Source organism: Leucobacter allii (assembly GCF_022919155.1).
GTDB classification, from domain to species: domain Bacteria; phylum Actinomycetota; class Actinomycetes; order Actinomycetales; family Microbacteriaceae; genus Leucobacter; species Leucobacter allii.
Genome location: NZ_CP095045.1, coordinates 2,659,945 through 2,888,498, shown reverse-complemented (window position 1 = coordinate 2,888,498; position 228,554 = coordinate 2,659,945). Strand labels below are relative to the sequence as shown.

204 protein-coding genes, 1 tRNA gene, 1 other RNA gene, 1 pseudogene and 1 riboswitch (2 of these 208 only partly in view) are annotated in these 228,554 nt (G+C 73.1%); of the genes and pseudogenes, 135 read left to right on the top strand and 72 right to left on the bottom strand.

Features of this window, described 5'->3' with window-relative positions:
- The 5 genes in view from MUN78_RS13355 to MUN78_RS13335 are tightly spaced (each overlapping or abutting the next) and all read left to right on the top strand, a layout consistent with a single transcriptional unit that may run on beyond the window.
- Window positions 1-335, top strand: partial view of an ABC transporter permease gene (locus MUN78_RS13355; RefSeq protein WP_244690621.1) — the 3' portion only. The gene continues 1,594 nt to the left of window position 1, outside the view; the window shows 335 of its 1,929 coding nt (coding positions 1,595-1,929); the start codon falls outside the window, past its left edge; its stop codon occupies window positions 333-335.
- A complete protein-coding gene (locus MUN78_RS13350) occupies window positions 332-1,174 on the top strand; it encodes an ABC transporter ATP-binding protein (protein WP_244690619.1) in 843 nt (280 codons plus the stop codon). Before MUN78_RS13355 ends, MUN78_RS13350 begins: the two co-directional genes overlap by 4 nt.
- Window positions 1,167-1,904, top strand: a complete 738-nt coding sequence (locus MUN78_RS13345) for an ABC transporter ATP-binding protein (protein ID WP_244727053.1) — start codon at window positions 1,167-1,169, stop codon at window positions 1,902-1,904. The genes MUN78_RS13350 and MUN78_RS13345 overlap by 8 nt, the downstream gene beginning before the upstream one ends.
- Window positions 1,901-2,428 (top strand): carboxymuconolactone decarboxylase family protein, encoded by a 528-nt coding sequence (locus tag MUN78_RS13340; RefSeq protein ID WP_244690615.1) that lies wholly within the window; start codon window positions 1,901-1,903, stop codon window positions 2,426-2,428. Before MUN78_RS13345 ends, MUN78_RS13340 begins: the two co-directional genes overlap by 4 nt.
- The gene (locus MUN78_RS13335) at window positions 2,425-3,048 is read left to right on the top strand and encodes a peroxidase-related enzyme (protein WP_244727051.1); all 624 of its coding nucleotides are present in this window, start codon (window positions 2,425-2,427) and stop codon (window positions 3,046-3,048) included. The genes MUN78_RS13340 and MUN78_RS13335 overlap by 4 nt, the downstream gene beginning before the upstream one ends.
- A gap of 36 nt (window positions 3,049-3,084) precedes the next feature.
- On the opposite strand, the gene MUN78_RS13330 is transcribed toward MUN78_RS13335, so the two are convergent.
- Window positions 3,085-3,852: a helix-turn-helix domain-containing protein gene (locus tag MUN78_RS13330; protein ID WP_244727050.1), complete on the bottom strand. Its 768-nt coding sequence runs from the start codon at window positions 3,850-3,852 to the stop codon at window positions 3,085-3,087.
- A 202-nt stretch (window positions 3,853-4,054) separates the two neighbouring features.
- Between MUN78_RS13330 and MUN78_RS13325 the strand changes: the two genes are divergently transcribed.
- A complete protein-coding gene (locus tag MUN78_RS13325; RefSeq protein WP_244727048.1) occupies window positions 4,055-4,558 on the top strand; it encodes a VOC family protein in 504 nt (167 codons plus the stop codon).
- A gap of 218 nt (window positions 4,559-4,776) precedes the next feature.
- Here MUN78_RS13325 and MUN78_RS13320 read toward each other — a convergent pair whose 3' ends face one another.
- Entirely contained in the window at window positions 4,777-5,331 is a 555-nt protein-coding gene (locus MUN78_RS13320) for a helix-turn-helix domain-containing protein (protein ID WP_244727046.1), read from the bottom strand.
- A 67-nt stretch (window positions 5,332-5,398) separates the two neighbouring features.
- On the opposite strand from MUN78_RS13320, the gene MUN78_RS13315 reads away from it, so the two are divergent.
- The 5 genes from MUN78_RS13315 to MUN78_RS13295 all read left to right on the top strand — a co-directional run bounded on the left by MUN78_RS13315 (window position 5,399) and on the right by MUN78_RS13295 (window position 10,449).
- Window positions 5,399-7,168, top strand: coding sequence for an SAM-dependent methyltransferase (locus tag MUN78_RS13315; protein ID WP_244727044.1), 1,770 nt, complete (start codon window positions 5,399-5,401; stop codon window positions 7,166-7,168).
- Between the two features lie 121 nt (window positions 7,169-7,289).
- Window positions 7,290-7,874 carry a SipW-dependent-type signal peptide-containing protein gene (locus MUN78_RS13310; RefSeq protein ID WP_244727042.1) on the top strand — a complete coding sequence of 195 codons (585 nt, stop codon included), beginning with the start codon at window positions 7,290-7,292 and terminating at the stop codon, window positions 7,872-7,874.
- A gap of 10 nt (window positions 7,875-7,884) precedes the next feature.
- Entirely contained in the window at window positions 7,885-8,523 is a 639-nt protein-coding gene (locus MUN78_RS13305; protein ID WP_244727040.1) for a SipW-dependent-type signal peptide-containing protein, read from the top strand.
- Window positions 8,524-8,572: 49 nt separating this feature from the next.
- Entirely contained in the window at window positions 8,573-9,889 is a 1,317-nt protein-coding gene (locus tag MUN78_RS13300) for a signal peptidase I (RefSeq protein ID WP_244727038.1), read from the top strand.
- Window positions 9,886-10,449, top strand: a complete 564-nt coding sequence (locus MUN78_RS13295; protein WP_244727036.1) for a hypothetical protein — start codon at window positions 9,886-9,888, stop codon at window positions 10,447-10,449. The genes MUN78_RS13300 and MUN78_RS13295 overlap by 4 nt, the downstream gene beginning before the upstream one ends.
- Window positions 10,450-10,516: 67 nt before the next feature.
- Here the strand turns inward: MUN78_RS13295 and aspS are convergent, their stop codons facing one another.
- Entirely contained in the window at window positions 10,517-11,845 is a 1,329-nt protein-coding gene (gene aspS, locus MUN78_RS13290; RefSeq protein ID WP_244730095.1) for an aspartate--tRNA(Asn) ligase, read from the bottom strand.
- Window positions 11,846-11,963: 118 nt separating this feature from the next.
- Here aspS and MUN78_RS13285 point away from each other — a divergent pair, with 118 nt between their 5' ends.
- The 9 genes and pseudogenes from MUN78_RS13285 to MUN78_RS13250 all read left to right on the top strand — a co-directional run bounded on the left by MUN78_RS13285 (window position 11,964) and on the right by MUN78_RS13250 (window position 21,084).
- On the top strand, window positions 11,964-12,827 hold the full coding sequence (locus MUN78_RS13285) for a MurR/RpiR family transcriptional regulator (RefSeq protein WP_244727034.1): 864 nt from the start codon (window positions 11,964-11,966) through the stop codon (window positions 12,825-12,827).
- 205 nt (window positions 12,828-13,032) lie between these two features.
- Window positions 13,033-14,391: an extracellular solute-binding protein gene (locus MUN78_RS13280; RefSeq protein WP_244690593.1), complete on the top strand. Its 1,359-nt coding sequence runs from the start codon at window positions 13,033-13,035 to the stop codon at window positions 14,389-14,391.
- A gap of 316 nt (window positions 14,392-14,707) precedes the next feature.
- Window positions 14,708-15,031: pseudogene (locus MUN78_RS16830) on the top strand (ABC transporter ATP-binding protein); the annotation flags it as partial.
- A 45-nt stretch (window positions 15,032-15,076) separates the two neighbouring features.
- Window positions 15,077-15,769 carry an ABC transporter ATP-binding protein gene (locus tag MUN78_RS16825; protein WP_429952331.1) on the top strand — a complete coding sequence of 231 codons (693 nt, stop codon included), beginning with the start codon at window positions 15,077-15,079 and terminating at the stop codon, window positions 15,767-15,769.
- A gap of 98 nt (window positions 15,770-15,867) precedes the next feature.
- A complete protein-coding gene (locus tag MUN78_RS13270) occupies window positions 15,868-17,223 on the top strand; it encodes an extracellular solute-binding protein (protein ID WP_244727030.1) in 1,356 nt (451 codons plus the stop codon).
- A gap of 51 nt (window positions 17,224-17,274) precedes the next feature.
- On the top strand, window positions 17,275-18,027 hold the full coding sequence (locus MUN78_RS13265; RefSeq protein ID WP_244727028.1) for a tyrosine-protein phosphatase: 753 nt from the start codon (window positions 17,275-17,277) through the stop codon (window positions 18,025-18,027).
- A gap of 79 nt (window positions 18,028-18,106) precedes the next feature.
- Entirely contained in the window at window positions 18,107-19,012 is a 906-nt protein-coding gene (locus tag MUN78_RS13260) for a metallophosphoesterase (RefSeq protein WP_244727026.1), read from the top strand.
- A 59-nt stretch (window positions 19,013-19,071) separates the two neighbouring features.
- Window positions 19,072-20,151 (top strand): carbohydrate ABC transporter permease, encoded by a 1,080-nt coding sequence (locus MUN78_RS13255; protein WP_244727024.1) that lies wholly within the window; start codon window positions 19,072-19,074, stop codon window positions 20,149-20,151.
- Between the two features lie 30 nt (window positions 20,152-20,181).
- A complete protein-coding gene (locus MUN78_RS13250) occupies window positions 20,182-21,084 on the top strand; it encodes a carbohydrate ABC transporter permease (protein ID WP_244727022.1) in 903 nt (300 codons plus the stop codon).
- Between the two features lie 103 nt (window positions 21,085-21,187).
- Here the strand turns inward: MUN78_RS13250 and MUN78_RS13245 are convergent, their stop codons facing one another.
- The 3 genes from MUN78_RS13245 to MUN78_RS13235 form a co-directional block, all read right to left on the bottom strand.
- Window positions 21,188-22,051 (bottom strand): metallophosphoesterase family protein, encoded by an 864-nt coding sequence (locus MUN78_RS13245; RefSeq protein ID WP_244727021.1) that lies wholly within the window; start codon window positions 22,049-22,051, stop codon window positions 21,188-21,190.
- 171 nt (window positions 22,052-22,222) lie between these two features.
- The gene (locus MUN78_RS13240) at window positions 22,223-23,062 is read right to left on the bottom strand and encodes an SDR family oxidoreductase (RefSeq protein ID WP_244727019.1); all 840 of its coding nucleotides are present in this window, start codon (window positions 23,060-23,062) and stop codon (window positions 22,223-22,225) included.
- Between the two features lie 11 nt (window positions 23,063-23,073).
- Complete coding sequence (locus MUN78_RS13235; protein WP_244727017.1) at window positions 23,074-23,757, bottom strand: MarR family winged helix-turn-helix transcriptional regulator; 684 nt, start codon at window positions 23,755-23,757, stop codon at window positions 23,074-23,076.
- Between the two features lie 94 nt (window positions 23,758-23,851).
- On the opposite strand from MUN78_RS13235, the gene MUN78_RS13230 reads away from it, so the two are divergent.
- The 4 genes from MUN78_RS13230 to resB are packed head-to-tail and all read left to right on the top strand — an operon-like array spanning window position 23,852 to window position 27,585.
- Window positions 23,852-24,496, top strand: coding sequence for a histidine phosphatase family protein (locus MUN78_RS13230; RefSeq protein WP_244690576.1), 645 nt, complete (start codon window positions 23,852-23,854; stop codon window positions 24,494-24,496).
- Window positions 24,493-25,170: a TlpA family protein disulfide reductase gene (locus tag MUN78_RS13225; protein ID WP_244727015.1), complete on the top strand. Its 678-nt coding sequence runs from the start codon at window positions 24,493-24,495 to the stop codon at window positions 25,168-25,170. The genes MUN78_RS13230 and MUN78_RS13225 overlap by 4 nt, the downstream gene beginning before the upstream one ends.
- A 2-nt stretch (window positions 25,171-25,172) precedes the next feature.
- Window positions 25,173-25,940 (top strand): cytochrome c biogenesis CcdA family protein, encoded by a 768-nt coding sequence (locus tag MUN78_RS13220; protein ID WP_244690572.1) that lies wholly within the window; start codon window positions 25,173-25,175, stop codon window positions 25,938-25,940.
- On the top strand, window positions 25,924-27,585 hold the full coding sequence (resB, locus tag MUN78_RS13215; RefSeq protein ID WP_244727013.1) for a cytochrome c biogenesis protein ResB: 1,662 nt from the start codon (window positions 25,924-25,926) through the stop codon (window positions 27,583-27,585). Before MUN78_RS13220 ends, resB begins: the two co-directional genes overlap by 17 nt.
- A 172-nt stretch (window positions 27,586-27,757) precedes the next feature.
- On the opposite strand, the gene MUN78_RS13210 is transcribed toward resB, so the two are convergent.
- On the bottom strand, window positions 27,758-28,072 hold the full coding sequence (locus MUN78_RS13210; RefSeq protein ID WP_244727011.1) for a hypothetical protein: 315 nt from the start codon (window positions 28,070-28,072) through the stop codon (window positions 27,758-27,760).
- A 222-nt stretch (window positions 28,073-28,294) separates the two neighbouring features.
- Window positions 28,295-28,888 (bottom strand): lipase, encoded by a 594-nt coding sequence (locus tag MUN78_RS13205; RefSeq protein ID WP_244690566.1) that lies wholly within the window; start codon window positions 28,886-28,888, stop codon window positions 28,295-28,297.
- Between the two features lie 284 nt (window positions 28,889-29,172).
- Between MUN78_RS13205 and MUN78_RS13200 the strand changes: the two genes are divergently transcribed.
- Window positions 29,173-29,260 (top strand) — tRNA-Ser (locus tag MUN78_RS13200).
- Here the strand turns inward: MUN78_RS13200 and MUN78_RS13195 are convergent.
- The 4 genes from MUN78_RS13195 to MUN78_RS13180 all read right to left on the bottom strand — a co-directional run bounded on the left by MUN78_RS13195 (window position 29,223) and on the right by MUN78_RS13180 (window position 33,512).
- Window positions 29,223-29,951 (bottom strand): Pr6Pr family membrane protein, encoded by a 729-nt coding sequence (locus MUN78_RS13195; protein ID WP_244727009.1) that lies wholly within the window; start codon window positions 29,949-29,951, stop codon window positions 29,223-29,225. The genes MUN78_RS13200 and MUN78_RS13195 overlap by 38 nt on opposite strands.
- 433 nt (window positions 29,952-30,384) lie before the next feature.
- A complete protein-coding gene (locus tag MUN78_RS13190; RefSeq protein ID WP_244727007.1) occupies window positions 30,385-31,959 on the bottom strand; it encodes an Ig-like domain-containing protein in 1,575 nt (524 codons plus the stop codon).
- An 87-nt stretch (window positions 31,960-32,046) separates the two neighbouring features.
- A complete protein-coding gene (locus MUN78_RS13185; protein WP_244727005.1) occupies window positions 32,047-32,277 on the bottom strand; it encodes a hypothetical protein in 231 nt (76 codons plus the stop codon).
- A 251-nt stretch (window positions 32,278-32,528) separates the two neighbouring features.
- Window positions 32,529-33,512: an LLM class flavin-dependent oxidoreductase gene (locus MUN78_RS13180; RefSeq protein ID WP_244727003.1), complete on the bottom strand. Its 984-nt coding sequence runs from the start codon at window positions 33,510-33,512 to the stop codon at window positions 32,529-32,531.
- 62 nt (window positions 33,513-33,574) lie between these two features.
- Between MUN78_RS13180 and MUN78_RS13175 the strand changes: the two genes are divergently transcribed.
- Complete coding sequence (locus MUN78_RS13175; protein WP_244727002.1) at window positions 33,575-34,858, top strand: GNAT family N-acetyltransferase; 1,284 nt, start codon at window positions 33,575-33,577, stop codon at window positions 34,856-34,858.
- Window positions 34,859-34,870: 12 nt separating this feature from the next.
- Here MUN78_RS13175 and MUN78_RS13170 read toward each other — a convergent pair whose 3' ends face one another.
- The gene (locus MUN78_RS13170) at window positions 34,871-36,637 is read right to left on the bottom strand and encodes an acetyl/propionyl/methylcrotonyl-CoA carboxylase subunit alpha (protein ID WP_244690554.1); all 1,767 of its coding nucleotides are present in this window, start codon (window positions 36,635-36,637) and stop codon (window positions 34,871-34,873) included.
- Window positions 36,638-36,884: 247 nt separating this feature from the next.
- On the opposite strand from MUN78_RS13170, the gene MUN78_RS13165 reads away from it, so the two are divergent.
- The 7 genes from MUN78_RS13165 to panB all read left to right on the top strand — a co-directional run bounded on the left by MUN78_RS13165 (window position 36,885) and on the right by panB (window position 42,342).
- A complete protein-coding gene (locus MUN78_RS13165; protein ID WP_244727000.1) occupies window positions 36,885-37,535 on the top strand; it encodes a DUF937 domain-containing protein in 651 nt (216 codons plus the stop codon).
- Between the two features lie 98 nt (window positions 37,536-37,633).
- On the top strand, window positions 37,634-38,083 hold the full coding sequence (locus MUN78_RS13160; protein WP_244726998.1) for an FAS1-like dehydratase domain-containing protein: 450 nt from the start codon (window positions 37,634-37,636) through the stop codon (window positions 38,081-38,083).
- Entirely contained in the window at window positions 38,080-38,511 is a 432-nt protein-coding gene (locus MUN78_RS13155; protein ID WP_244726996.1) for a MaoC/PaaZ C-terminal domain-containing protein, read from the top strand. The genes MUN78_RS13160 and MUN78_RS13155 overlap by 4 nt, the downstream gene beginning before the upstream one ends.
- Entirely contained in the window at window positions 38,508-39,740 is a 1,233-nt protein-coding gene (locus tag MUN78_RS13150; protein WP_244726993.1) for a UDP-N-acetylmuramate dehydrogenase, read from the top strand. The genes MUN78_RS13155 and MUN78_RS13150 overlap by 4 nt, the downstream gene beginning before the upstream one ends.
- A gap of 7 nt (window positions 39,741-39,747) precedes the next feature.
- On the top strand, window positions 39,748-40,581 hold the full coding sequence (locus tag MUN78_RS13145; RefSeq protein WP_244726992.1) for a DUF2520 domain-containing protein: 834 nt from the start codon (window positions 39,748-39,750) through the stop codon (window positions 40,579-40,581).
- Window positions 40,578-41,489, top strand: a complete 912-nt coding sequence (gene panC, locus MUN78_RS13140; RefSeq protein WP_244726990.1) for a pantoate--beta-alanine ligase — start codon at window positions 40,578-40,580, stop codon at window positions 41,487-41,489. Before MUN78_RS13145 ends, panC begins: the two co-directional genes overlap by 4 nt.
- Before the next feature lies 1 nt (window position 41,490).
- The gene (gene panB, locus MUN78_RS13135; protein WP_244726988.1) at window positions 41,491-42,342 is read left to right on the top strand and encodes a 3-methyl-2-oxobutanoate hydroxymethyltransferase; all 852 of its coding nucleotides are present in this window, start codon (window positions 41,491-41,493) and stop codon (window positions 42,340-42,342) included.
- A 228-nt stretch (window positions 42,343-42,570) separates the two neighbouring features.
- Here panB and MUN78_RS13130 read toward each other — a convergent pair whose 3' ends face one another.
- Together MUN78_RS13130 and MUN78_RS13125 are read right to left on the bottom strand one after the other, a co-directional pair.
- Window positions 42,571-43,953, bottom strand: a complete 1,383-nt coding sequence (locus MUN78_RS13130) for an O-acetylhomoserine aminocarboxypropyltransferase/cysteine synthase family protein (RefSeq protein WP_244726986.1) — start codon at window positions 43,951-43,953, stop codon at window positions 42,571-42,573.
- A complete protein-coding gene (locus MUN78_RS13125) occupies window positions 43,950-45,293 on the bottom strand; it encodes a MalY/PatB family protein (protein ID WP_244726985.1) in 1,344 nt (447 codons plus the stop codon). Before MUN78_RS13125 ends, MUN78_RS13130 begins: the two co-directional genes overlap by 4 nt.
- A 144-nt stretch (window positions 45,294-45,437) precedes the next feature.
- Between MUN78_RS13125 and MUN78_RS13120 the strand changes: the two genes are divergently transcribed.
- On the top strand, window positions 45,438-46,781 hold the full coding sequence (locus MUN78_RS13120; protein WP_244690536.1) for an anaerobic C4-dicarboxylate transporter: 1,344 nt from the start codon (window positions 45,438-45,440) through the stop codon (window positions 46,779-46,781).
- A 22-nt stretch (window positions 46,782-46,803) separates the two neighbouring features.
- On the opposite strand, the gene MUN78_RS13115 is transcribed toward MUN78_RS13120, so the two are convergent.
- The 3 genes from MUN78_RS13115 to MUN78_RS13105 form a co-directional block, all read right to left on the bottom strand.
- The gene (locus MUN78_RS13115) at window positions 46,804-47,904 is read right to left on the bottom strand and encodes an N-formylglutamate amidohydrolase (protein WP_244726983.1); all 1,101 of its coding nucleotides are present in this window, start codon (window positions 47,902-47,904) and stop codon (window positions 46,804-46,806) included.
- Window positions 47,905-47,945: 41 nt separating this feature from the next.
- On the bottom strand, window positions 47,946-49,283 hold the full coding sequence (locus tag MUN78_RS13110) for a heparan-alpha-glucosaminide N-acetyltransferase domain-containing protein (protein ID WP_244726981.1): 1,338 nt from the start codon (window positions 49,281-49,283) through the stop codon (window positions 47,946-47,948).
- 162 nt (window positions 49,284-49,445) lie between these two features.
- A complete protein-coding gene (locus MUN78_RS13105; protein WP_244726979.1) occupies window positions 49,446-51,566 on the bottom strand; it encodes a S1 family peptidase in 2,121 nt (706 codons plus the stop codon).
- Window positions 51,567-51,988: 422 nt separating this feature from the next.
- Between MUN78_RS13105 and MUN78_RS13100 the strand changes: the two genes are divergently transcribed.
- Window positions 51,989-52,288: an META domain-containing protein gene (locus MUN78_RS13100; protein ID WP_244726977.1), complete on the top strand. Its 300-nt coding sequence runs from the start codon at window positions 51,989-51,991 to the stop codon at window positions 52,286-52,288.
- A gap of 25 nt (window positions 52,289-52,313) precedes the next feature.
- On the opposite strand, the gene MUN78_RS13095 is transcribed toward MUN78_RS13100, so the two are convergent.
- Window positions 52,314-52,796: an ATP-dependent zinc protease family protein gene (locus tag MUN78_RS13095; RefSeq protein WP_255821009.1), complete on the bottom strand. Its 483-nt coding sequence runs from the start codon at window positions 52,794-52,796 to the stop codon at window positions 52,314-52,316.
- 25 nt (window positions 52,797-52,821) lie between these two features.
- Here MUN78_RS13095 and MUN78_RS13090 point away from each other — a divergent pair, with 25 nt between their 5' ends.
- Window positions 52,822-54,015, top strand: coding sequence for a RimK family alpha-L-glutamate ligase (locus MUN78_RS13090; RefSeq protein WP_244690524.1), 1,194 nt, complete (start codon window positions 52,822-52,824; stop codon window positions 54,013-54,015).
- Window positions 54,016-54,030: 15 nt separating this feature from the next.
- Here MUN78_RS13090 and MUN78_RS13085 read toward each other — a convergent pair whose 3' ends face one another.
- From MUN78_RS13085 to MUN78_RS13075, 3 genes are all read right to left on the bottom strand, one after another.
- Entirely contained in the window at window positions 54,031-54,762 is a 732-nt protein-coding gene (locus MUN78_RS13085; protein ID WP_244726975.1) for a YceI family protein, read from the bottom strand.
- Window positions 54,763-54,969: 207 nt separating this feature from the next.
- A complete protein-coding gene (locus tag MUN78_RS13080) occupies window positions 54,970-55,926 on the bottom strand; it encodes a diacylglycerol/lipid kinase family protein (RefSeq protein ID WP_244726973.1) in 957 nt (318 codons plus the stop codon).
- Between the two features lie 132 nt (window positions 55,927-56,058).
- On the bottom strand, window positions 56,059-56,634 hold the full coding sequence (locus MUN78_RS13075) for a hypothetical protein (RefSeq protein WP_244726972.1): 576 nt from the start codon (window positions 56,632-56,634) through the stop codon (window positions 56,059-56,061).
- Window positions 56,635-56,705: 71 nt separating this feature from the next.
- Between MUN78_RS13075 and MUN78_RS13070 the strand changes: the two genes are divergently transcribed.
- On the top strand, window positions 56,706-58,352 hold the full coding sequence (locus MUN78_RS13070) for a deoxyguanosinetriphosphate triphosphohydrolase family protein (RefSeq protein WP_244726970.1): 1,647 nt from the start codon (window positions 56,706-56,708) through the stop codon (window positions 58,350-58,352).
- Window positions 58,349-58,984, top strand: a complete 636-nt coding sequence (locus MUN78_RS13065) for a class II aldolase/adducin family protein (protein ID WP_244726968.1) — start codon at window positions 58,349-58,351, stop codon at window positions 58,982-58,984. The genes MUN78_RS13070 and MUN78_RS13065 overlap by 4 nt, the downstream gene beginning before the upstream one ends.
- A gap of 133 nt (window positions 58,985-59,117) precedes the next feature.
- On the opposite strand, the gene MUN78_RS13060 is transcribed toward MUN78_RS13065, so the two are convergent.
- From MUN78_RS13060 to MUN78_RS13035, 6 genes are all read right to left on the bottom strand, one after another.
- Window positions 59,118-59,834 carry an NUDIX hydrolase gene (locus tag MUN78_RS13060; RefSeq protein ID WP_244726966.1) on the bottom strand — a complete coding sequence of 239 codons (717 nt, stop codon included), beginning with the start codon at window positions 59,832-59,834 and terminating at the stop codon, window positions 59,118-59,120.
- 16 nt (window positions 59,835-59,850) lie between these two features.
- The gene (locus MUN78_RS13055) at window positions 59,851-60,129 is read right to left on the bottom strand and encodes a hypothetical protein (protein WP_244690512.1); all 279 of its coding nucleotides are present in this window, start codon (window positions 60,127-60,129) and stop codon (window positions 59,851-59,853) included.
- Window positions 60,130-60,143: 14 nt separating this feature from the next.
- Window positions 60,144-61,772 (bottom strand): acyl-CoA carboxylase subunit beta, encoded by a 1,629-nt coding sequence (locus MUN78_RS13050; RefSeq protein WP_244690510.1) that lies wholly within the window; start codon window positions 61,770-61,772, stop codon window positions 60,144-60,146.
- Window positions 61,773-61,869: 97 nt separating this feature from the next.
- Window positions 61,870-63,186, bottom strand: a complete 1,317-nt coding sequence (locus MUN78_RS13045) for a coiled-coil domain-containing protein (protein WP_244726964.1) — start codon at window positions 63,184-63,186, stop codon at window positions 61,870-61,872.
- A 46-nt stretch (window positions 63,187-63,232) separates the two neighbouring features.
- Window positions 63,233-63,967, bottom strand: coding sequence for a PspA/IM30 family protein (locus MUN78_RS13040; RefSeq protein WP_244690507.1), 735 nt, complete (start codon window positions 63,965-63,967; stop codon window positions 63,233-63,235).
- Between the two features lie 73 nt (window positions 63,968-64,040).
- Window positions 64,041-66,251 (bottom strand): TPM domain-containing protein, encoded by a 2,211-nt coding sequence (locus MUN78_RS13035; protein WP_244726962.1) that lies wholly within the window; start codon window positions 66,249-66,251, stop codon window positions 64,041-64,043.
- A 105-nt stretch (window positions 66,252-66,356) separates the two neighbouring features.
- Here MUN78_RS13035 and MUN78_RS13030 point away from each other — a divergent pair, with 105 nt between their 5' ends.
- Entirely contained in the window at window positions 66,357-67,307 is a 951-nt protein-coding gene (locus tag MUN78_RS13030; RefSeq protein ID WP_244726960.1) for a biotin--[acetyl-CoA-carboxylase] ligase, read from the top strand.
- 132 nt (window positions 67,308-67,439) lie between these two features.
- On the opposite strand, the gene MUN78_RS13025 is transcribed toward MUN78_RS13030, so the two are convergent.
- Window positions 67,440-68,858 carry an APC family permease gene (locus MUN78_RS13025; RefSeq protein ID WP_244726959.1) on the bottom strand — a complete coding sequence of 473 codons (1,419 nt, stop codon included), beginning with the start codon at window positions 68,856-68,858 and terminating at the stop codon, window positions 67,440-67,442.
- Window positions 68,859-69,049: 191 nt separating this feature from the next.
- Here MUN78_RS13025 and MUN78_RS13020 point away from each other — a divergent pair, with 191 nt between their 5' ends.
- Entirely contained in the window at window positions 69,050-69,718 is a 669-nt protein-coding gene (locus MUN78_RS13020) for a TetR/AcrR family transcriptional regulator (protein ID WP_244726957.1), read from the top strand.
- Between the two features lie 364 nt (window positions 69,719-70,082).
- Here the strand turns inward: MUN78_RS13020 and MUN78_RS13015 are convergent, their stop codons facing one another.
- Window positions 70,083-71,501, bottom strand: a complete 1,419-nt coding sequence (locus MUN78_RS13015) for an APC family permease (protein ID WP_244726955.1) — start codon at window positions 71,499-71,501, stop codon at window positions 70,083-70,085.
- A 117-nt stretch (window positions 71,502-71,618) separates the two neighbouring features.
- Window positions 71,619-73,358, bottom strand: a complete 1,740-nt coding sequence (locus tag MUN78_RS13010; protein WP_244726954.1) for an amidohydrolase — start codon at window positions 73,356-73,358, stop codon at window positions 71,619-71,621.
- Window positions 73,359-73,530: 172 nt separating this feature from the next.
- On the opposite strand from MUN78_RS13010, the gene MUN78_RS13005 reads away from it, so the two are divergent.
- Window positions 73,531-74,205 carry a TetR/AcrR family transcriptional regulator C-terminal domain-containing protein gene (locus MUN78_RS13005; protein WP_244726952.1) on the top strand — a complete coding sequence of 225 codons (675 nt, stop codon included), beginning with the start codon at window positions 73,531-73,533 and terminating at the stop codon, window positions 74,203-74,205.
- On the opposite strand, the gene purU is transcribed toward MUN78_RS13005, so the two are convergent.
- Window positions 74,202-75,119, bottom strand: a complete 918-nt coding sequence (purU, locus tag MUN78_RS13000; protein WP_429952182.1) for a formyltetrahydrofolate deformylase — start codon at window positions 75,117-75,119, stop codon at window positions 74,202-74,204. The two genes, MUN78_RS13005 and purU, sit on opposite strands and share 4 nt — an antisense overlap.
- A gap of 70 nt (window positions 75,120-75,189) precedes the next feature.
- Window positions 75,190-75,274: riboswitch (ZMP/ZTP riboswitch) on the top strand.
- A gap of 50 nt (window positions 75,275-75,324) precedes the next feature.
- On the opposite strand from purU, the gene glyA reads away from it, so the two are divergent.
- The 5 genes from glyA to MUN78_RS12975 all read left to right on the top strand — a co-directional run bounded on the left by glyA (window position 75,325) and on the right by MUN78_RS12975 (window position 79,788).
- Window positions 75,325-76,608 (top strand): serine hydroxymethyltransferase, encoded by a 1,284-nt coding sequence (glyA, locus tag MUN78_RS12995; RefSeq protein WP_244726948.1) that lies wholly within the window; start codon window positions 75,325-75,327, stop codon window positions 76,606-76,608.
- Between the two features lie 5 nt (window positions 76,609-76,613).
- Window positions 76,614-77,504, top strand: a complete 891-nt coding sequence (locus MUN78_RS12990; protein ID WP_244726946.1) for a bifunctional methylenetetrahydrofolate dehydrogenase/methenyltetrahydrofolate cyclohydrolase — start codon at window positions 76,614-76,616, stop codon at window positions 77,502-77,504.
- Between the two features lie 80 nt (window positions 77,505-77,584).
- The gene (locus tag MUN78_RS12985) at window positions 77,585-78,304 is read left to right on the top strand and encodes a VTT domain-containing protein (protein WP_244726944.1); all 720 of its coding nucleotides are present in this window, start codon (window positions 77,585-77,587) and stop codon (window positions 78,302-78,304) included.
- An 82-nt stretch (window positions 78,305-78,386) separates the two neighbouring features.
- On the top strand, window positions 78,387-78,746 hold the full coding sequence (locus MUN78_RS12980; RefSeq protein WP_244726942.1) for an ArsR/SmtB family transcription factor: 360 nt from the start codon (window positions 78,387-78,389) through the stop codon (window positions 78,744-78,746).
- Window positions 78,747-78,795: 49 nt separating this feature from the next.
- Window positions 78,796-79,788 (top strand): SRPBCC family protein, encoded by a 993-nt coding sequence (locus MUN78_RS12975; RefSeq protein ID WP_244726940.1) that lies wholly within the window; start codon window positions 78,796-78,798, stop codon window positions 79,786-79,788.
- 70 nt (window positions 79,789-79,858) lie between these two features.
- Here MUN78_RS12975 and MUN78_RS12970 read toward each other — a convergent pair whose 3' ends face one another.
- Window positions 79,859-81,781: a glycerophosphoryl diester phosphodiesterase membrane domain-containing protein gene (locus tag MUN78_RS12970; RefSeq protein WP_244726938.1), complete on the bottom strand. Its 1,923-nt coding sequence runs from the start codon at window positions 81,779-81,781 to the stop codon at window positions 79,859-79,861.
- A 44-nt stretch (window positions 81,782-81,825) separates the two neighbouring features.
- Window positions 81,826-82,827, bottom strand: a complete 1,002-nt coding sequence (locus MUN78_RS12965) for an oxygenase MpaB family protein (protein WP_244726936.1) — start codon at window positions 82,825-82,827, stop codon at window positions 81,826-81,828.
- Window positions 82,828-82,961: 134 nt separating this feature from the next.
- Here MUN78_RS12965 and MUN78_RS12960 point away from each other — a divergent pair, with 134 nt between their 5' ends.
- The 3 genes from MUN78_RS12960 to MUN78_RS12950 all read left to right on the top strand — a co-directional run bounded on the left by MUN78_RS12960 (window position 82,962) and on the right by MUN78_RS12950 (window position 86,877).
- Window positions 82,962-83,390 (top strand): hypothetical protein, encoded by a 429-nt coding sequence (locus tag MUN78_RS12960; RefSeq protein WP_244690476.1) that lies wholly within the window; start codon window positions 82,962-82,964, stop codon window positions 83,388-83,390.
- A gap of 90 nt (window positions 83,391-83,480) precedes the next feature.
- The gene (gene ccsB / locus MUN78_RS12955) at window positions 83,481-84,485 is read left to right on the top strand and encodes a c-type cytochrome biogenesis protein CcsB (protein ID WP_429952181.1); all 1,005 of its coding nucleotides are present in this window, start codon (window positions 83,481-83,483) and stop codon (window positions 84,483-84,485) included.
- Between the two features lie 118 nt (window positions 84,486-84,603).
- A complete protein-coding gene (locus MUN78_RS12950) occupies window positions 84,604-86,877 on the top strand; it encodes a lamin tail domain-containing protein (protein ID WP_244726935.1) in 2,274 nt (757 codons plus the stop codon).
- Window positions 86,878-86,940: 63 nt separating this feature from the next.
- On the opposite strand, the gene hemQ is transcribed toward MUN78_RS12950, so the two are convergent.
- The 6 genes from hemQ to MUN78_RS12920 all read right to left on the bottom strand — a co-directional run bounded on the left by hemQ (window position 86,941) and on the right by MUN78_RS12920 (window position 91,698).
- The gene (gene hemQ, locus MUN78_RS12945) at window positions 86,941-87,717 is read right to left on the bottom strand and encodes a hydrogen peroxide-dependent heme synthase (protein ID WP_244690472.1); all 777 of its coding nucleotides are present in this window, start codon (window positions 87,715-87,717) and stop codon (window positions 86,941-86,943) included.
- 90 nt (window positions 87,718-87,807) lie between these two features.
- Window positions 87,808-88,773 (bottom strand): polyphosphate kinase 2, encoded by a 966-nt coding sequence (gene ppk2 / locus MUN78_RS12940; protein WP_244726933.1) that lies wholly within the window; start codon window positions 88,771-88,773, stop codon window positions 87,808-87,810.
- 97 nt (window positions 88,774-88,870) lie between these two features.
- Window positions 88,871-89,230, bottom strand: a complete 360-nt coding sequence (locus tag MUN78_RS12935; protein ID WP_244730091.1) for a metal-sensitive transcriptional regulator — start codon at window positions 89,228-89,230, stop codon at window positions 88,871-88,873.
- A 52-nt stretch (window positions 89,231-89,282) separates the two neighbouring features.
- Window positions 89,283-90,191, bottom strand: coding sequence for an EamA family transporter RarD (gene rarD / locus MUN78_RS12930; RefSeq protein WP_244726931.1), 909 nt, complete (start codon window positions 90,189-90,191; stop codon window positions 89,283-89,285).
- Between the two features lie 2 nt (window positions 90,192-90,193).
- On the bottom strand, window positions 90,194-90,646 hold the full coding sequence (locus tag MUN78_RS12925; protein ID WP_244690466.1) for a GNAT family N-acetyltransferase: 453 nt from the start codon (window positions 90,644-90,646) through the stop codon (window positions 90,194-90,196).
- 56 nt (window positions 90,647-90,702) lie between these two features.
- Entirely contained in the window at window positions 90,703-91,698 is a 996-nt protein-coding gene (locus MUN78_RS12920) for an ROK family protein (protein ID WP_244726929.1), read from the bottom strand.
- A gap of 332 nt (window positions 91,699-92,030) precedes the next feature.
- Between MUN78_RS12920 and MUN78_RS12915 the strand changes: the two genes are divergently transcribed.
- Entirely contained in the window at window positions 92,031-93,245 is a 1,215-nt protein-coding gene (locus MUN78_RS12915; protein WP_244690463.1) for an NADP-dependent isocitrate dehydrogenase, read from the top strand.
- A 343-nt stretch (window positions 93,246-93,588) separates the two neighbouring features.
- Here the strand turns inward: MUN78_RS12915 and MUN78_RS12910 are convergent, their stop codons facing one another.
- A complete protein-coding gene (locus MUN78_RS12910) occupies window positions 93,589-94,617 on the bottom strand; it encodes a LacI family DNA-binding transcriptional regulator (protein ID WP_244690461.1) in 1,029 nt (342 codons plus the stop codon).
- A gap of 197 nt (window positions 94,618-94,814) precedes the next feature.
- Here MUN78_RS12910 and MUN78_RS12905 point away from each other — a divergent pair, with 197 nt between their 5' ends.
- The 6 genes from MUN78_RS12905 to MUN78_RS12880 all read left to right on the top strand — a co-directional run bounded on the left by MUN78_RS12905 (window position 94,815) and on the right by MUN78_RS12880 (window position 101,190).
- Window positions 94,815-96,467, top strand: a complete 1,653-nt coding sequence (locus tag MUN78_RS12905; RefSeq protein ID WP_244726928.1) for an ABC transporter substrate-binding protein — start codon at window positions 94,815-94,817, stop codon at window positions 96,465-96,467.
- A gap of 39 nt (window positions 96,468-96,506) precedes the next feature.
- On the top strand, window positions 96,507-97,457 hold the full coding sequence (locus tag MUN78_RS12900) for an ABC transporter permease (RefSeq protein WP_244690457.1): 951 nt from the start codon (window positions 96,507-96,509) through the stop codon (window positions 97,455-97,457).
- Window positions 97,454-98,389 carry an ABC transporter permease gene (locus MUN78_RS12895; protein WP_244726926.1) on the top strand — a complete coding sequence of 312 codons (936 nt, stop codon included), beginning with the start codon at window positions 97,454-97,456 and terminating at the stop codon, window positions 98,387-98,389. Before MUN78_RS12900 ends, MUN78_RS12895 begins: the two co-directional genes overlap by 4 nt.
- Window positions 98,389-99,237, top strand: a complete 849-nt coding sequence (locus tag MUN78_RS12890) for an ABC transporter ATP-binding protein (RefSeq protein ID WP_244726924.1) — start codon at window positions 98,389-98,391, stop codon at window positions 99,235-99,237. Before MUN78_RS12895 ends, MUN78_RS12890 begins: the two co-directional genes overlap by 1 nt.
- Complete coding sequence (locus MUN78_RS12885; protein ID WP_244690446.1) at window positions 99,234-100,058, top strand: ABC transporter ATP-binding protein; 825 nt, start codon at window positions 99,234-99,236, stop codon at window positions 100,056-100,058. The genes MUN78_RS12890 and MUN78_RS12885 overlap by 4 nt, the downstream gene beginning before the upstream one ends.
- A 67-nt stretch (window positions 100,059-100,125) precedes the next feature.
- Window positions 100,126-101,190, top strand: a complete 1,065-nt coding sequence (locus MUN78_RS12880; RefSeq protein ID WP_244726922.1) for a C45 family autoproteolytic acyltransferase/hydrolase — start codon at window positions 100,126-100,128, stop codon at window positions 101,188-101,190.
- Window positions 101,191-101,566: 376 nt separating this feature from the next.
- Here MUN78_RS12880 and MUN78_RS12875 read toward each other — a convergent pair whose 3' ends face one another.
- Both MUN78_RS12875 and MUN78_RS12870 read right to left on the bottom strand, forming a co-directional pair.
- Window positions 101,567-103,246, bottom strand: a complete 1,680-nt coding sequence (locus tag MUN78_RS12875; RefSeq protein ID WP_244726920.1) for an amidohydrolase — start codon at window positions 103,244-103,246, stop codon at window positions 101,567-101,569.
- A 68-nt stretch (window positions 103,247-103,314) separates the two neighbouring features.
- Window positions 103,315-104,583 carry an MFS transporter gene (locus MUN78_RS12870; protein ID WP_244726918.1) on the bottom strand — a complete coding sequence of 423 codons (1,269 nt, stop codon included), beginning with the start codon at window positions 104,581-104,583 and terminating at the stop codon, window positions 103,315-103,317.
- A gap of 172 nt (window positions 104,584-104,755) precedes the next feature.
- On the opposite strand from MUN78_RS12870, the gene MUN78_RS12865 reads away from it, so the two are divergent.
- A complete protein-coding gene (locus tag MUN78_RS12865; RefSeq protein ID WP_244726917.1) occupies window positions 104,756-105,724 on the top strand; it encodes a LacI family DNA-binding transcriptional regulator in 969 nt (322 codons plus the stop codon).
- A 274-nt stretch (window positions 105,725-105,998) separates the two neighbouring features.
- Here MUN78_RS12865 and MUN78_RS12860 read toward each other — a convergent pair whose 3' ends face one another.
- Window positions 105,999-107,156 (bottom strand): LLM class flavin-dependent oxidoreductase, encoded by a 1,158-nt coding sequence (locus MUN78_RS12860; protein WP_244726916.1) that lies wholly within the window; start codon window positions 107,154-107,156, stop codon window positions 105,999-106,001.
- Window positions 107,157-107,237: 81 nt separating this feature from the next.
- On the bottom strand, window positions 107,238-107,591 hold the full coding sequence (locus MUN78_RS12855) for a DUF2568 domain-containing protein (RefSeq protein WP_244690428.1): 354 nt from the start codon (window positions 107,589-107,591) through the stop codon (window positions 107,238-107,240).
- A 196-nt stretch (window positions 107,592-107,787) separates the two neighbouring features.
- Here MUN78_RS12855 and MUN78_RS12850 point away from each other — a divergent pair, with 196 nt between their 5' ends.
- From MUN78_RS12850 to MUN78_RS12820, 7 genes are all read left to right on the top strand, one after another.
- Window positions 107,788-109,029, top strand: coding sequence for an amidohydrolase family protein (locus MUN78_RS12850; RefSeq protein ID WP_244726915.1), 1,242 nt, complete (start codon window positions 107,788-107,790; stop codon window positions 109,027-109,029).
- Window positions 109,026-110,591 (top strand): ABC transporter substrate-binding protein, encoded by a 1,566-nt coding sequence (locus MUN78_RS12845; protein WP_244726914.1) that lies wholly within the window; start codon window positions 109,026-109,028, stop codon window positions 110,589-110,591. The genes MUN78_RS12850 and MUN78_RS12845 overlap by 4 nt, the downstream gene beginning before the upstream one ends.
- 60 nt (window positions 110,592-110,651) lie before the next feature.
- Window positions 110,652-111,641, top strand: a complete 990-nt coding sequence (locus tag MUN78_RS12840; RefSeq protein WP_244726913.1) for an ABC transporter permease — start codon at window positions 110,652-110,654, stop codon at window positions 111,639-111,641.
- Window positions 111,638-114,238 carry an ABC transporter ATP-binding protein/permease gene (locus MUN78_RS12835; RefSeq protein WP_244726912.1) on the top strand — a complete coding sequence of 867 codons (2,601 nt, stop codon included), beginning with the start codon at window positions 111,638-111,640 and terminating at the stop codon, window positions 114,236-114,238. The genes MUN78_RS12840 and MUN78_RS12835 overlap by 4 nt, the downstream gene beginning before the upstream one ends.
- 174 nt (window positions 114,239-114,412) lie before the next feature.
- Entirely contained in the window at window positions 114,413-114,988 is a 576-nt protein-coding gene (locus MUN78_RS12830; RefSeq protein WP_244726910.1) for an NfeD family protein, read from the top strand.
- A gap of 30 nt (window positions 114,989-115,018) precedes the next feature.
- Entirely contained in the window at window positions 115,019-116,650 is a 1,632-nt protein-coding gene (locus tag MUN78_RS12825; RefSeq protein WP_244726908.1) for an SPFH domain-containing protein, read from the top strand.
- A gap of 4 nt (window positions 116,651-116,654) precedes the next feature.
- The gene (locus MUN78_RS12820) at window positions 116,655-117,278 is read left to right on the top strand and encodes a PH domain-containing protein (protein WP_244726906.1); all 624 of its coding nucleotides are present in this window, start codon (window positions 116,655-116,657) and stop codon (window positions 117,276-117,278) included.
- A 40-nt stretch (window positions 117,279-117,318) separates the two neighbouring features.
- Here the strand turns inward: MUN78_RS12820 and MUN78_RS12815 are convergent, their stop codons facing one another.
- Window positions 117,319-117,930, bottom strand: a complete 612-nt coding sequence (locus MUN78_RS12815) for a YqaJ viral recombinase family protein (protein ID WP_244726905.1) — start codon at window positions 117,928-117,930, stop codon at window positions 117,319-117,321.
- A gap of 442 nt (window positions 117,931-118,372) precedes the next feature.
- On the opposite strand from MUN78_RS12815, the gene MUN78_RS12810 reads away from it, so the two are divergent.
- The 14 genes from MUN78_RS12810 to MUN78_RS12745 all read left to right on the top strand — a co-directional run bounded on the left by MUN78_RS12810 (window position 118,373) and on the right by MUN78_RS12745 (window position 137,268).
- Window positions 118,373-119,095, top strand: coding sequence for a response regulator transcription factor (locus tag MUN78_RS12810; RefSeq protein WP_244726903.1), 723 nt, complete (start codon window positions 118,373-118,375; stop codon window positions 119,093-119,095).
- Window positions 119,096-119,370: 275 nt separating this feature from the next.
- Window positions 119,371-119,880, top strand: a complete 510-nt coding sequence (rplJ, locus tag MUN78_RS12805) for a 50S ribosomal protein L10 (RefSeq protein WP_244690408.1) — start codon at window positions 119,371-119,373, stop codon at window positions 119,878-119,880.
- A gap of 77 nt (window positions 119,881-119,957) precedes the next feature.
- A complete protein-coding gene (gene rplL / locus MUN78_RS12800) occupies window positions 119,958-120,341 on the top strand; it encodes a 50S ribosomal protein L7/L12 (protein WP_130109752.1) in 384 nt (127 codons plus the stop codon).
- Window positions 120,342-120,518: 177 nt separating this feature from the next.
- On the top strand, window positions 120,519-122,255 hold the full coding sequence (locus tag MUN78_RS12795; RefSeq protein WP_244726901.1) for an ABC transporter ATP-binding protein: 1,737 nt from the start codon (window positions 120,519-120,521) through the stop codon (window positions 122,253-122,255).
- The gene (locus MUN78_RS12790) at window positions 122,255-124,339 is read left to right on the top strand and encodes an ABC transporter ATP-binding protein (RefSeq protein WP_244726899.1); all 2,085 of its coding nucleotides are present in this window, start codon (window positions 122,255-122,257) and stop codon (window positions 124,337-124,339) included. Before MUN78_RS12795 ends, MUN78_RS12790 begins: the two co-directional genes overlap by 1 nt.
- Window positions 124,340-124,342: 3 nt before the next feature.
- Window positions 124,343-125,263, top strand: a complete 921-nt coding sequence (locus tag MUN78_RS12785) for a hypothetical protein (protein ID WP_244726897.1) — start codon at window positions 124,343-124,345, stop codon at window positions 125,261-125,263.
- A 5-nt stretch (window positions 125,264-125,268) separates the two neighbouring features.
- Window positions 125,269-125,365: signal recognition particle sRNA small type (ffs, locus tag MUN78_RS12780), an RNA gene on the top strand.
- Between the two features lie 235 nt (window positions 125,366-125,600).
- Window positions 125,601-128,708, top strand: a complete 3,108-nt coding sequence (locus MUN78_RS12775; RefSeq protein ID WP_244726895.1) for a choice-of-anchor G family protein — start codon at window positions 125,601-125,603, stop codon at window positions 128,706-128,708.
- Window positions 128,709-128,859: 151 nt separating this feature from the next.
- Complete coding sequence (locus MUN78_RS12770) at window positions 128,860-130,341, top strand: phytoene desaturase family protein (protein WP_244726893.1); 1,482 nt, start codon at window positions 128,860-128,862, stop codon at window positions 130,339-130,341.
- A gap of 146 nt (window positions 130,342-130,487) precedes the next feature.
- Entirely contained in the window at window positions 130,488-133,607 is a 3,120-nt protein-coding gene (locus MUN78_RS12765) for a DNA polymerase III subunit gamma and tau (RefSeq protein WP_244726891.1), read from the top strand.
- Between the two features lie 88 nt (window positions 133,608-133,695).
- A complete protein-coding gene (recR, locus tag MUN78_RS12760) occupies window positions 133,696-134,292 on the top strand; it encodes a recombination mediator RecR (protein ID WP_244694056.1) in 597 nt (198 codons plus the stop codon).
- Between the two features lie 203 nt (window positions 134,293-134,495).
- Window positions 134,496-134,729 (top strand): hypothetical protein, encoded by a 234-nt coding sequence (locus tag MUN78_RS12755; RefSeq protein WP_244726889.1) that lies wholly within the window; start codon window positions 134,496-134,498, stop codon window positions 134,727-134,729.
- Between the two features lie 158 nt (window positions 134,730-134,887).
- Complete coding sequence (locus tag MUN78_RS12750) at window positions 134,888-136,165, top strand: aspartate kinase (protein ID WP_244690393.1); 1,278 nt, start codon at window positions 134,888-134,890, stop codon at window positions 136,163-136,165.
- A 35-nt stretch (window positions 136,166-136,200) separates the two neighbouring features.
- The gene (locus MUN78_RS12745) at window positions 136,201-137,268 is read left to right on the top strand and encodes an aspartate-semialdehyde dehydrogenase (protein WP_244726888.1); all 1,068 of its coding nucleotides are present in this window, start codon (window positions 136,201-136,203) and stop codon (window positions 137,266-137,268) included.
- A 76-nt stretch (window positions 137,269-137,344) separates the two neighbouring features.
- On the opposite strand, the gene MUN78_RS12740 is transcribed toward MUN78_RS12745, so the two are convergent.
- Both MUN78_RS12740 and MUN78_RS12735 read right to left on the bottom strand, forming a co-directional pair.
- Window positions 137,345-138,280 carry a metallophosphoesterase gene (locus MUN78_RS12740; RefSeq protein ID WP_244726886.1) on the bottom strand — a complete coding sequence of 312 codons (936 nt, stop codon included), beginning with the start codon at window positions 138,278-138,280 and terminating at the stop codon, window positions 137,345-137,347.
- 10 nt (window positions 138,281-138,290) lie between these two features.
- Complete coding sequence (locus MUN78_RS12735) at window positions 138,291-140,969, bottom strand: transglycosylase domain-containing protein (protein ID WP_244726884.1); 2,679 nt, start codon at window positions 140,967-140,969, stop codon at window positions 138,291-138,293.
- Window positions 140,970-141,083: 114 nt separating this feature from the next.
- On the opposite strand from MUN78_RS12735, the gene sp36 reads away from it, so the two are divergent.
- Together sp36 and MUN78_RS12725 are read left to right on the top strand one after the other, a co-directional pair.
- Window positions 141,084-141,251 (top strand): Sp36 family protein, encoded by a 168-nt coding sequence (sp36, locus tag MUN78_RS12730; protein ID WP_244690389.1) that lies wholly within the window; start codon window positions 141,084-141,086, stop codon window positions 141,249-141,251.
- Window position 141,252: 1 nt separating this feature from the next.
- Window positions 141,253-141,729, top strand: a complete 477-nt coding sequence (locus tag MUN78_RS12725) for a RidA family protein (protein ID WP_244726882.1) — start codon at window positions 141,253-141,255, stop codon at window positions 141,727-141,729.
- A gap of 117 nt (window positions 141,730-141,846) precedes the next feature.
- Here the strand turns inward: MUN78_RS12725 and acs are convergent, their stop codons facing one another.
- Window positions 141,847-143,844: an acetate--CoA ligase gene (gene acs / locus MUN78_RS12720; protein ID WP_244726880.1), complete on the bottom strand. Its 1,998-nt coding sequence runs from the start codon at window positions 143,842-143,844 to the stop codon at window positions 141,847-141,849.
- A gap of 261 nt (window positions 143,845-144,105) precedes the next feature.
- Between acs and MUN78_RS12715 the strand changes: the two genes are divergently transcribed.
- The 12 genes from MUN78_RS12715 to MUN78_RS12660 all read left to right on the top strand — a co-directional run bounded on the left by MUN78_RS12715 (window position 144,106) and on the right by MUN78_RS12660 (window position 157,545).
- Window positions 144,106-145,092, top strand: a complete 987-nt coding sequence (locus MUN78_RS12715) for a TadA family conjugal transfer-associated ATPase (RefSeq protein ID WP_244726878.1) — start codon at window positions 144,106-144,108, stop codon at window positions 145,090-145,092.
- Window positions 145,093-145,151: 59 nt separating this feature from the next.
- Complete coding sequence (locus tag MUN78_RS12710; RefSeq protein ID WP_244726876.1) at window positions 145,152-146,099, top strand: type II secretion system F family protein; 948 nt, start codon at window positions 145,152-145,154, stop codon at window positions 146,097-146,099.
- A 665-nt stretch (window positions 146,100-146,764) separates the two neighbouring features.
- Window positions 146,765-147,079 (top strand): DUF4244 domain-containing protein, encoded by a 315-nt coding sequence (locus tag MUN78_RS12705; protein ID WP_244726874.1) that lies wholly within the window; start codon window positions 146,765-146,767, stop codon window positions 147,077-147,079.
- Window positions 147,080-147,240: 161 nt separating this feature from the next.
- Window positions 147,241-147,561, top strand: a complete 321-nt coding sequence (locus MUN78_RS12700) for a TadE family type IV pilus minor pilin (RefSeq protein WP_244726873.1) — start codon at window positions 147,241-147,243, stop codon at window positions 147,559-147,561.
- Window positions 147,558-148,361: a M23 family metallopeptidase gene (locus tag MUN78_RS12695; RefSeq protein ID WP_244726871.1), complete on the top strand. Its 804-nt coding sequence runs from the start codon at window positions 147,558-147,560 to the stop codon at window positions 148,359-148,361. Before MUN78_RS12700 ends, MUN78_RS12695 begins: the two co-directional genes overlap by 4 nt.
- 158 nt (window positions 148,362-148,519) lie before the next feature.
- On the top strand, window positions 148,520-151,387 hold the full coding sequence (topA, locus tag MUN78_RS12690) for a type I DNA topoisomerase (RefSeq protein ID WP_244726869.1): 2,868 nt from the start codon (window positions 148,520-148,522) through the stop codon (window positions 151,385-151,387).
- Window positions 151,384-152,016 (top strand): dTMP kinase, encoded by a 633-nt coding sequence (tmk, locus tag MUN78_RS12685; RefSeq protein ID WP_244726867.1) that lies wholly within the window; start codon window positions 151,384-151,386, stop codon window positions 152,014-152,016. The genes topA and tmk overlap by 4 nt, the downstream gene beginning before the upstream one ends.
- Window positions 152,017-152,501: 485 nt before the next feature.
- Window positions 152,502-153,545: an iron-siderophore ABC transporter substrate-binding protein gene (locus MUN78_RS12680; protein WP_244726865.1), complete on the top strand. Its 1,044-nt coding sequence runs from the start codon at window positions 152,502-152,504 to the stop codon at window positions 153,543-153,545.
- A 182-nt stretch (window positions 153,546-153,727) separates the two neighbouring features.
- Window positions 153,728-154,729 (top strand): FecCD family ABC transporter permease, encoded by a 1,002-nt coding sequence (locus MUN78_RS12675; RefSeq protein ID WP_429952330.1) that lies wholly within the window; start codon window positions 153,728-153,730, stop codon window positions 154,727-154,729.
- Window positions 154,726-155,766: a FecCD family ABC transporter permease gene (locus MUN78_RS12670; protein ID WP_244726864.1), complete on the top strand. Its 1,041-nt coding sequence runs from the start codon at window positions 154,726-154,728 to the stop codon at window positions 155,764-155,766. The genes MUN78_RS12675 and MUN78_RS12670 overlap by 4 nt, the downstream gene beginning before the upstream one ends.
- Window positions 155,763-156,563 carry an ABC transporter ATP-binding protein gene (locus MUN78_RS12665; protein ID WP_244726862.1) on the top strand — a complete coding sequence of 267 codons (801 nt, stop codon included), beginning with the start codon at window positions 155,763-155,765 and terminating at the stop codon, window positions 156,561-156,563. Before MUN78_RS12670 ends, MUN78_RS12665 begins: the two co-directional genes overlap by 4 nt.
- On the top strand, window positions 156,553-157,545 hold the full coding sequence (locus MUN78_RS12660; RefSeq protein ID WP_244726860.1) for a siderophore-interacting protein: 993 nt from the start codon (window positions 156,553-156,555) through the stop codon (window positions 157,543-157,545). Before MUN78_RS12665 ends, MUN78_RS12660 begins: the two co-directional genes overlap by 11 nt.
- Window positions 157,546-157,684: 139 nt before the next feature.
- Here the strand turns inward: MUN78_RS12660 and purL are convergent, their stop codons facing one another.
- Window positions 157,685-159,958 carry a phosphoribosylformylglycinamidine synthase subunit PurL gene (gene purL, locus MUN78_RS12655; RefSeq protein ID WP_244730089.1) on the bottom strand — a complete coding sequence of 758 codons (2,274 nt, stop codon included), beginning with the start codon at window positions 159,956-159,958 and terminating at the stop codon, window positions 157,685-157,687.
- A 252-nt stretch (window positions 159,959-160,210) separates the two neighbouring features.
- Here purL and MUN78_RS12650 point away from each other — a divergent pair, with 252 nt between their 5' ends.
- Complete coding sequence (locus MUN78_RS12650) at window positions 160,211-161,218, top strand: hypothetical protein (RefSeq protein WP_244726858.1); 1,008 nt, start codon at window positions 160,211-160,213, stop codon at window positions 161,216-161,218.
- A gap of 31 nt (window positions 161,219-161,249) precedes the next feature.
- On the opposite strand, the gene MUN78_RS12645 is transcribed toward MUN78_RS12650, so the two are convergent.
- Entirely contained in the window at window positions 161,250-162,524 is a 1,275-nt protein-coding gene (locus tag MUN78_RS12645) for a glutamyl-tRNA reductase (RefSeq protein WP_244690373.1), read from the bottom strand.
- A gap of 120 nt (window positions 162,525-162,644) precedes the next feature.
- Between MUN78_RS12645 and hemE the strand changes: the two genes are divergently transcribed.
- The 7 genes from hemE (at window position 162,645) to MUN78_RS12605 (ending at window position 171,271) form a co-directional block, all read left to right on the top strand.
- Window positions 162,645-163,775: a uroporphyrinogen decarboxylase gene (gene hemE / locus MUN78_RS12640; RefSeq protein ID WP_244726856.1), complete on the top strand. Its 1,131-nt coding sequence runs from the start codon at window positions 162,645-162,647 to the stop codon at window positions 163,773-163,775.
- Complete coding sequence (locus tag MUN78_RS12630; RefSeq protein ID WP_283248400.1) at window positions 163,765-165,744, top strand: protoporphyrinogen/coproporphyrinogen oxidase; 1,980 nt, start codon at window positions 163,765-163,767, stop codon at window positions 165,742-165,744. The genes hemE and MUN78_RS12630 overlap by 11 nt, the downstream gene beginning before the upstream one ends.
- A 158-nt stretch (window positions 165,745-165,902) precedes the next feature.
- On the top strand, window positions 165,903-166,874 hold the full coding sequence (hemC, locus tag MUN78_RS12625; RefSeq protein ID WP_244726854.1) for a hydroxymethylbilane synthase: 972 nt from the start codon (window positions 165,903-165,905) through the stop codon (window positions 166,872-166,874).
- Entirely contained in the window at window positions 166,871-167,998 is a 1,128-nt protein-coding gene (locus MUN78_RS12620; RefSeq protein WP_244726853.1) for a uroporphyrinogen-III synthase, read from the top strand. Before hemC ends, MUN78_RS12620 begins: the two co-directional genes overlap by 4 nt.
- A complete protein-coding gene (gene hemB, locus MUN78_RS12615; RefSeq protein WP_244726852.1) occupies window positions 167,995-168,984 on the top strand; it encodes a porphobilinogen synthase in 990 nt (329 codons plus the stop codon). Before MUN78_RS12620 ends, hemB begins: the two co-directional genes overlap by 4 nt.
- The gene (locus tag MUN78_RS12610) at window positions 168,981-170,417 is read left to right on the top strand and encodes a glutamate-1-semialdehyde 2,1-aminomutase (RefSeq protein ID WP_244726851.1); all 1,437 of its coding nucleotides are present in this window, start codon (window positions 168,981-168,983) and stop codon (window positions 170,415-170,417) included. The genes hemB and MUN78_RS12610 overlap by 4 nt, the downstream gene beginning before the upstream one ends.
- 320 nt (window positions 170,418-170,737) lie before the next feature.
- Window positions 170,738-171,271: a GNAT family N-acetyltransferase gene (locus tag MUN78_RS12605; RefSeq protein WP_244726850.1), complete on the top strand. Its 534-nt coding sequence runs from the start codon at window positions 170,738-170,740 to the stop codon at window positions 171,269-171,271.
- Between the two features lie 78 nt (window positions 171,272-171,349).
- Here the strand turns inward: MUN78_RS12605 and purQ are convergent, their stop codons facing one another.
- The 4 genes from purQ to MUN78_RS12585 form a co-directional block, all read right to left on the bottom strand.
- Window positions 171,350-172,054: a phosphoribosylformylglycinamidine synthase subunit PurQ gene (purQ, locus tag MUN78_RS12600; protein ID WP_244726849.1), complete on the bottom strand. Its 705-nt coding sequence runs from the start codon at window positions 172,052-172,054 to the stop codon at window positions 171,350-171,352.
- Entirely contained in the window at window positions 172,051-172,326 is a 276-nt protein-coding gene (purS, locus tag MUN78_RS12595; RefSeq protein WP_244690364.1) for a phosphoribosylformylglycinamidine synthase subunit PurS, read from the bottom strand. Before purS ends, purQ begins: the two co-directional genes overlap by 4 nt.
- Before the next feature lie 121 nt (window positions 172,327-172,447).
- Window positions 172,448-172,855 (bottom strand): VOC family protein, encoded by a 408-nt coding sequence (locus tag MUN78_RS12590; protein ID WP_244726848.1) that lies wholly within the window; start codon window positions 172,853-172,855, stop codon window positions 172,448-172,450.
- A gap of 41 nt (window positions 172,856-172,896) precedes the next feature.
- Window positions 172,897-173,787 (bottom strand): phosphoribosylaminoimidazolesuccinocarboxamide synthase, encoded by an 891-nt coding sequence (locus MUN78_RS12585; protein WP_244726847.1) that lies wholly within the window; start codon window positions 173,785-173,787, stop codon window positions 172,897-172,899.
- A gap of 303 nt (window positions 173,788-174,090) precedes the next feature.
- On the opposite strand from MUN78_RS12585, the gene MUN78_RS12580 reads away from it, so the two are divergent.
- Window positions 174,091-175,329, top strand: coding sequence for an SRPBCC family protein (locus MUN78_RS12580; RefSeq protein WP_244726846.1), 1,239 nt, complete (start codon window positions 174,091-174,093; stop codon window positions 175,327-175,329).
- Window positions 175,330-175,478: 149 nt separating this feature from the next.
- On the opposite strand, the gene purD is transcribed toward MUN78_RS12580, so the two are convergent.
- Window positions 175,479-176,732, bottom strand: coding sequence for a phosphoribosylamine--glycine ligase (gene purD / locus MUN78_RS12575; protein ID WP_244726845.1), 1,254 nt, complete (start codon window positions 176,730-176,732; stop codon window positions 175,479-175,481).
- 50 nt (window positions 176,733-176,782) lie between these two features.
- On the opposite strand from purD, the gene MUN78_RS12570 reads away from it, so the two are divergent.
- From MUN78_RS12570 to MUN78_RS12550, 5 genes are all read left to right on the top strand, one after another.
- The gene (locus MUN78_RS12570; protein WP_244726844.1) at window positions 176,783-177,232 is read left to right on the top strand and encodes a VOC family protein; all 450 of its coding nucleotides are present in this window, start codon (window positions 176,783-176,785) and stop codon (window positions 177,230-177,232) included.
- Window positions 177,233-177,267: 35 nt separating this feature from the next.
- Entirely contained in the window at window positions 177,268-177,627 is a 360-nt protein-coding gene (locus tag MUN78_RS12565) for a sterol carrier family protein (protein ID WP_244726843.1), read from the top strand.
- A 228-nt stretch (window positions 177,628-177,855) separates the two neighbouring features.
- Window positions 177,856-178,326 carry a hypothetical protein gene (locus tag MUN78_RS12560; RefSeq protein WP_244690355.1) on the top strand — a complete coding sequence of 157 codons (471 nt, stop codon included), beginning with the start codon at window positions 177,856-177,858 and terminating at the stop codon, window positions 178,324-178,326.
- A gap of 33 nt (window positions 178,327-178,359) precedes the next feature.
- Window positions 178,360-178,533 (top strand): twin-arginine translocase TatA/TatE family subunit, encoded by a 174-nt coding sequence (gene tatA / locus MUN78_RS12555; protein WP_244690353.1) that lies wholly within the window; start codon window positions 178,360-178,362, stop codon window positions 178,531-178,533.
- Between the two features lie 56 nt (window positions 178,534-178,589).
- A complete protein-coding gene (locus MUN78_RS12550) occupies window positions 178,590-178,892 on the top strand; it encodes a twin-arginine translocase TatA/TatE family subunit (protein WP_244726842.1) in 303 nt (100 codons plus the stop codon).
- Window positions 178,893-178,947: 55 nt separating this feature from the next.
- Here the strand turns inward: MUN78_RS12550 and purF are convergent, their stop codons facing one another.
- A complete protein-coding gene (gene purF / locus MUN78_RS12545; RefSeq protein ID WP_244690349.1) occupies window positions 178,948-180,408 on the bottom strand; it encodes an amidophosphoribosyltransferase in 1,461 nt (486 codons plus the stop codon).
- 180 nt (window positions 180,409-180,588) lie between these two features.
- Here purF and purM point away from each other — a divergent pair, with 180 nt between their 5' ends.
- Window positions 180,589-181,641, top strand: coding sequence for a phosphoribosylformylglycinamidine cyclo-ligase (gene purM / locus MUN78_RS12540; protein WP_429952329.1), 1,053 nt, complete (start codon window positions 180,589-180,591; stop codon window positions 181,639-181,641).
- Here the strand turns inward: purM and ispF are convergent.
- The 3 genes from ispF to MUN78_RS12525 form a co-directional block, all read right to left on the bottom strand.
- The gene (gene ispF, locus MUN78_RS12535; RefSeq protein WP_244726840.1) at window positions 181,629-182,123 is read right to left on the bottom strand and encodes a 2-C-methyl-D-erythritol 2,4-cyclodiphosphate synthase; all 495 of its coding nucleotides are present in this window, start codon (window positions 182,121-182,123) and stop codon (window positions 181,629-181,631) included. The two genes, purM and ispF, sit on opposite strands and share 13 nt — an antisense overlap.
- Window positions 182,120-182,899: a 2-C-methyl-D-erythritol 4-phosphate cytidylyltransferase gene (gene ispD, locus MUN78_RS12530; protein WP_244726838.1), complete on the bottom strand. Its 780-nt coding sequence runs from the start codon at window positions 182,897-182,899 to the stop codon at window positions 182,120-182,122. Before ispD ends, ispF begins: the two co-directional genes overlap by 4 nt.
- 106 nt (window positions 182,900-183,005) lie before the next feature.
- Entirely contained in the window at window positions 183,006-183,491 is a 486-nt protein-coding gene (locus MUN78_RS12525) for a CarD family transcriptional regulator (protein ID WP_244690341.1), read from the bottom strand.
- A 168-nt stretch (window positions 183,492-183,659) separates the two neighbouring features.
- On the opposite strand from MUN78_RS12525, the gene MUN78_RS12520 reads away from it, so the two are divergent.
- Window positions 183,660-184,262 carry a DNA modification methylase gene (locus MUN78_RS12520; RefSeq protein WP_244726836.1) on the top strand — a complete coding sequence of 201 codons (603 nt, stop codon included), beginning with the start codon at window positions 183,660-183,662 and terminating at the stop codon, window positions 184,260-184,262.
- Window positions 184,263-184,332: 70 nt separating this feature from the next.
- Here MUN78_RS12520 and MUN78_RS12515 read toward each other — a convergent pair whose 3' ends face one another.
- Together MUN78_RS12515 and MUN78_RS12510 are read right to left on the bottom strand one after the other, a co-directional pair.
- Window positions 184,333-185,028 (bottom strand): response regulator transcription factor, encoded by a 696-nt coding sequence (locus tag MUN78_RS12515; RefSeq protein WP_244726834.1) that lies wholly within the window; start codon window positions 185,026-185,028, stop codon window positions 184,333-184,335.
- Entirely contained in the window at window positions 185,028-186,335 is a 1,308-nt protein-coding gene (locus MUN78_RS12510) for a sensor histidine kinase (RefSeq protein ID WP_244726832.1), read from the bottom strand. The genes MUN78_RS12515 and MUN78_RS12510 overlap by 1 nt, the downstream gene beginning before the upstream one ends.
- A gap of 138 nt (window positions 186,336-186,473) precedes the next feature.
- On the opposite strand from MUN78_RS12510, the gene phoU reads away from it, so the two are divergent.
- The 3 genes from phoU to rlmB are packed head-to-tail and all read left to right on the top strand — an operon-like array spanning window position 186,474 to window position 189,649.
- Window positions 186,474-187,115, top strand: coding sequence for a phosphate signaling complex protein PhoU (phoU, locus tag MUN78_RS12505; RefSeq protein WP_244690334.1), 642 nt, complete (start codon window positions 186,474-186,476; stop codon window positions 187,113-187,115).
- Window positions 187,116-187,166: 51 nt separating this feature from the next.
- On the top strand, window positions 187,167-188,651 hold the full coding sequence (gene cysS / locus MUN78_RS12500; RefSeq protein WP_244726830.1) for a cysteine--tRNA ligase: 1,485 nt from the start codon (window positions 187,167-187,169) through the stop codon (window positions 188,649-188,651).
- The gene (gene rlmB, locus MUN78_RS12495) at window positions 188,648-189,649 is read left to right on the top strand and encodes a 23S rRNA (guanosine(2251)-2'-O)-methyltransferase RlmB (RefSeq protein WP_244690330.1); all 1,002 of its coding nucleotides are present in this window, start codon (window positions 188,648-188,650) and stop codon (window positions 189,647-189,649) included. The genes cysS and rlmB overlap by 4 nt, the downstream gene beginning before the upstream one ends.
- Window positions 189,650-189,656: 7 nt before the next feature.
- On the opposite strand, the gene MUN78_RS12490 is transcribed toward rlmB, so the two are convergent.
- A complete protein-coding gene (locus MUN78_RS12490) occupies window positions 189,657-190,124 on the bottom strand; it encodes an Rv3235 family protein (protein WP_244690328.1) in 468 nt (155 codons plus the stop codon).
- A 217-nt stretch (window positions 190,125-190,341) separates the two neighbouring features.
- Between MUN78_RS12490 and MUN78_RS12485 the strand changes: the two genes are divergently transcribed.
- Window positions 190,342-191,853 (top strand): sensor histidine kinase, encoded by a 1,512-nt coding sequence (locus tag MUN78_RS12485; protein ID WP_244726828.1) that lies wholly within the window; start codon window positions 190,342-190,344, stop codon window positions 191,851-191,853.
- Window positions 191,854-191,921: 68 nt separating this feature from the next.
- On the opposite strand, the gene MUN78_RS12480 is transcribed toward MUN78_RS12485, so the two are convergent.
- Both MUN78_RS12480 and MUN78_RS12475 read right to left on the bottom strand, forming a co-directional pair.
- A complete protein-coding gene (locus MUN78_RS12480) occupies window positions 191,922-192,413 on the bottom strand; it encodes a hypothetical protein (protein WP_244726826.1) in 492 nt (163 codons plus the stop codon).
- Window positions 192,410-194,164, bottom strand: a complete 1,755-nt coding sequence (locus MUN78_RS12475) for a PspC domain-containing protein (RefSeq protein ID WP_244726824.1) — start codon at window positions 194,162-194,164, stop codon at window positions 192,410-192,412. The genes MUN78_RS12480 and MUN78_RS12475 overlap by 4 nt, the downstream gene beginning before the upstream one ends.
- 113 nt (window positions 194,165-194,277) lie before the next feature.
- Between MUN78_RS12475 and MUN78_RS12470 the strand changes: the two genes are divergently transcribed.
- Window positions 194,278-195,861, top strand: a complete 1,584-nt coding sequence (locus tag MUN78_RS12470; protein ID WP_244726822.1) for an ATP-binding protein — start codon at window positions 194,278-194,280, stop codon at window positions 195,859-195,861.
- Window positions 195,861-196,553: a response regulator gene (locus tag MUN78_RS12465; protein ID WP_244690320.1), complete on the top strand. Its 693-nt coding sequence runs from the start codon at window positions 195,861-195,863 to the stop codon at window positions 196,551-196,553. The genes MUN78_RS12470 and MUN78_RS12465 overlap by 1 nt, the downstream gene beginning before the upstream one ends.
- On the opposite strand, the gene MUN78_RS12460 is transcribed toward MUN78_RS12465, so the two are convergent.
- Entirely contained in the window at window positions 196,550-198,178 is a 1,629-nt protein-coding gene (locus MUN78_RS12460) for a phospholipid carrier-dependent glycosyltransferase (protein ID WP_244726821.1), read from the bottom strand. The two genes, MUN78_RS12465 and MUN78_RS12460, sit on opposite strands and share 4 nt — an antisense overlap.
- A 50-nt stretch (window positions 198,179-198,228) precedes the next feature.
- Between MUN78_RS12460 and MUN78_RS12455 the strand changes: the two genes are divergently transcribed.
- The 10 genes from MUN78_RS12455 to infB all read left to right on the top strand — a co-directional run bounded on the left by MUN78_RS12455 (window position 198,229) and on the right by infB (window position 213,156).
- Window positions 198,229-199,995, top strand: coding sequence for a proline--tRNA ligase (locus MUN78_RS12455; RefSeq protein WP_244726819.1), 1,767 nt, complete (start codon window positions 198,229-198,231; stop codon window positions 199,993-199,995).
- Window positions 199,996-200,240: 245 nt separating this feature from the next.
- Window positions 200,241-200,534 (top strand): WXG100 family type VII secretion target, encoded by a 294-nt coding sequence (locus tag MUN78_RS12450; protein WP_244690315.1) that lies wholly within the window; start codon window positions 200,241-200,243, stop codon window positions 200,532-200,534.
- A gap of 27 nt (window positions 200,535-200,561) precedes the next feature.
- Window positions 200,562-200,972 carry a hypothetical protein gene (locus MUN78_RS12445; RefSeq protein WP_244726817.1) on the top strand — a complete coding sequence of 137 codons (411 nt, stop codon included), beginning with the start codon at window positions 200,562-200,564 and terminating at the stop codon, window positions 200,970-200,972.
- Window positions 200,969-202,936, top strand: a complete 1,968-nt coding sequence (locus MUN78_RS12440) for an alpha/beta hydrolase (protein WP_244726815.1) — start codon at window positions 200,969-200,971, stop codon at window positions 202,934-202,936. Before MUN78_RS12445 ends, MUN78_RS12440 begins: the two co-directional genes overlap by 4 nt.
- A complete protein-coding gene (locus tag MUN78_RS12435; protein ID WP_244726814.1) occupies window positions 202,933-203,685 on the top strand; it encodes a hypothetical protein in 753 nt (250 codons plus the stop codon). The genes MUN78_RS12440 and MUN78_RS12435 overlap by 4 nt, the downstream gene beginning before the upstream one ends.
- A gap of 210 nt (window positions 203,686-203,895) precedes the next feature.
- Window positions 203,896-204,372: an inner membrane protein YiaA gene (yiaA, locus tag MUN78_RS12430; RefSeq protein WP_244726812.1), complete on the top strand. Its 477-nt coding sequence runs from the start codon at window positions 203,896-203,898 to the stop codon at window positions 204,370-204,372.
- Window positions 204,373-204,430: 58 nt separating this feature from the next.
- Window positions 204,431-209,008, top strand: a complete 4,578-nt coding sequence (locus tag MUN78_RS12425; RefSeq protein WP_244726810.1) for a type VII secretion EssC family protein — start codon at window positions 204,431-204,433, stop codon at window positions 209,006-209,008.
- Window positions 209,009-209,102: 94 nt separating this feature from the next.
- Window positions 209,103-210,098 carry a transcription termination factor NusA gene (nusA, locus tag MUN78_RS12420; protein ID WP_244690304.1) on the top strand — a complete coding sequence of 332 codons (996 nt, stop codon included), beginning with the start codon at window positions 209,103-209,105 and terminating at the stop codon, window positions 210,096-210,098.
- Window positions 210,099-210,141: 43 nt separating this feature from the next.
- Window positions 210,142-210,399 (top strand): YlxR family protein, encoded by a 258-nt coding sequence (locus MUN78_RS12415; RefSeq protein ID WP_244690302.1) that lies wholly within the window; start codon window positions 210,142-210,144, stop codon window positions 210,397-210,399.
- Window positions 210,400-210,474: 75 nt separating this feature from the next.
- Window positions 210,475-213,156, top strand: coding sequence for a translation initiation factor IF-2 (infB, locus tag MUN78_RS12410; protein ID WP_244726808.1), 2,682 nt, complete (start codon window positions 210,475-210,477; stop codon window positions 213,154-213,156).
- Window positions 213,157-213,241: 85 nt separating this feature from the next.
- Here the strand turns inward: infB and MUN78_RS12405 are convergent, their stop codons facing one another.
- The 3 genes from MUN78_RS12405 to MUN78_RS12395 all read right to left on the bottom strand — a co-directional run bounded on the left by MUN78_RS12405 (window position 213,242) and on the right by MUN78_RS12395 (window position 215,308).
- Window positions 213,242-213,655, bottom strand: coding sequence for a VOC family protein (locus tag MUN78_RS12405; protein WP_244690299.1), 414 nt, complete (start codon window positions 213,653-213,655; stop codon window positions 213,242-213,244).
- A 10-nt stretch (window positions 213,656-213,665) separates the two neighbouring features.
- Entirely contained in the window at window positions 213,666-214,109 is a 444-nt protein-coding gene (locus MUN78_RS12400) for a helix-turn-helix transcriptional regulator (protein WP_244690297.1), read from the bottom strand.
- Window positions 214,110-214,450: 341 nt separating this feature from the next.
- Window positions 214,451-215,308, bottom strand: a complete 858-nt coding sequence (locus MUN78_RS12395) for a DUF805 domain-containing protein (RefSeq protein ID WP_244726806.1) — start codon at window positions 215,306-215,308, stop codon at window positions 214,451-214,453.
- 180 nt (window positions 215,309-215,488) lie between these two features.
- On the opposite strand from MUN78_RS12395, the gene rbfA reads away from it, so the two are divergent.
- On the top strand, window positions 215,489-215,977 hold the full coding sequence (rbfA, locus tag MUN78_RS12390; RefSeq protein ID WP_244726804.1) for a 30S ribosome-binding factor RbfA: 489 nt from the start codon (window positions 215,489-215,491) through the stop codon (window positions 215,975-215,977).
- Window positions 215,978-216,112: 135 nt separating this feature from the next.
- On the opposite strand, the gene MUN78_RS12385 is transcribed toward rbfA, so the two are convergent.
- Complete coding sequence (locus MUN78_RS12385) at window positions 216,113-216,667, bottom strand: small multidrug efflux protein (RefSeq protein ID WP_244726803.1); 555 nt, start codon at window positions 216,665-216,667, stop codon at window positions 216,113-216,115.
- A 193-nt stretch (window positions 216,668-216,860) separates the two neighbouring features.
- Between MUN78_RS12385 and MUN78_RS12380 the strand changes: the two genes are divergently transcribed.
- Window positions 216,861-218,123, top strand: coding sequence for a sensor histidine kinase (locus MUN78_RS12380; protein WP_244726801.1), 1,263 nt, complete (start codon window positions 216,861-216,863; stop codon window positions 218,121-218,123).
- Window positions 218,120-218,722, top strand: a complete 603-nt coding sequence (locus MUN78_RS12375; protein WP_244726800.1) for a response regulator transcription factor — start codon at window positions 218,120-218,122, stop codon at window positions 218,720-218,722. Before MUN78_RS12380 ends, MUN78_RS12375 begins: the two co-directional genes overlap by 4 nt.
- Window positions 218,723-218,774: 52 nt before the next feature.
- On the opposite strand, the gene MUN78_RS12370 is transcribed toward MUN78_RS12375, so the two are convergent.
- Together MUN78_RS12370 and MUN78_RS12365 are read right to left on the bottom strand one after the other, a co-directional pair.
- On the bottom strand, window positions 218,775-219,659 hold the full coding sequence (locus MUN78_RS12370; protein WP_244726798.1) for an HhH-GPD family protein: 885 nt from the start codon (window positions 219,657-219,659) through the stop codon (window positions 218,775-218,777).
- A 25-nt stretch (window positions 219,660-219,684) separates the two neighbouring features.
- Complete coding sequence (locus MUN78_RS12365; protein ID WP_244726796.1) at window positions 219,685-220,194, bottom strand: DUF2871 family protein; 510 nt, start codon at window positions 220,192-220,194, stop codon at window positions 219,685-219,687.
- Between the two features lie 101 nt (window positions 220,195-220,295).
- Here MUN78_RS12365 and MUN78_RS12360 point away from each other — a divergent pair, with 101 nt between their 5' ends.
- From MUN78_RS12360 to MUN78_RS12325, 8 genes are all read left to right on the top strand, one after another.
- Entirely contained in the window at window positions 220,296-221,501 is a 1,206-nt protein-coding gene (locus MUN78_RS12360) for a sensor histidine kinase (RefSeq protein ID WP_244726794.1), read from the top strand.
- Entirely contained in the window at window positions 221,498-222,121 is a 624-nt protein-coding gene (locus tag MUN78_RS12355) for a response regulator (RefSeq protein WP_244726793.1), read from the top strand. The genes MUN78_RS12360 and MUN78_RS12355 overlap by 4 nt, the downstream gene beginning before the upstream one ends.
- An 18-nt stretch (window positions 222,122-222,139) precedes the next feature.
- Window positions 222,140-223,117 carry a tRNA pseudouridine(55) synthase TruB gene (truB, locus tag MUN78_RS12350; protein ID WP_244726791.1) on the top strand — a complete coding sequence of 326 codons (978 nt, stop codon included), beginning with the start codon at window positions 222,140-222,142 and terminating at the stop codon, window positions 223,115-223,117.
- A complete protein-coding gene (locus tag MUN78_RS12345) occupies window positions 223,114-223,470 on the top strand; it encodes a hypothetical protein (RefSeq protein WP_244726789.1) in 357 nt (118 codons plus the stop codon). Before truB ends, MUN78_RS12345 begins: the two co-directional genes overlap by 4 nt.
- Before the next feature lie 173 nt (window positions 223,471-223,643).
- Window positions 223,644-223,958 carry a WhiB family transcriptional regulator gene (locus MUN78_RS12340; RefSeq protein WP_244690275.1) on the top strand — a complete coding sequence of 105 codons (315 nt, stop codon included), beginning with the start codon at window positions 223,644-223,646 and terminating at the stop codon, window positions 223,956-223,958.
- A gap of 76 nt (window positions 223,959-224,034) precedes the next feature.
- Window positions 224,035-227,049: a glycosyltransferase family 2 protein gene (locus MUN78_RS12335; protein ID WP_244726787.1), complete on the top strand. Its 3,015-nt coding sequence runs from the start codon at window positions 224,035-224,037 to the stop codon at window positions 227,047-227,049.
- Window positions 227,046-228,443, top strand: a complete 1,398-nt coding sequence (locus MUN78_RS12330) for a DUF5719 family protein (RefSeq protein ID WP_244726786.1) — start codon at window positions 227,046-227,048, stop codon at window positions 228,441-228,443. Before MUN78_RS12335 ends, MUN78_RS12330 begins: the two co-directional genes overlap by 4 nt.
- Window positions 228,444-228,503: 60 nt before the next feature.
- Window positions 228,504-228,554 carry the 5' end (the start) of a metallopeptidase family protein gene (locus MUN78_RS12325; protein WP_244690270.1) on the top strand. Its footprint extends 390 nt past the window's final position, so 51 of the gene's 441 nt are visible here — the first part of the coding sequence; its start codon is at window positions 228,504-228,506; its stop codon lies beyond the right edge, outside the window.

Here is a 228,554-nt window from a genome sequence, read left to right as displayed (position 1 = left end):
CGAAGCAGTTCGACGTGTCGCTGTCGGTCCTCGCCGTGACGATCGCGATCCTCGGCGGGCTCCGCACGCCGCTCGGGGCCATCGTCGGAGCCGCCGTGCTGGTCGGCGTCCCCGAGCTCTTCCGCCCGCTCGCGGACTGGCGCCTCCTGCTCTACGGCGTGCTGCTGCTCGCGCTCATCCTGCTCCGTCCGCAGGGCGTGTGGGCCGATTCCCCGTGGCTGCGCGAGCGCTGGGCGCGCCTGCGCGGCCGCCCGAGCGAGCGCGACCCCGTGCACGTCGGGGATGCGGCCGCCGGCGGCTCCGACTCCGCCGTCGTGGCAGGGGGCGAGCGATGACGGGTGCACCGCTGCTGCAGGTGCGGGGCGTCTCGAAGCGCTTCGGCGGGCTCACCGTCGTCGACGAGGTGAGCTTCGCGATCGCCCCGGGCGAGGTGCTCAGCATCATCGGGCCGAACGGCTCGGGCAAGACGAGCACGCTGAACATCGTGAGCGGCGTGCTCGCGGCGGACGCCGGGTCGGTCGAACTCGCCGGCGAGCGTCTCACGGGCCGCAAGCCTCATCAGATCGCCCGCCTCGGGCTCACCCGCACCTTCCAGAACGGTCGCGTCATCGGCAACCTCACCGTCCGCGAGAACGTGCGGGTCGGTCTCGACGGGCTCGGGCAGCGGCGTTCCCGGCTGCGCGAGATCCCTGGCGCGCGGTGGATTCCGCTGCTCGGAGAGACGCTCGCCGCGCTCTTCGCCCCGCGGGGCGCGCGGGACGCCGCGGACGCGGACGCGGTCGACCGGCAGCTCGCCCGCTTCGGCGAGCGACTCGCGCCGCGCCGCGACCGTTACGCCTTCACCCTCTCCTACGCGAACCGGCGCCGCACCGAGATCGCCCGCGCGCTCGTCGCCGAGCCGCGGATCCTCGTCCTCGACGAGCCGACCGCCGGCATGAACCAGACGGAGACCGCGGAGGTCCTCGCCCAACTGCTCGAGCTCAAGGCCCACGGGCAGACGATGCTCCTCGTCGAGCACAAGCTCGATCTCGTGATGACCCTGTCCGATCGCGTCGTCGTGCTCGACGAGGGGCGGATCATCGCCGCAGGCACGCCGGCCGAGGTGCGCCGCGACCCCCGGGTGATCGAGGCCTACCTCGGCACCGCCTTCGCGAAGGAGCATCCGCATGACTGAGCTGCGACTCGAAGGGGTGTCCGTCTCCTACGGGCCGAGCCCCGCGCTCATCGGGGTCGATCTGCAGGTCGGATCCGGGGAGATCGTCTCGCTGCTGGGCGGCAACGCCTCGGGGAAGTCGACGACGATGAAGACGATCCTCGGGCTGAAGCGACCCGATGCGGGGCGCATCCTCTGGGACGGCGAGGACATCGCCCAGTGGTCGACCGCCAGGCGCGTGCGCGCCGGGATCGCCTCAGTGCCGGAAGCGCGGCGCGTCTTCCCCGACATGACCGTCGAGGACAATCTGCTCACCGGCGCACACACCCGCAGGGACGGGGAGGTGCGGCGGACTCTCGCCGAGGTCTACGCCTTCTTCCCGCGGCTGCAGGAGCGCCGCACGCAGCGCGCGGGCAGCATGTCGGGCGGAGAGCAGCAGATGCTCGCGTTCGGGCGCGCGCTCATGAGCCGACCGCGGCTGATCTGCATGGACGAGCCGACCATGGGCCTCGCCCCCATCATCGTGGAGCAGGTGCTCGCGCGCATCGCGGAGCTCAACCGGGAGCTCGGGGTGTCCGTGCTCATGGTCGAGCAGAACGCCGAGCTCGCGCTCTCCATCGCGTCGCGCGGATACGTGCTGCGGACCGGCGAGGTCGTGCTCGCGGGACCGGCGGCCGAACTCGCCGCCGACCCGGCCATCCAGGAGGCCTATCTCGGCCGCGGACTCGACGAGGAAGGAAGCGCCGCATGACGACGCAGGACACATTGGGGACCCTCGCGGGGCTCGACCGGGAGGCGTCGGAGCGCCTCAGGGGCCACCGGCCCGCGGTCACGGAGGCCGCCGAGGCGAGCCTGCACGCGCTGTTCGACGTGCCCGAAGACGACGAAGCGCCCGGTCTCGACCGTCGCCTGCGTCTCGTCGCGGCGGCCCGCGCTGCACACGTCGACGGCTCCGACGCGGTCGCCGCCTTCTACGCCGAGCAGCTGCTCGAGGAGGCGGACGACGTCGACGCCCCCGGGCTCGCCGAGCTCGTGACCGGGGGCGCGGACGGCGAGGCCGGGCGGGCGGCGGGCCGAGCCGAGCGCGCGCTGCTGCGCCACGTCGACCTCCTCGTACAGCGTCCGGCCGCGGCCACCTCCGACGACCTCGACGCGCTCGCGGCCGCGGGCTGGGGGGTCGTCGAGATCGTCGTGCTCTCCCAGATCGTCTCGTTCGTCACCTATCAGACCCGCGTCGTCGCGGGTCTGGCCGTCCTGCAGGAGGCCTCGGCATGAGCGGTCACTTCACGATGGAGGAGCGGGCCTGGCACGCATGGATCGAGCCGGCGGGACCCGACACGGCGAGCGCCGGGCAGCGCGAGGCCTACGAGACGAGCGTGTGGCCGAACTCGCCGTACTTCCGGCTGCTCGCGTGGCATCCGGCATCGCTGTCGGCCCGCACCTCGCTGGACCGGGCCGTCTTCCTCTCGCGGCAGGGGCTCCCGCGCGGCGACCGCGAGCTCGCGGCGACCGTCGCCTCCCGGGTCAACGGCTGCGAACTGTGCGCGAGCGTGCACGCCCGCTTCACGGCGACCTTCTCGAAGGACGCCGAGACGGTCGCGCGGCTGCTGCACGAGGGGCCGGAGACCGAGCTCGAGGGGCGGGCGCGAGCCATCGTCGACGCCGCCGCGGCGCTCACGCGCAGTCCGAGCGCGTTCGGCGCGCATCACGTGCGCGCTCTGCGCGCCGCCGGGCTCGACGATGCGGACATCGCCGACGTCATCCAGGCGACCGCGTTCTTCGCGTGGGCGAACCGGCTGATGCTCAGCCTCGGCGCCCCGGCGGCGCCGGCTGGCGAGGACGCCGAGGCGCTCGCCGATCAGCGCGCGAACGACGCGGCGGCCGCGGCCACCTGACGGTCGCCGCGCGCTCGCCGAGGATCGCCTCGGGGCTCAGCCGGCCGCGCGGCTCCGCGGTTCGGTTCGGTCCGTCGGTTCGGCCCGGCTCGTCGGTGCGGCCCGGCTCGGCCCCGGGACGGATGCCCGGTAGGCGCTCGGGGTGACCCCCATGACGGCCTTGAAATCGGTGGTGAAGTGCGCGTGGCCGGCGTAGCCGAGCTCGCTCGCGAGCCGGGAGATGCCGAGTTCGGGATCCCCGCGGAGCCGTTCGGCCGCCTCCTGCAGCCGGCGCCTGCGGATCATCGCGTGCAGCGGGATCCCGAACCAGCGCTCGGCGAGGCGCTGCAGCGAGCGCGTCGAGACGTGGAGCCGCCGTTCGAGCTGGTCGACCCGGGTGACGGCGGGATCCGCGAGGACCTCGGCGAGCGCGTTCGCGAGTGCGGCGTCGCCGCCGGGGGAGGGGACGGGGACGACGGCGAGGATCCATCGCGCGACGGCCTCCGCGGCCCGCGCGCGCCGCTCCGCGCCCGGACGCGCCTCCGTCATCGCCGCGACGACCGCCGCGTGCAGCCCGGGGGCGTCGACGGGGCGCTCGGCATCGCGGAGGGCCGGTATCGCGCCCAGCCCCAGGGTCTCGGCGATCGGCAGCGCGGCCGCCGGTCGCAGGAGCGCGCCGACCGCCCAGCCGCGGCCCGCGAGCACCCGTTCCGAGCGCCTGGTCGCCGGCCCGGCGAACGCGGCGCCGTCGGGATCGACGACCAGATTGCAGGCCGGGAACGGCAGCAGCTGCTGCGCGGACGCGACGCCCGGGGGAGATCCCACTCCGGGATCCAGAACCAGCGGACCGCGTGCGCGAGGGCGGCGTCCGCCGGGATCCGGTGGAACTCCGGGAGGCGCTCCGGGTGCAGCACGCCCCGCCGATCCTCGTCCATCGCCGCCCCTCTCCGCGCTTCCCTGCACTTCTCCGCGCGTCTTGGCGCGAATTCGCAAGCGCCGCCCGCACGCCAGATCCTAGGCTGGCGGCATGAACGACTCCGCATCCCGCGCCGCGAACGGCGCGCACACCACGAACGGCATGCCCCACGGCTCGACCTCGCTGACCCCTTTCCTCGCGATCCCGGGCGCGGGCGAGGCGATCGCGTTCTACCGCGACGTCTTCGGCGCCCGCGTCGTCGACGTCACGGAGATGGGCGGCGCGGTCGTCCACGCCGAACTCGACTTCGGCACGGGGCACCTGCAGCTCGGCGAGCCGATGCCCGACTACCATCTCGTCCCCGCCCCGGCGGGCGACGACGACTGCTACTCGATGGGGCTGTACGTCGCCGACGTCGACGCGGTCGTCGAGCGGGCCGTCGCGGCCGGGGCGACCGTCCGCGAAGCGCCGAGCGACTTCGTCTCGGGCGATCGCTTCGCGAGCCTCCGCGATCCCTTCGGCGTGCGGTGGTCGGTGATGACCCGCGTCGAGGATCTCTCCGAGGAGGAGAGCGCCGCGCGCGTGCGCGAGTGGGCGAAGTCCTTCGAAGGGTGACGCGGCTCGCGGCTCCGCGCGCGAGGCTTCGGTGAGGGATGTGGCTTCGGTGAGACGGGGATCGAGGATCCGGGCTCACCGAAGCCGCATCCCCGACGCACGCTGCCGACACAGCCCCGACGCACGCTGCCGCCACAGCCCCGCGGCGCCAAAACACCAAGACGCCGCGGCCCCGCGGCGTCAAAGAACCCCGCGGCCCCGCAGGCGCGCCGCGCTCCTCAGCCCGCGGGCGAGTGCAGGTGCAGCCGTTCGCCGACGGAGTTGAAGATGCTGATCACCTCGGCGGGCCGTGACCCCTCGGCGCGCATGCTGTGCGGCGTGGTGGTGTCGAACTCGGCCGCCTCGCCGCGGCCGAGCACCAGCTGCTGCTCCCCGAGCACGAGCCGGAGCCTGCCCGAGAGGACGTAGAGCCAGTCGTGCCCCTCATGGGTCCGCGGCTCGCGCTCGGGGGCGTCGGGGTGGTAGGTGATCTTGTACGCGCGCACCTCCGAGGCCTCCCGGGTGAGCGGCGCGACGGTCATGCCGTCGCGACAGGTGGCCGGGCGGCGGACGCGCGGATCCTCCTCCCGCGGCCCGAGCAGATCGTCGACGCGGATCCCGAGCTGCCGGGTGAGCGGGAGCAGCAGCTCGAGGCTCGCCTGCCGCTTGCCCGATTCGAGGCGGGAGAGCGTGCTCACCGACATGCCGGCGCGACCGGCGAGCTCCTCGAGCGTCCAGCCGCGCTCCTGCCGGGCGGTGCGCAGCCGCGGGCCCAATCGCTCGAGTTCTTCCATCGGACACTCCTTGCCAATATTGCAAACCGTCTTGCAATTATCGCATAGCGCTGGCGATCATGGGAGCATGCACCAGCACCCATACGAAGCCATCGTCATCGGCGGCGGGGCCGCCGGCCTGAGCGCGGCGCAGTCGCTCGGCCGCGCCCTACGCCGCACCCTCGTCATCGATTCGGGCTCGCCCCGCAACCGGTTCGCCTCCCACATGCACAACGCCCTCGGGCTCGACGGCACGCCCCCCGAGGAGCTGCTCGCCCGCGGTCGCGTCGAGGCCGAGCGCTACGGCGCAACCATCCGATCGGGCACGGTGCGCACCGTGCGCGACGCACCCGGCAGGCACGGCGAGGAGCCCGCCGATCCCGGGGCGCTCCTCGAGGTGGTCCTCGAGGGCGGGGAGGTGCTCGCGACGCGCGCGCTCGTCGTCGCCACGGGCGTGGCGGATGTGCTCCCCGAGATCCCGGGTCTCGCCGAGCGCTGGGGCGCGACGGTGCTGCACTGCCCGTACTGCCACGGCTGGGAGGTGCGCGGCGCGAGGATCGCGGTCGTGACCACCTCGCCGCTCGGGCTGCACCAGGCCAAGCTGCTGCGGCAGTGGAGCGACCGGGTGACCGTCTTCACGGCCGGTCTGCTCGGTCCCGAGGGGAGCGCGCTTGACGCCGAGAGCGAGCGCGGCCTCCGCGCGCGCGGCGTGCGCCTCGTGTCCGAGCCCGTCGTCGAGATCCTCGGCGAGCCCGCGGACGACGCGGGGAGGGCGGGGCCCGTGACGGCCGTGCGCACCGCCGACGGGCGCGAGCACCCGGTCGACGCCGTCTTCACGATGGGCCGCATGGCCCCGCGCGACGGCTTCCTCGAGGGCGTCGGCGTCGCCCGAGCCGAGACCCCCGTCGGCGCGTTCCCCGAGCTCGACCCGATGGGGCGCACGAGCCACCCGCGGATCTGGGTCGCGGGCAATGCCGCGAGTCCCGCGGCCTCCGTGCCGATGGTGATGGGCGCAGGCACCTTCGCCGGCGCCGCGGTCAACGCGGCGCTCGTCGACGAGGATCTCGCGCTCGCCGCCCGGCGGCTCGCGACGGGAGCGTCGGAGTCGTCGGAGTCGCCGGATGACACGCCGATGGCGCCTCAAGCGACCCACCGGCACGGCGGGCGACCCGCCGGCGGGGCCTCGGCGAACGGGGGCGCCGCGGGGGCCGACCCGATGGCGGTCGACCCGGCGGAGGATCCGCGCGACTTCTGGGAGCGGCGCTACGGCGACGCCGGCCCGGTGTGGTCCGGTCGCGTGAACACGGCGCTCGCCGAGGTCGTCGCGGCCTGGGACGACGCGGCCGGGCGCGCGCTCGACCTCGGCTGCGGGGAGGGCGGCGATGCGATCTGGCTGGCCGAGCGCGGCTGGCGGGCGACGGGCCTGGACCTCTCCGAGACGGCCGTCGCCCGCGCCCGCGCCGCGGCGGCGGCGCGCGGGGCAGACGGTGCGGAGTTCCGCGCGACGGATCTCGGCGCCTGGGCGGAGGCGGATCCCGGTGACGAGGCCTACGAGCTCGTCGCGGCGAGCTTCCTCCAATCTCCCGTCGCGCTGCCGCGGGAGACGATCCTCCGGGCGGCGTCGGCCCGGGTCGCTCCGGGCGGGCGGATCGTGGTGATCTCGCATGCGGCGCCCCCGTCGTGGGCGAGCGGGCATCCCGGGCCGTTCCCGTCCCCCGATTCCGAGCTCGCGGCCCTCGCGCTCGATCCGGCTCAGTGGGCGGTCGAGGTCGCCGAGGTGCGACGTCGCGACGCCGCCGCGCCCGACGGTTCCCCCGCCACGCTCGAGGACACCGTGGTGGTGGCGCGCCGGAAGTGAAGAGGCATCACTCTGGGAGTATCCAATCATAAAGCAATGAAAAATCTTTGATTGCTGCCCCGGCGTCCCGTACGATGTCGATAACTGCGGTCGGGGGGATCGCGGAGTGAGGGGAACCACCATGGATCAGCGAATCAGCACGGCCTCGACGGACGCGAATCGGCGCGTCTGGACGAAGGCACGGGCGATGCTCGCGGGCGGGCTCGTCCTCGGCGTGGGCGCCGCCATCACGCTGGCGGCCTGGACGGATCAGGAATGGGCGACCGGCGTGTTCAGCTCTGGCAGCTTCGGGATCCAGGGCTCCGCGAACGGCGGTGCGTTCACGGACCACCCGGACGAGGCGAGTGCCGCGACGCTCTCCTTCGCCGTCGGCGCGGACGAGCTCGCCCCCGATGATGCCGTGTACGCGTCGTTCGGGGTGCAGCTCATCGCGGGCTCGACCAACGAGGGCGACGTCACCGTCACCACCGACACCGCCGATGCGATCGCCGGCACCTCAGCGAGCTTCGTCTACACGACCTCCGCCACGTGCTCCGAGGCCGCGTATGCCGCGGGTACCGACGAGAACGTGACGAACTTCACGCTCACCGCGCCGACGACCCCCGTGTACCTGTGCCTGCGGGTGACGGCCGACGACACGCTGCCGCAGGGCGCGGACGGCTCGATCACCTGGACCTTCGACGCGGTCTCGGGCGACTCCATCTAGGGGCCGGGCGATGGCACGCCGCAGCGCGAGATCGCCCGCCCACGGTCGGCGAGCGGCGCTCGGGCGCTTCACGAGGCTCCGAGCGCTCCTCGCGGGAGCGCTCGTACTCGGGGTGGGCGGTACGGTGACGCTCGCGGCCTGGACGGACAGCGAGACCGCACGAGGGAGCTTCGCCGCAAGCGTCTTCGGCATCGAGGGATCAACGGACGGCACGAACTACGCGGAGCACCCCGCGACCGGCGCGGCCGCGCTCAACTTTACGGTCGCCGCCGGCGCGATGTCCCCGGGGACGACGGTGCACTCGCGCTTCCTCGTGCGCACCACCTCCCCGACGACGGTGAGCGGCACCGCGATGCTCGGCGGCGCGACGGTGGGAGGGACGGGGCTCGGCGCCTCGCTCCGCTACGGAGCGAGCGTGATCCCCGCCGCGAGCGCCTGCACCGCGGCGACGTTCGCGCAGGGCACGGTGATCGTGCCGGCGGGCAGTGCGCTCACCGCGGGAGCCTCGGCATCGCAGCCGCTCGTGGCGGGCGGTGCCGCCGCGGTGGCCTACTGCTTCCAGGTGACGCTTCCCGCGGGCACCCCGAACTCGGTGCAGGGACAGACCGGGACGGCGACCTGGACGATCACGGCGACCTCGAGCTCCTGAACGGTGGTTCTTGGGCTCGGGCTTCGCCGGGATGCGAACGGGGGATGAGATGACGCAGCCACGGCGTACGGGCAGGGCGATCGGCAACGCCCTGCTCAACCTCGCCGCGCTCGGCGGTGTCGTCTGCATCGTGCTCGTGATCCTCTCCGTCCTCTTCCACATCTCGCTCATCATGTTCAAGACCGGGTCGATGTCCCCCACGATCCCCGCGGGCTCCGTGGCGATCGTCCGCGAGATCCCGGCGACGGAGATCGAAGTGGGCGATGTCGTCACCGTCGACCGCGCCGGTGCGCTGCCGGTCACCCACCGAGTGACCTCCGTCTCCGGCTCGGGGGAGACCCGCATCGTGACGATGCGGGGCGACGCGAACGCGGCCGAGGATCCGACGCCCTACACCGTGTCCGAGGTGCGCCGCGTGCTCTTCACGGTGCCCGAGCTCGCGCGGGTCGTCGTCTGGTTCTCGAATCCCTGGGTGCTCGGCGCGCTCACCATCGGTGCCTCGATCCTCGTGACCTGGGCCTTCTGGCCGCGTGGGCCGCGGGGTCCGAAGGACTCGCGAGGTCCGAGGGGCTCGCGGCCGGATGCGGGCGTCGCGGCCGGCGGTGCGCGCCGCAGCGCCGACGGCGGTGGAGCGGGCGCCGACGCGACGGTGTCCGACCCCCGGCATGGAGGCCGGTCGGCCGCGCGGACGCTGCTCCTGGCGCTGCTGCTGGGGACGGGCGCTCCGGCCGTCGCGCCCGCGCCGCCTGCCGAGGCATCGCCCGTGATGCGGGAGCCGGCCGCGGCGGAGGAGATCCAGGTCGTGCACGGCGATGTGCTCGTGCTGACCTCGATCGGCGACCCCGCCGCGATGGCGAGGATGGACCCCGGTGAGCCCGTGCGCTGGCAGGTCGGGGTGCGTGCCGAGGCGCCCGAGCCCGGAGCGGTCGTTGTGTCCCTCGAGGCGAGCGGAACCGACAGGCTCGGGCTCTCGGCAGACGTCCGCGGGTGCAGCGCGCGCTGGGTCGCCGATGCGTGCCCGGGCATCGAGACCGCGCTCGCTCCCCCCGGCCTCGTCGACGTCACCGGCGCATCGGTGCCGCTCGCGTCGATCCGCGACACCGAGGAGCTCTGGGTCCTCGTCACGGCGACCGCGACCGCGGGAGCGCCCGGCTCCGTCGCGCTCACGATCCGGGCGGCCGGAGCGGGCGACGACATCGCGGTCGGCCCGGGCGGGCCCATCGGCACGATCCCGATCACCGGGGGACCCGATCTCATCCCGGCCCTGTGGCTCGGCATCGGGGCCGTCGCCGCAGGGCTCGCTGCCGCCGGTCTCGCGCGTGCCGCCCGCGCGCTGCCGAGAGGCGGGAAGGCGGTGGTCCCGTGAGTCCGAACCGGTCGGGGACCCGGGCGGGCCGAGCGCGCCGCCGGCGCAGGATCGCCGCGATCTGCGCGGCGGCGGCGATCTGCGCGGCGATCGCCGCGCCGCGCCCGGAGTCCACGCAGGCTGCCTGGACCGACGCCGAGGCCGGCACCGGGAGCTTCGCCGCGATCACCGTGCCTGCGCCGGCGGATGGCGGCAGCTGTGTCATCGTCGGCTCGCTCCTGAACCTCCTCGGCTCGTCGTTGAGCCTGAAGTGGAAGCTCCCCGCGGGATACACGATCGACAATATCCGGATCGGATACACGGGGTCCAACGGGCTCGTCCCAGTGGTCGACACCTTGCTCGGAACCAATCTGAAGACGACGGAGTCCTCGGGAACATACACGACCACGCTCACGGGAGCACTGCTCAACGCGGCGCTCGGTGCCACCCGAGTGCTCTCCGTGCAGACGGTGCATGCGAGCGGCTGGGTGTCGGATGCCCGAACGGTCACTGGTGTCTGGCCGATACTCTCGCTCGGTACGGCCACATGTACGGTCACCACGACCCCGAAGCCGAACTGAGCAGCCTTGAGAGCACCACGGCGCCCCGTCGCAGCTGCGACGGGGCGCCGTGGTCGGGATCCCGAAACTACGGCAGCAGGCGGTTCGGCCCGCGGAAGAGGTAGGTCACCTCGCGGATCGAGGACTGCTGCAGCATGAGCATGAGCACGCGGTTGAGCCCCATGCCGAAGCCGCCGTGCGGGGGTACGCCGTAGCGGAAGAAGTCGAGGTAGAACGACAGCTCCGCGGGGTCCATGCCCTTCTCGACGGCCTGGGCCTCGAGCACCTCGATGCGGTGCTCGCGCTGCGCGCCCGTGGAGATCTCCGTGCCGTTGTAGATGAGGTCGTAGCTGTTGGTGAGCTGCGGGTTCTCGGGGTGGCGCATGTGGTAGAACGGGCGGATCGACGCGTCGTAGTCGGTGAGGAAGACGAAGTCGCTGCCGTACTTCTGCTTGACGTGCGCGGCGATGCGGCGCTCGCCCTCGGGGTCCATGTCGGCGTCGGCGCGCGGCACCTCGTAGCCCTCGGCCTTGACGATCTCCTTCGCCTCGGCGAGGGGGATGCGCGGGAACGGGCGCGCGGGCACCTCGAGCTCGACGCCGAAGTGCTTCAGGATCTCCTCGCCGTGCCGCTCCTTGACCGCGGCGACGCCGGCGACGATGAGCTCCTCGTGCAGCTCCATGACGTCCAGGTGCGAGTCGATCCAGCTCAGCTCGGTATCGATCGAGGTGAACTCGGTCGCGTGGCGCGAGGTGAAGGACGGGTCGGCGCGGAAGGCCGGGCCGACCTCGAAGATGCCGCCGAAGCCGGCGGCCTGCGCCATCTGCTTGAAGAACTGCGGGCTCTGCGCGAGGAACGCCGTGCCGTCGAAGTAGTCGACCTCGAAGAGCTCGGCGCGCGACTCGGAGGCCGAGGCCATGAGCTTCGGGGTCTGGATCTCGATGAAGCCGCGATCGATCCACACCTGCCGCAGGGCGTGCAGGAAGGTCGTCTGCACCTGGAAGACGAGGTGCTGCTCGGGGCGGCGCAGATCGAGGAAGCGCCAGTCGAGCCGCACGTCGATGCCCGAGTCCTCCGCGACCGGGTTGTCGGGCAGGGCGCGGGTGACGACCTCGATCTCGTCGATCTGGATCTCGACGCCTCCGAGCTTCACGCGCTCGTTGTGCTGCAACTCGCCCGACACGGTGATGAAGGTGCCGTGGGTGAGCTCCGAGATGGTCTGCGTGCGCGGCACGAGGATGTCGGAGCGCGGGTTCTCGGGATCCGGCTCGCGCAGCACGCCGCCGTTGACGAGCTGCACCGCGCCGGACTCGTCGCGCAGCACGACGAACTGCACGTACCGCTGGTCGCGCACCTTCTCGACCCAGCCGGAGACACGTACGGGGCCGTCTGCGCGGGCGGCCAGGTCCTTGATCAATACACGCTCAGTCACCCGCACAGTCTAGCCGTCGCGCGGGGCTCCGCCCGCACCCGCCGCTCGCACCCTCCGCGCGGCCGTAACCTCCCGGCCACCTGACGGTGTGAGCATCGAAGGCATGACCTCGACGATCTCCCCGCCGCTCGGCGGCACGCGCGCGATGCTGCAGTCCCTCGTCCCCTCGCTCGTGCCCAGCGAGCGCCGCGTCGCGCAGGCCTGCATCGACGATCCCCGCTTCGTGGCGGCGGCATCCGTCGCCGAGCTCGCGGCCCGCGCGGGCGTCTCGCCCGCGACGGTCGTCCGGGCCTGCCAGCGGATGGGCTTCGGGGGATTCCAGCGCTTGCGCGAACTGCTGATCCGCGACCAGGCGATGCCACAGGACGGCCCCGTCCCCGCCGCATTCGAGCACCCGCTCGAGGGCGTCTTCAGCCGCGCGATCGAGGGGATCCGCGGCGCGCTCGGCGCCCTCGACCTCGCGGCATTCGACGCCGCGGCGGGCCGGATCAGGGAGTGCGGCCGCCTCCTCGTGGTCGGCAACGGCGCCTCGCTCGCCGCCGCGCAGTCCGTCGGGCTGCACTTCCTCACGAGCGGGAAGGTCTGCGAGAGCCCCGTGGACATCATTTCGCAGCACATCTCGGCGAAGCTGCTGAAGCCCGGCGACGTCTGCCTCGCCGTCAGCGACAGCGGCATGAACAACTTCACGCTGCGCTCCGCGGTGCTCGCGAAGGAGGCCGGCGCCGTCGTCGTCGCCATCACGAGCTACGGCAAGTCGGAGCTCGCGGAGCTCTCCGACTACCCCCTCGTCGCGGGCGCGGATTTCCACCGCTGGAACGACAGCACGGTCACGGGCAACATCGTCCAGATGCTCCTGCTCTCCGCGCTGCACGCCGCGGCGCTCGGCACGCTGCCGACCGCCATCGCCGCGCGGGCAGAGGTCTACGACGAGGTGCGCATGATGGTCGCGCAGCCCGACCGCGCCTGAGACGCCGCGGAGCGGCCGTGCGCAGGGGAACCGGGTGTTCGCGAAGGCGGTCCCCTCCGTTCGCCGCGCGGCCCCCGGCGGTTCACCCGCGTCGCCCACGCTGAGTACGAGCGGTTCCCCGGATCACCGGATCCAGGAAACGCCGTTTCGCGGAGTCGGAGACCGACACCGCGCCGCTCACGACCGTGAAAGGACCATCCCTCACATGCGCATGCGCCGCCTGATAGCCACCGCCGCGATCACCGCGATCGCCGGCCTGCCCCTGGTCGCCTGCACGCAGGCCGCCACCGCGACCGGCTCCTCCCCCGAGGGGGTCGTGCCGGAGCTCGCGGACGACGAGCAGGTCGAGATCGTCTTCGAGTCCTACAACCTCACCCAGGCCGGCCCCTGGACCGACACCGTCGAGCAGCTGCTCGCCGAGTTCGAGGAGGAGCACCCCAACATCACCGTCACCGCGCAGCCGCCCCAGGGCGGCGCAGTCGACGACATCGTCTCGAGCGTGCAGACCCAGCTGCTCGCGGGCGACCCGCCCGACGTCGCGCAGCTCGGCTTCGGCCAGCTCGACTTCGCGGTGAACCAGCTCGGCGCCAAGCCGCTCAACGAGATCGTCGGCGACGAGGCGGTCGAGGAGCACTTCGGGGGCGAGCACCCCTACCACCCGAAGGCCAAGGTGCTCGGCGACTGGGAGGGGCAGACCGTCGCGATGCCCTACGTCTTCTCCACGCCGATGCTGTTCGTGAACCGCACGATGCTCGAGGAGGCCGGGGTGCCGGCCGACGCCGACCTGTCGACGTGGGACGCGGTCGAGGAGGCCGGGGCCCGGGTCTCGGCGATGACCGGCAAGCCCTCGGTCGACGTCGCCTGCTTCTACCCGAGCGGCGAGTGGTGCCTGCAGGCGCTCATCCTCTCCAACGGCGGAGACGTCATCTCGGAGGATCGGCAGACGATCGAGTACGGCTCGGACGCAGCCGTGGGCGCGGTCGACCGCTTCGCCGAGATGTACGAGTCCGGCGTGCTGCGCAACGCCGACGCCCAGGCGCACAACGAGGGGCTCGCCAAGGGCGACGTCGCCTTCCTGCTCCAGAGCGCGGCGCTGCAGGGCGCGCTGATCCAGGCCTCGGACGCCGGCGGCTGGGAGCTCGACGCGGTCGGCCTGCCCGCCTTCGACGGCGCGGGGGAGTCGGTCCCCGTGAACTCGGGATCGGCGCTCTACGTCTTCAGCGAGGACCCGGCGAAGCAGCGCGCCGCCTGGGAGCTCATCTCCTTCCTCACGAGCGACCGCGCCTTCGAGCTCATCACGAGCCAGATCGGCTACCTCCCGCTGCGACCCGCGCTGACGGAGGAGGGCGGCGTGCTGCACGACTGGGCCGCGTCCATCCCCATGGTGCAGCCGAACCTCGATCAGCTCGACCGGATGGAGCCCGCGCGCTCCTTCCCGGGCAACAGCTACGCGCAGATCACCGACCTCTACGTCGGCGCCGCGGAGGAGTCGATCTTCTACGGCAAGCCGGCCTCCGAGACGATGCCGGCCGCCCAGGAACGGGCCCAGGCGCTCGTGCCCTGAGCGCCGTCGAGCGATGCCCCCGACGGGCGTCGCCGCCCTCGGGCGGCGGCGCCCGTCCGTCGTCATCCGGGCCGGGACGGTGAACGAGGTGTTCGCGCACCCGGCTCCCGCCGTTCCTCGGGCCGTCTCCTGCGGTTCATCTCGGCGGCCCACGCTGGAGGCAGATCGTTTCTTGAACGCAGGAGACGAGGAAACGCAATTACCTGGGAGGTATCCGGTGGCCCGGCTCGTACTCGATCAGATCACCCGCGCGTTCGGCGACGTCACCGCCGTCGATCGCATCTCGCTCGATGTCGCGGACGGCGATTTCCTGGTGCTGCTCGGGCCCTCCGGGTGCGGGAAGACGACGCTGCTGCGCATGATCGCCGGCCTGCTCGAGCCGACGGACGGTTCGATCAGGATCGGCGAGACCGACATCACGGGTCTCCCGGCCCGCAAGCGCGACCTCGCCATGGTCTTCCAGAGCTACGCGCTCTACCCGCACCTGAGCGTGGAGAAGAACCTCGCCTTCCCGCTGAAGGTCCAGAAGACGCCGAAGGCCGAGATCGCCGAGCGCGTCCGAGCGGCTGCCGAGTCCGTCGAGATCGCGCACCTGCTCGATCGCAAGCCGAAGGAGCTCTCCGGCGGCCAGCGCCAGCGCGTCGCCGTGGCGCGCGCCCTCGTGCGCGAGCCGCGGGCCTTCCTCATGGACGAGCCGCTCTCGAACCTCGACGCGAAGCTGCGCACCGCCACCCGTCAGGAGCTCGCCGCGCTGCACCGCAAGCTCGGGGCCACCTTCGTCTACGTCACCCACGATCAGGTGGAGGCCATGACGATGGCGACGAAGATCGCGCTGCTCAACGCCGGCAGGCTCGAGCAGTACGGCACGCCCGAGGAGCTCTACGACGCGCCGAGCTCGGTCTTCGCCGCCGGCTTCCTCGGCTCGCCCGCGATGAACCTCATGGAGGCGACGCTCACCACCACGGACGGCCGGGTGTCGGTCTTCGCCCCCGGGCTCGAGGCCGTGCTGTGGGCGGGCGCGACGCCCGACCGCGAGGTCGTGGCGGGGGTGCGGCCGGAGCACCTGAGCATCCACGCCGGCGGGGCTCCCGAGGCGGTGCCGACGGCCGGCATCGCCCTGCGGGGCGCGGTGGCGCTCGTCGAGAACCTCGGCCGCGAGCAGCTGGTGCACTGCACGATCGGGGAGCACCGCGTCACGGTGTCCTGCGACCGCGCGACGCGGTGGACGGTCGGCGAGCTCGTCGTGCTCGCCGCCCCGGCCGAGCGCGTGCATCTCTTCGACCGCGCGAGCGGGCGCCGTCTCGAGTGGGTCGAGGACGACGCGCTCGCCGCCGCGGAATCCGATCCCGGACGCGCCGCGGCGCCGCAGCCCGCCTGATCCCGACCGCACCCGCCCCGCCGTCGTCCCGACCGCCGCCAGCATCCCGAACCCCGCCTGCACCCGAACCCCGCCCGCATCCCGAAAGGATCACCCGCATGCGCACGAGACGCCTCGCCGCCGCCGCTTCCCTGGCCGCCCTGGCCGCGCTCACCCTCGCCTCCTGCACCCCCGGCGCCGCCGCGAGCGAGACCGCCGCCGCGATCGCGCCCGAACTCGGCGACGATCAGCGGGTCGAGATCGTCTTCGAGAGCTACAACCTCTCCCAGGCCGGAGCCTGGACCGACACGGTGCAGCAGCTCATCGCCGAGTTCGAGGCGGCGCACCCGAACATCTCGGTGACGGGCCAGGCGCCGCAGGGCACGAGCGCCGCGAACAGCAGCTACACGAGCAGCGTGCAGACCCAGCTGCTCGCCGGCGACCCGCCCGACGTCGCCCAGCTCACCTTCGACTCACTCGAATTCGCGGCCACCCAGCTCGGCGCGAAGCCCCTGTCCGACATCGTGAGCGCCGAGGAGCTCGAGGCGGCCTTCGGCGGCGAGCATCCGATGCACCCGAACGCGCGCGTCCTCGCCGACTGGGACGGCAAGACCATCGGCATGCCGTACGTCTTCTCCACGCCCGTGCTCTTCTTCAACGCCGATGCGCTCGCGGCGGCGGGGATCGAGGATCCCGACTTCAGCACCTGGGATTCCGTCGAGGCGATCGCGCAGCAGGTGACGGCCGCGACGGGCAAGCCCTCCCTCGACGTGAACTGCGTCGTCACCGGCGGCAACTGGTGCATGCAGGGACTGTTCCGCTCGAACGGCGCCCAGGTGCTCTCGGACGACCGCAGCACCATCGAGTTCGGCTCCGAGCAGGCCGTCGACACGGTCGAGCGCTTCGCGCGGATGACGGAGGACGGGGTGCTGCGCAACGTGGACGCGGCCGCCCAGATGGAAGGGCTCGCCAAGGGCGACGTCGCGATGGTCCTCACCACCTCGGCGGTGCAGGGGATGCTGCTGCAGGGCGCCGAGGCCGGCGGCTGGACGCTGGACGCGGCCGCGATGCCCGGATTCGGCGACGCGGAGGCCGTGCCGACGAACTCGGGCTCCGCGCTCTTCGTGCTCAGCGAGGATCCCGCCGAGCAGCGGGCGAGCTGGGAGTTCATCGAGTTCATGACGAGCGATCGCGCCTACGAGCTCATCACCAGCCAGATCGGCTACCTGCCGCTGCGCCCCTCGCTCACCGAGGAGGGCGGCGCGCTCGCGGACTGGCTCGCGGCCAACCCCCTCGCCCAGCCGAACCTCGACCAGCTCGACCGGCTGGAGCCCTGGGTCTCCTACCCGGGCAACAGCTACGCCCAGGTCGACGAGCTCCTCGCAGAGGCCATCGAGAACGTGGTCTTCTACGGCGAGCCCGCCGAGGAGACGATGCGCGACGCCGCCGAGCGAGCCCAGGCCCTCATCGAGTGAGCCCTGGCCCGCTCGGCACCATCTCCCGCACCGAACAGTAAGGAACACACCATGGAATCGCTCGCCTCGAGCGCTCGGGCCGGCGCACGGATCCCGATCGCCGGAACCTACAACCTCCGCAGCGCGGCAGGCTACCCCGCGGTCTCCGGCGCGATCCGCCCCGGGAGCCTCTTCCGCTCGGACGCCCTGCACCGCGTCGACGCCGACGGCGCACGCGAGCTCGCCGCGCAGGGGATCGTGCGCATCGTGGATCTGCGCGACGACGCGGAACTCGGCCGCGCCCCGAGCGCCGTGCCTCCGGCGCTCGTGGAAACGGTGCATCACCCGATCTTCGCGGGCGCCGCGATCCCGCAGATCGGCGCGGCGCCGTCGCTCGCGGAGATCTACCGCAGCATCGCGACGGACCGCGTGGTCGCGCTCACGGGAGCCGTGCGGCGCATCGCCGACGCGCCCGAGGGCGGCGTGCTCGTGAACTGCACCGCGGGCAAGGACCGCACCGGTATGGTCATCGCCACCACGCTGAGCGTCGTGGGAGTGCCCCGCGAGCAGATCGTCGCCGACTACGTCGCGAGCGAGACGCATCTCGCGGGGGAGTGGGCCGAGGCGATGCTCGCGAGCTTCACCGCTCAGCACGGCGTGGCCCCGGAGAGCGTGCGGGAGCTCGTCGCGTCGAGCCCCGCCGCGCTCATCGCCGAGGCGCTCGACCTCATCGAGGAGCTGCACGGCGGCGCCGAGCGGATGCTCCTCGCCCACGGCTTCGACGCGGCCGCGCTCGCGCGGCTCCGCGATCGCCTCGTCGGCTGAGCCGCGGCGCCCGCCTCCTCAGCGCACCCGTCCACCCGCTCACTCCAGACCCCCACCGCACACCGAAAGGACTCCTCTCATGTCGGCATCGCAGCACCCGCCCGTCGAGCACTTCATCCTCCACCTCAGCGACACCCATTTCGTCGGCGGCACCGAGCTGCTGCACGGCTCCGTCGACAGCGACGCGAACCTCAAGAAGCTCTTCCGCGACTTCGCCGAGACGCAGGCGCGGCCCGAGGCGATCGTCTTCACGGGCGACCTCGCCGACACGGGCGACGCCGACGCCTACGACCGGCTGCGCGCGCTCGTCGAACCGGCGGCCGCCGCGATCGGCGCCGAGGTGATCTGGGTCATGGGCAACCACGACACCCGCACGCCCTTCCGCTCGCAGCTCCTCGACTCCGATGCGGGGGAGGAGAGCGTGGACTACGTCACGGAGATCAACGGTCTGCGCATCATCGCGCTCGACTCCACCGTCCCGGGCTCGCACCACGGCGAGATCACGGACGAGCAGTACGCGTGGCTCGCCGACGTACTCGCGACCCCGGCGCCGCACGGCAGCATCATCGCGCTCCATCACCCGCCGGTGCCGTCCCTGCTCGAGCCCATCGAGTTCGTCGAGCTGCGGGAGCAGTCCCGCTTCGCCGAGGCGATCCGCGGCACCGATGTGCGGGCGGTGCTCGGCGGGCACCTGCACTTCAACACCTTCAGCGAGATCGGCGGCGTGCCCGTGTCGGTGGCCTCCGCGACCTGCTACACCCAGGATCTCAACGTCAAGGCGGGCGGGATGCGCGGGCAGAACGGCGCGCAGGGCTTCAACCTCGTGCACGTCTACGACGACCGGGTCATGCACACCGTCGTCCCGATCGGCGAGTTCTCGACCGTCTACGAGGTCACCGCCGAGCAGATGGCCGCCTTCGCGCAGCTCTCGCTCGAGGAGGCCAACGCCGCGCTCAGCGCCACCGCCGAGCCCGCCCTCGCCTGACCCGATGCCGGGGCCCGGCGGACGCCGGGCCCCGGACCCCGAGCAGAACGGACCCACGCTTGTTCACCGAGGTTCTCCCCCAGCAAGCCCCGTCCCGGGCAGCCGCCGACGCCGATCCCGCGGGCCCCGCCGATCCCGCGGGCCCCGCAGATCCCGCGCCCGCGAACGCCGCACCGGCGGACGCCGGGTCCACCGCTCCCGGGCCCACCGCCCCCTGGCCGGCCGGGGATCGCAGGCGCGCGCGCCGCCGCGCGCCGCGGCCCCGCTTCTCCGTCGCGCCGTACCTCTACATCCTCCCGGCCACGGCGATGCTGATCCTCTGGACGTACCTGCCGCTCGCGCAGACCTTCGAGCTCTCCTTCTACGACTGGAACCTCATCCCGACCCAGCCGAAGACCCCCGTCGGCATGGGCAACTACGCCGAGGTGCTGGCGCTGCCCGAGCTGCACCAGGCGCTCTGGAACACGCTGCTGTACATCGGGGCCTTCCTCATCCTGTCCGTCGCGCTCCCGGTCGCCTTCGCCCTGCTCTCGAAGCGCGTCTCCGGCCGGGCGAAGACCGTCTACCAGGCGCTCATCTTCGTGCCGTACCTCGTGACGCCCGTCGCGACGAGCGCGATCTGGCGCTGGATGTTCGCGGAAGAGGGCGGCACGATCCCCGCGATCGCACGCACGCTCGGATTCGAGATGGGCAACGTCTTCCGGGAGCCGGGAGGATCGATGATCGCGGTCATGGTCATCGTCGGCTGGCAGCTGCTCGGCTTCGGGGTGCTCGTCGTCTCCGCGGGGCTCGCGGGCATCAACCCCGATTACGAGCACGCGGCCGGCGTCGACGGCGCGAAGCGGCGCCAGATCCTCTGGCGCATCACCATCCCGCTGCTCTCGCCCTCGCTCGTGTTCCTCGCGCTCATGACGATCCTGCTCTCGGCCCAGTGGACCTTCCCGGTCATCGACCTCATCACCCAGGGCGGGCCGAGCGGCTCCTCGACGAACATCTACTACCTGCTCTACGAGTTCGGCTTCCGCAGCTTCGACGCCGGCATCTCGGCTGCGGCCGGCGTGCTCTTCTTCATCGCATTCGGCCTCGTGGCGCTCCTCTTCGTCGAGCTCACCGAGCGCCTGAGCTTCCACGACAACTGACCGCGCCGCACGGCAGTAAGGATCCAGCACATGGCTTTCACCCTCGTCGCCCCGCAGCAGCAGGCGGTCCCGAGCTCCCCGGAGCGGATCGCGCAGGCGCAACGCGCGCTCGCGGCCTCCCGCACGCGCGGGCGCCTCGGTCTCATCCCGGCGTTCGTCATCCTGACGGTGCTCGCGGTCATCGCGATCTTCCCGATCTACTGGATGTTCGTCACGGCGTTCCGCCCGGCGGATCAGTCGCTCTCCACGAGTCTCGCGCCCGGTCCGTTCAGCCTCGAGAACTTCCAGTACGTCTGGGAGACGATCCCGATCCTGCGGATGCTGCTCAACACCTTCGGGATGGCGCTCGCCATCGCGGCGGGGCAGCTGCTCGTGGCGATCCTCGCCTCCTACGGCTTCGCGCGCTGGCGGTTCCTGGGGCAGAAGACCCTGTACCTCCTCTTCATCGGCTCCTGGCTCGTGCCCTTCCAGGTCACGATGATCCCCAACTACGTGCTGATCTCGCAGGCGGGGCTGCTGAACAACGTCGCGGGCGTCATCGTGCCGCAGCTCGCGGCGGCGTTCGCGGTGATGCTGCTCAAGCAGCACCTCGACTCCTTCCCGAAGGAGCTGCTCGACGCCGCCGACATGGACGGACGGGGCCCCTGGCGCTCGCTGTGGGAGATCGTCGTGCCCAACCTCAAGCCGGCCCTCGCCGCGCTCGCGATCATGCTCTTCATCAACGCGTGGAACGAGTACCTGTGGCCCTCGCTCATCATGCAGAAGTCGAACGACATCATCCAGGTCGGCGTCCGCAGCTTCCTCGGGGCGGAGGGCAACAACTGGGGCGCGGTCATGGCGGCCTCGGCGCTCGCCTGCCTGCCCATCTTCCTCATCTACGTCTTCCTGCAGCGCTACGTGGTCGACGCCTTCGTGCGCTCCGGTCTGAAGTAGTCGGCGGCGCCGCCGCGGCACCGGAACGGCCTCCGCCCCGACGATCGTCGGGGCGGAGGCCGTTCCGGTCGCTCCGGCTCTGTGCCGTCGGCCAGGTGCGGCGTCAGGCCTCGACGCCGATCTGCGCGAGGTCGAAGCCCATGGCCGCGAGCGCCTCCCGCACCGAGGCGATCTCGAGCAGGTCGGCCTCGACGAGGTCGGCCGGGGCGCGGAAGCGCGGGGTGACGACGCCGTCCGCGATGCCGTACTCGACGACGCCGAGCTGCTTGAGGCCGGGACCGGTCACCTCGTCGCCGGCGCTCGACCCTGCCGTGAACGCCGTCGCGGGCGCGGAGACGACGGGCGCGCCGTCGCGGGCCGTGAGCGCGTAGTGGTGGAGGTGCCCGCTGCCGTAGCCGCGGACGTCGAGGCGTGCGAGGAGCTCCTCGAGCCGGGGCAGCGACTCCGCGCCGACGGCCACGTGCGGGTTCTGCAGCTCCGGGCTCGGGGCGCGCACGGGCTTGTGCGTGAAGACCAGCACCGGGTGCGGGCCGACGAGCTCCGGCAGCCCCTCGAGCCAGGCCCACTGCTCCGCCTCCTCGGGGAGGCCCGAGCCGAAGAGCTCGCTGTTGAAGCCGACGACGGCCCACTCGCCGACCCGCTCGACGAAGCGGTCGTCGCCGAAGTGCGCGCGGTAGGCGGCGACGCGCTCGCTCGTGACCGCGCGATCCGCGAACGGGCTGTCGCCCGGTTCGCCGACGTCGTGATTGCCGGGGAGCGCGCGCCACGGCGCCGCGATGCCGGCGAGGATCTCCTGCGCGGTCGCGCGGTCTCGGTCCTCGTCGGGATCCATGATGGTCACGTCGCCGGTGTGGATCACGAAGTCGGGCTCGAGCGCGTTGATGAAGCGGATCGCGCGCTCCGCGTTCACGTTCGTCGTGCCGCCGAGGTGGCTGATGTGGGTGTCGGTGATCTGGATGATCTTCACGGGGTTTCCTCTCCGCCGGCGGATTTCCGCCGGTCTCCGCTCACGCTATTTCGCGGGGATGACGGCCGAGGAAATGCGAGGAGTCGCGCGGATGGACGATTGCCGCACGCTGCGGGACGGGGGCGGCCGGGCTCGGCGACCCCGCGGCTGCGGGCCCGCCGGCCCGCCGGTTCAGTTCTGCAGCCCGGCGAAGATCTCGGCGAAGCGCGCCTGGATCCCCTCCTCGTTCCACGACCAGACGTCGTCGCCGCGCAGCACGGCGTCCGCACCGCCGTCGCAGTAGATCGTCTGCCCGCAGCAGTGACTGTTCTCCACGGAGGTCAGCCAGATCAGCAGGTTCGCGATGCTCTCGGGGCCCTGGTGCGAGTTGAGCGGCATGGGCACGGAGGCGTCGACGAGCGCGCGCCCGTCGGGGGTCGCGAGCAGCTCGGCCGTCATGGGCGTGACCACGGTGCCGGGGGCGACCGCGTTGAGCGGGATCCCTGCCCCGGCCCACGCCGCCGACGGCGCCTCGCGCCGCACCCAGCGCGAGATCGCGCGCTTGGAGGAGGAGTAGATGAGATTGCCGGTGGCGGGATCCTCGGCGAGGCGCTCGGCGATCGCCAGAGCCGCGGGCTCGTCGTCGGTGAGCAGCGCGTCGACGAGCGCGGGGGCGACGGGCTGGATGGAGGCCATGGAGGAAATCAGCGCGACGCGCGGCGCGGCGGAGCCGGCGAGCGCCGGCCGCATCGCGTCGAGGAACTCGGTCATGCCGAAGTAGTTCACCGCGGCCGTGAGGGGTTTCGGCAGCGCGAGGCCCGCGCAGGCGATCACGGCGTCGACCGTGCCCCCGGCGAGTCGCGTCGCCTCGGCGGCGGCCTCGGCGCGACCGGTGGGCGTCGAGAGGTCGCCCGCGACGGCGGCGCCGCGGAGATCGACGCCGATGACGGTGTCGCCGCGGGCCTCGAGGATTGCGGCGGTGGTCTTGCCGATCCCGGAGCCGGCTCCGGTGATGACGTAGCTGCGTGACATGGTGGGTCCTTTCAACGGGGGGAGGGGGGAACGGCGGGAACCGCCGGGTCGGCCGCGGGTGCGGGATCCGCCGCGGGTGCGGGATCCGCCGCGGATGCCGGATCCGCCGCGGATGCCGGATCCGCCGCGGATGCCGGATCCGCCGCGGATGCCGGATCCGCCGCGGATGCCGGATCTGCCGCGAATGCCGGATCCACCGCGAGCAGGCCGCCGACGAAGCCGTCGAGGAGCCGGGTGAACTCGCGCAGGAGCGCGGGGTCCCAGTCGCGGGTCGCGTCGCCGAGCATGTCGACGCCCGCCGAGAACAGGCGGTCGAACACGGCGCGGCCGTCGGCCGTGAGGACGAGCCGGGCTGCGCGACGATCCCCGGGGTCCGGCGTGCGCGACACGAGCCCGGCCCGGGCGAGTCGGGCGATGAGCTTCGACGCCGCGGGCCGCGCGAGACCGAGAGCCCGGGCGAGCGCCGTGGGCCCCGCGGGCTCCGGCTCGATCCCGAGCGTGTAGAGCGCGCGCACGGCGGTCGAGTCGAGCGCGACGCCGGAGGCCTCGGCGACGCTGCGCTGGAAGTCGAGCGAGGCCCAGCGCGACATCAGCCGCGTGAGCGCGAGCAGTGCGTCGGCGCGGGGATCGTCCGGGGTCGGGAGCCGCAGCACGGCGTCCGGCTCCGGCGTCGTTTCCGGGGCGTCGGCGGTCATGCTCCGACGGTACGCTTCTTGATTGCCTCAGGCAACTATTTGGAGGAATGCCGCCCGCGGGATTCCCAGAGACGCCGAACGTAGAATGGGGCGTGTGAGCGACAAACTGCTGCATCTGGTGCGCCACGGCGAGGTGCACAATCCCGAGCGGGTCCTCTACGGACGCCTGCCCGGCTACCAGCTGTCCGAGCGCGGCCACGCGATGGCCGAGGCCGCGGCGCTCGAGCTCGCCGGCAGCGATCGGATCGTCGCGCGGCTCATCGCCTCCCCGCTCGAGCGCGCGCAGCAGTCGGCCAGGCCCATCGCGAGTGCATTGAATCTCGAGATCGCGACCGACGAGCGGATCATCGAGCCCACGAACGCCTTCGAGGGACTCAAGAACACCGGGGCGGAGGCGGCCTTCCGGCAGCCCAGACACTGGTTCCGCCTCTGGAATCCGCTCCGGCCGAGCTGGGGCGAGCCGTACCGCCAGATCGCCGCGCGGATGCGCGAGGCGATGGACGACGCCTGGGATTCCGCCCGCGACGGGGACATCGTGATGGTGTCGCACCAGGCGCCGATCTGGATGGCGCATCTCGACATCGCGGGGAGGCCGCTCGCGCACAATCCGGCGAAGCGCCGGTGCGAGCTCTCGAGCATCACGAGCTTCGAGCGCCGCGGCGAGCGGTGGTTCGAGGTGGAGTACCGCACGCCGGCCGCGGGGCTCGTGGACGACGCCGTGGATGTGGGGGCGGTATGAAGCGACGGATCGGGATCGCGCTCGCGGCGCCCCTCGCCGCCCTGCTGGCCCTGACGGCGTGCAGCGACACCGGGGGCACGAGCCTCTCGGAGCAGTGGGCGGAGTCGAGCGACAAGGGCTACGTGTCGGGGGACGGCTCGTCGCTCAGCGTCCCCGTCGCCGAGCGGACGGAACCCGTCGAGTACTCGGGAGAGACCGAGACGGGGGAGACCTTCGGCTCGGCCGACACCCTCGGCAGCGTCACCGTCGTCAACTTCTGGTACGCGGGCTGTGCGCCGTGCCGCGCCGAGGCCCCGGATCTCGTCGCCGCCTACGACGAGTTCTCCGATGACGGGGTGCGGTTCGTCGGCGTGAACACGCGCGACCAGGTCGCCCAGGCCGCGCAGTTCTCGAAGGAGTTCGCGGTCGAGTACCCGTCGATCATGGACAACGCCGGCGGTCGCGCCGTGCAGCGCGCCTTCGCCGGGCAGGTGCCGCTGAACGCGGTGCCGACCACGCTCGTGCTCGACCGGGAGGGGCGCGTCGCGCACCGCGTCCTCGGCCAGCTCGCGGGCGAGTCGCAGTTGCGCACGCTGATCACCGAGACCCTCGCCGAGTCGCAGGGAGGGTCCGCCGTCGCCGATGCCGGTGCCGCGGATTCCGACGCCGCCTCAGCGGACGCCGCCGAGCAGTAGCGGTGGACATCGGCAACGTCGTCGCCGACGGGCAGCTGCTCGTCGCCTCGCTGATCGCTCTCGCAGCCGGTCTGCTCTCCTTCCTCTCGCCCTGCGTGCTGCCGCTCGTCCCCGGCTACCTCGGCTACGTCTCCGGCGTCGCCGGCGCGCCCAGCGCCGCCGGAGCCGATCCGAAGCGGGCAGCCGCCAGGGAACGACGCCGCATGCTCCTCGGCTCGCTGCTCTTCGTGCTGGGCTTCACCCTCGTCTTCCTGCTCATCAACGTGCTCGCGGGCTCCGTGGGACGCTGGCTGTGGGAGTGGCAGGATCAGATCATCCGGGTGATGGGGGTCGTGGTGATCCTCATGGGCCTCGTCTTCCTCGGCGCGTTCAGCCGCTTCCAGCGCACGAGCCGACTGCGCCTGAAGCCCCGCGTCGGGCTCGCGGGGGCGCCCCTGCTCGGCATCGTCTTCGCCGTCGGCTGGGCGCCGTGCATGGGGCCGACGCTCGGCGTCGTGCTGGCGCTGAGCACCCAGTCGGCGTCCGTGGGCCGCGCCGTCGTCCTGGCCGTCGCGTACTGCATCGGCCTCGGTCTGCCGTTCGTCCTCGCCGCCTTCGGCTTCGGATGGATGACGCAGACCATGACATTCTTCAAACGGCATATTCGCGCCGTGAACCTGATCGGCGGCGGGCTGCTGATCCTCATCGGTCTCCTCATGGTGACCGGACTCTGGAGCATGATGATGTACGCGATGCAGGCGGTGATCGGCAGCTATGTCCCGGCCCTCTGATTACGACGACGGCACCGGGGCGGGCGGCGCCCCCCGGATCGAAGCGCCGGAGATCGGCGTGAAGGGCTGGCTCCGCTGGTTCTGGCGGCAGCTCACGAGCATGCGCGTCGCGCTGATCCTGCTGCTCATGCTCGCCGTCGCCGCGATCCCCGGCTCGCTGCTGCCGCAGCGCAGCGCGGACCCGAACGGCGTCGTGCAGTACGAGCAGGACCATCCGAAGCTCTTCCCGATCCTCGACGCGTTCCCCATCCAGGCCTTCGACGTCTACGGGTCGGTCTGGTTCTCCGCGATCTACCTGCTGCTATTCATCTCGCTCATCGGCTGCGTGCTGCCGCGCATCGTCCACCACTGGAAGGCCTGGCGCGGCCGCCCGCCGAAGACCCCGGCCCGGCTGCAGCGCATGGCCGGCTTCACGGAGGTGCGCGTCTCCAACACCGAGGCGAGCGATGCGGAGCGCGAGGGATTCGCCGTGCGTGCGGTGGAGGAGGCGGCCGCGGTGCTGCGACGGCTCCGCTACCGCGTCGAGACGCAGCGCCTCACCCGCCGCGGCGTCACGGAGGTCTCCGTCTCGGCGGAGCGCGGCTACCTGCGCGAGACCGGCAACCTGATCTTCCACATCTCGCTGCTCGGCGTGCTCGTGAGCGTCGGCATCGGCGGCGTCTTCACCTTCAACGGGCAGAAGGTGCTCGTCGAGGGGGAGACCATGGTGAACCAGCTCATCGACTACGACACGGTGAACTCCGGCCGCTCCTTCGACACCTCGAGCCTCGAGCCCTACAGCCTGCGACTCAACTCCCTCGACGTCAGCTACATGACCCCCGACGACGGCAACGTGTCCGCCATCGGGCACGTGAAGGACTACGTCGCGAACATGACGCTCATCGAGGACGGCGGCGAGTCCGAGCACATCATCCGCGTGAACCATCCGCTGCGCATCCACGGTTCGCCGGCCTACCTCATCGCGAACGGCTACGCCCCGCAGATCACCATCCGCAACGCGGACGACGAGGTCGTCTACAGCGAGGCGATGCCCTTCATCCCGCAGGACAACCTCAACATGACGTCCCTCGGCGTGGTCAAGGTGCCCTACGGCATCACCGACGGGGCGGGGGACCCGGTGCAGATCGGCCTGCGCGGCTTCTTCTACCCGACGAAGGTCGAACTCGAATCCGGCGCGTACACCTCCAACTACCCGGATCTCACGAATCCGCTCCTCACCCTCGACGTCTTCGAGGGCGATCTCGGGATCGACGGCGGGGTGCCGCAGTCGGTGTACTCGCTCGACACGAGCGACATGGAGCAGCTCACGGGCCGCGCCGTCGACGCGGAGTCGCTCGAGCTCGCGATCGGCGACACCGTCGACTTGCCGAACGGCCTCGGGACGATCACGCTCGACGCCGTGCCGCGCTACGCCTCCTTCGACGTGATGCAGAACCCCGCGCAGATCTGGATCCTCGTCTTTGCGCTCGCGGCGCTCGGCGGTCTCATCTGGTCGCTCTTCGTGCCGCGCCGACGCATGTGGGTGAAGGCCGTGCCGACGGCGGACGGCGTCGTGCTGCAGTACGCCGCCCTCGCCCGCGGCGACGATCCCGCGCTCGAGCGCGCCGTGGAGGAGCTGCGCGAGCGTCACCGCGAACGCCTGTAGCTGCGCCGGCGCTGCCGTTGCGCGGGAGCGCGGCTGTCGCGCGGGTTCGGGCTGAAGCCGCGGGTTCGGGGCTGAAGCCGCGGGTTCGGGCTGATGCCGCGGGCGCGGCCCGAACGACCGTGCCTGCGACGGCGGTGCCCGGCAGCGGCGCGGCCTACGGCAGCGGCGCGGCCTACGGCAGCGGCACGACCGACGTCGAGGTCTCGACGATGAGGGTGGGCGGGAGGAGCATCGTCGCCTGGAGCGCGGTGAGGAGGCCGGCCAGGATCCAGATGACCGCCTGCATGCCCTTCCGGGAGCGCAGTTCCGTGAGGAGCGATGCGCCCGCGATGAGCAGCGGCAGCGCGGGCAGGAGCGCACTCAGCAGCGTCGTGAGCAGGAAGACGCCGAAGGTGAGGCTCGTCCGCGAGCTCGCGGCGGGTCGCGCGGGATGCGCGTGGCCGATGCCGCCCGTGCGCGACGCCCGTGCTGCTGCGGTGATGCTCATCGTGACCCCCGTGTTCGCCGGATCTCGGAGCGCCGTTCGTCCCGATGACGGATCGCGCTGCATATCTCCGAAGTCTCGCCGACTCGCTGGGCGAATGTCAACACCGTCACCCGTGTCGAGCGCGCCGCCCCGCCGCGCGCTCGCGGCGTCGCGGGTCGGGCACGAGAACGCCCCTGCCGCTCGGTGGGAGCGGCAGGGGCGGGAAGATCTGCGGGGAGGGGCTCAGAAGCGCCACACGGCGGCCTGGAAGCCCTCCGGGGGAGCGGGGGTCCAGTTCTCCTCTTTGGTCACGAGACCGGAGCCGCCGGGGCTGTTCGACTGAATGATGGTGAAGGTGCCGTCCTTGTTCACCTCGGTGATGAGCACCGTGTGCACGCCGGTCACCCAGGACGTGGGGGAGGCGACGTTCTCGTACTGGATGATGTCGCCGGGGGCCGCGGCCGCGAGGGTCATCCGCGTCGCGTTGTCGTAGTTGGAGACCGGATCGCCGCCGCCGGTCCACGCGCCGCCTCCGGCGCGGATCCAGCGCTGGGCCGACATGATGCACTCGCCGGGCTGGCTCCAGCCCGTGGGGCGGCTGCTGCCGATCTCGCTCTCGGCGAGCTCGATGGCGGCGGCCACGTCGTACCCGTGGGGCACGTCTCCGACGTCGTCGAGCTGGAGGACCGAGTCGATCGACGCTCCGGCGAGCGCCGTGTTCTCGGAGGAGGTGTCGAGCGTTTGCGAGACGGTGCTCGCCGGCTGCACCGCGGCTGCGGAGAAGTCCTCGACGGGTTCCGCTGCCAGTGCGGGGGCCGCTCCCAGTGCGAATGTCACTGAGCTGACCAGGCCGACGATGAACGTCTTGGCAGGTACTTTCACGTGTAAAACTCCGAGGCTTGTCCAACAAAAAGCGCCGGACTCGGGCCCGGGCGCTCGTACCAGTATGCGTTACCGTTCTGTTACTTACAAGTCGGCGGCGGTTTTCCCAGCCCGCTCGCAAGTTGTCCCGGGCGCGTCCCGGCGCTCCTGGATGGATCTCCGGCGCACCGCCGGGAGGCTCCGATTCGGATCGCAGCGCGGAACCCGCTAGACTGGGCGACGCTGGTTTCGACCAGTGAGGAGGATTCGCCTAGCGGCCTATGGCGCACGCCTGGAACGCGTGTTGGGTTCACGCCCTCGGGGGTTCAAATCCCCCATCCTCCGCCACTCGTCCCGAGTGCGGCATCGCTCCGAGCGATCCGCGCTCGGGACGACTGCGTTCTGCGGCCCGATCCAGGACTCCGGGGAAGCGGCTCGCCCACCACACCAGCAGCCCGAGCGCGATGAGCGCGGCGCAGAGCCCGGCCACGTGCGCCGCGAGCGACGCCGTGCCGTGCGCCGGCAGCAGGAACCCGTACGGCACCCAGCCGTCGGTGACACCGCGCGTGAGCACGACCGCGAGCCACAGCAGCGGGTAGGGCAGCACGATCCACCAGAGCCGCCAGGGGAGGGGCGCCCGATCTCCGACGAGGAGCCAATCGAGCGCAACGAGCGCTGGGAAGGCGACGTGGAGCGAGATGCTCACCCACGGCGGCGCCGACCCCGTTCCCGGAACGAGCGTGTTGTACACGACGCCCACGACGAGCATGCAGGCGACGCCGCCGGCGCGCACGATGTTCGCGCTCTGCGGGAGCGGCAGCCCGGCGATGCCGCGCGCGCCGATCGCGATCCACACGCCGCCGGTGAGGAGGCTCGTCAGATTCGTGAAGTAGCCGAAGTAGTCGAAGGGATTGGGCTCCCCCGCCGCGACGCCGAGTGCGTAGGCGTATCCGAGGGTGGCCATCACGGCGAGCCCGACGGCGAGCCGCACGGCGCCGATCGCGAGGGCGAGCGGTCGCCGAGAGGTCGGAGCGTGCATGCCGTCAGCCTACGGTGGCGCCGGGGCGGAACCTGCCCGAGTGCTGGATCCGGTCCGGTGCGGGCCGATTCCGAGCAGGATTCGGGTCGGTTCGGCAGGGTTCCCGGAGCGCGCACCCTTCCCGAGTGACCCGGATCGTGGGGGGGGGATAGCGAGGGTGGGGCGAATGGGATGCGAACGGGGTGACCGGGGGCGAGCGGTGGTGCGCCCATTCGGGGCACCGCGGCGCCCGGATCCGGGTCGGCGCGGCACTGTGCGCGCTTTGCACACCCTTCCCGAGTGACCCGGATCGTGATCGGGGGAGCGAAGCGGGAAAGGGAGTGGGGAGCGAAGCGGGGGCGGAAGGCAAAGGGGCGCACGGGGCGCACCGCGGGGGCGGTGCGGGAAGGCAAAGGGGCGCGCGGGGCGCACCGCGGTCCGCGCCGCCGCGGCGTCAGTGCAGGCGCGTCCGGCGCCGGTGCGCGAGCAGGATCGCGCCGGCCGCCGCGAGCACGAGTCCGGCCGCGGCGAGCGGACCGCCGGGCCCGGCGCCGGTCGCGACGAGCGCGGTCGGGGTTCCCGGCAGAGCGGGCGCCGGTGCTGCGGGCGTCTCGGGCTTCCCCGGCGTCGGCGGCAGGACGGCGGGCGCGACCGTGAGCACGACCGCCTCGGAAGCGGAACCGAGGTTCTGCGCGTCTCCCGCGTACTCGGCGGTGAAGCGGTGCTCGCCGACCGGCAGGTCCGCGAGGACGAGCGTCGTCGCCGTGCCGGCGGCGACCGTGCCGACGGGGTCGCCGTCCCGGAGGATCGCGACCTCGCCGCTCGGCGCCGCGCCGCTCACCGAGACGTCGAGCGCGGCGTCCTCCCCGACGACGATCGACGATTCCGCGAGCGCGAGCGTCGTCGTGCTCGCGGCGCGCTCGACCGTGACGATCACCGGATCCGAGGCCGAGGCCGCGTGAGCGGCGTCGCCGGCGTACGTCGCGGTGACGGAGCGCGGACCGACGGGGAGGACGACCGCATCGAGCGTCGCCGTGCCGTCGACGAGCGGGGCGCTCCCGAGCGAATCGCCCCCGTCGAAGAACTCGACGTCGCCGGTGGCGCCCGCCCGGTCGACCGTCGCCGTGAACGCCGTGGCCTCGCCGATGGTGACGGTGGCCGGATCCGCTTCGAGCGCGGTCGTCGTCGCGAGCCGCGCGTCCAGGGTGACCGGGACATCCGCGACCTCGAGCCCGGAGAACCGGGGATCCGCGCTGGTGGTGAGTCCCGTCTCCACGCTCACCGTCGTATCCACGGTCACGGCGGCGAGCCGCGCGACCTCGAACGTCGCGCCGTCCTCCCACTCCGCGGCCGGGATGGTCACCGAGGCGGGGACGGCGAGGAGCGCAGGATCGGAGCTCGTGAGCGGGATCGTCACATCGGCGCTCGGCTGCTCGGAGAGGGCGACCACGAGCTGCGCGAGGTCCTCGCCCGCGGGGATCGCCGCCGCCGCGGGCGAGATCTGCACGGAACCGGGGGCGCGGTGCGTCAGTCGGATGTCTCCGGGCCCGGTGACCTGATTCGTGTAGCTCATGGCCTGATCCGGCGTGATGCCGTCGCAGCACTGGGTCGTCACGAGCACGTAGTCGCCCGCTGCGAGCTCTGTGACGATGCGCGGCAGCCAGCCGCCGCCGCTGTCGTCGTCCGACGCGATGCAGTTGGTGAGCGGGGCGGCGGGATCGAACGGGGCTGCGTAGAGGAGGAAGTACCCGTCGGCGCCCGTGCCGCTCGGCGGCAGCGGCGCCTGGGCGAGCATCTGGAACGTGTACACGCCGTCGGTGTCGACGCTGAGATCCTGCGTGTCGAACCACTCGATGTTCGGGCCGACTCCGGTGCATGACGGCCGCTGCCAGCTCGCATCCCCGTCGCTGAGGGTGCCGTCCCACGTGACCGTGGCGGCCTGGGCGGGGGCGGCGGCGAGGATGCCGCCGAAGACGAGGGCGAGTCCGGCGACGATGCCGGTGATGAGGCGACGCATAATGGTGAGCATAGTCCAAGTTTTACTCGGACTGTGCATTTCTTATGCGCGGATCCCTCGTCCCGCGGCCGCGACGGATGGTCCCTCCGCCGCGCTGCGTCACTCCAGATTGTCGACGGGTTCCTCACCGCGCCGGCGGGGCTGCGTCCCATCGGGATCGCTCTGCGCGTCCTCGACGGCCGAGCCGTCGTCTGGCTCGGAGGGCGCGCGTTCGGGATCCTCCTCGCGCGGATCCTCGAGGATCTCCTCGGCCTGCTTCGCCGCCCGCTCGACGGCGTCGGGCAACTGCTCGTCCATCATTCCTCCCGTCACGGATGCGCTTCCGGGCATCCGCTTCCAGGATCCCCGGCTCCGGGGCGCGCGCACAGGGGGTGGCACGTCCCGAGGCGGCGGGGTACCCTCGCGGATGCGGCGACGCTGCCGCAACACTGCTGGCGGATGCACCCGCGGGGCGTCTCACGGATACCGACGCACGCGGGTGGCGCCGGGCATCGGGCGCCGACGCGCTCTGTGGACTCCCGGCGCAGACATCGGGCGCCGACGCGCTCCGCCGAGAACCGCGCGGCGTCCTCGATGCCGCGTCAGGCCCCCGGCGCGGCGATGCGCACCGAGGCGAGCTGCTCGGCGCGCGTCGGCGCGGCGTGCACGGTGACGAGCTCGTCGACGCCGGCGTGCGCGGCGAACGCCTCGAGCTCCTCGCGCACGCGCTCGGGTCCGCCGATCGCGGTGTAGTGCAGCATCTCGCGGATCTGCACGCCGGCGGGCGTGTCGAAGAGCGCGGCCGCCTCGTCGGCGGTCAGCTCCTGCTCGCGGCCCCGCGAGAGGAACCGGCGCACCCGGTCGAGCTCGGCACGGGCGAAGATCGCCTCGGCCTCCGCATCGGTGTCGGCGGCGACGACGTTCACCCCCGCGCTCACATAGGGCTCCGGGTGGGCCGTGCTCGGCACGTAGTTGTCGCGGTAGTGCTGCACCGCGTTCCGCAGCAGCTGCGGGGCGAAGTGCGAGGCGAAGGAATACGGCAGGCCGAGCTGCGCCGCGAGATTCGCGCCGAAGAGGCTCGATCCGAGGATCGTGAGGGGGACGCCGGTGCCCCGGCCCGGATAGGCGTTCACCGCGGTGCGGGGCAGCTCGTCCGAGAGGTAGCGCTGCAGTTCGACGACGTCCTGCGGGAAGCTGTCGGCGGCCTGCATCGTGCGGCGGAGCGCGCGGAAGGTGGCGCCGTCGCTGCCGGGTGCCCGGCCGAGACCGAGGTGGATGCGGCCGGGATGCAGCTCCGCGAGCGTGCCGAACTGCTCGGCGATCACCAGTGGGGAGTGGTTCGGCAGCATCACGCCGCCGGCGCCGAGCCCGATCGTCTCGGTGCGGGCGGCGATGTGCGCGATGAGCACCGACGTCGCGCTCGAGGCGATCGACGGCATGTTGTGGTGCTCGGCGTACCAGACCCGCGCGTAGCCGCTCCGCTCCGCGAGCTGCGCGACGTCGACCGAGTGACGGAAGGCGTCGGCGATGCTGCCGTCCGCTTCGACGGTGGCGAGGTCCAGGATCGAGAGCGGGGTCGGAGACATACCGGGTCCAACCCGATCCCGTCCCGGCCTATTCCCGCGCCGGCGTCCGGGATACTGGAGATATGACCCTCCCCGACGGCTACCGCCTCACCCGGCTCGACGACGATTCCCGGCTGCGCGAGGTGATCGCGCTCGACGCCTGGGCCTTCCCGACGGAGGTGGCGTTCGACGAGCTCCTCCGGCTCGAGCAGCCGCTCCCGTGGGGGCGCGTGTGGGGCGTCGAGCACGGCGGCTCCGCGCCGGGCCTCGCCGCGATGTACGGCGCGTACGCGCTCTCCGCCTACCCGGTTCCCGGGGCCGAGACCGCGTGCGGGTGGCTGACCTGGGTCGGCGTGCACCCCGGGCACCGCCGCCGCGGACTGCTGCGGGAGATGATCGCGCACCACTTCGCCGACTGCCTGGAGCGCGGCGAGGCGATCTCGGGCCTGACCGCAGCGGAGGCCGCCATCTACGGGCGCTTCGGCTACGGCATGGCGGCGCCCCAGGTCTCGCTCACCATCCCGCGCGGTGCGGCGCTGCGCCCGATCGCGGGGTCCGCGGCCCTTGCGGTGGAGATGCACGAGTGGGACGCCGCGCGGCACGGTCCGGTGGTCGCCCGGCTGCACCGCGCCTACGCGCGGGTGCCCGAGGGCATCGGCCGGCCGGGCTGGGCGAGCTGGGAGACCCCCGAGCTGCGGCGGGCGCAGGATCAGGATCCGCCCGCGCTGCGCCAGGGGCTCGAGGCGCAGCGCCTGCTCCTCATCACCAACGCCGCGGGCGAACCCCGCGGCTACGCGCGATTCCGGCGCAAGAGCGCCTGGAACCGCGACGTCGCCGACGGCACGGTGCAGGTGCGCGACGCGGTGGCGCTCGACGCCGCGGCGGCGCACCGGCTCTGGTCCGTGTTGCTCGACCTCGATCTCATGGCGCGGATCGAAGCCGGCCCGCTGCCCGTCGACGATCCGATCCTCTCGCTCCTCGTGGATGCGCGCGCGGCGATGCCGACGACGCGGGATCTGCAGTGGATCCGCATCCTCGATCTGCCCCGGGCGCTCGCCGGGCGCCGATACGCGGCGCCCGCCGACGTCGTCCTCGAGGTGACGGACGCGCTGATCCCGGCCAACGCCGGCCGCTGGCGCGTGCGCGTCGACGCGTCGGGACGGGCCGAGGTCGCCCGTTCGGAGGACCCCGCCGAGCTGCGCCTCGACATCCGTGAGCTCGGCGCGGCGCACCTCGGCACGGTGTCGCTCGCCGCGCTCGCGCAAGCCGGGCTGGTCGACGTCGCCGACGGATCGCACGCGGCTCTCGCCCGGGCGGCGACCGCCTGGTCGTGGCCGATCGCCGCGGGCGGCAGCTGGGTGTTCTGAGGCGCGGCCCGCTCAGGCGGGATCGACGATGCTCAGCAGCACGTGCCCGTTCGGCACCGTCTGACCGATGGGCGCATCGATGCCCGCGACCACGCCGGAGCGGTGCGCGTAGAGCGACTGCTCCATCTTCATGGCCTCGAGGACGGCGACGAGATCGCCCTCGGCGACCTCCTGCCCCTCATCGACCGCGAGCTTCACCACGGTCGCCTGCATCGGCGCCGCGATCGAGTCCCCGGCCGCCCCGGCCACGCCGGCGCCCTTGGCGCGCTTCGGCGCCGGCCCCCGGGTGACCTCCTGATCGACGAGCGGCAGCAGCGTCGCCGGCATCGTCACCTCGACGCGGCGGCCCGAGACCTCCACGACCACGGTCTGGCGCTTCGGATCCTGCGAGACGGGCGGCACCTCGCCCTCCCAGGGCTCGATGTCGTTCTCGAACTCGCTCTCGATCCACAGCGTGTAGACGCCGAAGCGCCCGTCGGGCGCGGTGAACGCGGGATCGCGGACGATCTTGCGGTGGAACGGGAGCACCGTCGGCAGGCCCTGCACCTCGAACTCCTCGAGCGCGCGGCGGGAGCGCTCGAGCGCCTCCTCCCGGCTCGCGCCCGTGACGATGAGCTTGCCGAGCATCGAGTCGAAGGCGCCGGAGACGACGTCCCCCGCGGCCACGCCGGAGTCGACGCGCACGCCGGGACCCGAGGCCGGCTGGAAGACGGTCACGGGCCCGGGGGCGGGGAGGAAGCCGTTGCCCGGATCCTCGCCGTTCAGACGGAACTCGAAGGAGTGGCCGTGCGGCACAGGATCGGCGTAGTCGATCACCCCGCCCTCCGCGATCCGGAACTGCTCGCGCACGAGGTCGAGCCCCGTGACCTCCTCGGAGACCGGGTGCTCGACCTGGAGGCGCGTGTTCACCTCGAGGAAGGAGACCGTGCCGTCCTTCGCGACGAGGAACTCGCAGGTGCCGGCGCCGACGTAGCCGACCTCCTTGAGGATCGCCTTCGACGCCGAGTAGAGCCGCTCGTTCTGCTCCGCGGTGAGGAATGGCGCCGGCGCCTCCTCGACGAGCTTCTGGTGGCGCCGCTGCAGGGAGCAGTCCCGCGTCGAGACTACGACGACGTTGCCGTGGGCGTCGGCGAGGCACTGCGTCTCGACGTGGCGGGGCTTCTCGAGGTACTTCTCGACGAAGCACTCCCCGCGGCCGAACGCCGCGACGGCCTCGCGGGTGGCCGACTCGAAGAGCTCCGCGACCTCCTCGCGCTGGTAGGCGACCTTCAGCCCGCGCCCGCCGCCGCCGAACGCCGCCTTGATGGCGATCGGCAGGCCGACCTCGTCGGCGAAGGCGAGCACCTCGGAGGCGTCCCGCACCGGGTCGCTCGTGCCGGCGGCGAGCGGAGCGCCCACCTGCTCCGCCACATGGCGCGCGGAGACTTTGTCGCCGAGGCGCTCGATGGCCTCGGGGCCCGGGCCGATCCAGATGAGGCCCGCGTCGATGACGGCGCGCGCGAAGTCGGCGTTCTCGGCGAGGAAGCCGTAGCCGGGATGCACGGCGTCCGCGCCCGAACGGCGGGCGACGCCGAGGATCTTGTCGATGACGAGGTAGGTCTCGGCGCTCGTGGTGCCGTTGAGCGCGTAGGCCTCGTCGGCGAGCTGCGCGTGCAGCGCGTCGCGATCCTGGTCTGCGTAGACCGCGACCGAGGCGATGCCGCTGTCTGCGGCGGCGCGGATGATACGGACGGCGATCTCACCGCGGTTGGCGATGAGCACTTTACGAATGCGCGACATGGATTACAGCCTATTCGAGAGCGGGGGCGACGCCTTGGATATATCCCACAAACCTTTTCGCGGATCGTTGCCGGAAGCGACTGCGGCGCCCGCGGGCCCGGAGGCGCGCGGATCGGCGTGCGCCCGCTATTCCCTCGCCCGGCTCCGCTCGCTACGCTGAGATCGATCCGCCGATTCACGGCGGAGCCGCGCCGCTCCGGCGGGACGACCCGTTCGGGCCCGCGGCGACGAGCAGCGAGGAGCCACGATGAGCAATGCAGCCGATCTTTCCCGTCTTCTCGAGCAGGTGCCGGTCGGCGAGCTGGCCGAGCGCTTCGGCACCGACGAGGCCACGGTCGAGGCCGCGGTGCGCCAGGCGCTTCCGGGGCTGCTCGGCGGCATGGCCGTCAACGCCTCGGACGACGAGGGCGCCGCGCGGCTCGCCGGCGCGGCCGAGCGGCATTCCGCCTCGGCGGGCAAGCTCTCCCTCGACGCGATCGACACCGAGGACGGCAAGAAGATCGTGAAGCACGTGCTCGGGGACAAGGAGCAGGACGTCGCGCTCGCGCTGGGCAAGCAGTCGGGCAGCTCCGCCATCGCGGACCTCATCCCGCAGTTGCTGCCGATCCTCGCCCCGCTCGTCATGCAGTTCCTCGCGGGCAAGCTCGGCGGCGCGGGCGGCGGCACGGTCGCCGCGGGATCCTCCTCTGCCGCCGGCGGGGTCGGCGGGGTGCTGGGCGACCTGCTCGGAGGGCTCCTCGGCGGCGGCGACGCGAAGGGATCGGGATCCTCCGGAGCCGGCGGGCTCGGGGACGTGCTGGGCGGTCTCCTCGGCGGCGGATCGGCCGGATCGGGGAAGCGCGACGGCCAGGCCTCCGGCGGGCTCGGGGACCTTCTGGGCGGGCTGTTCGGGAAGTGATCGCGGCGCGGGTGCGCGTCGCGCCCGCCGTCCACGCGCCGCGCCCCGTGCAAACGGTCGGACCACCCCGCGGCACGCCCGCTCTGTAGACTGGCGGCGTGGTGAATGCAGAGATCCAGGGCCGGGTGTACCCCCCGACCGCTCCCTACCTCGTCGGCCGCGAGAAGGTGCGCGAGTTCGCGCGCGCCGTGCTCAGCGCGTCGCCGATCCACCTCGACCCCGCGGCCGCCCGCGACGCCGGGTACTCGGACGTCGTGGCGCCCCCGACCTTCGTCGTGGTGGTGCAGGAGTCGACGCTCGCGCAGCTGCTCGCCGACGAGGACGCCGGAGTCGATTTCTCCCGCGTCGTGCACGGCGACCAGCGGTTCAGCTACTCGCGACCGATCGTGGCCGGGGACGAGCTCACCGCGACGCTCACCATCGCCGCGGTGAAGCAGCTCGGAGGCCACTCGATGGTCACGGCGTCCAGCGACATCGTCGACGCGGCCGGCGCCCACGTGGTGACCGCGATCTCCACGCTCGTGGTCCGCGGGGAGGAGGCGGCATGAGCGCGTTCGAGAGCCTCGAGACCGGAGCCGTCGTCGCCGAGCGCGAGCTGACGCTCACCCGCGACCGGCTCGTCCGCTACGCGGGCGCCTCGGGCGACTTCAACCCGATCCACTACCGCGACGACGTCGCGGCCGACGTCGGACTGCCCGGCGTGCTCGCGCACGGCATGCTCACGATGGGCGTCGCGGGATCCGTCGCGACCGACTGGCTCGCCGAGACCTTCGGAGGAGCGGCGAGCGTGCGGGATTTCCAGTCCCGTTTCACCCGCCCGGTCCCCGTCGGCGCCGAGGTCGGGGCGGTGCTCGCGGTCACGGCGACCGTCGGCGCGATCGACGCCGAGGCCCGCACGGCTCGGATCGACCTGAAGGTCGTCTTCGACGGCGCCACGGTCCTCGGCAAGGCGCAGCTCGTGGCCGCGTTCGCATGACCGACGCGACGCCGTCCTTCCCCGACATCGTCCCCGAGCCGATCGGCGACGGGACCCCGCTCGCCGAGCTCACCACGATGCGCGTGGGCGGCCGCGCGGAGCGGATCCTCGTCGCCCGCAGCGGCGAGGATCTCGTCTCTCGCGCGCTGGAGCTCTGGGAGGCGGGCGAGCCGTGGCTGCTCCTCGGGGGCGGCTCGAACACCGTCGTCCACGACGACGGCTTCCCCGGCACCGTGCTGCTCGTGCGGAATACGGGCGCGGCCCCGATCGCCGATCCGGACCTCGCGCCGGGGCGGATCCGGCTGCGCGTGCAGGCCGGACACGACTGGGATCACCTCGTGGCCGCCTGCGTCGACCGCGGCTGGTCGGGTGTCGAGGCGCTCTCGGGGATTCCCGGCCTCGCCGGCGCCGCCCCCGTGCAGAATATCGGCGCGTACGGGCAGGAGCTCTCCGACGTGCTCCACTCCATCGAGTTCCTCGACCGCGAGCTCGGCGAGGTGCGCCGCATCCCGGCCGCGGAGCTCGGGCTGGGCTACCGCGACTCGGCTATCAAGCAGGGGATGGCGGGCGTCGTGCTCTCGATCGATCTGCTGCTCGCCGACGGCGCCGCGGAGTCCGCGGGCGCCCGCGGGGACGCGGGCGGGGACGCGGAGGCGCCGATCCTCTCGGCGCCCGTGTTCTACGGTCAGCTCGCCGACGCCCTCGGCGTCACGGTCGGCGACCGCGTGCCGATCCGGGAGCTGCGCAGTTCGGTGCTGCGGCTGCGCGCCTCCAAGGGGATGGTGCTCGACCCGGAGGATCACGACAGCTGGAGCTCCGGCTCCTTCTTCACGAACCCCATCGTGAGCGAGCACTTCGCCCGGACGCTGCCGGAGGGCGCGCCGCGCTTCCCCGTGCAGCCCGCGGGACGCGCCGAGGAGGGACCCGCCGTGACGAGCTTCGCGGAGCTCGCGATGGGGCACCCCCTCCGGATCCCCGCGCCGGCGCCGGAACGGCAGGTGAAGCTCTCGGCGGCGTGGCTCATCGAGCACGCCGGCGTGCGCCATGGATTCCGTCTGCCCGGCTCGGGGGCCGCGATCTCCGACAAGCACACGCTCGCGATCACGAACCGCGGGGCGGCGACCGCCGACGACGTCGCCCAGCTCGCCCGCTTCGTCGTGCAGCGGGTGCAGCAGGAGTTCGGCGTGATCCTGGCTCCCGAGCCGAACCTCTACGGGCTCGAGCTCTAGCCCGATCATGCGCATCCGTATCGTCGGACGGGGCCGCATGGGGGCGGCGCTCGCGGCCGCGCTCGTCGCCGCGGGGGCGGACGTCGCCGCGCCGGCGGGGCGCGGCTGGGACTGGCCGAGCGAGGGCGCGCCGCCCGACGCGATCCTGCTCGCCGTGCCCGACGCGGCGATCGCCGATGCGGCGGCGCGCCTCACGCCGGGTCCGTTCGTCGGGCACTGCTCCGGCATCACGACCCTCGCCCCGCTCGCCCCGCACGCCGCGTTCTCGCTGCATCCGCTGCTCAGCGTGACCGAGGGGGGCGGTGTGACCGGCGGTCACAGCGTGACCGAGGGGGTCGGCGCCGGTGTCTTCGCCGGGGCGCACGCCGCAGTGGACGGCGCGAGCCCCGAGGCGCTCGCCGTCGCCGAGCGGTTGGCGGCGCTCCTCGGGCTCACCACGTTTCGCGTCGAGGACCGCGACCGGGCCGCATACCACGCCGCGGCCTCGGTCTCCGCGAACTTCCTCGTGGTGCTCGAGGACCTGGCCGAGCGGCTCGCGGCGTCGGCCGGAGTGCCCCGCGCCGCGCTCCTGCCGCTCGCCGGGGCCGCGCTGCGCAACTGGGCGGGGGCGGGCGGTTCGCGGGCGCTCACCGGGCCGATCGCCCGTGGCGACGAGGGAACGGTCGCCCGTCAGCTGACGGCCGTCCGCGAGCGCCTGCCCGAGGACGCGTCCCTCGTGGACGCGCTCGTCGCCGCGACGCGCCGCCTGGCCGCACGGCGCGATCCCGGGCCGAACGATCCGGAGCGCGCCGATCCCGCAGCCGGAACCACCGGATCCCGACCTCCCGAGGAGCAGCCGTGAAGATCGTCCGCACCGTCGCCGCACTGCGGGCCGAGCTCCGGGAGGCGCGCGCCGTGCGCCCCGCCGCGACCGTCGGTCTCGTGCCCACCATGGGAGCGCTGCACGAGGGGCACCTCTCGCTCGTCCGGGCCGCGCGCCGGAACGACGACGTCGTGGTGATGTCGATCTTCGTGAACCCGACGCAGTTCACGGAGGCCGCCGATCTCGCGGCCTATCCGCGGCAGGAGGCGGGGGATACCGCGCTCGCGGAGCGGGCCGGCGTCGATCTCCTCTTCGCCCCGGAGGCCGCCGAGATGTACCGCGAGGGGCATGCGACCGGCGTGCACGTGGAGGGACCGCTCACCGCGACCCTCGAGGGCGCCGTGCGCGGTTCGGCGCACTTCGACGGGATGGCGACCATCGTCACGAAGCTGCTGCTCGCCGCGCTCCCCGACGCCGCCTACTTCGGGGAGAAGGACGCCCAGCAGCTGCGCGTCGTGCGGCGGATGGTCGCCGATCTCGGGATCCCGACCCGCATCGTCGGCTGCCCGACCTCGCGGGACGACGACGGTCTCGCGCGCTCGAGCCGCAACGTGAGGCTCAGCCCCGAGGAGCGCTCGCGGGCGCTCGCGATCCCGCGGGCGCTCGAGGCCATCGCGTCCGCCGCGCTGCTCGGGGAGACCCGCACCGCGGAGCTCTTCGCGCGGGGCGAGGAGATCCTCATCGCCTCGGGCGTCTCGGCCGAGTACCTGGCATTCGTCGACCCCGACAGCTTCGCGCCGCGCGAACGGCTCGACGGCCCGGTGCTGTGCGCGGTCGCCGCGCGGGTCGGCGAGGTCCGGCTCATCGACAACGTCCTCCTCGGCGCCGGCGCGACGGCCGACTCCGATGCCGAGACGATCCCCCGCACACCGACGAAGGAGCCCTGACATGACCCGCATCTCCATCCCGCAGCTCCTCGAGAAGCAGGCCGCGGGCGAAGCCATCGTGATGGTCACCGCCTACGACCATCCGGGCGCGCGCGCCGCCGAGCGCGCGGGCGTCGACATGGTGCTCGTCGGCGACTCGGGCGCGCAGGTCGTGCTCGGCTACGATGCGACGGTGCCCGTGACGACGGACGAGATGCTCGTGCTCGCGCGCGCGGTGCGCCGCGGCACCGAAACCGCCTTCGTCGTCTGCGACCTCCCGTTCGGCGCGACCGAGGAATCCGACGCGCAGGCCGTCGCGAGCTCCGTGCGCTTCCTGAAGGAGGCGGGCGCCGATGCGGTGAAGCTCGAGGGCGGCAACGCCTCGCGTCTGAGCCGCATCCGCGCCATCGTCGAGGCGGGCATCCCCGTGGTCGGGCACATCGGCCTCACTCCGCAGACGGCGACGGCCCTCGGCGGGCTGCGGGCGCAGGGGCGCACCACCGCGAGCGCCGAACGGCTCGTCGCCGAGGCGCTCGGCGTCGAGGCGGCCGGTGCCTTCTGCCTCGTCGTCGAGGCGGTGCCCGCCGAGCTCACTGCGGTGCTGCGCGAGGCGCTCGCGATCCCGATCATCGGCATCGGCGCGGGAGACGCGGACGGGCAGGTGCTCGTGCTGCACGACCTGCTCGGCATCACGGAGGGCCGCGCCGCGAAGTTCGTGAAGCGCTACGCCGCGATCGGCGACGACATGGCGACCGCGGTGGCGGCGTACGCGGCCGAGGTCCGCTCGCGCGCGTTCCCCGGTCCGGAGCACGGCTACGCCGCGAGCGAGGAGGCCGTGGCGGCGGCCCGCGCCGCGCTCCCCGGCGCCCGCTGATCCCGCGCCGCGCCCGTCCCACTCCACCCCGTCCCGCCCCACCCGTTTGCCCCATCCCGCCCTGACCCCGCTCCTCGCACGTCAGTCGTTGCGACTTCGCCGCCCGCCAAGTCGCAACGACTGACGTGCGAGTGAGCCGGGGGAGGGATGGGAGGGTCGGGTGGGACGCGGTGAGCGGGAGGAAGGTGAGCGGGAGGAAGGTGAGCGGGAGGCGGGCGGGGAGCCGGGCTAGCGGGCGGCGACCCGGTCGAGGCCGGCGCGGAGATCGCGGATCAGATCGTCCGCGGACTCGAGCCCGACGGAGAGCCGGAGCAGGCCGGGCCCGATCCCGAGCCGCTCGCTGATCTCGGGCGCGAAGCTCGCGTGCGTCGAGGTGAGCGGGTGGATCACCATGGAGCGGGTGTCGCCGATGCCGGTCATCCGGGAGAACACCCGGAGCCCGTTCACGAAGGCGCGGGCGCCCTCGATGCCGCCGCGGACGGTGACCCCGAAGACGGAGCCCGTGCGGCCGCCGTAGTCCCGCTGCGCGATGCCGTGCAGGGGGTGCGCGGGGAGCCCGGCGTAGTCCACCGAGTCGACCTCGGGCTGCGCCTCGAGCCACGCCGCGATCGCGAGCGAGGAGTCGACGTGCCGCTCCATGCGGAGCGACAGCGTCTCCATGCCCTGGTGCAGCAGGAAGCCGTTGAAGGGGGAGAGCGCGGGGCCGATGTCGTTGACGACGGCCTCGCGCACGGCGCGCGCGTAGGCGCCGGCGCCGAAGCGGTCGAGCATCGACCCCAGCCCGGGTCGGGGCGCCGCGGTGATGAGTGGGTAGGATCGGCCGGCGCGTTCGGCGGCCTCCCAGTCGAAGCGCCCCCCGTCGACGATCGCACCGCCCACCGCGGCGCCGTGCCCGGTGAGGAACTTCGTGGTGGAGTGCACGACGATGTCGGCGCCGTGCTCGAAGGGGCGGATGAGCGCGGGCGTGCCGACGGTGTTGTCGACGACGAGCGGCAGCCGGTGGCGCGCAGCGACCTCCGCGATGCGCCGGAGGTCGGTGACGTCGTTGCGCGGGTTCGGGATCGTCTCGGCGTAGATCGCCTGGGTGTTCGGATGGATGGCGCGCTCCCACTCGGCGTCGTCGTCCGCGTCCCAGACGTAGTCGACGTCGATCCCGAAGCGCTGGAAGCTGCGCCCGAAGAGGATCCGCGTGCCGCCGTAGATGGAGGCGGTCGAGACGATGCGGTCGCCGTGCTGGGCGAGCGCGAACAGCGCGGAGGAGATCGCGGCCTGACCGCTCGAGACGGCGACCGCCACGGTGCCGCCCTCGAGGGAGGCGAGCCGCTCCTCGGCGACCGCGTTCGTGGGATTGCCCTGGCGGGAGTAGATCGCTCCGGGCGTGGCGGCCGCGTCCCCGGGGAAGGCGCCGCCTGGCCGCGCCGGGGTGCCCGCGAAGCGCTCCACCTGATCGTCGAAGTCCTCGAAGACGTACCCGGCGGACAGCGCGATCGGGGGCACGCGCAGCCCGGTGTTCCGATCCGGGTACTCGCCGGCGTGCACCTGGCGGGTATCGAACGCGAAGCCCTCCCAGTCGGTGATGGGGGCGGCGGGCTCGAGGGCGGAGGAGGTCATCGTGCGGACTCCGGATCGGTGACGGTCGGGGCGTCGAGGGGATCGGCGACGCGGGCGGGAGCGGGATCGGCGACGCGGTCGGCAGCGGGGGCGCGATCGGCAGCGGTCGCGGCCGGCGTGCCCGGCAGGATCGCCGCGATGCGGTCGATCGCGCGCCGGATCGTGTCGGGGGCGCAGGCGAGGTTCAGCCGGACGTGGCCGGCGCCGCCCGCGCCGAAGTGCGCCCCGTCGTTTAGCGCCACGCGCGCCTCGTGGAGGATCCGGGAGCAGGGGTCGGCGCCGAGCCCGGCGTCGCGGAAGTCGAGCCAGGCGAGGTAGCCGGCGCGGGGCCGTGTGTAGCGGACGCCGGGCAGCCGCTCGGCCACGAGCCCGGCGAGCAGCCGGTCGTTCGCCTCGAACTGCGCGACGGCCCGGTCGAGCCAGTCGCGGGCGTCCCGGAATGCGGCGACCCCGGCGTGGAGGCCGAGGATGCTCGAGCGGCACGCGACCTCCGGGGGCAGCGCGCGGAGCGTCGCGTTCGCGCGGTCGTCTGCGGCCACGAGCACCGAGCACTTCGTCCCGGCGAGGTTCCAGCCCTTGCTCGCCGAGGTCGCGGTCACGGACAGCGCCCCGGCGGCCGCGGCGAGCGGGGCGAAGGGGGTGAAAGCGACGCCGGCGAAGCTCAGGGGCGCGTGGATCTCGTCCGAGACGACGAGCACGTCGTGCGCCGCGGCGAGCCGTGCGAGCTCCGCGAGCTCCTCCGAGGCATGCACGAGTCCGTGGGGGTTGTGCGGATTGCACAGCAGGAAGGCGTCGATGCCGGGCGCCTCGGCGAAGGCGCGGGCGATCGCGGGGAGGTCGAGCCGGACGCGGGGCGCGCCGTCGTCCCCCGAGCGCTCCGCCAGCGGGATCTCGACGACCTCGAACGGCACCTCGTCCAGCATCTCGAAGAAGCTCGGGTACGCCGGCGTCGGCACGATGATCCGGCCGCCGCGCGGCAGGAACGCGCGCAGCGACTCCACGATGCCCGTCGCGACGTCCGTGGCGAGGTGGATCCGCTCCGCCGGCACGTCCCAGCCCCAGCGATCACGCGCGAACCCGGCGAAGGCCGGCGCGAGCCCCCCGGGCCCGTCGAGATAGCCGGTGTCCGAGGCCCGCACCCGGTCGACGATGGCCTGCTGCACGACCCCGGCGACGGGGAAGTCCATCTCCGCGACGAACAGCGGCAGCACGTCCTCGGGGAATCGGCGCCACTTGATGCTGCTGCGCTCCGCCCGCAGGCGCTCCGGCGCGAGCTCCGCGAACGGTACCCCGCCGGGATCGCGCTCGGCGTCGGGGAGGGGACAGGCGGGGTCGGTCATGCCCCCCATGATCCCGCGGGCGCGTCCGCCGCGCGAACCGCCCGGTAAAGCGGCGTCACACTCGAAAGGCTATGCGCGGCGCCGGGATCTGGTTACGCTGACGGGGAACGCATCGGTCGGGGACCGGGGGACTGGGGGACGCGGATGGAAACGGCGCTGTTCATCACCGAGCTGCTGGTCGTGCTCGGGTGCATCGTGATGGGGACGCGGTCGAGCGGGGTGGGACTCGGCCTGTGGGGCGGCACGGGCGTGGCGATCCTCGTCTTCGTGTTCCGCCTGGCGCCGGGGGATCCGCCCGTCGACGCGCTGCTCATCGTGCTCGTCGTCGTGCTTGCCTCCTCGATGATGCAGGCGGCGGGCGGCATCGACTGGATGGTGTCGATCGCGGCGAAGCTCATCGCGCGCAGTCCGAAGCAGATCACGCTCGTCGCACCGCTCGTCTCGTTCCTGTTCTCGGTCGGCGCCGGCACCTCGAACATCCTCTACCCGCTGCTCCCCGTGATCCAGGACCTGGCCTACCGCAACGGGATCCGGCCGTCGCGGCCCCTGTCGCTCTCGGTCGTCTCCACGGGCGTCGCGCTCGCCTGCAGCCCGGTCTCGGCGGCGATGGCGGCGATGGTGACGCTCACGGACACGGCGCCGTGGAACTTCGAGCTCATCGACATCCTCAAGGTCACGATCCCCGCCGCGATCGTCGGCATCGTGATCTCGAGCTTCGTGGTGAACCGCCTCGGGAAGGACATCGCGGACGATCCCGAGATCCAGAAGCGAATCGCCTCGGGCGAGCTCGAGGCGCCGCACGCCGACGCGCAGGAGGTGCGCGCCGCGGTCACGGTCACGTCAGCGGGGCGGAACGCGGCGATCGTGTTCCTGCTCGGCGTGGCCGCGATCGTGGTCTTCGGCCTGTTCAAGGGACTCCGCCCGCTCGACGCGGCGGGCGACCCCATCAGCATGACGCCGATCATCGAGGTGGTGATGTTCGTCGCCGGCACGCTCATCCTGCTGATCTCGCGCCCGAAGGTGGCGGAGATCCCGACGATGACGGTGTTCCGGGCCGGCATGGTCTCGGCGATCGCGCTCTTCGGCCTCGCCTGGCTCACCGACACCTTCCTCGGGGCGCACACCGATCTCATCGCGGACGGCGTCGGCGGGCTCGTCACGGCGGCGCCGTGGATCTTCGCGCTCGGCGTCTTCCTCGTGTGCGTGCTCACGACCAGCCAGTCGACGGCGACCCGGACGATCGTGCCGATCGGGCTCGCGGCCGGGATCCCGCTCGGGCTGCTCTCGGGCATGTGGGCGGGCGCCTTCGCCGGCATCTACCTGCTGCCGACCAACGGCTCGCAGATCGCGGCGGCGAACTTCGACACCTCGGGCAGCACGAAGCTCGGCACGAAGCTCGTCGACCACTCCTTCTTCGTGCCGACGCTCGTGCTGGCGGTCGCGACCATCGCGGTCGGCGCCCTGTTCGGCGTGATCTGGGGCGGCTGAGCCCGACGGGATCCGAGGCGCGTCAGCCGCGTACGGCGTCCCAGGCGCGCCGGCAGGCGTGGGCGAGGGCGTCGACGCGAGCCGGATCCTCGGACACCCACTCCGTGCCAGGCTCGTGCAGTTCGGCCGTCGCGGCGGGGCCGAGCAGGTACTCGCGGAGGAACTCGGCCTGCACGGCGCCGAGGCGGAGCCCGGCGGCCTCGGCCTCACCGGCGATGGCGCGGAAGCGGCGACCGTCCGCGAGGATCTCCTGGCTGCCGAGATACGGCCGGTTCAGGGCCACCGCCGCGGGATCCTCGACCGCGAAGCCCGCGCGATGCGCCTCCGCGAGCGCGCGGAGCGCCGCGGGGTCCAGGGTGGGCGGATCGGCGGCCGCGCCCTCGGGCAGGGCGCGCGCCTCGCCGCGGGCGTCGCCGCGGTTGGAGAGCGCGACCACCGCGGGCAGGCGGTCCGCCTCGGCCCTCGCGACGTTCACCGCGCCGTCGCGCGTCGTCGTCGTGTTCATGGTGTCGTGGAACGAGAGCCGCGTGAAGACCCCGCCGTGCGCGAGCCCCTGTGCGACGAAGCGCTCGGTGAGGGCGTCGCGGGTGCGCTCGTAGACCTCGAGCCCCTGGGCGGCCGCGGCGGCGAAGGCGTCGACGAGGCGCGCGAGTCCGTCCGCGCTCCGAGGGATCTCGAGGATCGGGAAGAACGAGAAGGTGACGGGGCGGATCGCGTCGACGCCGGCGAGGTCGACCGGCTGCCAGGGCCCCGCGTCGCGCACGCGCTCGATGGCGGCGGCGAGATCGGCGCGCACGTCCGCGGGCTTGGCGCGGTTCGGGTCGCGCACGAGGCGGGGGTGCGGGTTGACGACCGCGACGATGCGCGGGTCGATCTCGGCCCAGCGCCGCACCACGGCCGCCGTGGCGACGTCGCTGAAGTCGTATTGCAGCCGCCGGGTGAGCTCGGGGGAGAGGAACTCCGCGAGCTCCTCGGGGATCGCCGCGCCCGAGTGCGGGGTGCTCACGAGCAGATCGGCGTCGCGGATCGCGTCCTCGAGCGAGCGCGCCTCGGGCTCCGCGTAGTGCGTGATCTGCTCGGGCGTGAAGACGGTGCCGGCGGGGATGAGATCGAGCTCGCTCATGTCGCCCAGCGTAGTGACGCGCGGGCGCCGAGGGTAGCCCCTCACGGGCGGACGACGAGCCGGACCGTGCCGGAGAGGAGCGCCTCCAGCGGACCCCGTTTGCCGAGGGCCGCGAGCAGCGCGCCGATCGCGAGCGCCCCCGCGAGGTGCAGGGCGAAGGCTCCGGTGCCGGCCACCCACCAGGGGAAGCCGTCGGCGAAGGCGGTCGGATCGGTCATCAACGGCCCGAGCAGCCACCCGGTGACGAGCACGTGCAGGGTGTAGATGGTGAGCGGGGCCGCGCCCGCGGCGCGCACCGGCTCGAGGAGGCGGGCACCGGCGCCCCCGGGGGCGCAGGGGGCGCGGGGGCCCGACCGCGGCGCGTCGCGGTCGCACAGCAGGACCAGCAACCCGATGATCGCGCAGGCGATGCCTGCCGTGCGGAGGATGTCCATCGGCGAGCCCGAATGCGGGATCGCCAGTAGCTGCGCCCACAGCTCCGCCGAGGGCGGCGCGCCGTGCGCCGATTCCATGAGCCGCTCCGCCGCCTCGGCGGAGAGACGCCCGTCCGAGGACGGGTCCGCGCCGAGCGACCCGAGCGATCCGAGCACGCCGAGCGCGCCGACCGGATCGCCGAGCAGTCGCGCGGGCATTGCGGCGAGCACCGCCGCGGATGCCGCGTGGGCGAGCGCGGCGAGCACCGCGCCTCCGACGGCGAGCAGGCTCGCGTCCCGCGCGAGGCGCCGGCGCCGGCCCGCCGCGACGAGGAGCCGGCCGACGAGCACGCCGATGAGCAGGTACGCCGCCCAGGTGATCGCCGGATAGATGCCGGTGATGAGGAGCGCGCGGACGGCCTCGCCGGCGTCCGTCGAGAAGGTGTCGAAGGAGACCGCACGGCCCTCGTAATCGGCGACGCGGAGTCCGAGCCGCACGGCGGCGTTCACGGCGCCGCCGGCGGCGGTGAGCGCCGCGATCACGACGCCGATCACCCAGCCGCGCGCCGCGATGAGCGGGGCGACGAGGATCATCGCCGTGCCGTAGTAGGCGAGCACGACCACGACCGGGTTCTCGATCTGCCCGAGCAGCAGTCCGAGGAGGAGGAGCAGGACCCCGCGGACCGCGACCGCGGCGATCGCGCTCCCCGGGCGCCGATCCCGCAGCAGGCCGCCCGTCGCGAACACGGAGCTGACGCCGCCGAGCACCGCGAAGAGCGGCGCCGCGATGCCCTCCGTGAGCGCGTTCGCGACGTCCGCGGCGGCCTGGGCCGAGGGGGTGATGGCCGGATCCCACTCGACGATCGTGACGAGGTGGGCCGCCATCATGCCCGCGATCGCGAGGAAGCGCGCGAGATCGACGCCGATGAAGCGGGCGCGGCCGGCCGGCGGGGCGGGGAGGGTCATGCGCCCCAGCCTGGCGGACCGCGCTGGATGGATGCTGCGGGCGCGCGGAGGATTCGGATGCGCGGAGGATCGGTGCCGCGGAGGTCCGGGTGCAACGACGGCGGCCCCCGACTCGGTGAGTCGGGGGCCGCCGTCTTCCTCAGTGCTGAGGCGCGTCGAGGATCAGACCTCGCTCGCCTTCAGACGCCGCGCCGCGAAGGCGATCGCGCCGCCGCCGAGCACGAGCATGCCGAGCGCCGTCAGCGTGTACGGCAGCAGGTCGATGCCGCCCGTGACGGGGAGCTGCGAGCCCGGGCCGCCCGGGTTCGCCGGGTTGCTCGGATTCGTCGGATCGCTCGGGGTGGTGGGCGTGGTCGGGTCCGTCGGATCGGTCGGCGTCGTGGACGCCGCCTCGACCGTGAAGACGAGCTGCGCCGCGGCGGAGCTCACGCCGTTGTAGGCCTGGACGACCTCGACGGAGTAGGTGCCCGCGCCGAGGGCGCCGAGGCTCTCGGTCCATGCGCCGTCATCTCCGACCTCGGCCTGGGCGACGACCGCGGCCTCGCTGCCGGAGGCGGCGGCGCCGTTGATCGTCAGGCTCGTCTCGGCGCCGGCGAGGCCGGTGCCCGAGAGCTCACTGGGCGCCTCGGCGTTCGCGAAGGTCTGACCCGGCTCGATCGAGGTGATCTTCGGGGCCGCGGGGGCCACGGTGATCGTGCCGTTGGCCTCAGGCGAGGTCTCGCCCTCGAGCTCCTGGACGGCGGTGACGACGTTCTCGCCGATGCCGAAGCTCACGTCGGCGATCGACCAGGTGCCGTCATCGCCGACCTCCGCGGTCCAGATGTCGTTCACGGTGACGGTGGCGCCGGCGAGGCCGGTGCCGGTGAGGTCGATGGTCGCCTCGGTCTCGCCCTCGGCGGCCGCCACGGACTGCGCCCCGACGGTCGGCTTCGCGATGGTCTCGTCGACGGTGAAGGTGAACTCGGTCGCATCCGAGGCGCTGTAGCCGTTCGTCGCGACGAGATCCCAGGTGTAGGTCCCCTCGGCCTCGGGGGCCTGCAGCGTGACCTCGCCGTCGGCGGGCACGGTCTCGCCCGAGGACGGGCCGGTCTGCACGTTCAGATCGGTCGCGTTGTCGGCGACGGAGACGACGATGTCGTCACCGGGCTCGACGGTCGCGCCGTTGCTCGGGCTCTGCACGACGGGGGCGTCGATGTCGATGGCGACGGAGTAGCCGCCGGGCACCTGCTCGAGCGCGTCGGCCAGGCGGGTGTACCAGGCCCAGTCGTCGCCCTGCGGGGGCGCCTCTTCGGGGCCTCCGGAGACCACGCCGACCGCCTGGTCGCCCTGGAAGACCGAGCCGCCGGAGTCGCCGTGGTCGGTGAGCGCGCCGCCGAGGAAGCCGTGGACCCACTTGCCCGAGATCTGCATGTAGCCGTCGAGGATCTCGGTCGGGTACGTGTTGCCGTCGGTGTAGAGGAGCTCGAGCTCGGTGCTGCCCTCGGTCACGCCGCTCGTGCGGCCCGACTTGGAGACGGAGCCGGAGACCGGGTCGGAGACGCCCTTGATCGGGGTCGTCGACGCGGCGAGGTCGTCGCTGCTCGCGCTCGTCCAGTCGGTGACCTCGGGGTGCAGCGTGAGGTCGTCGTTCGTGATGTCGATCACGGCGATGTCGGTCGAGGTGGGGTCGTTCTCGGCGCCGTTGGTGTTGCCCGGGCCGCCGAACTGGGAGAAGCCGAAGACGCCGGCGATGCCGGTGCCGTTGGACTCGTAGCCCTCGCCGCCCACGGCGGGCTCGGTGGAGGGCTTCGAGAGGCCGAGCTCGGTCATGGCGCCGTCGCTCGAGCAGTGGCCCGCCGTGATGAGCGCGGGATCGCCCGAGCCGTTGAAGCCGGTGAAGCCGATCGAGCAGGCGCCGACGTAGCCGTCGCCCACATCGCCGATGTAGCCGGCGCCGCCGACGACGTCGGTCGCGGCGTCGGCGACGGCAGCGCCCACGAGCGCGACCTTCTCGACGCCGTTCTCGGCGGCGATGGCGTCGATCGCCGCGGCGTCGGACTGGAGCGCGGCGTTCACGAGCACGACGGCCTCGCCGTTCGTCGTGGCGCCGTAGCCGACGACGCTGTCGTCGCCCTTCTCCTGCTGGATGTCGGCGGCGGCGGCGGATGCCAGGGCCGTCGGATCCTGCGTGGTACTTGCCTCAGGCGCCGCGGTATCCTCGGCCATCGCCGGTGCGGCGATGAAGAGGCTTCCGAGACCCAGAGCTGCTGCTGCGCCGAGCGCGAGCGGACGACGTTTCGTCACTGGCTGTCCCCCAGGGTGGTGTGTGGATCGCATGATGTCATCGGCCGCCGCGAGAATGCCTGGGCCGGTGCGCACGTTCCCCGCACGCCTCCAGCTCACTCACAGGACCGCGTCCCAACGTAACCCGGATCCTGGCATCCCGCAATCTTCGGACCCCTGTATTACGGTCCGGTAACGGTCGAAAACCCCGATGTCGGAGTGATTCGAGAAGTTTCCACGAGATCCGCATCTTCCCTCGATACGATGCGGATATGGGTGGAACAGCATGGGGGAGTCGGCGCCGGCGCAGCGCTCTGTTCGCGGGCGCCTGCGCCCTCTGCCTGGGTGTCATTCTGACATCCTGCACAAGCTTCACCGAGGGTATTCGGGGGGAAAGCCCGAGTAATTCCGGGGCTGGTTCATCTGAAGTGGAGGGCGGAGTCATGGGAAACGTTCAGGAAGACATCGTCGGCACCTGGCGTTCCGAGGAGCCGGGCGCGCCGGAGCTCACCTTCGCGGAGGACGGCGCGGTCAGCGGCACCGACGGCTGCAATCGGATCGTGAGCCGGTACACCGTGGCGGAGGACCGCGCGGTCATCGAGGCCTTCGCGACGACGAAGATGGCCTGCCAGGGGGTCGACACCTGGCTCGGCGCGGCGAGCGAGGCGGTGCCGGACGGCACGGAGCTGCAGATCCTGAACTCCGGGGGCGATGCGATCGGCGTGCTCGAGCGCGTCGAGTGACGAGGCGCCGGGAGCGCCCGGCGGATCAGCCGCCGAGACCGCGGTTGCGCCTGCGAACCGCCCGCGGCGGCCGGCCGCCGCGGAACGAGGAGTCGGAGTCGACGACGTAGCCCTGCCGCAGCGCCTCGCGGCCGATGAGCATCCGGAACACCATCTCCTCCCGGTCCGTCAGCGTCAGCTCGGCCTCGATCTCGCGGCCGACGAGACCGATGGTCGCGAGCACCACGGGGCGCAGCTGCGCGTGGCCGGAGGAGCTCCGCACCGTGCGGTGATCGTGGACGGGGAGCTCGACGGGCACCGCCTCGTCCTCCGTGAACTGCCAGGGCTGCACGAGGAAGCGCACCCACGGCGCCCCGTCGCGCTCGAACTCGGCGATCTCCGTCGCGTGCAGCGCGGAGGTCTGGGCGCCGGTGTCGATCTTGGCCTTGATCCACGGCACGCCGATTCCGGGCAGGCTCACCCATTCCCGCCACCCGGTGAGAGTGCTTGAATGGTCGGGTACGTTCACGCATCTATCTTGGCAGGAGTTCAGGGTGAAGCTCGCGATTCTTTCGCGCTCTCCGCAGGCGTATTCCACGCAGCGGCTCCAGGCGGCGGCCGCGCAGCGCGGGCACGCGGCGCGCGTGCTCAACACGCTGCGGTTCTCCATCGATCTCGCGGGCGATGAGCCCGACCTGCTGTACCGCGGCAAGCGACTGAGCGACTACGACGCCGTGCTGCCGCGCATCGGCAGCTCCATCACCTACTTCGGCACCGCGGTCGTGCGCCAGTTCGAGCAGATGGACGTCTACACGCCCAACACGGCCGGCGGTATCTCCAACGCCCGCGACAAGCTGCGCGCCACCCAGATCCTCTCCCGGCACCACATCGAGATGCCCGCGACGGCGTTCGTGCGCAACCGCGCCGACGTGCGGCCCGCGATCGAGAGCGTCGGCGGGGCCCCCGTCGTCATCAAGCTGCTCGAGGGGACCCAGGGCATCGGCGTGATCCTCGCCCCGCAGGTGAAGGTGGCCGAGGCGATCATCGAGACCCTCCACTCCACGCGCCAGAACGTGCTGATCCAGCGCTTCGTCGCCGAGAGCCGCGGCCGCGATGTGCGGGCGCTCGTGGTGGGCGACCGGGTCGTCGCGGCGATGCGCCGCATCGCCTCGGGCGACGAGTTCCGCTCGAACGTGCACCGCGGCGGCACCGTCGAGGCCGTGCAGCTCGAGCCCGCCTACGAGCAGGCTGCGGTGCGCGCGGCCCAGATCATGGGCCTGCGGGTCGCCGGGGTCGACATGCTCGAGGGGGAGGAGGGGCCGCTGGTGATGGAGGTCAACTCCTCACCCGGGCTGCAGGGCATCGAGTCGGCGACGGGACTCGACGTGGCCGGCGCGATCATCGACTACATCGCCGGCCAGGTCGACTTCCCCGAGATCGACCTCAGGCAGCGGCTCACCGTCTCCACCGGCTACGGGGTGGCGGAGCTCACCATGCACGGCTCGGAGCATGTGGGGAGGACGCTCGGGGAACTCGGGCTCTGGGAGCGCGACGTCACCGTGCTCACCCTGCACCGCGGCGTCGAGGTGATCCCGAACCCCCGCAAGCACGTGGTGCTCGAGGCGGAGGACCGACTGCTGTGCTTCGGGCTGCTCGAGGAGATGCGCTCGATGCTGCCCGAGAAGCGGCGCCGGCGCGCCCGGGTGCGCAAGCTCCCGAAGGATGCGCAGGAGCTCGCCGACGGCTAGCGGCGCGACGCGTGGCTACGCCTGCGCGGCGACGAGCTGGAACTCGACGGATCCCGTGTCCTCGACGGAGACGAAGCCCAGGTTCGGCGCCTCGACGCCGAAATCGGAGAATGCGATGGGGATCGCGCCCGCGATCTCCGCGGTCTCGCCGTCGCTGCGCACCTCGACAGAGAACGTCACGGGCTGCGTCGTTCCGGCGATCGTGAGGTCGCCGCTCGCCTCGGCGGTCACCGTATCGCCGGCGGCGGGGGCGGCGTCGAGGGCGACGGGCGAGGTGAGGACGAAGCTCGCCTCGGGGAACCGGCTCGTGTCGATCGCCTGCGAGCGGAAGTAGGAGTCGCGCTGCGCGCTGTCCGTGGCGATCGACGCCACGTCGACCGTCAGCTCGGCGGACTCGAGCGTCAGCCCGTCCTCGCCGATGGCGAAGCTGCCGGTCACCTCCTCGGTGCGGCCCGTGACGGTGACGTCGGTCCCGTTGAGCACCTCCTCCACGCGGTAGCCGGCCTCGGAGCCGTCCGCGACCTCCCAGTCTCCCGCGAGCAGCGCGGGGTCGAGCGCATCGCCGGCGCCGGTCTCCGCCGCATCCCCGGCCTCGAGGGTCGACTCGTCCGCGGAGAGGGTCGGGGCCTCGGCCGCGGGCGCGGCGATGAAATCGCGGTACACGATCGGACCGGCGATGGCGGCGGCCACGCCGAGGGCGAGGATGCCGGCGCCGGCGCCGATGAGGATCTTCTGGGACTTCTTCACGGGGAGGCTCCTTGGAGTCGGGGCGGACGCCCGCGGAAGCGGGCCGATCGTGGGAACTCCAGCCTGGCAAGCCCGACCATGAGATTCGTCTGCGGGAGTCGGGAGAATGCTGGGAGCGCGCGAGCATCGGCGCACGCGCGGCGCCGCGCTCCGTGCGCCTCGCGACGATCCCGGTGCGGACGGGGCGCCGTCCCGGTGCTCCGGCCGTCAGCGCACGCGCAGCGCGCTCGGCAGGATTGAGACGGAGAACGCCTCGACCTCGCCGACCTCGTCGCCGTCGATCTCGAAGCGCCGCGGTTCGGGGAGCTCGATGCGCACGTCGCGGGCGCGCAGGTGCTCCGTGCTGGCCGAGCTCTCCGCGTCGCGCTCGCCGCCGGAGACGAGCCGCTTGAGGCCGTTGTCCCACACCATGTTGCGCACCGTGTCGAGCCAGCCGCCGACGTCGTCGGCGCGGAGGACGAGCAGATCCAGTTCGCCGTCATCGGGCGAGGCGTCGGGCAGCAGGGTGAAGCCGCCCTGCAGGGTGCCGCAATTGGCGACGAGCAGGGTGTGGGCGCGCTCGTGCTCCGCGGGCCGCCCGTCGAGGCTCACGGTGAACCCGACGACCTCGGTGCCGGAGGCCGCGCGCCCGAGCGATTCGATGTAGGCGAGCCACCCGGCCTTCGCCTTCAGCTCGTCGTCGGTCTCCGCGATCATCTGCGCGTCGATCCCGAAGCCGACCATCACGACGAAGCCCTGGCGCTCCTCCCCGCCGTCCGCGGTCGCGAAGCGCACCTCCCCGAGGTCGAGCGGCGACGCCGTGCCGGTCAGCACCCGGTCGAAGGCCGCCCGCGCGTCCCCGAGGGGGACGTCGAGGTTGCGCGCCAGGAGGTTCCCGGTGCCGAGCGGCACGATGCCGAGCTCGGCCGCCGGGCTCCCGGACTCGCCGAGCCGCTCGGCGACCGCGCGCACGGTGCCGTCTCCGCCGGCGGCGACGATCACCCCGCAGCCGTCGCCGAGCGCCCGCTCGGCGGCGCCGCGCCCGGGATCCTCCTCCGAGGTCGCGTACCAGCCGGTGCTCGCCGGCGGTTGCGGCGCGGATGCGCGCGCCGTCTCGTAGGCGGCGCGCAGCTCCTCCTCCGCGATCTTGGACGGATTCCAGACGATGCCGATGCGGTCGTTCACGGTGCCTCCTCAGGACGGGTGCGGGGCGGGGTCGGTCTGGGGCGATCTGGGTCGGCGCCGGTCTGGGTCGGCGCCGGTCTGGATCGGAGCCGGGCGGGATCGGTGCCGGGCGGGATCGGTGCGGGGCGCGACTCAGAGCGCGGCGAGCAGCGCCTTCCAGTGCGCGCGCCACGCCTCGATGCGCGCGCCGTCGGCGAGGCCGTCCTGGCTCACGGCGAGGATCGTGCGGTCGTCGCCCTTCGGCGTGGCGGAGACCTCGACGCGGCCGGCGCCCTCGAGGGGGAAGCGCCAGAAGCTGCGCTTCTCGGTGCGGGACGGTCGCGGCTCGCCCGCGGTGTGGCCGAGGTGGGTGCCGAGCGCGCCGTGCGCCGCGACCCACGCCTCGATCGCGGCGTCGCGATCGAGCGGGAGGGTGCGGCTCGCGCTCACCCGGAAGTCGCCGGAGGAGGACTGGCCGGGTACGCGCAGGCCGGCGTGCTGCTCGTAGGCGATGGCGGCCGCCTGCGCCCACCAGTCCGGGTTCTCGAGCGCCGCGGGCATCCCGTCCCGCGCGATCCGTGCGATCTCGGTGTGCCCGGCGGTGGCGGCACCGTGCGCCGCGAAGTGCGCGAGCCAGGACTCCCAGGAGCGGCCCGTCGCGCGTTCGAGGCTGGGAATGCTCCCGGCGCGCGTGCGGTTGCCCGACCCGGCTCCGCCCGTTCCCGTCATCGCAACCTCCCTCGTCTCCCGTCAGTGTAGCCGCGGCGCAGCGGTCCCGCGGGGAATGGTTGAATAGGGGCATGACGGCTGCGGAGGATCACTGGAGAGACGGTTCGGAGCCCCGGGAGGCCCGCAGCTACGTCGAGCACGTCACCTCGCAGCATCGCCTCGACGGGGTCGCCGACACCGAGGGCCGCTCGCCGAACGCGCGCGATCCGCGCGAGTACCGCATCGATCTCGAGCGCATCCGCTTCTCCTCGTACTTCGCGCGGCTGTCCGACGTCACGCAGGTCGTCCCGCAGTCGGGCGTCGGACCGGTGATGCACAACCGACTGACCCACTCCCTCAAGGTGAGCGCCGTGGCGCGCGTCATCGCCGCCCAGCTCGCGGGCCGTGAGGCCAGGCATCGCGCCCACCTGCGCGGGGAGACCGCCGTGGACGACGAGACGGGGGCGATCGTCGCCCGGCTCGGCGGCTGCGACACCATCGTGGCGCAGGCGGCCGCGCACGCGCACGATCTCGGGCATCCGCCGTTCGGCCATCTCGGCGAGCGGGTGCTCGACCGCGTATCCCGCGAACGGCTCGGCCTGCCCGAGGGCTTCGAGGGCAACGCGCAGAGCTTCCGCATCCTCACGCGCCTCGACACGCTCGGCCGCGAGTTCCCCGGGCTCAATCTCACGGCGGCCACGCGCGCGGCCACCCTGAAGTACCCGTGGACCCGCGGCGCCTGGATCGGGGTCGACGATTCGGCCAGGCCCGTGGCCGACCGCCCGCGCGGCGTCGGCATCGATCCCGCTGCCGGCGCCGAGAAGTTCTCCGCCTACGCGATCGATGCCGACGAGATGGAGTCGGCGCTCGCCGCCTTCCCGCGGATCGAGCGCGGCATGCAGACGGTGGAGTGCGCCGTGATGGACCTCGCAGACGACATCGCCTACGCCGTGCACGATCTCGACGACTTCGCCCGCGCCGGCGTGCTGCAGCAGGCGAACATCACGGGCGAGCTGCGCACGTGGCTCGACGCCGAGCGGACCTTCGCAGACGAGGGCATCGAGCAGCTGGCCGCCTCGTGGCGGGCGCCGGGGCACGCGCTCGAGCTCCTATGGCGGCGGCTGCGGATGAAGGACGCGTGGATCGCCGATCGCGGCGCCTTCATCGACGCGGTGTCGCGCGTGAGCGCCGACATCGGCGACTCGCTCCTCGCCGCCCCCTACGACGGCGGCATCGACAGCGAGCGCGCCGTCTCCGACTTCACCCGGCGCTGGATCGAGCACCTGCGCACCTCGATCGTCGTCGAGGAGCGGCCGCACGTGCGCAGCGGCCACGTGCGGCTCGACCGGCAGGCCTGGCACGAGGTCATGGTGCTCAAGTTCGTGCACGCCCACTTCGTGCTCGAGCGCCCCGAGCTCGGCCTGCCGCAGCGGGGACGCGCGAAGATCGTCGAGCAGCTCGCGCTCGGCTTCGACGCGTGGCTCGCCGATCCCGATGACGCCGGGCGCGCTCCCCGCAGGCTCCTCGAATGGGCGGAGCACGCGACGGAGGAGACCTTCGCCGTCCGCCGCGAGCGCCCCGAGATGCTCGTCGGCGACACGAGCGACGCCGGGCTGCGGCGCCAGGGCCGCAGCCGCGCCATCCTCGACTACGTGGCCGCGCTGAGCGATCAGCAGGCCGTGACCACGCACCGCGCCCTCATCGGCGGGGCCGGCATCGACGAGAGGGAGTGGCAGTGACGCACGGACGGGACCGGGACGCGCTGGTCGAGGAGCTCATCGCGGTCGGCCGCGACGCGGTCGGGCGCGGACTGGTGCTCGCGAGCGCCGGGAACCTCTCGGCGCGCATCTCGGAGACGGAGTTCGTCGTGTCGGGGAGCGGCACCTGGCTCGACCGGCTCGTCCCCGAGGACTTCGCGGTCCTGTCCCTCGACGACGCCGAGACGGGGGTGGCCCGCGACGGCGGAGCGAAGCCGTCGAGCGAGTGGAAGCTGCACCACCGCGCGTACCGGGCGCGGCCCGACATCGCGACGGTGCTGCACCTGCACCCCCGCACCGCGGTCGTGCTCGCGAGCCTCGGCAAGAAGATCCGGCTGCTCACCCTCGACCACGCCTACTACCTGGGTTCCATCGGGGTCACGCCGTTCTACCACAACGGCACGGACGAGCTCGCCGACACGGCCGCCGAGCAGCTGCGCGCGCACGACGTCGTCGTCATGCGGCACCACGGCTGCTCGGTCGTCGCCGACACGGTCGAGATGGCGTACCGGCGCGCCCTGAACCTCGAGGACGCCGCGCAGGCGACCGCGCTCGCCCTGCAGCTCGGCGACGCCGGCACGGTGTTCCCGGCCGACGGCGCCGCGCACGCGTAGCCGGCTCGCGCGGAGGCCGTCGCCTTGGCGTCTCCGCTCGCGCGGACGGGCGCCCTCCGCGCGCCGCCCTCCGCGCGCCGCCCTCCGCGCGCCGCCCTCCGCGCGCCGCCCTCCCCGCGGCGTCCTCGGCCGCTCAGGCCTCGATCGGGAACTCGCGGGAGGCGTCCCACGCGAGCGACCAGCCGAGGCGGTCGAAGAGGGAGGCGAGCAGGATCCCCGTGAACCCCCAGACCACCCCGCCGTCGAAGCGCGATCCGAGCGCGAACGCGGGCCCGCGGTGGCGGAAGCCGTCCCGATCGAGCACCGAGGTGCCGCGCGCGGCGGGATCGAGGAGCTCCGCCACCGGCACCCGGAAGACGTCGACGGACTCGGCCGCGTCCGCGGCGACCGGGCTCGGCGAGCGCCACCAGCCGAGCACCGGGGTGACGATGTTGTCGCTCACGGGGAGCGGCACCTCGGGCAGCGTTCCGAGCACCTCGACCCCCGTCGGGTCGAGCCCGGTCTCCTCCTCCGCCTCGCGCAGCGCGGTGGCGACGAGATCCGCGTCGCCGGGCTCCCGGCCCCCGCCGGGGAAGGCGATCTGTCCGGGGTGGTGGCGCATGCCGGGCGCGCGGCGGGTCAGCAGCACGTCGAGCTCGTCGGGGACGGCGGAGACCGAGGCCGCCGCGTCGATCCGATCGAGCGCGCCGAAGAGGATGAGCACTGCCGAACGACGGGCCCGCCGTCCCGCGGGGATCCGCGTCCGCAGCCCCGCGGGCGCGCCGCCGAGCGGGTCCCCGGCGTGCATGAGCGCGCGCAGATCCGCGAGCGCCGCCGGCGACGCGGCGCGATCCCGTTCTAAGGGGGTCATGGCCGTCCCGTCGCGCTCAACCCTCGGAGAGGAGCTCCGAGATGCCCTCGGGCACCCGCTGCGAGCGCGCCCAGGGCTCCCGGTCCCGACGCGCCACGCGCTTCACGCGCCGCGTCTCCTCGCTGCGCACCCGTGTGAGGACCGCGATCACCGCGGCGCGCTCCTCGGCGCTCACCTCGCGGGTGACGAAGGCGATGTCCTCGCCGTGGATCGCGTCGTCCGCGGGGCCGAGCTCCTCGCGCTTCGCGGCGTCGCGGGCGGCGGCGTCCGGAGGAGTGCTGGTGTCGTCCGTCATCGTGTCCCTCTCGGCTACAGCGGGATATTGCCGTGCTTCTTGGCCGGCTGCTCGGTGCGCTTGCCGCGCAGACCGCGCAGCGCCTTGATGACGGCGAGCCGGCTGCCGGCGGGCTCGAGCACGTTGTCGAGCTCGCCGCGCTCGGCGGCGAGGAAGGGCGAGGTGACGTCGGCCGTGTACTGCGCCGTGAGCTCGGCGCGCAGCGCCTCGACGTCCTCGCCGCGCTCGGCGGCGGCCGCGAGCTCCTTGCGGTAGAGGATGTTCACGGCGCCGGCGCCGCCCATGACGGCGATCTCCGCGGTCGGCCAGGCGATGTTGAAGTCGGCGCCCATCTGCTTGGACCCCATCACGATGTAGGCGCCGCCGTAGGCCTTTCGGGTGATGATGGTCACGAGCGGCACGGTGGCCTCGGCGTAGGCGTAGAGGAGCTTCGCGCCGCGGCGGATGACCCCCTGGAGCTCCTGGTCGGTGCCCGGGAGATAGCCGGGCACGTCCACGAGCGTGAGGATCGGAATCGAGAACGCGTCGCAGAACCGCACGAAGCGCGCCGCCTTCTCGCTCGCGTCGATGTTGAGGGTTCCGGCCATCTGCGCCGGCTGATTCGCGACGATGCCCACCGTGCGGCCCTCGACGCGGCCGAAGCCGATGAGCATGTTCGGAGCGAACAGGGGCTGCACCTCGAGGAAGTCCCCGCCGTCGAGGATCGCCTCGATGACGGTCTTCATGTCGTAGGGCTGGCTCGGGCTGTCCGGGATGAGCGAGTTCAGGCGGCGGTCGGCCGCCGTGATCTCGAGGGCCGTGTCGCTGTCGTAGACGGGAGCCTCGGCGAGGTTGTTGTCGGGCAGATAGCTGATGAGGGTGCGCGCGTAGTCGAGGGCGTCGAGCTCGTCGCTCGCGAGGTAGTGGGAGACCCCGCTCGTCTTGTTATGGGTGAGGGCGCCGCCGAGCTCCTCGAAGCCGACGTCCTCGCCCGTCACGGTCTTGATGACGTCGGGGCCGGTGACGAACATGTGGCTCGTCTTGTCGACCATGATCACGAAGTCGGTGAGGGCGGGGGAGTAGACCGCGCCCCCCGCGGAGGGCCCCATCACGATGGAGATCTGCGGGATCACGCCCGAGCACATGGTGTTCAGGCGGAAGATCTTGGCGTAGTTGGAGAGCGCGACGACGCCCTCCTGGATGCGCGCGCCGCCCGAGTCGAGGATGCCGAGGAGCGGCGCCCCGGTCTTCAGCGCGAACTCCATCGCCTTCACGATCTTCTCGCCGGCGACCTCGCCGAGCGAACCGCCGAAGGTGGTGAAATCCTGGGAGAAGACGACGACCTGCCGGCCGTGGATCGTGCCGGCTCCGGTGACGACCGCGTCGCCGAACGGCCGGGAGGCCTCCATGCCGAAGCCGTGGGTGCGGTGCTTCACGTACTTGTCGAACTCCACGAAGGAGCCGGGATCGAGGAGCGCCGCGATCCGCTCCCGCGCCGTCATCTTGCCGCGCGGATGCTGCTTCGCGGCGGCGGCGGCATCGCGATCGCCGACGGCCTCCTGGTACTTCCGGCGGTGGTCGGCGATCCGCCCCGCGGTGGTCGCCGGATCGGGGGCGTGCACGGGCGTCTCGGGCGCTGCCGCGGGGGCGTTGTCTCCAGTCACGCATGCCAGCCTAGCGCGGGCACCATGCCCCGGTCCTCCGAACCTCTCCAACGGAAACCGCATTCCTTGGTCGGAACCCTACGAAGCGGCGATCCGCTCAATCGAAGATGTCATCGAGCAGCCCGCCGAGGATCACCCCGCCGATCACGGGGCCGAGGATACTCCCCGCCCCGCCCCCGCCGCCCCGGCCGCCGGGGCCCGGCCGGCCGCCGCCCCAGCCCCAGTCGTCGTCATCGGGCCTGGCGGAATCGATGTCGCGCTGGGCGAGGCGCAGTGCGTCGTCGGCCAGCCCAGAGATGCGGCGGGCGAGGCGCAGCGCCTCGTCCCTGGCCTCCTCGGCGGTCGGCATCGCCGCGAGCTCGCCGCGCAGCCGGCGCGCCTCGGCGAGGCGCGTGCGGGCGTCCGCGCCGATCCAGCCGCGGTGCCCCTCGATGAGCCCGGAGGCGACGCCGATCGCGTGATCCGCCGCGGCGACCGCGTGCTGCACCTGCTCGACCGGTACGACGGGACGGTTGGCCCGCTCCCTGGCCGCATCGAGGGCGGCGTTCGCCGCCGAGACGACGGCGAGGTCGGCGAAGGGATCCCGGCGCTGCGAGCTCGCCGTCTCGGCGAGCTCGGCCTCGAGCCGGGCGATGGCCGCCTCGACCTCGGGGGTGCGCCGCTCGCCGCGCGCCGCGACGAGGTCGCCGCGGGAGTCCTCCACGACCTCGGCGAGCGTGGTCTGGGTGCGCAGCGCCTCGATCTCGAAGCCGTCGACGCCGTCGAGGATCGAGCCCGCCCGGCGCACGGTCTCGGTGGCGGACTCGAGCGCGAGCATGGCGTCCTCGGGTTTCCCCGCGGCGGCGCGGCGCTCCGAGAGCTCCGCCGACTGGAGGGCGAAGTCGAGGAGCTGCTCGGCGTCGCCCGAGGTCATGCGCACGCGCTGCAGCGCCTCGGGCGTGTAGCGCTCGGCGAGCCGGTCCAGCGTCGCGCGGGCCTCGGGGAGGCGCTCGCGCAGCGCCGCGATGTCGGCGCGCAGCCGGTGCAGGATCTCGGGGGCGCGGCGGATCCGCTCGATCTTCGCCTGGAGCGCGCTCGTGCGCTCGTCGAGCACCGATTCGGCCCACTCGCACAGCTGCACGATGCGGGCGTTGCGGGTGCGCAGCTCCTCGGGCGTGTCGGGGAGGTGATCGTGGTTCAGCTGATGCAGCTGGAACGCCTCCGTCATGTGCTCCCGCACCGAGGCGAGGCCGACGCGGAGCTCTGCCGTCGCGGCGTCGCCGAGCTCCGCGGAGGCGAAGGCGAGTTCATCGCCCGTCGTGCGGATCCGTTCGTCCGCGGCGATGAGCGCCGCCCGGGCCCGCCGCGACAGCTCGGTATCCGCCGCGTCCTCCCGCTGCTGCTCGGCGCGATCGCGGCGTCCCCAGAATCCCACCTGTCCCTCTGCCCCTTCGTCTGCGGTGCGGCCGGTCGCGCGGGTCCTAGCGGCCGATCGCGGGGGCGGAGCCGCCGGCCTTCAGGGCGGCGAGGCGCGCCTCGACCTCGGTCACGGCCTCGAAGTTCTCGAGTTCGTTGAACTGCGCGTCGAGGCTCGAGGCGGCGATCTCCTGCTTGCCCCGCGCGAGCGCCTCCTGCCGGCGGATCTTCTCCTCGAAGCGGCCGAGATCGCTCGTGGGGTCGAGCACGTCGATCGACTTCACGGCGTCGGCCACCTTGTTCTGGGCCTCGGCGGTCTTCGCGCGGGCCACGAGCTCGGCCCGCTTCGCCTGCAGCTGCTGCAGTTTGTCCTTCATGCCGTTCAGCCCGGACTTCAGCTTCTCGGTGACCTCCTGCTGCGCGGAGATGGTGGGCTCGGCGGCGCGCGCCTCCTGCTCGGCGGTGATCTGGCGCTGCAGGGCCACCTTCGCGAGGTTGTCGAACTTGTCCGCGTCGACCGTGTTGCCCGCCGCGCGCATCTCGTCGGCCTTCGAGCTCGCCGCGAGGGCCTTCCGGCCCCACTCGCCCGCGGTGCGCACGTCCTCCTGGTAGTCCTGCTCGATGAGGCGCAGGTTGCCGATGGTCTCCGCGATGGCCGACTCGGCGTCGGCGATGTTGTTCGTGTAGTCGCGGATGAGCTGGTCGATCATCTTCTCGGGATCCTCGGCGGAATCGAGGAGCGAGTTGATGTTCGCTCGGATGAGGGTGGAGATGCGACCGAGGATGGACTGCTTCGACATGCTGGGTTCCTTTCGCCGGAGCGGGTGGGATGAGTGTATGGACTGGGTCTTTGAATTCACCGAGTGCGGGGGGTCAGAATCGGCCTCCCCCGCGGGAGCGCCGGGAACCGCCGGAGGAACGGCGCGAGCCCCCGGAGGAGCGCCGCGACCCGCTCGAGGAACGGCGCGACGAGCCGCCCCAGGAGGAGCCTCCCGAGCTGCGCGAGCCGCCGCCCCAGAACCCGCCTCCCGAGCCGCCGGAGCCGCCGAATCCGCCGCCCTGGCCGAGGATGCCGCCGAGGATCGCGCCGAAGTCGCCGCCGGAGGATCGAGGATCGCCGAATCCGCCGATGCCACCGCCGCCGTACCCTGCGCCGGAGCCGCCGAAGCCCGTGACGTCGGACTGCGCTGCGGAGAGGGCCTGGGCGGCGAGCGCGGCGGCCCGCTGCGCCTCCGCCAGCGCGCCCTGCGGATCCGCCTGCCTGGCGGCCTCGGCGCGGCCGAGCGCGGCGCGCGCCTCCGCGGCTCGCGTGCGGGCGGTCGCGCCCACGGCGCCCCGCCTGGCCTCGATGTAGGACTCGGCCTGGCGCAGCTGATCCGCCGCCTGCGCGAGGTTCGCCTCGAGCAGCTGCCGGGTGCGCGCCGCCTCCTGCGCGGCCTGGACGACCCCGTCGATGCGGGTGTTCGCCGCGTCGAGGGCCCGCAGCGCTTCCGCGGGCCGCCGCGGCGCGCTCGTGAGCAGTTCGCGGGCCTGGGCGAGCTGCTGCTCCGTCGCCTGCACCGCGGCGGCGATCGCCCCGCCCTCGTCGGGCAGCGCACGGGCTCCCGCCACGTCCTGCTCGATCTCCGCGACGAGCGCGGCGGCGCGCTGCTCGAGCTCCGCGAGCTCGCCCGCGCGCGCGGCGATCTGCTGCAGCAGCGCCTCGGCCTGGACGACGGCGGCCTCGCCCTCCCGGATCGCGACGGCGGCGCTGCCGGAGCCGGCGCTCGGGGCGCCGGCGCCCGGCGCGGTGGCGCTCGCCCCCGTGCCAGTCGCCGCGCCGGCATCCGTCCCCGTGGCGGCGCCCGCTCCCGCGTCAGGTCCCGATCCCGCATTCGCCTCCGCGCCCAGCGCCGCCTGGGCCGTCCGCTCCCGATCCTGCGCGAAGGCGAGCAGCGAGGCGGCCTGCTCGGGCGCCGAGGCCAGGGCGGCGAGCTCCTCGGCCGCGTAGACCGTCCCGAGCCGGGCGAGCTCGGCCGCGGCATCGGCGCCGTCGCCGAGCCGGCGGCGCCGATCGGCGAGCGCCGCGAGCGCGGCCGGGGCGTCGCGCTCGATGGCGCGGAGCTGTTCGAAGGCGTCGGCCTGCGCATCGAGCACGGCGTCCACCTCGTCGCAGCGGGCGAGGATCTGCTCGAGCCAGTCGCGGCGCTCGGCGTCCGCCTCGGGGACGGCGTCGTCGAGCTGCTGGCGCAGGGAGAACGCCTCGAGGATCTTCGCGCGCGCGGTGTCGAGGGCCGTACGGAACTCCACGACGGCCGCGTCGCCGAACTGGGCGCGCGCGAACTCGAGCTCCTGCCCGCTCGATCTCACGGCGTCGTCGGCGGCGACGAGCGCCGATCCCGCGCGCCGCTCCAGCTCGACGAGATCCGCCTCCGCGGCCGCCTGCGCGCGACGGCGGCGCACTGCGCGGGTCACGCCGAAGGCGGCCCCGCCGAGGCCGACGGCCCCCGCGCCCACCCCCACGGCGATCGCGGTGGCTCGGCCGGGGGCCGCGTGCGCCGCCTCGAGCTCGGCGGCGGCGGCGTCGATCGCGCCGGCCCAGTCCGAGTCGCGCAGCTGGGGGAGGACGTGCTCCTCGATCCCCGCGATCTGCCCCTCGCTCAGGGCGCCGTCATCGAGGCCGGAGACGAAGTACTGGCGCCCCTCCGTCGAGACGGCGAGCAGGTACTGCGCCTCGCCGAGGCCGTTGAGGTCGGCGGTCTCGTTCGCCCAGGCGATGCGATCGGACGGGTCGGTGAACTCGTCCGCGAAGACGACGTAGAGGTCGATCCCGGTCTCCTCGAAGGCGGCCGCGAGCCGGGCGTTCGCCGCGGACTCCTCCGAAGCCGAGAGGACATCGGCGGCGTCCGTGACGTGGCCGGCTCCGAGCTCCACGGGCGGCACGGCGCTCGCGGCGGGCCCCGCGAGCAGCATCCAGGCGGCGCCGAGGCCCGCCGCGGCGCCCCAGCTCGCGAGCCGTCCGAGCCGCGCGCGGCGCGGGGATCCCTCCGGCGCACGGGCTCCGGCGGGGCGGTACGGCGTGGGGGCGATCCGCGTGTGTTCCACACTCGGAGTGTAGGGGGCGGAGGGCGCGCGGGTCCATCCCGGCGCGCGAGTCCATCCCGGCGCGCGGCCGCATGCGGCGTCGGAGGGCTGCGGTAGCCTCGGGGCATGGATCTGCGTCGAAGCCGCGAGCTGCTGCCCGAGGTCATCTGGCGCGAGAGCTCGCCGTCGACGAACGCCGAACTGCGGGAGCTCGTCGCCCGGGAGGCGCTGCCGCACGGCAGCCTGCTCGTCACCGCGGATCAGACGGCGGGGCGGGGCCGGCTCGATCGCGGCTGGGTGACGCCGCCGGGAACGTCGATCGCCGCGTCGCTGCTCGTGCGCGGTTTCGGTGCGCGGGGGCTCGGCGCGAGCTGGTTGCCGCTGCTCGCGGGATCGGCGATCGCGACCGCGCTGCAGCCGCTCTTCCGCGCGGGCGCGTCGGCCGGTGCGGATCGGCCCGGAGCCGCTGCTGATCAGCCCCGGGACGGCGCGGATCGCCTCGGGCGGAGCCACGGCGCTGGAGCCGTCGATACCCCCGCGCGGAGCGCGAAGCGCGTCGGGGTGAAGTGGCCGAACGACGTGCACGTGCGCGACGAGGAGGACGCGATCGCGGGCCGTCCGGGCAAGAAGCTGTGCGGGATCCTGTGCGAGATGCTGCCCGCGCCGCCGGGCGACGGGCCCGCGATCGTCGTGGGCGCCGGGATCAACCTGCTCATCCCCGAGTGGGAGCTCCCCACCGAGCGGGCGACGTCGCTCCTCGCAGCGGGTGCCGACGTCGGCGGGGCGGAGAGCCTCGCCGATCCGGCGGGGTCGGATCTCGCCGACCGGGTGCTCGCCGCCTACGCCGCGGAGCTCCTGCGGCTCGTCGCGCTCGCCGCGGACGACCCGCGCGCCGCGCGCATCCGGGTCGCGCGGCATTCGCTGACGCTCGGCACCGAGGTGCGGGTGCACCTGCCCGGCGGCGAGATCGTGGACGGCCGGGCGCGGGAGCTCGCGGAGGATGGCGCGCTCGTGGTGGATCTCCCCACGGGCGGCACTCTCACGGTGTCCGCCGGGGACGTCGAGCACCTCCGCTGAGCCCCGACCCGGCCGGAGGATCCGGCCGGCGGCGCGGCGGGAGGATCCGGACCCCGACCCGGACTCGGGGTCGGACCCTGACCCGGACCCGGGCCGGGCCCCGGTGCGTCCCGCGGCCCGGACCCGGCCGGCTCAGCGGGTGCCGTCGAGCGGGAACTCCTTCGAGAGCGCGTCGATCGCCTCGGTCGACGGCTCCTCCTCCGAGAAGTCGAGCTTCGGGACGGGCCGGCGGAAGAATCCGGTCTTCAGCGCGAGGATGACGACGCCGATGAGCAGCCAGATCCCGCCGATGATCCAGGTGAGGCCCTCGAGGGAGGTCCACAGCCAGATCGTCAGGGCGAAGCCGACGAGCGGGAGCACGCCGTAGCGGATCACCTGCCAGGCGGTCAGCGGTTCGGTGCGGCCGCCCTGCGGGAAGAGGTAGGTGCGGATCACGGCGAGGTTCACCATGGCGAACGCGGCCAGCGCGCCGAAGCTGATCATGAACGCGGCCTGGTCGAGGCTGAGGAAGAGGCTCGACAGCGCCACGACGGACACCGTGGTCGCGGCCACGATGGGGGTGCCGAACCGCTTGGAGAGGATGCCGAGCGGGCGGGGCAGGATGCTGTCGCGGCCCATGGAGTAGAGGATGCGCGAGACGGCGACCTGGCCGGCGAGGCCCGAGCCGAAGCATCCGGCGACCGTGATGATGATGAAGATGGCGGTGAGCACCTCGCCGCCGACGTGGTCGAAGAGCACGACGCCGGCCGCGTCGAGCAGCTCCTGCGACGCCTGGCTCCAATCGGAGAGGTAGTAGGCGCGGGCGCCGACCCAGGCGACGAAGATGAAGATGAGCCCGCCGATGATCGTGGTGAGCATGATGGCGCGGGGGATGTCCTTGCGGGGGCGCTTCGCCTCCTCCGAGAGCGTGGAGACCGCGTCGAAGCCGAGGAAGGACAGGGCGAGCACGGCGGCGCCGGTGAAGATGGGGCTGTAGCTCTCCGTCCCCGGGATGAAGGGCTCGATGAGGCTCGGCGCGTTCGGGTCGCCGATGGCGGTCTTGATGGCGAGCACGGCGAACACGAGGACCGCGGCGAGCGACACGACGACGATCACCGTGTTGATCTTGCCGACGAGGGAGATGCCGAGGACGTTGAAGACGAACACGGCGACGAGCGCGGCGAGCGTGAACACCCAGCTGGGCACGTCGGGGAACTGCGTGCCGACGTAGAGCCCGAGGATCAGGAAGTTGATCATCGGGATGAAGAGGTAGTCGAGCATCAGCACCCAGCCGGTGAGGAAGCCGGTCGCGCCGCCGAAGGACTGCTGCGCATAGGTGTAGGCGGATCCCGCGACCGGGTAGCGGCGCACCATGGCGGCGTAGCTCGAGGCGGTGAAGAGCATGACGATGAGCGCGACGACGTAGGAGTCGACGAGGTGGCCCTCGGTGAGCTGGTTGACGATGCCGTAGGTCGTGAAGACCGTGCCGATCGCCATGTAGGAGAGCCCGAACAGCGTGAGCGTGATCGGGCCGAGTGTGCGCTTGAGGTGGGCCCCGGTGTTCTGGCTCACATGATCTCCTTTGATGCGGAAGGTCGGGGCATCGGGCTCCGGAGACGGAGCGGGATGCGGGGAGGGGGATCCGAAATGAACAATGTTCTTTTTGGCGTGACTAGAATAGCCCCGTGGACGCCCGAGCGCGAACCGGGGCATCGGACGCCCCGCGCGGGGCGTGAATGCGGACGAAGGAGTGCGGAGCGCGGATGGCCGAGACGAAGCGGCGACGGGTCGGCCGGCCCAGCGAGCAGGTGCTCTCGCGAGTGCTGATCGTCGAGGCCGCGCTCGCGCTCATCGACGAGCACGGCGCGCAGGGCTTCGGCATGCGCGACATCGCGCGCAGCCTCGGCGTGCGCCCTTCGGCGCTCTACAACCACGTCGAGAACAAGGACGACATCTACCGCGGGATCCGCGAGCTCATCGGCGAGCGCATCACCTGGGACGGTCTCGACGACGCGCCCTGGGATGTCGCGCTCGCCGCCTGGGCGCGCGAGTACCGGGCGGCCTTCGCGGCGCATCCGCCGACGGTGGCGCTGCTCGCGGTGATGCCGATCTCGCCGACCTCGAGCGTCAGCGTCGCCTACGATCGTGTCGTGCACGCGCTCGGCCGCGGCGGATGGGGGCGCGGTGAGGCGCTGAACGTGCTCGTCGCGCTCGAGTCGTTCATCCTGGGTTCCGCTCTCGACGCGGCTGCGGCGCCCGACATGATGGATCCCGGGGAGCGCGATGACGTCCCGGAGTTCAGCGCGGCGTATCGCGAGCGCGAGGAGCTCGTCCGGAGCACCGGCGCGAGCCCGGCGGACCAGGCGTTCGAGACGGGCCTGCAGCTGATCCTGGACGGTCTCCGCGCGGCGGCTGCCGCCCGCGCCCGCTGATCCCCGCCCCTCCCGCCCGCGACCTCCCGCCCGCGACCTCCTGCCCCTCGCCTCCCCGATCCCGCCCTCGCTTCCCGATCCCGCGTCTTCTCGCCCCGCCCTCTCGCTTCCCGCCCGCGCTTCGCACGTCAGGAGTTGCGACCGAGAGCGGCCGGAAGTCGCAAGTACTGACGTGCGAAGGGAGACGGGAGGGGGAGGGAGGGAGGGAGAGGGGGGAGGGAGACGGGAGGGAGAACGGGGAGGGAGACGGGAGAGGGAGGGAGAACGGGGACGGAGACGGGGGAGGCGAGGGTCCGCGTCTGATCCGGGCGGACCGGGCGGACCGGCCCGGATCAGACGCGGACCGGCCCGGATGAGGCCCGGATCAGGCGCGGTCGCCCTCCAGCGGGAAGTCGGCGCCGAGCTGATCGATCTGCTCGGTCGTCGGATCCTGCTCGGAGAAGTCCATCTTCGGGACGGGGCGCTTGAAGCCGCCGGTGACGATCGCGATGATGATCACGCCGATGACGAGCCAGATCCCGCCCACGATCCAGGTCGTCGCCTCGAGCGAGGTCCACAGCCAGATCGTGAGCGCGAAGCCGATGAGCGGCGCGACGAGATGGACGAGGATGCTCCGGACGGTGAGCGGCTCCCGCCGGCCGCCCTTCGGGAAGATGTACGTGCGGATCACCGACAGGTTCACCATCGCGAACGCCGCGAGCGCGCCGAAGCTGATCATGAACGCGACGACGTCGAGCGAGAGGAAGAGCGCCGACAGCGCGAAGAACGACACGATGCAGGCGGCGACGATCGGCGTGCCGAAGCGGCGGTGCAGGCGCGACAGCGGCTTCGGCAGCATGCCGTCGCGGCCCATCGCGTAGAGGATGCGCGAAACGGAGACCTGGCCGGTCATGCCGGATCCGAAGGCGCCGACCACGTACACGGCGACGAAGAACGCCGTGAAGGCGGTGCCGCCGATCTCGTTCATCACCGTGACGCCCGCGGCGTCGATCGCGGTCGCGTCGAGCGAGTCCCAGTCGGGCTGGAAGGCGAGCGCACCCGTCCAGGAGACGAGGATGAAGAACAGCCCGCCGATGAGGGTGGCGAGCACGATGGCGCGCGGGATGTCCTTGCGCGGGTGCTTCGCCTCCTCGGAGAGGGTGGAGACGGCGTCGAAGCCGAGGAAGGAGAGGGCCAGGATGGCCGCGCCCGAGGCCACCGCGCCGATGCCGCCCTCGCCGAAGGTGAAGGGCTCGATGAGGCTGACGGAGGTGTCGCCGCCGAACGCGGCCTTGAAGGCGAGCACCATGAAAATCACGACGAGGATCACGGAGAGCCCGATGATCGCGAAGTTCAGCTTGTTCACGAGCGTGATCCCGAGGATGTTGAACAGGAGCACGAGCAGCAGCGCCACGAGGGTGAACACCCAGACCGGCACGGCCGGGAACTGGGTGTTCAGGTAGATGCCGATGAGCATGAAGTTGATCATCGGGATGAAGAGGTAGTCGAGCAGCATGACCCAGCCGGTGAGGAAGCCGGCGGCGCCGCCGAAGGACTGCTGGGTGTAGGTGTACGCGGATCCGGCGACCGGATAGCGGCGCACCATGGCGCCGTAGCTCGCCGCGGTGAACAGCATCGCGACGACCGCGACGACGTAGGCGGCGGGGAGGTGCCCGTCGGTCACCTGGTTGACGATGCCGTAGGTCGTGAAGACCGTGATCACCGTCATGTAGGTCACGCCGAACAGGGTGAGGCCGGTGAGGCCGAGCGCGCGCTTCAGGCGCGGTTGCGTGGTGTCGCTCACGATGTCTCCTTTGATTCGTGGGGGTGCGGGCTCGCGGTCGGGGTCGGAATCGGGTGCTGGATCGGGATGGGGCCGGGGTTCGGGAGGGGTGAGGATCGGGCTCGCGTTGCGAGTAGGCTACCCGCGGAAGGTGGCTTTGCCCGCGAGCCACGTGCCGCGGACTTCGAGCCCGGCGATCGCCTCGGGGGCGATGCGCAGCGGATCGGCGGACAGCCAGACGGCGTCGGCGACGCGGCCGACCTCGAGCGTGCCGCGATCGGGGGCGAGCGCCTGCCGTGCGATGCCGGCGGTGTACGCCGCGTAGGCGGCGCCCGCGTCGATCCGCTCCCCGGGCAGCCAGGCGGCCGCCTCGGGATCGGCCGGGTCGTGCCGCGTGATCGCGGTCGCCAGGGCGGGGCGCCAGTCGAGGGTCGTCACGGGCCAGTCGCTGCCGAAGCTGACGGTGGCGCCGCTGCGGTGGATCGAGCCGATGAGGTACTGCCACTCGTCGCGGGGGTGCCCGAGGTGCGGGATCGTGAGATCGCGCATCACGGCGTCGCACTGGGCCCAGTACGGCTCGAAGTTCGCGATGACCCCGAGCTCCGCGAAGCGCGCGACGTCCGCGGGATCGAGCAGCGCGACGTGCGCGATGACGTGGTGGCGCTCGCGCTCCGGATCGGCGGCGCGGGCGGCCCCGAGGGCGTCGAGCGCGTGCCGGTTGGCGGCGTCGCCGATGGCGTGCAGGTGCAGCTGGAAGCCGTCGGCGTCGAACGCCGCGGCGGCCTCGGCGAGTTCGTCCGGGCTCCAGTTCGGCAGACCGCGGTCGTCGGGGCGGTCCGCGTAGGGCTCGAGGAGCGCCGCGGTGTGGCTCTCGACGACGCCGTCGACGAAGAACTTCACGGTCTCGGCGGTGAGGCGCGGATGCGCGAGGCCGCGCACGCGTTCGCGGGCCGCGGCGAACGCCGCCCGCTGCGCGCGCCAGCGCGCGGGGTCGGCGCGGAACGCCAGATTCACGCGCGTGTGCAGCCGGCCCTGCTCCGCGGCGGCGAGGTACACCTCGAGGTCGCCAGGCTCGACCCAGGCGTCCTGGATCCAGGTCGTCCCCTGCGCGGCGTAGGCGCGCGTCGCGCGCTCGATCGCGTCGAGGCGCTGCGCGAGCGCGAAGGCCGGCACGACGTCGGCGAGGAAGTCGTTCGCCGCGGCTTCCTGGAGCGTGCCGAGGGGGCTGCCGTCGGCCCGGCGGACGATGCGGCCGAGCGCGGGATCGGGCGTGTCCGCCGTGATCCCGCCCGCCGCGAGCGCCGCGGAGTTCGCCCAGGCCGTGTGGTAATCCCAGGCGCGCAGGATCGTCGGGGTGTCCCCGGTGACCTCGTCGAGCCAGCGGGCGTCGAAGAGGCCGCCCTCGGCGAAGGTGGCGTCGTAGCTCGCGCCCACGATCCACTCGGCGTCGGGGTGCTCCGCCTTCCACGCGGCGACCGCCGAGAGGATGCCGGGCAGATCGGCGGCCTCGCGGATGCGCGGCCCGAGCGCTTCGACGCCGCCGAGCAGCGGGTGCGCGTGCCCGTCGCCGAGCGCCGGGGCGAGCGTGCCGCCGGCCAGGTCGATGCGGGCGTAGGCGGTCGGGTCCGCGTCGAGGAGCGCCAGAGCCTCGGCTCCGAGGGCCCGGACGCGGCCGTCGCGGAAGGCGATCGCGTCGCTCGTGACCGCGTCGCCGTCGCGGTCCGGGTCGACGATCACGGTGCCGCCGGTGAACACCGTGCCGCCGGCGGACGCCGTGCCGTCGGTGGATACCGTGCCGCCGTCGTGCGCCGTGCTGCCGTCCGGGAACGCAGCCCCCGCCGTTCCGTCCGCGGAGTCCGGGCCGTTGCTGGCGTTCATGCTGCTCCTTCGCCGCTCGCTCGCCCGCTCCGCGTCCGCCCGAGCGGTCGCGGGACCGTCGGAGCACCCGAAACGAACGCAGTTCGTTTACTGTAGGGAGAGAATAGTACGGATCCATCCGGGACGCGAGCCGATCCCGCCGATCCCGACGGAACGATGCGGAGGTGCGATCGTGGCGGTGCCGAGCGCGCGGCGCGGCGCGGGGCGCCCGAAGCGGAGGGTGCTCTCGCGGCGGTTGATCCTCGAGACGGGTCTGAGGCTCATGGACGCGCACGGCGTGGACCGGGCGGGTATGCGCGCGATCGCCGATGAGCTGGGGGTGCGACCCTCCTCGCTCTACAACCACGTCGCGGGGACCGCCGATCTCATCGCCGGCGTCCGGGAGCTCATCAGCGACCGCATCGATACCGGAGTGTTCGCCGCAGCGCCCTGGGACGCGGCGCTCGAGGCCTGGGCGAGGTCCTACCGCTCGGCGTTCGCCGCGCACCCGCCGACCATCGCGCTGCTCGCGGTCACCCCGCTCGCGGAGCGCTCGGACACGACCCGCATGTACGACGCGGTCGTCGCGGGGCTCGTGCGCGCGGGCTGGCCGCCGGAGCGCGTGCTCACCGTGATCGTCGCCCTCGAATCGTTCATCCTCGGCTCGGCGCTCGACTACGAGGCGGCCGACGACATGTTCGAGCCCGGGCCGCGCGCGGACGTGCCGGCGTTCACCGCGGCCTACCGGGCGCGCGAGCGAGCGCTCGCCGCGAGCGGCACGCGGCCGGCGGACGCCGCATTCGAGCTCGGGCTGCGCGCCCTCGTCTCGGGCCTCCGCGCCGAGCACGCGGCGCTGACGCGCGGCTAGAAGATGATCGTGCGGGCGCCGTCGGCGAGCACGCGATTCTCCGCGAAGGAGCGCACGGCGTGGCGCAGCACCCGCGCCTCGACGTCCTGTCCGAGCTGCGTGAGCTCGCGGGGGCTGTCGGCGTGGTCGACCCGCACCACGTCCTGCTCGATGATCGGACCCTCGTCGAGGTCGGTCGTCACGAAGTGGGCGGTCGCGCCGATGAGCTTCACCCCGCGCCGGTGCGCCTGCTTGTAGGGGTTCGCGCCCTTGAAGCCCGGGAGGAACGAGTGATGGATGTTGATCGCGCGCCCGGCGAGCGCCTCGCAGAGCCCCGGGGAGAGGATCTGCATGTACCGGGCGAGCACCACGAGCTCGATGTCGTGCTCGGCGACCGCCTCCAGCACGCGCGCCTCGAAGGCCGCCTTGTCGTCGGCGCCGGCGATGGCGCGGTGCTCGAAGGGGACGTCGTAGAACTCGGCGATGTCGCGCACGGTCTCGTGGTTGGACAGGATCAGCGGCACCTCGATCGGCAGCTGTCCGCCGCGCCCGCGGTAGAGCAGGTCGTTGACGCAGTGCGTCGCGGTCGAGGCGAGGATGAGGGTGCGCACGGGGCGGCCGACCGTGTCGAGCCGCCAGCTCATGCGGTACCGCTCGGTGACGGGCGCGAGCGCCTCGGCGAAGCGGGCCTCGAAGGTCTCGGGCTCGGCCACGGCCTCCACCTGCAGCCGCATGAAGAAGCTCCCGGTGTCGGCCGAGGCGAACTGCTGGCTCTCGGCGATGTTGCCCCCGGCCGCCACGACCGCACCGCTGATCGCGTGGACGATGCCGGGACCGTCGGTGCAGGAGAGGGTGAGGACCCACTGGGTCTCGGACGGTGCTGCGGCTGCCGGGATCGTGTTCACGAGGTACCAGGGTAGTGGATCGACCCGCATCGGGCCGTCGCGGAGCGTCTGCGCGCCGTCGTCATCGTGCGCTGTCGTCGTGGCGCGCGCGTTGCTAAGCTGGGGGCGTCGTGACTGGCGTACAGATGGTCACCATCGGGGAACGACGCTCTCGCTCGGAAAGGCCGCTCGCCTGGGCCGTGAATTTCCGAACCGGTAGTCCGCCTGCGCGGGAAGATACTCAAGGAGCAGCACCATGTCCACCCAGTCAGCCTTCTTCAACGAGCCGCTCGAGGTCGTCGATCCCGAGATCGCCGAGGTGCTCAAGAACGAGCTCGGCCGTCAGCGCTCGACCCTCGAGATGATCGCGAGCGAGAACTTCGTGCCGCGCGCCGTGCTCGAGTCCCAGGGCTCCGTGCTCACGAACAAGTACGCGGAGGGCTACCCGGGCCGTCGCTACTACGGCGGCTGCGAGTTCGTCGACATCGCGGAGGATCTCGCCCGCGAGCGCGCGAAGTCCCTCTTCGGCGCGAAGTACGCGAACGTGCAGCCCCACTCGGGGGCCTCGGCCAACGCGGCGGTGCTCTCCGCGATCGCGGAGCCTGGCGACACCATCCTCGGCCTCGAGCTCGCCCACGGCGGGCACCTCACGCACGGGATGAAGCTCAACTTCTCGGGCAAGCTCTACGACGTCGTCTCCTACGGCGTGGACCCCGAGACCTTCCTCGTCGACCTCGACGTGGTCCGCCAGAAGGCGCTCGAGCACCGGCCGAAGGTCATCATCGCGGGCTGGTCGGCGTACCCCCGCACCCTCGATTTCGCCCGCTTCCGCGAGATCGCCGACGAGGTCGGCGCGACGCTCTGGGTGGACATGGCCCACTTCGCCGGCCTCGTCGCCGCAGGGCTGCACCCCAACCCCGTGCCGCACGCGCACGTCGTCTCCTCGACCGTGCACAAGACGATCGGCGGGCCCCGCTCCGGCTTCATCCTCACGAACGATCTCGAACTGCACAAGAAGCTCAACACGAACGTGTTCCCCGGGCAGCAGGGCGGTCCGCTGATGCACGTCATCGCGGCGAAGGCGACCGCGTTCAAGCTCGCGGCGAGCGAGGAGTTCGCCGACCGGCAGCGACGCACGCTCGCCGGCGCGAAGCTCCTCGCCGACGCGCTCACGACCGACGCGTCGCAGGCGGCGGGCGTCGACGTGCTCACGGGCGGCACCGACGTGCACCTCGTGCTGGCGGACCTGCGCAACTCCTCGCTCGACGGCCAGCAGGCGGAGGACGCCCTCCACGCCGTCGGCATCACGGTGAACCGCAACGCCGTGCCCTTCGACCCCCGCCCGCCGATGGTCACCTCCGGGCTGCGCATCGGCACGCCGGCGCTGGCGACCCGAGGCTTCGGCGAGACCGAGTTCGCCGAGGTCTCCGACATCATCGCGCAGACCCTGCAGCAGACGGGCGACGTCGAGGCGCTGTCGGCCCGCGTGCGCGCGCTCGCGGACGCCTTCCCCCTGTACCCCGGCCTCGAGGAGTGGTGAGCGCGATGACCGAGCAGCGAGACGGGGCGCGGATCCTCGACGGCACGGCCGCCGCGGCGGCGATCAAGCAGGAGCTCTCGGAGCGGGTGGCCGCGCTCGCCGAGCGCGGCGTCGTGCCGGGGCTCGCGACGGTGCTCGTCGGCGAGGATCCGGGCTCGCAGTGGTACGTCGCGGGCAAGCACCGCGACTGCGCGGAGGTCGGGATCGCGTCGATCAAGCGCGAGCTGCCCGAGACGGTGACGCAGGAGGAGCTCGAGGCCGTGCTCGACGAGCTCAACGCCAACCCGGAGTGCACGGGGTACATCGTGCAGCTGCCGCTGCCGAAGCACATCGACACCGACCGCATCCTGGAGCGGATCGACCCCGATAAGGACGCCGACGGGCTCCACCCGACGAATCTCGGCCGGCTCGTGCTCAACGCGAACTCGCCCATCGCGAGCCCGCTGCCCTGCACGCCGCGCGGCGTGATCGAGCTCGTCGAGCGCAACGGGCTCTCCTGGGCGGGCAAGCACGTGGTCGTGGTCGGCCGCGGGGTGACCGTCGGCCGGCCGATCGGACCGCTCCTCACGCGCCGCGAGTTCAACGCGACGGTGACGCTCACGCACACGGGCACGGCCGATCTCGGCGCGGAGCTGCGCCGCGCCGACGTGATCGTCGCCGCGGCGGGCGTCGAGGGGATCGTCCGCGCGGAGGACGTGCGCCCGGGCGCCATCGTCCTCGACGTGGGCGTCTCGCGCAAGACCGACCCCGAGACGGGCAAGAGCCGCGTCGTGGGCGACGTCGACCCCGGCGTCGCGGCCGTCGCGGGCTGGGTCTCGCCGAACCCCGGCGGGGTCGGCCCGATGACCCGGGCGCTGCTGCTGCAGAACGTCGTGGAGATGGCCGAACGGGCCTGAGGCCGGAGAACATCCAGGCGGGCGCGGCATACTGAGACACGGTGCCGCGCCCGCGGACCCTCCCCGACGAAAGCCGAGCAGTGAACCTGACGACCACCGCCCTCCACGCGATCGCGACCGTCCCGGCCCTCTTCGGCATCGACTGGCTCGATCCCGAGACGCTGCTCGAGGCGGGCGGCTGGATCGCGCTCGTGCTCGCATGCGCCTTCGTCTTCCTCGAGACCGGGGTGCTCGTCCTCGCGTTCCTCCCCGGCGACTCGCTCCTCTTCACCGTCGGGCTCTTCAGCGCGACCGGCATCATCGACATCCCGATCTGGCTCACCTGCACGCTGCTGTTCTGCTTCGCCTTCGCGGGGGATCAACTCGGCTTCATGATCGGCCGCAAGCTCGGCCCCGCCATCTTCAGCAGAGAGAAGAGCCGGCTCTTCAATCCCGAGAACGTGGAGCGGACCCATGCCTTCTTCGAGAAGCACGGCCCGAAGGCGATCATCATCGCCCGCTTCCTGCCGATCTTCCGCGCCTTCGTGCCCGCCGCCGCGGGCGTGGGGAAGATGCACTACCGCCACTTCGTGATCTACAACGCGGTCGGCGCGCTGCTGTGGGGCGTCGGCGTGACGCTCCTCGGCTACTTCCTCGGTCGCATTCCCTTCGTGCGCGAGTACAGCGAGATCTTCATCATCGTGCTCGTGCTGCTCCCGGGCATCCCGATCCTCCTCGAGGCATGGCGCGCGTTCCGCGCGTGGCGGGCGAAGCGGCGCGCGGGCGGCGCCGCGGATCCCGAGCCCTCCGCCGCCGAGTAGCCCGCCGAGCGCACTCCCGGGGTTGACGCGGCGACGCACGCGTCGTAATGTACAACCAGATGGTTTCATAATGGAGGCGAGCATGGCACGGACGGTGACGGATGCGGCGATCGGCGCGACGCTGAGCGACGCGCAGGTCGACCGGATCTTCCGCGCGCTGGCCGACGCCACCCGGCGCGACATCGTGCGCCGTACACTCACCGCCGAGGCGTCCATCTCGGAGCTCGCGGCCGACTACGACATGACCTTCGCGGCCGTGCAGAAGCACATCGCCGTGCTGGAGGCCGCCGATCTCGTGGCGCGGACCCCGCGCGGAAGGGAGCGCATCATCCGAGGCAACCCCGACACCATCGCCCGCGCCCGGGATCTGCTCGGGCACTTCGAACAGCTCTGGCGCGCGCGCATCGATCGCCTCGACGCGCTCCTCGCCGAGCATCCCTGACCCCGCGGCGCGCACCGAGGCGCGTCGCACCCGACGAAAGGCCGACATCATGCCCATCACCGACGTGGTCACCGATCCCGAAGCGCTCACCCTCACGGTGGTCGCCGACTTCACCGTCCCCGTGCAGCGGCTCTGGGACGCCTACACGGACCCGAGGCAGATCGAGCGCTTCTGGGGACCGCCGGAGTATCCCGCGACCTTCCAGCGGCACGACGCGTACCCCGGCGGGCGCAGCGCCTACTGGATGACCGGGCCGGAGGGCGACCGCAGCCACGGCTACTGGGAGTGGGTCTCGGTCGATGCCCCGCACGCCTTCGAGGTGCGCGACGGCTTCGCGCGGGAGGACGGCAGCCCGAACACGGAACTGCCGCACATGCGCATGGTGTTCGACTTCGCGGAGACCGCGCTCGGCTCCCGCCTCACCACCACGACGCACTTCGCCACGCTCGAGGAGCTCGAGCAGCTGCAGGGGATGGGCATGGTCGAGGGCATGCGCGCCGCCATGGAGCAGATCGACGGCGTGCTCGCCGAACTGCGCGACTTCGCCGCGGACCGGGCGACCCAGGTGCAGCTCATCGGGGAGTCCCAGGCACGCGTCTCCCGGGTCATCCGCGGCTCCGCCGAGCAGGTGTGGCGGGCGCACACCGATCCGGAGCTGCTCAGGCGCTGGCAGCTCGGCCCCGCCGGTTGGAGCATGCCCGTGTGCGTCTACGGCGCCGAGCCCGGTCAGGAGCTCCGCATCGAGTGGCAGAACGACGAGACCGGGGAGCGCTTCGGCTTCGCCGGCGTGGTCGTCGAAGCCGAAGCGCCCCATCGGCTCGTCTCCACGGAGCGCATGATCTCCCCGCAGGATCCCGAGGGGGCCGAGAGTCCCGAGACCCTCAACGAGCTCACGCTCACCCCGGTCGCGGACGGCACGCTGCTCGCGTATCTCATCACCTATCCGGATGCGGCGACCCGGGAGAACGTGCTCGCGACCGGCATGGCGGACGGGATGGAGTCGAGCTACGCGCGGCTCGAGCGCGAGGTGCTGATCGGCTGAGCGCGGCGCCCGTCGGGTCGCGGCGCCCGAGGGCCGGCGAGGCCTCCGGCCGGTCGCGGCCCGTCGGGCGCTACACCACCGTCACGAAGCGGGTGATGGTGTCGAGCAGGGCGTCGGCGAGCCCGGACTCCTCATCGATCTGCTCGCGCGTGCTGAGCGCGAGGTCGGGGTGGTCGGTGATGATGCCGTCGGTGTCGCGGCGCAGGTGCTCGCGGATTCCGGCGTCGTCGTTCACGGTCCAGGCCATGAATCCGAGGCCCGCGTTCCACGCGTCGTCCTGCATGGCCCGGGTGGCGGTCCACTGCTCGACGACGATGAAGTCGGCCGCGGTGTCGGGCACGTCGCCGCCGGCGAACGGCATCGTGTAGCCGACGGTCAGGTCGGGGCGGAGCCGCTTGAGCTCCGCGACGCTCGCCGCGTCGAGCGAGTGGTAGATGTTCGTCTCCAGCGCGTCGAGCGACTCCAGTTCGGCGACCAGCCGGGCGACGTGATCCTCGGTGTCGGCTCCGCCGAGCTTGATCTCGATGAGGAGCGGCATCTCGAGCTCCGCGGCCCGCCGCACGTAGTCGGCGAACGCGGGGATGGTGTCCTCGTGCCCGGCGCCGTCGCGCACCGTGATCGCCGTGAGCTCGGCGAGCGTGAGATCCTTCACGGCCGCCTGGCGCCCCGCGAGCCGGGAGAGCTCGGGGTCGTGCATCGCGATGAAGCCGCCGTCCTGCGTCTGCATCACGTCCATCTCGACGAGCTCGGCGCCCGCCGCGGCGGCGGCCTCGAGCCCGCCGATCGTGTTCTCGACGCCGCCGTCGGAGAACCCGCGGTGCGCGAGCACGAGCGTGTCCGGGGTGCCGGAGAGGCGCTGCATCGTCCCGATGCCCGCCGTCCCGAAGCCCGCGGCCATGATGACGGCGCCGAGTGCGACGATCGCGATCGGCCGCCGGGAGCGGCGCGGCGCGGCCGACGCTCCCGCGGGCCGGTCGAGCGCGGTGCGGCCGGCCGCGCGCTCGCCGGCCGCGCGCTCGCCGGCCGGGTGCTCCGCGGCCGAGGTCTCGCGGAGCGTCACGCCGGCGGGGAGGAGCTCGGCCGCCTCCCGCACCCGTGCGATCAGGATCGCGGCGACCATCGCCGTCGCGAAGCCGCTGAGCAGGAAGCCCGCGACCTGGACCGCGCCGAGGGAGTACGCCGCCACGATCGGCGCGGCGTCCGGCGCGATCGCATCGGCGAGGGCGGTCGGGGCGATGGCGACGCCGAAGAGCACGCCGGCGAGCGCGCCCGCGGCGGCGAGCACCGTCAGAATCGCGAGCACGAGGGGCACGGAGGCCCCGAGCCCCCGCGTCAGCCGCCAGCTGCTGCGCGAGGCGCGGCCGCCGTCCGTCAGCACGAACACCGGCACCGTCAGGGACAGGCGCACGTTGAGCAGCGCCAGCGCGATGAGCACGAGGGTGAGCGCGATGCTCGATGCGGGGCTCTTCGCGAGCTCGCCCGAGATGAACGGCGGGATCGCGATCCCGCGGGTGACGGTCGAGGTGAAGCCGAAGCCGGTGAGCGGCAGCAGCAGGAAGAGGTAGACGAGGAGCGACGCGGATCCCGGCCGCACGAGCTTTCGCGCCACCCGGCGCAGCTGCGCGAGGAACGCGCGCGGATCGAGCCCCGGCCAGCGCAGCAGCACGACGAGCGCCGTGAACTGCAGGGAGATGAGCCAGAAGGCCAGCACGACGATGACGACGAGCAGCGCGAGCGTCACGGGAAATCCGCCGCCGAGCCGGAGGTTCCCGGTGTCGAGCCCGTGCATGCCGCTCGCACGCAGCGCCTCCCGGAAGAGCCAGCCGATGAGCGGCAGGGCGACGAGCAGGATCACGAGCTGCGAGAGCAGGACGAGCCCCGCGAGTCGGGCGCCGCCGGCCCGGACGAGCCGCCAGCCCTCGCGCAGCAGCCTGCCGTAGTGCGAGCGCACGCGCCGCGGGGACGGGCGCGCGGCGGGGCTCCCGTGCGTCATGCTGACCAGTGTAGGACGCTCGGCGCCCCGCCCTCGCGCGGCGGCTACGGCGTTCCCCGGAGACGCTGGTAGGGGTGGGTCTGCACGCGCTCGGCGACCGCGGTGATGAGCTCCTCCGCGCTCCGGCCGCTGCGCGACGCCGCGACGAGCCGCCGGGTCACCCGGGCGGCTCCGCGCAGGCTCAGGGGCCGACCGTCGATCCCGAGGAGGAGGAGCGCCCAGTCCGGCAGCAGCGACAGGATGCCGTCCTGGATGTTGACGGCCGCCCAGACCTTCGCCGGATTGCCCCGAAGCGCCGGCTTGCGGAGTGCGCGGGAGATCTCGGCCGCCGGGATCGTGAGCGCCATCCAGCCGCGGTTGTCGTCGATGTACCGGTCGAGCTCGGCGCGGGTCCCCGGCAGGAACGCGGTGCCGGCGATGCCGACGAGGCGCGCGGCCTCGTGCTGTTCGACGACGAAGCGATCCTGCTCGGCCACCGTGAGCAGCGGGCCGAAGGCGTCGGCGGCGCGGAGCACGCCGTAGACGATGCAGTTGTGGGTCCAGGCGAGCCACTCCTCGGTATCCGCCCGCAGCTCCTCGCCGGTGCGCGGATCGGTCCAGACGCTCCTCGCGTGCAGGCGGCGGACCGCGGCGGCCGCCGCGTCGGCGTGGGCGCGATCGCCGAACACCGTCGTGTCGATGTACCTGCCGGTGCGTTCGCCGCGGCCCTCGACGTCCGTGGCGTAGCCGCTCGTGCCGGCGAACACCCGCATCATCATCGGGTTGAGCGATTGGAGGAGCAGTGCCGCGACGCCGCCGAGCTGCGAGGACGGGTCCGAGAACAGCCGCCAGCTCACGCTGCCCGGTCCGAAGTAGCCCGTATCGGCGCCGAGGGGGCCGGCGGTATCGGCGGCCCCGGACGCGCCGCCGGGGCTCGCGGCGGCGACGTCGCCCGCACCGGGGGCGGCGGGAAGGACGCCCCGGCGGGCGACGGGGCAGCCCGTCCGGGCGGCCCGGGCGGGCGGCTCGTTCGCGGGGGCTGCGGGCGGGGTGTCGGTGCGGCTCACGAGCGCTTCCTCTCCGGCGGGACGACGGATCCGCCGCCGATATATGGACGATGTCCAGAGTTTAGCCCTTCGAGGCCGGACGAGGAAAGCGCGCCCGCCTGGTGCGGGGCCGCCGAGCCTGCCAGGATGGTGCCATGGGATCCCGGACGATCACGCGACTGCTCGCCGCGGCGGCGATCGCCCTCGTGCTCGGCGGCTGCACGAGCGGCGGAACTGCGCAGTCGGGTGCCGCGGTGGAGTCCGGCGAGGCCGTCGGCAAGGACGTCGTCGCGCCGGTGACGCTGAGCCCCGATGCGCTGCGGGGCGCCGAAGTCGAGCTCCTCGTCGGGCAGGCGCTCAACATCGCGGTCGGGGATCTTCCCGTCGACGCCTTCGCGGGGGAGGTGGCTGATCCCGCGATCGCCGAATTCACCCCGGGCGGCACCGACGGCAGCGCGGAGTTCAACCCGGGTGTCACGGCGCTCGCCCCGGGCACGAGCGAGGTGACGCTGACGCGGGAGGGCGCGGATCCCGGAGCGGCGGAGCCCATCGTCTTCACCGTCGCAGTGACCGCGGCGGAGTGACCGCGGCGGAGTGACGCTCCGCCCCGATTCCGCCGGTCGCCCCGGAGGTCCACAGGCAGCATCGGGCCGGACCGGGTACTCTGGGAAACTGTGCTGAGCGAGCTGGAAACCTATTCGACGATCGCCCTCTATTCGGCGATGATCGTCTACTCGATCGCTTTCGTGTTCTACGCGGTCGATCTGGCCAATCGCAGCGGCGACGGCGCGGCGCTCGAGGCGCGCGCGGCGACAGCCGCGGAGGGAGCCCGGGCGGCATCGGCCGTGAGCGCCCGCGGCGGCGTCGCGACCGCCACGCGCGCCGCAGCCCCCGCGCGCCCCGTCGAACCGAAGCCCCGCCGCTCCCGCGCGCTGCGCATCGGCTTCTCGCTGACGGTGCTCGGCTTCCTGCTGCACCTCGGCGCGACGATCCTGCGCGGCATCGGCGCGGAGCGCGTGCCGTGGGCGAACATGTACGAGTTCGCCCTGACCGCCACCTGCGCCATCATCCTCATCTTCCTCGTCGTCCAGTTCTTCGTGGACCTGCGCTTCCTCGGCGCGCTCGTCACGGGGCTCACGATCATCTTCCTCGGCATCTCGAAGCTCAACTTCTACGTGGAGATCGTGCCGCTGCAGCCGGCGCTCGACTCCTACTGGCTCGTGATCCACATCCTGGTCGCCGTCCTCGCGGTCGGCTTCCTCACCCTGTCGTTCGGGCTGTCGGTTCTGCAGCTGCTGCAGCACCGCCGGGAGGGGCGCATCGCGGCGGGCGAACCGGGCGGCACGCCGTTCATGGCGAGCCTGCCCACGGCCGTGCGCCTCGAGGACCTCGCCTACCGCATCGCCATCATCGGCTTCGTGTTCTGGACCTTCACCCTCATCGCCGGATCCATCTGGGCCGAGGCCGCGTGGAGCCGCTACTGGGGCTGGGACACCAAGGAGGTCTGGACCTTCGTCATCTGGGTGCTCTACGCCGGATTCATCCACGCCAGGGCCACCCGCGGCTGGCGCGGCACCCGATCGGCCTGGCTGTCGATCATCGCCTACACGGCGGTCATCTTCAACTTCACCATCGTGAACGTCTTCTTCAAGGGGCTGCACGCGTACTCCGGCCTGTAGGCCGTCACCGCGTCGACACGCGACCTTCACCTCCCGGCCACCCGGCCGACCTCGGCCATGCACCCCGCCCTGGTGACATGGACTTCGTTGTGCGCGAAGTCGAGTCAGAGGAGTGCGCGTGTCGAGGAAGCAAGGGGCGGCCGTCGCCGTCGCCATGGGAGCCGTCGCAGCGATCGGGATCTCGGGGGCCGTGGGCGTCGCGGCGCCGACTCCCGCGGCTGCCGCCGTCGACGGGCTCCGGATCTCCGAGATCGAGTCGTCCGGCGGCGTGCCGGGCGACTGGATCGAGTTCGCGAACACCGGTGAGGCGCCCGTCGACCTCTCCGGGTTCACCGTGCGCGACGACGACGATGCGCACGGCTACGCCTTCCCCGCGGGCAGCACGCTGGCACCCGGCGGGTACCTCGTCATCGACGAGCTGCAGCGGACCGGCGAGGGCGACTTCGACTTCGGCCTCGGGGGCGCGGATGCGGTGCGGCTGTTCGACCCCAGCGGCGCCCTCGTCGACGCCTACGCGTGGACGGCGCACGCCGCGACGACGTACGGCGTCGACGGGGACGGGGCCTGGGCGGAGACCGAGGCTCCGACGAAGGGGGAGGGGAACCGCTTCGCCGCGGAACCCGAGGCGCCGACCTCGGCGCTGCGCCTCAACGAGATCGATTCCTCCCCGGGGGACTGGGTCGAGCTCGTCAACCTCGGCGACGCCGAGCTGTCCCTCGACGGCTACGAGCTGCGCGACAACTCCGACGACCACAGCTGGGCGTTCCCCGCGGGGGCGACGATCGCCTCGGGCGGCTTCCTCGTCGTCGACGAGGCGAGCGTCGGCGTCGTCGACGGCGCCCCCGGCTCCTTCGCCGCGGCGATCGGGATCGGCAGCGCGGACCGCATCCGGTTCTTCGACGCGGGCGGGGCGCTGATCGACGACTCCGGTCCGTGGGAGGGGCACGCCGAGATCGGCGGAGACCCCGCGCAGGCCACCCTGGCGCGCTGCCCCGACGGCGCGGGGGAGTTCGTGCTGGCGCACCCCACGCCCGGCGCCGCCAATAGCTGCGCCGACCCGGGCGAGGGCGGGGAGGAGCCCGAGCCGATCGTCACGGAGACGTGGCCGGGTGCGCCCGAGACGCGCGAGCTCGACGCCGCGCAGATGTTCCTCGAGGACAGCTCCGGCCTCGATGCGCAGACGGGCGACGACGGCGTGCTCCTGTGGGCCGTGGACAACGGGACGGGGACCTTCTGGAAGCTCACGGCGGAGGCCGACGGCTCGGTCGCCTTCGCCGACGGCTGGGAGTCGGGCAAGCGCGCCCGCTTCGCGAAGGATGCGGGTGATCCCGCGGCCGCGGGCCCCGACACCGAGGGCATCACGGTGGCGGGCGACGGCATGCTCTACCTCGCCTCCGAGCGGGACAACGGCGCGAAGGCCGTCAACTTCAACAGCGTGCTGCAGATCGACCCCGAGGCCGAGGGACCGGACGTCGTGGCGTCGCAGGAGTGGGACCTCACCGCGCAGCTGCCGCAGGTGAGCGCCAACCTCGGCATCGAGGCCGTCGAGTGGGTCGCGGACGACGAGCTGCGCGGCCGGCTCGTGGACGAGCGCACCGGCGCCGGCTACGATCCCGCCGACTACCCGCTCCACGGCGAGGGGCTCTTCTTCGTCGCGGTCGAGGACGGCGGGCGGGTCTTCGCCTTCGCCCTGAACTCCGACGGCACCGCCGAGCAGGTGGCGGATGTCACGCCCGGGCTCCCCGGGGTCATGGCGCTCGACTACGACGCGGTGCGCGGCGGGCTGTGGGCGGCGTGCGACGACGGCTGCGCGGGGGCGTCGGCGTTCATCGCCTTCGGTGCGGCGGACGGCGCGGGCGCCGAGGCGGTGGACGGAGCCGGAGCGACGGCCGGCGCCGCTGCTGCCGCCGCGCCGAGGGTGACGCTCTTCGCACGCCCCGAGGGGCTGCCTCTGGCGAACACCGAGGGCTTCGCGATCGCGCCGGCCGGGTTCGTCGTCGACGGCCGGCGCCCCGCGTGGTGGTTCACCGACGGCGTGCAGGCCGGTGCGCTGCGCGCCGGGTGGCTCGACGCGGCGGACGAGATCCCCGGCGGCGGGGCGGACAGCGACGCCGATGGTGCGGGATCCGCGGTCGGAACGGGATCCGCGGAAGGCACCGCATCGGGCTCCGCGGGCGCGGGCGGCGCCGGCGGCGGGGCCGCGAGCGGCGGCGCGGGCTCGTCCGCCGCGAACGGCACGGCGGACGCCTCCGTGCGCGCGACGGCGCAGTCCGCGACCCTCGCGCAGACGGGCTGGGGCGCGAACGAGTTCCTGCTGCTCGTGGTCGTGCTGCTCGGGGCGATGGGCGCCGTCGTGCTGCTCGTCAGCCGCCGGCGCGGCAGCGCGGAGTAGCGCTCGGGCGGTGCCGCGGCGTCGCCCTCGGGCGTCGACGCGGTGCCGCCGGCCGGGCGAAGACTACTGCAGCACCTCGACGATCTCGACCGGTTCGATGAGGCGGCCGGTCGAGAAGGGTACCTCGACGCTCACGTAGCGTCGCGCGTCCACCCCGCGCAGCTCGCGCATCATGTCGACGAGCTCGGTGAGCTCGTCCGCCTCCATGGGCAGCAGCCACTCGTAGTCGCCGAGCGCGAAGGCCGCCACGGTGTTCGCGGTGACGCCGGTGTAGGCGGCTCCTGCGCGCCCGTGCTCCGCCAGCATGCGCCGGCGCTCGGCGGCGTCGAGGAGGTACCACTCCGGAGAGCGGACGAAGGGATAGACCGTGAGCCACTGCTTCGCGGGCACGCCGCGCACGAAGCCGGGGACGTGCTCGCGCGTGAACTCGGCCTCGCGGTGCACCCCGACGGCGCTCCAGGTGCGGATCAGCGGGCGCAGCAGCATCGTGCGGCGCAGCTCGCGCAGCGCCCACTGCAGATCCTCGGCGGCGGAGCCGTGGAGCCAGACCATGAGGTCGGCGTCGGAGCGCATGCCGCTCACGTCGTACCAGCCGCGCAGGGTCACCCCCTCGTTCTCGACCAGCTCGACGACGTCCTCGAGCTCCTGCACCGCGCCGGGCACGTCCCTGCCGTCGATGACGACCGGGTGGGAGGAGCTGAGCCGGAAGACCGCGAAGAGCGTGTACGCCGCCGGGGTCGGAGCCCCCGCGCCATCGCTCGTGCCGCCGCCTCCCGGTTCGGCATCGAGCTCGATGTCGACATCGAGGTCCGCGAGTTCGGATCGCCTGGAATCGCTCATGGACTCATCGTCCTCCCCGCGGGCGGAGGAGCGCAAGACCCGAGGCCGCCCGCGGTGCGGGAAGATCGGCGCGGGAGGACCGGCACGGGATCATCCCGCCCCGACCACCGGGAACGAGCCCGCAGGCCCCTCGCCGTCGTCGGAGACGCTCTGCGGCGAGCCGATGAGGCGCGGGTCCGGCGTCCCGACCGCGGCGCGATCCTTGTCGGGGTAATCGAAGCGCGAGAGCACCCAGCGCATGGCCTCGAGCCGCGCCCGCTTCTTGTCGTTCGACTTCACGACGGTCCACGGCGCCTGCGGCGTGTCCGTGTAGAAGAACATGGCCTCCTTCGCCGCGGTGTAGTCGTCCCACTTGTCGAGGCTCGCGAGGTCGGTGGGGGAGAGCTTCCACTGCTTCACCGGGTCCTGCGAACGCGCCATGAAGCGCTCGTGCTGCTCCGCCTTGCCGACCGAGAACCAGAACTTCACGAGGTGCGTGCCGGAGTTCACGAGCATGCGCTCGAACTCGGGCGCGGAACGCGTGAACTCGAGGTACTGCTGCGGGGTGCAGTACTCCATGACCCGTTCGACGCCGGCGCGGTTGTACCACGAGCGGTCGAACATCACGATCTCCCCGGCGCTCGGCAGATGCTGCACGTAGCGCTGGAAGTACCACTGCGTCCGCTCCCGCTCCGTCGGGATCTCGAGCGCCACGACGCGGGCACCGCGGGGGTTCAGATGCTCGGTGAAGCGCTTGATCGCGCCGCCTTTGCCCGCCGCGTCCCGCCCCTCGAAGAGGATGACGATCTTCTCGCCGCTCTCCTTCACCCAGGCCTGCAGTTTGAGGAGCTCGATCTGCAGGCGATGCTTCTCCTGCTCGTAGGCGCTGCGGGAGAGCTTCGTCGGGTAGGGGTACCCCTGCCGCCAGGCGGCGGTCGCACCCTCGTCGTCCGCCCGTCCGCGGGCGAGCAGCTCGCCGATCTCGTCGATCTCGGGGGTGACGTCGATCTGGCCGGGTTCCGCCAGCGCGAAGGCGGACTCGCCCGCCCGGTTCCGCTCGTCGAGGTCGTCGGTCATGCGGGGCTCCGTTCGCCTGGCTGCGCCCGGACGATGCGCGGGCGAGGACGCCCCCAGTATAGGGAGCGGCGGTGAACGGGAGGTGGCCGGGAGGGGCCTAGCGGACGAGCCGCGCGATCGCGGCCGACGCCTCCTCGAGCTTCTCCGCCGCGACGGCGCCGCCCTCCTCGGCGGCGGAGGCCACGCAGTGCCGCAGGTGATCGTCGAGCAGCGCGAGCGCCACGCGCTCGAGCGCCTTCGTCGCCGCGGAGACCTGGGTGAGGATGTCGATGCAGTACGCGTCCTCCTCGACCATGCGGTGCACGCCGCGGACCTGCCCCTCGGCCCGTCGCAGCCGCTTCAGCAGATCGTCCTTGTGACCGATGTAGCCGTGGGTCTGGGACTCGCAGGACGCCCCGTCGGCGCGGTCCGCGGTCGCGTCGTCCGCCCCGGCGGAGGCCGCGGCGGTACCGGTCATCGCTTCGCTCATGCGAGCATCCTACGCGCCGCGGGCCCGCGGCGGCGACGCCTCAGCCGCCCGTTCGCCGCCGGCGCAGCATCTCGGCCGTGCCGCCGGCGACGATCACGAGCACCGCGATCCAGATCGCCCCGTAGCTGAACCACTCGCCGCTCGCGATCCGTTCGCCGCCGAGCAGCGCCGCGACCATCAGCAGCGCCGGCTCCAGGTAGCTGAGCAGGCCGAAGACGCTGATGGTGAGGAGGCGCGAGGCGGCCACGTAGAGGATCAGCGCGACTCCGGCGGAGGCCGCGTACAGCGGGCCGATCCACCACAGCGCGGGGTTCGCCGCGAAGGCGGAGCGGTCGAGCATCGTGAGGGCCACGAGGCCGAGCGCGATCGGCGCGAGGAGCAGGAACTCCCAGAGCATGCCGCCGATGTGCGCGATCCCGAGCGCGCGCCGCAGCACGAAGTAGCACGGGTAGCCGAGGGCGACGAGCAGCGTCTCCCAGGACACCCCGCCGACGCGGACGAGCTCGGCGGCGACGCCGAGGGCGGCGACGCCCACGGCGAGCCACTGCCACCACACGAGGCGATCCCGGTACAGCACCCGTCCCACGACCACGAGCACGAGCGGCAGCAGGAAGTAGCCGAGCGCGACCTGCAGGCCGCGCCCGTGCATCGGAGCCCACCCGAACACCCACAGCTGCGCCGCGATCAGCGCGCCGCAGGCGGCGATGCCGAGCGCGAGGATCGGTCGGCGGCGGATCCGCGCGGCGATCTCGGTCACGAGATGCCACTGGCGCACCGCGAGCAGGGCGAGGGCGATGATCGGGAGCGTCACGAGGTTGCGCAGCGCCCACACCGATTCGGCGGACGCCGGCACGAGCAGGGGGGTGATGAAGTAGATGCCCCCGAACGCGACCGACGAACCGATCGAGGCGAGTGCTCCGCGCGCCCCCGACCCGAGCGAGCGGGCCACTCCTAGAGGTCGATCGAGCCGATGACCTCGCCGTACGGCGTCTCGCCGACGGGGGAGAAGCCGATGTGCAGGAAGAACTCCTCGGGGCCGTCGTCGCCGCGCTCCCAGAGCACGGTCAGCTGGCGCACGCCGCGCGTGCGGGCCTCGTCGATGAGCGCGTTCACCGCGAAGGTGCCGACGCCGCGGCCCTGCGCGTCCGCGTCGACGTTGATCCGCCACAGCGCCGCGCGGAACTCCTCCTGCGGAGCGTCGGGATCGAAGTTGCCGTGGATGAAGCCGACCACGCGGTCCCCGTCGAGCACCACGCGCTGCCACGCCGTGTGGGCCGGGGTGACGGCCGCCGCGGCCGCGTACGACACCGGCGTGATGAACTGCTCCTGGCCGGGCTTCAGACCGAGCGCGTTCACCGCGACGATCGTCGCGGCGGACAGTTCTTCGAGGCGCAGTTCACTCATGGATCAAGGCTACCGCCTGAACCCCCGGGGTCAAGGGGCAGGGTCACGGTGCAGCGTCACGGGGCATCGCCGCGGCGGTGCGCGTCGGTGCCGGCGCGACCGGCGACGGGCTCGCCGGGGCGATCCGCGGCGGCCTCGCCGGGCCGGTCCGCCCCCGCGAGCGCCGCGCCGACGGCCGCGGCGGGGGAGCCCTCGGAGAGCAGCCGGATCCGCTCGGCGATGCCGAGCTCGGCGATGAACGGCGACTGCGCGCCCCACTCGGCGAGGCGCCCGCGGATCGCGTCGAAGAGGCGATCGCCGAGGAGCCGCAGCCCGCCGCCGATGACGACGGTGTGCGGGTCGAGCAGCAGCACGAGCAGCCGGATCGCCGTCGCCGAGCCGCGCACCAGGTGCTCGAAGGCCGCCTGGGCCTCGGCGTCGCCCGCGTCGACCGCGGGGAGCAGCGTGCGACCGGGGTGCTCGCCGCCTGCCGGCCAGAAGTTGCGCAGCGCCGCGCCGCTCGCCGCGGTCTCGAGGCAGCCGAGCTGGCCGCAGAGGCACTGCCTGCCGAGCGGATCGATCGCGAAATGGCCGATCTCCCCGGTGATGCCGTGGGCCCCGCGCTGCAGGGCGCCGTCGATCACGAGCCCCTCGGCGAGACCGGTGCCGATGTTCAGGTACGAGACGGTGCCGTCGAGGCCCATGAGGTGCGCCGCGCCGAGGGCCGCGGCGTTGACGTCGTTGTCGAGGGCGACGGGCAGGCCCGTGCGCTCGCCCAGCCGTGCGGCGAGCGCCAGATGCTCGATGCCGATGTTGTAGGCGAGGCGCACCTCGCCGCTCGCGCGATCCACCTGGCCGGGAATGCCGACGCCCACGGAGGCGAATTCCCGGACCCCGCGCCCCGTCTGCGCCGCGAGTTCGGCGATCGCCTGCTCCGCCGTGGCGAGCACGGGCTCCACGCCGGGCGGGGTGGGCAGGAGCGCCGTCGCCACCACACCGCCCGCGGCGTCGATCGCGACGGCCTCGGTCTTCGTACCGCCGATGTCCATGCCGATGCGGAGCCGATCGCTCATGTCTGTCATCTCCTCGCTGAGCACCCGGGCGGGCGGTGGACGGGGCCGCGCCGGGCCGGTCGTTTTGCAGCTAGCGTAGCGGCTGACGCGGGCGCGCGACGGGGATTCTGCGCTCTCCGGCAACATATCGCCGCGCACGGGCGAGATATCTCGATGTCGAGATACCGCAGCGAACTCGGTTACACTGGATGGCGGCTCCATCGGGCCATCCCGCGGGAGGCGGCGCGCGCGCCCCGATCCCGCGCGAAGCCGTTGCGCCGCGTCCAGCCGGCGCGGCGCGCCAGGGTCCGCTCATCACCGCATCGGGCCCGCGAACAGATATGGGAGAAGCGTTGGCGAAGATCAAGGTTGAAGGCACGGTCGTCGAGCTCGACGGCGACGAGATGACCCGCATCATCTGGCAGTTCATCAAGGACCGCCTCATCCACCCGTACCTCGACGTGACGCTCGACTACTACGACCTCGGCATCGAGCACCGCGACGCCACGGACGACCAGGTGACGATCGACGCGGCGAACGCGATCAAGAAGCACGGCGTCGGCGTCAAGTGCGCCACCATCACCCCCGACGAGGCCCGCGTCGAGGAGTTCGGCCTGAAGAAGATGTGGCGCTCGCCCAACGGCACGATCCGCAACATCCTCGGCGGCGTCGTCTTCCGCGAGCCCATCATCATCTCGAACATCCCGCGGCTCGTGCCCGGTTGGAACAAGCCGATCATCATCGGCCGTCACGCGCACGGCGACCAGTACAAGGCGACCGACTTCAAGGCGGGCGCCGGCAAGGTGACCCTGACCTACGAGCCCGCCGACGGCTCCGAGCCGCAGCAGTTCGAGGTCGTCACCCTGCCCGAGAACGGCGGCGTGATCCAGGGGCAGTACAACTTCAACGACTCGATCCGCGACTTCGCCCGCGCCTCGTTCAAGTACGGGCTCTCCCGCAACTACCCCGTCTACCTCTCCACGAAGAACACGATCCTCAAGGCCTACGACGGCCAGTTCAAGGACATCTTCCAGGAGGTCTTCGACGCCGAGTTCAAGGAGCAGTTCGACGCGGCGGGGCTCACCTACGAGCACCGGCTCATCGACGACATGGTCGCCTCGGCCATGAAGTGGGAGGGCGGCTACGTCTGGGCCTGCAAGAACTACGACGGCGACGTGCAGTCCGACACCGTCGCGCAGGGCTTCGGCTCGCTCGGCCTCATGACCTCCGTGCTCATGACGCCCGACGGCCAGACCGTCGAGGCCGAGGCGGCGCACGGCACCGTGACGCGCCACTACCGCCAGCACCAGCAGGGCAAGCCCACCTCGACCAATCCGATCGCCTCGATCTTCGCCTGGACGCGCGGCCTCGCGCACCGCGGCAAGCTCGACGGCAACCAGGAGCTCATCGAGTTCTCGGAGACGCTCGAGGACGTCGTCATCAAGACCGTCGAGTCCGGCAAGATGACGAAGGACCTCGCGCTGCTCGTCGGCCCCGACCAGGCCTACCAGACGACCGAGGAGTTCCTCGCCTCGATCGACGAGAACCTGCAGGCGCGCCTGGCCTAGCGAGCGCCCGCGCTCCGGCGTCCGCGACGCCGGAGCGCTCGGGAACCGACGGGGGTCGGCGCTTCGGCGCCGGCCCCCGTTCGCGTGCTCGGGGGCCGTGCGGCCTCGGGGCGCGCGGCTTCCGTCGCGGATGCGGCCTCGGTCGGGCCGGATCCACGGAATCGGAGTCACCGAGGCCGCATCCACGACCGAAGCCGCAGCCGCATGCCTCCCGCAGCGCCGCCGCGACCGCGACCGAAGATGCATCCGCGACCGCGACCGCATCCGCAGCCTCATCCGCGGCCGCGTGCCTCCCGCGGCCGACTCGCCCGCCGACCGCATCGCGAGGGAGCCCGCGGACCCCTCAGCCGCGCGTCGTCGACCCGCGCACGTCGAGCACGGCCCGCTCGACCTCGAGCGGGAGGTCGAGCGGGAGCCCCTCGGCGAGCCTCACCGCGACCTCGACGGCGCGCTGCGCGCTCGCCTCCGGGCGCAGGTCGAGGGTCGTCACCCCGGGGTGCGAGATGCGGTTCTGGAGCGCTCCCGAGCCGGCGGCGAGCAGCAGATCCTCCGGCACCCTGATGCCCCGCGCCGCGGCCGCCGAGTTCACGCCGGCGGCGTGACGGCCCGTCAGGCAGAAGAGCGCATCGGGCGGCGCCGTCGCGCTCGGGCCGAAGAAACGATCCAGGGCGGCGTCGCCGACGCGTTCTCCCTCCGCCTCGGGGAACGCCGCGATGTCGGGATCCTGCCCGCGCTCGGCGCACCAGTGCCGGTAGGCGTCCTCGGACTCGCGGTTCCAGGAGTTCGCGTCGGATCCGGTGAGGAGTGCGACCCGCTGCGCGCCGGCCGCGACGAGGTGATCGAGCACGAGCACGGCCTCGGCCCAGTCGTGCGTCTCGAGCTCGACGAAGCGGCCGGGGCGCGACGGATCCGAACCGATCGAGACGAAGGGGATCCGCTTCTCCGAGAGCAGGGTCAGGACCGGATCGTCGGCGAAGGGCTCCGAGACGATGTAGGCGTCCGCGGCGGTGGCGCTGAGCGGGGCATCGGGCTTCGTGGGGTCGTCGACGAGCATGAGGCTGTAGCCGCGCTCCATGGCGGCGAGCGACGCCGCGCCCGCGAGGCGGAGGAAGTAGTCCACGCCCTCCGGGAGGAACGTGTCGAGGCTGTGGAGCGGGCGGATGACGAGCGCCAGGAGGCCGAGCTTCGAGTTCTGCAGGCCCTGGGCGATCGGGCTCGCCCGGTACCCGACCTCGGCGGCGACGCGCCGGATGCGCTCGGCGGTCTCGCGGCGCACGACGCCCTTGCCGTTGAGCGCGTGGGACACGGTCGTCGGCGAGACGCCCGCCGCCTTGGCCACGTCCTTGATCGTCGCTCGGGCGGATCGCTGCATCACGCCAGAATAGCCGGACTCCGCTCCTCCCGGCGGCGCCCCCGTGCAAAACGCCCGCTGATCAGCGACGATACCGAGACGAAACCAAAACGATTTGCACAAAGCGTTTTGGGTGCTAGCATCACCGATGGGTCTTCGTCCGGCGTCACGTCGGGTCGAGAAGATTCGACGATGAATACTTCGAATGGAGCACGAACGTGAGATTCTCAAAGACGCGAGCATCGCTCGCCCTCCTGGCCATCTCGGGCCTCGCGCTCGCCGGCTGCGCCTCGGGCAGCCGCGGCGGTGACGCCGGCGACGCCGGGGGCGGCGACGAACTGCTGCAGCTCACCCCCGCCGCATCCGGCGAGATCGACAAGGTCACCTGGAACTCGACCTACGGCGAGCTTGCGAGCCTCGACCCGGTCAAGGCCTTCAACTACCCCGAGAACACGATCGTCGCCAACCTGTGCGAGCCGCTGTTCGAGATGCAGCCGGACTTCTCCGTGCAGCCGCACCTCGCCACCGATTCGCAGACGGACGACGGCATCACGTGGGTGTTCGGCATCCGTGACGACGTCACGTTCTGGGACGGTTCGCCGATGACGATGGACGACGTGGTCTTCTCGATCAACCGCCATCTCGATCCGGCCGAGGGCAGCTACTGGGGCGGCGGCGTCGTCGACAACATCGCGAGCGTCGAGGCCACCGGTGACGCGGAGCTCACCATCACGCTGAAGTCGCCCGACTACACGCTGCCCTCCTCGCTGAGCACCATCATCGGCGTCGTCGTGCAGCAGAAGCAGCGCGAGGCGGCGGGCGAGAACTACGGCAACCCCGACACCGGCGTCATGTGCACCGGTCCGCTGCAGTACACCCCGGGCGACTGGAAGCAGGGGCAGTCCATCACGCTCGATCGCTACGACGGCTACTGGGACGCTGAGGGCGCGGCGAAGGCCGCATCGGTCGAGATCGGGTTCGTGGTCGACCCCACGGCCATCGCGAACGGACTCGGCACCGGCGAGATCCAGGGCAGCTACGACGTGCCGCTGCAGGCCCTCGGCCAGCTCTCCTCGAGCACGAGCGGCACGCTCTACTCCGGGCAGGGCATGCAGAACATGGCGATCATCTCCACCGGTGAGGGCCTCTTCGGCGACCCGGCCGTGCGTGCCGCGCTCACCCGGGCCACCGATCGTCAGGCGATCGCCGACACCGTGTACGAGGGGACCGGCACCGTCTCCCGCTCCGTCGTGCCGCAGTCCGCGTGGGATGCGATCGACGGCGTCGCGGAGCTCCGCGACGCGGATCTGCCCGACCTCGGCTTCGACATCGAGGCCGCGAAGCAGGCGCTCGCCGACGCGGACGTGGACCTCTCGCAGCCCATCAAGATCGCCTACCCGAGCGAGCGCAGCTTCTACGCGGACATCCTCAACGAGATGGCCAACGGCGCCAAGGAGCTGGGGATCACCCTCGAGCCCACGGGCGTGCCGAGCGCGCAGTTCGGCGCCTTCTTCTCCGACCCCGAGGCGCGCGCCGGCTACGACGGCTTCGTCACCACCAACTACATGAGCGCACCCGATCCGCTGCTGCACCTCATCAGCATCGCGAAGACCGGCAGCGATCAGAACTACTCCGGATTCTCCGATCCCGCCGTCGACGCGGCGCTGGACGCGGCCCTCGCCGAGTCCGACGACGCGAAGCGCGCGGAGCTCACGGTCGAGGCCGAGGCCCTGATCATGGAGCAGCAGCCCTGGGTGCCGATCAACGACCTGGCCGTGCGTCTGTACATGGATGACAGCATCACGGGCGCCCCCGCGTCCTTCGTCTACCTGTACTACCCCTGGGCCGCCGACCTCGGCGCCGCCGCGTAACGGATCCGATCCCGTGGGATCAGCAGGAAGGGATCGCGCATGACCTATGTGCTCAAGCGGCTCGGCGCACTCGTCGCCGTGCTCGTCGTCTCGAGTTTCATCGTGTTCTCGGGCATGTACCTCGCGCCGGGCAGCCCCGAGCAGTTCCTCGTGCAGGGGCGCACGGTGAGCCCCGAGGTGCTCGCCGCCATCCGGGCGCAGTACGGCCTGGACGATCCCTTCCTGCTCCGCTACTGGCACTGGCTCGTCGACGTGCTGCAGGGCGACCTCGGCCGCTCCCTGCTCACGCAGCAGGACGTCTCGACGCTCGTCGCCTCGCGGATCCCGACCACGCTGTACCTCGCGGCCTTCGCCGCGCTCCTCATCATCGTGTTCGGCGTCGGGCTCGGCGTGCTCGCCGCGACCCGCTCGGGCGTCTTCGAGAAGCTCGTGGTGTTCGGCTCGAACCTCGGCTTCGCCGTGCCGACCTTCTTCGCGGCGCTCGTGCTGATGTTCCTCTTCGGCTCGAACCTCGGCTGGTTCCCGGTCGCCGGATCCGGCGAGGGCTTCCTCGACCGGCTCTGGCACCTCACGCTCCCCGCGATCGCGCTCGCCTTCCCCGGAATCGCGGTCGTCGCCCGCATCACCCGCACGGCGGTGCGCGAGGAGCAGGGATCCGAGCACGTCGTGATGGCGATCGCCCGCGGCGTGCCCAAGCGCCTCGTGCTCTGGCGTCACACGATCCGCAACTCGATGCTCCCCGTGAGCACCGTCATCGGCACCCAGATCGCCGGCCTCCTCGCGAGCGCCTTCGTCATCGAGTACGCCTTCACCCTGGACGGCATCGGCTCGCTGCTCGTGAACTCGGTGCAGAAGAAGGACTTCGCCGTCGTGCAGGCGATCGCGCTCATCATGGTGCTGGCCTTCGGCCTCATCAACCTCATCGTCGATCTGCTCTACTCCGTGATCGACCCCCGAGTCCGCCTCAGCAAGGGAGCATCGGCGCGATGACCCAGCAGCCCCCCGCTCGCGAGCCCGGCCGGAACACGCGGGCCCAGAACACCGTCGCGGTGCAGCTGCTCCGCAAGCACCGGGGCGACGTCCCGGTCTCCGGCTGGCGGCTCCTCGTGCGCCGCCTCGGCCCCGTCGGCGTCGTGAGCCTCGCCATCGTCGCGCTCGTCGTCCTCATGGCGCTGCTCGCCCCCGTGATCGCCCCGTACGACCCCTTCGAGGGCAGCGTCACCTCGCGGCACGAGGCCTGGAGCCTCGCGCACCTCATGGGCACCGACCAATCGGGACGCGACATCCTGTCGCGCATCATCTGGGGCGCGCGCACCAGCCTCATCGGCCCGACGATCGTGATCGTCATCACGGCGTTCCTCGCGACCGTGCTCGCCCTCACCGCGGTCTGGTTCGGCGGGAAGGTCGACGCGATCATCAGCCGGATCCTCGATATCCTCTTCGCCTTCCCCAACATGCTCCTGGCGATCCTCGCGGTCGCCATCTTCGGGCCGTCGCTCCTCACCGCCTCCATCGCGCTCGCGATCGGATTCACGCCCTACTCGGCGCGCGTCATCCGATCGGTGGCGCTGCGCGAGCGGAACCTGCCCTACGTGGCCTCCGCGCAGCTCCAGGGCATCTCCGGCTTCCTCATCACGGCTCGGCACATCCTCCCGAACGTGCGGACGCAGATCCTCACCGGCATGACCATCAATTTCGGATACGCGATGATCGAACTCGCCGCGCTCTCCTTCCTCGGCCTCGGCGTCCAGCCGCCGACCCCGGACTGGGGGCTCATGGTCTCCAACGGGCAGGCCTCCCTGCAGCAGGGATTCTGGGAGCAGAGCATCTTCGCCGGGCTCGCGATCGTCATCACCGTCGCGGCGTTCGGCTACGTCGGCGAGCAGCTCGGCGGCCGCCGCGCCGCAGGAAGGATCCGCTGATGCTGAAGATCGACGGCCTCGTGCTCACCGTCGCCGACCCCGACACCGGCCAGGAGACCGAGATCCTCCACGGCAGCACCCTCGCGCTCGCCCAGGGCGAGGCGCTCGGCCTCGTGGGGGAGTCGGGATCGGGCAAGTCCATGACGCTGAAATGCATCCTCGGGATCGAGCCGGCCGGCGCGCGCGTGGAGGGATCCATCGCGCTCGACGGCACCGACCTCCTCACGGCCTCGGGGGAGCAACTCCGCCGCATCCGAGCGAACGATCTCGCGCTCATCGCCCAGAACCCACACGGGGCGCTCAACCCGGTGCTGACGGTGGGGCGCTTCCTCATCGAGGGGATGAGCGACGCCCGTTCGCTCGACCGCGGCGAGGCCCAGCGACGCGCCGCGGCCCTGCTCGCCGAAGTGGGGATCGAGGACACCGATCGCGTCCTCCGCTCGTATCCGCATCAGCTCTCCGGCGGCATGCTGCAGCGCGTCGTCATCGCCGGCGCGATCTCCGGCGAGCCGAAACTGCTGCTCGCGGACGAGCCGACGACCGCGCTCGACGTCACCACCCAGGCCGAGGTCGTGGCGATCCTCGACGAGAAGCGCCGCGAGCACGGACTCTCCATGATCTTCGTCACCCACGACCTCGACCTCGCCGCCGCGGTCTGCGACCGTCTCGCGGTGATGAAGGACGGCGCGATCCTCGAGATCGGCACGCCCGATGAGATCCGGGACCAGCCGAAGACCGACTACACCCGCGCCCTCATGGCCGCGCGGCCCATGCTGTATCCGGAGGGCGGGAGCGGCGGCACCCCGGAGCCCGACGGCACCGTCTCGGCGGAGGAGGCCGGCGCATGAACGACACCGCGATCATCGAGGCGCAGGGCCTCTCCCGCACCTTCCACCTCGGCCGCCGGATGAGCGTCGCCGCGCTCGACGACGTCTCCTGCGTGCTCCGAGCGGGGACCTGCCTCGCCGTCGTCGGCGAGTCCGGGTCGGGGAAGTCGACGCTGGCGCGCGTCATCGTGGGCCTCGAGTCGGCGGACGCCGGCACCGTGCGGATCGGCGACGCGGAAGTCACGCCGACGACGGCGAGGCGGCAGCTGCGCGAGCGCGCGAAGCTCGTGCAGATGGTCTTCCAGGACCCGCAGGGCTCGCTCAACCGTTCGCTCCCCGTCTCGGCGACGATCGACGAGATGCTGCGGGCGCACCGCCCCGATCTGGACCGAGCGGGTCGCCGTGCTCGCGTGCTCGAGCTCTTCGCCGAGGTCGGGCTGACGGAGCGCCACGCCGATGCGAAACCCGCGGCGCTCTCCGGCGGGCAGAAGCAGCGCGTGGCGATCGCCCGCGCGCTCGCCGCCGAGCCGCGGGTGATCGTCCTCGACGAGGCCGTCTCCGCACTCGACGTCTCCGTGCAGGCGCAGGTGCTCGATCTGCTCAAGCAACTGCGCGAGGAGCACGGACTCTCCTACCTCTTCATCACTCACGATCTCTCGGTCGTCCGCGACATCGCCGACGACGTCGTGGTGATGCGCAAGGGGAGGATCATCGAGCGCGGCACGGTCGGCGAGATCCTCGACGCGCCGCAGCAGCCCTACACGAAGCTGCTGATCGCGTCCGCGCCGCGCCCCGGTTGGAAGCCGCAGCGCGGGCTGCGCGCGGCCCTGCTGGAGGAGTGACCGCGATCCTCGCGCCCGCCGCCTCCGCGGCACCCCCACCGCCACTACGATCCGGAGAACCATCGACATGACTGACCATCACGGCCGACTGCACCTCGAGGTGACGGGCGACTCCCCGCGCGAGCTCGGACGCAGCCGCGGGCGCGCCCTGCGCGGGACGCTCGGCGAGGCGTACACGAGGTATGCGGAGCTCTTCCGGCTGCTCGGCGTCGGCGAGGAGGTCGAGCGCGACGGTGTCGAGCGCGTGCTCGCCGCGGTGGAGGGATGGCGGCCCGCGCTCGTGGAACAGCTCGCGGGCGTCGCCGAGGGAGCCGGGATCCCGCTCGAGCAGGTCGTCGCGCTCAACGCGCGCACGGAGCTGATCGCGCTCGGGCCGCGCGCCTCGAGCGAGTGCTCCACGGTGACCGCCGTCGTCGACGGCCGCCGTACCGGGGTGCAGACCTGGGACTGGCACGTGGAGCTCGACCGCTTCTGGCACACCCACACCGTGACGGGACATGGGCTGCGCCACGCGGGGCTCACCGAGCAGGGGATCCTCTCGAAGATCGGCGTCAACGAGGCCGGGCTCGCGCTGCACTTCAACATTCTCGGACACGCGGCCGACGGCCCGGACGGGGTGCCGATGCACCTGCTCTCGAGCACGGTGCTCTCGGAGTGCCGCACGGTCGACGAGGCCGTCGCACTCCTCCGAGAGGCACCGATCGCCTCCTCCTCGGCGTTCACGATGCTCGACGTCGAACGGGCCGTCTCCGTGGAGATGAGCCCGGTGGGGGTCTTCGAGATCACGGAGACGGACGGTTCCGTGCAGCGCACGAACCACTTCCAGGATGCGCAGCCGCTCGCGGGCCAGAAGCACGAGGTCTACGAGCCCGACTCCTCGGAGCGCCTCGCGCTCATCCGGGAGCGGCTCGCGCAGACGGCCCCGCAGGATCCCGCGGCGCTCGTGCGGCTGCTCCTGTCCGGCGCGGGCGAGCCCCCGCTCACCTGCGTCGCCGACATGTCGAAGACGTACGGGGAGCGCTGGGCGACCCTCGCGACGATCGTCACCGAGCCCGGGGCGCGCACGATCCGCATTCTCAACGGCATGCCCACCGAGGCGGAGACCGGAGCCTGGCGCACGCTGAGCGTGTGAGGGCGGGGCGCCGGGCTTCCGAGGTCCGGCGTCGGGGTGCCGGGCGTCTGGTGACGGCTTCGGGCCTCGGGCCTCGGGCCTTGGGCGTTGAGTGTCGGCCGTCGGGTGTCGAGTGTCGGCCGCCGGGCGCATCTCGACGTCGCGCCGCTGCCCCCCGCCGCTGCCGCCGCTGCCGCGGCCGCCGTCGCCGCTGCAGCCGTCGGGCCGATCCGTCGCAGATGCGGCTTCGGTGAGTCCGGATCCCGGGATCCGGACTCACCGAAGCCGCATCCCTGACGGAAGCGCCGGGGCGCGGGCGCTGAGAGCGGATGCGGTTCCGCGCCGCGTAGCCGCGACCCGAAGACCCGCCGCGAAGCCGCGACCCGAATCCCGCCGCTCAGCGCGCGACCGGCTCCCCGTCGACGTAGCTCGCCACGATCTCGGCGCTCGCCAGCGTCGTGGCGTCCATCTCGAGCGGGTCGGAGGCGAACACCGTGAACGCCGCGCGCGCCCCCGGCTCGATGCGACCCTCGTCGTCGGCGCCGATCGCGCGCGCCGCGTGGCTCGTGTAGCCCTCGAACGCCTGGCGCATCGTGAGGGCCTGCTCCGGCTGCACGGGGGCGAGCTCGGGGCGCGCGACGGGGCGGCGGAGGATGGACTCGGCCATCATCACGCGCGGGTCGTATGGCGTCACCGGCCAGTCGCTGCCCAGGGCCACGGTCGCGCCGCTCTCGCGGAGGTCGCGGCACCGCCAGCCGTGCGCGGCCCGCTCCTCGCCGAGCCGCACGGACCAGTTGTCGCTGCGATCGGCGCGCGTGTGCCGGGTGCCGTGGATGGGCTGCATGCTCGCCGCGACGCCGAGCTCCGCGAAGCGCGGCACCGTCTCGTCCGGGATCGTCTCGATGTGCTCGATGCGGTGCGCGGCGCGGCCGGCGAGCTCGTCGAGCGAGGCGATGGCGTCGAGCACGAAGGCGACCCCGCGGTCGCCGATCGCGTGGGTGGCCGTGGCGATCCCGCGCTCGGCGAAGAAGCGCAGCGCGCGCCGGTAGGCCTCCGGATCGGTCCAGATCGACGTGCGTCCCTGGCCGTAGCAGTCGGGCTCCGCGAGCCAGGCCGAGCCGTTGTCGACGGTGCCGTCGATCATGAACTTCACGCCGTCCACCCGCCAGCGCCGTCCGTGGAGACCCTGCAGCTCCGCGATCCCGGCGAGCGCCGCCTCGTCGGATCCCGGTGGCACCATCGGGGAGAACCGGAGCCTGAGCGGCAGTTCGCCCTGCGATTCGAGCAGCTCGAGCACCTCGCGGCTGCCGTCGTGGAAGTCCATGACGTGCGTGCCGGTGATGCCGGTCGCGGCCATGCCGGCGAGCACGGCCTCGAGGCGCTCGGCGCGATCCTCCAGGGACTCCGCGGGAATCCTCGCCAGCACGAGGTCCATCGCGGCGAGCTCGAGCAGGTAGCCCGTGGGTTCGCCGCGGTCGTCGACGCCCACCCGTGATTCGTCCGGGAAGGTCTCCCGGCCGGTCAGCCCCGCTGCCGCGATGCCGGCGCTGTTCACGACGGCCGAGTGGGCGTCGCGCATGCGGAGGAAGGCCGGGCGCCCGTCGGTCGCCTCGTCGAAGATGCGGCCGGTGAAGCCGGTTTCCGTGAAGATGTTGGGGTCGGTGCCCCACCCGAAGATCCAGCTGCCTGGCGCTGCGCTTGCTGCGGCCTCGGCGAGGCGCTCGCGCACCTCGTCGAGTCCGAGGTCCGTGAGCTGAACGCCGCGCGTGAGCTCGAGCCCGAAGACGATGTGGGTGTGACCGTCGACGAGTCCGGGGGTGACGGTGGCGCCGGGGAGCTCGTCGACGACGGTCGCCGGGCCGATGTGGCGCTGCAGCTCGCCTCGGGAGCCGAGCGCGAGGACACGGCCGTCACGGACGGCGATGGCCTGCGGGGCGCTGCCCGTCGCGGTCGTGGCGGCCGCGGCGGCGGTGCTCTCGGAAGAGAAGGCGTGCACGCGCTCGGCGATGATCACGCGGTCGGCGAGGATCTCGCGAGCGGTCGTCGCGGGGGCGTCTGGGCGGGCGGGGGACGTCATCGGGATCGGGGTCCTTCCGGGTCGTGGGCGTGGATGATCGGGGCCGGGGTGCGGGATCGGTGCGCGGCTCAGCGCGGGCCCGCGGCCGCGGCGGCCTCGTCGCGGACGGCGTCGCCGACGGCGATCGCCGTCGTGTTGCCCCGCTCGAGCTTCCGGTTGCGACGGGCGATCACGAAGAGCACGACGGCGAACAGGATGCTCGGGACCGTCACCGTGATGGCGTACTGCAGCGGCGTGAGCACGCCGACGAGCTGTCCGCCGACGAGCGGGCCGAAGGCGACGCCGGCGAGGTAGAAGCCGGACACGAGCACGCCGGTGCGCCCGGTGACGTCCATGATCGCGGCGAGGCCCGCGTACAGCACCAGGATCGCGCCGTACATCGCGCCCCAGACGAGGATCGCGACGGTGTAGGCGACCGGCGTGGTGCTCGTGACCATGACGAACTTCGTGAGCGTGCTCAGCGCGATGATGAGCACGAAGGACCAGCTGCGGCCGATCCAGCGCAGGGCGAGCGGAGCGAGCAGGGCGCCCACGAGACCGCCGAGCACCTTGCCGGAGAGCAGCGCGCTGTTGGTCTCCGGCGAGATCTGGGACTGCTGCGCGAGCACGCTGGTCATCGAGTAGACCATGTCCTCGGTGAGCGACCACAGCAGGATCGACGCGGCGAAGGCGAATGCCGCGCCGCCCATGGTGCGCCGCAGGCGCGCGTCGCCAGCGGAGGCGCCCGCGCCGGCGGCCGGGGCGGGCGCGAGGGCGCTCTCGGGCAGGTTCGGCAGCCCGCCGGCGAGGAGGAGGCCGACGACGCCCAGCGCCGCGATGACGACGAGCACGGAGCGGAGGTCGTTGTGGAAGAGCGGGGCGATCGCGAGCAGCGCCGACGCGCCCAGGCGGTTGATGATCATGATCGTGGTGACGGTCTTGTCGGGGTTCCGCGTGGAGGAGGCCGCGGCCGTTCCGGTCGCGATCATGATGCCCGCGCCGATCCCGCCGACGATGAGCCCGCCCATGACGGTCGGCACCGTGAGCACCGCTGAGGGGACGCCGTAGCCGATCACCATGAGCACGAGTCCGATGCGACCGAGCCTGGGGCGGTCGGCGCGTGCGATGAAGCGGTTCGTCACGAACATCGCGAGCGCCGAGCCGGCGGTCATGCCGGTCGTGAGCGCGCCGGCCGCGGCGATGTCGACCCCGAGATCCTGGACCATGGCGGCGATGAGCACGGGCACGAGGTTCGCGGCCATGAGCGCGAAGACCCAGGTGCCGACGAAGCCGAAGATCACCCGGCCGGTGAGCGCGGCGAGGCCGCTCGGCGCGGATGCGGGGGGAGCTGAGTTCACGGGGGACTCCTTTGTCGTGTGGGGGCGTGGCGGGGCGCCGATACGCGGCGCGGAACGATGCGGGAACGTTCCCGCATCGTGCGGGATCCCACTCTACGTCGCCGGAGCCCTCCGCGCAAAACGGGGCGACCCGGCCGGCTGCGTGAGCTGCTCGACCTCCTAGACTGTGGGCATGACAGGGGCCGGCGTGACGATCATCGACATCGCGCGGGCGCTCGGAATCTCCAAGACCGCGGTGTCCTCCGCCCTGCACGGCAGCGGCAGGGTCTCGGACGCGACGCGCGCACGCGTGCTCGCGCAGGCCGAGGCCATGGGGTACGTCTCGAATCGCGCCGCGCAACGGCTCCGGGGCGGGCAGCACGGGGCCATCGGGCTGCAGATCCCCCCGGACGTGCGCGAGCTCGCCTTCTACATGGAGTTCGCCTTCGGGGTCGCCGACGCCGCGGCCGAGGCGGGGAGCGACCTGCTCCTGCTCGCGGCCCCCGGGGCGAGCCGCCGCTCGCGCCCCGCGATCGACGGGCTGCTGTCCATCGATCCGACGCCCGAGCACTTCCCCCCGATGCTCGCGGGGCTCGGCGATGTGCCGGTCGTCGCCGTCGGCGAGTACCGCGGCCCCGAGCGCGAGCGGGTCACCGCCTGGATCGCCGCCGACCATCGCGGCCTCGTGCGCGAGGTGCTCGACGAGCTCGAGCGGCGCGGCGCCGGATCGCCCGCGCTCGTCGCGCTGCCGTCCGACCGCGAGCCGCTGTGGGCCAGCGACGTCACCGCGGGGTACTCCGAATGGTGCGCGGAGCGGGGCATCGATCCGCTCGTCCTCCGCTCCGAGATCGATGCGGACGCCGACGCGCTCGACGCGCTCCTCGAGCGGGCGGCCGCCGGGGGGCGCGACGGCATCGTCTGGGTGGCGCAGGGGTGGGTGCTCCGCGCGATCGCGGTCGAGGCCGTGCGCGGCGCCCAGCGCTTCGTCATGGCCACGATGGCCACCGAGCCGGCGTCCGCCCACCTCGTCGGCGTGGACCTGCGTCCCCGCGCGTACGGACGCGCCGCGGCGGCCCTGCTGCTGCGCGCGATCGATGGCGCGTCGGCACCGGGCGAGCACCTCGTGCACGAGGCGCGGCTCGTCGCGCCGCCCGTGCACTGAGCGCCCTCCCGTCGGCGCCGGGCTCCGGCTCCTCGCCCGCGCTCACCGCGAAGCCCGTGCACCCCGCGCACCCCGCGAAGCCCGTGCCGCCCGCGAAACCCTGTGAAGTGCGCGAGACCCCACGAAGCTCGCGAACCCCTACGTTCTTGACGGGGAATTTCGTAGGAGCTCGCGAGTTTCGTAGGGTCTCGCGATCCGGTGCCGGATCGGGTCGAGCGGGATCGGAGCGGGTTGAACGACACCGGGATCGGGATCGGGTCGAACGGGATCGGGATCAGGCCGGCCCGGCTCCCGCGAGCAGCTCGCGCACGCGCGGGATCACCTCCGCGCCGTAGAGGCCGATGCTCTCCATGAGCTGCGCGTGCGGCATGGTGCCGTTCGCGTACTTGAGATCGAAGCGGTCGGCGCCGAGCGTCGCGACGGTCTCCGCGATCCGCCGCGCGACGGTCTCGGGAGACCCGACGTAGAGCGAGCCCGCATCGGCCTCCTGCTCGAACTCCGCCCGCGTCGTCTCGGGCCAGCCGCGGTCGGCGCCGATCCGGTTCCGGTTCGCGGCGAAGTGCGGCCAGAGCTCGTCGCGCGCCCGGGCGTCGCTCGCGGCGATGTGGCCGGGGGAGTGCACACCGAGCGGCATCGGCGCGCCGCCGAGCTCCTCCTGCGCCTGCCGGTAGAGATTGGCGAACGGCAGGAACCTCGCCGGGGCGCCGCCGATGATGGCGAGCATCATGGGAATCCCGACCCGGACCGAGCGGAGCACGGACTGCGGGCTGCCGCCGACGCCGATCCACGCGCCCACGCCCCCGGGTCGCTCCGTCTTCGGGAACACCTCCTGCTCCACGAGCGGACTGCGGTGCCGCCCCGACCACGTCACCGGACCCTCGCCGCGGAGCCTCGCGAAGAGCTCGAGCTTCTCGGAGAACAGCGCGTCGTAGTCGGCGAGGTCGTAGCCGAAGAGCGGGAAGGACTCGGTGAAGGAGCCGCGCCCGAGAATGACCTCGGCGCGACCGGAGCTCACCGCGTCGAGCGTCGCGAAGCGCTCGTACACCCGCACGGGGTCGTCGCTCGAGAGCACGGTGACGCCCGTGCCGAGCAGGATCCGCTCGGTGCGCCCCGCGATGGCGGCGAGGGCGATCTCGGGCGAGCTCAGGGCGAAATCGTCGCGGTGATGCTCGCCGAGCGTGATCGCGTCGACGCCGAGCCCGTCTGCGAGAACGGCCTGTTCGACGACGTCGCGGATCACCTGGGCGTGGCTCGACCGGCCCCCGTCGGGAGCGAGGGTGACATCGCCGAAGGTGTCGAGGCCGAGGTGCACCGGGTGCGCGGGGGCGGCATCGCTCGGGCCGGAGGCTGCCGGGCCGGAGGTCGCCGGGCCGGTGGACACCGGGCCCGAGCCATCCCGTCCGTCGCCGGGGGTCGTGGAGGTTTCGCTCATACCCCCGTCAACCCCGGCGCGATCGCGGCTATTCCGCTCGCCTTCAGCGGATCCGCGCACGCTCCGCGCGTCCGCGCCGGCTCAGCGGGCTCGGGCGGAGACGAGGTAGCCGACGACCGCCCCGGCGGCGAAGAGGAGCGCGGGCCAGACCCAGAACCAGCCGAGGAAGAGCAGGCCGGCGGCCGCGGCGGCGAGCAGGAGCAGCTCGAACAGCGCCTGCGCGAAGCGGTCGACGCGCAGCACGGGCCGGGGCGAGAGGAAGAGCGCCCAGAGCAGTACGGCGAGCACGAGGACGCCGAGGCCGGTGAGGATCCCGGGGAACGGCAGCGGCCAGGCCAGGAAGCCCCACACGGTCACCGAAACGACGGCGAGGAGGTGGATGAGGCTGCGGATGAGCTGCAGGATCGGGCGCGCGGTCTCGGAGGCTTCGGTCACCCCTTCAGTCTACCGGCCCTGCGCCGGGCTCCCGCCCGGCACTTGCCTCGCATCGGACGAGGTCGGAACGTCTGGTGGTCCACCGCGGGGAACTCCAAGTGGTCCATTCAACATTGCTGCTTTACTGTCGATGAATAGACCAACATGCGCTGCGGGATCCCGGAGCGACGCCGTCCGACCGCCGTGAGGAGGAACCGTGCCCGCAGCCGAGTCGACGATGCCGACCGCCGCGCGCGGCGTCCGGATCCTCGACGACGTCGGAGGGTTCGCACCGCCCGGCCGGGTGAGCTGGGCCGGCGGCCGTTTCGCGCTCGGGGAGGGCAGCGCGCGAGCGGACCCCGAGCCCGAGCTCGACGGCTCCGGGCTCTGGATGATCCCCGGCCTCGTCGACGCCCATCTGCACGCCGGATGGCACGCCTTCGACGCCGCGGAGCGCGCGCGACTGGGCGCCGAGCGGACCCGTCGCGCGACCGCCGACGGCCTCGCCCGCACGCTCGCCTCCGGCGTCACGAGCATCCGCGACGCCGGCGGACTGGACGCCGGCCTGCTGGCCGGGATCCCGAGCACGCGCCGGCCGCGGACGCAGCGCTCCGAGCGGCCCCTCGGCCCCGAGGAGGCCGAGGCGGCCGGCGGCCTCGGGCCCGCCGTCGAGGCGGTGCTCGCCACCGGGGCGCCCTGGGTGAAGATCATCGCGACGCGCGGCGTCGCCGCCCCGCCCGAGCTCGCGCTCGATCCGATCTTCGCGCGCTCCGAGCTCGCCGACGCCGTGCGCCGCGCCGCCGCCGCGGGCGCCCGCGTCATGGTGCACGCGTGGGGCGGCCGGGCGATCGACGACGCCATCGCGGCGGGGGCGGCGAGCCTCGAGCACGGCATCTTCCTCACCGACGCGCAGGCGGCGGCGGCGGCCGAGGCCGGCCTCGTGCTGGTTCCGACACTGCGCATCTACCGGCTCGTGCAGCGCATGATCGCCGCCGGCGCGCTGCCGGCCGCGTTCCGCGCCCGCGTCGACGATGCCGTCGCCGCCCACCCCCGCGCCGTGCGCCGCGCGCGCGACGCGGGGCTCCCGATCGCGCTCGGCACCGATTACGGCACGCCGGAGCAGCACGGCACCGGGCGCCTCGAGTTCGACGCGCTCGTGGACGCCGGTCTCACCCCGGAGGAGGCGCTCATCGCCGCCACGCGCACGGGCGCGCGCATGCTCGCCGGCGCCGGCGCCCGGAGCGGCGCTCCGCGCGCGGACGAGCTCGCCGGCCGCATCGCGGACGGAGCCGACGCCGACGCCGTGATCCTGCGCCGCGACCCGAGAGAGCCGGGAGCGCTGAGCGCACCGGATGCGGTGGCGGCCGTGCTCCTGGACGGACGTCTCCTCGATCCCGCCGAGCTCGCCGATCCCGCCGAGCCCACCCCCGAATCCGCCCCCGAAAGGACGTTCCCGTGACCGCTTCACGCTCCCCGCGCCGCGCCGCGCTCGCCGTCGCCGCGCTCGTCGCGGCCCTCGCCCTCTCCGCCTGCGGCGGGAGCGCCGCGCCGAGCACGCCGAGTACCGACCCCGTCAGCGGCGGCACGCTCACCTTCGGCCGCGTCGCCTCCGCGAACGACCTCGATCTGCACCAGCAGATCACGGCGAACAACGCCTTCGCGATCGACAAGGTCTTCGAACCGCTCGTCGCATTCGACGAGCAGGGGGAGATCGGGCCCTGGCTCGCCGACTACGAGGTCAGCGACGACGGCCTCGAGTACGTCTTCACGCTGCGCGACGGCCTGCAGTTCTCGGACGGCTCCGACGTCGTCCCGGAGGACGTCGTCTTCTCGCTGAACCGCCACCTCGAGCTCGGCGGTCCGCTGCCGCTCGAAGCGCCCATCGCGTCGATCGAGGCGAGCGGGGACCGCGAGGTCACGATCGCGCTCAGCGGACCCTACACGCCCTTCCTCTCGGAGCTCGCGAGCTTCTCGAACGGCATCCTGCCCGCCGACTTCGGGGGCGCGAGCGAGGAGGAGTTCTTCGAGCGGCCCATCGGCACCGGCCCCTTCGCGGTCTCCGAATGGGATCCGAACGGGGACCTCGTGTTCGTGAAGAACACGCACTACTGGCAGGAGGGCAAGCCCTACCTCGATTCCCTCGTCTACCGCTTCGTCGCCGACGACACGCAGCTGCGGCAGCAGCTCCAGGCCGGCCAGATCGACGCGATCGACACGGTGCCGGCGACGAACGCCGCCGAGATCGGTGCGACCGGCGGCACCGTGCTCTCCGAGACGCCCGGGTGGTCCACCGAGCAGGTGTTCTTCAACACCCAGCGCGAGGAGTTCGCGGACGTGCACGTCCGCCGCGCGATCGCGCAGGCCCTCGACCGCGACGGCATCACGGAGGCGACCACCTTCGGCACCGCCGAGGTCGCGAACGCGCTGCTGCCCCCGACGATCACGTATTCGGCCGACGACTCGGTGGAGGCGCTCGAGTACGATCCGGAGGCCGCGCGGGCCGAGCTCGCCGAGTCCGCGTACCCCGACGGCTTCGAGGTCACGCTGCTCATCGCGAGCGGCAACGCCCAGCGCGCGCAGATCGCGCAGATCGTCCAGGAGTCGCTCGCGAAGATCGGCATCACGGTGGAGATCGAGCAGCTCGACATCGCGGTGTTCCGCGAGCGCTTCTTCGCGTACGACTTCGACTTCATGCTCAACAGCGGCCAGTCGGACGCGCCCGACCCGAACGGCTTCATCACCTTCCAGGCCGATCCCGAGGGCTTCAGCAAGTCGTACTGGACCCACTACACGAACGAGCGTGTCACCGAGCTCATGCACGAGGGGCGCACGACGCCCGCGGGCGCGGGGCGCGAGGCGATCTACGGGGAGATCCAGCAGATCCTCGCCGACGAGGTGCCCTACATCCCGCTCTTCTTCCCCGCGAATCTCAAGGCGACGAGCGAGGCGGTGCAGGGCTTCGCGGTGCTTCCGAACGGCAGCGTCCGCTTCCAGGACGTCTGGCTGTCCGAGGGCGCATAGCCCGCGGCCCGCGGATCCCGGACGGATCCGAGGGCCGCGGGCCGCGGGTAGGGTGAGTGCGTGGTGAGGCGAGCGGCGGCGGCGGCGGGACGCGCGCTCGCGCGCGTCGTGCCCGTCGTCCTCGGCGTGGTCATCGCGGTGTTCTTCCTCCTCCGGCTCGTCCCCGGCGACCCTGCGGCCATGATCCTCGGGGAGCGGGCGACGCCCGAGGCGCTCGCCGCGCTCCGGGCCGAGCTGGGCCTCGACCAGCCGCTGTGGCGGCAGTTCTCGGACTTCCTGTGGGGCGTCCTCACCCGCTTCGATACGGGGGACTCGCTCGTCTCCGGCGTCCCGACGCGCGAACTGATCCTCGCGAAGGCGCCGATCAGCCTCGGGATCGTGGTCTTCGCGGTGGGGCTCGCCGTCGTCATCGCGGTGCCGCTCGCGCTCGCGGCGGCGCTCCGCAAGGACGGCTGGGCCGATCACGTCGTGCGCGTGCTCCCCGCGGTCTTCATGGGCATGCCGCTGTTCTGGATCGGGCTCCTGCTCATCATCGTGTTCGCGGTGCAGCTGCAGTGGCTCCCGGTCGGGGGCGTCGGATCGGGGCCGGGCGAGCCGCTGCGGAGCCTCGTGCTGCCCGCGCTCGCCGTGGCGCTCGGCCTCGCGCCGCCGCTCGTGCGCTCGCTGCGCGCGCAGCTGCTCGAGGTGCTGCAGTCCGATTTCGTCACGACGCTCCGAGCGGCCCGGATCCCCGAGCGCACCATCATCTGGCGCCACGTGGTCCGCGGCGCTGCGCTCCCGGCGCTCACGCTGCTGAGCGTGAACACCGCGTACCTCATCGGGGGCACGCTCGTCGTGGAGCAGGTGTTCGGCATCAACGGCCTCGGCACCCTGCTCTTCCAATCGATCGGCAGCCGGGACTTCCCCGTGGTGCAGGGGATCGCCCTCGCCTGCGCGCTGCTCGTCGTGCTGGTCACGGGACTCGCGGGGGCCGCGTCGGCGGCGCTGGATCCGCGGCTGCGCCGCGCCGGATCCGCGGACCCGCGCCGCCGCGCCGGGGCGGCGCGATGAGGGTGCTCGCGCGCATGCGCGCCTCCTCGACGTTCGTGTCAGGGACGATCCTGACGGCCGCGATCCTGCTCATCGCCGCGCTCGCGCCGATCCTCGCGCCGTACCCGCCGAACGCCCAGCGGCTCACCGGCGGCCTGCTGCCGCCGTCGCCCGAGCACTGGCTGGGCACCGATCAGCTCGGCCGCGACGTGCTCTCCCGCCTGCTCCTCGCGGCGCAGACGGATCTCGGCATCGCGGCGGCGGCCGCGATCGCGCCCTTCGCGATCGGGGTGACGGTCGGGCTCGTCTCCGGATACTTCGGCGGCGCCGTCGACTGGACGATCTCCCGCGTCACGGACACGGTCATCGCCTTCCCGTTCTACGTGATCGTCATCGCGCTCGTGTTCGCCGTCGGCGCGGGGGCGCCCGGCATCGTGGTCGCCTTCGCGCTCGTCGGGTGGGTCGGCTACGCCCGCGTGCTGCGCGCCATGACGGCGGCGCTGCGCGACGCCGGCTGGGTGCGCGCGGCGCGCGGCGGCGGCCTCTCCCACGCGCGGGTGCTCCTGCGGCACATCCTCCCGAACGTGCTGCCGCAGGCCGTCGTGCTGCTCGCCACCGAGATCGTGCTCATCATGGTCGCCATCGTCACGCTCGGCTACCTCGGGCTCGGGATCCAGCCGCCGACCCCCGATTGGGGCACGATGATCTCCGACGCCCAGCCCTTCGTGACGAGCCACTGGTGGCTCGCCGCCGTGCCGGGCCTCGCGGTCGTGCTCGTCGGCGTCGCGCTCTCGCTCCTCGGCGACGGGATCGGCGATGTGCTGCGGGTCGGCGCGCCCGCACCGCGCACCCGCCGCGGGCGCGTGCGCAGCGGCCCCCGGGATCGCCGGCTCCGGGGAAGCCGGGGCGGCCGCTCCGGGGGCGGGGCGCCGGGCGCGGCCCACGGGGCACCGGGCGCGGTCCGCGGAGCGACGAGCGCGGCGCCCGCACTGGGGGCGGCACCCGCACCGGGGGCGGTGCGGGTGCGCGGGCTCCGGATCACGGCCGAGCGGCCCGGGGCGCTCGTCGACGGCATCGATCTCGACGCGGCGCCCGGCGAAGCGCTCGGCATCGTCGGGGAGTCGGGATCGGGGAAGAGCCTGACGCTGCGCGCCCTGCTCGGCATGCCGCCGGGCGGCACGCGCGTCGCCGCCGACGAGCTCAGCATCGGCGGCCGCGTCGGCATGGTGTTCCAGGATCCGATGACCGCGCTCGACCCCCTCACCCGGGTCGGGGTCCAACTCCGAGAGGCCGTCGACGCTGGACCGTACAGCGGCCCGGACCGCGGGGCGCGCGTGCGCGAGCTGCTCGCGCAGGTGGAGCTGCGGGACGCTGAGCGCATCGCGCGCTCCTACCCCCACGAGCTCTCGGGCGGCCAGCGCCAGCGCATCGTCATCGCGATGGCCCTCGCCGGGGACCCGGCGGTGCTGCTCTGCGACGAGCCGACGACCGCCCTCGACGTGACCGTGCAGCGCCAGGTGCTCGACCTCCTCGACGGGCTGCGCCGCCGCCGAGGCATCACGCTCGTGCTCGTCAGCCACGACCTCGCGGTGGTCGCGGGGACCTGCGCGCGCATCGTGGTCATGCGCGACGGCCGGATCGTCGAATCGGGGAAGACCGCCCGCGTGGTGCGGCAGGCGCGCGACCCCTACACCCGCGCGCTTCTCGACGCCGTGCCGGTGCTGCCGGATCCGGCGCCGCCCCGGCCCGTGCCGGGCGAGCCCGAGGGCGCCGCGCCGGTGGCGTCGGGGCCGGTGCGCTCCGGGGCGGCGGCGGATCCCGCTCCGGGCGCCGCGCCGGCGCCGGTCGCCGAGGCGCCGGCACTGCTCGAGGCGCGCGGAGTCGCCGTCCGCTACGGGGAGCGCACCGCGGTCGCCGACGTGTCCTTCGCCCTGCCGCGCGGCGGGGCTCTGGGCGTGGTCGGGGAATCCGGCTCGGGCAAGACGAGCCTCGCGCACGCGCTCGTCGGCGTCCTCGCCACCGCGGGCGGCGAGATCCGCCTCGCGGGCGCGCCGCTGCCCGCTCGGCGCAGCCGGGCGCAGCTGCGCCGCATCCAACTCGTGCCGCAGGATCCGGCCTCGACGCTCAACCCGCGGCTGAGCGTCGGCGCCGCGCTCGGCGAGCTGCTGCGCGTGCACGGGACCGGCCGCGGCGCGGCGGATCCGCGAGCGGCGGTGCGCGACCGGATCTCGGAGCTACTCGGGCTCGTCGGGCTCGCCCCGGAGATCGCCCGTGCGTTCCCGAACGAGCTCTCCGGCGGGCAGCGCCAGCGGGTCGCGCTCGCCCGTGCGCTCGCGGTCTCGCCTGAGGTGCTCGTCGCCGACGAGCCGACGAGCGCGCTCGACGTCTCCGTCCAGGCCGGAGTCGTCGACCTGCTCCGCAGGCTCCAGCGGGAGCTCGGGCTCGGGCTCGTCTTCGTCTCGCACGACCTCGCCGTGGTGCACGAGCTGTGCGACCGCGTGCTCCTCATGCGCGAGGGCCGGGTCGTCGAGCAGGCCGGCGCCGAGTTCTTCCGCGCCCCGCGGAGCGCCTACGGGCGCGAGCTGCTGAGCGCCGTCCCGCGCATGCCCCGCGGCTGATCGCGCCGCCGCGCTGGCAGCCCATGACGCGCGCGACCGCGTCGGACCCTCCCCGTGCGCCCGCGGTGATTGGTACGCTCGAGGCACGGGTGCACCTCGCGCGCGAGCGGTGCCGCATCCGCGGCGCCCCGGCACGAGGCGCGCGGAGGATCGAGCACCGAGAGGAGACACGCGATGGACGGCATCATGAACTGGCTCGACCGACTGGTCGACGGCTCGCTCGTCGCCGGCGGCGTCTTCCTCATCATCGGCATCGTCGGGGGACTGCTCCTGCTCGTCTCGCTCGTGCTCGACGGCATCTTCGACGCCTTCGACTTCGGGGACGGCCCGCTCAGCCTCACGACGATCGCCGCCTTCGCCGCGATCTTCGGCTTCACGGCGTTCGCGAGCGTCGGCGCCGGCATGTCGACCTCGATCGCGGCCGTGCTCGGCGCGCTCGCCGGCCTCATCGGTGCGGCGGCCGCCTGGTGGCTCTCCCGCTTCATCCGGAGCGCGGAGTCGAACACCTCGGTCAGCGGCGACGAGCTGGTGGGGTCCATCGGCGCCGTCGTGCTCGCGATCCCCGAGAACGGGCTCGGGGAGGTCGCCGTCACGCGGCACGGCGAGCGGATCTCGCTCGCGGCGTCGGCCGACACCGCCATCGCGCGTGGCACCGCGGTGCGCGTCGTCCAGACGATCACCTCCACCTCCGTGCGGGTCGAGCCGGCCGCGTCCGCGCCGCCGGCGGAGGCGCCGCCCACCACCCCCTAACCCCACAGGACCGAACCCCAGGGAGACTGCATGTTCCTCGCAAGCCCGGCGATCGTCGGCATCTTCGGCGCGGTGATCGCGCTGGTGCTCGTCGCACTCGTCATCATCAAGCGCTACCGCATCGCCAAGCCAGACGAGGCGATCATCGTGACGGGGGGCAAGGGCAAGGAGATCGTCGACGCCGCGGGCAATCGCAGCCGCGACCTCTCCGGGCAGAAGGTCGTCACGGGCGGCGGCGTCTTCGTCGTGCCGTTCGTGCAGAAGTCCTTCACCATCTCCCTGCGCTCGCGCCGCCTCTCCATCACCACCGAGGCGCAGACGACGGACGGCATCACCATCCAGGCTCAGGCCGTCGCCGTCGTGAAGGTCGGGGGGACGCAGGAGATGATCCGCGCGGCCGCGCAGCGATTCCTCTCCAACTCCGATGAGATCGACGAGTCCACGCAGGAGGTGCTCTCGGGCTCGCTGCGCTCCATCATCGGCGGCCTCACCGTGCTGCAGATCATCCGCGATCGCGCCGTCGTCGCGCAGAGCGTGCTCGAGGCCGCGGAGGAGGCGCTCACGAAGCAGGGGCTCGTGGTCGACACCCTCCAGATCCAGGAGATCCGGGACGGCGCCGACTACATCACGAACATCGGCCGACCGGAGGCCGCGAAGGTGCGCCAGGCCGCCGACATCGCCGAGACGAACGCCTACCAGGCCTCGCAGGAGGCGAAGATCGCCGCCGAGCAGGTGCTCGTCGACCGCAATCGGGAGCTCAAGCTGCGCCAGGCCGCCGTGCAGGTGGAGACGGACAAGGCGACGGCCCAGGCCTCCGCGGCCGAGCCGCTCGAGCAGGCGATCCAGCAGCAGGCCATCGTCGAGCAGCAGCAGATCACCGCGCAGCGCGAGGTCGCGCTGAAGACCGAGCAGCTGAACGCGGACGTGCGCGCGGTCGCGGAGGCCGAGGCGTACCGGGTCGAGGCGCTGGCGAAGGCCGAGGCCTCGGCCGCCGTCTCCGCCGCCGAGGGCCGCGCGAAGGCCGTGGAGCGCGAGGGCCTCGCGAGCCGCGCCGCGCGCATCGCGGCGTCCGAGGCGCTCGAGGCCGAGGGGCGCGCCGAGGCGGCCGCGCTCGAGGCGAAGGGCACCGCCGAGGCCGCGGCGATCGATGCCCGTGCCCGCGCGCTCGAGACGCAGTCCCAGGCGGTGCTCGCGCAGGAGCTCATCCACCTGCTCCCCGAGATCGCGGGCGAGTACGCCCAGGCGATCGGCGCGATCGACAATATGACCGTCGTCTCGGCCGACGGCACCTCGAAGGTCGCGGGCGACGCGATGGGCAACATCAAGGGTCTGCTCGAGATGGCGCGCGAGACCGTCGGCGTGGACCTCGTCGGCATGCTCAACGGGGTGGTCGCCGGAGGGGCGGCCGGCGCGGCCGCGGGACGCGCCGCGCAGGCGGGCGGTCGCCGCGACGACGCGATCGAGGCCGCCGACGCGGCGTCGCGGGGCGTCGCCGACGCCGCCGCCCACGCCGCGGATGAGGCGTCCGACGCCGCGCACGCGGCCGCCAGGGCCGCGGAATCGGCCGCGCGGACCGCCGCCGACGCGGCGCAGCAGGCCGGCGACACCGTGGCGGACGGCGCGCGCGGTGCGGCGGCGGCACCGTCGCAGCAGGCAGAATAGGGGCATGCCCTCCCGCACCCCCCACTCGATGACGGCGGAGGTCGAGTCCCTGCTCGGCCCCGCTCCGGCGAGCCTCGCGCAGCCGGAGGTCGTGGTACTGCGGTTCCGGCGCCACGGCATCCGGCTCGTGCCGCCGCTCGTCGTGCTCGTCGCGATCGCCGCAGCGGCCGGGTACTGGGTCGGTGCGCTTCCGGCGATCTGGATGAATCTGCTGGCGGGGGCCGGGGCGATCCTCCTCGGCTTCGGCCTCGGGGTCGTCCCGGTGCTCGGCTGGCTCGCCCGGCGCACGACGGTCACCAGCCGCCGGGTGATCGTGCGTCGGGGCCTCCTCGCGCGGCACCGGTCCGAGCTCGCACTCTCCCGGGTGCGCGAGGTGCGGTCGCGGCGCGGCCTCGGGCAGCGGATGCGGGGCAGCGGCGACATCGAGCTCCTCCACGGCGCGGAATCGCTGCGGCTGGAGGACGTCCCTGGCGCGGAGCGCGTCGGCGATGCGCTGCAGGAGCTCATGGAGCGCAACTACGAGCACGCCACGCGAGCGCAGCTGCAGTACGGCGGTGCGCCGGGCCCGCAGGCGCCCGGACAGGCCGGACGGCCGTCCGCCGGGGATCCCGGCGCGAGCTTCTGGTAGCCCCCGCGACCGCCATCGGCGGCCCGCGGCGGTCCGTCACTCAGCTCGTGCGGGCGATGAGCACGTCGATGAGCTTCCCCGCGAGGTGCACGAGATGCTCGATCTCGTTCTCGTCGCGCTCGATCCACCGGTACTCCGGCTCGCCGACGGGCACGAAGTTCTCGTGGCGCTCCCACACCATGAGCGTGCGATCGGCGCCGAGGACGTACTGCTGCCACCAGATCTGCCTGAGGTAGTTGCGGGGGATGGAACGCCAGACCTTGTTGGTGGTCTTGATCTCCGCCAGCAGGATCGTCCCGTCCTCGCGGCAGCTCAGGCCGTCGGGCGTGGCGAGGTGGCGCAGGTCGCCCTCGGCGTGGAACAGCGCCTGGCTCGGGTCGATGCGGTGCTCGCGCTGCACCCACGCGGCGATCTCGGGCTCGCGGGCCTTGCCGTGATCGGTGTAGGCGTTCCCGCCGAAGCGGCTGCCGTGCAGCTTCTCGTGCGCCGCCGCCTCGATCGAACGCGGGGTGGAGAGCTTCGCGACATCCGTCGCGGTGATCCCGCGGGCCCTCGCCCGCATCCAGGCCATGCGATCGGTTCCGTCGGTGACCATGCGCGTGAGGTGGGGAGCGAGCAGTTCGGGCACGGATCCAGTCTCCCACGAACGCATCGCGGGGCGCCGCCGTGCGCTCCGGCGCGGCGGGCATCGCGCCGGAGGCGGTGAGTGCACGCATGGCATCACTGCACGGAGTTCGATGTTTTATAGCACGCCGCGAGCGGGACGGCGCCCCGCGGAGCAGTGAATCGGCTGTGAGTCCCGACGGTCCGGATCGGCGGTGCGCGAGGGGCGGGTGCGCCGTTTCCCGCGTGGTTCCGCGGAGCGGCGGCGGGAACGCCCCGTCGGGACCGCCCGCGCACGCCGGACGGGCTCCGACTCCGCACCGCGGAGTACATGCATTCCTCGGAGCGTGCCACTATGCTCGCTATGAAATTAGCCAGCTCCCTCGGGCGATGAGCCCGGGGGAGCTGGGCCAGTGAGGGGCGCGAGCGTTCGGTGCGCACATCCGTGTGCGTCGTCGCAGCGCTCGGGGGAGAGGAACGCCGAGGCGATTATGGAATCACACGCTCTGCAACGCGCCGACGGGGGCAAGATCCGCGCCCTCGTGGTGGATGACGAGGAGTCGATCACTCAGCTCGTCGCGATGGCCCTGCGCTACGAGGGCTGGGAGGTGGACACCGCCGCGAGCGGGCAGGAGGCGCTCGAGAAGATGCGCGCCTTCGAGCCCGACGTCGCGGTGCTCGACATCATGCTCCCCGACTTCGACGGCATGCAGCTGCTCGCCCGCATCCGCGCCGCCGGGGAGATGTTCCCCGTGCTCTTCCTCACCGCGCTCGACTCCGTCGAGGACCGGGTCAACGGGCTCACGGCGGGCGGCGACGACTACGTCGTCAAGCCGTTCAGCCTCGAGGAGCTCATCGCGCGCCTGCGCGGACTCGTGCGGCGCTCGCAGCTCACGCTCGCCGAGCAACCCGACCCGGTGCTGCGCGTCGGCGACCTGCAGCTCAACGAGGACAGCTACGAGGTCGAGCGCGCCGGCGAGGCGATCACCGTGACCAATACGGAGTTCGAGCTGCTGCGCTACCTCATGCGCAACCCGAACCGGGTGCTCTCCAAGGCGCAGATCCTCGACCGGGTGTGGGCCTACGACTTCACCGGCAAGTCCACCGTCGTCGAGCTCTACATCTCGTACCTGCGCAAGAAGATCGATTCGGGCCGGGACCCGATGCTCCATACGGTGCGCGGCGCCGGCTACATGCTCAAGTCGGCCGTCTGAGGGGCGAAGCGCGGGCGTTTGGGGGCGGGGCGGAGCTGTGGTAGGCTCTCTCCCGGCCCCAGACCGCCGGTACGGATCCCCTCGGGATCCCGGAACGTCCGCTCACGCGGAGACCAGCGCAGGTACGAATTTCCTTGAGCGACGGATCCCGATCCCGAACCCACTGAAGCTCCGTGCGTGCGCGCCGGAGCTTCTTCTCGTTTCCAGGGGAGGCTCCGAGCGGCACGGCCCCCGAGCGGCACCCGCCGCCCGGGTTCGACAAGCTAGGGAGCGCCATGGCTACGAAGGACGCTACGGTCGCCGATCTTCAGCAGCAGTTTGAAGAGTCGTCCGCCGTTCTGCTGACTGAGTACCGCGGTCTCACGGTTGCCGAGCTGCGGACTCTCCGCAACTCCATCCGCGAGCACGCGACGTACGCTGTGGCGAAGAACACGCTGACCAAGATTGCGGCCAACAACGCCGGGATCACCGCATTCGATGACGAGCTCGCCGGTCCTTCGGCGCTCGCCTTCGTGCACGGTGACACCGTCGCGGTCGCCAAGGCTCTGCGCGACTTCGCCAAGGCAAACCCTCTTTTGGTGGTGAAGGCTGGCTACTTCGATGGCAAGCCCCTGACCGCCGCTGAGGTAGGCAAGCTCGCCGATCTCGAGAGCCGCGAGGTGCTGCTGGCCAAGGCCGCCGGCGCCATGCAGGCTGCTCTGGTCGGAGCTGCACAGCTGTTCAACGCTCTGCCCGCCAAGGCCGCACGCGGCTTCGGCGCGCTGCAGGAGAAGCAGGACGCGTAAGGATCGGCCCCGGCCGAACCGACACATCGAACACCCGCCCGTCGCTGCGCGCCGGGCACACATCAAGGAGATACACAATGGCTAAGCTTTCCACCGAGGAGCTGCTCGAGCAGTTCAAGGAGCTCACCCTCATCGAGCTGTCCGAGTTCGTCAAGGCGTTCGAGGAGACCTTCGACGTCTCCGCCGCCGCCCCCGTCGCGGTCGCCGCGGCCCCCGCTGCCGGCGGCGCCGCCGAGGCCGTCGAGGAGAAGGACGAGTTCGACGTCGTCCTCGAGTCGGCCGGCGACAAGAAGATCCAGGTCATCAAGGTCGTGCGCGAGCTGACCGGCCTGGGCCTGGGCGAGGCGAAGGCTCTCGTCGAGGAGGCTCCGAAGAACGTCCTCGAGGGCGCGAAGAAGGAGGCCGCCGAGGAGGCGAAGGCCAAGCTCGAGGAGGCTGGCGCGGGCGTCAAGCTCGTCTAAGTCTCACGGTTCGCGTTTCGCGGATTCGGGGCGGGATCACCTTCGGGGATCCCGCCCTTTCGCGTGCGGTGGCGGATGTCGGGGGAACCTGCTACCGTGGTCCGGCTGCACCGCTCCGTCGGCCCGATCCGCCTGGGATGACAGAGTCGTTCGCGGGGCAGCGACGAAAGGAATCTCGTGGCGCTCATCTCGCTGACTCTGCGGCTCGGCAAGCGGTACTGGCCGTTCATCGCCGCCGTGCTGGTGCTCCAGCTGCTCTCCACCATCGCCGCGCTCTGGCTGCCAAGCCTGAACGCGCAGATCATCGACGACGGCATCGCCCAGGGCGACACCGACTTCATCTGGCGCACGGGCGGGGTCATGCTCGTCGTCTCCCTCGGCCAGGTCGTCACCGCCGTCGCCGCCGTGTACTTCGGCGCGCGCGCCGCCATGGGCATCGGTCGTGACCTCCGGCGGGAGGTCTATCGCAAGGTCGACTCGCTCTCCATGCTCGAGGCCACGCGCTTCGGCGCCGGCACGCTCATCACCCGCGGCACGAACGACGTGCAGCAGGTGCAGATGCTCGTCATGATGACCCTGAACTTCATGGTGACCGCGCCGATCATGGCGATCGGCGGCATCATCATGGCGCTCCGCGAGGACGCGGGGATGTCCTGGCTCGTCTGGGCCTCGGTCGCGCTCCTCGCCGTGATCGTCAGCTTCCTCGTCTGGCTGCTGCTGCCGCTCTTCCGCACCATGCAGACCCGCGTCGACGCGATCAACGGGGTGCTGCGCGAGCAGATCATGGGCATGCGCGTCGTGCGCGCCTTCGTGCGCGAGGACTTCGAGGCGGGGCGCTACGCCGAGGCCAACCGGAACATCACCGAGGTATCGGTGAAGGTGGGCAACATCTTCGTGCTCATGTTCCCGGTCATCATGATGGTGCTCCACATCGCGACCGGGGCCGTGCTGTGGTTCGGCGGTCACCGCGTCGACGCGGGCATCGTCGAGGTCGGTTCGCTCACCGCCTTCCTGCAGTACCTGCTGCAGATCCTCATGGCCGTGATGATGGGCGTCTTCATGACGATGATGATCCCGCGCGCGGTCGTCTGCGCCGAGCGCATCAGAGAACTGCTCGACACCGAATCGAGCCTCGTGTTCCCCGAGACGGCGGGCGTGCCGACGCCCGCTGCCGGCCGCGTCGAGTTCTCCGGGGTCACCTTCGGCTTCCCCGGGGCGGAGCAGCCGGTGATCCGCAACGCGAGCTTCTCGGCGGAGCCGGGACGGACCACGGCGATCATCGGCTCGACGGGCGCGGGGAAGACCGTGCTCCTCAACCTCATGCTGCGCCTCTACGACCCGCAGGAGGGCTCGATCACCGTCGACGGCGCCCCCGTGTCCGCGCTCACGCGCGAGCAGCTCGCCACCACGATGAGCCTCGTGCCGCAGCGTCCGTACCTGTTCTCGGGCACGATCGGCTCGAACCTGCGCTTCGGCCGCACCGGGGCGAGCGACGAGGAGCTGTGGACGGCGCTCCGCGTCGCGCAGGGCGAGCACTTCGTGCGCGAGAAGGAGCGCGGCCTCGAGGAACCCGTGGCGCAGGGCGGCACGAGCGTCTCCGGCGGCCAGCGGCAGCGCCTGTCGATCGCCCGGGCGCTCGTGGCGAAGCCGCTCGTCTACCTCTTCGACGACTCGTTCTCGGCGCTCGACGTCGCGACGGACGCGCGGCTGCGCGCCGCGCTGCCCGAGGCCACGGCGGGCGCGACCCGCATCATTGTCGCCCAGCGCGTGTCGACGATCGTCGACGCCGACCAGATCCTCGTCATCGAGGGCGGTGAGATCGTCGGACGCGGCACGCACGCGGAGCTGCTCGACGGGAACGCCGTGTACCAGGAGATCGTCCGATCGCAGCTCGAGGAAGCGGAGGCCGTCTGATGGCGCGCACGAAGAAGGACGCGGAGGCCCCGGCGGCCGAGGCTTTCGAACTCCCCGACGACTACCAGCCGGACGGGGACGACTGGTTCGGCGGGCAGCCGGCGAAGAAGGCGAAGCACTTCTGGCCGGCCGCGAAGCGCCTCATCGGGCTGCTCGCCCCCGAGAAGTGGCTCTTCTCGTTCGTCGTGCTGCTCGTCGTCGGTTCCGTGGTGCTCACGGTCATCGCGCCGAAGGTGCTCGGCCAGGCCATGGACGTGATCTTCGACGGCATCCTCGGCGCCCAGCTGCCGGCCGGGGCCTCGCTCGAGGACGTCATCGCGGCCTCGCGGGCCTCGGGGCAGGACCAGTTCGCCGACGTGCTCGCGGGCTCGGGCGTCGTTCCGGGCGAGGGCATCGACTTCGGGCTGCTCGGCCGGCTGATCCTCACCGTCCTCGCCCTCTACCTCGTCGCCTCCTTCCTGATGTGGCTGCAGGGCTACATCCTCAACAAGCTCGTCATGCGCATCGTCTACACCCTGCGGCAGGACATCGAGGACAAGCTCAACCGCCTGCCGCTGAGCTACTTCGACAGCCGGCAGCGCGGCGATGTGCTCTCCCGCGTCACCAACGACGTCGACAACATCCAGCAGGCGCTCCAGCAGGCGTTCTCGCAGCTGGTGCAGTCGCTGCTCACGGTGATCGGGATCGCGGCGATGATGTTCGTCGTCTCCTGGCAGCTGGCGCTCCTCGCGCTCATCGCCCTGCCGCTGTCCGGCATCATCGCCGGCGTGGTGGGCGTCCGCGCGCAGAAGCTCTTCGTCGCGCAGTGGAAGCATACGGGAGAGCTCAACGGCCACATCGAGGAGTCGTTCACCGGGCACGAGCTCGTGCGCATCTTCAACCGCGACGCCGAGATGGTCGAGGAGTTCGACCGTCGCAACGAGGGGCTCTTCGACGCCTCCTACAAGGCGCAGGCGCTCTCCGGCACGATCATGCCGGCGATGCAGTTCGTGCAGTACCTGAGCTACGTGCTCATCGCCGTCGTCGGCGCGCTGCGGGTGACGGCCGGGCAGATGACCCTCGGCGATGTCACGGCGTTCATCCAGTACTCCCGGGAGTTCTCGCAGCCCATCGGCGAGATGGCCGGCATGGCGAACATGCTGCAGTCGGGCGTCGCCTCGGCGGAGCGCACCTTCGAGCTGCTCGACGCCGAGGAGCAGGATCCCGACACCGCGACGGACGCGCTGCCGGCGCGCACCGACGGGCATGTGACCTTCGAGGACGTCTCCTTCAGCTACGTCCCCGAGCAGCCCCTCATCGAGGGGCTCTCGCTCGAGGCCTCGCCGGGGCACACGGTCGCCATCGTCGGGCCCACCGGGGCGGGGAAGACGACCCTCGTCAACCTCGTGATGCGCTTCTACGAGCTCGACGGCGGCCGGATCCTGCTCGACGGGGTCGACATCACTCGGCTCTCGCGCGCCGAGCTGCGCAGCCAGGTCGGCATGGTGCTGCAGGACGCCTGGCTCTTCGACGGGACCATCAGGGAGAACATCCGCTACGGACGCCTCGACGCGAGCGACGACGAGGTCGTCGCCGCGGCGCAGGCGACGATGGTCGACCGCTTCGTGCGCCAGCTCCCCGACGGCTACGACACCGTCATCGAGGAGAACGCCTCCTCGCTCTCCGCGGGGGAGCGGCAGCTGCTCACGATCGCCCGCGCGTTCATCGCGAACCCGTCGCTGCTGATCCTCGACGAGGCCACCTCCTCGGTCGACACGCGCACGGAGGTGCTCGTGCAGCAGGCGATGCGGGCCCTCCGTCAGGATCGCACCTCCTTCGTCATCGCGCACCGGCTCTCCACGATCCGTGACGCCGACACGATCCTCATGATGGAGAACGGCAGCATCGTCGAGCAGGGCTCCCACGCCGAACTGCTCGCCAGGCGCGGCGCCTACTACGCCCTCTACCAGGCCCAGTTCGCCGGGGAGGACGCGGAGGAGCTCGCGGAGATCGCGGCGGACCCGGTGACCGCGGCGGCACCGGCGACGGCCGCGACGCCGGTGGTCGGGCCGGGCGACACCGGGCCCGCTCCGACGCCGGCGTAAGCGGTGGCCTCGGAGGGCTTCGAGCGCTTCCCGCTGCGCGGGGCGCGGGCCGCCGCGGGCGGGAGGCGCGATTCGAGCCTCAGCCGCGCCGGTGCGCTCGTCCTCGCCGTCTGTATCGGCGTCGGCGCGATCCTCTTCGCGAGACGCTCGGCGGCCGCGGGGGAGACCGTGCAGGCCTGGAGCGGGCTCATCGGCGGGGCGTGCCTCGCGCTCCTCTGCATCGGCGTCGCGCCGCAGGCGCCGCCGCGGGCCCGTTTCCGCTACCTGAATCAGCTCGTCATGACCCGCGCCGAGCGTCCGCCCCTCGACTCCTGGGTGCACCTCGCCCCGACCCGGGTGCCGCGCCCGGTGCTCCCCGTCGCCCTCGGCACCGCCGCCCTCGCGCTCCTCGGCGCCGCGGTGTTCGCGGCGCTCCAGCTCTTCGGCGCGGTGCCGCGCCTGAACGAGTCCGCGGGCGCGGGCGGGCTCGCCATCGGGGCGCTCTGCTGCGTGCTGCTCGGGGTCGGTGCCGGCTGGGTGGCGTGGCTCATGCTCATGCGCGGGATCCGCGGCGGAAGCTACGCGACGCGACCGAGCGGCGTGGCCCTCGGCGCGGCGGCCGTGGCGGTGCGCGTCCCGGGGCGCGATGTCGAGCTGCCCTGGGGGCGGATCGCGCGGGTGTCCGCGAATCTCGGTGCGGAGGGGCGGGGGGAGACGCCGGTGATCCGCCTCGACCTGCTGCCCGGCGATGGCTCTGAGCGCACGCAGCTGCTCGCGGGAACGGGGTACGCGGTGCCCGTCGACGCGCTGTGGTCGGCGCTGCGGTGGTACCACGCGCATCCCGAGGCGCGCTGGGAACTCGGGCGCGTGGAGGGGCAGCGACGGATCGACGGGTGGCGGGCCGACGCGATCGCCGCGCGCGCGGGGGAGCGAAACGTCCGCTAGACTGGTACGGCTCCCCACGTGGCGCTATCTCAGGGAACTCCCCCAGGTCGGAAACGAAGCAAGGGTACCTGGGCTCTGGCGGGTGCGTGGGGAGTCTTTTCGTTTCCCCGGCATACGCAGGCCGTCGCCTGTCCGGCGTCCTGGCCTCGGCCGACGGAGCCGCTGCGGAAGGGAATTTCGTTTCCCTTTCGCCCGGCGTTCCCCTACTATCTGATACCAGGGGGAACTGCGACGACGAGCGGATGGGGAGCGCGGGGACGCGCAATCCGCTTGGAGTCGGGACACACCCCCGGGGGACGACAACAAGGGGGAACTTGTGGATTCCACACAAGATCACATGCGCAGACGCAGAACCGGAGCCAAGGCGCTCGGAGTGGGGGCGCTCGCGGTCACCGCGGCCGTCGTGGCTAGCGGACTGATCGCGCCGGTGGCGAGTGCCGACCAGCGCGACGCGAGCAGCAACTCGGCCGCGCACGGCCACACGCTCTTCGTCGAGGGCCTCGGTCTCGACGTCGCCGGCGCCGGCGCCAGCGAGAGCGCATGGACCGCGGCCGGACCGAACGACGCGGATCGCGAGAGCCTCAACCTCTCGCTGCTCGGATCGACGGAGCTCGGCATCGGAGGCCTCGACGGTCTGCCGATCGTCAAGGAGCACCCCGACGATCCCGGCCTGCTCTGGCTCGGCTCCGCCGGAGTGCTCGAGAGCTACAGCTCGTCGCCCAGCGAGACGGAGTCCGTCTCGGCCAGCGGTGTCCTCGGCGCCGACGGCGGGCTCGATCTGTCGCGCCTCGACGGCACGCCCGGCGAGAACGCCAGGATCGATCTGACCGATCTGCTCGACCAGCTGCAGCTGGCCGGCCTCACCGACGCGGTCCTCGACGAGGCCTCGGTGGAGCTCGGCGCGCTCGGCGCCAGCGCTGCGAAGGACGGCGAAGCGGTCTCCACCGAGTACGGTATCGGCGACCTCACGCTCAACCTCCACAGCGAGACCATCGGCGGCGTGACGGGTGCGGTCGACGGCGTCCTCGGCGGCGTCGGGGGCCTGCTCGACGGCGTGCTCGGGGACTCGGGCGCGATCCAGCAGCTGCTCGACCCGGTCTTCGCCCTCCTCGATCCCGTGCTCGGACTGCTCGGGGGCGGCGCGGAGGCCGAACTCAGCGTCGACACGACGGGCCTGGTGGACACGGTCCGCACGCAGCTGCTGCAGACGGCCATCAACAACGAGTCGGCGCCCGGCGCGGGCGACGCGTCGGTGAACGTCGATCTGTCGACGGGCACCATCTCCGTCGACCTCGCGCAGCTGCTCGTGGGACCCGGCGGCCCCTACGCAGGTCAGGACATCAACAGCCTGCCCGCGAACACCGATCTGCTCACCCCCGAGGTCGTCAACGCGATCACGGCGGGCATCACCAACGCGCTGACCGGCACCGGCCCTAACTCGCTGGCGACGAAGGCCGACCAGATCGTGCGGAGCGGCCTGTACTCGCTCGCGCTCGACGTCGACATCACCATCAGCGCCCTCGGGGCGCTCGGCGGCTCGCTGACGATCACGCTGGACGACGTCGACGGCGGCCCCGCCACCATCGGCGGCATCCTGGGTATCGACGGCTACCAGGACGTCGTGTGGAACCAGGGCGCCGCGACCGGCGGCATCCTCGGACTGATCTCCGGCGTGCTCGGCTCGGTGCTCAACGGCCTGAACGGCGTGCTCGGCGGCATCGGCAGCGCGCTCGACACCGCGGTGATCCAGCCGGTGCTCGCGAACCTCTCGACGACGCTCAACGGGCTCCTCGATCCGCTCGTCACCGGACTGCTGGGCGGCAGCGATCCGCTGCTCAAGCAGGTGCTCGACGGCGTGGTCTCCCTGACCGCGAACGAGCAGCCGGAGGTGGGCGACCTCGGCGCCGGCAGCACCACGGTGCGCGCGCTGGGCATCGAGGTGCTCCCGATCCTCGGCGACGCCGCGGTGAAGGTGGAGCTCGGTTCCGCCACGGTGAAGGCCGCGGATGAGGAGACGCCGGGCATGGGCCCGGACGCGAACGCCTCGGCTTCGGCCTCCGCCTCCGCCGCATCGAACGGCGACAACGAGGCGGGCGCCCAGGCTGCGGCCCGTGCGTCGGCCTACGCCGACAACACCACGCAGGCGGACGCCGCGGCGACGGCGGATGCCGAGGCCGCAGCCAAGGCAGCGGCGCGGGCGAGCGCCTCGACCGACGCCTCCGCCACCTCGGGCGGTTCGGCCGAGGCGGCGGCGGTCGGTTCGCAGGACGCGACCGCTGACAGCGCCTCGAACGCCTCGGGCTCCACCCAGGGCGACGACGAGGCCGGCGCGGCCTCGCAGGCCGCGGCCCAGGCCGATGCCTCGACCAACGCCTCCGCGAATGCTGCGGCGAGCAGCACGGCATCGGCGAGCGCGACGACGAGCGCCACCGCGAGCGCGACGACGAACGTCGATGCCGATAGTCGCGCGGATGCGAACGTCAACGCCTCGGCCTCCGCCTCGGCGGACTCGAAGGCGAACGCGGCGGCGAAGGCCGCTGCGAACGCCGACGCGAGCACGGCGGCGACGGCCAGCGCGAACGGCGACGCGAGCGCGGCCGCGCAGTCGGCGGCCGAGACCACGGCATCGACGAGCGCCTCCGCCGAGGCCGACGGCTCGGCGCTGGCCGCGGCCCAGGCCGCGGCGCACGCCCAGAGCGACTCGGACACGGCCGCGTCGGGCACGGCGGAGATGAACTCCAACGCCTCCGCGGCCGCGAAGGCGGCGGCGATCGCCAACGCCTCGACGAACGCCTCGGGCAGCAGCAACGCCAGCGGTCCCGACCCCGAGGGCCGGTGCATCACGCCCCGCTCCCAGTCGCCGTTCGTCGACGTCGCGGTCGCGCACCAGTTCTACCTCGAGATCGACTGGATGAACTGCGTCGGATACGCCAAGGGCTGGGACATGGGCAAGAAGGGCATCGAGTACCGCCCCGCTCGCCCCCTGACCCGCGAGGCGATGGCCGCGTTCGTGTACCGGATGGAGGCGGATAAGGACTACGTCGCCCCCGAGGTGTCGCCCTTCGCCGACCTCGACACGGACTACCGCTTCTACACGGAGATCTCGTGGATGTACGAGGAGGGCCTCTCCACGGGCTGGGAGCAGGAGACGGGCAAGCCGGTCTACAAGCCGACGGCTCCGCTCTCGCGCCAGGCCATGGCCGCCTTCATCTACCGCCTCGAGGATCCCCAGGGGTACTACCCGCCGGTGAGCTCCCCGCTGTCGGACATCAAGCGAGGCGACCAGTTCTACACGGAGATCTCCTGGATGTACGAGGAGGGGCTGACCACGGGCAACCGTGTGGAGGGCTCCGACGAGATCGAGTTCCGCCCGAAGCAGAACCTGTCGCGTCAGGCGATGGCCGCGTTCATCTACCGCCTGGTGAACGAGTACCGCCAGCAGTAGCCGCGGTGTCCGAGGGGCCGGTCGAAGCGATTCGATCGGCCCCTCGGCCGTCTCCGCAACGCGCCTGCGGGCGCGAGTCGCCCGTCCGCTCCGGCGGACGCGCCGGAACCGCGGGGTCGAGGCGGATGCCGGCCCCCGATACCATCGCAGTATGAGTGCAGCGCACGGGGCCGCCGTGGTGGGAGCGGGGCCCAACGGACTGGCGGCGGCCGTCACGCTCGCGCGCGCCGGCGTGCCCGTCACCGTCTACGAGGCGGCGGAGCAGATCGGCGGCGGCACGCGCACCGGCGAGCTCGTCGAGCCCGGGGTGCTCCATGACGCGTGCTCGGCGATCCATCCGATGGCGCTCGCCACGGGGTTCTTCCGCGCCTTCCAGCTCGAGCGCCGGATGCGCTTCGTCGTGCCGGAGGCCTCCTACGCGAACCCGCTCGACGGCCGCGCGGGGGGCGGCTCCGACCGGGCCGCCGTGGCCTACCGGGATCTCGGGCGCACCGCCGCTGAGCTGGGGCGGGACGGCGCGGCCTATGCGCGGTTCTTCAGGCCGTTGCTGCGGCACCTCGACGGCGTGGTCGACTTCTCGCTCGGCGGGAGCATGCTGCGGCTGCCCGCCGATCCGGTCGCGGCGGCCTGGACCGCGGCCCGCACCCTCGAGCAGGGCACGCCGCTCTGGGACCTGCGCTTCCGCGAGGAGGCCGCGCCGGCGCTCATCGGCGGCGTGGCCGCCCACAGCATCGGGCGGATGCCGAACCTCGCGACCTCGGCGGTGGGAACGGTGCTCGGCGCGCTCGCGCACGCGGCGGGGTGGCCGGTGCCGGTCGGCGGCTCCCGGGCGATCACGGACGCGCTCGCCGCCGATCTGCTCGCGCACGGCGGGCGGATCGAGACGGAGCGCACGATCACCGACGTCCGCGAGCTGGGCGACCGGCGGGCGGTGCTCTTCGACACCTCGGCACGCGGCTTCGCGAGGATCGCGGGGTCGCGGCTGCCTGCGGCGTACCGCCGCCGGCTCGGGCGCTTCCGCTACGGCGACGGCGCGGCGAAGGTCGACTTCGTGCTCGACGGCCCGATCCCGTGGGCGGATCCGCGGGTCGCCGCCGCTCCGACCGTGCACCTCGGCGGGAGCCGCGCGGAGACGGCCGCCGCGGAGGCCGAGGTGGCCGCGGGGCGGCATCCGGATCGCCCCTACGTGCTGCTCGCCCAGCCCGACGGCTTCGACCGCTCGCGCAACCCCGCGGGGCGCGTCGCGATCTGGAGCTACACGCACGTCCCCGCCGGTTCGACCGTCGACGTCTCGGAGCGCGTCATCGCGCAGATCGAGCGCTTCGCCCCGGGCTTCCGGGATCGGATCCTCGGGGTACGGGTCGTGACGGCCGCCGGGCTCGCCGACTACAACCGGAACTACCACGGGGGCGACTTCAGCGCCGGCGCCGTGAGCCTGCCGCAGCTGTTCTCCCGGCCCGTGCTCACCCGCGACCCGTGGCGGGCGCCCGCGCGGGGCCTGTACCTCTGCTCCTCCTCGACGTCGCCGGGGCCCGGCGTGCACGGCCTCTCCGGCTGGTACGCCGCGCGTTCCGCGCTCCGGCACGAGTTCGGGCTGCCGGATCCCGATCTCGCCGTCGACGCGAACGCGTGAGGCGCGGGACCCCGGCCGGAGGACCGCGCCGGTCGGAGGACCGCGCCGGTCGGAGCCCCGTCGGGCCGGATGTCGGCGGCCCCGGGTAGCATGGTCCCGTGGTTGCCGCACTGTATCGCCGTTATCGGCCAGAAGCCTTCTCCGAGATGATCGGGCAGTCCCAGGTGACCGATCCGCTCATGACGGCGCTGCGGACCGGACGCGTCGGTCATGCCTACCTCTTCAGCGGCCCGCGCGGCTGCGGCAAGACGACGTCGGCGCGCATCCTCGCCCGCTGCCTGAACTGCGCGGAGGGGCCGACCGACACGCCGTGCGGCACCTGCCCGAGCTGCGTCGAACTGGGGCGCGACGGCGGGGGATCGCTCGACGTGGTCGAGATCGACGCCGCGAGTCACGGCGGCGTCGACGATGCCCGTGATCTGCGCGAGCGCGCCGTGTTCGCGCCCGCCCGGGATCGCTTCAAGATCTTCATCGTGGACGAGGCCCACATGGTGACCGCTGCCGGCTTCAACGCGCTGCTGAAGATCGTGGAGGAGCCGCCGCCGCACGTGAAGTTCGTCTTCGCGACCACGGAGCCCGACAAGGTGATCGGCACCATCCGCTCCCGTACCCACCACTACCCCTTCCGGCTCATCGCGCCGGGAACCCTCATCGACTACGTCCAGTCGCTGTGCGACAGCGAGGGGGTCGCGGTCGAGCCGGGCGTGCTCCCGCTCGTGGTCCGCGCCGGCGGCGGGTCGGCGCGGGACACCCTGTCGATCCTCGACCAGCTCATCGCCGGTTCCGAGGGCGACTCCGTGACCATCGATCGGGCGGCCGGCCTGCTCGGCTTCACCCACGCCGAGCTGCTCGACGACGTCGTGACGGCGTTCGGAGAGCACGACCAGGCCGCGGCCTTCCGTGCGACCGACCGGGTCGTGCAGACCGGGCAGGATCCCCGCCGCTTCGTCGAGGACCTGCTGGAGCGCCTGCGCGACCTCATCGTGGTCGGCGCGACGACGGTCGACGGCGCCGCCGCGGTGTTCCGGGGCGTGCCGCAGGATCAGCTGGACCGCATGTTCGCGCAGGCGCAGCGCTTCGCCCGCGGGGAGCTCTCGCGCATCGCCGATGTGGTGAGCGCGGCCCTCGACCGCATGGCCGGCGCGACGGCTCCGAGATTGCAGCTCGAGCTGATGATTGCCCGCGCCCTCGTCGAAGCTCAGGCGCTGTCCGAGGCTCCGCGCGGGTCGGGCGTGCAGGCTCCGCGTGGTCCCGCGGGCTCCGGAGTGCCCGCTGAGCCCGGCCCGGGCGCCGCGGGCGCTCCGGCAGGCGCGGGCATCCCGGCCGCGCCGCGGCCCGGGGCGTCGTCGTCGGGGCCGGCACCGACGGCACCCGCGCCCTCCGTCCCCGCGGCGCCCCGGGCGGACCCGCTCGCGGCGCTCGCCGCCGCGCGGAGCGCCGCTACCGAGCCCGCTGCCGCCGAGCCCGCTGCCGCCGAGCCGACCCCGGATGCCGCGCAGACTCCGAATGCCGGTCCGACCCCGAATGCCGGTCCGACCCCGAATGCCGCGCAGACGGCCGCCTCGATCCGCGAGTTCCTGCGTGAGGAAGACGCCGGTACCCCGGTGCCGAGCGCTGCCCCGAACGAGGGCCCCGCGCCGTCCGCGTCCGGTGCCGCGGCGCCCGCCGCGACCCCGCATGCGTCGGACGATCGGCGAGCCGAGACGGTTCAGGGCGCCGGCGCGCCGCACCCGAACGAGGCGGCCGCCTCCTTCGGCCGCCCCATCTCCGACGTGCTGAGCGCCGCGGACATCGCGAGCATCGGAGCGGAGCGCCCCGCGCCGGCCGCGCCGGCCGTTTCGGCTGCGGGGCCCGCCCCGACGCCGGCGCCCGGCCCGACGCCGGCGCCCGTCTCTGCGGAACCCGAGCCGCAGGACGGAGGAGCGGCTCCCGGGATGCCCGGTGGCGGCGCGCAGTCGGGCGCCGGAACCGGGGCTGCAGCTGAGGCTCAGGGCCCCGCCCAGGCTTCGGAAGGAGCGGCGACGGCGCCCGAGCTCCCCGAGGACGGCGAGGACGACACCTCCCCAGGCGGCTTCGAGGACCTCGTCGAGCTGTGGCCCGAGTTCCTCGAGGAGTTGCAGCAGCAGAATCGGGATGCGTGGAACGCGGTACGAACGGTCACTCCGCTCGGGCTCGACGGCGACATCCTCACCGTCGGCGTCGCGTCGCAGTCAGACCTCGCGGCGTTCAAGTCCTCGGGCGCGGGTCCGCTCCGGGAGACGATCGCCTCCGCGATCGGCGTGAGCGTCAAGTACGTTCCGAAGCGCGTCGCCCCCGGGGGCACCCAGCGCGAGGCCGGCGCCGGAGAGCGCGCCCCGCAGCGGGACCCCGACGCAGAGGAGCCTCATCGAGGCGGAGTCGCCGACGACCCCGTGCAGCGCGCCGCGGCGCGGCTCAGCGGCCTGGGACCGGCCCTCGCCGCCCCGGCCTGGGCCGGGCCCATCCCGCAGCCGCCGGATGTCCCGGAGTCCCCAGCGGCCCCGGATACCCCGGCGGCCCCGGATACCCCGGCGGCCCCGGAATCCCCCGAAGGAGCCTCGACGGCGGCGGGATCGGGAGCGCCGACGGCCGCGGTCCCGGCGGCATCGCCGGCCCCGGTGGCGACGGCCTCGGCTGCGCCGGGGAGTGCCGGTGCGACGAGCGGGAGCGATGCCCCGGGAGCGGGCGATGCGAGCCTGCCGGCGCCGCGCGCCGCCACGGGCTCGGCCGGCGCGCCCGACGACGGCTACGATCCCGGCGACGGCTACGACCCCGGCGGCGGCTACGACCCCGGTGATTACGGGGACCTCGGGCCGAGCGACGGCGATCCCTATGGCGGAGATCCCTACGGCGGCGATCCCTACGGTGCGGGCGACCCGTACCGGGCAGAGGCCGCCGCCGCACCGAATGCGGCGCTCGCGCAGACCCCGCCCGCTTCGCCGACGGCCGCGCCGGGCGCTGCACCCGCAGCTCCGATCGGCGCGGCATCGGTCCCGCCCGCGAACGGCGCGACGACCGGCTCGCCGCCGGCGGCGGCGAGTGTCGATCCCTCACCTGCTGCCGCGTCACCGGCTGTCGCCTCACCCGCTGCCGCGTCACCGGCTGCCCCGGCGCCCGACGCCCCGGCGCCCGTCGCCGACGCTGCGGCGCGGCGTTCCGCCCCCGCCTTCACCCGATACGGTGAAGCGGTGGTCCGCGAGGTGCTGGGCGCGCGGTTCGTCGAGGAGCGGCCGCTCCCGCCCCGCTGAGCGGAGCGGCGAGCGCGCCCGCCGTCGGAGCAACGTCTAGGGTGTGCAGTACGCGCACCGCGTCGAGATCCCTGAGGAGGCACCGCCCGTGTACGACGGCATCGTCCAAGACCTGATCGACGAGTTCGGCAGGCTCCCCGGCATCGGCCCGAAGTCGGCGCAGCGCATCGCGTTCCACATCCTCCAGACGCAGAACTTCGACGTCTCCCGCCTCGCCGAGCTGCTCGTCGACGTGCGCGAGAAGGTGCGCTTCTGCGAGATCTGCGGCAACATCACGGAACAGGAGCTGTGCTCCATCTGCCGCGACCCGCGCCGCGATCCGACCCTCATCTGCGTCGTCGAGGAGCCGAAGGATGTCGTCGCGATCGAGCGGACGCGGCAGTACCGGGGCCGCTACCACGTGCTCGGCGGCGCGATCAGCCCGATCGACGGCATCGGGCCAGACGACCTCAGCATCCCGGCCCTCATGCGCCGCATCGGCGAAGGCGAGGTGCAGGAGGTCATCATCGCGACCGACCCGAACCTCGAGGGCGAGGCCACCGCCGCCTATCTCTCGCGCCTGCTCACGAGCATCGAGGTCCCCGTCTCCCGCCTGGCCTCGGGCCTGCCCGTCGGCGGCGATCTCGAGTTCGCCGACGAGGTGACGCTCGGCCGGGCGTTCGAGGGGCGTCGCAAGGTCGAGTGATCGGGCGTCGGCCGATCCCGATCCGGGCCGTGAGGATACGCGTACGGCGTCATCGCTGCCACCCCCTGGGCCCGCGGCGGCGTCCGCGCGATCCTGAAGGGGCGACCGTCGGCGACGCGCACCGGCACCGGGGCGAGGCCGGTACGATGCCGCGCCCGTCGGGCACCCGGTCCGCGACGGTCCGCGAACGGAGGGAGACGACCATGGGCACCTGCGATACCTGCGGCAACAGCTACGACAAGACCTTCACGGTGACCCGCGGCGAGGAGCGCGGCACCTTCGACAGCTTCGAATGCGCGGCGCAGGTCATGGCGCCGCAGTGCGCGCACTGCAGCTGCCGGATCCTCGGTCACGGCGCGGAGGCCGACGGCGCCATCTACTGCTGTGCGCACTGCGCGAGGCGGAGCGGCGAGCGGGAGCTGGTGGATCGGGCGTGACCGGGCACGGCCGCTCGCGCGGCACGGCCCCGGCGCCCGTCGCCGCGGCACGAGTCGCGCACGGCGGATGACCCCGGTTCCCCGTCCGGGCCGCAGCGAGCCGCCGGGCGGGATTCCGGTAGACTGGCCTTTCGCGTAGAAATCGAGGAGGCTCCCCTGTGGCATTGATCGTGCAGAAATTCGGGGGATCGTCCGTCGCGGACGCCGAGAGCGTCAAGCGCGTCGCGAAGCGCATCGTGGAGACCCGCCGAGCCGGCAACGAAGTGGTCGTCGCCGTGAGCGCGATGGGGGACACCACGGACGAACTGCTGGATCTCGCCGCCGAGTGCACCCCGATCCCCGCCCCGCGCGAACTCGACATGCTCCTCACCGCCGGCGAGCGGATCTCGATGGCGCTGCTCGCGATGACGATCAAGGGGATGGGGATCGAAGCCCTCTCCTTCACCGGCAGCCAGGCCGGCATGATCACGACCGCCGAGCACGGCTCCGCCAAGATCGTCGACGTCACCCCGGGCCGCGTCCGCGAGGCGCTCGACGGGGGAGCGATCGCCATCGTCGCCGGTTTCCAGGGCTTCAGCCGCGACTCCCGCGACATCACCACGCTCGGCCGCGGCGGCTCCGACACGACCGCCGTGGCGCTCGCCGCCGCTCTCGGCGCCGACGTGTGCGAGATCTACACCGACGTCGACGGGGTCTTCACCACGGACCCCCGAGTCGTGCCGCTCGCGCGCAAGATCGACGCCATCACCGCCGAGGAGATGCTCGAGCTCGCCGCATCCGGCGCGAAGGTGCTGCACCTGCGCGCCGTCGAGTACGCGCGGCGGCACGGCGTCGTGCTGCACGTCCGCTCGTCGTTCTCCGACGAACCGGGAACCATCGTCTACGACCCCGCCAAGGGGCATCCGAAGGGAGATCAGGTGGAAGAGCCGATCATCACGGGCATCGCCGCGGAGAAGAGCGAAGCGAAGATCACCGTCGGCGGGGTGCCGGACGTCCCGGGCAAGGCCGCGCAGATCTTCGAGATCGTCGCCAAGACGAACGCGAACATCGACATGATCGTGCAGAACGTCTCGGCCGCGCAGACCAACCGCACCGACATCTCCTTCACCGTGCCGCTCGGCGACGGCCGCAAGGTCATCGAGGCGCTGGAGGCCGAGCGCGCCCAGCTGGAGTTCGAGAGCCTGCAGTACGACGACCAGATCGCCAAGGTCGCGGTCGTCGGCGCCGGCATGCGCACGAGCACCGGCGTGTCCGCGCAGCTCTTCCGCACGCTCTTCGAGGCCGGCATCAACATCGAGATGATCTCCACCTCGGAGATCCGCATCTCCGTCGTCACCCGCGCCGACCTCATGGACAAGGCCGTGCGCGTGCTGCACACCGCCTTCGGCCTCGACGCCGACTCCGAGGCGACCGTCTACGCCGGCACCGGCCGCTGACCCCGACCCGCACACGAACAGGAACCCGAATACCCATGGCTGAACAGCAGGGCTACTCCGTCGCCGTCGTCGGCGCCACCGGCCAGGTCGGCGCCGTGATGCGCCGCCTCCTCGACGAGCGCGACTTCCCCATCTCCGAGCTCCGATTCTTCTCCAGCGCGCGCTCGGCGGGCAGCGTGCTCGAGTTCCGCGGTCGCGAGATCACGGTCGAGGACGTCGACACCGCCGACAAGAGCGGCATCGATATCGCGCTCTTCTCCGCGGGCGGTGCGGCCTCGAAGCGCTACGCCCCCGCGTTCGCCGAGGCCGGCGCCATCGTCATCGACAACTCGAGCGCCTGGCGCCTCGACCCCGAGGTGCCGCTCGTCGTCAGTGAGGTCAACCCCCACGCGATCGACGGCGTCGTGACCGCGGGCCGCGGCATCATCGCGAACCCGAACTGCACCACGATGGCCGCGATGCCCGTCATGAAGGCGCTCGACGCCGAGGCGGGGCTCGAGCGCCTCGTCGTCACGACCTTCCAGGCGGTGTCGGGATCCGGCCTCGCCGGCGCCCGCGAGCTCGCCGGGCAGGCCGTCGCCGCCGTCGAGGCCGGCGGCATCGAGCGGCTCGTGCACGACGGTTCGGCCGTCGCGTTCCCCGCCCCCGAGATCTACACGAAGACCATCGCGTTCGACGTGCTGCCGCTCGCCGGCTCCATCGTGGAGGACGGCGAGGGCGAGACCGACGAGGAGAAGAAGCTCCGCAACGAGAGCCGCAAGATCCTCGAGCTGCCCGAGCTGCTGGTAGCGGGCACCTGCGTGCGCGTGCCCGTCTTCACCGGTCACTCGCTGTCGGTCAACGCGGAGTTCGCCCGGCCGATCTCGGCCGACCGCGCTCGCGAGGTGCTCGCGGCCGCGCCCGGCGTGGAGCTCAGCGACGTGCCGACGCCCCTCGAGGCCGCCGGTCGCGACCCGTCCTTCGTGGGCCGCATCCGCGAGGATCAGTCGGCGCCCGCGGGCAAGGGGCTCGCCCTCTTCATCTCGAACGACAACCTGCGCAAGGGCGCGGCGCTCAACGCCGTGCAGATCGCCGAGATCGTCGCGGAGAAGCTCGCCGCCTGAGGCGCGAGCCACGGGCCGATGGGGGCCGGGATCCGCGGATCCCGGCCCCCATCGGCGTCGGTGCGCGGTTTCTTCGTCAGCGCGCGGCTTCGAGCGTGAGCAGCGAGGCCTCGGGCCGGCACGCGAAGCGGACGGGCGCGTAGATCGAGTTGCCGAGGCCCGCGCTGACGTTGAGGAACGCGGCGCGTTCGGCGTCGTACCAGACGCTCAGGCCGCGCGCCTGCGCCGTCGGCAGGTCGCAGTTGGCGGTGAGGGCGCCCACGCCGGGAACGCGGACCTGGCCACCGTGCGTGTGGCCCGCGAGGATGAGCTCGGCCCCCTCGTCGAGGAGCTCGCCGAGCGCGGCCTGGTAGGGGGCGTGGACGACGCCGAGCTGGAGCGGGGCGGCCGCCGATGCCGCCGCGTCCTCCTCCGAGGGCAGGGCGGCGCGCGCGGCCCGCATCGCCGCGGGGTCGTCGTAGCGGATGTGCGGGTCGCCCAGTCCGAAGAGCTCGAGCGGGGTGTCCCGCAGCGTCAGCCGCGTCGCGGCGTTGTTGAGCGAGACCGCGCCGAGGTCGGCGAGGCCGCGGCTCAGCGCCTCCGTGTCGAGATCCGGGGTTCGCGTGTTCTTGCGGCTCGGCTCGAGGAGGTACTTCACCGGATTCTTGAGGATGGGCCCGTAGTAGTCGTTCGAGCCGTGCACGTAGACGGTCGGGGTGCGCTCGAGGAGCGGGCGCAGCGCGTGCAGCAGCGCGAAGCGCGCCTCGCGGTGCCCCATGAGGTCGCCCGTGAGCACGACGAGATCGGGGCGCAGCTCGGCGAGCGAGCGCACCCAGTCGATCTTGTTCGCCTGCCACGGGGCGAGGTGCAGGTCCGAGAGCTGCAGTACGCGAAGCGGCTCGGCCCCCGCCGCGAGGAGGGGGAGCGTGTGGCGGCGGAGCGTGAAGAGGCGGCGTTCGATGACGGTGGACCAGACGGCGACGCCCGCTGCGGCCGCCCCGAGGGCGACCGCAGCGGTGCGGGAGGCGCGCATCACGGGCGGCCTAGTCGTCGCACTTCAGCGTCAGGGTGACCTGCGAGCTCGTGCGCGCCTCCGTGCCGCTCGCGGGGCTCACGGCCGTGACCTTGTCCTTCTTCGGGTTGTCCTTGCCGCCGGCCTCGCAGACGAAGTCGACGTTCGAGAACCCGGCGCTGTTCAGCGTCGACTTCGCGTCGTTGCCGCTCGAGCCGACGAGCCCGTCGGGGATCGTGGCCGCCTGGCCGTTGCTGCGGTAGACGGTCACGCCCGTGCCGAGCTGGGCGTCGGTGCCGGCCGCGGGGTCGGTACTCGCCACCATGCCCTGGGCGACGGAGGAGTCGATCTCCCCGCCGTCGGACACCGTGAAGCCGAGCTGCTCGAGCTGCTTCGAGGCGTCCTCGAAGGAGAGGCCCTTCAGGTCGGGCACCTTCACCGTCGTGACCCGCAGCGAGGACTCGGAGGGCTCCGGGAAGGCCGTGCCGCCGTACTTGTTATCGGCGACGTTCATGATGGCTGGCCAGATGCTCTGATCCGCGGTCATGAGACCGCCGAAGCCCATCGTGGAGACGCGTCCCCAGCTGCCGTCGGCACGCTGCACGGGTCCGGCGTTGCCGACCCAGGTCGCGGTCGACACGGTGGTGCTCGAGCCGACGGTCCAGTTGTCCACGACGTCGTCCGTCGTGCCCGTCTTCGCGAGATGCGGCACGCCGCTCCATGATTGCGCGTGCCGTGCGAGTCCGTTGTTGACCGTGTAATTCAGCGCGTATGCGACGCCGGCGGCCACCTCGGGGGCGATGCCCTGGGTGCATTCGCTCTTGGTAAAGGGCACCGGGTCGTCATCGGAGTCGACGATCGCGTCGATCGGCACGGGCGTGCAGACCGTGCCGTCGCCCGCGAAGGCGCCGTAGGCCGCGGCCATGGTGATCGGGGCGATCTCGTCGATGCCGCCGTAGACGTTCGAGGGCACCATGGAGAGATCGCGCGACTCCTGGTGCAGCGTCGGCACCTTGATCTGCCCGACCAGGTCCTGGCTCACGTACCCGAGGTCCGCCTCTTCCTGGGTCCACACCGGCTGGTCGGAGGCGCGGTGGATGCCGAGGTTCTGCGCGGTCTCGAAGGTGCCGCAGAGGTCCATCTTCTGCTGCATGGAGACGAGGCCGCCGTTCACCGACTGCGCGATCGCGGTGAGTACCGGTTGGTTGCCCTTGGTACCGTCGTTGTCGTTCGAGAAGGTGAAGCTGCCGTAGCCGTACACCCCGTCGACGAGGCAGGACGCCGAGAAGGAGTTCTCCTGCACCGAGCGGCCGTTGACGTTCACGATGTCGCGCACGGAGTGCCCCGTGCGGATCCACTCGGCGAGGGTGATCGGCTTGAAGGTCGAGCCGACCTGGAAGCCGCTCGAGCCGCCGTACTCCTCGTCGGTGTTGTAGTTCACCGTCGTGTATTCGGGATTCGAGGCGAGGAAGTCCTCGGCGTTGTTGAACGGCTTGTTCTGCACCATGGCGAGCACGCGGCCGGTGCCCACCTGCGTGCTCACGCTCGCCGATCCGACGTCGATGCCCTCCATCAGGGCGGGAACGTTCTCGTGCGTAGCCTGGAGACCCGCGGCCTGCATGTCGAGGTCGATCGTCGTGTAGATCTTGTAGCCGCCCCGGCTGAAGTTGAACTCGCGCTCGGTGGCGGTCTCGCCGAAGTTCGGGTCCTGCTTGATGTAGCGCAGCACGTAGTCGCAGAAGTGGCCGAGGCCGAAGTTCGCCTCGGCGACGTTGCAGCCCGCGACGCGCGGGGTGATGTTCGTCGCGATCTCAGTGGCGACCGCCTCGTCGTACTGCGCCTGCGTGATCTTGCCGTGGCTCAGCATGCTCGCGAGGATCTTGTCGCGGCGCTCCTTGTTCGCCGGGATGTTCTCCTCGACGTCGAGCTGGTAGAGCGAGGGGTTGTTCACGATGGCCACGAGGCTCGCGGCCTCAGCGAGCGTCACGTCCTGCGCCGACTTGCCGTAGTAGTACTGCGCCGCCGATTCGATGCCGTAGATCTGCCGGCCGTACAGCGCGATGTTCAGGTACCCCAGGAGGATGTCGTCCTTGGAGAACTGCTTCTCGATGCTGATCGCAAGCTTCATCTCCTTGAGCTTGCGGTCCATGTCCTGGCGCATCGCGTCCTTGTAGGCCGCGTCCCGCTTCTCCTTGTCGGGGATCGCGTAGGCCTCCTGGATGAGCACGTTGCGCACGTACTGCATCGTGATCGTCGAGGCGCCGGAGAGGTTCTGACCCGCGGCGTTCTGCAGCAGCGCGCGGCTCGTCGCGAGCACGTCGACCCCGCCATGGGTGTAGAAGCGGGGGTCCTCCTCGGCCACCGCCGCGTCCTTCACGAACTGGGAGATGCTGTCCCACGCGACGGTCTCGCGGTCCTGGTCGTAGAACGTCGCGAGCTCGTAGCTCACGCCGTCCGAGCCGGTCGCGTAGAGGGTCGACGGCTCCGCGAGCTGGCCGGGATCGAGATGATCCGGCAGCTTGTTGAAGATGTCGACGGCGGTGTTCGCCGCGGTGCCGCTGAAGGCGACGACGGGCGTGACGGCCGCGGTGACGAGGACGCCGGCGATGGCGCTCATGGCGATGGCTCCGAGGATGCCGCCGAGGGCTCCGCCCGCGCTGCGCGGTTTCACCGAACGCACGCGCGAGGACTTGAATGTCTGACGGGTCATAGACTCTAGGGTAAGCGACGTAGCTGGCAAACAGCGAAGCGACCCCCGTTCCCGCGGAGGTGACGCGACGTCGCCCGACCCGATCGTCACCGAACACCGAAGGGGGATCCGCACGTGAGCGAATCGACCGAAGCGCCGCGCTGGGAGTACTTCGTCACGCCGCTGCTGCTGCACAACGAGGCCCAGATCCTGAACAACTGGGGCGCCCAGGGATGGGAACTCGTGCAGATCATCGAGGGGCCCGCCGGCGGCAACGTCGCCTACATGAAGAGGAAGGCCTGACATGGCGTCTGCGATCGAAGAACGGCTCGCCGATCTCGGCCTCGAGATCCCCGAGGTCGCCGCGGCCGTGGCCGCCTACGTGCCCGCGCTGCGCGACGGCGACTACGTCTACACGGCGGGCCAGCTGCCCTTCGTGGACGGCGCCCTCCCCGAGACGGGGAAGGTGGGTGCGGCGGAGGGCCTCGTCTCGCCCGAGCGCGCCGAGGAGCTCGCGCAGCTGTGCGCGCTCAACGCGCTCGCGGCCGTGCGCGGCGTCATCGGCTCCCTCGACCGCATCGTGCAGGTCGTGAAGGTCACCGCCTTCGTGGCCTCCGACCCGTCCTTCACGGGGCAGCCCGCGGTCGCGAACGGCGCCTCGGTGTTCCTGGGCAAGGTCTTCGGGGATCTCGGGATCCACGTGCGCTCCGCCGTGGGCGTGGCGGTGCTGCCGCTCGACGCGCCCGTCGAGATCGAGTTCGTCTTCAAGGTCGCCGACTGACGCTCGCCCCGCGCGAACGACGGCGGGCCGGGATCCTCATCGGGATCCCGGCCCGCCGTCGTTCTTCGGGTGCCGTTGTTTTTCTCGGGTGCCGTCGTCCGTGCGCCGTGCCGGCGGCTACGCGCCCCGCTCGGCGCGGACGCGGTCGGAGATCGTCTGCATGACCATCGTGTCGGCGAGGGTCGTCGTGTCGCCGATCTCCTTGCCCTCGGCCGCGTCCTTGAGCAGGCGGCGCATGATCTTGCCCGAGCGCGTCTTCGGCAGCTCGGCGACAATGAAGATCTGCCGGGGGCGCGCGATCGCGCCGATCTGCGCCGCGACGTGCTTCTTGAGCGCCGCCTCGGCCGCATCCGGGTCCTCGGCGTCGAGGAGCGTCTGCTGGGACTTCAGGATCACGAAGGCGACGACCGCCTGACCGGTGGTCTCGTCATCGGCGCCGACGACGGCCGATTCGGCGACGGCGTGGTGCTCGACGAGCGCGGACTCGATCTCCGCCGTCGAGAGCCGGTGCCCCGACACGTTCATCACGTCATCGACGCGGCCGAGGAGCCACACGTCCCCGTCCTCGTCGAGGCGCGCCCCGTCGCCCGCGAAGTAGCGGTCGCCGAACTTCGCCCAGTAGGTGTCGATGAAGCGCTGATCGTCACCCCAGATGGTGCGCACCATCGACGGCCACGGCCGTTGCACCACGAGCAGGCCGCCCTGCCCGTTGCCGACGGGCTCGCCCTCCTCGCTGACGACCGTCGCCGAGATGCCGGGCTGCGGCACCTGCGCGCTGCCGGGCTTCAGCGTGGTGAGACCGGGCAGCGGGGAGATCATGATCGCGCCGGTCTCCGTCTGCCACCACGTGTCGACGATAGGTGCGGTGCCGGCGCCGATGACCTCCCGGTACCAGCGCCACGCCTCCGGGTTGATGGGCTCGCCCACCGAGCCGAGCACGCGGATCGAGGAGAGGTCGTACTGCTCGGGCACCTGCCGGCCCACCTTCATGCAGGCGCGGATCGCGGTCGGCGCGGTGTAGAAGATCGACACGCCGTACTTCTGGATGATGGACCACCAGCGACCCCAGTCGGGCGTCTCCGGCGTGCCCTCGTACATCACCTGGGTGGCGCCGTTGGCGAGCGGGCCGTAGACGACGTAGCTGTGCCCCGTGATCCAGCCGATGTCCGCCGTGCACCAGTAGACGTCGGTCTCGGGCTTGAGATCGAAGACGTCTCGGTGCGTCGCGGCGGCCTGGGTGAGGTAGCCGCCCGAGGTGTGCAGAATGCCCTTCGGCTTGCCCGTGGTGCCCGAGGTGTACAGGATGAAGAGCGGGTTCTCCGCGGGGAAGCCCTGCGGCGAGTGGTCCCCGTCGAACGCCGTGATCTCCTCGTGCCACCAGAGGTCCCGGCCCTCGGTCCAGGCGATCTCGTTGCCGCCCCGCTCGACGACGAGGACGCGGCGAACGCTCGAGCCGCCCCCGCCGAGCGCGAGCGCATCGTCCACGGTCGGCTTCAGCGCCGAGACGCGGCCCTTGCGGTAGCCGCCGTCGGCGGTGATGACGAGCTCGGCCTGGGCGTCGTCGATGCGGGCGCGCAGGCTCTCTGCGCTGAAGCCGCCGAAGACGACCGAGTGGGCCGCGCCCAGGCGGGCGACCGCGAGCATCGCGACGACGGTCTCCGGGATCATCGGCATGTAGATCGCGACGCGGTCGCCGGCCGAGACGCCGAGGCTCGTGAGCATGTTCGCGGCCCGCTTCACCTCGTGCGTGAGCTCGGCGTAGGTGATCGTGCGGGTGTCGCCCGGCTCGCCCTCGAAGTGGATCGCGACGCGCTCGCCGAGGCCCGCGGCCACGTGACGGTCCAGGCAGTTGGCGGCCACGTTGAGCTCGCCGTCCTGGAACCACTTCGCGAAGGGCGGGTTCGACCAGTCGAGGATCTCGGTGAAGGGCTTGGACCACGCGAGCTGGCGCGCCCGTTCGGCCCAGTACGCCTCGGGATCCTCCGCGGCCCGCCAGTAGACGCCGGGGTCGTTGACGTTCGCCTGCGCGCGGAACGCGTCCGCGGGCGGGAAGGTCTCGACCCCCTCGGGCTGCTGCAGGGGGTGGCTTTCGATTGTGCCGTGCTGATCAGACATGGACGCCGTTATCCCATCTCGAGAGGTCGTGCTGCGGCGCTCCGCGTCGCCGGACGGTCCGAGGGACCGCGCCGCCGGCGGGGCGTTCCTTCAGGGTATCGCGTCGGCCCGGCGCCGCCCCCCTCCGACGAGGGGGACGCGCCGGATCGTGAGGGGGTCATGCCGCCCACAGCACCGGTGTTGCGCCGTGCATCGGCGTGTCCTCCACATGCGCGCCGCCGACGCGGGCGCGGGCGCGGGGCGGATGATCGACTGGCCGGCATGACCCTTCTCCCGCAGCAGGCGTCCCGCAGCGCGCGACTCGGCTCCGCGGCGCGGCGCGCGCTCGGCGCGCTCGGCGGCATGCTCGACGAGCCGGAGCTGCGCGATCTCGTCGTGCAGGTGCGCGACGGCGCGGGCGCCGCCTGGGCCGATCGCGGCGGCGGGCTCCGCCCCGTGCCGGAGTGGCGCGCGAGCGCCGATGAGGTGCACCGGACCGCGGTCGCGCTCATCGCCGCGGGCGGGCGGCACCTCGACGAGCTCTCGCCCTGCGCCGATGTCAGGCTGGGGGAGGGGATCCGCGTGCACGCCGTGCTGCCGCCGATCGCGGCGGAGGGCGCGGCGATCTCGATCCGCGTACCGCGCCCCAGGCCTCCCGGATTCGCCGAGCTCGTACGCGGCGGGCTCTGCGGCCCCCGGGTCGCGGCCGCGCTGCACGGCGCGATCCTGCACCGCCGCAATCTGCTGCTCACGGGAGGCACCGGGAGCGGGAAGACGACGCTCCTCGCCGCGCTCCTGGATCTCGTGCCCGCGCACGAGCGGATTCTCACCATCGAGGACGTCGCCGAGCTGCGGCTCCGCCACCCGCACGTCGTCGGCCTGGAGGCGCGCCAGGCGAACTCCGAGGGGGTCGGCGAGATCACGCTCGACCGGCTGCTGCGGGAGGCGCTGCGCATGCGGCCCGACCGGATCGTGCTCGGCGAGTGCCGCGGTGCGGAGCTGTCGACGCTCCTCTCGGCGCTCAACACGGGCCATGACGGGAGCGCGGGGACCCTGCACGCGAGCCGGCTCCCGGACGTGCCGGCGCGCCTCGAGGCGCTCGGAGCGCTGGCCGGTCTCGGCCCGCCGGCGCTCGCGCGCCAGGCGGTCTCCGCGGTGCACGCGATCGTGCACCTCGAGCGCGGGGCGCGCGGGCATCGGGTGACCGCGCTCGGTCGGCTCGTGCTGCGCGACGGCGGCGCTCTGGCGGTCGTCGAGGTGGCGCCGTGACGCGGCGTGCGCGCCGGGGGCGCCGCTCAGGGGCATCTGCTGCGTCGCCGGTGTCGCCTGTGCCGTCTTCCACGTCGCCTTCCGGATCGCCGGCGTCCCTCGCGCGCCGTGCTGCGGCGCTGCTGCGCGGCGGCGTGCCGAGCCGGCGGGTGTTCGGGCTGCTCGCCCAGGAGGAGGGCGAGGAGCCCGGAGCCGCCGTTGGAGCTGCCGCTGTCCCCGATGGGGCGGTTCGTGAGGCGGGCGACATCGCGCGGCGGATCGAGGCGGGCGAGTCGTCCTCGGAGGCGCTCGCCGCAGGGGACGGACCGGGGTGGCGGGTGCTCGCCGCCGCCTGGGCGCTCGCCGAGACGAGCGGCGCACCGCTCGCGCCCGCGCTCGATCGCATCGCCGCTGCGCTGCGCGGACTCGAGGAATTGCAGGAGCGGCGAGAAGTGCTGCTGGCCGGCCCGCGGGCGACCGTCCGGCTGGTGACGGCGCTGCCGCCGCTCGCGCTCGTGCTCGGCGGGTTGCTTGGCTTCGACCCGGTGCCGGTGCTGCTCGGACCGCTCGGGATCGCGCTGCTCGCCGTCGGGGGACTTTTGCTCGCCGCAGGCTGGGCCTGGGCTCGGGCGCTGCAGCGCCGCGTGTCCGAAGCCGATCGTGTCGCGGGCCTCGAACTCGATCTCGCGGCGATCGCGCTCGGCGGCGGAGCGGCGCCCGAGGAGGCGATGCGCCGCGTCGTCGACGCGGCCGACCGCGTCGGGGCGGAGTGGGTCGTCCTCGATCGATTCCGCCGCGGGGAGACGCTTGCCGGAGCCGTCGAGACGGCCAGGGCGAGTGGCATCCCGCTCGCCCCGCTCCTCGCGGAGGAGGCGGAGGCATGCCGGGCGCGAGATCGCGCCGAGCTCGAGCGAGAGGCGGAACGCCTGGGGATCCGTGTGCTGATTCCGCTCGGGGTCTGCGTCCTGCCGTCCTTCGTCGTGATCGGCGTGCTCCCCGTGCTCATCGCGATGCTCGGCGGGCTGTGAGACGCGAGCGTGGAGCGGCTCCGCGCCACGAAGACGCGGAGACCGATGAGGCTCCGCGCGGACCATCCCGCCACGCCGTGCACACCGCTCGATTCCAGCGATTCGGGCCCGATCCGTCCACAGATTCCCGCCGTGCGGTCCACGGCAGCCCGTCCACCCGCACCATGGAGTCACCGGCGCCCGCCGGGCCGTGCGAGCTCCCGAAGGAGGACACTGTGATCCCCGACCTCGAACTCGTCTCCGACCGCCGCGCCGCGCTCGAGCGCACCCCGAACCGCGGTGCTTCGTCCGCGCGCATCGCAGATCCGGGTGCCTCGTCCGGGCGCACACCGGCCAGGGGCGCCTCGTCCGCGCGCTCCGCCGACCGTGACGCTCCGTCCGCTCGCGCCTCCGTCCCGGGAGCGGGCCGCGCGTCCGCCGTCGCGCCGAGGGACGCCGAGCCGCGCGCTGCGAGCCTGCCGGCGCCCGTCCGACCCGTCCACCCCGTCCGACCCGTCCGCCCAGCCCGATCCCTCCGCACTGCCGTCCCGACGCTGCTCGCGGTACCGTCCGGCGGACCCCCGGAGGGCGCGTCGGAGCGCACGGCGCCGCAGGCAGTTCCGCCGGTCCCCGCGCCGCAGGCAGTTCCGCCGGTCCCCGCGCCGCAGGCAGTTCCGCCGACCGCCGTGCCCCACGACTCGCCGCCGGTCGCCGCGCCGCAGCACCCTCGCGGCGACGGCGGTGCGCGCCTGCGCCTGCGCTTCCGCCCGAACCGCGGCCCGCTGTCGGGCGCCGAACCATCGAGGCCCCGTCTGCCCCGCGTGCTGCGGCGCCCCGCGCGACTCCTCGCAGAGGAGCGCGGAGCCGTCACGGCCGAGTACGCGATCGTCATCATGGCCGCCGTGGCCTTCGCCGGGCTGCTCGTCGCCATCATGCGCTCCGAGGAGATCCGCGCCATGCTCGTGCAGCTCGTCGAGGACGCCCTCGGAGCGGCCGGGTGATCGGGCCGCTCGCGCCGCCGTGCGCCGACTCGACTGCGACATCGGACGCGGCGCCGGACGTTGTGCGACCCGCGGCGCCGGACATCGCGCGACCTGCGGCGCCGGTCTTCGGGCCGCGACGTGCGCGGCTGCGCGGGATACTCGCGGAGGAGCGCGGCTCGGTGACGGCGGAGTTCGCGGTCGTGATGCCGGCGGTGCTCGTGGTGCTCGGCCTGGCGATCGGCGGAGTGCTGCTCGCGGCGCATCGCCTCGTGCTCGTCTCGCTCGTCGGAGAAGTGGCGCGACTCGAGGCGCGGGGCGATCTGGACCTCGCAGCCGCGCGGCTCGCCGAGACCGCGGCCGGTGCCGAGGTCGAGCGGGAGCGGGACGGACCGCTGCACTGCGTCAGCGTCAGCGAGCGACCGGGGGACGGGCTGCTCGCCGCGATCGGCGTGTCCGCTCTGGCGTGCGCCGCCGTGAGCGGTGAAGGAGCGGTGCCGTGAGCGCGCCGGCCGCATTCGCCTGCGCGATCGCGGCGCTGTGCCTCGCGGTTCCGGTGATCGGCGCCGGCGCGCAGCTCGAGTCGGATCGGCGCGCCGACGCCCTCGCCGATGCCGCCGCGCTCGCCGCGGCCGATGCGCTCGGCGGCTGGGCGGAGGGTGAGCCGTGCGCGCTCGCCGCGGCGGTGGCGACGTCGGCGGGCGCGGGCGTGACGCGGTGCGAGCTCGATGCGGCCCAGGCCCAGGCGCGCGTCGTCGTCGCGGTGGACGCGCCCCTCGGCACGGTATCGGGCAGCGCTCGCGCCGGACCGGAACGCCTCGAGCCGTCCGAGGCGCCCGGCGGTCCGGTCGGCGCGGACGGCTGGGCATGGCCCTCGGCGCAGCGCGGCGTGACCCAGGGGCACCACGACGGTCTCGCGATCGACCTCAGCGTCGGCGGTCCGGGCGGCGACGCGCTCTACGCACCGTACGACGGCGTCGTGGTCGCCGCGGGACCGGACGGCGGCGGGATCCCGGCGGTCTGCCGGGCCAATCCCTGGTGGTGGCACGGGCCGAATCACACGGTGCTGATCCGCCATGCCGTCGGGGATCGGGTGATCTACAGCTCGCACAACCACATCGCGCCGGGCTCGGCCGCGGCCCTCGGCATCGCAGCGGGGAGCGCGGTCCGCGCGGGGCAAGCCGTCGCGCGAGCGGGCATGAGCGGCTGCACCTCGGGGCCGCATACGCACTTCACGCTCGCATCCTCGCCCGTCAACGCCTTTCCCGACCTCGATCCCTTCGCGTATCTCGGTGCGCCCTGATCGCGGCAGGGGCGAGGCGGGCAGGGGCTACGATGAGAGCGATCGGACGACCCCGCATGTGGATTCTCACGAGGGAATGTGTATCGTGTCGGATCAGGACCGTCCGCTGCGCGCGGCAGAATCCGCCCGCTGAGCGCTCGAAGCAATGAAGGAGACCCGTGAAGGGCACGAAGAAACTCGTGATCGTCGAGTCGCCGACCAAGGCGAAGACGATCGGTGGCTACCTCGGAGCCGACTACGAGGTCATCGCCTCCGTCGGCCATGTGCGCGACCTCGCCGAGCCCTCCGAGCTGCCCGCCGAGCTCAAGAAGGGCCCGTTCGGCAAGTTCGCGGTCGATGTCGACAACGACTTCGCCCCCTACTACGTCGTCAACGACAATAAGAAGAAGACGGTCTCGGAACTCAAGCGGGCGCTGAAGGAGGCGGACGAGCTCTGGCTCGCCACCGATGAAGACCGCGAGGGCGAGGCGATCGCGTGGCACCTGCTCGAGGTGCTGAAGCCGAAGGTGCCGGTGCGGCGCATGGTGTTCCACGAGATCACCAAAGAGGCGATCGAGCAGGCCAAGCAGAACACCAGGGATCTCGACATCGCGCTCGTCGATGCCCAGGAGACCCGGCGCATCCTCGACCGGCTCTACGGGTACGACATCTCGCCGGTGCTGTGGCGCAAGGTCGCCCCGAAGCTCTCCGCGGGCCGCGTGCAGTCCGCCGCCACCCGCCTCGTCGTCGACCGGGAGCGAGAGCGCCAGGCCTTCACCCCCGCGGAGTACTGGGACCTCGTCGCGACCTTCGTTCCGGCGCCGGACGCCCCGGACGCCACCGCCTTCGCCGCGAAGCTCGTCAGACTCGATGAGCAGCGGATCGCGACCGGCGGCGACTTCGGAGACGACGGCGCGCTCACGCCGCGGGCCGCGAAGGCCGGCGTCATCGGACTGGGGCGCGAGCGCGCCGAGCGTCTCGCCGCCCTCCTCGCGGACGGCGCCGGCGCCGAGGTCGTCTCCGTCGAGACGAAGCCGCACACCCGTCGCCCCGCCGCGCCGTTCACCACGTCGACGCTGCAGCAGGAGGCTTCGCGGAAGCTCCGCTACAGCTCCCGCCAGACGATGTCCTTTGCGCAGTCGCTCTACGAGAACGGCTACATCACCTATATGCGAACGGACTCGCCCACGCTGTCGCGCCAGGCGGTGCAGGCCGCCCGGTCGCAGGCGGCCGAGCTCTACGGCGCCCAGACGCTTCCCGACAAGCCCCGGGTCTACACGGGCAAGGCCAAGGGTGCGCAGGAGGCCCACGAGGCGATCCGTCCGGCGGGCGACACCTTCCAGCGTCCGAGCGCGCTGCGCGGGAAGCTCTCGCAGGGCGAGTTCGCCCTCTACGAGCTGATCTGGAAGCGGACGGTCGCGAGCCAGATGGCCGACGCCAAGGGTTCGACCGACACCGTCACGCTCGCTGCCCGGGTCTCCGAGGCGGATCGGGCGGCTCCGACCGCCGCGGAGTTCACGGCCAGCGGCACCGTCATCACCTTCCCCGGGTTCCTCCTCGCGTATGAGGAGGGCAAGGACGAGAAGCGCGGCGGTGACGGGGATCAGAACGTGTCCCTGCCGCAGCTCGGCTCGGGGCAGCGACTCGGCATCGACGGCCCCGAGGCGAAGGGGCATGAGACCAGCCCGCCGCCGCGGTACACGGAGGCCAGCCTCACCAAACGCCTCGAGGAGCTCGGCATCGGGCGCCCCTCCACCTACGCCGCCATTATCAGCACGATCATGGATCGCGGCTACGTGGCCAAGAAGGGACAGGCCCTCGTGCCGAGCTGGATCGCCTTCTCGGTGGTGCGGCTGCTCGAGGAGCATTTCAGCGCGCTCGTTGACTACGATTTCACGGCCGAGATGGAGAACGATCTCGACCGGATCGCCGCCGGCGACGCGGAGCGGGGGAAGTGGCTCGGCGAGTTCTACTTCGGCACCGATGCGCACCCCGGGCTGCGCGGGGTGGTCGACAACCTCGGCGAGATCGACGCGCGCGCCATCAACACGATCAGGATCGATGACTCGATCTCGCTGCGCAACGGCAAGTACGGCCCCTACCTCGAGGTGTACGACGAGAAGTCCGAGGTGGATGAGGACGGCACGCTCAAGCCCCGCAGCGTCAACATCCCCGACGGGATGGCCCCGGACGAGCTCACCCCGGCGCGCGCGCACGAGCTCGCCGACGCCGAGCCCGCCGAGGACCGCGTGGTGGGCCTCCATCCGGGGACCGGCAAGCGGATCGTCGCGAAGAACGGGCGCTTCGGCCCGTACGTGACGGAGCTGCCCGACGAGGGCGAGGAACTCCCCAAGGGGCAGAAGCCCCGCACGGCCTCGCTGTTCAAGAGCATGGACCCCGCGACCATCGAACTCGATCAGGCCGTCGCCCTCCTCGACCTGCCGCGCGTCGTCGGCGTCGACCCGGAGGCGAACGTGGAGATCACGGCGCAGAACGGACGGTACGGGCCGTACCTCAAGAAGGGCGCGGAGACCCGCTCGCTGCCGGGAGAGGACGCGATCTTCTCGATCGACCTCGCCGGGGCGCAGGAGCTGTTCGCCCAGCCGAAGTACGGCGCCCGCAAGGCCGCATCGGCGCTGAAGGAGTTCGACACCGATCCGGTGAGCGGCAAGCCGGTGCGGGTGCGGGACGGCCGTTTCGGCCCCTACGTCACCGACGGCGAGACGAACGCGACGATCCCGCGCGGCGACGACGTGGAGGGCATCACCTTCGAGCGCGCCGTCGAGCTCCTCGCGATCAAGCGGGCGAAGGGACCGGCGAAGAAGAAGGCGCCCGCGCGCAAGGCTCCCGCGAAGAAGAGCGCGGCGAAGCAGACGCCCGCGAAGAAGTCCTCAGCGAAGTCGAGCGCCGCGAAGCGTTCGTCTGCCGCTGCGGGTGGGAAGCCGGCCGTGGATCCGGCGCGCTCCGCCGCGGCGAAGAAGGCGGCGGCGACGCGAGCCGCGAACGCCGCGGCGAAGCGGGCGGCGGAGGCGCAGCCCCCGGCATGAGCGGCGTCTTCATCACCTTCGAGGGCGGGGACGGCGCGGGCAAGAGCACGCAGGCCGAGCTCCTCGAGGCGTGGCTCGAGGCCCGGGGCCGAGCGGTCCTCCGCACCCGCGAGCCCGGGGGCACCCCGCTCGGCTCGCGTCTGCGCGAGCTGCTGCTCCACGGCGGCGAGGAGATCGGCGAGGTGGCCCCGCGCGCCGAGGCGCTGCTCTACGCTGCCGACCGCGCGCAGCACGTCGCCCGGCTCGTGCGCCCCGCGCTCGATCGCGGCGATGTGGTCGTGCAGGATCGCTACATCGATTCCTCTCTCGCCTACCAGGGCGCCGGGCGCGTCCTCGAGCTGGCCGAGGTACGGCGCATCAGCGAGTGGGCCGCCGGAGGGCTCTGGCCGCAACTGACCGTGCTGCTCGACCTCGACCCCGCCGCCGGAGTCGAGCGCCGCCGCGCGCGCGGCGGCGCGGCGGACCGGCTCGAAGCCGAGCGCGGAGCGTTCCACGAGGCCGTGCGGCGCGGCTTCCTCGCGCTCGCCGATGCCGACCCGACGCGATATCTCGTCCTCGACGCCACGCGACCGGTGCAGGATCTGCACCGGGACGTGACGGCGCGCGTCTCGGAGCTCCTCGAGGCCTGAGGGGGAGCCTCGGCGCGGATTGCGGTCCGGTGCCGGGGCGCGGTCGCGACGCCGATCCGGCCGGGGCCCGGCGCCGACCGGCGCCGAGACGGGGCTCCGGCCCCGACCGTGTTTCGTCGGTCGGGGATGCGGCTTCGGTGAGCCCGAATGCGTGGATTCGGCCTCACCGAAGCCGCGCCGCTCGCCGACGCGCAGGCGGTCGGCCCAGCGCCAGGACTCCATCCCTGCCCGGCCCCGATCCGGCCGACCCGGCCGGAGCTCCGCCCCGACCTGCGCCACCGGATCCGGCCGAGACCCGGCCCCGACCTGCCTCACCCCGATCCGGCCCGGCCCGCCCCGACCTGCGTCACCGGACCCGGCCCGAGCCCCGCCGCGCCCTGAACCCGGACGGCGTCGAATATTTGTACATCAGATGTATGTGAGGGTAGGCTTTCGAGCGATCATCTGATGAACGCCCGCCCGGGTGTTCCGTCGAAAGGATACTCGTGCGCGTCTCACGCCTTCTCGGACTCGCGGCCCTCGCGGCCGTCGCCCTCCCGCTCGCGGCCTGCTCGGCCTCGGCCTCGGGGGAGGAGGCGGCCCCCGGCGGCACGCCGATCGAGGGGGCGACGGGATTCCCGATCACCATCGAGCACGCCTACGGCTCCACGACCATCGAGGAGGCGCCGGAGCGCGTCGCCACGGTCGCCTGGGCGAACCACGAGGTCCCGCTCGCGCTCGGCGTCGTACCGGTCGGCATGAGCAAGGCGACCTGGGGGGATGACGACGGCGACGGCGTGCTGCCCTGGGTGGAGGAGAAGCTCGAGGATCTCGACGCCGAGACCCCGGTGCTCTTCGACGAGACCGACGGCATCGACTTCGCCGCGGTCAACGAGACGCACCCCGATGTGATCCTGGCGGCCTACTCCGGGCTCACGCAGGAGGAGTACGACACGCTCTCGAAGATCGCTCCGGTCGTCGCGTACCCCGATGTCGCCTGGGGAACCTCTTACGAGGACATGATCCGGATGGACGCGACGGCCCTCGGACTCGAGCGGCAGGGCGAGGATCTCATCGATGAGCTCCACGGGGAGGTCGACTCCGCGCTCCAGGCTCATCCCGAGCTCGAGGACCGGAAGTTCATGTTCGCGTTCATCGACCCCTCCGACTTCAGCCAGATCGGCTTCTACACGAGTCTCGACACGCGCCCCGGCTTCCTCGAGGGCATCGGCCTCCCCACGCCGCAGATCGTCGCCGAGGAGTCCGAGGGCAGCGACCAGTTCTACGTCCAGGTCTCCGCCGAGGAGGCCGACCGCTTCGCCGATGTCGACGTGTTCGTGACCTACGGAGACCCCGACGGCGACACGATCGAGCAGCTCCAGGCCGATCCGCTCCTCTCGCAGATCCCGGCGATCGCCGAGGGCCGCATCGCGATCCTCGAGGACGATTCCCCGCTCGCCGCCTCCGCCAACCCCACCCCGCTGTCGATCGCCTGGGGCGTCGACGACTACTTCGCACTGCTCGCCGGAGCGGTGACCCCCGCCTCTTGAGGACCGCACCCGCAGCGGCCGCGCGCGCCGCGATCCCCGGATCGGATTCGACGGCCGAACCGAGACCCGAGGCGGGGACCGGACCCGGGCCGAGGGCGCGCCGCGAGGCCGGAGCCGGGCCCGAGGGGGCATCCGCGCCGCCGCCCGGAGTCGCACCCGCGCCCGGACGAGCAGCCGCTCGCCTGCGGCGTTCGACGGCCGCGCGCATCGCGTGGCTCGGAGCCGGCGTCGTGGTGCTCCTGCTGCTCGGCCTCGTCTCCGTGGCGTTCGGCACTCGTGCGGTGTCGCTCGAGGACATCGTCGCCGCGCTCGGGGGCGACGCGCAGGGCACGGCGCAGGCCGCGGTCGCCAAGCGCATCCCGCGCACCGTGCTCGCCATGATCATCGGGGCGGCGCTCGCCCTCTCCGGCACGGCCATGCAGGCGGTCACGCGCAATCCGCTCGCGGAGCCGGGCATCATGGGCGTCTCGGGCGGCGCCTCGCTCGCGGTGGTCATCGGGATCGCCGGGTTCGGCCTCGCGAATCCCTACTCCACGATGGGCGTCGCCGTGCTCGGCTCGGCCGCAGTCGCGGTCTTCGTCTACACCGTCGGATCGCTCGGGCGGGGCGGGGCGACCCCGCTGAAGCTCACCCTCGCGGGCGCCGCGACGGGCGCCGCGTGCGTCTCCCTCGTGAGCGCGGTGCTGCTGCCCCGTGTCGACATCGTCCGGGATTTCCAGTTCTGGCAGATCGGCGGCGTCGGCGGGGCGAGCTGGGACCGGATCGCGACCGTCGCCCCGGTCCTGCTGCTCGGCGCGCTCGTGTGCCTCATCGTCGCCCGCGGCATGAACTCGCTGGCGCTCGGCGACGAACTCGCCACGGGGCTCGGCGAGCGCGTCGTGCGGACGCGGCTGCTCGCGGGCCTCGGCGCGGTGGTCCTCTGCGGCGCCGCGACGGCCGCGGCGGGGCCCATCGGCTTCGTGGGGCTCGTCGTGCCGCACGCCTGCCGCCTGCTCGTCGGCCCCGACCATCGCTGGCTCCTGCCCGCCTCGGCCATCGCGGGCGCGGCCCTCCTCACCGCGGCGGACGTCCTCGGGAGGATCGTCGCGCGGCCGGAGGAGATCGACGTCGGGATCATCACGGCCGTGCTCGGCGCGCCCGTGTTCATCTGGATCGTGCGCCGGCAGAGGGTGCGCGCGCTGTGACCGCCACGACGACGCGCGTCGCCGCGCTCGCTGCGGGGCGACGGGACCGCGCGCGCGGCCGCCGGCGCGCCACGATCGTGCTCGCGGCGCTCATCGTCGCGGCCTTCGCCGCGTCGCTCGTCCTCGGCGACCCGATCGTCGCGCCGGGCGACGTGCTCGGCGTGCTGCTCGGCCGCGACGTCCCCGGCGCGGCGTTCACCGTCGGCGAGCTGCGTCTGCCGCGCGCGACGCTCGGGCTGCTCGCGGGCTTCGCGTTCGGCATCGCGGGCGTCACCTTCCAGACGATGCTCCGCAACCCCCTCGCCTCTCCCGACATCATCGGGATCAGTTCCGGCGCGAGCGCCGCCGCCGTCGTCGGCATCGTCGTGCTCGGTCTCGACGCGGGCGGTATCTCCCTGCTCGCCCTCGGTGCGGCCCTCGTCACCGCGGCGACGATCACCCTGCTCGCCTACCGCGGCGGCTTCGCCGGCGCCCGGCTCATCCTCATCGGGGTGGGCGTGGCGGCGATGCTCGACGCCGTCGTCTCCTACGTCCTCTCCCGCGCCGCGGCCTGGGACGTGCAGACCGCGATGCAGTGGCTCACGGGGAGCCTGAACTCGGCGAGCTGGAGCTCGATCCTGCCGCTCGCCTGCGCGTTCGCCGTGCTCGTGCCGGTGCTGCTCGGCAACGGCCGGGCGCTCGGCGTGCTGCGCCTCGGCGACGACTCCGCCGTCGCCCTCGGGCTCCGCGTGCGCGGGACGCGGATCCTGCTCATCCTCGCGGCCGTCGCGCTGCTCGCCTTCGCGACGGCCGCGAGCGGTCCGATCGCGTTCATCGCGTTCATGTCCGGGCCGATCGCCGCTCGGATCGTGGGGTCGGGCGCGGCGCCGCTCCTGCCGGCGGGCCTCGTGGGCGCCCTGCTCGTGCTCGTGGCCGACTTCGTCGGCCAGAACGCCTTCGAGCACCGCTATCCCGTGGGCGTCGTCACCGGCGTCCTCGGCGCTCCGTACCTCATCCTCCTGCTCGTCAGGCTCAACCGCTCCGGAGGCTCCCTGTGACCGTCACCCATGCGCTCGCCGCAGAGCGCCTCACCCTCGCCTACGGCGATCGGCCGATCGTCGACGGGCTCGATCTGCGGATCGCGCCCGGGCGCGTGACCTCGATCGTCGGCGCGAACGGCTGCGGCAAGTCGACGCTGCTGCGCGCCCTGTCCCGCCTCCTCCGCCCGCAGGGCGGCCGCGCCGTCCTCGACGGGCAGACCCTCCACGGCATCCCGTCGAAGCAGCTGGCGCGCACGCTCGGGCTCCTCCCGCAGAGCCCGACGGCACCGGAGGGCATCGCCGTCGCCGACCTCGTCGGGCGCGGCAGGCATCCGCATCAGCGCGCCCTCGCCCGCTGGAGTCCGCGCGACTACGCGGTGGTCGCCGAGGCGCTCGAGTCGACGGGGATCGCGGAGCTCGCCGATCGCACGGTCGACGAGCTGTCGGGGGGGCAGCGGCAGCGCGTCTGGATCGCGATGGCGCTCGCGCAGGAGACCGACATCCTGCTGCTGGACGAGCCGACGACCTACCTCGATGTCGCCCACCAGGTGGAGGTGCTCGACCTCCTGACGGACGTGAACCGCGAGCGCGGCACGACCATCGTGATGGTGCTCCACGACCTCAACCTCGCCGCGCGCTACTCGGACGAGCTCGTCGCGATCCGCGACGGCGCCGTGCACTGCAGCGGGACGCCCGCCGAGGTCGTGACCGAGGAGACCGTACGAGAGGTCTTCGGACTCGAGAGCCGGGTGATCCCCGACCCGGTCTCGGGATCGCCCATCGTCATGCCGATCGGGAGGCACCATGTCGCGTGAAACGCAGAGCACCCCTCGGGAGCGGACCGCGCTCCCGCCGTTCCACCTCGTCCGCGCGGGCGTCTCCGCCGTCGAGCGCGTCTCCCCGAGCTTCGCCCGGATCACCTTCGCGGGGCCCGGGCTCGCGGACTTCGGCACGCCCGGGGCGACCTTCGACCAGCGCATCAAACTCGTGTTCCCGCCGGACTCGGGGGTGCTGCCCGAGCTCTCCGGAGCCGGGCACGACTGGTATCGGGCCTGGCTCGAGGTGCCGGAGGCCGAACGCGGTTCGATGCGCACCTACTCGATCCGGGAGCTGCGGGCGGCGGGCGGCGGTACCGAGGTCGTCGTGGACTTCGTGCTGCACCTGGAACCGGGCCTCACCGGCCCGGCCTCCCGCTGGGCCGATCGCGCGGCGGTCGGGGACGAGCTGATCCTCATCGGACCGCGCCGCGGCCGCAGCGACGGGGGCGGCGTCGAGTGGGATCCGGGATCGGCCGACGAGGTGCTCCTCGCGGGCGACGAGACGGCGGCCCCCGCGATCGCCCGGATCCTCGAGGACGCCGCGGAGACCCTGCGCGGCGCGGCCTACATCGAGGTCCCCGAGGCGGCCGATCGGCTGCCGATCTCCGCCCCGGCGGGGGTCGCGGTGCACTGGCTGGTGCGCGGTGCGGCCCCGCACGGCTCGGCCCTCCTCCCCGCGATCTCCGCGGCGCTCGGCGCGAGCACGGGGGACGGCGAGGCCGAACCGACGGCGTCGGCCGCCGCAGTGTCCGACGCGGCCGATCCGGCGCAGCTCCTCTGGGAGACCCCGCAGTACTCCGGCTCGGGCGAGGAGATCGCGGCGGCCTCCGCGCCGCACGCGGGCGGGTACTTCTGGATCGCCGGCGAGAGCGGCGTCGTGACGACGCTCCGGCGGCATCTCGTGAAGACCCTCGGCATCGACCGCTCGCGGGTCGCCTTCATGGGCTACTGGCGCCGCGGCGTGGCCATGCGGGGCTGATCGCCGGCTGCGCCGAGCGCGCGCTCCGGTGCGGCGGCGCTCGCCCCGGGACGCCCGCACCGCGACGCCAGCCCCGGGGCGCCCGCACCCCGAGCTGCGAGGCGCCGCGCGGGGTGCGGGAGGGTTCCCGGGGCCCGGTTCAGCCGATGACGGCGCCGAAGCGCTCCGGGAGCGTCGCGCGGGCGGCGGCGGCGAGCTCGGAGAGCGGCAGGGTGAAGCGATCCTGCACCTCGATCGTCGCGTCCGCGCCGACGCCATCGGTGACGCCGATCTTCAGCACGGGGTAGTCGCGCCCCGAGCACAGTCCGCGGAACTTGACGTCTTCCTCGTGCGGCACGGCCACGAGCACGCGCGCCTGCGTCTCCGAGAACAGCGCCGCGGTCGCGTCGACGCCGTCGCGGGAGACGATCTCGTCGATCCAGACCCTGGCGCCCACGCCGAAGCGCAGCGCGCCGTCGGTGAGCGCCTGCGCGAGCCCGCCCTCGGAGAGGTCGACGGCGCCCGAGAGCAGCCCGCCCTGGGCGGCCGCCTGCAGCAGCTCGGCGAGCCGGCGCTCGGCGCCGAGGTCGGCGGCGGGCGGGCGCCCGCCGAGGTGGGCGTGCACGGTCTCGGCCCAGGCGGAGCCGTCGAGCTCGTCGCGCGTAACGCCGAGGAGGTACAGGTGCTCGCCCTGATCCTGCCAGCCGGACGGGATGCGCCGGGCGACGTCGTCGATGATGCCGAGCACGCCGACGACGGGGGTCGGGTGGATCGGCGTATCGCCGGTCTGGTTGTACAGCGAGACGTTGCCGCCCGTCACGGGCACCTCGAGGGCGAGGCAGGCGTCCGAGAGCCCGTCGACGGTCTGCGAGAACTGCCACATCACCTCGGGGTTCTCGGGGCTGCCGAAGTTCAGGCAGTCCGTGACCGCGGTCGGCACGGCGCCGGAGGCGGCCACGTTGCGGTACGCCTCGGCGAGCGCGAGCTGCGAGCCGACGTAGGGGTCGAGCTGGCAGTAGCGGCCGTTCGCGTCGGTCGAGATCGCGACGCCGAGCCCGGACTCCTCGTCCACGCGGATCATGCCGGCGCCGTCGGGGAAGGAGAGCGCCGTGTTGCCGAGCACGTAGGTGTCGTACTGGTTCGTCACCCAGGAGACGTCGGCCTGGTTCGGCGAGGCGGCGACCGCGACCATCTGCGCGCGGAGCGCCTCGCCCGAGGCGTCGCGCGCGAGGCCGGCGGCGTTCACCGAGTCGGCCTGCAGCGCGTCGATCCAGGCGGGGTAGGCGACCGGACGCTCGTAGACGGGGCCGTCGACGGCGACCGTGGAGGGATCGACGTTGACGATCTCCTCGCCGCGCCAGTTGATGATCAGGCGGCCGGTGTCCGTGACCTCGCCGAGCACGCTCGTCTCGACGTCCCACTTCTCCGTCACGGCGAGGAAGGCATCGAGCTTGTCGGGGTGCACGACCGCCATCATGCGCTCCTGGCTCTCCGACATGAGGATCTCCTCGGCGGTGAGCGAGGGATCGCGCAGCAGCACGCTGTCGAGCTCGATGAACATGCCGCCGTCGCCGTTCGCCGCGAGCTCCGAGGTGGCGCAGGAGATGCCGGCAGCGCCGAGATCCTGGATGCCCTCGACGAGCTCGCCGCGGAAGAGCTCGAGGCAGCACTCGATGAGGACCTTCTCGGCGAAGGGATCGCCCACCTGCACCGCGGGGCGCTTCGTCGGCCCGCCCTCGCTGAAGCTGTCGGAGGCGAGGATCGAGGCGCCGCCGATCCCGTCGCCGCCCGTGCGCGCCCCGAAGAGCACGACCTTGTTCCCGGTCCCCGAGGCGTTCGCCAGGTGCAGGTCCTCGTGGCGGAGCACGCCGACGCCGAGCGCGTTGACGAGCGGATTCTGCTGGTAGACCCCGTCGAACACGGTCTCGCCGCCGAGGTTCGGCAGGCCCAGGCAGTTCGCGTAGGAGGAGATGCCGGAGACGACGCCGTGCACGACGCGCGCCGTGTCGGGGTCGTCGATCGCGCCGAAGCGGAGCTGGTCCATGACGGCGACGGGGCGGGCGCCCATCGAGATGATGTCGCGGATGATGCCGCCCACGCCGGTCGCGGCGCCCTGGAACGGCTCGATGTAGGAGGGGTGGTTGTGGCTCTCCACCTTGAAGGTGACGGCCCAGCCCTCGCCGATGTCGATGACGCCGGCGTTCTCGCCCATGCCGACGAGGAGGCGCTCCCGCATCTTGTCGTTGACCTTCTGCCCGAACTTGCGCAGGTAGATCTTCGAGGACTTATAGGAGCAGTGCTCCGACCACATGACGGAGTACATCGCGAGCTCGCCCGAGGTGGGGCGGCGGCCGAGGATCTCGCGGATCCGCTCGTACTCGTCGGGCTTCAGACCGAGGGCGGCGTAGGGCTGCTCCTTCTCGGGCGTGGCCATCGCATCGGCGACGGTATCCGGGCGGGGGCCGTGAGTGGGGGCGGCGGTGTCAGTCACGCTCGATGTGCTCCATGAGATGGGTGTCTGGATCGGCGGCTGGGCGCGCCGGACGGTCGCGGTCCAGTCTACGCGCTCGGAGCGCGGGATCCGGCCGTGCTCGAGGGGCCCGCCGGGCCGCATCGCCCGCCCGTCGCCGACGACGCGCGCGGCGGCATGGTGGAGATTCTCGGCGGAACACGGAACACTGTGAGCATGAGCGATCCGAATCCGAACGCAGCCCCCGCAGCGCCCAGCGATCCCGGGGCCCTCCCGCAGGCGCCCTCGCAGACCGCTGCCGCGCCGCCGTACGACGCGGGAGCGGTCGCGCCGCAGCAGCCGGCCGCGCATCCGCGACGGCTCTCGACCTTCCTCAAGGTCAGCATCATCCTGTTGGCGGGGCTCACCGTCGCCTCGATCTCGCTGCTGTTCATCGGCGACTTCGAGGGCAAGTTCGAGCGGGTCTTCTCGACCTTCGCGCTCTTCGCCGTCTTCGTGCTGTTCACCGCGCTCGACACGCGCCGCGAGCAGAAGTCCGAATGGTACGCGCCGGTCGCGCTGATCGCCAACGCCTACATCCTGGGCCTGCTGCTCATCGTCATCTGGATGACGCCCTACGACGCGTTCACCCTCATCTTCGAGATCTTCTGGAAGTCGATCTTCGTGATCGTGACGACGCGCCTCGTGATCCTCTGCTGTCAGTGGCTGCTGGGCCTGGGCGAGTCCGCCACGGAGGTGGTGAGTCGCTTCGCCTTCGTGACGAGCGTGCTCGCCGTGCTCTCGGGCATCCTCTTCACGGCGCCCGTGGGGATCGCGGCGTTCGACCTCTACATCCCGGATCTCTACTGGAAGATCGCGACGGCCCTGCTGATCCTCACCGCCCTCGGCCTGTCGATTACGCTGCTGCTGCGCTGGTCCTACGGATCCGAGGCGCGCGAGGCGGCGCGCCAGGCGCGCGCGGCGGCCCGTCAGGCGCCCTACTCGGCCCTCGAGCAGCCGGCGTCCGCGGCGCCGTACCCGGGTGCCGCGCCGCAGGCCGCGGGTGCCGCGCCGCAGGCCGCGAGCGCCGCGCCGGCGCAGCTCGCGGATCCTGCCGCGCAGGCGCAGGCGCAGCCCCTGCTGCCCTGGCCGACGTTCGCCGACGGACGGCCGCTGCCCGCGGGCCCAGACGGGCAGCCCGACTTCAGCGTGCCGGGCGCGCCGCTGCCTCCGCAGCTGCCCTAGCGCCGGAGTCGACTCAGTCGGCTCAGTCGACTCAGTCGGCCTCGATGCCGAAGAGCGCGTGCAGCGCCTCCGCGGCGTCCGGTGCGCGGCCCTCGCGCCCCAGCGAACGGATGCGGGTCATCGGCGTGTGCAGCAGCCGGCCGGTGAAGCGGCGCAGCGCCGCTTCGACGGCGGCGCCGCTTCCGGCGTCGACGGCTCCGGCGTCCGCGGCTCCGGACGGGATCCGCGGCACCTCCGAGCCGCTGCGGGCGCGGCAGAGCTCCTCCTCGAGGATGCCGAGCACGTGCCCGCGCAGGGCGAGCAGTGCGGGCACCGCGTCCCGCTCGGCCTGCGTGGCGGCGAAGTCCTCGGCCGCGGCCCGCACGATCTCCCGCGCCTCCGCCTCGGCGCCGAGCTCGGCGACGGGCGCGTGCCTGGCGATCGTTTCGAGATCCAGCAGCGTGATGCCGGGGAGCCCCTGCGCCTCGGGATCGATGTTGCGCGGCATGCCGAGATCGACGAGCAGTCGCGCGCGGTCGGCGCGCGCAGCGCTCGCCCGCGCGATCTGCTCACGGGTCAGCACGGGGTCTTCGACGCGGGTGCACGCGATCACGAGGTCGGCCGAGGCGAAGGCCGCGGCGACGCCGCCCTCCGGCACCGCGTCGAGTCCGCGGGCGGCGGCGAACGGCATCGCGCGCCCCGAGGGGGAGTGCACGCTGATCCGCTTCGCGCCGCGATCGCGCAGCGCCGTGACGGTCGCGCCCGCGTACGCTCCCGTGCCGATGAGCAGCACCTCGGCGCGGTCCCAGGCCGGGATCCGGGCTTCGGCGAGCCGGAGCGCGAGGCGCACGAGCGAGCGGCCCGCGGAACGGATGCGCGTGCGCCTGCCGACCTCGCGCGAGGTGCGGGTGGCCGTGCGGAAGAGGCGCTCGAGATCGTGGGTGAGCGCGCCGCGCGTGCGGGCGTCGTCATGGGCGCGGCGGACCTGCCCGGCGATCTCCTCCTCGCCGACGACCGCCGAGTCGAGTCCCGCGGCGACGGCGAACAGGTGCTCGGCGGCATCCCGATCCGCCGTCACTGCGACGGCGCGCTCGAGCTCCGAGCGCGGCGCCCCCGAGGCCGCCGCGATCCGGTCGAGGACCGCATCGCGGCCCGCCGCGCCGGTCTCGGCGTAGACCTCGAAGCGGTTGCAGGTGGCGAGGACGGCCGAGCCCGCGGCGACCGCCGGGTCATCGAGCGCCGCGGCGATGGCATCGGCGTGCAGCGACAGGCGTTCGAGGAGCGCGAACGCATCGGCGTCGAGGCTGAAGGAGAAGGAATGGAGCATGCTCGTGTTCTGTCCGCGATCGGGTGTCTCGGTGCCGGACTCGGTGCGGATCGCGCGGATCGCGCCGAGCTGAGCACATCTGATGTGTCACATCAGATCTATAAGCTAACATCTCGAACGATGAACTTCCTCCCAGCCCAGCACCCGCTCGTCGACGGCCGTACGAGTTCCGCGCCCCTCATCCGCGCCCTCCGCGGCGACCGCCCCGAGCGCACCCCGGTATGGTTCATGCGCCAGGCGGGGCGCTCGCTCCCCGAGTACCGGGAGATCCGCGCCGCGCATCGCATGCTCGACGCCTGCCTCGACCCCGGCCTCGCGAGCGAGATCACCCTGCAGCCGGTCAGACGGCACGGCGTGGACGCCGCGGTGTTCTTCAGCGACATCGTCGTCCCCCTGCTCCTCGCCGGCGTCGACGTCGATCTCGTCGCCGGCCGGGGCCCGGTCTTCGCGCAGCCGGTCCGCACCGCGGAGGACGTGCGGCGCTGCCGTGCCGAGTACGGCCCCGAGCGGTTGCGTGCCGCGCTGGATCCGGTGCGCGAGGCCGTCGCCCTCACGGTCGCCGAGCTCGGCGGGACGCCCCTCATCGGCTTCGCCGGAGCCCCGTTCACCCTCGCCGCGTACCTCGTGGAGGGCGGGCCGTCGCGCGACCACCTGCGGGCGCGCACGCTGATGCACGCCGATCCCGGCACCTGGGGGGAGCTCCTCGACTGGGCGGCCGAGCTGAGCGGGGTCTTCCTCGAGGCGCAGCTCGAGGCCGGCGCGAGCGCGGTCCAGCTCTTCGACTCCTGGGCGGGATCGCTCTCGGCCGCAGATTACCGGACCTCAGTCGCGCCGGCGTCCCGCGCGGCGCTGCGCGGGGTGCGCGCCCTCCGCTACGCCGATCCGGAGGCCGAGGGCTACGCCGCCGGGCCGATCGGCGTCCCCGTGATCCACTTCGCCGTCGGCTCGGGGCACCTCCTCGAGGAGCTGGCAGCGCTCGGCGCACCGGGGGAGCCGCTCGCGCTCGGCGTGGACTGGCGCACCCCGCTCGATGAGGCGAGCCGGCGCCTCGGCGACGCCGTCCCGCTGCAGGGGAACCTCGACCCCGCCCTCCTCGGCGCCCCGGACGCGGTCCTCGCCGCGCAGCTCGATGCGGTGCTCCGCCGGGGCGAGCGCGCCCCCGCGCACGTGCTGAACCTCGGGCACGGGGTGCCGCCAGAGACCGACCCTGACGTGCTCGGCCGCATCGTGGACCTCGCCCATGCCCGCTGACCCGGCTCTCCGCCGGCCGCGCGGCGGCTCAGGCGCTCCCGGCGCGCCGGGCGTCGACGCCGCGACCCGTATCGCGGTGATCGGGGGCGGCGTGTCCGGGCTCGTCGCGGCGCGCACCGCAGCGCTCGCCGGTGCCCGCGTCGTGCTGCTCGAGGCCGAGGAACGCCTCGGCGGGCGGCTGGAGCGCGTCGCGCTGGCGCCCGTGGCGCCGGTGAGCGGATCGGGAGCCGCGCTCGGGTCGGACGGCGCGGCACGGGCGGAGCCGACGACGCCGGACGGGCGTGCCGCGGCCGAGCAGGCCGCCGAGGAAGCGGGCGGCGCCGGCGGCCTCGGCACCGAAGACCACGGCACCGAAGACCACGGCACCGAAGAGCACGGTGTCGAGAGGCACCGTGCCGAGGAGGGCGGCGCCGACGATCTCGGCGCCGACGATCTCGGTGCCTGCGATCTCGGCGCCGAGGCCTTCGCCACGCGGGGCGGCGGGGTCAGGGAATTGCTCGAGGAGCTCGGGCTGGCGGAGGAGATCCTGAGGCCCGCACCGCTCGGCTCCTGGGTCGTCTCCGCATCGCCGGAGGGGGGCGACCGCGCCGTGCCGCTGCCCGCGGCCGGGGTGCTCGGGATCCCCTCCCGCCCCTTCTCGCGGGGCGCGCTGCGGGTGCTCGGCTTCGCCGGCGCCGCCCGGGCCTGGAGCGACCGCGTGCTGCCGCGCCGGATCGGGCGCGACGCCGACACCCTCGCCGCGCTCGTGCGGGCGCGCCTCGGCGCGCGGGTCCTCGATCGGATCGTGCGACCGGTGGCCCTCGGCGTGTACTCGCGGGATCCCGGCGCCCTCGCCGTCGCGGCCGTGCCCGGCCTCGCCGCGGCCTTCTCCCGTCGGGGATCGCTCCTCTCCGCCGCCGGCGAGCTGCGCGCGTCCTCCCGCGCCGCCGGCGGTGCCGTCGCCGGTCTCCGCGGCGGGATGACGGTGCTCGTCGATTGCCTGCGCGCCGAGCTCGCGGAACTGGGCGTCGAGGTCGTCACGGGCGTCCGCGCCACCTCGCTGGCCCCGGCTCGTACCGGGGGCTGGGTGGTGACCGGATCGCGCCGCGCGGCGCGCCGGGTCGAGGCCTCGCCCCCCGGCGATGCCGATCCGCGAGTGCGCCGTCTCGCCCTCGACGCCGTGCTGCCCGCGGACGCCGTGATCCTCGCGGTTCCGGAGCCGGCGGCGCGGGCGCTGCTCGGCGAGGCGCCCGCGGCGTCCCCCGCCGACCGCGTCGAGATCGTCGCGCTTTCCATCGACGACCCCCGTCTCGACCGCGCGCCGCGCGGCACCGGCGCGCTCGTCGCCCCGGCCGCCGCGCCGGGGTCCGCCGCGCGGTCCGCCGGATCGGTGATCGCCGCACGGGGGGCAGTCGTACCGGGAGCCGTCGCAGCGGAGCGCACCGCCATCCGGGCGAAGGCGCTCACGCACGTCACCGCCAAGTGGCCCGGCCGAACGGCGTCTGGCAGCACGGCGTCAGCGGGCACCGTTCCCGGGCGGCACATCCTCAGGCTGTCCTACGGCCGCGCGGGACGCGATCCGGAGACGGCCGGTCTGAGCGACCCCGAGGCGTGCGCGCTCGCCCTGGCGGACGCCTCGCGGATCCTCGGCGTTGCGCTCGATCCGCGCTCGGTGCGCGGCATGGCGCGCCGAGGCTGGCATGCGGGCGGGCCGCCGGCGGGCGCCTCCATCGCCGAGCGGGCCCCCGGCGGCGTCGTCTGCGCGGGGGACTGGGTGAGCGGCACGGGCCTCGCGTCCGTCGTCCCCGGCGCCCGCAGCGCCGCCGAACGCGCCTGCGCCGAGGGCCGCACCGCGCTGGGCGCGGCGATCCGGACGGCGCGCCGGGAGGGCGGCGGGACGCGTCCCGGCCGTGCGCCGCTGCGTGCGTCCGCCGCGATCCGGAACGCTCCCCACGACCTCCCCGCCCCGACTCCGGAGAACCCCGCATGAACGACCGCCTGTCATCCCGCGCAGCCGACCCGGCCCATACCGCTGCACCCGCCGACGCCGCCGGGGCCGCTGTCGCGGACTCCGCGGCCCCTCCTGTCCCGGACTCCGCGGCCCCCGCCGGCTCGACAGGCGCCCCGGGAGGGGCCGCCGCCGCACGCGTGTTCCGCGCCCCCGGCCCGCTCGCCGCGCGTCCGGGGCTGCTGCGCATCGGCACGAGGGGCAGCGCGCTCGCGGTCGCGCAGACGACGACGGTCGCCGAGGCCGTCGCCGCCGCGACGGGGCTCGAGATCGCGCTCGTCATCGTCACGACGCACGGCGATACCTCCCGGGCCCCGCTCGCGCAGCTCGGCGGCACCGGGGTGTTCGTCAGCGCCCTGCGCGACGCCCTGCTCGCGGGGGCGTGCGACCTGGCCGTGCACTCCCTCAAGGATCTGCCGACCGGACCGTGCCCCGGGATCGCCCTCGGCGCGGTGCCCCACCGCGCCGACCCGCGCGATGCGCTGTGCTCCCGCGGCGGCCGGGTGCTCGCGGAGCTCCCGGCGGGGGCGCGGATCGGCACGGGCGCGCCGCGCCGCGCCGCGCAGCTGCTCGCACGCCGACCGGACCTCGCGGTGCAGGACATCCGCGGCAACGTCGACACGCGGCTCGCCCGCGTGGACGCGGATCTCGACGCCGTCGTGCTCGCCGCGGCCGGCCTCGACCGGCTCGGCCGCGCCGGGGTCATCGCCGAGCGCTTCCCGCTCCACGAGGTCCCCACGGCTCCGGGCCAGGGCGCGCTCGCGATCGAGGTGCGCGAGGAGGATCGGGGATCCGCGCCCTACACCGCCGCGCTCGCCGCGCTCGATCACGCGGAGTCCCGCGCCGCCGCGCTCGCCGAGCGCTCGCTGCTGGCCGCCCTCGAGGCCGGATGCGCCGCGCCCGTCGGGGCGCGCGCCGCGGTCGCCGCGGGGCGCCTCGAGCTCAGCGGCACGGTCTACCGACTCGACGGCAGTGCGCAGCTGAGCGCCTCCGCCGCGAGCGCCTGGGCGGGAGCCGATGACCGGGCGGCCGTCGCACTCGGCCGCCGCGCCGCGCGCGAACTGCTCGACGGCGGCGCCGCACGGCTCGCGCCGCTCGGGGGATCGGCGTGACCGGGACCGGATCCCGGTCGGACGCCGCGACGCTCGGCGGTCGGTCCTCCGCGCCGCAGGAACGGCGCGCTCCCGATCCGCAGGACCGGCGGTCTGCCGGGTCGCAGGGACGGCGGTCTGCCGCGCCGCTCGCGGGCCTCCGGGTGCTCGTGACGAGCGGGGGAACCTCGGGAGAGCGCATCGCCCGGGCGGTCGCAGAGCGCGGCGGCACCCCCGTGCCCCTCCCGCTCACTCGGACAACGCCTCCGGAGGACCCGGGTGCGCTCGAGGCCGCGGTCGCGCGCTGGTGCACCGGGGGCTTCGACTGGATGCTCGTCACGAGCGCGCGCGGCGCCGCGGCGGTGCGCGGGGCGCTCGCGCCGAGGGATGGCGGGACCCCCGAACGGATCCATGCGGGCCGTGCGGGCGCCGTCGGCCCCGCGACCGCGGCGGCGCTGCACGAGACGGGCATCCCCGTCGGCATCGTCCCCGATCACGATTTCTCGGCCGGGGGACTCGCCGCCGCCTTTCTCGCCGAGCACCCCGGCCCCGCGGGCGGCGGGGCGGCGCAGCGGGTGCTGCTGCCGCTCTCCTCGCTCGCGGGCGGCGAACTCGCCGGCGCGCTCGCCGCGGCCGGGCATGCCGTCGAGCGCGTCACCGCCTACCGCACGTTCCCGGCGCCGCCGCGGGATCTCCCCCTCGCGGCTCGGACTCGCGGCACGGACCCGCGGCGTCCCGGCGCGCCCGGTGCCGACGCCTCGGCTCCGGGCACCGACGTCGCAGTTCCGCGCGCCGATGCTTCGGATCCCGGCGCCGCTGCGTCGCCCGCCGGCGTCCACGCGATCCTCGTCGCGAGCGCATCGGCCGCCGGCGTGCTCGCCGAGCGCGCCGCCCCGATCCCCGCGGCCGTGCGGGTCGTCGCGATCGGCGAACCCACGGCGCGTGCGCTGCGCGCCGGCGGCCTCGACGTCGCCGCGGTCGCCCGATCGCACACGGCGCTCGGGCTCGTCGAAGCGCTCGTCTCCGTCGCCGCGCGCCCGCCTGGAGAGCTCCCCGATCCCGACCCGCCGCAGCATCCGCACCCGCCGCACGCCGCCGACTCACCGCACGACCTCCCGCCGACCGCCGAAGGAACTCCCGCATGATCCCCACCGTCCGTCCGCGCCGCCGGCGCACCACCCCGGCCATGCGCCGGCTCACCGCGGAGACCCGCCTCCACCCGGCCGAGCTGATCCTGCCGATGTTCGTCCGAGAGGGACTCTCCGAGCCTCGCGGGATCGCTTCGATGCCCGGCGTCCGGCAGCACACGCTCGACTCCCTCAGACGGGCCGCGGTCGACGCCGCCGCTGCCGGCATCGGCGGCGTCATGCTGTTCGGCATCCCCGAGCGGCGCGACGCAGACGGCAGCGCCGGCGATGATCCCGAGGGCATTCTCAACGTCGCCACGCGCGCCGTCGTCGCAGAGGTCGGCGACGCGCTCGTGGTGCAGACGGATCTCTGCCTCGACGAGTTCACGGACCACGGCCACTGCGGCGTGCTCTCGCCGACGGGCGCCGTCGACAACGACGCCACGCTCGAGCGCTATCGCGCCGTGGCGGTCGCCCAGGCCGAGGCGGGATCCGCGCTGCTCGGGCTGTCGGGCATGATGGACGGCCAGGTGGCGGCCGTGCGCGACGCGCTCGACGCCGCCGGGCATCAGGACACCGGGGTGCTCGCCTACTCCGCGAAGTACGCCTCCGCGTTCTACGGTCCCTTCCGCGAAGCCGTCGATTCGCAGCTCGGCGCCGATCCGGCGGCGAGCGGGGACCGCCGCAGCTACCAGCAGGATCCGGCGAACCGGCGCGAGGGACTGCGGGAGACCGAGCTCGATCTGGCCGAGGGCGCCGACATCGTGATGGTGAAGCCGGCGGGGAGCTACCTCGACGTGCTCGCCGACGTCGCGGCGACGAGCCCCGTGCCGGTGTGGGCGTACCAGGTCTCGGGGGAGGCGGCCATGATCGAGGCGGCGGCCACGAACGGCTGGATCGACCGCCGCCGCGTCATCGAGGAGTCCGTGCTCGGCATCAAGCGGGCGGGGGCGGACGCGATCCTGAGCTACTTCGCCGTGGAGCTCGCGGGGTGGATCCGATGAGCGCGCCGCGCGTTCCCGGCGGCACCGCTGCGCGCAGCGCCGCACTCGCGGAGCGCGCCGAGCGGGTCATCCCCGGCGGCGTCAACTCGCCCGTACGCGCCTACGGCTCGGTGGGCGGGACGCCCCGCTTCCTCGTCGCCGGGCGCGGAGCGTACGTCACGGACGCCGACGGGGTCGAGTACGTCGACCTCGTCGCCTCGTGGGGCCCGGCTCTCCTCGGCCACGCGCACCCCGCCGTCGTGGATGCGGTGCAGGCCGCCGCCGCGCGCGGCCTCGGATTCGGCGCATCGGTGCCCGAGGAGGCGGAGCTCGCCGAGGAGATCGTGTCGCGGCTCACGCTGCCCGTGCCCGGCGCGCCGGCATCGGTCCCGCTCGTGGAACGCGTGCGCCTCGTCTCGACCGGCACCGAGGCGACGATGACCGCGATCCGCCTCGCCCGCGGCGCGACGGGCCGCCCGCTCCTCATCAAGTTCGCGGGGCACTACCACGGGCACTCCGACGGGCTGCTCGCCGAGGCCGGATCGGGCCTCGCGACGCTCGCGATGCCGGGGTCCGCGGGCGTCACCGCCGAGACGGCGGCGCAGACCCTCGTGCTGCCCTACAACGACCTCCCCGCGCTCGAAGCCGCCTTCGCCGAGCACGGCGACCGCATCGCGGCGGTCATCGCCGAGGCCGCGGCCGCGAACATGGGGGTGCTGCCGCCCGCGCCGGGCTTCACCCGCGCGATGATCGCGCTCGCCCACCGGCACGGCGCGCTGGTGATCCTCGACGAGGTGCTCACCGGATTCCGCGCGGGGCCCGCGGGCTACTGGGGGATCGCGGCCGCGGAGATGGCGGCGGCGGACGTTGCCGCGGAGGGCGGGCCTGCGGCGGGCGCTCCCGCGGAGGGCGGGCTCGTGGATGCCGCCGTCCTCCCCGACCTCGTGACGTTCGGCAAGGTCGTCGGCGGCGGGCTGCCGCTCGCGGCGCTCGGCGGCCGGCGCGAGGTCATGGAGCTGCTCGCGCCGCTCGGCCCGGTCTACCAGGCGGGCACGCTGTCGGGCAATCCACTCGCCGTGACCGCCGGGCTCACGACGCTCCGGCACGCCGACGCTGAGGCCTACGCGCGGCTCGGTCGCGCCGCCGCGGCGATCGCCGAGGGTGCGGGGTCAGCGCTCGCGGCCGCGGGGGTGCCGCACCGCGTGCAGCGCGCCGGCACGCTCTTCAGCGTGCTGTTCGGGGACTTCCCCGAGGCCCCGACGACGTATGCGCAGGTGCAGCGGCAGGAGGTGGGCCGCCACCGCGCGTTCTTCCACGAGATGCTCGCGCGGGGCGTCAATCTGCCGCCGAGCGCCTTCGAGGCATGGTTCGCGACGGCCGCGCACGACGACGCGGCGATCGAGCGGGTGCTCGCCGTGCTGCCGCACGCGGCGCGAGCCGCCGCCCGCGTCTGAGGCGGCGGCTCCGCCGCCGGGTTTCGGCGCGGGACCAGCACGTCCGGTCGGGGATGCGGCTTCGGTGAGCCGGGATCCCGCGATCCCGACGCACCGAAGCCGCATCCCCGACCGACAGTGCCGGCACCTCAGCGCTGCTCTGACCGATGGTGCCGCCACCCCTCCGCCCCGAGCGAGGACGCCCGGCGGCGTGCTCGCTCCCGACGGGATACCCGCGCCGCCCTCTGCGCGTCCTCTGCGCACCTCCGCTCACCCGCGCCGTCCACCCAGCCCGCCCACCCGGCTCGCCCGTGCCCGCCCGGGCGGAGTAGGCTGCCGGGGTGAACGCGTCGATCCGGATCCGCCCCGCCCGCCCCGAAGAGCACGCCGAGACGGGCGCCCTCGTGCGCGCCGCCTATGCGGCAGACTTCGCGCTCGGAGCCGAGTACCTCGCGGAGATCGAGGATGTCGCGGGGCGGGCGACGAGCTCCGAGGTGCTCGTCGCCGTCGAGGCGGACCCGGAGACGGGGGAGCGGATCCTCGCGACGGTCACGATCCCCCGCCCGGGCGAGCGGCTCCAGGACGACACGGAGCCGGGCGAGATGGATCTCCGCCTGCTCGGGGTCGCGCACGCCGCCCGTGGTCGAGGGATCGGCGAGGCGGTCGTGCGGCACTGCCTCCGGGTCGCGCGGGATCGCGGCTGCCATCGGGTCGTGCTGCACACGGGTGAGATCATGACCGGGGCGCAGCGGCTCTACGAGCGGCTCGGCTTCACCCGGATCCCCGAGCGCGAGTTCGACATCGAGGTGCTCGGCGGGACCCGGCGGATCCTCGCCTACGGGCTCGCCCTGACCGGGGTGCGGGTGCCGGCCTGAGGGGAGCGGCCCCGGAGATGCGCGAACGGCGGGGACCCCGGCCGCCCGGGAGCCCCGCCGTTCGCACGGCGCGACGTCTCAGACGCGCGCCTGGAGAGCGGCGATGGCGCTCTCGAAGAAGCGGAGGCCGTCGACGCCCGAACTCATCGCCTCGGGCGTCGAGGGGCCGAAGCCGGGCTCGACGGCGTGCTCGGGATGCGGCATGAGACCGACCACGTTGCCGCGCTCGTTTGTGAGCCCAGCGATGTCCTCGAGGGAGCCGTTCGGGTTCACGCCCGCGTAGCGGAAGGCGATGAGCCCGTCGCCCTCGAGCCGCTTCAGCGTCTCCTCGTTCGCGATGTAGCCGCCGTCGCCGTTCTTCAGCGGGATGACGATCTCCTCGCCCTGCGCGAAGGCGTTCGTCCACTCGGTGTCGGCGTTCTCGACGACGAGGCGCTGGTCGCGGCGGATGAACTGCTGATGCGCGTTGCGGATCAGCCCGCCGGGCAGCAGGTGCGACTCGACGAGGACCTGGAAGCCGTTGCAGATGCCGAGCACGGGCAGGCCGCGATTCGCGGCCTCGACGACCTCGGTCATGATCGGGGACACCGCGGCGATCGCGCCGGGGCGGAGGTAGTCGCCGTAGCTGAAGCCGCCGGGCAGCACGATCGCGTCGACGCCCTGCAGCTCGTGATCGGCGTGCCAGAGGGCGACGGGCTCGGCGCCCGCGATCCGGATCGCGCGCTGCGCGTCGCGGTCGTCGAGCGAGCCGGGGAAGGTGACGACGCCGATGCGGGTGGTCATCGGGCGGCGCCGTCCGCGACGGGGACGCCGTCGACGCTGATGGCGACGACATCCTCGATGACGGCGTTCGACAGGATCTCGTCGGCGACCTGGCGCACCTCGGCGATCACCGCGTCGGTCACCTCGCCCTCGACGGCGAACTCGAAGCGCTTGCCGATGCGCACGTTCTGGAACTTGCCGTGCCCCAGGCGATCCAGCGCACCCGTGGTGGCCTTGCCCTGGGGATCGAGCAGTTCGGCCTTCGGCATGACATCAACGACAATCGTGGGCACCCGGGATCTCCGTTTCTCGTGGAAGCTCCGTCAATTCTCGCACGGATCCGCCGCGGCGTCGTGCCGTCGGATGGCGCCCCGCGCTGCGCGGGACGGCGGACGCGGGGCGGGGCTCCCCGGCTCAGGGCAGCACATACGCGCCGGTATCGCCCGGGTTCACCGCGATCTCCCAGCGGAAGCCGTCGGGGTCCTGGAAGTAGCCCGAATAGCCGCCCCAGTCCCGGCGCACCGCGGCCTGCGTCGTCGCGCCCAGGGACGCGGCGCGGGCCAGCACCGCGTCGGCCTCGGCCTCGGTCCGCACGTTGTGGGCGAGCGTGATCGGCGCGAGTCCCGCTGCCGGCGGTTCGCCGATCTCCGCGGTGAAGCCCTCGACGCTCCACAGCGAGAGCAGGAGCTGCGGGCCGACCGGCAGCATCACCACGTCCTCCGCCTCGAAGAGCGGTGCCCAGCCGAGCCCGTCGACGTAGAAGGCGCGACTGCGGGCCACGTCCGCGACGGCGAGGGTGATGAGGCTGAGGCGCTGCTCCACGATCTCAGCCTCGCCGATCCCGCGGCGCGGCGCAAGGCCCGTCAAGCGGTCAGGCGCTCCAGCAGCTCGCGGTAGCGCTCGCGCGTGCGCTCGACGATCTCAGCGGGGAGCTCGGGCGGCGTCCCCGTGCGGTCCCAGTGCGCGGCGAGCCAGTTGCGCACGATCTGCTTGTCGAAGGACGCGAGCCGGGCTGCACGGTCGAGGCCCGTGTTCCCGTACGCCTCCGCGTCCCAGTATCGGGACGAGTCGCTCGTGAGCACTTCATCGGCGAGGACGAGCTCGCCCGTGCGGGGATCGCGGCCGAACTCGAACTTCGTGTCGGCGAGCACGACGCCCCGCTCGGCCGCCTGATCCCGAGCCGCGGTGAAGATCGCGAGGGACGCGTCGCGCAGCGCCGCCGCGACCTCGGGCCCGACGAGCTCCGCGCTGCGCTCGAAGGTGATGTTCTCGTCGTGCTCGCCGAGCGGGGCCTTGTACGCGGGCGTGTAGATCGGCTCCTCGAGGAGGTCGCCGTCCTCGAGCCCCGCCGGCAGCTCGATGCCGCACACGGCGCCGCTGCGCCGGTACTCGGCGTACCCCGAGCCCGTGAGCGCGCCCCGTACGACGCACTCGATCGGGTACATCTCGAGCCTGCGGGTGAGCATCGCGCGGTCGGCGACCTCGGCCGGGACGACGGGGGCGCCGTCTCCGGCCTCGGCGAGGTGGTTCGCGATCCCGATCCGCGAGAACCACCAGTTCGACAGCGTCGTGAGCAGCGCGCCCTTGCCCGGGATCGGGGGTTCGAGCACGTGGTCGAAGGCACTGACGCGATTGCTCGCGACCACGAGGAGGAAGCGGTCGTCGCCGTCGGCGGGGACGTACAGATCGCGCACCTTGCCGGAGTAGGTGTGGGTCCAACCGGGCAGCTGCGGGGGAGCGGGGAGTTCGGTCACCCGCCCATTCTCCCATTCCCGGGCCGCGGACGCGCGCGGCGGGCTGGCGGGTCCGTGCGCGCACGAGTGCGGCCGAGCGCGCACGGGAGCTTGCCTGACACCCGCCGCGCCTCGGGCCGACTGTCAGCGGGTGCGGCTAGAGTTTGTCCCAGAGGCCGTCGCCCCTCCCGCGCGGACCGCGCAGTGGCATCGCCGCCGAGCCGGCGCTGCTGCGGCGGAGCGTCGCGGGCGGCCGACGGGATGCCCGTTCGACACCTGAGGAGAACCATGATCCCGCTGGGACCGGTTGTGGCGAGGAGCCGGATGAACGCCGCGCGGGCCGACGTGTGGCCGTACCTGGCGGATCCGGAGCGCCGGGCCGAATGGTGGGCCGAGCTCCAGCTCGAGCCCGGGATCGGCGGCACCGTCGCGGAGCGCTGGAGCGAGGGCGACGGCGAGGAGTCGGTCAGCCGCGATGCGAGCGGCACCGTCGATGTCTGGGTCGAGGGGCACGCGATCGGCTTCACCTGGCGCGAGGCCGGCGACGAGCGCGACACCGCCGTGCTCATCACGCTGCGTACGCAGGGGTACCAGACCGGGCTCACCGTGACCGAGACGGGGTTCGACGCATTGCCCGCCGCATCCGAGCGGGCCGCGGCTTCGCAGGAGGGATGGCGGGTGCTCCTGCGGGACCTCGTCGCGGCCATCGATGCCGCCGGCGCCGCCGGGAGGCTCGCTCACACGGTCGTGGCCGGGGTCGGCGTCGCCGCGGCGGATCCGAGCGGCGCCGCGGGGACCGAGCTCGTGGTCGCCCCCGAAGAGGTCGACGGCGAGGTGGACGACGCAGCGGCTCCGGAGGATGCGGCCTCGGGGACCGAGGTCGACGTCGAGGTCGATCCGGAGCCCGAGCTCGGCGAGCGCCTCGAGCTGGATACGGGGTCCGTGGAGGTCGTCGATGCCGGGGAGGCCGAGCCGGGGACGGGGCCCGCGGATCCCGGATCGGAGCCCTCGGGGGAGCAGTCCGCCGCCGCGGCCGGTGTCGCCGCCGAGCCCGATGCCGATGCCGATGCCGGCGCCGGGAGCGAGAGCGGCCCCGGCGGCGATCTCGATGGCGCGGCTGAGAGCGGACTCGATGATGCCGCCGATGCCGATGCCGATGCCGATGCCGATGCCGCGGCCGTTGACGAAGAGTCGGCCGACGTTGTGGATGCTGAGAGCGATGACGCCGCCGAGAGCGATGAGGCCGCCGAGAGCGATGGCACTGCCGAGAGCGACGACACCGCCGAGAGCGACGCCGGCATCGGAGCCGACGCGGAAGCCGGAGCCGACGCGGAAACCGGGGCCGAGGCCGAGGCGGAAGCCGAGACTGACGCCCCCGCGGATCCTATCGCCGAGGCCGATCCCGCGACCGGAGCCGATCCCGCGACCGATGCCGACGACACGATCGCGATCAGCCGTGAGGCCATCGACGACGCGATGCACGACCTCGGGCTCGGTGCGGAGGACGACGCTCCCGGCGAGCCCGAGGAGCCCGACTTCGACACCCTCATCCGCGGCAGCTGAAGCCTGCACGGGCGTGCGGCGCCGTTGATCGGGCGGCTCGCCACCGGTGTCGAGCGCCGGTCCGCCGCGGCCGCGCTCCGGCCGCGACGCGCTCGGCCGCCGGCTTCGCGCGTACTGCGCGTCGATCCTGCGCTGGCGCGATCCCGCGCCTATGCGACCCGCGCCGCGATGTCCGAACGCCGCTGACCGCCCTCGAGCCCGATCCGGTCCGCGGCCGCGTAGGCGCGCTCGCGCGCCTCGGCGAAGTCGGCGCCTCGGGCCACGACGCCGAGCACCCGTCCGCCCGTCGCGATCCAGGAGCCCTCGGCGCCTCGCGCCGTCGCGGCGTGCACGAGATGCACGCCGGGCACCTCCGTCGCGGCGTCGAGCCCGGTGAGCTCCCGGCCGGTCGTCACCGCGCCGGGATACCCCTCGCTCGCGAGCACGACGATCACCGCGGAGTCTGCGGAGAACTCGGGGGCCGGCAGCTCGGCCAGTCCGCCCTGCGCGGCGGCCAGCAGGTACCGGCTCAGCGGCGAGGCGAGGCGCGCGAGCACGACCTGCGTCTCCGGGTCGCCGAAGCGCGCGTTGAACTCGATGACGCGCACGCCCGTCGCGGTGACGATGAGGCCGCAGTAGAGCAGCCCCACGAAGGGCGTGCCCTCCGCCTCGAGCTGCCGCACGGTCGGCAGCGCCACGGTGCGGGTGATCTCCTCGACGAAATCGTCGGCGACCCACGGCAGCGGCGAGTACGCCCCCATGCCGCCCGTGTTCGGGCCGGCGTCGCCGTCGAAGATGCGCTTGTAGTCCTGCGCCGGGCTCAGCGGGAGCACATCGTGCCCGTCCGCGAAGAAGAAGAGCGACACCTCCTGCCCGTCGAGGAACTCCTCGACGAGCACCTCCCCGTGCGGCGCCCACTCCGCCACGTGCGCGAGCGCAGCGTCGCGGTCCTCGGTCACGAGCACGCCCTTGCCCGCGGCCAGGCCGTCCGCCTTCACGACGTACGGCGCGCCGAAGTCGTCGAGCACGGCGCCGGCCTCGGCGACGGAGGCGACGCGCGTCGCCCGCCCGGTCGGCACGCCGGCCGCATCCATGATCCGCTTCGCGAAGGCCTTCGAGCCCTCGAGCTGCGCCGCGGCGCGATCCGGCCCGAACACCGGGATCCCCGCGGCGCGCAGCGGATCGGCGACGCCGGCGACGAGCGGCGCCTCGGGGCCGACCACGACGAGGTCGAAGCCGCGCTCGCGCACGAACGCCGCCACCGCCGCGGGATCCGTGTACGCGAGCTCGGGGGTCTCCACCCCGCTCGCGGCGATGCCCGCGTTCCCCGGGGCGCAAACGACCTCGTGGCCGGCCTCCTCGGAGATCAGGGAGAGGACGAGAGCGTGTTCGCGGGCGCCCGGGCCCAGTACGAGGATCTTCACCGTTCCAGGGTACTGGATGCGGGTGGGGCGGCCGACGTACGATGGGCGTCATGGCGCTGCACTGGAAGCTCGTGATCGATTGCCGTGATCCGCATGCTCTCGCGGATTTCTGGGCCGAGGCCCTCGGCTACGCGGTGGAGGATCCGAGCGGGCTCGTCGAGCACCTGCTCGGCGCCGGTCAGCTTCCCGAGGCCGCGACCGTCCGGCACGGCGGCGTGCGCCGATTCGCCGGGCTCGCGGCGGTGCGCCACCCCGACGATCCCTTCGACGACTTCAGCGGCACCGGTCGCGGTCGCCGGATCCTGTTCCAGGCGGTGCCCGAGGAGAAGCGGGGGAAGAACCGGCTCCACCTCGACGTGCATGGCGACGGGGAGCTCGAGGCGCTCGTCACCCGGCTCGAAGGGCTCGGCGCCGAGCTCGTGGAACGTGTGGACCAGGGGCCGGCTGGCCGGTGGTGCGTGATGCGCGATCCCGAGGGGAACGAGTTCTGCGCCGCCTGAACGGCCCGGGGATCCGGCGTCGCTAGGCTGGGAGGGTGGCGAAGCGGAGGATCCCGATCGATGACGGCCGTGCCGCGCTCGCGGAGGCGCGGACGGGCGGCGCGGCGCGAGCGGTGCTGGCCACGGCCGTCCGCTACCTGCTCGAGGAGCTCGCGGAGCGCGCTCCGGGCAACACCGTCGAGGTGCGCGTGCCTCCGTTCGGCGCGACGCAGTGCGTGCAGGGGCCTCGGCACACCCGCGGCACGCCGCCGAACGTGATCGAGACGGATCCCGCGACCTGGATCGCGCTCGCCACGGGGGAGCTCGACTGGGAGACCGCGATCGCCGAGGCTCGCGTCCGCGCCTCGGGGTCCCGGGCGGAACTCGTCGGTCTGCTCCCGCTCGTACGCGTCTGATTCCGGCGGCCGCTCCCGTCGCACGCCAGGAGTTGCGACTCTGGAGCCGAATAAGCCACACCTACTGACGTGCGAAGCAGGTGGGGCGGACGGATCAGGTCGGGCGCGCGGATCGGGCGGGAGGATCGGGCGCGCGGATCAGGTCGGGCGGGAGGATCGGGCGGGCGGATCAGGCGGGCCGCCGGGACTGTGGTGAATCGTCCAGCGAACGGCTGCGAGAATGGAGGCATGAGTACGCCCGATGCCGCGTCCGGAACGCCGCGGCAGGATCCCGCCGACACCCCCGTCGATCCCGCGGAGCCGGTCGCGCCCGAGCGCCGCGCCGCGGCCGAGCCGGATCGCCCGGCGGCCGAGCCCGCCCCCGCGGCCGCGGCAGCGCCGGAAGAGGCTTCGCAGGACGCACCGCGCGAGCCGATCGTCGAGACCGTCGAGCGGGAGGTCGTGCTGCAGCGCTCCGTGCGCTACGGGCGCGTCCTCATCGGAGGCGCCGTCCTCGGCGGCGTGCTCGCCGCGCTCGCCTGCCTGTTCTTCCCGATCGACGAGGACGCCGAGTACACGATGGCCCAGGCGATGGGCCTCATGCTGCTCGTCGGCGGGGCCATCGGGCTCTGCCTCGGCGGCGTCCTCGCGCTCGTCCTCGGCCGCGTCGCGAAGCGCCGCAGCGGTGGCGGCGTCGCCATCCAGGCCGACGTGCGATAATCGCGGACGTACACGACTCGATCGGAGAACCCCATGCTCGGGAACCTCAGCGGATGGCACCTGCTCGTCATCCTCTTCGTCATTCTGCTGCTGTTCGGCGCGCCGAAGCTGCCGGGGCTCGCGAAGAGCCTGGGCCAGTCGATGCGCATCCTCAAGAAGGAGGTCAGCTCCGACGGCGAGGGCACTCCGCCGGCGAAGTCGGAGTAGCGCGATGCGTCCGACCTGCCATACTGGTCGGACGCCAATGATCGGAGCCCACCCGCATGTTCGGTAATCTGTCCGGCCCCACGCTGCTGGTCATCCTCTTCATCGTCCTCCTGCTGTTCGGCGCGCCGAAGCTCCCGGGGCTCGCGAAGAGCCTGGGCCAGTCGATGCGCATCCTCAAGAAGGAGGTCGGCGGCAAGAACGGCGAAGCGGACGCGGGCGCCGATGAGGCCGCGCAGTCGGGAGCCGCCCCGGACACCGCGCCCCGCGCGAGCGCCCCGGAGGATCGGCCGGCGTCGAGCGGCACCCGGGCCGAGCGCCCCGACGACGATCCGGAACGACCGGACAAGCCGGCGAACTGACCGGCAATCGAACCGGGCTCCCCGCCGCGACGCCGCGGCGGGGAGCCCGGTTCGTTCAGCTCTCCTGCGTGGCCTCGACCCAGGACAGGTACTCCTCGTCGACGTCGCCGGTGACGTAGCTGCCGGAGAAACAGCTGTCTTCGAGCTCGGTGACGCGATCCTGCCCGGCGAGGATCGCCCGGCGCATCCCCTCGACGCTCATATACACCAGATGGTCGGCCCCGAGCTCCGCGGCGATCTCCTCGGTCGTCCGGCCATGGGCGATGAGCTCCTTGCGCGACGGCATGTTGATGCCGTAGACGTGCGGGTACACGACGGGCGGCGCGGCGGAGGCGAAGATCACGGACTTCGCACCGGCGGCGCGCGCCATCTCCACGATCTCCCGGGAGGTCGTGCCGCGGACGATCGAGTCGTCGACGAGCAGCACGTTCTTGCCGGCGAACTCCGAGCTCATCGCGTTGAGCTTCTGGCGCACGCTGCGCTTGCGCACGGCCTGGCCCGGCATGATGAAGGTGCGGCCGACGTAGTGGTTCTTGAAGAAGCCCTCGCGGTAGTCGATGCCGAGCTTCTGCGCGAGCTGCATGGCGCTCGGCCGCCCCGAATCGGGGATCGGCATCACGACGTCGATATCCACGTCGGGCAGCTGCTCGCGGATCTCCTCCGCGAGCACGTCGCCGAGGCGGAGCCGCGCGTCGTACACCGAGATGCCGCTCAGCACCGAGTCGGGGCGCGCGAGGTAGATGTACTCGAAGGCGCACGGCACGAGCCGCGGTCGCTGCGCGCACTGGCGGGACTCGAGCGCGCCGTCGGGGGAGATGAGAATGGCCTCGCCCGGTTCCACGTCGCGCACGGTCTCGTAGCCGCCGGACTCGAGCACGAGCGACTCGGAGGCGACGATCCACTCGTCCTGGCCGTTCGCGCCATCGCGGCGGCCGAGCACGAGCGGGCGGATCCCGAAGGGATCCCGGAAGGCGAGCAGGCCGTGCCCCGCGATGAGCGCGATGGTCGCGTAGGAGCCCTCGACGCGCTCGTGCACGCGAGCCACGGCGTCGAAGACCTGCTCGGAATCGAGGGAGAGCCCCGAGATGCCCGCCTGCAGCTCGTTCGCGAGCACGTTGAGCAGCAGCTCGGTGTCGGAATGCGTGTTGAGGTGGCGGCGATCCACGTTGTAGAGCTCGGCGGTGAGCTCCCGCGTGTTCGTCAGGTTGCCGTTGTGGACGAGGATGATGCCGTAGGGCGCGCCGACGTAGAAGGGCTGCGCCTCCTCCTCCTGAGCCGCGGAGCCTCGGGTCGCGTAGCGCACGTGGCCGAGGCCGACGTTGCCCATGAGGCTGCGCATGTCTCGCGTCCGGTAGGCCTCGCGCACCTGGCCCTTCGTCTTCACCATGTGGAAGAAGTCGCCCTCCAGCGTCGCGATGCCGGTCGAGTCCTGGCCGCGGTGCTGCAGGAGCAGCAGACTGTCGTAGATTCGCTGGTTGACGGGTTCGGACGAGACGATACCGACGATGCCGCACATGCTGTTGTGATTGCTCCCTGCGAAGTGGGTGGAGCGCCCGACGAGGCGCACCCTCTAGTGTCCCACACGCCGCGGGTGGGCCCGCTCGGGGCAGGGTACGCTGGAACCGTGAGCGAAAACGCGTCGATCTATGCCCAGTCCGGAGTGGACACCGCCGCCGGAGACCTCGCGGTCGAGCTGATGAAGTCGGCGGTCGCCCGCACGCAGGGCCCCGAGGTGCTCGGCGGCGTCGGCGGCTTCGCCGGCATGTTCGACGCCTCGGCGCTGCTCGGCTACCGCCGGCCGCTGCTCGCCTCCTCGACGGACGGGGTCGGCACGAAGGTCGCGATCGCCCAGGCGATCGACAAGCACGACACCATCGGCCAGGACCTCGTGGCGATGGTCGTCGACGACATCGTCGTCGTCGGCGCGAAGCCGCTCTTCATGACCGACTACATCGCCTGCGGCAAGGTGGTCCCCGAGCGCATCGCCGACATCGTGCGGGGCATCGCGGGCGCCTGCGAGGCGACCGGAACGGCGCTCGTCGGCGGCGAGACCGCGGAGCACCCGGGGCTCCTCGGCCCGGACGAGTACGACGTCGCCGGCGCGGCGACGGGCGTCGTCGAGGCGGATCGGATGCTCGCCCCCGACCGGGTGCGCGACGGCGACGTCGTGCTCGCGATGGCCGCCTCCGGCCTGCACTCCAACGGCTTCTCGCTGGTGCGGCACATCCTCGCCGAGCGGGGCATCGCCTACACCGACCGCAGCGCGGAGCTCGGAGCGAGCTACGGCGAGGCGCTCCTCACCCCGACCGCGCTCTACACGGCCCCGCTGCTGCGCGTGCTCGAGGACCCCGAGCTCGCGGGGGCCGACGGCACCAGCGCGGTCCACGTGCTCAGCCACGTCACCGGCGGCGGGATCGCGGCGAACCTCGCGCGGGTGCTGCCGCGGGGGGCGTGGGTCGAGGTGGATCGCGCCTCCTGGTCGCCGCTGCCGGTCTTCCGACACCTCGCCGAGCTCGGGGCGCACTCGCTCGAGTCGCTCGAGGGCGCGTGGAACCTCGGGATCGGCATGTTCGCGGTCGTGGACGCCGCGAAGGCGCCGCAGCTGGCCGCCGCGCTCACGGCCGAGGGGCTCGACACGTGGGTGGTGGGAGCCGTGTCGACCTCCTCCCGCGATCTCGCGGGCTTCGAGCAGGGTGCGAAGGGCGTCGACGGCGGCGCGGTGCGCCTGGTCGGGAGCTACGCGGGCTGATCCGTCGGCGGCGCCGAGGACCGCTCGATGAGGGCCGTCGCGATGACGGCGAGGCCCTCGCCGCGGCCCGTGAAGCCCAGATGATCGGTGGTCGTGGCCCCGAGGGACACCGGGGCGCCGAGGAGCGCAGAGAGCGTCGACTGCGCCTCCGCGCGCCGGGGCGCGAGCTTCGGGGACGGGCCGACGAGCTGCGCGGACACGTTCACCGGAGCCCAGCCGGCCTCCGCGAGGCGGGCGCGCGCCAGCTCCAGGAAGCCCGTGCTGTCGGCGTTCGCGGTGGTGGTGCCGTCGACCCCGACGAGGCCGCCGATATCGCCGAGGCCGGCCGCCGAGAGCAGCGCGTCGACGATGGCGTGGCAGACCGCGTCGCCGTCGCTGTGGCCCGCGAGACCCGGCTCGCCCGGCCAGTCGAGGCCCGCGAGGCGCAGCGGAACGGCCGCGTCGTAGGCGTGCACGTCGACGCCGGTGCCGACCCGGATCACGCCTCCGCCCCGATCTCCAGCAGCTTCGCGGCGAGGACGTGCTCGAGGAGCACGAGATCGGCCGGGCCGGTGAGCTTGTGGGCGCGGAGTTCGCCGGCCACGACGCGGACCCGCCCGCCCGCCCGCTGCACGAGCTCGGCGTCGTCGGTGGGCGGGGCGTGCTCGGCGTCGTCGGGCGCCGCCTGCGCGGCCGCGAGGAGCTCGCGGGGGAAGCCCTGCGGGGTCTGCACGGCGACGAGGTCCCCGCGATCCACGGTCTCGGTGACGAGACCCCCCGGAGCGACCCGCTTGATCGTGTCGATGACCGGCTGAGCCGGCACGACCGCGTCGCCGCTCGCCCGCACCTCCGCGATGACGCGCTCGAAGAGCTCGGCGCTCGCGAAGGGGCGCGCGGCGTCGTGCACGAGCACGGTGTCGATGGCGCCGGGGAGCGCATCGACGCCGAAGCGCACCGATTCGTTCCGCGTGCGGCCGCCGGGGACGACCGAGACGTCCCAGCCGGTCTCGGCGGGGAGGATGCGATCGACGAGATCCAGGGTCTGCGCCGCGCGGTCCTCGGGCACCACCACGACGAGATGGCCGCGGTGGGGGAGCGAGGTCACGACCGCGATCCCGAACTCCACGAGCGTGCGGCCGCGCAGCTCGACGAAGGCCTTCGGGACGCTGGCGCCGAGGCGCTCGCCCCGGCCGGCGGCGACGAGCACGACGCCGAGCGTCGCGAGGGCATGGGGCGGGATGACCGGCGCCTGCCCGGTCGGAGGCGGGGAGCTGCGCATAGGGCCAGCGTACCCGCCGCCGCTCTCCGAAAGACGCGCAGGGCGCCCCGCCATCGGCGGGACGCCCTGCGCACGGGGCGATGCCCCGGGGAGCCGACGGCGGTCGCTAGGAGGCGAGCACCTGGTCGAGCACCTCGGAGGCCTGCTCCTCGTCGGTCTTCTCGGCGAGCGCGAGCTCGGACACGAGGATCTGACGGGCCTTCGCGAGCATCCGCTTCTCGCCGGCGGAGAGCGAACGGACCTCCTGGTCGCGGCGCCACAGGTCGCGGACGACCTCGGACACCTTGATCACGTCGCCCGAGGCGAGCTTCTCGAGGTTCGCCTTGTATCGGCGGGACCAGTTGGTCGGCTCCTCGGTGAACGGCGCGCGCAGCACCTCGAACACGCGCTCGAGGCCCTCCTGATCGATGACATCGCGCACGCCGACGAGGTCGCAGTTCTCCGCAGGGACCTCGATCGTCAGATCGCCCTGGTTGACCTGCAGCTTCAGGAAGATCTTCTCTTCGCCGCCGAGCTTGCGCTTCTTCACCTCGATGATCTTGGCTGCGCCGTGGTGGGGGTAGACGACGGTCTCTCCGACCTCAAATTGCATCGAGTGGCTCCTTTACAGTCCAACCACTAAAATACCACACTTGTCGTTCGAGAGCTTAGGTTCACCTAAGCTGCGACGGCTGCGCGGAGCCGGATATGATGATTCCAAACCGTGATCGGCGGCTGCAGCGGCATGCCCCGGTATCGATACTCGGCTCGGAGGACCACCTTGAAGTTTCGGATCGCCTCGTCCATCGCACTCGCGGCGGCCCTCGCGCTCGGCGCGACCGGATGCAGCCTGATCGCACCGCAGGGCACTCTGGAGCCCTACGCCCCCAGCGACGGCATCGATGTGAGCGTCGGCGGCGTGCACGTGCGCAACATCATGCTCATCGCCGATGAGACCGGGGAGAACTTCAACGTCGTCTTCGGCGCGGTCAACTCCACCGGCGCCCCGCAGGACGTGACGATCAGCTTCACCGGCGAGGGCTCGTCGCGGGCCGCAGCGGAGTTCACGGTGCCGACCGGCAACACGCTCTTCGGCAATCCGGCGGGCGAGGAGGCCCCCGTGCTCGTCACGATCCCCGATCTCAAGCCGGGCGCGACGGTCTCTGCCTACTTCCAGACCGCGGGAGCCTCGGAGCTGCAGCGCGAGGTGCCCGTGCTCGACGGCACCCTCGCCGACTACCGCGACTACGTGCTGCCGGCGGACTTCAGCCAGAGCGCCGACGAGTCCGCTGCGCAGGAGAAGACGGCCGCTGAGGACGAGCAGGCCGACCAGTCCCATGTCGGCGACGACGTCACCGACGTCGAGCAGGCCGAGACCGAGTAGCCGTCGGCGCGCGGTAGCGACGCGGCCCCCGCGATCCCTCGGGATCGCGGGGGCCGCGTCGTTCGCCGGGTCATCCGAAGCGGTAGCCGACCCCCCGGACCGTGGAGATGAGCTTGGGTTTCGAGGGCTCCTCCTCGATGCGCGCGCGGATGCGCTTGATGTGCACGTCGAGCGTCTTCGTGTCGCCGTAGTAGTTGCTGCCCCAGACGCGGTCGATGAGCTGGCCGCGGGTGAGCACCCGTCCGGCGTGGCGCATGAGCATCTCGAGCAGCTCGAATTCGCGCAGCGGCATCGAGATCTCCTCGCCGCGGACGGCGACCGCGTGGCGCTCGGAGTCGAGGCGGATCCCGAGCTCGTCGAGCACGAGCTCGTCGACTCCGTCCTCGCGCTCCTCCTCGCCGGCGCCTCCGCGGCGGAGGGCCGCCCGGACGCGCGCGAGGAGCTCGCGCGTCGAGTACGGCTTGGTGATGTAGTCGTCCGCGCCGAGCTCGAGGCCGACGACGATGTCGATCTCGCTGTCCTTCGCGGTGAGCATGATGATCGGCACCGCCGAGGTCTGCCGGATCGTGCGGCAGACCTCGGTGCCGGGAAGGCCGGGGAGCATGAGGTCGAGCAGCACGAGCTCGAAGGGCTGCTCGCCGAATGACGCCACGGCGCGTGCGCCGTCGTCGACGACCGTCACGCGGTACCCCTCCCGCTCCAGCAGGAAGGCGAGCGGGCGGGAGATCGACTCCTCGTCCTCGACGAGCAGGATGTGCTGGGCCACTACGGGGTTCCCTTCTCGGCGGCACCGGCGGCGTTCGCGCCGCGGCCGGGCTTCGTGGTCTTCTGGGGGGTCTCGGATCGCGCCGCGCTCGCGGACTCCGCCGTCTTCGCGGGCTTCGTCGGCTTCGCGGACTTCACCGTCTTCGCGGCGGCCTTGCGGGCCTTCTTCGCCCGCTTGCCGCTCCCAGGCGCCTCGTAGAGCGGGAAGGCGAGGGTGAAACTCGATCCCACACCGGGCTGCGACCACACGTCGACGTCGCCGCCGTGCGCCCGCATGGTGTGCCGGGTGATGCTCAGGCCCAGACCGGTGCCGCCGTCGCCGCGGGTACGGGCGCCGTCCACGCGGTAGAAGCGCTCGAAGATCCGCGAGAGGTGCTCCGGGGCGATCCCCTCGCCCTGATCGGTGACCGTGACGACGAAACGATTGCGCTCGAAGGCCATGCCGACGCCCACGCGGCCGCCGTCCGGGGAGTGCCGGATCGCGTTGCTCAGCAGATTCGCGACCGCGGCGCCCAGCGAGGTGGGCCGGCCGAGGATCATGGCCTCGCGATCGAGTGCGGAGTCGTCGGTGATGACCAGCTCGACGCCGTGCTGCATGGCGAAGGCGCGGTGCGAGTCGACCTCGCCGCGGATCAGGTCGCGGAGCGAGACGGCCTCGCGATCCTCGGGGCGGAGCGTCGATTGCGCCTCGGAGAGCTGGATGATGTCGCGCGACAGCTCGCCGAGCCGCCGGGACTCCTTGACGAGGCTCTTCGAGAACTCGCGCACGAGGGCGGGCTCGTCCGCCGCCTGCTGCACCGCCTCGGCGAGCAGCCCGATCGCGGCGATCGGGGTCTTCAGCTCGTGGCTGACGTTGGCGATGAAGTCCCGTCGCATCGCGTTCACCCGCTGCTCCTCGCCGAGATCCTCGGCGAGGACGACCACGAAGCGCCGCTGCAGGCGCACGATGTGCGTGCGGACGGTGTCGGCGGGGTCTCCGGGATCCGGTTCGTGGGTGTCGGGCATGCCGGTCGACATCACCCGGCGGACCCGCGCGAGGAACCCCGGGTCGAGCAGCTCCTCGTCCGTGATGTGGGGCTCGCGCCGTGCCGACGGATTCGCGTACACGGGTGCGAGTGCGGCGTCGAGCACGACGGCGAACATGTCCACCTCGTCGAGGATGGCGGTGGCCACCTCGGGGAGCTCCGGGCGCATCTGCTCCGCCCGCCGCGCGCCCGCCCGGCGGGCGCCCAGGACGCCGAACGCGATTCCGGCCCCGATCAGGATGCCGAGGCCCGTCGCGGCCAGAACGAGCAGGGTCGGATCCATGACTCTCATCGTAGGGGGAGGGGTTTCCGGCAACAGGTAGAGTTCAACTGTTGTTCACCTGTTGGTGCGTCCCGGTTCACCGGCCCCGCCCAGACTGATGAGGGTGCGCGTCGGCGCAGAAATACGGAAAGGAACCGCATGCGTGAGGTATTCCAGCAGTCGCTGGCCGAGGTGCAGGATCGACTGGTGAAGATCGCCGAGCTCGTCGAGGAGGCGATCGAGAACGCCACGACGGCCTTCGGCAACTCGGACGTGGCCGTGGCCGAGCAGGTGATCGACAGCGTCGACGAGATCGAGGTCCTCGCCGGGGAGCTCGATCAGCTCACCATCGACATCCTCGCCCGCCAGCAGCCGGTCGCCTCGGACCTGCGCCTCATGGTCGGGGCGCTGCGCATGAGCGCCTCGCTCGAGCGGATGTCGGATCTCGCGCAGCACATCGCGCAGCTGGCGCGCTACCGCTACCCCGAGAGCGCGATCCCGAAGGGGCTGAAGAAGATCTTCGTCCGCATGGGCGCGCTCGACGTCGAGATGGCGTCGAAGATCGTCGAGGTGCTCCGCACCCAGGATCCGACGCTGATCGAGGAGGTCAGGGACCTCGATGACGATCTCGACGAGCTGCACGCGAAAGTCTTCGAGAAGGTGCTCAGCGACAAGATCGCCGACAACCCCACCGGGGTCGTCGATGCGACGCTCGCGAGTCGGTACCACGAGCGCTTCGGCGACCACGCGGTGAGCGTCGCGAAGCAGATGCACTACTTCCTCAGCGGTTCGCTCGACTGAGCGGGCCCGTGCGGCGGGGGGCCGTCGCCGCCGAACGGTAGGCTGGTGGGCGTGAAGCAACGCATCTACGACTCGCACGCCCAGGAGGTCGTCGACTTCGTCCCGCGGGAACCGGGACGGGTCGGCCTCTACGTGTGCGGTCCGACGGTGCAGTCCGCGCCCCACATCGGGCATCTGCGCAGCGCGCTCGTCTACGACCAGATGCGGCGCTGGTTCGCGGTCACCGGGCACGAGGTGACGCTCATCCGCAACGTCACCGACATCGACGACAAGATCCTCGACCACGCGCGCCGCGCCCAGGAGGAGGACGGTGCGAGCGAGGCCTGGTGGGCGCTGGCGTACCGGGTGGAGCGCGAGTTCACCGCCGCCTACGACGCGCTCGGGGTGCTCGCGCCCACGTACGAGCCGCGGGCGACGGCGAACATCCAAGAGATGATCGCGCTCATCGAGCGGCTCGTGGAGCGCGGCCACGCCTACCCGGCGGCCGACGGCTCGGCGAGCGTCTACTTCGACACCGCCAGCTGGCCCGCGTACGGCGCGCTCACGCGCCAGCGCCGCGAGCAGATGGAGGACGCCGCGGACTCGGAGCCGGTCGGGAAGCGGGATCCGCGCGACTTCGCGCTCTGGAAGGCGCATCGCGCGGGGGAGCCGGAGTCGGCGGCCTGGCCGTCGCCGTGGGGGCCGGGCCGACCGGGCTGGCACATCGAATGCTCCGCGATGGCGACCCGGTACCTCGGCGAGGAGTTCGACATCCACGGCGGCGGCCTCGACCTGCGCTTCCCGCACCACGAGAACGAGCTCGCCCAGTCGCAGGCGGCCGGTCAGGCCTTCGCGCGGCACTGGATCCACAACGGCCTCGTGAGCACCGGCGGGCAGAAGATGTCGAAGTCCCTCGGCAATTCGCTGTTCGCCGCCGATCTCCTGGCACGGGCCCGCCCGATCGTGCTCCGCTACTTCCTGGGATCCGCCCACTACCGCTCCGTCCTCGAGTTCTCGGACGGATCGCTCGCCGAGGCCGATGCGGCCTTCTCCCGGATCGAGGGGTTCCTCGACCGCGCGGAGGGATTCGGGAACGCGTTCCGCGACCCCGCGGACGGTGCGGAGCTGCGCGAGGCGGTCTCGGAGACCGCGGTGCGCGCCGAGCACCTGCCCGCCGAATTCTCGGCGGCGATGCGCGACGACTTCGCCGTGCCGCAGGCGCTCGCCGCGCTGCACGGAGCCGTGCGCGCGGGCAACGCCGCGATCGACGAGGGCGACGAGGCCGAGGCCGCGGCGCGAGCGCGCGAGGTCGTCGCGATGCTGGGCGTGCTCGGGCTGAACCCGCGGGATCCGCGGTGGGCGAGCGGCACGGACGGCGCCGGAGGCGACGCGGCCGAGGCGGCGCTCGATTCCCTCGTCGACGACCTCCTGGCGCAGCGCACCGCCGCGCGCGCCGACCGCGACTTCGCCACGAGCGACGCGATCCGCGACCGGCTGGCCGCGGCCGGCATCGCGCTCGAAGACACCCCGAACGGACCCCGCTGGAGCCTGACATGAGTAATAAGAAGAGCCGCACCGGCGCCGTCCGCAAGAAGGGCCTCGGCAAGGCCGTGGGATCCGGAGGCCAGGGGCGCCAGGCGCTCGAGGGCCGCGGACCCACACCGCGGGCCGAGGACCGCGAGTACCACGCGAAGTACAAGGAGAAGAAGGCGCGCGAGCGCTACGAGGCGGCCAAGCAGCGCCACGCCGCGCGCGGCGGAGCGGCGCCCGAGCGCGGGCGCGGCTCGGGCGGACGCAAGAAGGACGAGAGCGAGCTCGTGACCGGCCGCAACGCCGTCCTCGAGGCGCTGCGCGCGAAGATCCCCGCGGCGACGCTGTACATCGCCGCGAAGGTCGAGATGGACGACCGCATGCGCGAGATCCTGCGGCTCGCCACGAACCGCCGGGTGCCCGTGCTCGAGGTCATGCGCCCGGAGCTCGACCGGATGACCGAGCGCGACACCGTGCACCAGGGCGTCGTGCTCAAGGTGCCGCCGATGGAGTACGCGCATCCGCTCGAGGTGCTCGACGCGGTCGTCGAGCGCGGCGAGGTGCCGCTCGTCGTCGCCCTCGACGGGGTGACGGATCCCCGCAACCTCGGTGCGATCATCCGCTCGGTCGCCGCCTTCGGCGGTCAGGGCGTCGTCGTGCCGCAGCGGCGATCCGCCGGCCTGAACTCGGCGGCCTGGAAGACCTCGGCGGGGGCCGCGGCGCGGATCCCCGTCGCGATGGCGTCGAACCTCACGCAGACGATCAAGGAGTTCAAGAAGCAGGGCGTCTTCGTCGTCGGCCTCGACGGCGACGGCGACGTCTCGCTGCCGGGGCTGGAGCTCGCCGACCGGCCGCTGCTCGTGGTCGTCGGCAGCGAGGGCAAGGGCCTGTCCCGGCTCGTCACGGAGACCTGCGACGCGGTCGTGTCGATCCCGATCTCCTCGGCGACGGAGTCGCTGAACGCGGGGATCGCGGCGAGCGTCGCGCTCTACGAGATCGCGAAGCTCCGCGCCTCCGAGGCCTGAGCGGGGCTCAGAACACGGTCAGCACCGTCGCCCGCCAGCGGTCGCGGCGGTGCTCGAAGCGCATGGCGCTCGTCCCGGTGCGCTGGCCGGCGTGCAGCACGACCGCCGCCTCGACGACCCCGGGCGCCGGCCGATGGAGGTGCACCGGCCCCGGCGTCGGCACCACGCGGCGCAGGTCGCCGTGCAGGCTGCGCTGCTCCGTGCGCGCCGCCCGGCGCAGCGTCAGCTCCTCCACGACCTCGGGGGTGACCCACTGGGCGAGCTGCGCCACGCTCCGGGTGCCCTCGAGGGCCTCGAAGGCGAACAGCGCCAGCCGCTGGACGACCTCCGCGCGCGGCGGCGGGATGTCCCCCTCCGCGCTCGTGTCGATCGCGATCCTGCCCGCGTTGCCGGTGTACGGAGGCACGGCGCGCAGGATCCGAGAGGGGCGCTCCGCGTCGCGGACCGGGCGCAGATGCGGGACAGAGGAGGGCATGCTCGCTCCTTCCCGGAACCGGCTGCTTCGGCCGTGCGCTCCAGTGCGCGATGCGGGTCGGAAAGCCGGATCCGGCGGTGAGGGGTGGATGGATTCCCCAGACTAGGTCGAGCGCACTGATGAGCGTCAAGATGCTTCCGCGCCCTGGACGAGAAAGCCCAGTCGAGCGGGGCTCGGCGTGCGCTCGGCGTCGGCGGCGTGCCCTACGCTGGGAGACGTGGCGACATTGCGGAACCTGACGACGAAGTACTCGACGCTCGACGAGGCGGAGATCGAGTGGCTCGAGGCGATCATGCTCGAGCTGCGCCTGCTGGCGGACCTCGCGCTCAGCGATGTCGTGATCTGGGTGCCGACCGAGGACGGCGGCTACCTCGCCGTCGCGCACTCCCGGCCGGCCGGCTCGGTCACCCTCTTCTACCGGGACATCATCGGCGAGTACCTCCGCTCCGACTGGCGCGAGCTCGTCGATCAGGCCATGGAGACGGGCGAACCCGCGGCCTCGACCTCGCCCGCCTGGTACGAGGAGAACCCGATGCGGCTGTCGGCCTATTCGATCAGCAGGCAGGACGCGCAGGGCGGAGTCCACGGACCGTTCGCCGTCGCGACGGTGCACACGAGCGTCGCCGACACGCAGAAGGCCTCGCGCATCGGAGCCGCCTTCCGCGAGGTCGCCGAGGATCTCTTCGCGATGATCCAGAACGGGCTCTTCCCGCATCCGGGCAACTCGCGCGGCGGCGAGCAGGGGGCGCCGCGCGCCTCGGACGGCCTCGTGCGCGTGAACCCCGAGGGCGACGTGACGTTCGCGAGCCCCAACACCCAGACGACCTTCTCCTCGCTCGGGTACCGCGACGAGATCGAGGGCGAGAACTTCACCGAGGTGCTCGCCGAGATCGTGAAGGGGCAGTTCGACACGAACGAGTCGCTGCCGCTCATCGCCCAGGGCAAGATCGCGAAGCGGGTCGAGATCGACGCGGTCGGCCGGACCGTCACGCTCCGCTCCATTCCGGTGATCCGTGACGGCGTGCGCGTCGGCGGCGTCATCCTCACCCGGGACGTGACGGCGCTGCGCCAGCAGGCGCAGGAGCTCATCACGAAGGATGCGACGATCCGCGAGATCCACCATCGCGTCAAGAACAACCTGCAGACGGTCGCGTCGCTGCTGCGGGTGCAGGCCAGGCGGGCGCGGAGCGAGGAGGCGAAGCAGGTGCTCGGCCAGGCCATGCGCCGCGTCGCCGCGATCGCGGTCGTCCACGACACGCTGTCGACCGGGTTGTCGCAGATCGTCGACTTCGACGTGGTCTTCGACCGGGTGATCGGCCTGGCGGCGGAGGTGGCGAGCCTCCACAACACCACCGTGCACCCCCACAAGGAGGGCAACTTCGGCGAGCTGCCGTCGGAGTACGCGACGCCCCTCGCGCTCGCCCTCACCGAGATCGTCACCAACGCCGTCGAGCACGGGCTCGCGGGGCGCGAAGGCGAGGTGTTCGTGCGCGCCGACCGCACCGAGGAGCGGCTCGCCGTGGAGGTCATCGACACCGGCACGGGACTTCCCGGGGGCACGGTGGGGGACGGCCTCGGCACCCAGATCGTGCGCACGCTCATCGAGGGCGAGCTCGGCGGGAGCATCTCCTGGGGGCCGGACGAGCGCGGCGGCACCCGCGTCTCGATCCAGGTTCCGCTGCACTGGATCGCGGTGCAGACGCGCGAGATCCCGCGTGTGACCGGCTGAGCCGAGACGCGGCGAACGGGGGCGGATCATCGGATCCGCCCCCGTTCGCCGCGCGGTCGCGCACCGGGTCAGCGCCTCCCGCGCAGGAGCACGACCGTGCCGACGACGAGGAGCAGCACCCCGAGCCCGATCACGGTCGCCGTGATCCACCAGGCCGTGTCCAGTTCGCCGCCGACGAAGGCGCGCTGGGCGACGTAGCCGCAGAACACGAGGATGAGCGCCCCCCACACGATGGGCGAGGTGCGCGGACCGGTGCGGACCGGCGGCGGCGGAGCGGCCGCCGTCCCGGGAGGCGCCGGTGCCGAGGGGGGCGTCGGCGCCGCGGCTGCCGCCGGGGACGCCGTCGGGCCCGAGGACGTCGCGGTCGCCGGCGCGGTTCCTGCCGCCGGATCCGCCCACGTCGCTGGCGCGGCCGGGGGGACGGGCCGAGCGGGCTCGGGCGCCGGCGGGGCGAGCGGAGTGGTCGGCTGCGCCTCGCCCGGCGCTCCCGCCTCGTCCGGCGTCTGCGAGGGGCCGGGGGGCGGTGCGTCCGGGCCTCCGGCGGTGGGATCGTTCGTCATCGTGCCATCTCCTCTGCGATCGTGGCGAGGTCGTCGCGCAGCTCGTCGCGCGCATTCCTCAGGTCCTGCCGCGCGTCGCGGTCGAGCCCGGGCTCCTCGAGCTCCCAGGTGATCCGGTCGAGCTCCTCCTGGAGCGCCGCCTGCTCGTCCGCGAGCGCTCGGCGCTCGGCGGCGCCGGCTGCGGAGTCGTCGCGGATTCCGGCGCCGTTCGCGGTGTCCGCCGTGCCGCGCACCTTCACGTTGCCCGCGACGAGCGTCACGGAGACGCGAGCCGCGTCGGCCGTGCTCCCGCTCGCGGGCAGGTTCGCCCGAATCGTGCGATGGATGAACGGTCCCGAGGTCCGCATCCGCTCATCGGCGGCGTCCTCCTCCTTCACGTTGCCCGCGAGCACGCGGACCTCGATGACGGCCGCCTGCGCTTCGGGCACCTCCACCGTCACGTTGCCCGCGAGCAGCCAGACCGCGAGTTCCTCGTCGCCGGCGGCCGAGGCGACATCGGGTTCGGCGAGGTCGACCGTCACGTTCCCGGCGAGCACGGCCGCGCCGGGCGCGTCGTGCGCCGCGGAGACCGGCACCGTGCCGAAGGGGACGAAGCGGGTGCCCCACGGCAGCACGGCGGTCACGAGGAGCGCCACGACGCCGCAGGCGGAGAGGAACCCGATCCATCCCGTGTGGCGCCCGCGGACACCGGCGATGACGAGCGAGAGCGCGAGGACCGCGAGCGCCGCGATGAGCGCGGCGATGAGCGGCGCGGGGACGGCGCTCATCGCCGGCAGCAGCTCGGAGAGGCCCATGCCCCAGAGCGCCGCCGCGCCGGCCGCGAGCAGGGCGAAGGCGAGCGTCAGGATCGTGTGCCCTGCGCCGAGCCGATGCGCCTCATGGTGCTCGGCGTAGCGCGCGCTCCAGTCGTCGGCCTGCTTGCCCACGCGCTCGCCCCACTCTCCGGCGGCCTGGCCGGCGCGCTCGCCCCACTCCCCGACGCGCTGCGCCGCCGCGTCGGCCTGCTCGGCGAACGAACGGGCGCGCCCGTCGGCTGCTCCGGCCGGTCCCTGCGCGGGGTCGCCGCGACGCTCGGTCCCCTCGGGGCCTGACGTCCACGCGGCGGCCGGCGCGCCGGCGGCATCGGCGGCTCCGAGGCCCTCCCCGGCTGCTGCGCCTCCCGCGGATCCGGCTTCGGCACGCTCCCGCGCGGCGTCGCGTCCGCGGTCGAGCACGACGCTGCGCAGCCAGACGAAGCCCACGACGAGCACGGCGATCCAGAACAGCCACGCGGCGGTCGCGGTGACCCAGCCGGGGACGCCCAGCGAGCCCCACAGATCCCACCCCCACAGCCCGAAGGCGGGAGCGCCCGAGACCACGACGCCGAAGATCGCCGGGACGATGATGACCGCGGTCAAGACGACCGCCGCGACCACGATCCCGGTCGAGGCTCGCCCCCGGATGATCTCCTCCACGTGGATCCGACCGCTCCGGTCGGGGAGGAGGAGCCAGCCGACGAGGTAGAGGAGGATCCCCGGCCCGCCGAGCAGCGCGAGCACGACGAAGGCGCCGCGCACGATCAGCGGGTCGATGCCCGCCTTTCCCGCGATGCCGCCGGCGACGCCGGCGAACCAGCGCTCGTCGCCGCGTACGATGCCGAGATCGCGCAGCCAGGTGAAGAAGGCGCCGCCTCCGGGGGAACCCCCCGGGCGGCCGTCTCCGGTGCCGTGGCCGTCCTCGGGGGACGGTGTCGAGTTCGATTCGGTGTTCATGCCTTCGAGTCTGGCCGTTTCCTGAGCGTCGGGCCATGGGGGATGCCCCTGAGCGGTCCCTGATTCTTCGACCGGGGGACCCCGAGGGACGCCGCGACTGCTTTGATGGAGGTATGGAACGTCCCCCGCTCATCCGCCCGCGCGAGGATCGCGCGCTCGCTGGCGTGTGCGCCGGGCTCGCGGCCCACCTCCGTCTGCCCGTCGCGCCGGTGCGCGCCGGGCTCGCGGTGCTCGCCCTCTTCGGGGGCGCCGGCGGGCTGCTGTACCTCTGGCTGTGGGCGACCGTGCCTCCCGAGGGGGAGACGGAGGGCGTCGTGCCCCTCAAATCGGCGCTCACCCGCCCCGCCGGCGGATCCGCCCGGGCTGCGGCGCCCGCCCCGCCGGCGTCCGCAGCCGGCGTCCCTCGCGCCGCCGAGGAGATCCGGACCGCTGGGGAGGGGGCCCGGACCGCCGGGGGGACCGTGGCGGCGCCCGCAGCGGCCGGGCCGACCGGATCCTCCGCGGGCAGCGGGACCGGGACCGCCGAGGCCGGCCGCGCGCCCCTCCGCCTCAGCGGCCGCTGGCCGATCGCCGAGATGCTGCTCGGCGGCTGCCTGCTCATCGCGGGCGCGGGCCTCGTGCTCGACCGACTGGGCGTGCACCTCAATCTGACGCTCGTGCTCCCCGGCCTCGCGGTGCTCGTCGGTCTCGGCCTCACCTGGTGGCAGATCGCCGACCGGGATCGCCCCGAGCGCAATCAGGTGCCGCGCGTGCTCGGAGCGCTCGCCCTCGTCGCCGTCGGGGTGCTGATGTTCTTCGTGACCGCGCGGGAGCCGAGCGTCTGGACCGTGGTGGCCGCGGCGATCGCCGTGCTCGCGGGCGTGGCCCTCGCGATCGCCCCATGGCTGCTGCGCCTGAACCGCGAGCTCATCGCGGAGCGCGCCGCGCGCGCCAGGGAGGCGGAGCGCTCGGACATCGCCGCGCACCTGCACGACTCGGTGCTGCAGACGCTCGCCCTGATCCAGCAGCGCTCGGAACCCGGGAGCGAGGTGTCGCGCCTCGCCCGCGGCCAGGAGCGGGAACTGCGCGAGTGGCTCTTCCGGGGCGCCGACGGCGCGACGGCGATGCGGCGCGCCGCGGTCGACGTCGAGCTCCGCGCCCACGCGGCGGCGCTCGAGGCGGAGCACCCGGTGCGCTTCGAGTTCGTGACGGTCGGCACGGGCGATGAGCTCGAGGCCCCCGAGACCATCGTCGCGGCGGCCCGCGAAGCCATGCTCAACGCCGCCCGCCACGCGGGCGGCGAGGTCACCGTCTACCTCGAGGCGACGCAGCAGCGCATCGCGATCGACATCACCGACCGCGGCCCCGGGCTCGATCCCGGTGCGCTCCCCGAGGGTCGCATGGGGGTGCGCGAGTCGATCCTCGGGCGCATGGAGCGCGCGGGCGGGACCGCACGGATCGTGCCGGGCCCGGGCGGCGGCACCTCGGTGCGGCTCGGGATCCCGCGAGATGGCGAGGGCATCGGCACCCCGGAGTCCGTCGGGGGCGCCGTCGGGGCGCCCGGAAGCGCGGCGCCGGGAGCGGAGGCGCCCGGAACCGCCGCGCCCGGTGTCGCCGTGCCCGGTGTCGCCGTGCCCGGTGCCGCCGTGCCCGGAACCGCCGTGCCCGGGGCCGCCGTGCCCGGGAGCGGCGAGGCGCATCAGGAGAGGAGCACGTGATGAACGGTACGGAGCCGGGGCCCGAGGATCGAGCGGCGCCCATCAGGATCGTGATCGTCGATGACCACCAGATCTTCCGCACGGGTCTGCGGGCGGAGCTCGGGGCCGAGCTCGTCGTGGTCGGCGAGGCCGCGACGGTCGACGCGGCGGTGGAGACGATCGCCGCAACGGCACCCGACGTGGTGCTGCTCGACGTGCATCTCCCCGGCGGCGCGGGCGGCGGCGGCGCGGAGGTGCTCCAACGCCTCGCCGGATCGCCGGCCGCCGGCGGCGTGCAGTGCCTCGCACTGAGCGTCTCGGACGCGGCCGACGACGTGGTGAGCGTGATCCGCGCGGGAGCCCGCGGATACCTGACGAAGACCGCCTCGGGGGCCGAGGTCACGGCGGCGGTGGTGCGCGTGCACGGCGGCGACGCGGTCTTCTCGCCCCGCCTCGCAGGCTTCGTGCTCGACGCGTTCGGCACGGGGCTCGGGGAGACCGCCGCCGCCGACGACGAGCTCGATCGGCTCTCCGCGCGCGAGCAGGAGGTGATGCGCATGATCGCCCGCGGCTACGCCTACAAGGAGGTCGCCGCGGAGCTCTTCCTGTCGGTGAAGACCGTCGAGACGCACGTCTCCAAGGTGCTGCGCAAGCTGCAGCTCTCCAACCGGCACGAGCTCACGGCCTGGGCGCTCTCCCGCCGCCTCCTCTAGTCCCAGCCGGGCAGCCAGAGGTGCGCGTCCCAGAACCAGCCGGCCACGGGCATGCCCGACCACACGGGGAAGAACAGCACCGCGAGCACGAGCGCGACGGCGAGGAAGACGCCCACGGAGCGTCGGCCGGCCTCGTACGCGGCGGGCTCGCGGGGGAGCGCCCGTCCGGTGACCGGGTCGCGCAGGGCCCCGAGCTCCGCCGCCCGACCGGCTCGAGTCCGGATCGGGACGCCGCAGAGCATGCCGAGCAGCAGCGCGAGCGCGATTGCCGAGAACGGGGTGAGCACCACCGCGTAGAACTGGAAGACGGCGGAGCGGGAGAAAGTCAGCATCCAGGGCAGCCAGCCGGAGAGGTAGCCGAGGACGACGAACGCACCGACGAGCACGAGCGGATCGGGGGCGCCCCGCCGCGTCTCCCAGGCGCGACGCGCGACGAGTGCGCCGAGCACGAGGAGCGCCGCCGCGCCTCCCCACGTCACGAGCGGGTTCGGCAGGGGGCTGATCCCCGCGACGCAGTCCGCCCACGGGCACCCCTCGGTCCAGCGGAGCTCGTACATGGCCGTCGGCCGCAGGGCGAGCGGCCAGGTGACCGGGTGCGCCTGGAACGGGTGCGGGGCGCTCAGCGTGCTGTGCCAGCTCCACATCTCCGCGTGGGAGCGCACGAGGGAGACGAACCAGTTCGGCCCGGCCCCGCGGCCCCAGCCCCCGCTCGTCGCGATCCACCCCGCCCACGAGGAGAGGTAGACGACGGCGGCGGTCGGCAGTGCTATCGCCGCGGTGAGCCCCGCTTGCGCCGCGGCCCGGCGCACGGCGCGCCGCTCGCCGCCGCGCAGACGGATCGCGAGATCGCGCATGGTGACGAGGATCAGGAACACGGCGAGCGGGTACAGGCCCGACCACTTCACGGCGGTGGCGGCCCCGAACGCGGCCGCCGCCGCCAGGAGCCAGGGGCGCCGCCAGCGGAGGGGGATCGGGGTGCCGCGCTCGCCCTCCGTCGAGCTCTCCGCCGAGCCCTCCGCCGCGGCGACGCCGCGTCCCCGGGCCCCGCCGCGTCCCTGGGTCCCGTCGCGTCCCCGGGCCCCGCCGCGTCCCGCGTCCCCGCCGTCCGCCTCGATGTCGCGCCAGAAGCAGAGGGCGCCGAGCACGACGAGCAGGGTGAGCGGGCCGTCGAGCAGCCCGACGCGGCTCAGCACGACGTGCACCCCGTCGATCGCCAGCAGGAGCCCCGCGATGCAGGCGACGACGAGGCTGCGGCTCATCCGCCACGCGAGGCGCATCGTCACCGCTGCGGCGAGCACGCCCGCGAGCGCCCCGGCGCTGCGCCATCCCCAGCCGTTCCCCGGGCCGAAGGCGAGCACGCCGAGCCCGATGATCCACTTGCCGAGCGGCGGGTGCACGGCGTTCGCCGGCGCGTCGGTGTACGCCGTCGCGCGCTCGCCCGCCATCGAGGGATCGTCGTCCGGCCAGACCGTGGGGAATCCGTGGGCGAGCTGGCTGATGGCGTCGCGCACGTAGAACAGCTCGTCGAAGACGAGGGTGCCCGGGCGGCCGAGCGCCCAGAAGCGCAGCGCCGCCGCGATCCCGAGCACCAGCGCGGGCGCGATCCAGCGCAGGTGGCTTCGCATGGTCCCAGCCTAGGGCCAGTGCCGGCCGCCCGCGGGGCTACGATGGAGGGGTGATTACGCGGCTCAGCTCCTACTTCCTGAAGACTCTCCGTGAGGACCCCGCCGACGCCGAGGTCGCCAGCCACCGGCTGCTGGTGCGCGCCGGGTACATCAGGCGTCAGGCGCCAGGCGTGTTCGGATGGATGCCGCTGGGGCTGCGGGTCAAGGGCAAGCTCGAGCGGATCATCCGCGAGGAGATGGCCGCGGCCGGCGCGCACGAGGTGCACTTCCCCGGTCTGCTGCCCCGCGATCCCTACGAGGCCACGGGGCGCTGGGAGGAGTACGGCGACGATCTCTTCCGGCTGCGGGATCGCCACGGCGCCGACTACCTGCTCGCGCCGACGCACGAGGAGGTCTTCACCCTCATGGTGAAGGACATCGTCTCCTCGTACAAGGACCTCCCGCTGCAGCTCTTCCAGATCCAGGACAAGTACCGCGACGAGGCGCGCCCGCGGGCCGGTCTGCTGCGCGGCCGCGAGTTCACCATGAAGGACGCGTACTCCTTCGACGTCACCGACGCGGGGCTCGAGGAGAGCTACCGGAAGCAGCGCGACGCCTACGAGCGGATCTTCTCCCGGCTCGGACTCGACTACGTCATCGTCCAGGCCGACGCGGGGGCGATGGGCGGGTCGAAGAGCGAGGAGTTCCTCCTCCCCATCCCCATCGGCGAGGACACCTTCGTCCGCTCCGCCGGCGGGTACGTCGCCAACGTCGAGGCGTTCTCGGTCGCGGCCCCCGACGCGCTGCCCGTCGCAGGGCAGCCCGAGGCGCTCGTCTACGACTCGCCCGCTACCCCGACCATCGAGGCGCTCGTCGCGCACACGAACGCGGTGCTGCCGCGTGCGGACGGCCGCCCCTGGGAGGCCGCGGACACGCTCAAGAACGTCGTGCTCGCGGTGACCCCGCAGGGCGGCGAGCGCGAGATCGTGATCGTCGGGATCCCCGGCGACCGCGATGCCGACATGAAGCGCGCCGAGGTCGCCTTCCCGCTCAGCGAGGTGGAGCCGGCCACGCCCGAGGACTTCGCGAAGCACCCCGGACTTGTGAAGGGGTACATCGGCCCGGGCGCGCAGGGCGCCCCGGTGCTGGGACTCGAGGGGTCCACGGGGATCCGCTACCTCGTCGATCCGCGCGTGGTCGACGGCACCGCCTGGGTCACCGGCGCCAACGTCCACGAGCAGCACGTCGCCCACCTCGTCGCGGGCCGCGATTTCACCGCGGACGGCGTCATCGACCTCGCGACGGTGCGCGACGGCGATCCGGCGCCCGACGGCTCCGGCCCGGTCTCGCTCGAGCGCGGCATGGAGATCGGCCACGTCTTCCAGCTCGGGCGCAAGTACGCGGAGGCGCTCGGCCTGCAGGTCCTGGACGAGCGCGGCAAGCTCGTGACCGTCACGATGGGCTCGTACGGCATCGGCGTGACCCGCATCATGGCGATCCTCGCCGAGCTGCACCACGACGACCGCGGACTCGTCTGGCCCGAGGCCGTGGCGCCCTTCGACGTGCACCTCGTCGCGACCGGCAAGGACCAGGCCGTGCACGACATCGCCGAATCGCTCGCCGCGGAGCTCGAGGCCAGCGGCGCCGACGTGCTCTTCGACGACCGCCCGAAGGTGTCCCCCGGCGTGAAGTTCGGCGACGCCGAGCTGCTCGGAGTGCCGCGGGTCGTGGTGGTCGGTCGCGACGCCGCCGACGGCTTCGCCGAGGTCTGGGATCGTGCCGCGGGGACCAAGGAGAAGGTCGCGCTCGCGGAGGTCGCCGCGCGCTTCGCCGCCTGATCCGCCGACTCCGCGAACGGGGCGTCGCCGTCGGGCGGCGCCCCGTTCGCGCGCATCCGGCGCCGCAACTCCGTCCACATGCGGGGGCACCGGCGCCGCGCGGCGAAGTTGTCCACAGATTCCCGGTTCCGCCACGACGACGCCCGTTCGCTCGGTAGCGTACTGCTCACCGCCCCGCCCGGGGCGGGCGCAGAGACGATCACGCGGAGGCGGGGGCCCGGCCGCTGAGCGACGGAAGGACGACCATGGCCAACATCACCGTTTCCTACGCGGAGATCGAGCGCGCCGCCGTGCAGCTCGCGAACGGGCGGGAGGAGATCACGCAGCGTCTGCATGCGCTGCGCGCGATGATCGCCTCTCTCGTGTCCTCGGGCTTCACGACCGATCAGGCCTCCGGCCGCTTCGATGCCGCCTACCAGGAGTACACCGCGGGGGCGAACACGGTCATCGCGAGACTCGACGAGATCCAGCAGTTCCTCACGCAGACCGCGCAGGCGCTGCGGGACATGGACGCGCAGATCGCGGCGCGGATCAACTAGCGCGGCCGGCGAGGCACGAGGATCGCCATGGGCGAGATCGTGAGGCTCGACGACGCGGCCCTCGAGACCGCGGTCGAGGCGCTGCGCGCGGTGTCCTGGACGGACGCCGCACCCGGCCGCGTGCTGCCGAGCGTCGATTTCGACAGCCTCACCGGCATCGCCGACGCCGTGCGGGGCTTCGTGCACGGTCTCGACGCGGCCCGCGCCGCGCTCGCCGCAGCGGCGCGCACAGCGTCCGAAGAGCTCGCCGGGGTGGTGCGCGCGGGCGACGAGCTCGACGGCGGGCTCGGAGCGGCGCTCGCCCCGGGGGTCTTCGCGCCCGGGCCGGCCGCGCCGCCGGCGGGGGAGCCCGGGCGTCCGGTCCCGGATGCCGTCGCGCCTCCGGCCCGTGCCGGGGCGGGGTCCACCGGGGCGGCTTCCGCCGGAGGCGGGCCGTGAGCACCGCGGTGCCGACCGACGCCGCCGCGCTGCTCCCGGAGACTCCCGTCCGGGGCTCCGCAGCGGAGGCGTCGGCCGTCGGCGCCTACGCCCGGGGCGTCCGCCAAGACGGGGAGCGCATCGCCGCGGCGCTGCGGACGGCCGTCGGCGCGCTCGCCGCGATCACGAGCCGGGGCGTCACGGGGATCGCGAGCCGCCTCGAGGGCACCCTCGCCCCGGGCGTCGAGCTCGTGTCGCGGACCGCGGACGCCGGAGTCGGGGCGCTCGACCGCTTCGGTGCGGAGATCGAGCGCATCCACGCCGACGCCGCGCGGACCCTCGCCGCGGTCGAGGCTGCGCTCGCGGAGATCCGCACGGCCGCGGCAGAGATCGCCGCGGTCGCGGAACGGCTGGGCATCGCCGCGAGCTACCCGTGGGACGTCGGGGCCCCGGCGCGGCTGCCCGAACCGCGGCTCGAGGCGATCGGCGGGGGGATCGGCGCGCTCGCCGGTGCGCCGGGCGCGTCCATCGGGGAACTCGACCCGGGGCAGCGCGATCTGGCGGTGCAGCAACTGCGCGCCCTGTACGAGGAGCGATGGTTCCGCGCGGCCTGCGCCTGGCGCTCGGGGGTCGACGCGATCGGCGACGCCCGGGATCGATGGCGCGTGCTCCGCGACGAGCGCTGCGACGCGGAGATCCGCCTCCGCGACGCACTCCACGACACGGAGCTCGGCGGCCTCGTCGAGGCGAGCGGTGCGGACGTCGCGCTGACGCGCCTCGCGATCGCGGCCGCGGTCTCCGGCGAGCACGGGGGAGTGCGGACGGACGGCGGCGGCCTCGCGGCCCTGCCCGCGCTCCTCGCGGGCGAACTCGACCCGGAGCAGGTCGCTCGGGCGTGGCGGCGGCTCGAGGCCTCGGGGGTCGACACGGAGCGGCTCCTCCGCGAGCACTGCTTCGAGCTCGCGGACCTCGACGGCCTGCCGTTCGCGGCGCGCGATGCCGCCGGCCGCGCCGCGCTGACCGAGGCCCTCGACGCCGAGCATCCGGCACGCCTCCACGAGGCCTTCGCGCGGATGGGCTTCGAGCTCGGCGAGCGATCGTACGCCGAGCTCCGCCGCGATCTCCTGGCCGTGCGGGACGCGCTGCGGAAGGCGGAACTCGGTGCCGGCCCCGGCGAGTCCGTGCAGCTCGTCGCGCTCGGACGGCACGACGGCGCGCTCGCCGCCGCGATCTCGCTCGGCGACCTGGACCAGGCCGGCACGGTCGGAGTCCTCGTGCCCGGGATGCGCTCCGACGTTCACGGACTCGGCGACGCCTACGGGGCCTTCCGGAGCATCCGGGGCGACCGTCCGGATGTGGCGATGGTGAGCTGGAGCGGATACCGGGCACCCGGGCTCATCGAGGAGATGTTCCAGACTCGGGCCGACGCGGGCGGCGCCGAACTGGCGGCCTTCCTCGACGGGCTCGCGGCGATGCGCGCGGCGGACCCGCCCGACCGCCTCGTCGTCATCGGGCATTCCTACGGCACGAACGTGGCCGCCGAGGGGCTGCGCGCCACCCGCGCCGACGTGGACGCCTTTGTCTCCCTCGGCTCCGCCGGCCTGCGCTACGCGACGACGGCGGATGCGCTCGGGGTCCCGGAGGTGCACGCGACGCACGCCGCGGGCGACGGCATCGCGCACGGCCTCGGCCAGCACGTGCACGTGCGCCCGTGGTTCGACGGCGGCGGTGCCTACGAGGCGCGCGTCGATCCGCGCGAGCTCGCCGGGGCGCGGGAGTTCACCTCCGAGCGGACCGCGGACGGCGCAGCGGTCACGATGCACAATCTGCTCGTCCCCATCTCCTGGGGGCCGGAATGGCTCGGGCTGCAGCGCCTCGCCGACGGGCTCGACGGCACGGCCGCCGCCGACGAGATCGGCTACCTGAACACCCGATCCAGCACGGTGCACGAGCTCGGGAAGATCGTGAGGGACGAATGGCGATGAGACGACGAGCTGCCGTGCGGCGAGGGCCGCGCCTCCGCGACGCGCTCGCGGCCGCCCTCGGCGCGGCGTTGCTCGTCCTGTCCGCGGGCGGGTGCGGGACGGGACGAGCGCCGCAGCGCGACGCCTCCGGTGCGACGGAGGAGGACACCATGGATCAGGGGATCGCCGCGCAGTACGCGCTCGCCGCCGAGCGGCACGCCGAGCTCAACGAGCGCGTCGCGCAGCTGCAGCGGGACTCCGCCGCCGAGGCGTGGCGGGGGACCTCGACGTTCTCCGAGGTGATCCCCGCCTCGGGGTTCGAACTCGGCGCCGAGCTGCCCGGCGCGAGCCGGACGAACAGCTACTACTTCGTCGTCTCCCGGTGGGCCGAGCCGGGGGCCGGGAGCGCCGCGGAGCTGGTGCGCGCCTTCGCCGCCGACTGGCGGGCGCGCGGCTGGGACACGAGTCTCGCGGCCAGCGAGGTGAGCGGCGAATCGCGGGCCGCCGCGCTGACCCCTGACCGGTACTGGTTCGCCGCGAGCGAGGAGGGCGGCGCGCTGCGTCTGGAGGGGCACTCGCCGGTCTACTGGGGAGCCTTCGAATCGCTGATCGAGGCGGCAGCCGAGCGGCGCGATGCCGAGGACGCACGCGGCGCGCATCGGCGCTTCGCCGAGCGGGATGCGTCCGGCGCGATCGTCCTCGAGCCGGGAGACTATCGGCCATTCCCCGCGTGGGAGGCCGTGCCCCCGGCGGCGAAGGGCCGGCCGTGAGCGGCCGGCGGCTCGGCCGGGGTCCCGAGCGTCGCCGCAGGGACGCCGGACGGCCCTGCAGGGACGCCGTGCGGCCCCGCCGAGAGGCCGGACGGCCTCGCCGGGACTCCGAGCGTCGCCGTGCGCGCGAACGAATGCGCCGACCGGCATATGCGTGCTGCGGCATGGCGGCGCGCTACGCTCGCAGGACATCGAGAAAGGACTCGGACGATGAACGATCAGCAACAGGTTCCGCAGAAGCCCACGGCCGCGTTCATCGGCGCGTCCTGGGTGGCGCTGCTCCTCGGCATGGGCACGTACCTCGTCGGCCTCTTCAACTCGAGCATGGAGCTCAACGAGAAGGGCTACTACTTCACGGTGCTGATGTTCGGGCTCTTCGCCGCGGTGTCGCTGCAGAAGACCGTGCGCGACCGCGCGGAGGGACTGCCCGTCACGAACCTCTATTACGGCGTCGCCTGGTTCGCCGTCGTCCTCTCGCTGGCGCTTCTGGCGATCGGGCTCTGGAACGCGGGGAGCATGACCCTCAGCGAGAAGGGCTTCTACGGCATCGGATTCGCGATGAGCCTCTTCGCCTCGGTCGCGGTCCAGAAGAACGTGCGCGATCTCGCCCAGTTCCGCGCCGAGGACGAGGAGGAGGCGCCCGCCGCACCCGCCCCCGTCCGCTTCGAGGAGCCGCGCGGCGACTGAACCGGACCGGGCGCCGAAGGCGGCGCCCGGCACGGCGATCGTGCGGCGGAGGGGTCGCATGCGGCTCCTGCTGACCCTCGCCCTGCCGGATGGACGCACGCACGACGTCGCGCTCTCCTGCGACGTCACGGCCACCGTCGCCGACGCCGCACGGACCCTGGTCCGCGCGGGGATCGGCACGGATCACCAGCTCGTGACGGCGGTGCGTTCCCGCGCGGCGCCCGTCACGCTCCGGGGCCGGCCCGCGGCCGGAGCCCCGCCTCGGCTGCTCGATCCCGCCTCCCCGATCGGGTCCTCGGGGCTGCGCTCCGGATGGATCGTCGAGCCGGTCCTCGAGTTCGGCGCCCACGGCGGTGCGCGACGGATGATCGGTGCGGTCGGCTCCGTCGAGGTGCTGAGTGGTCGGCACACGGGTACCCGGTACAGCCTGGTGCCGGGGGAGAACCTCATCGGCAGGGATCGCGCGTGCCGGGTCCATCTGAGCGATCCGAGCGTCTCGCGCCGCCACGCCGTCGTCGCCGCATCCGCCGGCCTCGAACTCGCCGACCTCGGTGCGGCGAACGGGGTGCTGCGAGACGGCAGGCCCGTCGGTCTCGCACGCATCGACGCCGCCACGACCTTCCAGCTCGGAGAGGTGGAGATCCGGATCACCCCGGGGCCGCCCGCCGAAGCGGTTCCGTATCTCCCGCACCGGATACCGCACGTCCGTGCGCCTCGGATCGATCCCCGGTTCCCGCGGAGCGAACGTGAGCTTCCGGATCCCCCGGAGCGACCGGCTCCGGGGCGGTTCCCGGTGCTCGCCGCCCTCGCGCCCCTGCTGCTGGGCGGCGCGATGTACGCCGTGACCCGCTCGCCCCTGAGCCTCGTGCTCGTCGCGCTCTCGCCGCTCATGATGATCGGATCGTGGTGGGACGCCCGGCTCGGCACCCGGCGCCGGCTGCGCCGCGAGACGCGACGATTCGACGCCGCACTCGCGGTCGAGCGCGCCGAACTGACCGAGCTGCGCGCGCGGGAGATCGCCGTCCGCGCGGCGGAGGCGCCGACGCTCCCCGACATCGCGCGCGCGATCCGGGAGCGGGGCGAGCTGCTCTGGACGCGGCGCCCGGAGCACGACGCCTACCTCGAGGTGCGGCTCGGAGAGGGAGCGCGGCCGAGTCGCACCGCGATCGTGCTCCCGCCCCGGGCCGGGACCGCAGCCGCGCCCTGGGCGCTGCTGCGCGGCGTCGCGGAGGAGTTCCGCGCCGTCGAGCCGGTGCCGGTGCTCGAGCGGCTCGACCGCTGCGGATCGCTCGGGATCGCGGGCCCGGCATTCTGGGCGGCGGGCCTGGCGAGATCGCTCGTGCTGCAGCTCGCCGGGCTCCATTCGCCGGAGGAGCTCGGACTCTGCTGCTTCGCCGGCCCCGAGCACGCCGGGGAGTGGGACTGGCTGAAGTGGCTGCCGCACGCGGGGACGGCGGGCCCGCTGCCCGGCGGGCGACTGGCCGACGACGCCGCGGGATCCCGGCGGTTGCTCGCCGTCCTCGAGGGCACCCTCGTCGAGCGCCGCGCCCGGACCGGCGCCGCCGAGGCGGTGCGGGCGCGCCTCGAGCCGGAGCGGGCCGATGACGCGCCGGGAGCGGCCGCCCGCGACCTCCCGACCGTTCCGACGATCCTCGTGCTCGTCCTCCCGGGTGCGCGGGCCGACCCCTCGCGCCTCATCGCGCTCGCCGAGGACGGGCCGGACCGGGGGATCCACCTCATCTGGGTGGGCGCCGCGCGCACCGAGCTGCCCGCGGCGTGCCGCACCTTCGTCGAGGTCGACGACGCGCGCGCTGTCGTGAGCTTCGTGCGCACAGCGGAGACCGTGCCCCTGCAGCGCTGGGAGCATCTCGAGGCTCCCGCGGCGCTCGAGCTCGCGCGCAGCCTGGCACCCGTCGAGGACGCGGGTGCGCGGGCGCTCGACGAGAGCGATCTCCCCGCGTCCGTCGCGCTGCGGCAGCTGCACGAGGTGGACCTCCTCGGCGGCGCCTCCGCCATCGCCCGGGCTTGGGCCGCATCCGGAACGCTCGTCTCCCGGTGGACGCGGGGGAGCGAACGCGAACCGCCCGCGCTCGCCGCCGTCGTCGGACAGGGCGCCGACGGGCCGACCACGATCGATCTGCGCGCCCAGGGGCCGCACGCGCTCGTCGGGGGCACCACCGGTTCGGGCAAGTCGGAGTTTCTGCAGAGCTGGATCATGAGCCTCGCCGCACGGATCGGTCCCGACCGGCTCACCTTCCTGTTGGTCGACTACAAGGGCGGCGCCGCCTTCGCGGAGTGCGCCGACCTCCCGCACGCCGTGGGACTCGTCACCGACCTCGGCCCGCACCTCGTCAGACGGGCCCTGACGTCGCTGCGCGCCGAGCTCCGCCACCGCGAGGAGCTGCTCGCCGCGCACGGGGCGAAGGACCTCCTCGCGATGGAGCGCCGGTCCGATCCCGCGGCGCCGCCGGTGCTCGTCATCGTCATCGACGAGTTCGCGGCGCTCGCGCGGGAGATCCCGGAGTTCGTCGACGGCGTGATCGACATCGCGCAACGCGGGCGGTCGCTGGGGCTGCACCTCATCATGGCGACCCAGCGGCCCGCGGGGGTGATCTCGGACAACCTGCGCGCCAACACGAACCTGCGGATCGCGCTGCGCGTGGCCGACGCATCCGACAGCCGGGACGTGCTCGGCGTCGCCGACGCGGCCTCCTTCGACGCCACGACCCCGGGGCGCGGCGCCATCGTCTCGGGGCCGGGGAGGATCGACCGCTTCCAGACCGGGTATCTGGGCGGGCGCTCGGGCGCCTCCCCGCTCGCGTCCCGCATCGAGGTGCGGTCGCTCGGCCTGGCGGAGGGACGCCCCTGGGACATCCCGCCGGAGCCCGCCGAGGCGGCGGGGACGCGGGCGAGGCCGGCGCGCGACATCGCGATCCTGCGCGACGGCATCGCCGCCGCCGCGCGGCTCGCCGGGCTCCGCGCGCCGCGCCGGCCCTGGCTCGACGAGCTCCCCCGGATCGTCGACCTGGGCGCCATCGCGGCGTGCACCGTGCGCGCGGGGCCGGCCGACGCCGCCGATCCTGCCGGTGATCCCGCCGCAGATCCCGCCGCAGATCCCGAACTCGGCGACGCCGTGACGATCGGTCTGCGCGACGAACCGGCCGCGCAGGCCCGCAGCCCGCTCGTCGTCGATCTCGAGGACGCCGGCCATCTCGCCGTCTTCGGCGCGAGCGGCACGGGCAAGACCAGCGCCCTCTGCACCTTGGCCGTGGCGCTGAGCCGCGGCGCCGACCGGCGACCCGTCGAGCTCTACGCGATCGACGCCGCGGGCGGAGCGCTCGACGCGATCGCGGGGCTGCCGACCGTCGGCGCCGTCGCGCCGCTCGCCGATGCGGAACTCGTGGGGCGGATCCTGCGGCGCCTGCTCGCCGTCATCGCCGAGCGCGGGCCGCGCTTCTCGGCGGCGCGGGCCGCCGGACTCCCGGCCTACCGGGCCACGCCCGGGGGCGGGCGCGAGCCGCGCGTGGTGCTGCTCGTCGACGGCTTCGACGCCTTCCGCCACGCCGCGGAGGCCGTCGGCGGTGACGCCACGATCCGGATGCTGCAGGAGATCATGACGACGGGGCGCTCGCACGGCGTGCACGTCGTGCTGACCGCCGAGCGCGCGGCGGCCGTGCCGGCGGCGCTGGCGGCGAGCGTTGGGCGGCGCATCGTGCTGAGGCTCGCGAACCCGCACGACTACGCCGCTCTCGGGTTGCCCGTCGATGCGCTCGACGATGCCGGGCCGGGGAGGGGCGTGCTCGCCGGTGCGCGCGAGGAGATTCAGATCGCCCTCGTCGGCGGCCGGCCCGAACTCGCGGCCCAGGCCGAGGCACTCGACGCGCTGGGTGCGGAACTCGGGCAGCGGGGCGTCCCCGCCGCGTTCGCGGTGCGGAACGCCCCGCGGCGGATCCCGCTGGCGGAGCTCCCCGCCGAGACCGGAGGACGGCCGGTCGTCGGCATCGACACCCGCGACTTCCGTCCCGTCGGCATGCCGACGGAGGGTCTCGTCGTCATCTCCGGTCCGCCCGGATCCGGCCAGTCCACGGCCGCGGGGAGTGCGGTCGCCGCGCTCCGGCGCTGGTCCGGGCTCCGCGGGGAGCGGATCGAGACGACGCTGCTGAGCTGCGCGGACGGCGGGCTGCTGGCGGCGCAGGACTGGGACCGGGCGGCGAGCGGGACGGAAGAGGTCCGCACCCTCGGCGAGGCGCTGCTCGCCGCCCTCGGGGCCGGGCCCGCGCCGGGCGCGCGCGGGGTCATCGTCGTCGAGCGCCCGACGGACGTCGAGGGAACGGCGGCGCTCCCCGTGCTCGTCGCCCTGGCGAAGGCGGCCAGGCGCGCTCGCGCGCTCGTCGTCTTCGAGTTCGAGCAGGGCGCCGCCGCAGGGATCTGGGAGCTCTTCACCGCGCTGCGGCAGCCGCGCTGGGGGATCGCGTTGCAGCCCGACGCGGCGGAGAGCCAGACGCCCTTCCGTGAATCGTTCGGGCGGGTCTCCCGCGCGGACTTCCCGCCGGGCCGCGGCTTCGCCGTCGAGGGCGGGCGGCTGACCCCCGTCCACATCGCGGCGCCGTGGGGCGAGCCGGGCGCCGCTCCCTGAGGGTCGGGGCGGGTGGGGTATTCTGGACGACTGGCCCGCATCTGCGGACCCCGGAAAGCTGAATAGACATCTCAATACCCGCAAGGAGGACCCCGTGAAGATCGAACTCGTCACGCTGCGCCAGATCGAACGCGAGAAGGAGATCCCGTTCGACGAGCTCGTCGAGATCATCGAGCAGGCGATCCAGTCGGCGTACCTCCGTCACGCCGAGAACCAGAAGCTCCCCGTGCCGCGCGAGGGCGACGTCCGCGTGACGCTCGACCGCAAGTCGGGGGAGATCTCGGTGCTCGTGCCCGAACTCGACGACGAGGGGCAAGTGATCGGGGAGGCCTACGTCACCACCGACGAGTTCGGCCGGGTCGCGTCCAGCGCCGCGAAGCAGGTCATCAACCAGCGCCTGCGCGATCTCACCGACGACGCCGTCCTCGGCACCTTCAAGGACAAGGAGGGGCAGATCGTCTCCGGCGTCGTGCAGCAGGGGCCCAACCCGCGCATGGTGCACGTCGATCTCGGCGAGCTCGAGGCGATCCTCCCGCCCGAGGAGCAGGTCCCCGGCGAGCAGTACCCGCACGGCATGCGACTGCGCGTCTACGTGACGAGCGTCTCCAAGGGCACCAAGGGCCCCCAGGTCGTCGTCTCGCGCACGCACCCCGGCCTCGTCCGCAAGCTCTTCGAGCGGGAGGTCCCCGAGCTGACCGAGGGGCTCGTCGAGATCGTCTCGCTCGCGCGCGAGGCGGGTCACCGGACCAAGGTGGCGGTCCGGGCGAAGCAGGCGGGGATCAACGCGAAGGGCACCTGCATCGGGGAGATGGGCAGCCGCGTGCGCGCCGTCATGGGCGAGCTCGGCGAGGAGAAGATCGACATCGTCGACTACTCGCCCGAGTTGCCGAAGTTCGTGGCGAACGCGCTGTCGCCCGCGAAGGTGACGGACGTCTTCATGCTCAACGAATCGCTCAAGCAGGTGCGTGCGCTGGTCCCGGATTTCCAGCTCTCGCTCGCCATCGGCAAGGAGGGGCAGAACGCCCGCCTCGCCGCGAAGCTGACGGGCGCGAAGATCGACATCCAGCCCGATTCGATCATGAACGACTGAGGCCGGACGGTCCGGGGAGAGCTGCGTGCGGGAAGCTGGTAAGATGGTTGCGGTTCGGACCTGTGTCGCGTGCCGCTCCCGCGGTGCGCGCACAGAACTGCTCCGGGTCGTGCTGCACGATGGGCGATTGCTCGCCGATGATCGCGCGGTGCTTCCTGGGCGCGGCGCCTGGGTGCATCCCACGGCGCGGTGTCTGGATCAGGCGGTGACGCGCGGAGCATTCGCGCGAGCGCTGCGGGCATCGGGGCGACCCGATGCAGGCCCTTTAGAGAACAGGCTGAAAACACTCATGGACAACTAATGAGCGGCTCACGATGAAGCCCGTCCGTTAATCAATGGTTCTCGCCTGTCTGGCGTGAACCCAGACAGGAGAAAAGTGGCAAACCCACGCGTACACGAGATCGCTGCGGAGATCGGTGTCGATAGCAAGGTCGTCCTGGCCAAGCTGAAGGAGATGGGCGAGTTCGTCAAGGCGTCCTCGTCGAGCATCGCGCCCCCCGTGGCGCGCAAGGTCAAGGCGGCGCTCGCCGCCGACGGCGTATCGAAGCCTGCGGGCGACGCCCCCGCGGCGAAGCCGGCGGCGGCGCCCCGATCCGGCGCGCCCAAGCCCGGCGGCCCGAAGCCCGCCGGTCCGAAGCCCGGTCCGCAGGCTCCTGAGCCCGCGGCCCCCGCGGCGAAGCCCGCCGCGCAGCCGGAGGCGACTCCCGGCGGCAAGGCCGACGCCCCGAAGCCCCCGGCGCCCAAGTCCGGCGCGCCGAAGCCCGGTGCGCCCAAGCCCGCCGGACCGCGTCCGGGCAACAACCCGTTCGCCTCCAGCCAGGGCATGGGCATCCCGCGTCCGCCGCGTCCGGGGAACAACCCGTTCTCCTCGCAGCAGGGCATGGGACGCGGCGGCAACCGTCCGAACCCGGGCAACATCCCCCGGCCGGCCCCCCGCCCCCAGGGCGGCGCGGCGGGCGGGCGCCCCGGCGGTCCCGGACGTCCCGGTGGCGGCGGCGGTCGTCCCGGTGGCGGCGGCGGCTTCAACCGTCCCGGCGGCGGCAGCGGCGGTCCCGGAACCGGCTTCGCCGGTCCTCGTCCGGGCGGCGGCTTCGCCGGTCGCGGGCGCGGCGGTCGCGGCGCGGGCACGGCCGGCGCGTTCGGTCGCGGCGGCTCCAAGAGCAAGGCGCGCAAGTCGAAGCGGGCGAAGCGGGCGGAATTCGAGATGCGGGAGGCGCCGTCGATCGGCGGCGTCCAGGTTCCGCGCGGCGACGGTTCGACCCCGATCCGCCTGCGTCGCGGCGCGTCGCTCTCCGACTTCGCCGACAAGATCAACACGAGCGCATCGAACCTCGTGACGATCCTCTTCCACCTCGGCGAGATGGCGACGGCGACGGAGTCGCTCGACGAGGCGACCTTCGAGATCCTCGGCGACGAACTGGGCTACAAGATCCAGATCGTCTCGCCCGAGGACGAGGACCGCGAGCTGCTCGAGGGCTTCGACATCGACATCGAGGGCGAGCTCGAGGAGGAGGGCGACGACGTCCTGATGGCGCGTCCCCCGGTCGTCACCGTCATGGGCCACGTGGACCACGGCAAGACCCGACTGCTCGACGCGATCCGCAAGGCGAACGTCGGCGGCGGCGAGGCCGGTGGCATCACGCAGCACATCGGCGCCTACCAGGTGCACACCGAGCACGACGGCGTCGAGCGCGCGCTCACCTTCATCGACACCCCGGGCCACGAGGCGTTCACCGCCATGCGCGCCCGAGGCGCGCAGGTGACCGACATCGCGATCCTCGTGGTCGCGGCCGATGACGGCATCATGCCCCAGACGATCGAGGCGCTGAACCACGCCCAGTCGGCGAACGTGCCGATCGTGGTCGCGGTCAACAAGATCGACAAGGAGGGCGCGAACCCCGAGAAGGTGCGCCAGCAGCTCACCGAGTTCGGGCTCGTCTCCGAGGAGTGGGGCGGCGACGTCATGTTCGTCGATGTGTCGGCGAAGAACAACGTCGGCATCACCGAGCTGCTCGACGCGGTGCTCCTCACCGCTGATGCGGGGCTCGACCTGCGCGCCAACCCCGACAAGGACGCGCGCGGCGTCGCGATCGAGGCGAAGCTCGACAAGGGCCGCGGCTCGGTGGCGACCGTGCTCATCCAGTCCGGTACGCTGCGCGTCGGCGACGCGATCGTCGCGGGCACCGCCTACGGCCGCGTCCGTGCGATGAGCGATGAGAACGGCGACCCGGTGATCGAGGCGCTGCCCTCGCGTCCGGTGCAGGTGCAGGGCCTCTCGAGCGTGCCCCGCGCCGGCGACAACTTCATCGTCACACCCGAGGACCGCACGGCCCGCCAGATCGCTGAGAAGCGCGAGGCCGCCGAGCGCAACGCGCAGCTCGCCAAGGCGCGTAAGCGCATCAGCCTCGAGGACTTCACGAAGGCCCTCGAGGACGGCAAGGTCGAGTCGCTCAACCTCATTATCAAGGGCGACGTGTCGGGTGCCGTGGAGGCGCTCGAGGAGTCGCTGATGAAGATCGAGGTCGACGATTCGGTCCAGCTGCGCATCCTCCACCGCGGGGTCGGCGCGATCACCGAGTCGGACGTGGATCTCGCCACGATCGACAACGCGATCGTCATCGGCTTCAACGTGCGCCCCGATGTCAAGGCCCGCGAGCGCGCTGCGCGCGAGGGCATCGACATCCGCTTCTACAACGTCATCTACAACGCGCTCGACGACATCGAGAACTCGCTCACGGGCATGCTCAAGCCCGAGTACGAGGAGGTCCAGTCGGGCGTGGCGGAGATCCGCGAGGTGTTCCGCTCGTCCAAGTTCGGCAACATCGCCGGTGTCATCGTCCGCAGCGGCACCATCACGCGCAACGCCAAGGCGCGCGTGATCCGCGAGGGCGTCGTGATCGCCGACGGTCTCGCCATCGAGTCGCTGCGCCGGTTCAAGGACGACGTCACCGAGGTCAAGACCGACTTCGAAGCGGGCATCGGCCTCGGCAAGTACAACGATATTCAGATCGGCGACGAGATCGAGACGACCGAGATGGTGGAGAAGCCGCGCGGCTGATCCCGCTCGGCCCGACACCGCAGCAGGGGCGGGAGGTTCGCATGAACCTCCCGCCCCTGCTGCGTCGTGGAGATCGATCGTCGCGTCAGGCGGTGAGCTCCTGCACGCGGATCGTGTTTCCCGCGGGGTCGCGGAAGGCGAAGTCCCGGGTGCCCCAGTCCTGCTCCATCGGCTCCTGGAGCACCTCCGCCGAGGAGGCCTCCACCCGCGCGAAGAGCCCGTCGAGGTCGTCGGAGGCGAGGATCAGGGACGCGTAGGAGCCCTTCGCGATGAGCTCCTGGATCACGCGGCGCTCCTCGTCGGTCAGGCCCGGGTCGACGGCGGGCGGCGTGAGCACGATGGAGGTGCCCGGCTGATCCGGGTGGCCGACCGTGATCCAGCGCATCTGCTCGTAGCCGACGTCGTTGCGCACCTCGAAGCCGAGGACGTCCCGATAGAAGGCGAGCGAGGCCTCGGGATCGGTGTGGGGGAGGAAGGTGTTGAGAATGTTGATCGTCATGCCCGCCACGCTACTCCCGGGCGGGCGGCGGAACTTCTCGATTCCTGACCGGTTTCGTGGCGCGCATCGCGACGATCCCCGGGAGGCCGGCGAGCGGGCCCCCGCACTCCCTGCGGTAGCGTCCAGGAGGCATGCCGACGAGCTCCGTGAACCGCGTCGTGAACGTGCCGAGCGAGCCGTAGCCGACGGCGAAGCAGACCTCGGTGACGCTGAGGTCGCCGCGGCGCAGGAGCGTCATGGCGCGCTCGATCCTGCGCGTCATGAGGTAGCTGTAGGGCGACTCCCCGTAGGCGGCGCGGAATGCCCGGCTGAGATGGCCGGCCGAGAGCCCGACCCCGCGGGCGAGGCCCTCGACGTCGAGGGGGTGCGCGTAGTCCCGGTCGATGCGGTCGCGCACGCGGCGCAGCAGCAGGAGATCGCGGATCCGCTGCTCCCCGTCCTCGCGTCGCGCCACGCGCCCATCCTCTCACGGGCGGGCGGGCGGGCGCCGCGCCCGGCGCCCGCAATCGGCGTCACGGCCCCGCGAGACCCTATCCAGCTCGCGAGACCCCATGATCGTGACGGGAGATTGCGTAGGGTCTCGGCGGCTTCGCAGGGTCTCGGCGATTGCGCAGGGTCTCGGCGGCGTCGGAGGGCGCCGGCGCATGCGGGGAACCCGGCGGGTCCGCAGGTGTCGGTGCGGGATGACGACGAGTGACCCGGGCATCCACGGCACCGTGCCCGGGTGCGGCCAGGAACGCGGACGCCCCGCCCCGGTCGGACCGGGGCGGGGCGCTCGTGCCGCGGGCGGCGGGGTCAGACGTCGAAGCGTCGTCCCTCGGGCTTGGAGCCGAGGACGGTGAAGATGATGAGGATCACCGCGCCCGCGTAGGGGATGAATCCCAGGAAGTAGAACGGGCCGGCGAAGTTGGCGTCGTGCAGCCGGCGCCAGGTGATGGCGATGTTCGGCACGATCGTCGCCAGGCCGATGAGGATGAGGAGCCCGAGCCCGAGGAAGAGGATCGTCAGTCCGAGCCCGGTAGCGCCCGGTGCGATCGGATTCTGCACGTACTCCCCGTACTCGTTGTAGGAGTAGGACGCGGCGGAGCCCGCGAGGATCACGACGCCGACGATGTAGAGGATCAGCGGGACGAGCTCGATGAGGAGGAAGAACAGCGCCACCCACCAGAACTCGCTGCGCGAGGCGCGACCCGAGAACTTCGCGTAGTTCTGGAAGAAGCGCTTCACGGCCTGGCCGAAGCTCGCTCCGTAGAGCGGACGGCTGAGGTCGTCGGGCGAGGCGGCGCCGTCGAAGGGCTCGCCGGGCGCGGGGACGCCGTAGGCGGCGCCGGGGGCGGCGTACTGCGGTGCGCCGTATGCGGGCTGCTGCGGTGCGGCGTACTGCGGTGCGCCGTACTGCGGCTGCGGGCCGCTGTGGCCCGGCTGCTGCGGTGCGCCGTATGCGGGCTGCTGCGGTGCGCCGTATGCGGGCTGCTGCGGTGCGCCGTACTGCGGAGCGCCGGGTGCCGGCTGCTGCGGGGCCTGGGGCGGCGCGTACCGGGGGGCCGCCGGCTGCTCGGGGGCGGGGTCGGTGGCGGCACCGCCGTCGGGGGTCGTGCCGTCGGCGGTGTTCTCGGGATCCCGGGGCTGATCCGGGTTCGGGGGGAGGGTCATGATGCTGCGGCTCCTGTGTGCGGTGAACGGTGCGACGGACGTTTCGCCGGAGTTCCCGGCGCCAGCACTCCCATGCGGAGCGCGTCCGGCTTCCACCCTACGCGCCATCGACGTCCGGTGCGCGGCGATGTCGCGCGTGTGACGGTCCGCGGCCCCTGCGTGCGGCGGTAGGCTGGATGCATGAGCAATCCCAGGGCCGGCAAGGTCGCAGAGCGCATCCAGCAGATCATCGCTCGCCGCCTCGAGAAGGGGCTGCGGGATCCGCGCCTCGGCTTCGTCACGATCACCGACGTGCGCGTCACGGGCGATCTGCAGCACGCGAGCATCTTCTACACGGTCTACGGCGACGAGGAGGCGCAGACGGACACGGCGGCCGCGCTGCGCGCGGCGACGGGCATGCTGCGCACCGAGGTGGGACGGCAGCTCGGGACGCGTTTGACGCCGACGCTCGAGTTCATCCACGACGAGCTGCCCGAGAGTGCGCAGCACCTGAACGACCTCCTCGCCGAGGCGCGCCGCCGCGACGAGGAGTCGGCGGCGCTCGCGGAGGGCGCCCAATACGCGGGGGAGGCCGATCCCTACGTGAAGCCGCGCGAGATCGAGGACGGCGAGTCGGACACCGACGGGCTCGGCGGCGCCGAGCTGATCGACGACGAGGACCGCGACTGACCGCTCACGCCGAGCGCTCGTGCACCGCGACCGCGAGTCGACCCCGCGTCATCGCGGGCTCCGGTACGGAGCTCGAATCGCGCGATCGGATCCGGACGCTCGCGCGTCCGCGGGACTGAGGCCCGCGGCCCGGCATCAGCCGGCTGCGCGCACGGCGCCGCCGACGAGCACCGCGAGAATCGTGGTCCAGCCGACGATCGCGATCGCCTGCCAGATCAGGATCCGGGCCTTGCCGACGCCGGCGGTGGCGAGCATCGTGGCGGTGAACTGGGTGGGGAGCAGCAGCGGGCCGAGCAGGCTCACGCCCGGTACTCCGTAGCGCTCGAACGCGCGCTGGAACTTCGCGCGCCTGGCCGAGCCGCGGTCGCCCTCCGCGCCCGCGGCCGCCGACTCGAGGGCGGATCCCGCGGCGCCTGGCGCCCCTGCGCGTGCGGGGGAGCCCGTGCCGTAGCGGGTGACGACCGCCCGTCGGGCGCCCGAGCCGAGGAGCACGAGCAGGGCGACGCAGACGAAGTTGCCGACGATCGCGGCCACGACGGCGAGCACGGGATGGATGCCGCCGACGATCCCGATCACCGCGGCGCCCTCCCCCTCGATGAAGGGTACGGCGCCGGCCAGCGCGACGATCAGCGGCTGGACGAGTTCGGGCACGCGCGAGACGAGGTCCTGGAAGGCGTCGATGAGATTCATGATTCGGTCCTGTTCGGGGTCGGAGTCGGGTTCGGGGTTCGAGGCCGGCGGGGAGCCGTCCTGCGGCCGCTTCCCGGCGTGTGGAACCAGTCCACCGCGTCGGCCGCGGGCCCGGAAGTGCCGCACTGTCACCGAGTTCGGTGCGTTCCGCACGCGGCACGGGTGACATCTGTCATGGGCTTATCGTGGAAGCATGAGCATGCGGCCCGAGGCGATCCCTGCCGGTCCCGCCCCGGCGCTCGCGGTGGCGACGAGGTTCTCGGGCCGGATCACCGCCACCTGGTGGTACACGATGGCGGGAGTGCTGTTCCTCGAGGGGACGCTCGTCTTCCTCTGGGTGGCGGCTCCCACCGGGCACGGGCACGGGCACGCACGAACGGTGACGATCGCTGCCGCGGGGATGGTCTGGTGGGTCTCCACAGTGCCGTTGCTGCGGCGGTACCGGCACGCCGGCTCACCGCCGGGGGCGCACAGGTGGGCGGTGCTCGTGCCGTTGCTGATCGCTGCGGCGTGCGGCGCGGTGGTGGGCGCGGCCGCCGGGCTCTGGATGCTCGCCGTGGTGCCGCTGGTGCAGTCGGCGCTGCTGCTGCACTGGCCGCCAGGGCTGCGCGTACGCGTGGCCGCGGCGGCGACGGTGCTGCTGGTCGTGCTGTGGCTCATCGACGCCCGTGGCCCGGCCGCAGCCGATTTCGATGCCGGGGGCGGATGGCTGCTGGGGGCGTTCTGCCTGTTCATCCCGGTGACCACGGTGCTCTCGCTGTGGTGGTGGGACGTGCTGGTGACGCTCGACCGCGCCCGCGTCTCGGAGGCGAACCTGGGCGCGACGCGGGAGCGCCTCCGGGTGGCCACCGACGTGCACGACCTGCAGGGGCACCACCTCCAGGTGATCGCGCTGCAGCTCGAGCTTGCCGAGCGACTGCTGGCGAAGCAGGATCCGGACGCCGCGATGGCGCAATTGCGGGCGGCGCGGTCCAGCGTCGATGAGGCGCGTCAGGGCACCCGCGACCTGGCCACGCGCTTCCGCTCCGTGCCGCTGCTCGACGAACTCGCCAACGTGGTCGATCTGCTGCGCGCCGCCGGGACCGAGGTCGAGGCGGCCGTGGATCCGGCGGCCGACGCCGCGCCCGCCGAGGTGCTGGGGCCCGTCATCAGGGAGACCACGACGAACGTCCTGCGCCACGGCGGCGGCCGGTGGGCGCGGCTTGCGCTCTCCCGCTCCGGGGCGGTGTGGCGCTACGAGATCTCGAACCATGCCTCGGGCGAGGATCCGGCGGGCGGCGGGGGATCGGGGCTCGAGGGTGTCGCGCGCCGGGTGGCCGAGGCGGGCGGCGCCGTCGAGGTGCGGCGAGGCAAGCAGGATTTCACGGTCGTGGTGACCGTGCCGGCCGAGACGGTCCCCGCGCAGGCGCCCGAGGGGGCGCCGGGACCTCCGGCGACGGACGAGGAGGGACGATGATCCGCGTGCTTCTCGCCGATGACGAGGCGATGATCCGCTCGGCGCTGGCGGCGCTCCTCCGCCTCGAGGGCGACATCGATATCGTCGCGGAGTGCGTCGACGGTGACGAGGCGGTCGCCGAGGCGGTCAGGCTGCAGCCCGACGTCTGTCTGCTCGATCTGGAGATGCCCGGCCTGGACGGGGCGGAGGTGGCTGAGCGCCTGCGCCGCACCTCGGCGACACGGTGCGTGGTCGTGACGCGCCATGCGCGTCCCGGCGTGCTGCGTCGCGCGCTCGCATCGGGGGTCGCGGGGTTCCTCCCGAAATCCCGCGGCGCCGACGAGGTGGCTGAGGTGATCCGTCGCGTGGCCGCGGGTGGCCGGTACGTCGATCCCGAGGTGGCCGCGGACGCACTGAGCGACGAGCGCTGCCCGCTGACCGACCGCGAGCTCGACGTGCTGCGCGTGGGGCGGCGCGGCGAGACGACCGCGCAGATCGCGCGCACGTTGTCGCTCGCGCCCGGGACGGTGCGCAACCACGTGTCCGCGGTGCTGGGCAAACTCGGCTTGGAGAGCCGGCAGCAGGCGGTGCTGATGGCCGAGGAGCGCGGTTGGATCTGAGCGGCGGATCCGCGCCCCGGCCGCGCGTGCCGGCGCGGTCACGGCTCCGGGGTCAGGGCAGCCGCGCGGTTCCCTCGAGCTCGACGACGAGCCCGTCGGCGACGAGCGAGTCGTAGGCGCGGCGCGGCTGCCGGGGATCGCGCACACCGCCGTCCGCGGCTGCCGCCAGCGCGTCCGCGACCGGCACCGCGACCTCCGAGCGGCGCAGCAGTGCCATGATCCGGCCGCGCACCTGGCGGTCGCTGCCCGCGAACTTCGCCTGCTTGGGCCGCTGCGCGGGGGCGTTGTCGGGGTAGCCGGCGCCGCGCCACTCGCACCAGTCGGCGATCGGGCAGTCGCCGCAGCGCGGAGCGCGGGCGGTGCAGACGACGGCGCCGAGCTCCATCATGCCGGCGTTGAACACCGCGGCTCCACCCCGATCCTCGGGCAGCAGCGCCTCCATCTCCACGAGGTCGCCGGCCGCGGGCATGCCGGCCGCGGCCCGACCGTGCACGGCGCGGGCGATGACCCTGCGGGTGTTGGTGTCGACGACGGGGTGGCGATCCCCGAACGCGAACACGGCCACCGCCCGCGCGGTGTAGGGGCCGATACCCGTGAGGGCGAGCAGCTGCTCGACGTCGGCGGGCACGGCGTCGTCGTGCCGCTCGGAGATCTCCACGGCGGCCCGGTGCAGCCAGAGCGCCCGGCGCGGGTAGCCGAGCCGGTCCCAGGCGCGCACCGCCTCGCCCGGCTCCTCCGCCGCGAGCGCCGAGGGCGCCGGCCAGCGCTCGATCCACGCCGCCCACCGGGGCAGCACCCGGTCCACCTGGGTCTGCTGCAGCATGAACTCGGAGACGAGGATCGCCCACGGCGTCGCCTCCGGGTCCCGCCAGGGGAGCGCGCGAGCGTGCGCGGCGAACCACTCGTTCACCGCGCGCGCCAGCTCAGGGTGTGCCATTCGGTCCAGTCTAGTTTCCCGGGGCTCAGGGTCGCGCGGGCGCCCCAGCGTTCGCGGGATCCGCGGCTGCCGCGGGATCCGCGGCCGCCGCGGGGACGGCCGGCGCGGGGGCGGCCGGCGCGATGGCCGAGCGGAGCGTGAAGAAGAGGACGATGATGGCCGCCGTGATCGCGATGTGCCCGAGGCCGGCGACGCCCGCGATCATCTTCGACGACTCGAGGCCGAGCACCGTGAGCACGCCGTGCACGATCAGCATCGCGGAGGTGAGGATCACGCCGGCGTGGTAGAGACCCAGGAACCAGCGGAACCGCCTCCGGAAGCGGGAGAGGGCGAACAGGCGCTCCAATCCGAGCAGGATGAGGAACGGGAAGAAGCCGAGCGCGAGCAGGTGGGTGTGGGCGAGGCCGAGTTGGGTGAACTCGCCTTCGGGGAACCCGTTGAGCTGGGTGAACTCCCGGTAGAACAGGCCGGAGGCGACGCCGAGACCGGCGTAGACGAACGCGGATACGAGCAGATGATGCAGTGGTGTCTTCACTCCTCCACCCTCTCGGGCGCCGCACGCGCGCGCATCGGCCGAAATGGTGAGATTCGCGGTCGCCGCTCGCGGTCGCGCGCCCGAACCCCCAGAATCGAGGTGTGCCGCACCCAGCAGACCACCGCCGCATGCTCCGCGTGGCCCGGCTCGGACTCCACGCGATCCTCGTCGTGCTCGTCGCGGTGTCGGCGGTGCGCGCGGTGCAGTCGGGCACGCCGCTGTGGGGCGCCGCGCTCGCCGCCGCGGCGCTGCTCGGGGTCTTCGCGGCCGGCCGATGGGCGAGCGGTTCGGCGATGCGCGGCTGGCCGCTGGTGCTCGCCGCGGTGTGGCTGCTCGCGCTGGTGATCTCGCCGGAGTTCGTGTGGGTGTCGTTCCCGCTGCTCCTCGTCGGCGGCCACGTGCTGCGGGGTGCGGCCGGCGCCCTCTTCGGGGCCGTGGTCGTCGCGGCTGCGGTGGCGGCGCCCTGGGTGCAGCGCGGCGGGATCACGGTCGCCGAGGTGCTGGGACCCGTCATCGGGGGCGCCTTCGCCTGGGGGATCGCGCGGGCGTACACGATGCTGCTCGCCGACGACGCCGAGCACCGGCGCCTGATCGCCTCGCTCGTCGCGGCACGGCGCGAGACCGAGGAACTGCAGGCCGAGCTGGGCCGCGTGCAGCGGGAGGCCGGCGCGAGCGAGGAGCGGACCCGGATCGCGCGCGACATCCACGACACCATCGCGCAGGAGTTCTCGTCGATCACCCTGCTCGCCCGGGGCGCAGGCGCGGAGCTGCGGAGCGCGGCGGAGACCGAGGGCGGCGGCCGCGCGGACGAGGCGCTCGGCCGCATCGATGCGATCGCCCGTCGCGGTGCGGAGGACGCCAGGCGCATCGTGCGGGCGCTGCTGCCCGTCGAACTCGAATCCCAGGCGCTCACGGAGGGGCTCGCCCGTCTGGTCGACGGCTTCGCCGAGGAGAGCGGGATCGCGGCGACGTTCGAGGCCGACGCGGTGCGTCCGCTCGGCACGGCCTTCGAGGTGGCGCTGCTGCGCACGCTGCAGACGGGCCTTGCGAACGTACGCGCGCACGCGGGGGCGAGCCGGGTCGGGATCGAGCTGCGCGAGCTCGGGGACGAGGTGCGGCTGGACATCGTCGACGACGGGCGGGGGTTCTCGGTGCCCGAGTGGGAGGCCGGGAGCCGCGGCGTCTCGGTGGGTCTGCGGGAGGCGCGGGCGAGGCTGCGCGAACTGGGCGGCGGGCTCGAGGTGGAGAGCGAGCCCGGGGAGGGGACGGCCCTCTCGGCGTGGCTGAGACTCGGCGGTGCGGCGTGAGCACGACGGTGCTGCTGGTCGACGACCACCCGATCGTGCGGGCGGGGCTCCGCGCGGTGCTCGACGCCGCGCCGGACGCCCGCGTGGTGGGCGAGGCCGCGAGCGGCGAGGAGGCGGTGACGGCGGCGGGTCTGCTGCGGCCCGACGTGGTGCTCTGCGACCTGCGCCTCGGTGCCGGGATCGACGGGATCGAGACGACGGCCCGCATCCGCGCCGCGGAGGGCGCTCCTGAAGTACTGATCCTCACCACCTTCGATCGAGACGCCGACATCCTGCGCGCCATCGAGGCCGGCGCTGCCGGCTACCTCATGAAGGACGCCCCGACGGCGACGATCCTCGCCGGGATCGCGGATGCCGCGGCGGGTCGCACGGTGCTCGCGCCCGGCGTGCTGGCCCGCGTGAGCGCGTGCGGCGCGGCGCCCGCGACACCGCTCACCGGACGCGAACGCGAGGTGCTCGCCCGGCTCGCCGAGGGCGCCTCGAATCGGGAGATCGCCCGGGCGCTCTTCCTCTCGGAGGCCACGGTGAAGACCCACGTCGCCCACGTGCTCGCGAAGCTCGGGGCGGGCAGCCGGTCGCGGGCGGTCGCCCTCGCCCGCGACCGGGGCCTGCTCGACTGACGCCGGTAGGCTGGACGGGTGGCGAACGAGCAACCGGACGCGGGAATCCTGCACGCGCACCCCCAGGGAGCGATCATCCTCATCGACAAGGCCGAGGGGTGGACGAGCCACGATGCGGTCGCGCGATCCCGCCGCGCGCTCGGCACCCGCAAGGTCGGCCACGCCGGAACGCTCGACCCCATGGCGACGGGGCTGCTCGTGCTCGGAGCCGGGCCCGCGACGCGCCTGCTGACGCACCTCGTCGGGCTCGACAAGACGTACACGACCACCATCCGGCTCGGAGCGTCCACGCTCACCGACGATCGCGAGGGCGAACGGACCGCCGTGGCCCGGGCGGATGCCGTGGCGGCGCTCGCCGCCGCGCCCGAGCGCATCGCCGCCGCGGTCGCGGGGCTCACGGGGGACATCGAACAGGCGCCGAGCGCCGTGAGCGCGATCAAGGTGGACGGCCGCCGCGCCTACGACCGGGTGCGCGCCGGGGAGCACGTCGAACTGCGCCGCCGGCCCGTCCGCATCCACGCCTTCGACATCGGCGCGCCGCGCGCTGCCCGTGCGGAGGACGGCGCCCCGATGCTCGACATCGACGCCACCGTGCGCTGCTCCTCCGGCACCTACGTGCGGGCCCTCGCTCGGGATCTCGGCGCCGCGCTCGGCGTCGGCGGGCATCTCACGGCGCTGCGGCGGACGGATGTCGGGCCGTTCTCCGTGGCGGGGGCGACGACGATGGAGGAGCTCGCCGAGGGCCGGAACCTGACGCTGCTGCGCCCGGCGGAGATCGCCGCCGCCCTGTTCCCCGTGCTCGCGCTCACCCCGGCGCAGAGCGTCGATCTCGGGCACGGGAAGCGGCTCGAGCTCGACGGCGTCGCGGACGCGGCGCTCGCCGCCGCCGTGGCGCCGGACGGAGCGCTCGTGGGTCTCGTGGAGGTGCACGGCGGGCGCAGCCGGGTCGTCACGAACTTCCCGACGCCCGATGCCGGGGCGGGGGCCGGCGCGTGATCCTCTGGTTCGCCGTCGCGCTCATCGCGGTCGCGCTCGCCGCGGCCGTGCTCTGCCTCGTCGCGGGCGCGCGGGGCCGCGCGCCCGACGACTACACCATGGGCGCGACCGCGCTCGTCGCCCTGCTGCTGTTCGTGCAGATCATCGTGGCGATCGTCGCGCCGCTGGCGGGGAATCCCGCGGCGGGCGACCCGCTCGAATTCTGGATGTACCTCGTCGTGGCCTTCCTGCTGCCGCTCGGCGCCGGCTTCTGGGCGCTCGTGGACCGCACCCGTTGGGCGACCGTGGTGCTCGCGGTCGTGCACTTCGCGGTGGCGGTGATGACGTACCGGATGCTCGTGATCTGGGGATGAGCGCGGCGGCCCGGCGGGCACATTTGCGACACGCGAGCGTGTCGGGCACCCTCAAGCGGTTCTTGAGGGTTTAGACTCCTCGGCTTGACTTGAGGGAATCACACCGGTGTAATTAGTGGTGTCATTCAGGCGCGGGACATCCGTCTCCGCGGGACCTTCGGGAAAGGAGCGGCATGCTGGACGAGACGCCGAACACCCCGGTACCCGCGAACTGGTTCGTCGACCCCGTCTTCCTGGGCGTGCCCGGGGTGCGCAGCGACGATGACGAGGCGCTGGGATGGCAGACGGACGCCCTGTGCGCGCAGACCGATCCCGAGGCCTTCTTCCCGGAGAAGGGCGGATCGACCCGCGAGGCGAAGCGCATCTGCGAGAGCTGCGAGGTGCGCTCCGAGTGCCTGGAGTACGCCCTCGAGAACGACGAGCGCTTCGGCATCTGGGGCGGCCTCTCCGAGCGCGAGCGTCGGAAGCTCCGCCGGGAGGCCATGTAGCACGGCTCCCGGAAGCCCCGCCGTCACGGCATGGCTCCAGCTCCGCGCTTCCTTTCGTGCCTAGACTGAGCGCGATATGCGCACGAGAGTAACCGCCATCCTGGTCGCCCAACGGGGCGGGGAGTGGCTCGACCAGACCATCGCCGGACTCGCGGCTCAGACGTTCGCGCCCGAAACCGTCGTCGCCGTGAACAACGGCGGCCCCGACGGGCTCTCGGAGCAGTTGCTGGGCGCCGCCGTCGATCGGGTCGTCGGCGTGCCCGCGCGCGTCTCCTTCGGCCAGGCCGTGGCGCAGGGCGTCGCGGCGCTCCCGGAGGCGGCGGACGACGGGGCGCAGGAGTGGATCTGGCTCCTCAGCGAGGATGCGTGCCCCGAGCCGGAGGCGCTCGAGCGCATCGTGAGCAGCGTGCAGCGCGCCCCCTCGGTCGCGGTCGCCGGGCCGAAGCTCGTCGACTGGGACCGCCCCGACCGCATCATCGAACTCGGCCAGAGCCTCACGCGCTACGGCGCACGGTGGACCCTTCGCCGTCAGGAGCTCGACCAGCAGCAGTACGACCACATGCAGGACGTGCTCGGCGTGGGACCCGTCGGCATGCTCGTGCGCCGCGACGTCTGGGACGAGCTGGGCGGCTTCGACCCGGCGCTCCCCGTGTACGACGACGGCCTGGACTTCTGCGTGCGCGCGCGCCTCGCGGGCCATCGCGTCGAGGTCTCGCCGGCCTCGCGCGTGCGGTTCGCGCAGAGCGGCGTCGCGGGCCCCCGCATCGATCGCCGCCGCGCGGTGATGCGCACGGCGCACCGTCAGGCGCGCACCGCGCACCTCCACCGCAGGATCGCGTACGCGCCCGCCGTCGTCGCGGGCCTCGAATGGCTGGGTCTGCCGCTGTACGGCGTGCTCCGCGTGCTGTGGGCGCTCGTCCGCGAGCAGCCCGGGCACATGATCGGCGAGTTCGCGGCGGCCATGACCGTGTTCCTCCGGCCGCACGCGATCCTCGCCTCCCGCCGCCGGATCGCCGCGCACTCCTCCGCGGGCTGGGCGGGCCTGCGATCGCTGCGCATCGACCCCAAGAGCGTGCGCACCGCGCGCATGATCGACCGCGAGGCCATCCTCGCCTCCACCGGCAGGCAGCGTCGCGAGGTCCACTTCATCTCCTCGGGCGGCCTCGCGGTGCTCGGCGGGGCCGCGATCGCGGCGGTCGCGCTGCTGTGGTGGGCGTTCCCGATGACGAGCGCGTTCGGCGGCGGCCTGGCCCCCCTCAGCTCCATCGATCAGCTGTGGTGGAACACGCGCCCGCTCGACGGCGTGCCGGCCGACCCCTTCACCTGGGTGCTCGCGCTGCTGGGCACGCTCACCTTCTGGAACCCCTCGCACGCCGTCGTGCTGCTCATGATCGCCGCGATCCCGCTCACCGCGCTCGGCGGATGGATGTGGGGCGCCCAGCTCACGGAGTCGAAGGCGGGTCGGGCCCTCGTCGGGATCGGCTTCGCCCTCAGCCCGATGCTGCTCGGCTCGCTGGCCGCCGGCAGCCTGCCGACGCTGGTGCTCGTGATCGTGCTGCCCTGGCTGCTGCTCGCAGCGACGCGCTGCCGCGAATCGTGGAGCTGGGCGGGAACGGCGTCGCTGCTCGCGGGGGCCGCGCTCGCGGCCGCCCCCGTCCTGATCCCCGCCGCCGTCGTGCTGCTCGTGGTCGGCTTGTTCACCACGCTCCGCGGCGCCGCGCGCGTGCTCACCACGGCGCTCGTGCCGCTCGTGCTCTTCGCGCCGAAGATCGTCACGGGCATCCTCTCGGGGCGCCCCCTCGACCTGCTGCTCGATCCCGGCATCGTCGAGGCGTACGCACCGGGCACGACCTGGCACCTGCTGCTCGGCTTCCCCGAGTTCGGGCTGTTCGGCTGGGACGGGATCCTCGAGACCATCGGCCTCGGCGGACCGCCCGCGACGCTGCTCGTCGGCGTGCTCATGCTCCCGATCGCGCTGCTCGCCCTGCTCGGGCTGTTCACCGGACGCGTGGCGGTGACGCTGCTGCACGCGCTGCTCGGCGGGCTCGGCATGCTCACCGCCATCGGCGCCGCCCAGCTGCGCCTCTCGGTGGTCGGGGACGAGAGCATCGCGCTGTGGACCGGTTCGGGCCTCGCGGTGTACTGGATCGCGGTGCTCGGCCTCGCCGCGGTGGGCGCGGGGACGCTGCGACGGGCCGCGGCGCCCGTCGTGTCGGTCGCGCTCGTCGCCGCGCTCGTCGCGGTCGTGCCGGTGGGCTCCCAGCTGCTGCTCGGCCGGACCGGCTTCCAGCAGGGCGCGGCGCAGATGCCCGCGCTCGTCCAGGCCGCGGGCGAACTCGATCCCGGGGTCCGCACGCTCGTCGTCACGCCGGAGGATTCGCACAGCGTGCGCGCCGAGCTGGTCACGGGCGCCGGGCTGCGGCTGGATCGGATCCGGACGGCGTCGAGCCCGCCTGAGGAGACCGCGGAGGACCGCACGCTCGCCGAGCTCGTCGGTGGGCTCGCGAGCGTGGGCGGAACGGACATGCGCGACGCGCTGCGGACGGAGCGGATCGCCTTCGTGCTGCTCGCGGAAGGCGACGGGGACGGGCCGGGGAGCGACGCCGAGCACGCGGCGCTGCAGCGGGTCTTCGACCAGCACGCGGCGCTCGCGAGCGCCGGGCTCACGGATCAGGGGCTGCTGTGGCGCGTCGTCGAGCCCGAGTCCGACGCGGGGCAGGGCGACGCGGGCGCCCGCCTCGACGGCACCTCGGTGACGGGCGCGACGATCTGGGCGATCCAGCTCGTGGTGCTGCTGGCCGTGCTGCTGCTCGCCCTGCCGACGGGGGAGGTCACCTGGCGGCCCGAGCGGCGTCGGCGCCCCGCGCGCCGGCGGAAGCGCGGCGGCGCGGCGGCGGAGCGGCCCGGGGCCCCGACCGCGCCCGATGCGGGCGCCGCGGCGGCGCCCGCGGCCGCCGAGCCGGCAGCAGCGACGGACGCGCCGAGCGAGGGCCGGGCCGACAGCCCGACTCCGCCTGTCGACGCGGAGCCTGCAGATGCGGAGCCCGCCGATGCGAAGCCCGCAGACCCGACGGACGGAGACCGCGCATGAGCGAACGATCCCGCATCCTCCGCGGCGGCGCCCGCGCCGTCACGGGCCTCGCCGTGGTGGCCGTGAGCGCCGCGGCCGTGGCGCTGATCGGCAGCGCGACGCTGCCCGCGGTCGCGACGGAGCCGCCCGCCCTCGCCGTCGACACCACGCAGAACACCCAGCGCACGCTCGTGTGCGCGGGAGCCTTCGCCGAACTCGGCGGGGACGCCGCGCGTGCGAACGTCGCCGTCCCGACCGGTGCACCGGCCGTCGCGCTCTCGGGCACGGCCTCGGAGAGCGCCGCCCTCGCGCGGCCCGAGGGCGGCGACGGCCTCCCCGCGGTCTTCTCGGCACCGGCCGCGGAGCCGATCGGAGCGGCGCAGCTCCAGCAGGTGTCGACCGAGACGCTGCGCGGCGCGGTCGCGAGCTCCTGCGCCGAGCCGCTCAACGAGCAGTGGCTCCTCGGCGGCGCTTCGACGCTCGGCATCTCCACGACGCTCAGCCTGGGCAACGCGGGCACCGTGCCCGCGACCGTGCAGCTCACGGTGTACGACGAGAACGGCGAGGTCGTCGACGACCGCATGAGCGGCGTGCTCGTGGCGCCGGGCAGCGAGCAGATCGTCTCGCTCAACGGCTACGCGCCCGATCGCGAGCGGCTCGCCGTGCGGGTGGAGAGCACAGGCGCCCCGGTGACCGCGAGCCTGGGGGTCGGGCAGACCTCGGGCATCGAGCCGTGGGCCGTCTCGACGGTGAACCGGCAGGCGGAGCCCGAGACCCGGCTCGTGATCCCGGGCATCGCGAACGTCAGCGACCACGTGCACGGCCCCAGTGACTCCGGGGAGGGCGACGAGATCCCGGTGGTCGTGCGCGCGCTCGCGCCCGGCGAGGCCGGGGGCGTCGCGACCGTGCGCGCCATCGACCGCGAGGGCGCGAGCACCGAGCTCGGCGCCATCGATCTCGCGCCGGGGGTCGTCGGAGAACTGCAGATCACCACGTGGCCGAAGGGCGCCACGACGGTGATCGTCGACGCGGACGTCCCCGTGCTCGCCGCCGTCCAGGGGACGGCCAGCGAGGACGACGAGACCGACAACGAATGGTTCACGCCGGCGAACCGCATTCCCGCCGACACGCCGACGGCCGCCCCGGTCGTCGGCGGCGGGCGGCTCGTCCTCGCGAACCCCGGAGACGAGGCGGCGGAGGTGACGATCGCGTCGGCCTCGGGCAACGGCAAGACGCGCACGGTCGACGTCCCCGCCGGAGCGTCGGTACTCGCCTCCGCACCGGCCGATGCCGTCCTCACGAGCTCGGCCCCCGTGCACGCGGGCGTGCGCTACCTCACGGGCGGCGATCTCGCCGGCTACCCGATCCTCGCACCCGACCCGCGCGACGGCGAGCTGACGGTCTACACCCGGTAGCCCGTCGGCTCACGCCGCCCGGGCGCCGGCGGGGCCCGCCCGCGCCGTAGACTGGGAGGCATGTTCGGTCGAGAGCGCAGATCCAAGCGCGTCGCACGCCCCGTCCCGAGG

Bases quoted from the DNA above. Each gene is read 5' to 3' on its own strand.
- MUN78_RS13350 (WP_244690619.1), top strand. From the start codon at position 332: ATGACGGGTGCACCGCTGCTGCAGGTGCGGGGCGTCTCGAAGCGCTTC.
- MUN78_RS13345 (WP_244727053.1), top strand. From the start codon at position 1,167: ATGACTGAGCTGCGACTCGAAGGGGTGTCCGTCTCCTACGGGCCGAGC.
- MUN78_RS13340 (WP_244690615.1), top strand. From the start codon at position 1,901: ATGACGACGCAGGACACATTGGGGACCCTCGCGGGGCTCGACCGGGAG.
- MUN78_RS13335 (WP_244727051.1), top strand. From the start codon at position 2,425: ATGAGCGGTCACTTCACGATGGAGGAGCGGGCCTGGCACGCATGGATC.
- MUN78_RS13325 (WP_244727048.1), top strand. From the start codon at position 4,055: ATGAACGACTCCGCATCCCGCGCCGCGAACGGCGCGCACACCACGAAC.
- MUN78_RS13320 (WP_244727046.1), bottom strand. From the start codon at position 5,331: ATGGAAGAACTCGAGCGATTGGGCCCGCGGCTGCGCACCGCCCGGCAG.
- MUN78_RS13315 (WP_244727044.1), top strand. From the start codon at position 5,399: ATGCACCAGCACCCATACGAAGCCATCGTCATCGGCGGCGGGGCCGCC.
- MUN78_RS13310 (WP_244727042.1), top strand. From the start codon at position 7,290: ATGGATCAGCGAATCAGCACGGCCTCGACGGACGCGAATCGGCGCGTC.
- MUN78_RS13305 (WP_244727040.1), top strand. From the start codon at position 7,885: ATGGCACGCCGCAGCGCGAGATCGCCCGCCCACGGTCGGCGAGCGGCG.
- MUN78_RS13300 (WP_244727038.1), top strand. From the start codon at position 8,573: ATGACGCAGCCACGGCGTACGGGCAGGGCGATCGGCAACGCCCTGCTC.
- MUN78_RS13285 (WP_244727034.1), top strand. From the start codon at position 11,964: ATGACCTCGACGATCTCCCCGCCGCTCGGCGGCACGCGCGCGATGCTG.
- MUN78_RS13280 (WP_244690593.1), top strand. From the start codon at position 13,033: ATGCGCATGCGCCGCCTGATAGCCACCGCCGCGATCACCGCGATCGCC.
- MUN78_RS16825 (WP_429952331.1), top strand. From the start codon at position 15,077: ATGGACGAGCCGCTCTCGAACCTCGACGCGAAGCTGCGCACCGCCACC.
- MUN78_RS13270 (WP_244727030.1), top strand. From the start codon at position 15,868: ATGCGCACGAGACGCCTCGCCGCCGCCGCTTCCCTGGCCGCCCTGGCC.
- MUN78_RS13265 (WP_244727028.1), top strand. From the start codon at position 17,275: ATGGAATCGCTCGCCTCGAGCGCTCGGGCCGGCGCACGGATCCCGATC.
- MUN78_RS13260 (WP_244727026.1), top strand. From the start codon at position 18,107: ATGTCGGCATCGCAGCACCCGCCCGTCGAGCACTTCATCCTCCACCTC.
- MUN78_RS13250 (WP_244727022.1), top strand. From the start codon at position 20,182: ATGGCTTTCACCCTCGTCGCCCCGCAGCAGCAGGCGGTCCCGAGCTCC.
- MUN78_RS13240 (WP_244727019.1), bottom strand. From the start codon at position 23,062: ATGTCACGCAGCTACGTCATCACCGGAGCCGGCTCCGGGATCGGCAAG.
- MUN78_RS13235 (WP_244727017.1), bottom strand. From the start codon at position 23,757: ATGACCGCCGACGCCCCGGAAACGACGCCGGAGCCGGACGCCGTGCTG.
- MUN78_RS13225 (WP_244727015.1), top strand. From the start codon at position 24,493: ATGAAGCGACGGATCGGGATCGCGCTCGCGGCGCCCCTCGCCGCCCTG.
- resB (WP_244727013.1), top strand. From the start codon at position 25,924: ATGTCCCGGCCCTCTGATTACGACGACGGCACCGGGGCGGGCGGCGCC.
- MUN78_RS13210 (WP_244727011.1), bottom strand. From the start codon at position 28,072: ATGAGCATCACCGCAGCAGCACGGGCGTCGCGCACGGGCGGCATCGGC.
- MUN78_RS13195 (WP_244727009.1), bottom strand. From the start codon at position 29,951: ATGCACGCTCCGACCTCTCGGCGACCGCTCGCCCTCGCGATCGGCGCC.
- MUN78_RS13190 (WP_244727007.1), bottom strand. From the start codon at position 31,959: ATGCTCACCATTATGCGTCGCCTCATCACCGGCATCGTCGCCGGACTC.
- MUN78_RS13185 (WP_244727005.1), bottom strand. From the start codon at position 32,277: ATGCCCGGAAGCGCATCCGTGACGGGAGGAATGATGGACGAGCAGTTG.
- MUN78_RS13180 (WP_244727003.1), bottom strand. From the start codon at position 33,512: ATGTCTCCGACCCCGCTCTCGATCCTGGACCTCGCCACCGTCGAAGCG.
- MUN78_RS13175 (WP_244727002.1), top strand. From the start codon at position 33,575: ATGACCCTCCCCGACGGCTACCGCCTCACCCGGCTCGACGACGATTCC.
- MUN78_RS13170 (WP_244690554.1), bottom strand. From the start codon at position 36,637: ATGTCGCGCATTCGTAAAGTGCTCATCGCCAACCGCGGTGAGATCGCC.
- MUN78_RS13165 (WP_244727000.1), top strand. From the start codon at position 36,885: ATGAGCAATGCAGCCGATCTTTCCCGTCTTCTCGAGCAGGTGCCGGTC.
- MUN78_RS13155 (WP_244726996.1), top strand. From the start codon at position 38,080: ATGAGCGCGTTCGAGAGCCTCGAGACCGGAGCCGTCGTCGCCGAGCGC.
- MUN78_RS13150 (WP_244726993.1), top strand. From the start codon at position 38,508: ATGACCGACGCGACGCCGTCCTTCCCCGACATCGTCCCCGAGCCGATC.
- MUN78_RS13145 (WP_244726992.1), top strand. From the start codon at position 39,748: ATGCGCATCCGTATCGTCGGACGGGGCCGCATGGGGGCGGCGCTCGCG.
- panB (WP_244726988.1), top strand. From the start codon at position 41,491: ATGACCCGCATCTCCATCCCGCAGCTCCTCGAGAAGCAGGCCGCGGGC.
- MUN78_RS13130 (WP_244726986.1), bottom strand. From the start codon at position 43,953: ATGACCTCCTCCGCCCTCGAGCCCGCCGCCCCCATCACCGACTGGGAG.
- MUN78_RS13125 (WP_244726985.1), bottom strand. From the start codon at position 45,293: ATGACCGACCCCGCCTGTCCCCTCCCCGACGCCGAGCGCGATCCCGGC.
- MUN78_RS13120 (WP_244690536.1), top strand. From the start codon at position 45,438: ATGGAAACGGCGCTGTTCATCACCGAGCTGCTGGTCGTGCTCGGGTGC.
- MUN78_RS13115 (WP_244726983.1), bottom strand. From the start codon at position 47,904: ATGAGCGAGCTCGATCTCATCCCCGCCGGCACCGTCTTCACGCCCGAG.
- MUN78_RS13110 (WP_244726981.1), bottom strand. From the start codon at position 49,283: ATGACCCTCCCCGCCCCGCCGGCCGGCCGCGCCCGCTTCATCGGCGTC.
- MUN78_RS13100 (WP_244726977.1), top strand. From the start codon at position 51,989: ATGGGAAACGTTCAGGAAGACATCGTCGGCACCTGGCGTTCCGAGGAG.
- MUN78_RS13075 (WP_244726972.1), bottom strand. From the start codon at position 56,634: ATGACGGGAACGGGCGGAGCCGGGTCGGGCAACCGCACGCGCGCCGGG.
- MUN78_RS13070 (WP_244726970.1), top strand. From the start codon at position 56,706: ATGACGGCTGCGGAGGATCACTGGAGAGACGGTTCGGAGCCCCGGGAG.
- MUN78_RS13060 (WP_244726966.1), bottom strand. From the start codon at position 59,834: ATGACCCCCTTAGAACGGGATCGCGCCGCGTCGCCGGCGGCGCTCGCG.
- MUN78_RS13055 (WP_244690512.1), bottom strand. From the start codon at position 60,129: ATGACGGACGACACCAGCACTCCTCCGGACGCCGCCGCCCGCGACGCC.
- MUN78_RS13040 (WP_244690507.1), bottom strand. From the start codon at position 63,967: ATGTCGAAGCAGTCCATCCTCGGTCGCATCTCCACCCTCATCCGAGCG.
- MUN78_RS13030 (WP_244726960.1), top strand. From the start codon at position 66,357: ATGGATCTGCGTCGAAGCCGCGAGCTGCTGCCCGAGGTCATCTGGCGC.
- MUN78_RS13020 (WP_244726957.1), top strand. From the start codon at position 69,050: ATGGCCGAGACGAAGCGGCGACGGGTCGGCCGGCCCAGCGAGCAGGTG.
- MUN78_RS13010 (WP_244726954.1), bottom strand. From the start codon at position 73,358: ATGAACGCCAGCAACGGCCCGGACTCCGCGGACGGAACGGCGGGGGCT.
- purU (WP_429952182.1), bottom strand. From the start codon at position 75,119: ATGCGGGTCGATCCACTACCCTGGTACCTCGTGAACACGATCCCGGCA.
- glyA (WP_244726948.1), top strand. From the start codon at position 75,325: ATGTCCACCCAGTCAGCCTTCTTCAACGAGCCGCTCGAGGTCGTCGAT.
- MUN78_RS12990 (WP_244726946.1), top strand. From the start codon at position 76,614: ATGACCGAGCAGCGAGACGGGGCGCGGATCCTCGACGGCACGGCCGCC.
- MUN78_RS12980 (WP_244726942.1), top strand. From the start codon at position 78,387: ATGGCACGGACGGTGACGGATGCGGCGATCGGCGCGACGCTGAGCGAC.
- MUN78_RS12975 (WP_244726940.1), top strand. From the start codon at position 78,796: ATGCCCATCACCGACGTGGTCACCGATCCCGAAGCGCTCACCCTCACG.
- MUN78_RS12970 (WP_244726938.1), bottom strand. From the start codon at position 81,781: ATGACGCACGGGAGCCCCGCCGCGCGCCCGTCCCCGCGGCGCGTGCGC.
- MUN78_RS12960 (WP_244690476.1), top strand. From the start codon at position 82,962: ATGGGATCCCGGACGATCACGCGACTGCTCGCCGCGGCGGCGATCGCC.
- hemQ (WP_244690472.1), bottom strand. From the start codon at position 87,717: ATGAGCGATTCCAGGCGATCCGAACTCGCGGACCTCGATGTCGACATC.
- ppk2 (WP_244726933.1), bottom strand. From the start codon at position 88,773: ATGACCGACGACCTCGACGAGCGGAACCGGGCGGGCGAGTCCGCCTTC.
- MUN78_RS12935 (WP_244730091.1), bottom strand. From the start codon at position 89,230: ATGACCGGTACCGCCGCGGCCTCCGCCGGGGCGGACGACGCGACCGCG.
- MUN78_RS12925 (WP_244690466.1), bottom strand. From the start codon at position 90,646: ATGAGTGAACTGCGCCTCGAAGAACTGTCCGCCGCGACGATCGTCGCG.
- MUN78_RS12920 (WP_244726929.1), bottom strand. From the start codon at position 91,698: ATGAGCGATCGGCTCCGCATCGGCATGGACATCGGCGGTACGAAGACC.
- MUN78_RS12910 (WP_244690461.1), bottom strand. From the start codon at position 94,617: ATGCAGCGATCCGCCCGAGCGACGATCAAGGACGTGGCCAAGGCGGCG.
- MUN78_RS12900 (WP_244690457.1), top strand. From the start codon at position 96,507: ATGACCTATGTGCTCAAGCGGCTCGGCGCACTCGTCGCCGTGCTCGTC.
- MUN78_RS12895 (WP_244726926.1), top strand. From the start codon at position 97,454: ATGACCCAGCAGCCCCCCGCTCGCGAGCCCGGCCGGAACACGCGGGCC.
- MUN78_RS12890 (WP_244726924.1), top strand. From the start codon at position 98,389: ATGCTGAAGATCGACGGCCTCGTGCTCACCGTCGCCGACCCCGACACC.
- MUN78_RS12885 (WP_244690446.1), top strand. From the start codon at position 99,234: ATGAACGACACCGCGATCATCGAGGCGCAGGGCCTCTCCCGCACCTTC.
- MUN78_RS12880 (WP_244726922.1), top strand. From the start codon at position 100,126: ATGACTGACCATCACGGCCGACTGCACCTCGAGGTGACGGGCGACTCC.
- MUN78_RS12875 (WP_244726920.1), bottom strand. From the start codon at position 103,246: ATGACGTCCCCCGCCCGCCCAGACGCCCCCGCGACGACCGCTCGCGAG.
- MUN78_RS12865 (WP_244726917.1), top strand. From the start codon at position 104,756: ATGACAGGGGCCGGCGTGACGATCATCGACATCGCGCGGGCGCTCGGA.
- MUN78_RS12860 (WP_244726916.1), bottom strand. From the start codon at position 107,156: ATGAGCGAAACCTCCACGACCCCCGGCGACGGACGGGATGGCTCGGGC.
- MUN78_RS12835 (WP_244726912.1), top strand. From the start codon at position 111,638: ATGAGGGTGCTCGCGCGCATGCGCGCCTCCTCGACGTTCGTGTCAGGG.
- MUN78_RS12830 (WP_244726910.1), top strand. From the start codon at position 114,413: ATGGACGGCATCATGAACTGGCTCGACCGACTGGTCGACGGCTCGCTC.
- MUN78_RS12825 (WP_244726908.1), top strand. From the start codon at position 115,019: ATGTTCCTCGCAAGCCCGGCGATCGTCGGCATCTTCGGCGCGGTGATC.
- MUN78_RS12820 (WP_244726906.1), top strand. From the start codon at position 116,655: ATGCCCTCCCGCACCCCCCACTCGATGACGGCGGAGGTCGAGTCCCTG.
- MUN78_RS12815 (WP_244726905.1), bottom strand. From the start codon at position 117,930: ATGCGTTCGTGGGAGACTGGATCCGTGCCCGAACTGCTCGCTCCCCAC.
- MUN78_RS12810 (WP_244726903.1), top strand. From the start codon at position 118,373: ATGGAATCACACGCTCTGCAACGCGCCGACGGGGGCAAGATCCGCGCC.
- rplJ (WP_244690408.1), top strand. From the start codon at position 119,371: ATGGCTACGAAGGACGCTACGGTCGCCGATCTTCAGCAGCAGTTTGAA.
- rplL (WP_130109752.1), top strand. From the start codon at position 119,958: ATGGCTAAGCTTTCCACCGAGGAGCTGCTCGAGCAGTTCAAGGAGCTC.
- MUN78_RS12790 (WP_244726899.1), top strand. From the start codon at position 122,255: ATGGCGCGCACGAAGAAGGACGCGGAGGCCCCGGCGGCCGAGGCTTTC.
- MUN78_RS12775 (WP_244726895.1), top strand. From the start codon at position 125,601: ATGCGCAGACGCAGAACCGGAGCCAAGGCGCTCGGAGTGGGGGCGCTC.
- MUN78_RS12770 (WP_244726893.1), top strand. From the start codon at position 128,860: ATGAGTGCAGCGCACGGGGCCGCCGTGGTGGGAGCGGGGCCCAACGGA.
- MUN78_RS12765 (WP_244726891.1), top strand. From the start codon at position 130,488: ATGATCGGGCAGTCCCAGGTGACCGATCCGCTCATGACGGCGCTGCGG.
- MUN78_RS12755 (WP_244726889.1), top strand. From the start codon at position 134,496: ATGGGCACCTGCGATACCTGCGGCAACAGCTACGACAAGACCTTCACG.
- MUN78_RS12745 (WP_244726888.1), top strand. From the start codon at position 136,201: ATGGCTGAACAGCAGGGCTACTCCGTCGCCGTCGTCGGCGCCACCGGC.
- MUN78_RS12740 (WP_244726886.1), bottom strand. From the start codon at position 138,280: ATGCGCGCCTCCCGCACCGCTGCGGTCGCCCTCGGGGCGGCCGCAGCG.
- MUN78_RS12735 (WP_244726884.1), bottom strand. From the start codon at position 140,969: ATGACCCGTCAGACATTCAAGTCCTCGCGCGTGCGTTCGGTGAAACCG.
- MUN78_RS12725 (WP_244726882.1), top strand. From the start codon at position 141,253: ATGGCGTCTGCGATCGAAGAACGGCTCGCCGATCTCGGCCTCGAGATC.
- acs (WP_244726880.1), bottom strand. From the start codon at position 143,844: ATGTCTGATCAGCACGGCACAATCGAAAGCCACCCCCTGCAGCAGCCC.
- MUN78_RS12715 (WP_244726878.1), top strand. From the start codon at position 144,106: ATGACCCTTCTCCCGCAGCAGGCGTCCCGCAGCGCGCGACTCGGCTCC.
- tmk (WP_244726867.1), top strand. From the start codon at position 151,384: ATGAGCGGCGTCTTCATCACCTTCGAGGGCGGGGACGGCGCGGGCAAG.
- MUN78_RS12660 (WP_244726860.1), top strand. From the start codon at position 156,553: ATGTCGCGTGAAACGCAGAGCACCCCTCGGGAGCGGACCGCGCTCCCG.
- purL (WP_244730089.1), bottom strand. From the start codon at position 159,958: ATGGCCACGCCCGAGAAGGAGCAGCCCTACGCCGCCCTCGGTCTGAAG.
- MUN78_RS12650 (WP_244726858.1), top strand. From the start codon at position 160,211: ATGAGCGATCCGAATCCGAACGCAGCCCCCGCAGCGCCCAGCGATCCC.
- MUN78_RS12645 (WP_244690373.1), bottom strand. From the start codon at position 162,524: ATGCTCCATTCCTTCTCCTTCAGCCTCGACGCCGATGCGTTCGCGCTC.
- hemE (WP_244726856.1), top strand. From the start codon at position 162,645: ATGAACTTCCTCCCAGCCCAGCACCCGCTCGTCGACGGCCGTACGAGT.
- MUN78_RS12630 (WP_283248400.1), top strand. From the start codon at position 163,765: ATGCCCGCTGACCCGGCTCTCCGCCGGCCGCGCGGCGGCTCAGGCGCT.
- hemB (WP_244726852.1), top strand. From the start codon at position 167,995: ATGATCCCCACCGTCCGTCCGCGCCGCCGGCGCACCACCCCGGCCATG.
- MUN78_RS12610 (WP_244726851.1), top strand. From the start codon at position 168,981: ATGAGCGCGCCGCGCGTTCCCGGCGGCACCGCTGCGCGCAGCGCCGCA.
- purQ (WP_244726849.1), bottom strand. From the start codon at position 172,054: ATGACCACCCGCATCGGCGTCGTCACCTTCCCCGGCTCGCTCGACGAC.
- MUN78_RS12580 (WP_244726846.1), top strand. From the start codon at position 174,091: ATGAACGCCGCGCGGGCCGACGTGTGGCCGTACCTGGCGGATCCGGAG.
- MUN78_RS12570 (WP_244726844.1), top strand. From the start codon at position 176,783: ATGGCGCTGCACTGGAAGCTCGTGATCGATTGCCGTGATCCGCATGCT.
- MUN78_RS12560 (WP_244690355.1), top strand. From the start codon at position 177,856: ATGAGTACGCCCGATGCCGCGTCCGGAACGCCGCGGCAGGATCCCGCC.
- tatA (WP_244690353.1), top strand. From the start codon at position 178,360: ATGCTCGGGAACCTCAGCGGATGGCACCTGCTCGTCATCCTCTTCGTC.
- MUN78_RS12550 (WP_244726842.1), top strand. From the start codon at position 178,590: ATGTTCGGTAATCTGTCCGGCCCCACGCTGCTGGTCATCCTCTTCATC.
- purF (WP_244690349.1), bottom strand. From the start codon at position 180,408: ATGTGCGGCATCGTCGGTATCGTCTCGTCCGAACCCGTCAACCAGCGA.
- purM (WP_429952329.1), top strand. From the start codon at position 180,589: ATGAAGTCGGCGGTCGCCCGCACGCAGGGCCCCGAGGTGCTCGGCGGC.
- ispD (WP_244726838.1), bottom strand. From the start codon at position 182,899: ATGCGCAGCTCCCCGCCTCCGACCGGGCAGGCGCCGGTCATCCCGCCC.
- MUN78_RS12525 (WP_244690341.1), bottom strand. From the start codon at position 183,491: ATGCAATTTGAGGTCGGAGAGACCGTCGTCTACCCCCACCACGGCGCA.
- MUN78_RS12510 (WP_244726832.1), bottom strand. From the start codon at position 186,335: ATGGATCCGACCCTGCTCGTTCTGGCCGCGACGGGCCTCGGCATCCTG.
- phoU (WP_244690334.1), top strand. From the start codon at position 186,474: ATGCGTGAGGTATTCCAGCAGTCGCTGGCCGAGGTGCAGGATCGACTG.
- rlmB (WP_244690330.1), top strand. From the start codon at position 188,648: ATGAGTAATAAGAAGAGCCGCACCGGCGCCGTCCGCAAGAAGGGCCTC.
- MUN78_RS12490 (WP_244690328.1), bottom strand. From the start codon at position 190,124: ATGCCCTCCTCTGTCCCGCATCTGCGCCCGGTCCGCGACGCGGAGCGC.
- MUN78_RS12480 (WP_244726826.1), bottom strand. From the start codon at position 192,413: ATGACGAACGATCCCACCGCCGGAGGCCCGGACGCACCGCCCCCCGGC.
- MUN78_RS12475 (WP_244726824.1), bottom strand. From the start codon at position 194,164: ATGAACACCGAATCGAACTCGACACCGTCCCCCGAGGACGGCCACGGC.
- MUN78_RS12470 (WP_244726822.1), top strand. From the start codon at position 194,278: ATGGAACGTCCCCCGCTCATCCGCCCGCGCGAGGATCGCGCGCTCGCT.
- MUN78_RS12465 (WP_244690320.1), top strand. From the start codon at position 195,861: ATGAACGGTACGGAGCCGGGGCCCGAGGATCGAGCGGCGCCCATCAGG.
- MUN78_RS12460 (WP_244726821.1), bottom strand. From the start codon at position 198,178: ATGCGAAGCCACCTGCGCTGGATCGCGCCCGCGCTGGTGCTCGGGATC.
- MUN78_RS12450 (WP_244690315.1), top strand. From the start codon at position 200,241: ATGGCCAACATCACCGTTTCCTACGCGGAGATCGAGCGCGCCGCCGTG.
- MUN78_RS12445 (WP_244726817.1), top strand. From the start codon at position 200,562: ATGGGCGAGATCGTGAGGCTCGACGACGCGGCCCTCGAGACCGCGGTC.
- MUN78_RS12435 (WP_244726814.1), top strand. From the start codon at position 202,933: ATGAGACGACGAGCTGCCGTGCGGCGAGGGCCGCGCCTCCGCGACGCG.
- yiaA (WP_244726812.1), top strand. From the start codon at position 203,896: ATGAACGATCAGCAACAGGTTCCGCAGAAGCCCACGGCCGCGTTCATC.
- MUN78_RS12425 (WP_244726810.1), top strand. From the start codon at position 204,431: ATGCGGCTCCTGCTGACCCTCGCCCTGCCGGATGGACGCACGCACGAC.
- MUN78_RS12415 (WP_244690302.1), top strand. From the start codon at position 210,142: ATGGTTGCGGTTCGGACCTGTGTCGCGTGCCGCTCCCGCGGTGCGCGC.
- MUN78_RS12405 (WP_244690299.1), bottom strand. From the start codon at position 213,655: ATGACGATCAACATTCTCAACACCTTCCTCCCCCACACCGATCCCGAG.
- MUN78_RS12395 (WP_244726806.1), bottom strand. From the start codon at position 215,308: ATGACCCTCCCCCCGAACCCGGATCAGCCCCGGGATCCCGAGAACACC.
- rbfA (WP_244726804.1), top strand. From the start codon at position 215,489: ATGAGCAATCCCAGGGCCGGCAAGGTCGCAGAGCGCATCCAGCAGATC.
- MUN78_RS12385 (WP_244726803.1), bottom strand. From the start codon at position 216,667: ATGAATCTCATCGACGCCTTCCAGGACCTCGTCTCGCGCGTGCCCGAA.
- MUN78_RS12380 (WP_244726801.1), top strand. From the start codon at position 216,861: ATGAGCATGCGGCCCGAGGCGATCCCTGCCGGTCCCGCCCCGGCGCTC.
- MUN78_RS12375 (WP_244726800.1), top strand. From the start codon at position 218,120: ATGATCCGCGTGCTTCTCGCCGATGACGAGGCGATGATCCGCTCGGCG.
- MUN78_RS12370 (WP_244726798.1), bottom strand. From the start codon at position 219,659: ATGGCACACCCTGAGCTGGCGCGCGCGGTGAACGAGTGGTTCGCCGCG.
- MUN78_RS12340 (WP_244690275.1), top strand. From the start codon at position 223,644: ATGCTGGACGAGACGCCGAACACCCCGGTACCCGCGAACTGGTTCGTC.
- MUN78_RS12335 (WP_244726787.1), top strand. From the start codon at position 224,035: ATGCGCACGAGAGTAACCGCCATCCTGGTCGCCCAACGGGGCGGGGAG.
- MUN78_RS12330 (WP_244726786.1), top strand. From the start codon at position 227,046: ATGAGCGAACGATCCCGCATCCTCCGCGGCGGCGCCCGCGCCGTCACG.